At 65.6% G+C, this 222,416-nt stretch carries 220 protein-coding genes, 8 tRNA genes, 1 other RNA gene and 12 pseudogenes (2 of these 241 cut by a window edge); 114 read left to right on the top strand and 127 right to left on the bottom strand.

Annotation, left to right across the window (positions count from 1 at the left end; genetic code table 11):
• Positions 1–191, top strand: the 3' end of a protein-coding gene (locus CDOO_RS14240; protein WP_245616234.1) for a hypothetical protein. 442 nt of this gene lie to the left of the window's left edge; only the last 191 of its 633 coding nucleotides appear in the window; its start codon lies off the left edge, out of view; it ends in the stop codon at positions 189–191.
• Positions 192–348: 157 nt separating this feature from the next.
• Entirely contained in the window at positions 349–1,575 is a 1,227-nt protein-coding gene (locus CDOO_RS13510) for a tyrosine-type recombinase/integrase (RefSeq protein ID WP_018021488.1), read from the top strand.
• 74 nt (positions 1,576–1,649) lie between these two features.
• Here CDOO_RS13510 and CDOO_RS01690 read toward each other — a convergent pair whose 3' ends face one another.
• The 4 genes from CDOO_RS01690 to CDOO_RS01675 all read right to left on the bottom strand — a co-directional run bounded on the left by CDOO_RS01690 (position 1,650) and on the right by CDOO_RS01675 (position 4,197).
• Complete coding sequence (locus CDOO_RS01690) at positions 1,650–2,078, bottom strand: hypothetical protein (RefSeq protein ID WP_018021489.1); 429 nt, start codon at positions 2,076–2,078, stop codon at positions 1,650–1,652.
• Positions 2,071–2,631, bottom strand: coding sequence for an ImmA/IrrE family metallo-endopeptidase (locus CDOO_RS01685; protein WP_018021490.1), 561 nt, complete (start codon positions 2,629–2,631; stop codon positions 2,071–2,073). Before CDOO_RS01685 ends, CDOO_RS01690 begins: the two co-directional genes overlap by 8 nt.
• Positions 2,632–2,850: 219 nt before the next feature.
• Positions 2,851–2,926, bottom strand: a tRNA-Thr gene (locus tag CDOO_RS01680).
• A gap of 62 nt (positions 2,927–2,988) precedes the next feature.
• A complete protein-coding gene (locus tag CDOO_RS01675; protein WP_245616233.1) occupies positions 2,989–4,197 on the bottom strand; it encodes a DNA polymerase III subunit delta' in 1,209 nt (402 codons plus the stop codon).
• 40 nt (positions 4,198–4,237) lie between these two features.
• Here CDOO_RS01675 and CDOO_RS01670 point away from each other — a divergent pair, with 40 nt between their 5' ends.
• The 3 genes and pseudogenes from CDOO_RS01670 (at position 4,238) to CDOO_RS01660 (ending at position 7,552) form a co-directional block, all read left to right on the top strand.
• A complete protein-coding gene (locus CDOO_RS01670; protein ID WP_018021492.1) occupies positions 4,238–5,764 on the top strand; it encodes an adenylate/guanylate cyclase domain-containing protein in 1,527 nt (508 codons plus the stop codon).
• 47 nt (positions 5,765–5,811) lie between these two features.
• Positions 5,812–6,428, top strand: a pseudogene (locus CDOO_RS01665) (YczE/YyaS/YitT family protein).
• Between the two features lie 80 nt (positions 6,429–6,508).
• A complete protein-coding gene (locus tag CDOO_RS01660; protein WP_018021495.1) occupies positions 6,509–7,552 on the top strand; it encodes a calcium:cation antiporter in 1,044 nt (347 codons plus the stop codon).
• On the opposite strand, the gene CDOO_RS13165 is transcribed toward CDOO_RS01660, so the two are convergent.
• A complete protein-coding gene (locus tag CDOO_RS13165; RefSeq protein WP_018021496.1) occupies positions 7,533–8,189 on the bottom strand; it encodes a hypothetical protein in 657 nt (218 codons plus the stop codon). The two genes, CDOO_RS01660 and CDOO_RS13165, sit on opposite strands and share 20 nt — an antisense overlap.
• Entirely contained in the window at positions 8,186–8,794 is a 609-nt protein-coding gene (locus CDOO_RS01650; protein ID WP_018021497.1) for a flavodoxin family protein, read from the bottom strand. The genes CDOO_RS13165 and CDOO_RS01650 overlap by 4 nt, the downstream gene beginning before the upstream one ends.
• A 105-nt stretch (positions 8,795–8,899) precedes the next feature.
• Between CDOO_RS01650 and CDOO_RS01645 the strand changes: the two are divergent.
• Positions 8,900–10,898: pseudogene (locus CDOO_RS01645) on the top strand (OPT family oligopeptide transporter).
• Here the strand turns inward: CDOO_RS01645 and topA are convergent.
• Entirely contained in the window at positions 10,899–13,859 is a 2,961-nt protein-coding gene (gene topA, locus CDOO_RS01640; RefSeq protein ID WP_018021499.1) for a type I DNA topoisomerase, read from the bottom strand.
• A 118-nt stretch (positions 13,860–13,977) separates the two neighbouring features.
• On the opposite strand from topA, the gene CDOO_RS01635 reads away from it, so the two are divergent.
• Positions 13,978–14,700, top strand: coding sequence for a DedA family protein (locus tag CDOO_RS01635; RefSeq protein WP_245616232.1), 723 nt, complete (start codon positions 13,978–13,980; stop codon positions 14,698–14,700).
• A gap of 47 nt (positions 14,701–14,747) precedes the next feature.
• Here the strand turns inward: CDOO_RS01635 and CDOO_RS01630 are convergent, their stop codons facing one another.
• Positions 14,748–14,951, bottom strand: coding sequence for a cold-shock protein (locus CDOO_RS01630; RefSeq protein ID WP_018021501.1), 204 nt, complete (start codon positions 14,949–14,951; stop codon positions 14,748–14,750).
• Positions 14,952–15,209: 258 nt separating this feature from the next.
• On the opposite strand from CDOO_RS01630, the gene CDOO_RS01625 reads away from it, so the two are divergent.
• Positions 15,210–17,555: a DEAD/DEAH box helicase gene (locus CDOO_RS01625; RefSeq protein WP_018021502.1), complete on the top strand. Its 2,346-nt coding sequence runs from the start codon at positions 15,210–15,212 to the stop codon at positions 17,553–17,555.
• Between the two features lies 1 nt (position 17,556).
• Here CDOO_RS01625 and CDOO_RS01620 read toward each other — a convergent pair whose 3' ends face one another.
• Genes CDOO_RS01620 through ssd form a run of 7 tightly spaced genes read right to left on the bottom strand, consistent with a single transcriptional unit; the run spans position 17,557 to position 21,950 of the window.
• Complete coding sequence (locus CDOO_RS01620) at positions 17,557–17,880, bottom strand: Rv3654c family TadE-like protein (RefSeq protein WP_018021503.1); 324 nt, start codon at positions 17,878–17,880, stop codon at positions 17,557–17,559.
• A complete protein-coding gene (locus CDOO_RS01615; RefSeq protein WP_018021504.1) occupies positions 17,877–18,179 on the bottom strand; it encodes a hypothetical protein in 303 nt (100 codons plus the stop codon). Before CDOO_RS01615 ends, CDOO_RS01620 begins: the two co-directional genes overlap by 4 nt.
• A gap of 8 nt (positions 18,180–18,187) precedes the next feature.
• The gene (locus tag CDOO_RS01610; RefSeq protein ID WP_018021505.1) at positions 18,188–18,376 is read right to left on the bottom strand and encodes a DUF4244 domain-containing protein; all 189 of its coding nucleotides are present in this window, start codon (positions 18,374–18,376) and stop codon (positions 18,188–18,190) included.
• Positions 18,377–18,395: 19 nt separating this feature from the next.
• Positions 18,396–18,959 (bottom strand): type II secretion system F family protein, encoded by a 564-nt coding sequence (locus tag CDOO_RS01605; RefSeq protein WP_018021506.1) that lies wholly within the window; start codon positions 18,957–18,959, stop codon positions 18,396–18,398.
• Complete coding sequence (locus CDOO_RS01600) at positions 18,956–19,729, bottom strand: hypothetical protein (RefSeq protein WP_018021507.1); 774 nt, start codon at positions 19,727–19,729, stop codon at positions 18,956–18,958. Before CDOO_RS01600 ends, CDOO_RS01605 begins: the two co-directional genes overlap by 4 nt.
• The gene (locus CDOO_RS01595; protein ID WP_018021508.1) at positions 19,726–20,865 is read right to left on the bottom strand and encodes a TadA family conjugal transfer-associated ATPase; all 1,140 of its coding nucleotides are present in this window, start codon (positions 20,863–20,865) and stop codon (positions 19,726–19,728) included. The genes CDOO_RS01600 and CDOO_RS01595 overlap by 4 nt, the downstream gene beginning before the upstream one ends.
• A complete protein-coding gene (gene ssd / locus CDOO_RS01590) occupies positions 20,862–21,950 on the bottom strand; it encodes a septum site-determining protein Ssd (protein WP_018021509.1) in 1,089 nt (362 codons plus the stop codon). The genes CDOO_RS01595 and ssd overlap by 4 nt, the downstream gene beginning before the upstream one ends.
• Before the next feature lie 376 nt (positions 21,951–22,326).
• Between ssd and CDOO_RS01585 the strand changes: the two genes are divergently transcribed.
• From CDOO_RS01585 to CDOO_RS01575, 3 genes are all read left to right on the top strand, one after another.
• A complete protein-coding gene (locus CDOO_RS01585; protein ID WP_018021510.1) occupies positions 22,327–23,169 on the top strand; it encodes an HAD family hydrolase in 843 nt (280 codons plus the stop codon).
• Positions 23,170–23,316: 147 nt separating this feature from the next.
• On the top strand, positions 23,317–23,820 hold the full coding sequence (locus tag CDOO_RS01580) for a phage holin family protein (protein WP_026159296.1): 504 nt from the start codon (positions 23,317–23,319) through the stop codon (positions 23,818–23,820).
• A gap of 70 nt (positions 23,821–23,890) precedes the next feature.
• Entirely contained in the window at positions 23,891–24,790 is a 900-nt protein-coding gene (locus CDOO_RS01575) for an alpha/beta fold hydrolase (protein ID WP_018021512.1), read from the top strand.
• On the opposite strand, the gene CDOO_RS01570 is transcribed toward CDOO_RS01575, so the two are convergent.
• The 4 genes from CDOO_RS01570 to nth form a co-directional block, all read right to left on the bottom strand.
• A complete protein-coding gene (locus tag CDOO_RS01570; RefSeq protein WP_026159297.1) occupies positions 24,787–25,974 on the bottom strand; it encodes a MarP family serine protease in 1,188 nt (395 codons plus the stop codon). The genes CDOO_RS01575 and CDOO_RS01570 overlap by 4 nt on opposite strands.
• 71 nt (positions 25,975–26,045) lie before the next feature.
• A complete protein-coding gene (locus CDOO_RS01565; RefSeq protein ID WP_018021514.1) occupies positions 26,046–26,759 on the bottom strand; it encodes an NUDIX hydrolase in 714 nt (237 codons plus the stop codon).
• Complete coding sequence (locus CDOO_RS01560) at positions 26,759–27,340, bottom strand: TlpA family protein disulfide reductase (RefSeq protein WP_018021515.1); 582 nt, start codon at positions 27,338–27,340, stop codon at positions 26,759–26,761. The genes CDOO_RS01565 and CDOO_RS01560 overlap by 1 nt, the downstream gene beginning before the upstream one ends.
• A complete protein-coding gene (nth, locus tag CDOO_RS01555) occupies positions 27,337–28,155 on the bottom strand; it encodes an endonuclease III (RefSeq protein WP_018021516.1) in 819 nt (272 codons plus the stop codon). Before nth ends, CDOO_RS01560 begins: the two co-directional genes overlap by 4 nt.
• 39 nt (positions 28,156–28,194) lie before the next feature.
• Between nth and CDOO_RS13825 the strand changes: the two genes are divergently transcribed.
• A complete protein-coding gene (locus tag CDOO_RS13825; protein ID WP_018021517.1) occupies positions 28,195–28,356 on the top strand; it encodes a hypothetical protein in 162 nt (53 codons plus the stop codon).
• Positions 28,357–28,542: 186 nt separating this feature from the next.
• On the top strand, positions 28,543–29,226 hold the full coding sequence (glxR, locus tag CDOO_RS01550) for a CRP-like cAMP-activated global transcriptional regulator GlxR (protein WP_018021518.1): 684 nt from the start codon (positions 28,543–28,545) through the stop codon (positions 29,224–29,226).
• Positions 29,227–29,288: 62 nt separating this feature from the next.
• Here glxR and CDOO_RS01545 read toward each other — a convergent pair whose 3' ends face one another.
• The 4 genes from CDOO_RS01545 to CDOO_RS01535 are packed head-to-tail and all read right to left on the bottom strand — an operon-like array spanning position 29,289 to position 31,059.
• Entirely contained in the window at positions 29,289–30,104 is an 816-nt protein-coding gene (locus tag CDOO_RS01545; protein WP_018021519.1) for an MBL fold metallo-hydrolase, read from the bottom strand.
• A gap of 5 nt (positions 30,105–30,109) precedes the next feature.
• Positions 30,110–30,589: a RidA family protein gene (locus CDOO_RS01540; RefSeq protein WP_018021520.1), complete on the bottom strand. Its 480-nt coding sequence runs from the start codon at positions 30,587–30,589 to the stop codon at positions 30,110–30,112.
• Positions 30,590–30,745, bottom strand: coding sequence for a Sp36 family protein (sp36, locus tag CDOO_RS13820; RefSeq protein WP_162138662.1), 156 nt, complete (start codon positions 30,743–30,745; stop codon positions 30,590–30,592). It lies immediately after the preceding gene.
• Positions 30,746–30,765: 20 nt separating this feature from the next.
• Positions 30,766–31,059, bottom strand: a complete 294-nt coding sequence (locus tag CDOO_RS01535) for a WhiB family transcriptional regulator (RefSeq protein WP_018021522.1) — start codon at positions 31,057–31,059, stop codon at positions 30,766–30,768.
• A 242-nt stretch (positions 31,060–31,301) separates the two neighbouring features.
• Here CDOO_RS01535 and CDOO_RS01530 point away from each other — a divergent pair, with 242 nt between their 5' ends.
• The 3 genes from CDOO_RS01530 to CDOO_RS01520 all read left to right on the top strand — a co-directional run bounded on the left by CDOO_RS01530 (position 31,302) and on the right by CDOO_RS01520 (position 34,806).
• Positions 31,302–33,728 (top strand): transglycosylase domain-containing protein, encoded by a 2,427-nt coding sequence (locus CDOO_RS01530; protein WP_020384568.1) that lies wholly within the window; start codon positions 31,302–31,304, stop codon positions 33,726–33,728.
• 24 nt (positions 33,729–33,752) lie between these two features.
• Positions 33,753–34,670 (top strand): metallophosphoesterase, encoded by a 918-nt coding sequence (locus tag CDOO_RS01525; RefSeq protein WP_018021524.1) that lies wholly within the window; start codon positions 33,753–33,755, stop codon positions 34,668–34,670.
• Positions 34,671–34,729: 59 nt separating this feature from the next.
• Positions 34,730–34,806: transfer RNA gene (locus tag CDOO_RS01520), tRNA-Pro, on the top strand.
• 55 nt (positions 34,807–34,861) lie between these two features.
• On the opposite strand, the gene CDOO_RS01515 is transcribed toward CDOO_RS01520, so the two are convergent.
• Positions 34,862–36,289, bottom strand: coding sequence for a hypothetical protein (locus tag CDOO_RS01515; RefSeq protein ID WP_018021525.1), 1,428 nt, complete (start codon positions 36,287–36,289; stop codon positions 34,862–34,864).
• A gap of 114 nt (positions 36,290–36,403) precedes the next feature.
• On the opposite strand from CDOO_RS01515, the gene CDOO_RS01510 reads away from it, so the two are divergent.
• The 7 genes from CDOO_RS01510 to CDOO_RS01480 all read left to right on the top strand — a co-directional run bounded on the left by CDOO_RS01510 (position 36,404) and on the right by CDOO_RS01480 (position 42,768).
• Positions 36,404–39,340: a DUF4040 family protein gene (locus tag CDOO_RS01510; RefSeq protein ID WP_020384569.1), complete on the top strand. Its 2,937-nt coding sequence runs from the start codon at positions 36,404–36,406 to the stop codon at positions 39,338–39,340.
• Position 39,341: 1 nt separating this feature from the next.
• The gene (locus tag CDOO_RS01505; protein WP_018021527.1) at positions 39,342–39,740 is read left to right on the top strand and encodes a cation:proton antiporter subunit C; all 399 of its coding nucleotides are present in this window, start codon (positions 39,342–39,344) and stop codon (positions 39,738–39,740) included.
• Positions 39,737–41,257, top strand: a complete 1,521-nt coding sequence (locus CDOO_RS01500) for a monovalent cation/H+ antiporter subunit D family protein (RefSeq protein WP_018021528.1) — start codon at positions 39,737–39,739, stop codon at positions 41,255–41,257. Before CDOO_RS01505 ends, CDOO_RS01500 begins: the two co-directional genes overlap by 4 nt.
• 3 nt (positions 41,258–41,260) lie before the next feature.
• Positions 41,261–41,674 carry a monovalent cation/H+ antiporter subunit E gene (locus CDOO_RS01495; protein ID WP_018021529.1) on the top strand — a complete coding sequence of 138 codons (414 nt, stop codon included), beginning with the start codon at positions 41,261–41,263 and terminating at the stop codon, positions 41,672–41,674.
• On the top strand, positions 41,674–41,946 hold the full coding sequence (locus CDOO_RS01490) for a hypothetical protein (protein WP_018021530.1): 273 nt from the start codon (positions 41,674–41,676) through the stop codon (positions 41,944–41,946). Before CDOO_RS01495 ends, CDOO_RS01490 begins: the two co-directional genes overlap by 1 nt.
• A 7-nt stretch (positions 41,947–41,953) precedes the next feature.
• On the top strand, positions 41,954–42,310 hold the full coding sequence (locus tag CDOO_RS01485; RefSeq protein WP_018021531.1) for a Na+/H+ antiporter subunit G: 357 nt from the start codon (positions 41,954–41,956) through the stop codon (positions 42,308–42,310).
• A gap of 116 nt (positions 42,311–42,426) precedes the next feature.
• Positions 42,427–42,768 carry a hypothetical protein gene (locus CDOO_RS01480; protein WP_018021532.1) on the top strand — a complete coding sequence of 114 codons (342 nt, stop codon included), beginning with the start codon at positions 42,427–42,429 and terminating at the stop codon, positions 42,766–42,768.
• 215 nt (positions 42,769–42,983) lie between these two features.
• On the opposite strand, the gene CDOO_RS01475 is transcribed toward CDOO_RS01480, so the two are convergent.
• Positions 42,984–44,585 carry a catalase gene (locus tag CDOO_RS01475; RefSeq protein ID WP_018021533.1) on the bottom strand — a complete coding sequence of 534 codons (1,602 nt, stop codon included), beginning with the start codon at positions 44,583–44,585 and terminating at the stop codon, positions 42,984–42,986.
• A 133-nt stretch (positions 44,586–44,718) separates the two neighbouring features.
• Here CDOO_RS01475 and CDOO_RS01470 point away from each other — a divergent pair, with 133 nt between their 5' ends.
• Positions 44,719–45,267 (top strand): RNA polymerase sigma factor, encoded by a 549-nt coding sequence (locus CDOO_RS01470; RefSeq protein ID WP_026159298.1) that lies wholly within the window; start codon positions 44,719–44,721, stop codon positions 45,265–45,267.
• A 105-nt stretch (positions 45,268–45,372) separates the two neighbouring features.
• Positions 45,373–46,695 (top strand): YkvI family membrane protein, encoded by a 1,323-nt coding sequence (locus CDOO_RS01465; RefSeq protein ID WP_018021535.1) that lies wholly within the window; start codon positions 45,373–45,375, stop codon positions 46,693–46,695.
• Positions 46,696–46,774: 79 nt separating this feature from the next.
• Here CDOO_RS01465 and CDOO_RS01460 read toward each other — a convergent pair whose 3' ends face one another.
• From CDOO_RS01460 to CDOO_RS01440, 5 genes and pseudogenes are all read right to left on the bottom strand, one after another.
• Positions 46,775–47,080, bottom strand: a complete 306-nt coding sequence (locus tag CDOO_RS01460) for a hypothetical protein (RefSeq protein WP_156111863.1) — start codon at positions 47,078–47,080, stop codon at positions 46,775–46,777.
• A gap of 359 nt (positions 47,081–47,439) precedes the next feature.
• The gene (locus CDOO_RS01455) at positions 47,440–48,492 is read right to left on the bottom strand and encodes a hypothetical protein (RefSeq protein WP_155861299.1); all 1,053 of its coding nucleotides are present in this window, start codon (positions 48,490–48,492) and stop codon (positions 47,440–47,442) included.
• A gap of 469 nt (positions 48,493–48,961) precedes the next feature.
• Positions 48,962–49,114, bottom strand: a pseudogene (locus CDOO_RS14235) (aspartate-semialdehyde dehydrogenase); the annotation flags it as partial.
• Between the two features lie 398 nt (positions 49,115–49,512).
• Positions 49,513–50,544: an aspartate-semialdehyde dehydrogenase gene (locus tag CDOO_RS01445; RefSeq protein WP_018021539.1), complete on the bottom strand. Its 1,032-nt coding sequence runs from the start codon at positions 50,542–50,544 to the stop codon at positions 49,513–49,515.
• Between the two features lie 24 nt (positions 50,545–50,568).
• On the bottom strand, positions 50,569–51,834 hold the full coding sequence (locus tag CDOO_RS01440) for an aspartate kinase (RefSeq protein WP_018021540.1): 1,266 nt from the start codon (positions 51,832–51,834) through the stop codon (positions 50,569–50,571).
• A gap of 121 nt (positions 51,835–51,955) precedes the next feature.
• Between CDOO_RS01440 and CDOO_RS01435 the strand changes: the two genes are divergently transcribed.
• From CDOO_RS01435 to CDOO_RS01405, 8 genes and pseudogenes are all read left to right on the top strand, one after another.
• Complete coding sequence (locus CDOO_RS01435; RefSeq protein WP_018021541.1) at positions 51,956–52,807, top strand: DMT family transporter; 852 nt, start codon at positions 51,956–51,958, stop codon at positions 52,805–52,807.
• 214 nt (positions 52,808–53,021) lie between these two features.
• On the top strand, positions 53,022–54,854 hold the full coding sequence (leuA, locus tag CDOO_RS01430) for a 2-isopropylmalate synthase (RefSeq protein WP_018021542.1): 1,833 nt from the start codon (positions 53,022–53,024) through the stop codon (positions 54,852–54,854).
• Positions 54,851–55,707, top strand: a pseudogene (locus tag CDOO_RS01425) (aldo/keto reductase). The gene leuA and the pseudogene CDOO_RS01425 overlap by 4 nt, the downstream one beginning before the upstream one ends.
• An 11-nt stretch (positions 55,708–55,718) precedes the next feature.
• A complete protein-coding gene (locus tag CDOO_RS01420) occupies positions 55,719–56,750 on the top strand; it encodes a hypothetical protein (RefSeq protein WP_018021545.1) in 1,032 nt (343 codons plus the stop codon).
• A 72-nt stretch (positions 56,751–56,822) separates the two neighbouring features.
• Positions 56,823–57,107 (top strand): toxin HicA, encoded by a 285-nt coding sequence (locus CDOO_RS13500; protein WP_081610324.1) that lies wholly within the window; start codon positions 56,823–56,825, stop codon positions 57,105–57,107.
• A complete protein-coding gene (locus tag CDOO_RS01415; RefSeq protein WP_018021546.1) occupies positions 57,094–57,420 on the top strand; it encodes a type II toxin-antitoxin system HicB family antitoxin in 327 nt (108 codons plus the stop codon). Before CDOO_RS13500 ends, CDOO_RS01415 begins: the two co-directional genes overlap by 14 nt.
• 96 nt (positions 57,421–57,516) lie before the next feature.
• The gene (locus CDOO_RS01410) at positions 57,517–58,797 is read left to right on the top strand and encodes a Mur ligase family protein (protein WP_020384571.1); all 1,281 of its coding nucleotides are present in this window, start codon (positions 57,517–57,519) and stop codon (positions 58,795–58,797) included.
• Complete coding sequence (locus CDOO_RS01405) at positions 58,790–59,545, top strand: type 1 glutamine amidotransferase (RefSeq protein ID WP_018021548.1); 756 nt, start codon at positions 58,790–58,792, stop codon at positions 59,543–59,545. Before CDOO_RS01410 ends, CDOO_RS01405 begins: the two co-directional genes overlap by 8 nt.
• A 91-nt stretch (positions 59,546–59,636) precedes the next feature.
• On the opposite strand, the gene CDOO_RS13495 is transcribed toward CDOO_RS01405, so the two are convergent.
• The 8 genes from CDOO_RS13495 to CDOO_RS01365 all read right to left on the bottom strand — a co-directional run bounded on the left by CDOO_RS13495 (position 59,637) and on the right by CDOO_RS01365 (position 68,022).
• Positions 59,637–62,249 (bottom strand): DEAD/DEAH box helicase family protein, encoded by a 2,613-nt coding sequence (locus CDOO_RS13495; RefSeq protein WP_081610325.1) that lies wholly within the window; start codon positions 62,247–62,249, stop codon positions 59,637–59,639.
• Between the two features lie 341 nt (positions 62,250–62,590).
• Positions 62,591–63,196, bottom strand: coding sequence for a hypothetical protein (locus CDOO_RS01395; RefSeq protein WP_020384573.1), 606 nt, complete (start codon positions 63,194–63,196; stop codon positions 62,591–62,593).
• A gap of 9 nt (positions 63,197–63,205) precedes the next feature.
• Positions 63,206–63,979 (bottom strand): hypothetical protein, encoded by a 774-nt coding sequence (locus tag CDOO_RS01390; protein WP_155861301.1) that lies wholly within the window; start codon positions 63,977–63,979, stop codon positions 63,206–63,208.
• A gap of 9 nt (positions 63,980–63,988) precedes the next feature.
• Positions 63,989–64,153: a hypothetical protein gene (locus CDOO_RS13810; RefSeq protein WP_018021553.1), complete on the bottom strand. Its 165-nt coding sequence runs from the start codon at positions 64,151–64,153 to the stop codon at positions 63,989–63,991.
• A gap of 227 nt (positions 64,154–64,380) precedes the next feature.
• Entirely contained in the window at positions 64,381–64,581 is a 201-nt protein-coding gene (locus CDOO_RS01380) for a hypothetical protein (protein ID WP_018021555.1), read from the bottom strand.
• 97 nt (positions 64,582–64,678) lie between these two features.
• Positions 64,679–65,335, bottom strand: coding sequence for a recombination mediator RecR (gene recR / locus CDOO_RS01375; RefSeq protein ID WP_018021556.1), 657 nt, complete (start codon positions 65,333–65,335; stop codon positions 64,679–64,681).
• A 103-nt stretch (positions 65,336–65,438) separates the two neighbouring features.
• Positions 65,439–65,777: a YbaB/EbfC family nucleoid-associated protein gene (locus CDOO_RS01370; RefSeq protein WP_018021557.1), complete on the bottom strand. Its 339-nt coding sequence runs from the start codon at positions 65,775–65,777 to the stop codon at positions 65,439–65,441.
• Positions 65,778–65,838: 61 nt separating this feature from the next.
• Positions 65,839–68,022, bottom strand: coding sequence for a DNA polymerase III subunits gamma/tau (locus tag CDOO_RS01365; protein WP_018021558.1), 2,184 nt, complete (start codon positions 68,020–68,022; stop codon positions 65,839–65,841).
• A 151-nt stretch (positions 68,023–68,173) separates the two neighbouring features.
• Between CDOO_RS01365 and ppc the strand changes: the two genes are divergently transcribed.
• Both ppc and CDOO_RS01355 read left to right on the top strand, forming a co-directional pair.
• The gene (ppc, locus tag CDOO_RS01360; RefSeq protein ID WP_018021559.1) at positions 68,174–70,918 is read left to right on the top strand and encodes a phosphoenolpyruvate carboxylase; all 2,745 of its coding nucleotides are present in this window, start codon (positions 68,174–68,176) and stop codon (positions 70,916–70,918) included.
• 244 nt (positions 70,919–71,162) lie between these two features.
• Positions 71,163–72,437 (top strand): ATP-binding protein, encoded by a 1,275-nt coding sequence (locus tag CDOO_RS01355; RefSeq protein WP_018021560.1) that lies wholly within the window; start codon positions 71,163–71,165, stop codon positions 72,435–72,437.
• A 57-nt stretch (positions 72,438–72,494) separates the two neighbouring features.
• Here CDOO_RS01355 and CDOO_RS01350 read toward each other — a convergent pair whose 3' ends face one another.
• The 5 genes from CDOO_RS01350 to ffs all read right to left on the bottom strand — a co-directional run bounded on the left by CDOO_RS01350 (position 72,495) and on the right by ffs (position 75,677).
• The gene (locus CDOO_RS01350; RefSeq protein WP_018021561.1) at positions 72,495–72,692 is read right to left on the bottom strand and encodes a hypothetical protein; all 198 of its coding nucleotides are present in this window, start codon (positions 72,690–72,692) and stop codon (positions 72,495–72,497) included.
• Positions 72,693–72,783: 91 nt separating this feature from the next.
• The gene (locus CDOO_RS01345; protein WP_018021562.1) at positions 72,784–73,335 is read right to left on the bottom strand and encodes a suppressor of fused domain protein; all 552 of its coding nucleotides are present in this window, start codon (positions 73,333–73,335) and stop codon (positions 72,784–72,786) included.
• Position 73,336: 1 nt separating this feature from the next.
• Positions 73,337–74,608, bottom strand: coding sequence for an aspartate aminotransferase type Ic (locus CDOO_RS01340; RefSeq protein WP_018021563.1), 1,272 nt, complete (start codon positions 74,606–74,608; stop codon positions 73,337–73,339).
• 67 nt (positions 74,609–74,675) lie between these two features.
• A complete protein-coding gene (gene gluQRS, locus CDOO_RS01335; RefSeq protein ID WP_018021564.1) occupies positions 74,676–75,566 on the bottom strand; it encodes a tRNA glutamyl-Q(34) synthetase GluQRS in 891 nt (296 codons plus the stop codon).
• 12 nt (positions 75,567–75,578) lie between these two features.
• An RNA gene (gene ffs, locus CDOO_RS13490) (signal recognition particle sRNA small type) lies at positions 75,579–75,677 on the bottom strand.
• Positions 75,678–75,781: 104 nt separating this feature from the next.
• Here ffs and CDOO_RS01330 point away from each other — a divergent pair.
• From CDOO_RS01330 to CDOO_RS01320, 3 genes are all read left to right on the top strand, one after another.
• Positions 75,782–75,870, top strand: a tRNA-Ser gene (locus tag CDOO_RS01330).
• Positions 75,871–75,930: 60 nt separating this feature from the next.
• Entirely contained in the window at positions 75,931–76,749 is an 819-nt protein-coding gene (locus tag CDOO_RS01325; RefSeq protein ID WP_018021565.1) for a crotonase/enoyl-CoA hydratase family protein, read from the top strand.
• A 24-nt stretch (positions 76,750–76,773) separates the two neighbouring features.
• A complete protein-coding gene (locus tag CDOO_RS01320; RefSeq protein ID WP_018021566.1) occupies positions 76,774–77,490 on the top strand; it encodes a queuosine precursor transporter in 717 nt (238 codons plus the stop codon).
• Positions 77,491–77,637: 147 nt separating this feature from the next.
• Here CDOO_RS01320 and CDOO_RS01315 read toward each other — a convergent pair whose 3' ends face one another.
• The 10 genes from CDOO_RS01315 to CDOO_RS01275 form a co-directional block, all read right to left on the bottom strand.
• Positions 77,638–77,928 carry a hypothetical protein gene (locus CDOO_RS01315; RefSeq protein ID WP_018021567.1) on the bottom strand — a complete coding sequence of 97 codons (291 nt, stop codon included), beginning with the start codon at positions 77,926–77,928 and terminating at the stop codon, positions 77,638–77,640.
• On the bottom strand, positions 77,919–78,299 hold the full coding sequence (locus CDOO_RS01310) for a hypothetical protein (RefSeq protein WP_018021568.1): 381 nt from the start codon (positions 78,297–78,299) through the stop codon (positions 77,919–77,921). The genes CDOO_RS01315 and CDOO_RS01310 overlap by 10 nt, the downstream gene beginning before the upstream one ends.
• Positions 78,300–78,318: 19 nt before the next feature.
• Positions 78,319–78,927 (bottom strand): hypothetical protein, encoded by a 609-nt coding sequence (locus tag CDOO_RS01305; RefSeq protein ID WP_018021569.1) that lies wholly within the window; start codon positions 78,925–78,927, stop codon positions 78,319–78,321.
• A 118-nt stretch (positions 78,928–79,045) separates the two neighbouring features.
• Entirely contained in the window at positions 79,046–80,311 is a 1,266-nt protein-coding gene (tgt, locus tag CDOO_RS01300; RefSeq protein ID WP_018021570.1) for a tRNA guanosine(34) transglycosylase Tgt, read from the bottom strand.
• Positions 80,304–82,790 carry an MMPL family transporter gene (locus tag CDOO_RS01295; RefSeq protein WP_018021571.1) on the bottom strand — a complete coding sequence of 829 codons (2,487 nt, stop codon included), beginning with the start codon at positions 82,788–82,790 and terminating at the stop codon, positions 80,304–80,306. Before CDOO_RS01295 ends, tgt begins: the two co-directional genes overlap by 8 nt.
• A 130-nt stretch (positions 82,791–82,920) precedes the next feature.
• A tRNA-Ser gene (locus CDOO_RS01290) sits at positions 82,921–83,008 on the bottom strand.
• Between the two features lie 42 nt (positions 83,009–83,050).
• Entirely contained in the window at positions 83,051–83,260 is a 210-nt protein-coding gene (locus tag CDOO_RS01285; protein ID WP_018021572.1) for a CsbD family protein, read from the bottom strand.
• A gap of 2 nt (positions 83,261–83,262) precedes the next feature.
• Positions 83,263–83,421, bottom strand: coding sequence for a hypothetical protein (locus tag CDOO_RS13805; RefSeq protein ID WP_018021573.1), 159 nt, complete (start codon positions 83,419–83,421; stop codon positions 83,263–83,265).
• 108 nt (positions 83,422–83,529) lie between these two features.
• Positions 83,530–84,009: a nucleoside deaminase gene (locus CDOO_RS01280; protein ID WP_018021574.1), complete on the bottom strand. Its 480-nt coding sequence runs from the start codon at positions 84,007–84,009 to the stop codon at positions 83,530–83,532.
• Positions 84,009–84,488: a tRNA adenosine deaminase-associated protein gene (locus CDOO_RS01275; RefSeq protein WP_020384575.1), complete on the bottom strand. Its 480-nt coding sequence runs from the start codon at positions 84,486–84,488 to the stop codon at positions 84,009–84,011. The genes CDOO_RS01280 and CDOO_RS01275 overlap by 1 nt, the downstream gene beginning before the upstream one ends.
• Before the next feature lie 39 nt (positions 84,489–84,527).
• Between CDOO_RS01275 and CDOO_RS01270 the strand changes: the two genes are divergently transcribed.
• Entirely contained in the window at positions 84,528–85,556 is a 1,029-nt protein-coding gene (locus CDOO_RS01270; RefSeq protein ID WP_018021576.1) for a prephenate dehydrogenase, read from the top strand.
• Positions 85,557–85,898: 342 nt separating this feature from the next.
• Here CDOO_RS01270 and CDOO_RS01265 read toward each other — a convergent pair whose 3' ends face one another.
• The 5 genes from CDOO_RS01265 to CDOO_RS01245 form a co-directional block, all read right to left on the bottom strand.
• Entirely contained in the window at positions 85,899–86,255 is a 357-nt protein-coding gene (locus CDOO_RS01265) for a TetR/AcrR family transcriptional regulator (RefSeq protein WP_018021578.1), read from the bottom strand.
• Positions 86,256–86,300: 45 nt separating this feature from the next.
• Complete coding sequence (locus CDOO_RS01260) at positions 86,301–87,101, bottom strand: PhzF family phenazine biosynthesis protein (protein ID WP_018021579.1); 801 nt, start codon at positions 87,099–87,101, stop codon at positions 86,301–86,303.
• A gap of 185 nt (positions 87,102–87,286) precedes the next feature.
• Positions 87,287–87,362 (bottom strand) — tRNA-Arg (locus tag CDOO_RS01255).
• Positions 87,363–87,433: 71 nt separating this feature from the next.
• Positions 87,434–88,045 carry a VOC family protein gene (locus tag CDOO_RS01250; protein WP_018021580.1) on the bottom strand — a complete coding sequence of 204 codons (612 nt, stop codon included), beginning with the start codon at positions 88,043–88,045 and terminating at the stop codon, positions 87,434–87,436.
• Positions 88,046–88,116: 71 nt separating this feature from the next.
• Complete coding sequence (locus tag CDOO_RS01245) at positions 88,117–88,821, bottom strand: TetR/AcrR family transcriptional regulator (protein WP_026159299.1); 705 nt, start codon at positions 88,819–88,821, stop codon at positions 88,117–88,119.
• Between the two features lie 104 nt (positions 88,822–88,925).
• Between CDOO_RS01245 and CDOO_RS13155 the strand changes: the two genes are divergently transcribed.
• Positions 88,926–89,804, top strand: a complete 879-nt coding sequence (locus CDOO_RS13155) for an NAD-dependent epimerase/dehydratase family protein (RefSeq protein ID WP_018021582.1) — start codon at positions 88,926–88,928, stop codon at positions 89,802–89,804.
• A gap of 8 nt (positions 89,805–89,812) precedes the next feature.
• On the opposite strand, the gene mgtE is transcribed toward CDOO_RS13155, so the two are convergent.
• The 3 genes from mgtE to CDOO_RS01225 form a co-directional block, all read right to left on the bottom strand.
• Positions 89,813–91,174 carry a magnesium transporter gene (gene mgtE, locus CDOO_RS01235; protein ID WP_018021583.1) on the bottom strand — a complete coding sequence of 454 codons (1,362 nt, stop codon included), beginning with the start codon at positions 91,172–91,174 and terminating at the stop codon, positions 89,813–89,815.
• Positions 91,164–92,756, bottom strand: a complete 1,593-nt coding sequence (locus CDOO_RS01230; protein ID WP_026159300.1) for an SLC13 family permease — start codon at positions 92,754–92,756, stop codon at positions 91,164–91,166. The genes mgtE and CDOO_RS01230 overlap by 11 nt, the downstream gene beginning before the upstream one ends.
• A gap of 90 nt (positions 92,757–92,846) precedes the next feature.
• Positions 92,847–93,623: a VOC family protein gene (locus CDOO_RS01225; RefSeq protein WP_162138663.1), complete on the bottom strand. Its 777-nt coding sequence runs from the start codon at positions 93,621–93,623 to the stop codon at positions 92,847–92,849.
• A gap of 55 nt (positions 93,624–93,678) precedes the next feature.
• On the opposite strand from CDOO_RS01225, the gene CDOO_RS01220 reads away from it, so the two are divergent.
• On the top strand, positions 93,679–94,302 hold the full coding sequence (locus CDOO_RS01220; RefSeq protein WP_038573518.1) for a hypothetical protein: 624 nt from the start codon (positions 93,679–93,681) through the stop codon (positions 94,300–94,302).
• Between the two features lie 184 nt (positions 94,303–94,486).
• On the opposite strand, the gene CDOO_RS01215 is transcribed toward CDOO_RS01220, so the two are convergent.
• Together CDOO_RS01215 and CDOO_RS01210 are read right to left on the bottom strand one after the other, a co-directional pair.
• A tRNA-Arg gene (locus CDOO_RS01215) sits at positions 94,487–94,559 on the bottom strand.
• Positions 94,560–94,635: 76 nt separating this feature from the next.
• Positions 94,636–94,722, bottom strand: a tRNA-Ser gene (locus tag CDOO_RS01210).
• Between the two features lie 75 nt (positions 94,723–94,797).
• Between CDOO_RS01210 and CDOO_RS01205 the strand changes: the two genes are divergently transcribed.
• The gene (locus CDOO_RS01205; protein WP_018021587.1) at positions 94,798–95,823 is read left to right on the top strand and encodes a pyridoxal phosphate-dependent aminotransferase; all 1,026 of its coding nucleotides are present in this window, start codon (positions 94,798–94,800) and stop codon (positions 95,821–95,823) included.
• Positions 95,824–96,344: 521 nt separating this feature from the next.
• Here CDOO_RS01205 and CDOO_RS01200 read toward each other — a convergent pair.
• On the bottom strand, positions 96,345–96,608 hold the full coding sequence (locus tag CDOO_RS01200) for a MoaD/ThiS family protein (protein ID WP_018021588.1): 264 nt from the start codon (positions 96,606–96,608) through the stop codon (positions 96,345–96,347).
• Positions 96,609–96,650: 42 nt separating this feature from the next.
• Between CDOO_RS01200 and CDOO_RS01195 the strand changes: the two genes are divergently transcribed.
• The 4 genes from CDOO_RS01195 to CDOO_RS01180 are packed head-to-tail and all read left to right on the top strand — an operon-like array spanning position 96,651 to position 99,780.
• Positions 96,651–97,766: a molybdopterin molybdotransferase MoeA gene (locus CDOO_RS01195; protein ID WP_018021589.1), complete on the top strand. Its 1,116-nt coding sequence runs from the start codon at positions 96,651–96,653 to the stop codon at positions 97,764–97,766.
• A 10-nt stretch (positions 97,767–97,776) separates the two neighbouring features.
• Complete coding sequence (locus tag CDOO_RS01190; RefSeq protein WP_018021590.1) at positions 97,777–98,286, top strand: MogA/MoaB family molybdenum cofactor biosynthesis protein; 510 nt, start codon at positions 97,777–97,779, stop codon at positions 98,284–98,286.
• Positions 98,276–98,731 (top strand): molybdenum cofactor biosynthesis protein MoaE, encoded by a 456-nt coding sequence (locus CDOO_RS01185; RefSeq protein ID WP_018021591.1) that lies wholly within the window; start codon positions 98,276–98,278, stop codon positions 98,729–98,731. The genes CDOO_RS01190 and CDOO_RS01185 overlap by 11 nt, the downstream gene beginning before the upstream one ends.
• The gene (locus CDOO_RS01180; RefSeq protein WP_018021592.1) at positions 98,728–99,780 is read left to right on the top strand and encodes a ThiF family adenylyltransferase; all 1,053 of its coding nucleotides are present in this window, start codon (positions 98,728–98,730) and stop codon (positions 99,778–99,780) included. The genes CDOO_RS01185 and CDOO_RS01180 overlap by 4 nt, the downstream gene beginning before the upstream one ends.
• Positions 99,781–99,817: 37 nt before the next feature.
• On the opposite strand, the gene CDOO_RS01175 is transcribed toward CDOO_RS01180, so the two are convergent.
• The 5 genes and pseudogenes from CDOO_RS01175 to CDOO_RS01150 all read right to left on the bottom strand — a co-directional run bounded on the left by CDOO_RS01175 (position 99,818) and on the right by CDOO_RS01150 (position 104,958).
• The gene (locus CDOO_RS01175; RefSeq protein WP_018021593.1) at positions 99,818–100,234 is read right to left on the bottom strand and encodes an Ohr family peroxiredoxin; all 417 of its coding nucleotides are present in this window, start codon (positions 100,232–100,234) and stop codon (positions 99,818–99,820) included.
• A gap of 312 nt (positions 100,235–100,546) precedes the next feature.
• Positions 100,547–101,581 carry a hypothetical protein gene (locus tag CDOO_RS01170; protein WP_018021594.1) on the bottom strand — a complete coding sequence of 345 codons (1,035 nt, stop codon included), beginning with the start codon at positions 101,579–101,581 and terminating at the stop codon, positions 100,547–100,549.
• 796 nt (positions 101,582–102,377) lie between these two features.
• Positions 102,378–103,582 (bottom strand): IS3 family transposase gene (locus CDOO_RS01165; RefSeq protein WP_156111862.1). Its coding sequence is split into 2 segments (ribosomal slippage): positions 102,378–103,288 and positions 103,288–103,582, totalling 1,206 coding nucleotides; the frame shifts between segments, so codons are not numbered across the junction.
• A 70-nt stretch (positions 103,583–103,652) separates the two neighbouring features.
• Positions 103,653–104,780: pseudogene (locus tag CDOO_RS14230) on the bottom strand (type IIL restriction-modification enzyme MmeI); the annotation flags it as partial.
• Between the two features lie 93 nt (positions 104,781–104,873).
• A tRNA-Ser gene (locus tag CDOO_RS01150) sits at positions 104,874–104,958 on the bottom strand.
• A gap of 64 nt (positions 104,959–105,022) precedes the next feature.
• Here CDOO_RS01150 and CDOO_RS01145 point away from each other — a divergent pair.
• Positions 105,023–105,985 (top strand): NAD(P)H-quinone oxidoreductase, encoded by a 963-nt coding sequence (locus CDOO_RS01145; RefSeq protein WP_018022928.1) that lies wholly within the window; start codon positions 105,023–105,025, stop codon positions 105,983–105,985.
• Between the two features lie 138 nt (positions 105,986–106,123).
• Positions 106,124–106,810 carry an Ltp family lipoprotein gene (locus CDOO_RS13140; protein ID WP_018022927.1) on the top strand — a complete coding sequence of 229 codons (687 nt, stop codon included), beginning with the start codon at positions 106,124–106,126 and terminating at the stop codon, positions 106,808–106,810.
• 78 nt (positions 106,811–106,888) lie between these two features.
• Here CDOO_RS13140 and CDOO_RS01135 read toward each other — a convergent pair whose 3' ends face one another.
• On the bottom strand, positions 106,889–108,115 hold the full coding sequence (locus CDOO_RS01135; protein ID WP_018022926.1) for an aminotransferase class V-fold PLP-dependent enzyme: 1,227 nt from the start codon (positions 108,113–108,115) through the stop codon (positions 106,889–106,891).
• Positions 108,116–108,264: 149 nt separating this feature from the next.
• Here CDOO_RS01135 and CDOO_RS13135 point away from each other — a divergent pair, with 149 nt between their 5' ends.
• Genes CDOO_RS13135 through glfT1 form a run of 4 tightly spaced genes read left to right on the top strand, consistent with a single transcriptional unit; the run spans position 108,265 to position 111,329 of the window.
• A complete protein-coding gene (locus CDOO_RS13135; protein WP_026159495.1) occupies positions 108,265–108,711 on the top strand; it encodes a hypothetical protein in 447 nt (148 codons plus the stop codon).
• Positions 108,712–108,767: 56 nt separating this feature from the next.
• On the top strand, positions 108,768–109,616 hold the full coding sequence (gene wzm, locus CDOO_RS01125) for a galactan export ABC transporter permease subunit Wzm/RfbD (protein ID WP_018022925.1): 849 nt from the start codon (positions 108,768–108,770) through the stop codon (positions 109,614–109,616).
• Between the two features lie 13 nt (positions 109,617–109,629).
• The gene (wzt, locus tag CDOO_RS01120; RefSeq protein ID WP_018022924.1) at positions 109,630–110,427 is read left to right on the top strand and encodes a galactan export ABC transporter ATP-binding subunit Wzt/RfbE; all 798 of its coding nucleotides are present in this window, start codon (positions 109,630–109,632) and stop codon (positions 110,425–110,427) included.
• The gene (gene glfT1 / locus CDOO_RS01115) at positions 110,424–111,329 is read left to right on the top strand and encodes a galactofuranosyltransferase GlfT1 (RefSeq protein ID WP_018022923.1); all 906 of its coding nucleotides are present in this window, start codon (positions 110,424–110,426) and stop codon (positions 111,327–111,329) included. Before wzt ends, glfT1 begins: the two co-directional genes overlap by 4 nt.
• Here the strand turns inward: glfT1 and CDOO_RS01110 are convergent.
• From CDOO_RS01110 to CDOO_RS01090, 5 genes are all read right to left on the bottom strand, one after another.
• Positions 111,326–111,703: a GtrA family protein gene (locus tag CDOO_RS01110; RefSeq protein ID WP_018022922.1), complete on the bottom strand. Its 378-nt coding sequence runs from the start codon at positions 111,701–111,703 to the stop codon at positions 111,326–111,328. The genes glfT1 and CDOO_RS01110 overlap by 4 nt on opposite strands.
• An 86-nt stretch (positions 111,704–111,789) precedes the next feature.
• Complete coding sequence (locus tag CDOO_RS01105) at positions 111,790–112,245, bottom strand: GtrA family protein (RefSeq protein WP_018022921.1); 456 nt, start codon at positions 112,243–112,245, stop codon at positions 111,790–111,792.
• A gap of 11 nt (positions 112,246–112,256) precedes the next feature.
• A complete protein-coding gene (locus CDOO_RS01100; RefSeq protein WP_018022920.1) occupies positions 112,257–113,171 on the bottom strand; it encodes a hypothetical protein in 915 nt (304 codons plus the stop codon).
• 18 nt (positions 113,172–113,189) lie between these two features.
• Positions 113,190–113,675, bottom strand: coding sequence for a hypothetical protein (locus tag CDOO_RS01095; RefSeq protein WP_018022919.1), 486 nt, complete (start codon positions 113,673–113,675; stop codon positions 113,190–113,192).
• The gene (locus CDOO_RS01090) at positions 113,676–114,107 is read right to left on the bottom strand and encodes a hypothetical protein (RefSeq protein WP_018022918.1); all 432 of its coding nucleotides are present in this window, start codon (positions 114,105–114,107) and stop codon (positions 113,676–113,678) included. It abuts the gene before it with no gap.
• Positions 114,108–114,139: 32 nt separating this feature from the next.
• On the opposite strand from CDOO_RS01090, the gene CDOO_RS01085 reads away from it, so the two are divergent.
• From CDOO_RS01085 to CDOO_RS01065, 5 genes are all read left to right on the top strand, one after another.
• Positions 114,140–114,385, top strand: coding sequence for a hypothetical protein (locus CDOO_RS01085; protein WP_018022917.1), 246 nt, complete (start codon positions 114,140–114,142; stop codon positions 114,383–114,385).
• Positions 114,386–115,240: 855 nt separating this feature from the next.
• The gene (gene dprE1 / locus CDOO_RS01080) at positions 115,241–116,656 is read left to right on the top strand and encodes a decaprenylphosphoryl-beta-D-ribose oxidase (protein ID WP_018022915.1); all 1,416 of its coding nucleotides are present in this window, start codon (positions 115,241–115,243) and stop codon (positions 116,654–116,656) included.
• A gap of 39 nt (positions 116,657–116,695) precedes the next feature.
• Positions 116,696–117,460: a decaprenylphospho-beta-D-erythro-pentofuranosid-2-ulose 2-reductase gene (dprE2, locus tag CDOO_RS01075; RefSeq protein WP_018022914.1), complete on the top strand. Its 765-nt coding sequence runs from the start codon at positions 116,696–116,698 to the stop codon at positions 117,458–117,460.
• A gap of 96 nt (positions 117,461–117,556) precedes the next feature.
• Positions 117,557–119,590 (top strand): galactan 5-O-arabinofuranosyltransferase, encoded by a 2,034-nt coding sequence (locus tag CDOO_RS01070; protein WP_081610399.1) that lies wholly within the window; start codon positions 117,557–117,559, stop codon positions 119,588–119,590.
• 34 nt (positions 119,591–119,624) lie between these two features.
• Positions 119,625–123,146, top strand: a complete 3,522-nt coding sequence (locus tag CDOO_RS01065) for an arabinosyltransferase domain-containing protein (RefSeq protein ID WP_018022912.1) — start codon at positions 119,625–119,627, stop codon at positions 123,144–123,146.
• Here CDOO_RS01065 and CDOO_RS01060 read toward each other — a convergent pair whose 3' ends face one another.
• The 3 genes from CDOO_RS01060 to CDOO_RS01050 form a co-directional block, all read right to left on the bottom strand.
• Positions 123,147–124,454 (bottom strand): HNH endonuclease, encoded by a 1,308-nt coding sequence (locus CDOO_RS01060; RefSeq protein WP_051064103.1) that lies wholly within the window; start codon positions 124,452–124,454, stop codon positions 123,147–123,149.
• Between the two features lie 126 nt (positions 124,455–124,580).
• The gene (locus tag CDOO_RS01055) at positions 124,581–125,465 is read right to left on the bottom strand and encodes a PrsW family intramembrane metalloprotease (protein WP_018022911.1); all 885 of its coding nucleotides are present in this window, start codon (positions 125,463–125,465) and stop codon (positions 124,581–124,583) included.
• 10 nt (positions 125,466–125,475) lie between these two features.
• On the bottom strand, positions 125,476–126,093 hold the full coding sequence (locus CDOO_RS01050; RefSeq protein ID WP_018022910.1) for a hypothetical protein: 618 nt from the start codon (positions 126,091–126,093) through the stop codon (positions 125,476–125,478).
• Between the two features lie 42 nt (positions 126,094–126,135).
• Between CDOO_RS01050 and CDOO_RS01045 the strand changes: the two genes are divergently transcribed.
• Genes CDOO_RS01045 through CDOO_RS01020 form a run of 6 tightly spaced genes read left to right on the top strand, consistent with a single transcriptional unit; the run spans position 126,136 to position 133,258 of the window.
• Positions 126,136–128,064: a M13 family metallopeptidase gene (locus CDOO_RS01045; protein ID WP_018022909.1), complete on the top strand. Its 1,929-nt coding sequence runs from the start codon at positions 126,136–126,138 to the stop codon at positions 128,062–128,064.
• A 41-nt stretch (positions 128,065–128,105) separates the two neighbouring features.
• Positions 128,106–128,612 carry a 2Fe-2S iron-sulfur cluster-binding protein gene (locus CDOO_RS01040; RefSeq protein ID WP_018022908.1) on the top strand — a complete coding sequence of 169 codons (507 nt, stop codon included), beginning with the start codon at positions 128,106–128,108 and terminating at the stop codon, positions 128,610–128,612.
• Positions 128,609–129,589 carry an FAD binding domain-containing protein gene (locus CDOO_RS01035; RefSeq protein ID WP_018022907.1) on the top strand — a complete coding sequence of 327 codons (981 nt, stop codon included), beginning with the start codon at positions 128,609–128,611 and terminating at the stop codon, positions 129,587–129,589. Before CDOO_RS01040 ends, CDOO_RS01035 begins: the two co-directional genes overlap by 4 nt.
• Positions 129,586–131,685 carry a xanthine dehydrogenase family protein molybdopterin-binding subunit gene (locus CDOO_RS01030; RefSeq protein WP_018022906.1) on the top strand — a complete coding sequence of 700 codons (2,100 nt, stop codon included), beginning with the start codon at positions 129,586–129,588 and terminating at the stop codon, positions 131,683–131,685. Before CDOO_RS01035 ends, CDOO_RS01030 begins: the two co-directional genes overlap by 4 nt.
• On the top strand, positions 131,682–132,272 hold the full coding sequence (locus tag CDOO_RS01025) for a nucleotidyltransferase family protein (protein WP_020384687.1): 591 nt from the start codon (positions 131,682–131,684) through the stop codon (positions 132,270–132,272). Before CDOO_RS01030 ends, CDOO_RS01025 begins: the two co-directional genes overlap by 4 nt.
• Entirely contained in the window at positions 132,269–133,258 is a 990-nt protein-coding gene (locus CDOO_RS01020) for an XdhC family protein (RefSeq protein WP_018022904.1), read from the top strand. The genes CDOO_RS01025 and CDOO_RS01020 overlap by 4 nt, the downstream gene beginning before the upstream one ends.
• On the opposite strand, the gene CDOO_RS01015 is transcribed toward CDOO_RS01020, so the two are convergent.
• The gene (locus CDOO_RS01015) at positions 133,255–133,890 is read right to left on the bottom strand and encodes a CG0192 family protein (RefSeq protein ID WP_018022903.1); all 636 of its coding nucleotides are present in this window, start codon (positions 133,888–133,890) and stop codon (positions 133,255–133,257) included. The two genes, CDOO_RS01020 and CDOO_RS01015, sit on opposite strands and share 4 nt — an antisense overlap.
• 153 nt (positions 133,891–134,043) lie before the next feature.
• On the opposite strand from CDOO_RS01015, the gene CDOO_RS01010 reads away from it, so the two are divergent.
• Complete coding sequence (locus CDOO_RS01010; RefSeq protein WP_051064105.1) at positions 134,044–134,907, top strand: alpha/beta hydrolase; 864 nt, start codon at positions 134,044–134,046, stop codon at positions 134,905–134,907.
• Positions 134,908–135,181: 274 nt separating this feature from the next.
• On the opposite strand, the gene CDOO_RS01005 is transcribed toward CDOO_RS01010, so the two are convergent.
• A protein-coding gene (locus tag CDOO_RS01005) for an IS3 family transposase (protein ID WP_156111861.1) occupies positions 135,182–136,386 on the bottom strand; the annotation gives its coding sequence in 2 pieces (ribosomal slippage) (positions 135,182–136,092 and positions 136,092–136,386; 1,206 coding nt in all).
• Here CDOO_RS01005 and CDOO_RS00995 point away from each other — a divergent pair.
• The 3 genes from CDOO_RS00995 to CDOO_RS00985 all read left to right on the top strand — a co-directional run bounded on the left by CDOO_RS00995 (position 136,385) and on the right by CDOO_RS00985 (position 138,751).
• Entirely contained in the window at positions 136,385–136,615 is a 231-nt protein-coding gene (locus CDOO_RS00995) for a hypothetical protein (RefSeq protein ID WP_038573168.1), read from the top strand. The two genes, CDOO_RS01005 and CDOO_RS00995, sit on opposite strands and share 2 nt — an antisense overlap.
• An 8-nt stretch (positions 136,616–136,623) precedes the next feature.
• Complete coding sequence (locus tag CDOO_RS00990) at positions 136,624–137,334, top strand: IS6-like element ISCef5 family transposase (RefSeq protein WP_038573166.1); 711 nt, start codon at positions 136,624–136,626, stop codon at positions 137,332–137,334.
• 880 nt (positions 137,335–138,214) lie between these two features.
• Complete coding sequence (locus tag CDOO_RS00985) at positions 138,215–138,751, top strand: hypothetical protein (RefSeq protein WP_155861407.1); 537 nt, start codon at positions 138,215–138,217, stop codon at positions 138,749–138,751.
• Between the two features lie 50 nt (positions 138,752–138,801).
• Here CDOO_RS00985 and CDOO_RS13800 read toward each other — a convergent pair whose 3' ends face one another.
• Positions 138,802–138,969 (bottom strand): hypothetical protein, encoded by a 168-nt coding sequence (locus tag CDOO_RS13800; protein ID WP_020384704.1) that lies wholly within the window; start codon positions 138,967–138,969, stop codon positions 138,802–138,804.
• A gap of 107 nt (positions 138,970–139,076) precedes the next feature.
• Between CDOO_RS13800 and CDOO_RS13480 the strand changes: the two genes are divergently transcribed.
• From CDOO_RS13480 to CDOO_RS00970, 4 genes are all read left to right on the top strand, one after another.
• Positions 139,077–139,652, top strand: coding sequence for a helix-turn-helix domain-containing protein (locus CDOO_RS13480; RefSeq protein ID WP_155861408.1), 576 nt, complete (start codon positions 139,077–139,079; stop codon positions 139,650–139,652).
• Positions 139,653–139,885: 233 nt separating this feature from the next.
• On the top strand, positions 139,886–140,473 hold the full coding sequence (locus CDOO_RS00980; protein WP_038573165.1) for a ParA family protein: 588 nt from the start codon (positions 139,886–139,888) through the stop codon (positions 140,471–140,473).
• A gap of 59 nt (positions 140,474–140,532) precedes the next feature.
• Positions 140,533–140,700 (top strand): toxin-antitoxin system HicB family antitoxin, encoded by a 168-nt coding sequence (locus CDOO_RS13475; RefSeq protein WP_018023048.1) that lies wholly within the window; start codon positions 140,533–140,535, stop codon positions 140,698–140,700.
• Between the two features lie 416 nt (positions 140,701–141,116).
• Entirely contained in the window at positions 141,117–142,100 is a 984-nt protein-coding gene (locus CDOO_RS00970; protein WP_018023049.1) for a replication protein RepA, read from the top strand.
• Between the two features lie 202 nt (positions 142,101–142,302).
• On the opposite strand, the gene CDOO_RS00965 is transcribed toward CDOO_RS00970, so the two are convergent.
• The 4 genes and pseudogenes from CDOO_RS00965 to CDOO_RS00950 all read right to left on the bottom strand — a co-directional run bounded on the left by CDOO_RS00965 (position 142,303) and on the right by CDOO_RS00950 (position 145,632).
• A complete protein-coding gene (locus CDOO_RS00965) occupies positions 142,303–143,013 on the bottom strand; it encodes an IS6-like element IS1628 family transposase (protein ID WP_011069225.1) in 711 nt (236 codons plus the stop codon).
• A 565-nt stretch (positions 143,014–143,578) separates the two neighbouring features.
• Positions 143,579–144,118, bottom strand: a complete 540-nt coding sequence (locus tag CDOO_RS00960) for a chlorite dismutase family protein (protein ID WP_018023089.1) — start codon at positions 144,116–144,118, stop codon at positions 143,579–143,581.
• Between the two features lie 58 nt (positions 144,119–144,176).
• Positions 144,177–144,842 (bottom strand): annotated as a pseudogene (locus CDOO_RS00955) (transposase); the annotation flags it as partial.
• A 79-nt stretch (positions 144,843–144,921) separates the two neighbouring features.
• Positions 144,922–145,632 carry an IS6-like element IS1628 family transposase gene (locus CDOO_RS00950; RefSeq protein WP_011069225.1) on the bottom strand — a complete coding sequence of 237 codons (711 nt, stop codon included), beginning with the start codon at positions 145,630–145,632 and terminating at the stop codon, positions 144,922–144,924.
• On the opposite strand from CDOO_RS00950, the gene CDOO_RS00945 reads away from it, so the two are divergent.
• The gene (locus CDOO_RS00945) at positions 145,631–146,704 is read left to right on the top strand and encodes a Rib/alpha-like domain-containing protein (RefSeq protein WP_156111860.1); all 1,074 of its coding nucleotides are present in this window, start codon (positions 145,631–145,633) and stop codon (positions 146,702–146,704) included. The genes CDOO_RS00950 and CDOO_RS00945 overlap by 2 nt on opposite strands.
• A 194-nt stretch (positions 146,705–146,898) precedes the next feature.
• Here the strand turns inward: CDOO_RS00945 and CDOO_RS00940 are convergent, their stop codons facing one another.
• The 3 genes from CDOO_RS00940 to CDOO_RS13460 all read right to left on the bottom strand — a co-directional run bounded on the left by CDOO_RS00940 (position 146,899) and on the right by CDOO_RS13460 (position 148,972).
• Entirely contained in the window at positions 146,899–147,546 is a 648-nt protein-coding gene (locus CDOO_RS00940) for a hypothetical protein (protein WP_018023041.1), read from the bottom strand.
• Between the two features lie 214 nt (positions 147,547–147,760).
• Entirely contained in the window at positions 147,761–147,949 is a 189-nt protein-coding gene (locus CDOO_RS13795) for a hypothetical protein (protein WP_155861405.1), read from the bottom strand.
• A gap of 783 nt (positions 147,950–148,732) precedes the next feature.
• A complete protein-coding gene (locus CDOO_RS13460) occupies positions 148,733–148,972 on the bottom strand; it encodes a helix-turn-helix domain-containing protein (protein ID WP_081610413.1) in 240 nt (79 codons plus the stop codon).
• 195 nt (positions 148,973–149,167) lie between these two features.
• On the opposite strand from CDOO_RS13460, the gene CDOO_RS00935 reads away from it, so the two are divergent.
• A complete protein-coding gene (locus tag CDOO_RS00935) occupies positions 149,168–149,824 on the top strand; it encodes a ParA family protein (RefSeq protein ID WP_018023039.1) in 657 nt (218 codons plus the stop codon).
• A 141-nt stretch (positions 149,825–149,965) separates the two neighbouring features.
• On the opposite strand, the gene CDOO_RS00930 is transcribed toward CDOO_RS00935, so the two are convergent.
• On the bottom strand, positions 149,966–150,868 hold the full coding sequence (locus tag CDOO_RS00930) for an IS982 family transposase (protein ID WP_018023038.1): 903 nt from the start codon (positions 150,866–150,868) through the stop codon (positions 149,966–149,968).
• Positions 150,869–151,011: 143 nt separating this feature from the next.
• On the opposite strand from CDOO_RS00930, the gene CDOO_RS13130 reads away from it, so the two are divergent.
• The 14 genes and pseudogenes from CDOO_RS13130 to CDOO_RS00870 all read left to right on the top strand — a co-directional run bounded on the left by CDOO_RS13130 (position 151,012) and on the right by CDOO_RS00870 (position 164,064).
• Positions 151,012–152,190 (top strand): hypothetical protein, encoded by a 1,179-nt coding sequence (locus CDOO_RS13130; protein ID WP_018023000.1) that lies wholly within the window; start codon positions 151,012–151,014, stop codon positions 152,188–152,190.
• Between the two features lie 282 nt (positions 152,191–152,472).
• Positions 152,473–152,862 carry a hypothetical protein gene (locus CDOO_RS00920; RefSeq protein ID WP_018022999.1) on the top strand — a complete coding sequence of 130 codons (390 nt, stop codon included), beginning with the start codon at positions 152,473–152,475 and terminating at the stop codon, positions 152,860–152,862.
• Positions 152,863–153,226: 364 nt separating this feature from the next.
• Positions 153,227–153,913: pseudogene (locus CDOO_RS00915) on the top strand (transposase); the annotation flags it as partial.
• A 577-nt stretch (positions 153,914–154,490) separates the two neighbouring features.
• On the top strand, positions 154,491–155,264 hold the full coding sequence (locus CDOO_RS00910) for a MurR/RpiR family transcriptional regulator (protein ID WP_018022997.1): 774 nt from the start codon (positions 154,491–154,493) through the stop codon (positions 155,262–155,264).
• Between the two features lie 18 nt (positions 155,265–155,282).
• The gene (locus CDOO_RS13790; protein ID WP_018022996.1) at positions 155,283–155,432 is read left to right on the top strand and encodes a hypothetical protein; all 150 of its coding nucleotides are present in this window, start codon (positions 155,283–155,285) and stop codon (positions 155,430–155,432) included.
• Positions 155,433–155,533: 101 nt separating this feature from the next.
• The gene (locus tag CDOO_RS00905; RefSeq protein WP_018022995.1) at positions 155,534–156,676 is read left to right on the top strand and encodes an ABC transporter ATP-binding protein; all 1,143 of its coding nucleotides are present in this window, start codon (positions 155,534–155,536) and stop codon (positions 156,674–156,676) included.
• Positions 156,677–156,717: 41 nt separating this feature from the next.
• Positions 156,718–158,082 (top strand): extracellular solute-binding protein, encoded by a 1,365-nt coding sequence (locus CDOO_RS00900; RefSeq protein WP_018022994.1) that lies wholly within the window; start codon positions 156,718–156,720, stop codon positions 158,080–158,082.
• Positions 158,079–158,834 (top strand): tyrosine-protein phosphatase, encoded by a 756-nt coding sequence (locus CDOO_RS00895; RefSeq protein WP_018022993.1) that lies wholly within the window; start codon positions 158,079–158,081, stop codon positions 158,832–158,834. The genes CDOO_RS00900 and CDOO_RS00895 overlap by 4 nt, the downstream gene beginning before the upstream one ends.
• A 33-nt stretch (positions 158,835–158,867) precedes the next feature.
• Positions 158,868–159,773, top strand: coding sequence for a phosphodiesterase (locus tag CDOO_RS00890; RefSeq protein WP_018022992.1), 906 nt, complete (start codon positions 158,868–158,870; stop codon positions 159,771–159,773).
• A 21-nt stretch (positions 159,774–159,794) separates the two neighbouring features.
• On the top strand, positions 159,795–160,751 hold the full coding sequence (locus CDOO_RS00885; protein ID WP_026159504.1) for a carbohydrate ABC transporter permease: 957 nt from the start codon (positions 159,795–159,797) through the stop codon (positions 160,749–160,751).
• A gap of 36 nt (positions 160,752–160,787) precedes the next feature.
• Positions 160,788–161,684 carry a carbohydrate ABC transporter permease gene (locus CDOO_RS00880; RefSeq protein WP_018022990.1) on the top strand — a complete coding sequence of 299 codons (897 nt, stop codon included), beginning with the start codon at positions 160,788–160,790 and terminating at the stop codon, positions 161,682–161,684.
• A 156-nt stretch (positions 161,685–161,840) separates the two neighbouring features.
• Positions 161,841–162,014 (top strand): hypothetical protein, encoded by a 174-nt coding sequence (locus tag CDOO_RS13785; RefSeq protein ID WP_018022989.1) that lies wholly within the window; start codon positions 161,841–161,843, stop codon positions 162,012–162,014.
• A 200-nt stretch (positions 162,015–162,214) separates the two neighbouring features.
• Positions 162,215–163,312 carry a Gfo/Idh/MocA family protein gene (locus tag CDOO_RS00875; RefSeq protein ID WP_018022988.1) on the top strand — a complete coding sequence of 366 codons (1,098 nt, stop codon included), beginning with the start codon at positions 162,215–162,217 and terminating at the stop codon, positions 163,310–163,312.
• A 41-nt stretch (positions 163,313–163,353) separates the two neighbouring features.
• On the top strand, positions 163,354–164,064 hold the full coding sequence (locus tag CDOO_RS00870) for a ThuA domain-containing protein (RefSeq protein WP_018022987.1): 711 nt from the start codon (positions 163,354–163,356) through the stop codon (positions 164,062–164,064).
• A gap of 20 nt (positions 164,065–164,084) precedes the next feature.
• On the opposite strand, the gene CDOO_RS00865 is transcribed toward CDOO_RS00870, so the two are convergent.
• Entirely contained in the window at positions 164,085–164,987 is a 903-nt protein-coding gene (locus CDOO_RS00865) for an IS982 family transposase (RefSeq protein WP_018023038.1), read from the bottom strand.
• Between the two features lie 218 nt (positions 164,988–165,205).
• Between CDOO_RS00865 and CDOO_RS00860 the strand changes: the two genes are divergently transcribed.
• Positions 165,206–166,051 (top strand): ABC transporter permease, encoded by an 846-nt coding sequence (locus CDOO_RS00860; RefSeq protein ID WP_018023059.1) that lies wholly within the window; start codon positions 165,206–165,208, stop codon positions 166,049–166,051.
• A gap of 5 nt (positions 166,052–166,056) precedes the next feature.
• The gene (locus CDOO_RS00855) at positions 166,057–166,875 is read left to right on the top strand and encodes an ABC transporter permease (RefSeq protein ID WP_127483347.1); all 819 of its coding nucleotides are present in this window, start codon (positions 166,057–166,059) and stop codon (positions 166,873–166,875) included.
• A gap of 22 nt (positions 166,876–166,897) precedes the next feature.
• Here CDOO_RS00855 and CDOO_RS00850 read toward each other — a convergent pair whose 3' ends face one another.
• On the bottom strand, positions 166,898–168,064 hold the full coding sequence (locus tag CDOO_RS00850; protein ID WP_018023057.1) for an amidohydrolase family protein: 1,167 nt from the start codon (positions 168,062–168,064) through the stop codon (positions 166,898–166,900).
• 97 nt (positions 168,065–168,161) lie between these two features.
• Here CDOO_RS00850 and CDOO_RS13455 point away from each other — a divergent pair, with 97 nt between their 5' ends.
• The 4 genes and pseudogenes from CDOO_RS13455 (at position 168,162) to CDOO_RS00835 (ending at position 170,395) form a co-directional block, all read left to right on the top strand.
• Positions 168,162–168,326, top strand: coding sequence for a TetR family transcriptional regulator (locus tag CDOO_RS13455; protein WP_206398191.1), 165 nt, complete (start codon positions 168,162–168,164; stop codon positions 168,324–168,326).
• A gap of 113 nt (positions 168,327–168,439) precedes the next feature.
• Complete coding sequence (locus CDOO_RS00845) at positions 168,440–169,408, top strand: IS481 family transposase (protein ID WP_081610415.1); 969 nt, start codon at positions 168,440–168,442, stop codon at positions 169,406–169,408.
• A gap of 86 nt (positions 169,409–169,494) precedes the next feature.
• A pseudogene (locus CDOO_RS14225) lies at positions 169,495–169,633 on the top strand (IS982 family transposase); the annotation flags it as partial.
• Positions 169,634–169,684: 51 nt separating this feature from the next.
• Positions 169,685–170,395 (top strand): IS6-like element IS1628 family transposase, encoded by a 711-nt coding sequence (locus CDOO_RS00835; protein ID WP_011069225.1) that lies wholly within the window; start codon positions 169,685–169,687, stop codon positions 170,393–170,395.
• Here CDOO_RS00835 and CDOO_RS13780 read toward each other — a convergent pair.
• Entirely contained in the window at positions 170,306–171,706 is a 1,401-nt protein-coding gene (locus tag CDOO_RS13780) for a hypothetical protein (protein WP_155861398.1), read from the bottom strand. The genes CDOO_RS00835 and CDOO_RS13780 overlap by 90 nt on opposite strands.
• 468 nt (positions 171,707–172,174) lie before the next feature.
• Between CDOO_RS13780 and CDOO_RS00820 the strand changes: the two genes are divergently transcribed.
• The 3 genes from CDOO_RS00820 (at position 172,175) to CDOO_RS00805 (ending at position 175,331) form a co-directional block, all read left to right on the top strand.
• On the top strand, positions 172,175–173,086 hold the full coding sequence (locus CDOO_RS00820; protein WP_018022973.1) for a DNA processing protein DprA: 912 nt from the start codon (positions 172,175–172,177) through the stop codon (positions 173,084–173,086).
• Positions 173,087–173,202: 116 nt separating this feature from the next.
• Positions 173,203–173,910 carry a ComF family protein gene (locus CDOO_RS14165; RefSeq protein WP_018022974.1) on the top strand — a complete coding sequence of 236 codons (708 nt, stop codon included), beginning with the start codon at positions 173,203–173,205 and terminating at the stop codon, positions 173,908–173,910.
• A gap of 1,181 nt (positions 173,911–175,091) precedes the next feature.
• Positions 175,092–175,331, top strand: coding sequence for a hypothetical protein (locus CDOO_RS00805; RefSeq protein ID WP_018022976.1), 240 nt, complete (start codon positions 175,092–175,094; stop codon positions 175,329–175,331).
• 160 nt (positions 175,332–175,491) lie between these two features.
• On the opposite strand, the gene CDOO_RS00800 is transcribed toward CDOO_RS00805, so the two are convergent.
• Both CDOO_RS00800 and CDOO_RS14075 read right to left on the bottom strand, forming a co-directional pair.
• Positions 175,492–176,559: a recombinase family protein gene (locus tag CDOO_RS00800; protein ID WP_026159502.1), complete on the bottom strand. Its 1,068-nt coding sequence runs from the start codon at positions 176,557–176,559 to the stop codon at positions 175,492–175,494.
• A gap of 525 nt (positions 176,560–177,084) precedes the next feature.
• Positions 177,085–177,381: pseudogene (locus tag CDOO_RS14075) on the bottom strand (transposase); the annotation flags it as partial.
• Between CDOO_RS14075 and CDOO_RS00790 the strand changes: the two are divergent.
• A complete protein-coding gene (locus CDOO_RS00790; RefSeq protein ID WP_020384695.1) occupies positions 177,296–177,979 on the top strand; it encodes an HAD-IC family P-type ATPase in 684 nt (227 codons plus the stop codon). The pseudogene CDOO_RS14075 and the gene CDOO_RS00790 sit on opposite strands and share 86 nt — an antisense overlap.
• Positions 177,980–178,008: 29 nt before the next feature.
• Here the strand turns inward: CDOO_RS00790 and CDOO_RS00785 are convergent, their stop codons facing one another.
• The 7 genes from CDOO_RS00785 to CDOO_RS00755 all read right to left on the bottom strand — a co-directional run bounded on the left by CDOO_RS00785 (position 178,009) and on the right by CDOO_RS00755 (position 186,186).
• Positions 178,009–178,662, bottom strand: coding sequence for an HAD family hydrolase (locus CDOO_RS00785; RefSeq protein ID WP_018022980.1), 654 nt, complete (start codon positions 178,660–178,662; stop codon positions 178,009–178,011).
• A gap of 11 nt (positions 178,663–178,673) precedes the next feature.
• On the bottom strand, positions 178,674–179,837 hold the full coding sequence (locus CDOO_RS00780) for an ABC transporter ATP-binding protein (RefSeq protein ID WP_020384697.1): 1,164 nt from the start codon (positions 179,835–179,837) through the stop codon (positions 178,674–178,676).
• A complete protein-coding gene (locus CDOO_RS00775) occupies positions 179,834–181,180 on the bottom strand; it encodes an extracellular solute-binding protein (RefSeq protein WP_081610408.1) in 1,347 nt (448 codons plus the stop codon). Before CDOO_RS00775 ends, CDOO_RS00780 begins: the two co-directional genes overlap by 4 nt.
• Before the next feature lie 90 nt (positions 181,181–181,270).
• Complete coding sequence (locus CDOO_RS00770) at positions 181,271–182,098, bottom strand: carbohydrate ABC transporter permease (protein WP_018022983.1); 828 nt, start codon at positions 182,096–182,098, stop codon at positions 181,271–181,273.
• Positions 182,095–183,030: a carbohydrate ABC transporter permease gene (locus CDOO_RS00765; protein WP_155861399.1), complete on the bottom strand. Its 936-nt coding sequence runs from the start codon at positions 183,028–183,030 to the stop codon at positions 182,095–182,097. Before CDOO_RS00765 ends, CDOO_RS00770 begins: the two co-directional genes overlap by 4 nt.
• Positions 183,012–185,282: an outer membrane protein assembly factor BamB family protein gene (locus CDOO_RS00760; RefSeq protein ID WP_018022985.1), complete on the bottom strand. Its 2,271-nt coding sequence runs from the start codon at positions 185,280–185,282 to the stop codon at positions 183,012–183,014. The genes CDOO_RS00765 and CDOO_RS00760 overlap by 19 nt, the downstream gene beginning before the upstream one ends.
• Before the next feature lie 19 nt (positions 185,283–185,301).
• On the bottom strand, positions 185,302–186,186 hold the full coding sequence (locus CDOO_RS00755) for a MurR/RpiR family transcriptional regulator (protein ID WP_018022986.1): 885 nt from the start codon (positions 186,184–186,186) through the stop codon (positions 185,302–185,304).
• Between the two features lie 124 nt (positions 186,187–186,310).
• Between CDOO_RS00755 and CDOO_RS13445 the strand changes: the two are divergent.
• A pseudogene (locus CDOO_RS13445) lies at positions 186,311–186,654 on the top strand (DDE-type integrase/transposase/recombinase); the annotation flags it as partial.
• A gap of 92 nt (positions 186,655–186,746) precedes the next feature.
• Positions 186,747–187,025: a Mu transposase C-terminal domain-containing protein gene (locus tag CDOO_RS00750; protein ID WP_162179678.1), complete on the top strand. Its 279-nt coding sequence runs from the start codon at positions 186,747–186,749 to the stop codon at positions 187,023–187,025.
• Positions 187,026–187,261: 236 nt separating this feature from the next.
• Here CDOO_RS00750 and CDOO_RS00740 read toward each other — a convergent pair whose 3' ends face one another.
• Together CDOO_RS00740 and istA are read right to left on the bottom strand one after the other, a co-directional pair.
• Positions 187,262–188,008, bottom strand: coding sequence for an ATP-binding protein (locus CDOO_RS00740; protein ID WP_018023087.1), 747 nt, complete (start codon positions 188,006–188,008; stop codon positions 187,262–187,264).
• Positions 188,005–189,567 carry an IS21 family transposase gene (gene istA / locus CDOO_RS00735; protein ID WP_038573144.1) on the bottom strand — a complete coding sequence of 521 codons (1,563 nt, stop codon included), beginning with the start codon at positions 189,565–189,567 and terminating at the stop codon, positions 188,005–188,007. Before istA ends, CDOO_RS00740 begins: the two co-directional genes overlap by 4 nt.
• A 135-nt stretch (positions 189,568–189,702) precedes the next feature.
• On the opposite strand from istA, the gene CDOO_RS00730 reads away from it, so the two are divergent.
• From CDOO_RS00730 to CDOO_RS00720, 4 genes are all read left to right on the top strand, one after another.
• Positions 189,703–190,422, top strand: coding sequence for an AAA family ATPase (locus CDOO_RS00730; RefSeq protein ID WP_018023084.1), 720 nt, complete (start codon positions 189,703–189,705; stop codon positions 190,420–190,422).
• Positions 190,423–190,539: 117 nt separating this feature from the next.
• Positions 190,540–190,899, top strand: a complete 360-nt coding sequence (locus CDOO_RS00725; protein ID WP_038573141.1) for a hypothetical protein — start codon at positions 190,540–190,542, stop codon at positions 190,897–190,899.
• 132 nt (positions 190,900–191,031) lie between these two features.
• On the top strand, positions 191,032–191,802 hold the full coding sequence (locus tag CDOO_RS14055; RefSeq protein WP_155861413.1) for a ComEC/Rec2 family competence protein: 771 nt from the start codon (positions 191,032–191,034) through the stop codon (positions 191,800–191,802).
• 13 nt (positions 191,803–191,815) lie between these two features.
• Positions 191,816–192,526, top strand: coding sequence for an IS6-like element ISCef5 family transposase (locus tag CDOO_RS00720; protein ID WP_038573139.1), 711 nt, complete (start codon positions 191,816–191,818; stop codon positions 192,524–192,526).
• Here the strand turns inward: CDOO_RS00720 and CDOO_RS13440 are convergent.
• Positions 192,440–193,609 carry a serine hydrolase domain-containing protein gene (locus CDOO_RS13440; protein WP_081957025.1) on the bottom strand — a complete coding sequence of 390 codons (1,170 nt, stop codon included), beginning with the start codon at positions 193,607–193,609 and terminating at the stop codon, positions 192,440–192,442. The genes CDOO_RS00720 and CDOO_RS13440 overlap by 87 nt on opposite strands.
• 158 nt (positions 193,610–193,767) lie before the next feature.
• Positions 193,768–194,457, bottom strand: a complete 690-nt coding sequence (locus CDOO_RS00715; RefSeq protein WP_026159522.1) for a DUF998 domain-containing protein — start codon at positions 194,455–194,457, stop codon at positions 193,768–193,770.
• A 32-nt stretch (positions 194,458–194,489) separates the two neighbouring features.
• Between CDOO_RS00715 and CDOO_RS14160 the strand changes: the two genes are divergently transcribed.
• On the top strand, positions 194,490–195,107 hold the full coding sequence (locus CDOO_RS14160; protein WP_081957024.1) for a TetR/AcrR family transcriptional regulator: 618 nt from the start codon (positions 194,490–194,492) through the stop codon (positions 195,105–195,107).
• On the opposite strand, the pseudogene CDOO_RS13430 reads toward CDOO_RS14160, so the two are convergent.
• A pseudogene (locus CDOO_RS13430) lies at positions 195,021–195,730 on the bottom strand (IS6-like element ISCef5 family transposase). The gene CDOO_RS14160 and the pseudogene CDOO_RS13430 overlap by 87 nt on opposite strands.
• 1,421 nt (positions 195,731–197,151) lie before the next feature.
• Entirely contained in the window at positions 197,152–197,730 is a 579-nt protein-coding gene (locus CDOO_RS00695; protein WP_018023074.1) for a TetR/AcrR family transcriptional regulator, read from the bottom strand.
• Positions 197,731–197,803: 73 nt separating this feature from the next.
• Between CDOO_RS00695 and CDOO_RS00690 the strand changes: the two genes are divergently transcribed.
• Positions 197,804–198,211, top strand: a complete 408-nt coding sequence (locus CDOO_RS00690) for a VOC family protein (protein ID WP_018023075.1) — start codon at positions 197,804–197,806, stop codon at positions 198,209–198,211.
• A gap of 281 nt (positions 198,212–198,492) precedes the next feature.
• Here CDOO_RS00690 and CDOO_RS00685 read toward each other — a convergent pair.
• The 14 genes and pseudogenes from CDOO_RS00685 to CDOO_RS00615 form a co-directional block, all read right to left on the bottom strand.
• Positions 198,493–199,202: pseudogene (locus CDOO_RS00685) on the bottom strand (IS6-like element ISCef5 family transposase).
• Positions 199,203–199,538: 336 nt separating this feature from the next.
• Entirely contained in the window at positions 199,539–200,288 is a 750-nt protein-coding gene (locus tag CDOO_RS00680) for an alpha/beta fold hydrolase (protein WP_020384715.1), read from the bottom strand.
• The gene (locus tag CDOO_RS00675; protein WP_018023091.1) at positions 200,285–200,815 is read right to left on the bottom strand and encodes a PadR family transcriptional regulator; all 531 of its coding nucleotides are present in this window, start codon (positions 200,813–200,815) and stop codon (positions 200,285–200,287) included. The genes CDOO_RS00680 and CDOO_RS00675 overlap by 4 nt, the downstream gene beginning before the upstream one ends.
• A 256-nt stretch (positions 200,816–201,071) precedes the next feature.
• Positions 201,072–202,265, bottom strand: coding sequence for an IS256 family transposase (locus CDOO_RS00670; RefSeq protein WP_425389146.1), 1,194 nt, complete (start codon positions 202,263–202,265; stop codon positions 201,072–201,074).
• A 97-nt stretch (positions 202,266–202,362) separates the two neighbouring features.
• A protein-coding gene (locus CDOO_RS00665) for an IS3 family transposase (protein ID WP_425389143.1) occupies positions 202,363–203,567 on the bottom strand; the annotation gives its coding sequence in 2 pieces (ribosomal slippage) (positions 202,363–203,273 and positions 203,273–203,567; 1,206 coding nt in all).
• Complete coding sequence (locus CDOO_RS00655; protein WP_018022900.1) at positions 203,542–203,994, bottom strand: hypothetical protein; 453 nt, start codon at positions 203,992–203,994, stop codon at positions 203,542–203,544. Before CDOO_RS00655 ends, CDOO_RS00665 begins: the two co-directional genes overlap by 26 nt.
• A 337-nt stretch (positions 203,995–204,331) precedes the next feature.
• Positions 204,332–205,378 carry an NAD(P)-dependent alcohol dehydrogenase gene (locus CDOO_RS00650; protein ID WP_018022899.1) on the bottom strand — a complete coding sequence of 349 codons (1,047 nt, stop codon included), beginning with the start codon at positions 205,376–205,378 and terminating at the stop codon, positions 204,332–204,334.
• A gap of 24 nt (positions 205,379–205,402) precedes the next feature.
• Positions 205,403–205,687, bottom strand: a complete 285-nt coding sequence (locus tag CDOO_RS00645; protein WP_018022898.1) for a hypothetical protein — start codon at positions 205,685–205,687, stop codon at positions 205,403–205,405.
• Between the two features lie 58 nt (positions 205,688–205,745).
• Complete coding sequence (locus CDOO_RS00640; protein WP_018022897.1) at positions 205,746–206,057, bottom strand: DMT family transporter; 312 nt, start codon at positions 206,055–206,057, stop codon at positions 205,746–205,748.
• Complete coding sequence (locus CDOO_RS00635) at positions 206,054–206,386, bottom strand: DMT family transporter (RefSeq protein WP_018022896.1); 333 nt, start codon at positions 206,384–206,386, stop codon at positions 206,054–206,056. Before CDOO_RS00635 ends, CDOO_RS00640 begins: the two co-directional genes overlap by 4 nt.
• Positions 206,383–206,673 carry an MGMT family protein gene (locus CDOO_RS00630; RefSeq protein ID WP_018022895.1) on the bottom strand — a complete coding sequence of 97 codons (291 nt, stop codon included), beginning with the start codon at positions 206,671–206,673 and terminating at the stop codon, positions 206,383–206,385. The genes CDOO_RS00635 and CDOO_RS00630 overlap by 4 nt, the downstream gene beginning before the upstream one ends.
• Positions 206,670–207,476 (bottom strand): VOC family protein, encoded by an 807-nt coding sequence (locus CDOO_RS00625; RefSeq protein WP_018022894.1) that lies wholly within the window; start codon positions 207,474–207,476, stop codon positions 206,670–206,672. The genes CDOO_RS00630 and CDOO_RS00625 overlap by 4 nt, the downstream gene beginning before the upstream one ends.
• 3 nt (positions 207,477–207,479) lie before the next feature.
• The gene (locus tag CDOO_RS00620; protein ID WP_018022893.1) at positions 207,480–207,770 is read right to left on the bottom strand and encodes an RNA-binding S4 domain-containing protein; all 291 of its coding nucleotides are present in this window, start codon (positions 207,768–207,770) and stop codon (positions 207,480–207,482) included.
• A 31-nt stretch (positions 207,771–207,801) separates the two neighbouring features.
• The gene (locus CDOO_RS00615; protein ID WP_026159489.1) at positions 207,802–208,527 is read right to left on the bottom strand and encodes an SDR family oxidoreductase; all 726 of its coding nucleotides are present in this window, start codon (positions 208,525–208,527) and stop codon (positions 207,802–207,804) included.
• 313 nt (positions 208,528–208,840) lie between these two features.
• On the opposite strand from CDOO_RS00615, the gene CDOO_RS00610 reads away from it, so the two are divergent.
• Positions 208,841–209,644, top strand: coding sequence for a M23 family metallopeptidase (locus CDOO_RS00610; RefSeq protein ID WP_018022891.1), 804 nt, complete (start codon positions 208,841–208,843; stop codon positions 209,642–209,644).
• A 4-nt stretch (positions 209,645–209,648) separates the two neighbouring features.
• Here the strand turns inward: CDOO_RS00610 and CDOO_RS00605 are convergent, their stop codons facing one another.
• Entirely contained in the window at positions 209,649–210,365 is a 717-nt protein-coding gene (locus CDOO_RS00605) for an alpha-ketoglutarate-dependent dioxygenase AlkB family protein (RefSeq protein WP_018022890.1), read from the bottom strand.
• Between the two features lie 67 nt (positions 210,366–210,432).
• Between CDOO_RS00605 and CDOO_RS00600 the strand changes: the two genes are divergently transcribed.
• The 3 genes from CDOO_RS00600 to CDOO_RS00590 are packed head-to-tail and all read left to right on the top strand — an operon-like array spanning position 210,433 to position 214,510.
• Complete coding sequence (locus tag CDOO_RS00600; RefSeq protein ID WP_018022889.1) at positions 210,433–211,011, top strand: sugar O-acetyltransferase; 579 nt, start codon at positions 210,433–210,435, stop codon at positions 211,009–211,011.
• Positions 211,001–213,307: an ATP-dependent RNA helicase gene (locus CDOO_RS00595; RefSeq protein WP_018022888.1), complete on the top strand. Its 2,307-nt coding sequence runs from the start codon at positions 211,001–211,003 to the stop codon at positions 213,305–213,307. Before CDOO_RS00600 ends, CDOO_RS00595 begins: the two co-directional genes overlap by 11 nt.
• A 9-nt stretch (positions 213,308–213,316) precedes the next feature.
• Entirely contained in the window at positions 213,317–214,510 is a 1,194-nt protein-coding gene (locus tag CDOO_RS00590; protein WP_018022887.1) for a heparan-alpha-glucosaminide N-acetyltransferase domain-containing protein, read from the top strand.
• Here CDOO_RS00590 and CDOO_RS00585 read toward each other — a convergent pair.
• Positions 214,467–215,237, bottom strand: coding sequence for a TSUP family transporter (locus tag CDOO_RS00585; protein ID WP_018022886.1), 771 nt, complete (start codon positions 215,235–215,237; stop codon positions 214,467–214,469). The two genes, CDOO_RS00590 and CDOO_RS00585, sit on opposite strands and share 44 nt — an antisense overlap.
• 24 nt (positions 215,238–215,261) lie before the next feature.
• Here CDOO_RS00585 and CDOO_RS00580 point away from each other — a divergent pair, with 24 nt between their 5' ends.
• Positions 215,262–216,341, top strand: a complete 1,080-nt coding sequence (locus CDOO_RS00580) for an AbrB family transcriptional regulator (protein WP_018022885.1) — start codon at positions 215,262–215,264, stop codon at positions 216,339–216,341.
• Here the strand turns inward: CDOO_RS00580 and CDOO_RS00575 are convergent.
• Together CDOO_RS00575 and CDOO_RS00570 are read right to left on the bottom strand one after the other, a co-directional pair.
• Entirely contained in the window at positions 216,338–216,676 is a 339-nt protein-coding gene (locus tag CDOO_RS00575; RefSeq protein ID WP_018022884.1) for a YciI family protein, read from the bottom strand. The two genes, CDOO_RS00580 and CDOO_RS00575, sit on opposite strands and share 4 nt — an antisense overlap.
• On the bottom strand, positions 216,677–218,377 hold the full coding sequence (locus CDOO_RS00570; protein ID WP_018022883.1) for a DUF885 domain-containing protein: 1,701 nt from the start codon (positions 218,375–218,377) through the stop codon (positions 216,677–216,679).
• Positions 218,378–218,432: 55 nt separating this feature from the next.
• Between CDOO_RS00570 and CDOO_RS00565 the strand changes: the two genes are divergently transcribed.
• From CDOO_RS00565 to CDOO_RS00555, 3 genes are all read left to right on the top strand, one after another.
• On the top strand, positions 218,433–219,170 hold the full coding sequence (locus CDOO_RS00565; protein ID WP_018022882.1) for an NAD-dependent deacylase: 738 nt from the start codon (positions 218,433–218,435) through the stop codon (positions 219,168–219,170).
• A gap of 39 nt (positions 219,171–219,209) precedes the next feature.
• Positions 219,210–219,908 (top strand): hypothetical protein, encoded by a 699-nt coding sequence (locus tag CDOO_RS00560; protein ID WP_018022881.1) that lies wholly within the window; start codon positions 219,210–219,212, stop codon positions 219,906–219,908.
• A 69-nt stretch (positions 219,909–219,977) separates the two neighbouring features.
• A complete protein-coding gene (locus CDOO_RS00555) occupies positions 219,978–221,054 on the top strand; it encodes a helix-turn-helix domain-containing protein (protein WP_026159487.1) in 1,077 nt (358 codons plus the stop codon).
• A gap of 25 nt (positions 221,055–221,079) precedes the next feature.
• On the opposite strand, the gene CDOO_RS00550 is transcribed toward CDOO_RS00555, so the two are convergent.
• Together CDOO_RS00550 and CDOO_RS13115 are read right to left on the bottom strand one after the other, a co-directional pair.
• Positions 221,080–221,625 (bottom strand): gamma carbonic anhydrase family protein, encoded by a 546-nt coding sequence (locus CDOO_RS00550; RefSeq protein ID WP_018022879.1) that lies wholly within the window; start codon positions 221,623–221,625, stop codon positions 221,080–221,082.
• Positions 221,622–222,197 carry an HAD family hydrolase gene (locus CDOO_RS13115; protein ID WP_018022878.1) on the bottom strand — a complete coding sequence of 192 codons (576 nt, stop codon included), beginning with the start codon at positions 222,195–222,197 and terminating at the stop codon, positions 221,622–221,624. The genes CDOO_RS00550 and CDOO_RS13115 overlap by 4 nt, the downstream gene beginning before the upstream one ends.
• A gap of 30 nt (positions 222,198–222,227) precedes the next feature.
• Here CDOO_RS13115 and CDOO_RS00540 point away from each other — a divergent pair, with 30 nt between their 5' ends.
• Positions 222,228–222,416: the 5' end (the start) of a DNA-3-methyladenine glycosylase gene (locus tag CDOO_RS00540; protein ID WP_018022877.1), read on the top strand. 375 nt of this gene lie beyond the right edge of the window; the window shows 189 of its 564 coding nt (coding positions 1–189); the start codon lies at positions 222,228–222,230; its stop codon lies beyond the right edge, outside the window.

Here is a 222,416-nt window from a genome sequence, read left to right as displayed (position 1 = left end):
GCCTCGTTGACGGCACCGGCAGAGACGAGTCCCGGTCCGACGTGTGGCTGCTGCGGGATGGCACCCTCTACGCCGTCTCCGGAGGCGCGCGGAACAACTCCTCGGCCGCACAGGCCGCGGGCGTCAGCATGGCGGACGACCTCCCCGCTGGTGTCGACAGGTGCGTCGTCGCCGAGTCCATGGGGTTCTAGCCAAAACGAAAGAGATCCCCGCCGCGCAGGTCCGGGAAGACAGCGCGCGACGGGGATCAATATCAGCCGGCCTCATGCCCTCCGGGGGAAGGGCGGGCCCAGCTCACGCCTGACCACCCTCGGGGGGAGAGGCGATCAGACACCAAGGAGACTACCAGTGGCACGAGTAAAAGACCTCTGGACGAAAGCCAACCCCGACAGGCAATCACGAAAGACCCGAGTCCACTCCGCGCGGTGGGGCACCGGCAAACGATGGGCCGTCGTCTGGACTGAGAACGGCCGCGAAGTCCAGGAGAGCTTCACCACCCGCGACGCCGCCGAGGCCTACCGCGCCCGCGTCGAAGTCGGCCAAGTCGACGGCACCTGGATCACCAAGGACAAGCGCGACATCACGCTCGCTGACCTCTGGGAGCCGTGGATCGCCTCAAAGGCCGAGCGCTCGAAGAAGACCGTCGACGGCTACAGGTCTGCGTGGAAACACATCGAGCCCGTCTGGGGGAACACCCCGGCCTGCGAGATCGAGCGCACCACCATCGCGGCCTGGCTGCCCACCCTGCAGGCGCGCGGCCAGGCCCGGGGCACGGGCACCCCGGCATCGGCGGCGAGACCGCTGGGCGCCGCCTCCCGTCGCAAGGTCGGCATCATCATCAACGCCCTCATGGACTTAGCCGTCGACCAGGGCATCATCCACAAGAACCCCATCCGCTCCGAGGACATCCCCCGCCAGGAGAAGTCCGAGCGCCGCTACCTCAAAGTCCACGAGATCGACGCCCTGCTCGCCGCGGCGCCACACGAATCCGCGCGCCTGCTCGTCCTCGTCCTCTTGATGACCGGGATCCGACCCGGCGAAGCGAAGGGACTCAAGGTCAAGGATCTCGACCCTGACCGCCGGCGGCTGGCCATCCGGCGCGATGTCGACGCGCTCGGCAACATCGACACGACCAAGGACGGCCGCCACCGCGACGTGCCCGTGGGCGGGGATCTGCTCCTGGGCCTCGAGGACGACGCAGAGAACCGCGGGCTCGAGGACTGGCTCCTGCCGGACGAGCGCGGCAACGTGTGGACGGAGGCCCGCTGGCGCGCGGTCTGGTCGAAGATGACCGCGGCGGCCGGCATTGAGGGCATCGACACCTACACGCTCAAGCACACCGCCGCGTCCGTAGCCATCGCCTCCGGAGCCGATGTCAAGACCGTGCAGCGAATGCTCGGCCACCGCACCGCGGCGATGACCCTCGACGTTTACGGCCACCTGTGGGACGACCACCTCGACGCACTACCCGGCGCGATGGAGGCTCACCTCGAAGCGGAGCGGCGGCAGGATCGAGCGAAAGAGGACCGGCGGGCGGAGCGACGAAGAAGAAGGAGCCTGCGGGCGGTTGAATAGTCGATGACACAACTTTTCAAGGTCCTAGGACTGCGCGCCCCGCGGAATAGGAAGCGGAGCAGGGCCTGCCTTCATCAGCCATTCCATCCCGCCCCCTTTTCGGGGAAGAGATAGCGTGTGACGACTAGTGCCAGGCCAACGACCTCGGCGGTACTGGTGGTGAGGAACGCGATCATGACGGCGCTGTCAGGAATTCTCTTCGCGCCGAAGCTAATCGCGACATACAGAAAGAAGCCGAGGTTCATGATCAATACCTGGGCTACGACGAGCGCGGTAGCTGCGGGACCAATGAACCCCTTCAGCTTGTGGTCTAGCTCGTGGTCGTCATAAACCAGTTGCTCGGTCGCTTCACTGATGCTTCGGAGAGCCTCGGTTGGCTTAGCTTCCGCCTTTTCAACCCGGCTGTCGATCAAGAGGTCACTGACTCTCTTGTCTAGGAAATCCTTTGAGAATCGTACTGATGGCTTTCCGTAGCGAACCTCACCATCTTCGGCGTCAGTCATTCAGCCGGAGGTTCCTGAGCCGATGCTGCATCGCTAGCTGAGACACCCCAAAGAACCCATGGAGTCGAGCGCGGGCCATTCCCGCCGCGACCAATTGACGGACCGCAAACTCTGGCATGAGGAGGCTTGCCGCGAACTCGTTGGCAAATAACTCATGAGGATCGGTTCCCTCCTTGGACAGAGCGTCTCTTCGCCGGTCTACCTGTAGCCGTTCTCCGTCTTCAACGAGATGCCCGAGCTCATGCGCGGTCGTGAAACGCTGGCGCGCAGGCGACGAATCGGTGTCAACATAGATTTGGGCACCGTATCCATCACGCGGGGGGACCATGAAGCCATCAAGGTCTTCCTTCAAATCCCCGATGAATACTTCCGCACCGTACTCCTGTGCGAGCCGAACAGGATCGACTGGGAATTTATCCAGATCCCAGTAGACATCCAACACTTGGCCAGCCGCGTCACGAGCACGCCTCTTGATGTCCTGGATCTGCTCATACGGGAGGCCGGGGCGTCGCATTTCCTGTTGTTCCTCGGGCGCGTTCATTGGCGTGCTCATGGTCCCCTCCCTCCTTCGAGTATTGCTTTTTCTGAAGTCTATCGTGTTTATGCCTCATCGCTACTTCGACACGATGGCCCTCCGCTGGCGACGCGTTCCGGATCCGTTCCGGATTGGTTCCGCAATAGAACCAACGACCTGCAACAACTCCCAACAACTCGGGATCCCCTAGAACGCAGAGAAACCCCAGCCAGAACATAGTTCCAGCTGGGGTTTTGGTGGAGCCGCCTGCGAGAATCGAACTCGCGACCTTCTCATTACGAGTGAGACGCTCTACCGACTGAGCTAAGGCGGCGCGGTACGTGCATACCAGGGAAATACCTTAGCGCACCACCGCGGGGCCGGGAAACACGCTGGTCAGCGGACCTTGAGCGCCTTGCGGATCCGGCCGATCATGCCGTCCAGGGCAAGCTGCGGGGCGACAAACCCGATGAGGCGCTCGCGGCATTCCCGGATCGCCTCCTGCGCCTGCACGAAGGCGTCCAGGTCGCCGCGCTGGGCCAGCTCTCTGGCCAGCGGCTCGAAGTCGGGGTGGGTGAGTTCGACCTCGGCACCCGAGGAGACGAGCATGGCGTCGCGGTAGATGCCGGCGAAGTCCACCAGCGCCAGGTCGAGGATGTCGGTCCGCGCGCGGGTGCGGCGCTGTTTCTGCTCCTTCTGCAGGTCCGAGAGCGCGCCGGCGCTCCCGCGGGCGGCCTTCTGCGCCCCCTTGCCCTTGGCACCCATGCCCAGGGAGTCCTCGAGTTTCTTCAGCTCGCGTTCGTCGATGACGTCGTAGGTCTCCTTGATCTCCTTGTCCACCGTCTTCATCAGGGAGTTCACCGCCTGGAAGGCCTGGTCGCCGTGGAAGATGAGCTCCGCGAGGTTGATCGCCTGCGCCCGCCTGCTCTGCATGATGGGCATGGAGACGAGCTTGCGGGCCCGGCCGATGTGGTGCAGCGACGACGTCGCCGCCAGCCGCGCGTCCCCCTCGCTGGCGCCCATCTCCTCGGTGAGCAGGCGCACAATGCGGTCGGTGGAGGGGCTGGGGATGTAGAGGTGGCGACACCGCGAGCGCAGCGTGGGGATGAAGTCCTCGGGCGCCAGTGACGGCGCGCAGAGGATGATCACGGTGTGGGCGGGGGGCTCCTCGATGGTCTTCAGCAGGGTGTTGGCGGCGTCGTCGCGAAGCCGGTCGGCGTCCTCGATGACGATGACCCGCCAGCGGGAGATGGTGGGCAGGGAGTGCGCGGTGGGGATGATGGTGTCGCGCACGAGGTCGATGCCGATGACGTTGCCCTCGGGAACGATGTGGGCGACATCGGTGTGGGCGTCGGCGAGCACATCCACGCAGGCCTGGCAGTGCCCGCAGCCCAGCTCACCCTCGGTGGTGCACACCAACGCCTGGGCGAAGGCCAGGGCGACGACGCTGCGGCCCGAGCCCGGAGGTCCGGTGAAGACCCAGGAGTGGGTCATGGCGTAGCGGTCGGCGTCGGGAAGCCCCTGTGCGGCGGCGGCCGCCGAGAGGATGGTCTCGCGCACCTTCGGCATGTCGCTGAGTCGTTCGGCCACGCTTGTCGTTCTCACCCGACTGAGCCTAATGCCCCTCGGGTTAGAATCGACGACCATGGAGAGATTACTGAGAGGGCTGAAGTGGCTCTGGGGCACGTCGTGGCCCCTGTACGCCACGCTCGTTCTCAGTTCGAACCTGGCCGGGGCAATCGCCATCATGCTCTTCACGCGCTATCTGCTCCCCCTGCCGGGGCTGGACGATCTGGCCATCGGCTGGGCCCACCTCACCGTGATCGGGGTGGTCTACGTCGGGTTCGCGGTGATCATCGCCGTGGTGGCCACGCTCCTGCTGTTTCGCCCCGTCCTGGACTGGCAGCGCGACCCGGACCAGCACGACCCGAACATGGTGCGTTACCTGGTCATGCGCATCCCCGTCTACCAGGCCGTCGTGTGTGCGGTGGTGTGGGCGATCGGCATCGCCATCGCCGTGGCGCTCACCGCGCGCTCCAGTTGGCGCACCGCGCTGGCCGTGGGCATCACGCTGGCCATGGCCACGGCCGTGGTCTCGCTGCTGACCTACCTGCAGGCGGAGCGCATGGTGCGCCCCGTCGCGGCCGAGGCCCTGGCGCGCCGGTTCGAGGACGCGACCCTGGAGCCGCCGATCCGGCAGCGTCTCAGCATCACCTGGGTGATGACCACGGCGATGCCCGTGCTGGGCATCGTCCTGGTCCTGCTCGGGCAGTGGACCGGGTTCTTCTCGGACGACGCCGCCGACCTCATCCCCGCGATCCTCGCCCTGGCCGTGACGGCCCTGTTCACCGGTTACGCGGGCACGAGCCTGTCCACGGCGAGTGTCACCGATCCCATCCACGAGCTGCAGGAGGCCATCAATCAGGTGCGCCGCGGGCAGTCCGACGCCCAGGTGGACATCTACGACGGCTCGGAGATGGGTGTGCTCCAGGCCGGATTCAACGAGATGATGCGTGGGCTGCGCGAGCGTCAGCGCGTGCGGGACATCTTCGGCCACTACGTCGGCACCGAGGTCGCCGAGCGCGCGCTGGAGGAGAAACCCCGCCTCGGCGGCGAGGACCGCAAGGTCGCTGTCCTGTTCATCGACGTCATCGGCTCGACCAACTTCGCGGTCAACCACTCCCCGGAGGAGGTCGTGGAGGAGCTCAACAAGTTCTTCAACGTCGTGGTCGATGTCGTGCACCGCAACAAGGGCATCATCAACAAGTTCCAGGGCGACGCCGCGCTGGCGATCTTCGGCGCGCCGCTCAACGTCACCGACGCCACGTCCTGGGCACTCTCCGCCGCCCGCGAGCTGCGTCTCGAGCTCCGTGACCTGCGTCTGCAGGCCGGCATCGGGGTCGCCGCGGGCCACGTCGTCGCAGGCAACATCGGCAGCGAGGACCGCTTCGAGTACACCGTGATCGGCGACGCCGTGAACCTGGCGGCGCGCCTGACGGAGCTGGCCAAGGACACCCCGGGCCGGGTGCTCACCAACGCCGCGACCCTGCGCGGGGCCAACGAAGCCGAGCAGGCGCGCTGGACCACGCTGAAGTCCATCGAGCTGCGCGGCCGCGGGACCATGACCCAGCTGGCCCGTCCCGTCCGGGCGACGCTGGCGGACCGTTCGTGATCAACCAGGCACTGCGCCTGTTTGTCCTGCTCGTCGGCCTCTCCGTCATGTCGGCGGGCATCGCGCTGTCGGTGCACAGCCGGCTGGGCACGACCCCGATCTCGACGTTTCCCTGGTCCTCGGCTACATCTTCTCGCTGAGCGTCGGCACGATGACCATCATCGTCAACCTCACCTTCGTGCTCGCGCAGATCCTCATCCGCGGTCGTCGCTTCCAGCCGGTGCAGCTCTTCCAGATCCCCGTCGGCTTTGTGTTCGGCTCGCTTATCGACGTCGCCATGCACCTCACCGCCGGTGCCACCACCGACAACTACCTGCTCCAGTGGCTGGTGGCGCTCGCCGGGATCATTCTCATGGCCCTGGGCATCGCGCTGCAGATCACCGCGCGCACCGTCACCCTCGCGGGCGAGGGCATCGTGCTGGCCATCAGCGACGAGCTGCTGCGCCGTTCCGGGGGCAACCCGCGGTACGTCTTCGGCAACGTGAAGGTGGTCAATGACGTCACGCTGGTGCTCACCTCGGTGGTGCTCTCCCTGGTCTTTCTCGGCGAGCTCGCGGGCGTGCGTGAGGGCACCGTGGCGGCCTCGCTGCTCATCGGGCCGCTGGTCAAACGGCTGCTGCCCGTGCTCGCGCCGCTGGGCCGCCGGGTGCTGGGCAACTCGTGATACCTTAAAAATCTCGGCCCCGGGACGACCCGGTGCCCGCACTGACGCTCGGGGACGGCCCCTCCTGACAAGGACGTGACATGCCTCCCCTCGTTCCCCTTCTCGCCGGCTGGCTGGGTTTCGCCGCCTTCACCGTGCTCTCCCCCGCCTCACCGCACTGGCTGGTGCCCGTCATCGCCGTGATCTTCGTGGCCGCGCTCGGTGTGCTTCATCACGCGGAGAAGCTGGCGCACCTGCTCGGCGACCCGCTGGGCACGCTGGTGCTCACGCTGTCGATCGTCGGCATGGAGGTCACCCTGCTGGCCGCGGTGCTGTTCGGCCCGGGCGAGCACGACACGGTGGCACGCGACTCCACCATGGCGGCGGCGATACTCTTTCTCGGTTTGTTCCTCGGGGCGGCGGTGCTCATGGGCACCCTGCGCCACGGCACCCTCACGTTCAACGAACGCGGGGTCTCCGCCTACCTCACCATGCTCATCGTCTTCGGAGCGCTGACCTTCGCCCTACCCGGGCTCATCGGGGTGGACGGTTCTTTCACCGGGCCCCAGGCGGTGGTGGTCATCGTGCTCACCGCGGGCGCGTACGCCTTTTTCCTCTGGCGGCAGATGACGGGCCAGGCGGAGGACTTCCGGGAGGTCGTGCCGGTGGAGCAGGGTGACCAGACCTCGTCCGGCCCGGCCTGGCGCCACGCGGTGCTGCTGCTGCTCACCGCCGCGCCGATCGTGCTGCTCAGCCACGACATGGCCACGCTTCTCGACACCGCCCTCACCCGCGTCTCCGCCCCGGCAGCGCTGTCGGGGATGGCCGTGGCCACCATCGTCATGCTCCCCGAGGGCATCACCACCCTGCGTGCCGCCTGGAACGGGGAGATCCAGCGGGTATACAACCTCACCTACGGAGCGATGGTCTCCGTGGTCGGGCTGACCGTACCCACCGTGCTCACCATCGGCCTGCTCACCGGACAACGCATCGTCTTCGCCGAGTCCGCGGTCAACCTCATGCTGCTCGCGGTCCTGGCTCTGCTGGCCGTCGCCGTGCTCGCGGGGCGGAGGGTGACGCCGTTGCATGGGCTCGCCCACCTCGTGCTCGGGGCGGTGTACCTGCTCAGCGTGTTTTCCGGGTGATCCCGTCGACCAGCAACATCTGACCCACCAGGCTGAGGCTGACGGCAGCGGCGCTGACCAGGGTGTTTCCCCGCAGTAGCGTCGCCCGCAGCAGGTTCAGCCCCTCCGCGGCAAACAGGAGGTTCGCCCCGTGGCTGGTGCCGGGGGTGGTTGTGCGCGGATCATTCGCCGAGGCACCGGCCCAGGCGAGCGGCAGGCCGCCGGCGAGGGTGGCCAAGGCGACGTGGCGGTTTTTCGCCGCCGACAGACCCAGACCGCCAGCGACCAGCCCGGCGCGGACGGCGAACCCGGGCCAGTTGCGGCCGTCCAGTGCCGCCGCGTAACCGAGATACTGTGCGGCGGCGGCCGCAGCAGCAGTGACGTTGGCCGCCTCGGGCGTGCGCGCGCGGATCAGCTGGGCGGCGGTCCCGCCGGCCAGTGCCCCGGTCAGCGGGGCGTTGCCGGCGCGCAGCGCGGTGCCGGCCAGCATGGGCAGCGCCAGCGGCTCGGCCACCGCGAGGACACGCTGCCAGCCGAGGACCCGGGACAGCAGGGTGAGATCGTGCGCCGCGAGGAACACGGTGCGCTCGGGTTCGCGGGTGGCCACCAGGACGGAGTCGACCAGTGCCCGGGCGCCGGCCAGCGTGCGTTCGATCATGCCGGGTACTTGTTCCCTGCCAGCAGCCCCGCGAGGTGGGCCGCGTTGCGGGCGGCGGTGGCGGTGGTCTCGGCAACGACCTCCGGAACCTCGTCGAGGTCCTTGTAGACGACATCACCCATCGCCTCTCCGACCCAGTAGGTTCCGCCCTGGGCTGGGATGGTGAACCCGACGTCGTTAAGCGCTTGCATCATGTCCGCCGTGACGTTGTGGGCACCGTCCTCGTTGCCCACGACCGCGACGAGCGCGACCTTGCCGAACATCGTCGGGCGACCGTCCGCGCCGGTCTTGGAGGATTCGGCGTCGATGCGCTCGGTGACCATGCTGGCCACGCTGGCCGGGTGGCCCATCCAGATGGGGGTGGACAACACGAGGATGTCGGCGGCGAGGATCTTCTCGCGGATCTCCGGCCACCCGTCGCCGTCACCCATGTCGGTGTCGGTGCCGAAGTGGACGTCATGGTCCGCGACCCGGATAGGGTCCTCGACGGTGACGCCGTTCTTGGCCAGCTCTGCCAGGACATGCTTGGCCATGAGCTCACTGCTGGATTCCTCGGTCGACGACTTCAACGAACAACTCAGGGCTACGGCGCTCAGGTTCGACATGGGGGCTACCTCTCTTCCGGGTGCGGGGTATGTCTCCCAGTGTGCCACTCCTTCCCGGGTGAGCCATGCCATAAGCTTTTCCTGGTTCCATTACTGCCCACCCCTCTGAAAGCGAGCCGCACCACGGCGACGCCCGTATCTCCACCCCGCTCCTCCTCGCCGACCCGTGAACTCACGGTCCGCGCGATCATTCTCGGCGGGCTCATCACCCTGGTGTTCACCGCCGCGAACGTCTATCTCGGCCTGAAGGTCGGCCTGACCTTCGCCACCTCAATCCCCGCTGCGGTGATCTCCATGGCCGTGCTGCGTCGCTTCGCCGGTCACACCATCACCGAGAACAACATCGTGCAGACGGTCGCCTCGGCCGCCGGCACCCTCTCCGCGATCATCTTCGTGCTCCCCGGCCTGGTGATGATCGGCTGGTGGTCGGGCTTCCCCTACTGGATCACCACCGCGGTCTGCCTCTTCGGCGGTGTCCTCGGCGTCATGTACTCCATTCCCCTGCGCCGCGCGCTGGTCACCGGCTCCGACCTGCCGTTCCCCGAGGGTGTCGCCGCAGCCGAGGTGCTGCGTGTCGGCGACGACCAGGGTTCACACGAGGAGAACCAGCAGGGTCTGCGGGTCATCCTCGTCGGCTCGCTGGCCGCTGCCGGGTTCTCCCTACTTGCTGCACTCAAGGCCGTCGCCGGATCCGTGTCCACCGTGTTCCGCGTGGGCTCCGGCGGCACGATGCTCGGCGCGAGCCTCTCCCTGGCGCTCATCGGCGTGGGCCACCTGGTCGGCGTCACCGTGGGTATCGCCTGTGGGTCGGCCTCATCATCTCCTTCTTCATCCTGCTGCCGAGGTTCACCTCCGGGGAGCTCCCGGCCGCCGGCGACATCTCCGACATCGTCGCCTCGACGTTCTCCTCCGAGGTGCGTTTCGTCGGAGCCGGCGCGATGGCCGTGGCCGCCGTGTGGACGCTGCTGAAGATCATCCGCCCCATCGTCTCCGGCATCACCGACGCGCTGCGCTCCTCGCGCTCACGCCAGGCGGGCCAGGACGTGCCGCTGACCGAGCGGGACATCCCCTTCACCACCGTGATCGGTGTCATTCTCGCCTCGATGATCCCCATCGGCCTGCTGCTCTGGGTCTTCGTCCACGGCACCGAGATCACCCACCACGCCAGCGGTCTGATCATCATCAGCATCGTCTACGTGCTGCTCGTCGGCCTCGTCGTCGCCTCCATCTGCGGCTACATGGCCGGCCTCATCGGCGCGTCGAACTCACCCATCTCCGGCGTGGGCATCATCGTGGTCATCTCCGCCGCGCTGCTCATCAAGGCCGTGACCGGCAGTGAGAGCGACATCAACGCCCCTCGCTGGTGGCCTACACGCTGTTCACCGCCGCGGTCGTCTTCGGTATCGCCACCATCTCCAACGACAACCTGCAGGACCTGAAGACCGGCCAGCTCGTCGGCGCGACCCCGTGGAAGCAGCAGGTCGCCCTCATCATCGGCGTGGCCTTCGGCTCGATCATCATTCCCCCGGTGCTCCAGCTCATGCTGACGGGCTTCGGCTTCGCCGGCATGGAAGGCGCGGGCGAGGATGCGTTGGCCGCTCCCCAGGCCGCCCTGATGTCCTCGGTGGCCGAGGGCATCTTCGGCGACTCCCTCGACTGGAACCTCATCGGCCTCGGCGCGCTCATCGGCGCGGCGGTCATCGTCATCGACGAGATCCTCGGCCGGGTCAGCGGCAACCGTTTCCACCTGCCGCCGCTGGCCGTGGGCATGGGCATGTACCTGCCCGCGAGCCTCACGCTCATCATCCCCGTCGGCGCGTTCCTCGGGCTGTTCTACAACCGCTGGGCCGAAGGCCGCAGCAACCCCGAGGCGGCCAAGCGCATGGGCGTGCTGCTGGCCACCGGCCTCATCGTCGGCGAGAGCCTCTTCGGCGTGCTGCTCGCGGGCGTCATCGCGGCGACGGGCCTGCCCGAACCGCTGGCGGTCATGCCCGAGTCCTTCGCCGGGGTGGCGAACTGGCTGGGCATCGCCGTCTTCGTCGCCGTCATCCTCGGCTGCTACCGCTGGGTGCAGTCGGCCAGCGAGAAGAGTGCGACGAGCTAGCTACTTCTTCCGGGAGCCGGCCTTGACCACACGCTTGGTGGTCTTGGCCGGCTTTTTCACGGTCTTTTTTGAGGAGGTTTTCTTCGCCGTCGTCTTCTTCACGGGAGACTTCTTGGCCGCCGTCTTCTTCGCCGGAGCCCCGCCGTCGGCGGCCTCCTTCGCGCGACGCTCGGAGAGCAGCTCGTTGGCACGGGCGTCGGTGAGTGTCTCCGGGGTGTCGCCGCGGCGTAGCGACGCGTTGGTGTCGCCGTCCGTGACGTACGGGCCGAAGCGGCCGTCCTTGACGGTCATGGGCTTGCCGGAGACGTCATTGTCGCCGAGGGTCTTCAACGGCGGCTTCGCGGCGGCGCGCCCTCGACGCTTCGGCTCGGCGTAGATGCGCCGGGCCTCGTCGAGCGTGACGGTGAAGATCTCCTCCTCGCCACCGAGAGAGCGGGAGTCCGCGCCCTTCTTCAGGTACGGGCCGTAACGGCCGTTCTGCGCGGTGATGAGCTCACCGTCGGCAGGGTCGACGCCGACCTCGCGGGGCAGCGACAGCAGGCGCAGCGCCTCCTCGAGGGTCACCGAGCCGGGATCCATGGTGGAGAACAGCGACGCGGTGGAGGGTTTGAGCAGCTCGTCGACGATTTCCGCAACTCGCTTCTCCTTCTGCTTCTCCGCGGTCTTGGTGTCCCAGTTCTTCTTACGTTTGCCTTCCTCGGCGCGCTGCGCGTCCTCCTGCTCGCGTTCGCGGGCGACGACCTTCTCCGCCTCTGCCTCGGCCTTTTCACGCTCGTCGTCACGCACCTGCTCGGTGACGTAGGGGCCGTAGCGGCCCTCCTTGGCCACCACGACACGGTCATTCGCCGGGTTCTGGCCGAGCTCGCGCCCGCCCTGCGGGGTGGCGAAGAGTTTCTCCGCCACCTCGAGGGTGAGCTCGTCCGGGGTGGTGGCCTCGGGGAGGTTGGCGCGCTGGTACTCGGGCTCGCCGTCCTTCGTCTGGCCGACGACACGCTCGATGTACGGGCCGTAGCGGCCGACACGCACGACGATGTCGCGGCCCTCGGAGTCGGTGAACAGCCGCAGGGAGTTGACCTGACGGGCGTCGATGGCCTCGAGGTTGACGTCGATGAGCGACTTCAGACCGCCGCGCTTGGCGATCGCCTCCGCCTTCTCGTCGCTGGCGTCCGCGTCACCGAAGTAGAAACCGGTGAGCCACTCCGTGCGGTCCTCGGAACCCTCGGCGATGGCGTCGAGCTGATCCTCCATCGAGGAGGTGAACTCGTAGTCCACCAGCGAGGTGAAGTTGGACTCCATGAGCCCCACCACGGCGAACGCGACCCAGCTGGGCACGAGAGCGTTACCCCGGGCGTAGACGTAACCGCGGTCCTGGATCGTCTTGATGATCGACGCGTACGTCGACGGGCGACCGATGCCCAGGTCCTCCATCTTCTTCACCAGGGAAGCCTCGGTGTAGCGCGCCGGCGGGTTGGTGGTGTGCCCGTCCGCGGTGATCTTGTCCACGGTCAGGTCGTCGCCCCTGCTCAGCTGGGGCAGACGCGGGGTGTCGTTCTTCTCCCCCGCGTCGCCGGAGAGTGCCCGGAGGAAACCGGGGAAGGTGATGGTGCGGCCGGTGGCGGAGAATTCGGTCTGCTCGCCGGTGGCGGCGGTGCCCGTGATGGTGAGTTTCATCGAGGTGCCCCGGGCATCGGCCATCTGCGAGGCGACCGTGCGGGCCCAGATCAGTTCGTAGAGCTTGAATTCCTCGGTGTCGAGCTGGCCGGAGAGTTGACCCGGCGTCGAGAAGCGCTCTCCTGCTGGCCGGATCGCCTCGTGCGCCTCCTGGGAGTTCTTCACCTTGCGGTCGTAGCGCCTGGGCGCGTCCGAGACGTAGTTCTGGCCGTAGAGTTCCTTGGCCTGGTTGCGCGCGGCGGACATGCCCTGCGCGGACAGCGAGGTCGAGTCCGTACGCATGTAGGTGATGTGGCCGTTCTCGTACAGCCGCTGCGCGATGCGCATGGTGCGCTCGGAGGTGAAGTGCAGGCGTCGACCGGCCTCCTGCTGCAGCGTCGACGTCATGAACGGCGCCTGCGGCTTGCGCGAGTACGGCTTCTCCTCGACCGCCGCGACGGTCATCGCCGCATCCCGCAGCCCCGAGGCCAGCGCCTCGGCGGTGGGCTTGTCGACGACAATGAGCTCACCCTTCGCGTCCTTGAGCACACCGTCGTCGCCGAAGTCGCGGCCCTGGGCCACACGCTTGCCGTCGACGCCCGTCAGCCGGGCCTGGAAGGAACGGGGGTTCTCCGGATCGCCGGACTTCTGGCCGGTGTCCAGGTCGGCGGTGAGATCCCAGTAGCCGGCCGCGACGAACGCCATGCGCTCGCGCTCACGCTCGACGATGACACGGGTGGCCACGGACTGGACACGCCCCGCGGACAGCCGTGGCATGACCTTCTTCCACAGCACGGGGGAGACCTCGTAGCCGTAGAGGCGGTCGAGGATACGACGGGTTTCCTGGGCATCGACAAGGTTGTCGTCGATGTCGCGGGTGTTCGCCGCGGCGTCCTTGATGGCGGCCTCGGTGATCTCGTTGAACACCATGCGGCGCACGGGCACCTTGGGGTTGAGCACCTCGAGCAGGTGCCACGCGATGGCCTCGCCCTCACGGTCGGGGTCTGTCGCGAGGAAGAGCTGGTCGGCCTGCTTGAGCTTCGACTTGAGGTCGGCGACCTTCTTCTTTTTGTCGTTGCTCACCACGTACAGCGGCTTGAAGCCGTTGTCCGTGTCGACGCCGAGCCGCGCCCACGGCTCCTTCTTGTGTTTCGCCGGGACGTCCGCGGCACCGCGGGGAAGGTCGCGGATGTGGCCGACCGAGGCCTCGACGATGTAGCGGTTGCCGAGGTACTTCTGGATCTTCTTGGCCTTCGTCTGCGACTCGACGATAACGAGGGTCTTGCCCCCTGCGCCGTTTTCTTCCGTCACGATGTGTCTACGCGTCCTTCCCGGGTGATCACGGATGATCAGTCACACCCGTGTTCGAGTGTTTATCGCCAGACTCTAGCGCAGACCACCCCGTCGGTGTCACGTTACTCTGTATTTAATGGTGCGCCTGCCGGATCCGGGCGGCCCCGGCGGCGACGCACGGGATAGAATCGGTCGACACATCCACACGTGCTTATCGACGGGACTATTCAACGTGCAAGATCAGCTCACCCTCTGGGTGGAGTCGGTGGTCAATTACCCGGCCTTCCTGCCCATAGTCACGCTGTTCACCCTGGTCGACTCCCTGGTTCCCCTCATTCCCAGCGAGACGATCCTCAGCATCGGCGCGGCGTGGTCCGGCTCCACCGGATCGCCGGACATCTGGCACCTGATCTGGTTCGCCGTCGCCGGGGCCATGATCGGCGACAACATCTGCTTCTACGCCGGACACCGGTTCAAGGACCGGGTCGACCGCATCCGGCCGAACTCCCGGCCCGGGCGGGCACTGAGCTGGATCCGCCGCGCCATGCGCCTCTACGGCGGGGCCGCGATCATCATCGCCCGTTTCATCCCCTGGGCCAGGTGGGTGCTCACGCTCATGCTGGGGTCGGTGCGTTACAACTGGTTCCTGTTCTTCTTCTTCGACACCCTCGGCGTGCTGGTGTGGGCGGGCATGATCTCCGGGGCGAGTTACCTCGGCGGCATGCTCTTCCAGGGCTCGCCGCTCATCGGCATGGTGGCGGGAATCCTCGCGGGCATGCTGGTGGGTCTGCTGGTGCAGAAGGCGCAGGGCCGCTTCATGGAGTGGCGCGACGAGCGCCAGGCCCTGTCCCGGGCATGAAAAAGTCCCCGTTCGCTGCGAAAGCGACGGGGGATTTTTACGTGCTCTTAGAGAGCGCGGATCTGCTGTGCCTGCGGGCCCTTGGCGCCTTCGCCGACCTCGAACTCGACCTGCTGGTTCTCCTCGAGGGTGCGGAAGCCCGAACCCTGGATCTCGGAGTAGTGGACGAAGACGTCGGCGGAGCCGTCGTCGGGAGCGATGAAGCCGAAGCCCTTTTCAGCGTTGAACCATTTAACGGTACCAGTTGCCATGATGTAAACCTCTTCAAAAGATTGGGATTGGTCGGACGCGGATATTCTTTATCCACTGCCGGGTCGGGTCGAACCACCAAGCCCCCTCGGAGAGGAAACCTGATGCCCGCGTGTATTTCTTTTGCGAGCACCTATCAAGAACTGCGCCAGAATCCGCGACCTCCTTTAGTGTTTCATGGATCGGGCGATTTGTACCTCCCTGCTTGTAAAATACCTGTAAAAACCTATGTAAACCGCTACCCCCGGGGGTGAATTACGGTGTCCGACGTCGGATCCGAACTACTGGAACAGGCCCTGCGCCGCTTCCCCGAATCCACCCTCACCCACCGCGCCACCATCCCCGCCCGCCCCTCTCGGCACACGGACTGGCCCGACTGGGTCCTGCCCGGGCTGCGGGATTCGCTCATCGACGCCGGCATCACCCGTCCGTGGACCCACCAGGTGGCCACCGCCCAGGCGGCCTGGGAGGGCCACGACGTCATCGTCTCCACGGGAACATCCTCGGGCAAGTCCCTCGGTTATCAACTGCCCATCCTCACCCGGCTCGCGGCCGATCCCACCGCGACGGCCCTGTACCTCACCCCGACGAAGGCGCTCGGCTCCGACCAGCTGCAGTCCGTCATGCGTCTCGTGCGCGAAATTCCGGAGCTCGGCGGCATCCACCCGGCCCCCTACGACCGCGACACCCCGGTCGAGTCGCGCTCCGGCATCCGCGACCATTCCCGCTTCGTGTTCACCAACCCCGACATGCTGCACGTCTCCCTGCTCGGGGCACACCAGCGCTGGGCGCGGGTGCTGCGCAAGCTGCAGTACATCGTCATCGACGAATGCCACAGCTACCGCGGGGTCTTCGGAGCGAATGTCGCGCTGGTCATCCGCCGGCTGCTGCGGGTCGCCGCCCGCTACGGCGCCTCACCCAGGGTCATCCTCGCCTCCGCCACCGCCGCCGATCCTGCCGACAACGCCCGCCGGTTGACCGGTCGCGAGGCCCTGGCGGTCACCGACGACGGTGCGCCCACCGGTTCACGGACGGTGGCGCTGTGGGAACCGGGGTTCATCGAGGGTGCTGAGGGGGAGAACGGCGCGCCCGTGCGCCGCTCCGCCACGACCGAGGCCGCCGGTCTCATGGCCGTCGCCGTAGCCGAGGGTGCCCGCACGCTGACCTTCGTGCGCTCCCGGCGCGGCGCGGAGATCACCGCCCTGGTGACGCAGCAGGAGCTGGGTTCGATGGGCCGGCCGGACTTCGGCCGGCGCATCGCCTCCTACCGCGCGGGGTACCTCGCGGAGGACCGCCGCAAGCTGGAGAAGATGCTCGACAACGGCGATCTGCTCGGGGTGGCCACCACCAACGCCCTGGAGATGGGCATCGACGTCGGTGGCCTCGACGCCGTCATCACCGCCGGCTACCCCGGCACCGTGGCCAGCTTCTGGCAGCAGGCCGGCCGCGCGGGTCGCCGCGGGCAGGGCTCGCTGGTCATCCTCGTCGCCCGGGACGACCCCATGGACACCTACCTCGTGCACCACCCGGAGGCGCTGCTCGGCCGGCCAGTGGAGAAGAATGTGTTCAACCCCCGCAACCCGTACATCCTGCGTGGCCACATGTACTGCGCGGCCGTCGAAGCCCCGCTGTCGGATGCAGACGTCCGGGACTTCGGCGCCGAGTCCGTTGTCGCCGAGCTCTCCGAGCTGGGGCTGCTGCGCCGCCGCGCCTCCGGATGGTTCCCCGTCCCGCGCCCCGCGGGGGTGGACGAGCTGCCCACGCCGGAGACCGCACACAACTCGGTGGCCGTCCGGGGCGGCTCGGGCCATGAGGTGATGATCGTCGATGCCACCGACGGCCGACTCCTGGGCACCGTCGATACCGCCCGCGCCGCCACCCAGGTGCACACCGGTGCGGTGTACCTCCACCAGGGCACCAGCTACGTCATCGACGAACTCAACCTCGACGACTACCTGGCACTGGCCCACCCGGACACGCCGGACTACTCCACGAGCGCACGATCGGTCACCGACATCCGCATCCTCTCCAACCCCGGGGAGGACGAGCTGATCAACTACTCCCCCGGCCTGTGGGTCTCCAACGTCGACGTCGAGGTCACCGACCAGGTCACCGGCTACATCGTGCGTTTCCCCGACGGCACCGTCGGCGGGCACATCCCGCTCGACCTGCCGCAGCAACGCCTGGTGACCCGCGCGGTGGCCTACACCGTCGACCCCCTCGTGCTCAGCGCCGCCGGCATCACCGCGGGCGAGGTTCCCGGCGCGCTGCACGCCGCCGAGCACGCGGCCATCGGCCTGCTCCCCCTGCTGGCCACCTGCGACAGGTGGGACATCGGCGGCGTATCGACGGCCCTGCACCCCGATACCGGGTTACCCACCGTCTTCGTCTACGACGGCCATCCCGGCGGCGCGGGATTCGCCGACGAGGGCTTCTCCCGTTTCCCGGAGTGGATGCAGGCGACATTCGAGGCGGTGCGTGCCTGCGCGTGCGAGTCCGGCTGCCCGTCGTGTGTGCAGTCGCCCAAGTGCGGCAACGGCAACAACCCCCTGGACAAGGCCGGGGCGCTGAAGCTGCTGGGCGCTCTGGTGAGCATGACCGGTTGAGTCAGATCGGCCCGGCGCGGGCGCTGGCCTCCTCCCCGTCGACGCGGGCGGTAAGCACGATGTCCGTGTCCTCCGGGCGGCAGGTGGTGAGGTCCGCGTGGTTGAGTGCCGCCACGCGGCCGGCCTCGTCGCAACCGTCTTCGCCGTAGGCGAGGGCATGGGCGCCCGCGGCCGCGGAGAGGTCGGCGGCCAGCCTCGCCTGGTGGGCCGCGAGGCGTTCGCCACCCACCGCGGCGACGACAAAACACAGTGAGGCCAGCGCCGCGATGATGCCAGCGGCGACAATGGTGGCGTTGCCGGAGTCGTCACGGAGCAGTCTGCTCACGGCGTCTCCACGGGGAAGATCGCCTGGGAGGACATCGTGCCGATCGCGGCGGGGACCTCGGCGGTGACGGTGATGAGACCGGCGTTTTCCTCGACGGAGACCGTGCCCCGGGGCGGGTCATAGTCAAGGCCGACGGCGTGGGCGCGCGCTGCGGCACCCGCGATGTCGACGGAGGAGATCTTGGCGGCCATGGTCGCCATGGCCCCGACGATGGCGGCCGCGACGATGACCAGGCTGGCGAGGGCGAGCGCGGCTTCGATGGTGACGGATCCGCGATCGTCGAGACGCAGGCGATTCATGGGCGGGATCAGGCCGGGGTGTTGGACAGGGCGTCGGTGATGATGGACTCGATGGCGGTGGTGACGCCATCGCCGTTAATGACCACGTAGAGGACGGCGGCGAGCGCGGCCGCGGCGAGCGAGCCCATGGCGTATTCGACGGTGGACATGCCGCGGTCGTTGGCGGTGAGGGCGTGGATGCGGTGGATGAGGGACATGAGGATCTCCTTGAGTGGGTTAGCGAGAGAGGATGTCGGCGCCCAGGTCGATGATGACCGGGGCGAGTCCGAGGACGAGGAAGGCCGGGAGGAAACACCCGGTCAGTGGGATGGACATGAGGACTCCTGCGCGTTCGGCACGGGCCACGGCCTGATCGGCCGCCTTCTGGCGCAGGTGGCTGGTGAGGTCCTGGCAGCCTTCGGCCACGGCAGAACCCGAGTCCGCGGAACGTCGGACAAGCCGGGCGAGGTCGGAGAAACCCGGATAGTGCTCGACGTCAAGGAAGGCACGGTCGACGGCCACCCCGACGGCGAGGAGGTTGGCGATGCGCCGCCAGTGCTCTACGGTGCTGTTGCCCGCCGCGGACGACACCGCCCGGGCCGCGGCCGAGACCGGCAGCCCCGACGTCAGACACATGGCAAACAGCTCGATGTCGTCGGCGAGTTCTATCTGATCCGGGGCGCCGGGCCCGTCTCTGGGGGATTTCGGGGATTCTCCGGCCCGGGCCACGCGCCGCGCCGGAGGCACCGTGCCCACGGCACAGGCGCCCGCGAGAAGCAGGAACAGAAGAGGGAGGTTCATGCGCTGGCCCTCGTGATCAGCGCCCGGGAGATGAGCAGCCCGCCGCAGATGAGAGCGACTCCGCCCAGCAGAAGGAACCCGCCCACGCCGCCGGAGAGGAGAAAGCTCAGCGGGTTCGCCCCCATCCCAGATCCCAGCGCGATGCCCGCGAGGGGCAGGGCGGACAGGATCACGGCCGTGGCCTGCGGCCCCTGCAGGCTCGCCGTGGTCGCGGAGCGGTGGCGGGCCCGGGCAGCGAGTCGCACCCGCGCCTGTTCCAGCAGCGGTGCGGCAGGGAGCCCGTGGGTGTCCGCGAGCGCCCAGATCCGGGACACGGCTCCGAGCTCGGGAACCGCGGCCAGGGCGACGTGTCCCTCGCCCCCGCGGGAGATGTGGTGGGCGGCCGTCGTGAAGCAGTGTGCCAGCTCCTTCGGTGCGGAATCCGGCAACGATCCCGCGGCCCTGGCGAAGGAGGGGCCGAGGAGCGCGCCCGACCGCAGGTCGGCGACGACCAGGCCGAGGACGGTCGTGGTCGCGGACTCGATGTTGCGGGCCCGGCGGCTGGCTCGTGCCCGGTCGATGAGGAAGGCGGCCGTGGCCAGGACCGTGAGGGCAGAAAGCACCACGGTGGCTCGTCCAGCCAGGAAGAACAGCAGCAGGGCAAACCCGGCGAGGGCGGGCGCTACGCGGGCCAGGCGGTTGCCACGCTGCCCGGGATCTCGTCGTCCCAGGCGTGCGGCCGGGGAGCCGGTTCCCACCAGCAGGGCCGCGGCGAGCAGGACCGGGGTCATGGCCTCTCCCCCGTCATGGCCGCGCGGACCCGGTCGGACACAGCCTGGCCCGACTCCCAGAGAACGGTGGCCTCAACCGGGTTCCCCTCGAGCTGGGCGATCTGGTGCAGTCGCCGGCGACCGTCTGTGCCCCGTTTCATCACCAGGGCGAGGTGCACGGCGGCGGACAGCTGCGAATGCAGCGTCGCGCGGTCCAGGCCGCCGAGCGCCGCCAGGGCCTCCATCCTGGCAGGGATCTCCGCGGACGAATTGGCATGCAGGGTTCCCGCGCCCCCGTCGTGGCCGGTGTTGAGGGCGGTGAGCAGGTCGACGACCTCGGCACCCCGGATCTCCCCCACGACCACCCGGTCAGGCCGCATGCGCAGGGCCTGCACCAGCAGCTGCGACATGGTGATCCGGCCGGCGCCCTCGGCGTTCGCCGCCCGGGTGGTCAACCCCACCACGTGGGGATGTGAGGGATCCAGCTCCGCGGTGTCCTCGATGCAGACGATGCGTTCGTACGGTGCGACCTCCGCGAGTAGGGCGGACAGCATGGTGGTCTTCCCCGTCCCGGTGCCACCGACGACGAGAAAGGACCGGTGGGCGGCGATCATGCCGCGTAGTAGGTCGGCGACCTCGGCGCTCAGTGCTCCGGCCGCGACGAGGTCGGGCAGCCTCGTCCGGGCCTGGCGCAGTACCCGGAGGCTGATGAGGGTGTCCGTACGCGAGGGCGGTCCGAGAACCGCGTGGACCCGGACGACCGAGCCGTCGGGGCGGGACAAGCGGCCGTCGACAAAAGGCTGGGCGTCGTCGAGCCGCCGTCCGCAGGCCGCAGCCAACCGGGTGGCGAGTCTGCGCACGTCCCCCGCGGAGGAGAAGGTCAGGGTGGCCTGCTCGAGACCGGATCCCCGGTCGAACCAGATCTCCCCGGGCCCGTTGACCAGGACGTCGGTGACCCCGTCGAGAGCCAGGAGCCGCTCCAGCCGGCCGGCACCGGTGACGTCGTCGCGCAGTCTGCGCAGCACGTCGAGGACATCGAGGTCGCTGATCACCCCCGCCTCCTCGCGCACTACCCGGGCGAGTTCAGCGGGATCCGCGTCAGCCAGGCGGGGCTCATCGATGAGCCGGCGTTGGATCCGCTCCAGCAGGTCGCTCACGACGCCACCCCTGCCTCGGCGAGCACCGCGGCCGCGGCCCGCCGGAGCGTCGCCGGCAGCCGCCGGGGCAGGCCCGAGATCTCCGCCTGGCGGGGAAGCGCGGCGACCGTGGCCACGTCGGCGACCGGGTCGCTGCCCAGTACCCGGCGCACGTCGGCAGGTTCCATGCCGGACCAGGCGCGCCTGCGGGTGAGCACGACATGACTGGTTCTGCTCGCGCGGAGCCGGTGCAGGTAGCGGACCGCAGCCGAGGTCGCACGAACCTCCGTGGGCACGATCACCGCGACAAGATCGCACGCCGGTGGATCGCTCGCGGCAGGAAGATCCACCACGACCACGCCGGGCCCGCCCGCCAGCGACGACAGCACGGTGGCCAGATGGGCGGGGCCCACCGTGAACGGGTCGGCGATCGTCGTGCGGGCGGCGGAGAGCACAGCCACGTGATCGACGGTGGTGGGCAGGGCGGCGCGGAGGTCCCCGGCGTCGATGAGCCCGCCGGAGTTCTCTCCCAGGAGGAGATCTGGCCACCGCGCGCCGGGTGTGTCCTCTATCCCCAGCAGCAGGTCGAGGCCACCGGAGGCCGGGTCCGCATCGATGAGCGTGACCGGCTCGGGGGACAGCCGCGCCAGGGCAGCCGCGAACGTCGAGGCCCCCGCGCCGCCGACTGCGCCGGCGACGGCGATGGTGGTCGACGCCGAGGAATGACCGCCGCCGCGGGCACGGTGGGTCGTGGCCAGCTCCGACATACGCGACAGCAGGTCCGCGGACTGCGCCGGGAGGATGAAGGCCTGCGCGGCATGACAGCGCAGCGCCGTTTCCCAGTCCATGGGCGTGCGGTCCGAGGTGAGGAAGAACAGCGCCTCGTGGGTGTCCGTGTCCCCCAGGCCGGCGGCGAACTCTGCGTCGACAAGGATGGCTGCCGCCCGGCTGAGGTATCTGCGCAGCTCAGCTGTCTGCTGCGGGTCGGTGAGGTCGATGACCGGCCGGGTGGTCGCGGCGGCGACGTGCACAGCTTCGGGGTGGAGGACGGGATCTGCGACGGCGACGAGGACGAAGGCGTCCGGACGGTCAACGCTGGTGGGCATGTCCGCAACTCTCGCCCATCTCGGGACGTCGCCGGCCAGAGGCGGTCCAGACCTGGGGATAACCCGGCAGATTGTGCAGCTGTCACCAAAAAGAGTGGAGAAATAGCGACGGCCCGCGCTTCGGGGGGATGCGCGGGCCATCAACCCGGCCTCGGGGGGCGGGCCGGGGCAGGTCAACCGTAAAATCGGGACCTTGCACAAACGATTATCGCATATCACCCGTGTAATTCCAACCCTTACCGGTCGCCGGCCCGTCCCGTAACATTCCTCGGCCGGCCGGACGATAGCCCTACTGGTACCATTTGCCACAACAACCCCACGTGTCACAGCCCGTTTGTGCGCACCTTCCCCCGCAGGGACGTAGACTTCACACATCATGGAATTCCAGTCAAACCAGCCCGCCTCCGCGGGCATGCAGCGGCCCGGTGCCCGTCGCACCGCGGCTTTCTTTGACCTGGACAAGACCATCATCGCCACGAGCTCCGCCTTCGCCTATGGCCGGGAGTTCATGCACAACGGCCTGATCTCCCACGCCGAGGCAGTGCAGATGTCTCTGGCGAAGGCCAGCTACGTCATGGTGGGGCAGTCGAGTGAACAGATGGACGCCACCCGCGACCACCTCGCCGCACTCGTCTCCGGATGGGAGGTGGAGGAGGTCCTGCGGATCGCCGACGAGGCACTGCATCACGTGGTCACCCCGGCAATATATTCAGAGGCGCGGGAGCTGATCCGCTTCCACCGCAGTGCCGGGCACGACATCGTCATCGTCTCCGCCTCCGCCAGCCAGCTCGTGCGCCCCATCGCCGAGGAACTGGGGATCGACGACATCGTCGCCACCGAGCTGGAGATCGTCGACGGCCACTTCACCGGTGAGATCCTCACCTACCTCAAAGGCCCGGCCAAGCCGGAGGCGATGATGAAGCTGGCCGCCGAGCGGGGCTACGACATGGAGTCGAGCTACGCGTACTCCGACTCGGCCACGGACATCCCCATGCTCGAGGCGGTGGGCAACCCCGTCGCGGTCAACCCGGACCGTGCCATGAAGAAGGCGGCACTGGAGAAGGGCTGGGAAATCCGCACCTTCAAGGACCCGGTTCCGCTGTTCCAGATGCCCGGGGCCCGGGAGATCGGCATCGGCGCGGGCGTTCTCGCCGGCATCGTCGCCGTGGCCGCCGGCGGCATCTGGGCGGCGGGTCGCGGCCGGACCCGGGCGTCGTGAGCAGGTTCCCGTATTCACTTAAGACCACATTCGCCGGAAAATCCCAGTAAGGTAGCCGATGGCGAGTACACTCACCGGACTAATTAGACTCTCAGACATAAAAATTTCCCACCATCACCGAGGCAGGTAACACACGTGAGCACCCCCGTGAACGACAACGGACTTTTCACCGAAGGCGCGGAGAAGTTCTCCGGGCAGGTCAACTCGATTCCGCTGAGCGACGTCGACTCCACCAGGCCCGGCCAGGCCTCCCTCGGCGATCTCGTCTCCAACGCGTCCGCCCAGGTATCCACCCTCGTCCGCTCGGAGATCGAGCTGGCCAAGACCGAGATCGCCGGCGAGGTCAAGAAGGGTGCCATCGGCGGCGGGCTGTTCGCCGTTGCCGGCGTCATTGCGCTGTACAGCTCCTTTTTCTTCTTCTTCTTCCTCGCCGAGCTGCTGGCCAAATGGCTCGACCGCTGGGCGGCCTTCCTCATCGTGTTCCTCATCATGATCGTCATCGCTGCCGTGGCCGCGCTGATCGGCTGGAACCGGTTCAAGAAGATCCAGGCACCCAAGCGCACCATGGCATCCGTGCAGCAGGACACCAAGCTCATCCCGGGCCAGGCCACCAAGAAGGTCACCGGCGACCAGAGCGCCCTCTACACCTAGAACGACCAGCGTCGCCCCGCCTCCCCCGTGATCACGAGGGGGGCGGTTTTTTCACGAAAGGACCCCGTCCATGACGGACATGCCGCCGCCACCCGACGTGGTCAAGCTCGACGGCCCGTTCAGCCACGAATTTGTCCATGCCCGCGGGGTACGCCTGCACATCGCCGTCGCCGGGGAACCGGGGTCACCGCTGGTACTGCTGCTTCACGACGCCTTCGGCGCCTGGTTCGATTTCCGCCACGTCATCGCTCCCCTAGCCCGGGCCGGCTACCGCGTCGCGGCCGTGGATCTCCGCGGTTACGGCATGTCGGATAAACCTCCGGCGGGTTCCAGCTTCGGCGTCGGGACCCTGGTCAGCGACATCGCCGGCCTCATCCCCGCCCTAGGTTACGAGCAGGCCGTGCTCGTGGGGTGCGACACCGGCGGCAGTGTGGCTTGGACAATGGCCACGACCCACCCGGACCGGGTGGCCGCCCTCGTGTCGGTCGCCTCGGCACACCCCGGTGACCTGCGTCGATCAGTGCGGAAACGCCCGTGGGAGTTCCTGTGGCTGCTGGCGCGGCACCTGACCTTCCGCGGTCCACGCCAGCGCCACGCCGCCCGGGAGGCGGCCCGTTTCCTCTCCCTCAACACCACGGCCGGGTACCACCGCACGGCGGGTTACCGCGAGGAGTCGGAGCTGCGGCAGTTGGCCGCACGCATCGGCTCCACTGCCCCGGCGATGATGAACACTTCGGGCATTCTCCTCGGCCTCGTTCCGTTCCGGCAACTGAACGCGCAGGTCACTGCGCCGACGCTCATGCTGCATGCACCGCAGTCGCTGTGGCGGGGGGTCAACGAACGTTCGGTGAGGCGCCTCGCCGACGGCGTGCGGTGGGAGGCGGCGGCCGTCGCGGGAGCGAAGAACCTTCCGCATGTGGAGGCGCCGGAAGCGTTCGTCGATAAGCTCACGGCGTTTCTCGCCGCCTAGACGCACCTCTGCGTGTCCACCGGCGTGGTCAGGTCACGGACGTCGCCGATGTGCCCGAGGACCTCGCGGGCGGTCAGGGCGAAGCCGATGTCGGAGGAGTCCCGGGACGCGCCGAAGACCACCCCGAGGACCCGGCCGTCGGTGCTGACCAGCGGACCACCGGAGTTGCCCTCCCGGATGGTTCCGCGGGCCGTGTAGGCCTCACGTTCGACCTGGCCCTGCGCGTAGATGTCCGAGCCGGAGATGGTGATGCGGTCCGCGACGCGGGCGGGGGCGGCCTCGAAGGGGCCCGACTGCGGGTAACCGAACACGATGGCGTCGGCACCCGCCTCGGCGGGTTCCTCCGCCCAGGCCAGCGGCTCGATGCCGAGCCCGGGGCTGTGGAGCACCGCGACATCGACGGCGGGGTTGAAGTACACCACCTCCGCTTCCTTGACCCCCAGCGCTGTGTCCAACCGCACCGAGTTGGTGCCGGCGACGACGTGCGCGTTGGTGACCACGTAGTCGTCGGCGGTGACAAACCCGGAACCCATGAGGCGACGGCTGCACTCCTCTGCGGAGCCCATGACGTGGATGATCGACGGCCGGATCTGCTCCACGAGCTCCCGGTCAGCCACGGTGGCGCTCGGGGCAGGGACGTCGCGGGCGTTGGTGGACTCGAACGGCGAGACCAACGGGGGCAGTCCGCTCTCGTCGAGCATGGCGGAGATCCGCGACGGGACGGTGTTGAGCGCGTCCGGGGTCACCCGGTCGATGCCCCGGAGGATCGTCGAGCCGCGAATGCCGTCGGAGGCCTGGTTCCCCAGCCCGGTGGCCAGCGGTACGGCGACCAGCCAGCACACCACCATGACGGTGACCAGCTGGAACACCGCGCCGAGGAAGGAATCAAAGGTCTGGGACTGGCGTTGGCGCATGCGGTCCCGCAGATTCGCACCCAGCACGGCGCCGACGAGGTTGCCCATACCGATGAGCAGCACCACCACGGCGAGCCCGATGAGGAAACGCAGGACGACGGACGTGGTCAGGCCCATGAGCAGCGGGGCCACCGCCAGACCGATGATGAGCCCGGCGATGATTCCCACGGCCGACAGTACCGAGGCCGCCGCCCCCTGACGCCACCCGCTGCGCACGGCGAACAGTGCGATGAGCACGAGTAACGCGTCGACGATGAGGGCTGGGCTGATGGAGCTCACGGTGTAATCGGGGTCCTTCGGGGATCAGGCGAGAGATGCGCTCTGACTCTACCCGCCCTCCCCTATGACTCCTGGTTCCTCGACGCCGCCAGTTCGCTGCGCAGACTCCGCGTCGACCGACGGTCCCATTCCTGTTCCCAGCCGCCGGCCCGCAGCGCGGCGTCGATGATGGCGCCGGTGAATCCCCAGATGAGATAGCCGTTGCTACGAAACGCCGGGCCACGGTAGGTGAACCACTTGACCATGACCCGGTTGGCGGGGTCGGCCAGTTCGGCGATGGGGGCGACGTAGACGTCATCGGTCTCCTCCAGACTGGTGGCCACCAGCTCGGAGGGCTCGTCCCAGTACGCCAGCACGGGGTGGACGGGGTTCTTGTTGGTGCGCACGTGCGCGGACTCGAACTGCGCCAGCGGGGTGACACTCAGGCGGTCGAGGCCGGTCTCCTCCCAAGCCTCGCGCAGCGCGCAGTCCACCGCGTTGATGTCGCCCGGATCCACCCTGCCTCCGGGAAAGGCCATCTGACCGGCGTGCGAGCGCATCGTCGGTGAGCGGTGTGTGATGAGGACGCCCGCGTCCGCCGCCAGCGTCGTCGACGCAGGGTCGCCGCTGAGCAGGACGAGCACGGCCGCCTCTTTGGCGGTCCTGCCGATCGCCCGGCTCTCCGAATCTGAGCCGGAGTTCTCGGCGAGCCGGCGCAGCCACGGTGGGGCCTGGTCGGGGCGCAGCTCGACGTTGTCGCCGGGGTGGTCGGGTCCGGGGGGAAGGATCACGGGCATCAGGACACCCCGGCCAGTGCGTCGTCGACGGCCCGGGCGATCTCCGCCTCAGAGGCGAAGGTCCGCGGGAAGAACTCCACCATCTCCCCGTCGACGAACAGTGCGGTGACGGGCACGACCCCGGGCAGCCCCAGGGTGCCGGCGAAGGAGTTGTCGGAGTCCTGATAGCTCGGTAGATCCACCCCCACATCATTGAGGAACGCCGCGCCATTGGCCGCATTGGAGTCTGCGTGCACCCCCACGACCGAGACCCCGGGATGCGACCGGGCGTAATCCTCCAGGTACGGAAGCTCGTCGCGGCAGGGTCCGCACCACCAGGCCCAGACGTTGGCGAGGACCACGCCCTGCTCGGTTCCGGACGTGCCGTCTTCGCCCCCGAGGCATGGCAGCTCGACGTCGCCGACGCCGCCGGCCGGACAGTCGGGCCGCTCGGCGACTTCAGCGACCTCGGCGGGCACGTCCTCCGGAGCCGCCTCGGGCGAGACTTCCGGGCCCCGCAGCAGGGACAGCACCCCGGCCACGACCAGCGCAGTCAGGACTATCCCCACGACGGCCGAGAGGATGACGGTTCGGCGATTCACTCGTCCCACCCTGCCATGGCGAGCAGATGTTCCCGATCCGGCGAGGTCACCAGGGCCGCAGCCTCCACCGGGTCAGCGGGGCCGTCGACCCCGAAGGACGGGCAGTCCGCCGCCAGGAAACACACCCCGCAGGCCGGTTTCTTCGCGTGGCACACCCGGCGTCCGTGCCAGATCAGCCGGTGGGAGAACATCGTCCACTCCTTTTTCTCGATGACCTCCGCCACCGCATGCTCAATCGTCACCGCATCGCGTTCCGCGGTCGGAGCCACCAGTTTGAGACGCTTCACCAGCCGCTGAAAGTGCGTATCGACGGTCAGTCCAGGCAGGTCGAAGGCATTGCCACGAACCACGTGCGCGGTCTTTCTGCCCACCCCGGGGAGACTGACGAGGTCATCGAGGGCCTCGGGCACACGGCCGTCGAAACGCGAGACCAACGCCTCGCCCAGCCCGATGAGGTGCCCGGCCTTGGCGCGGAAGAAACCGGTCGGGCGGATGATGCGCTCGATCTCCGCGCGGTCCGCCCGAGCGTAGGAACCGGCGTCGGGGAACGTGCGGAAGAGCTCCGGGGTGACCTGGTTGACGCGGACATCGGTGGTCTGCGCGGAGAGAACGGTGGCCACAAGAAGCTCGAGCGGGCTGGTGAAGTCCAGCTCCGCGTGAGCGTCCGGGTACGCCACCGCCAGGGTCCGGTTGATCCGCCGGGCCCTGCGAGTGGTCCCGATAGGTGTCTCCTTTCCCCGCGCCGCGACGTGCGCCGCGACCTTCGGCCGTTTCGTCCAGGTCAGCGAAGCGCCGGACGGGGGATTCTCAGTCATGCGCACAGTCTAGTTTGTCGCCGGGTTACCATTGGCCCCATGATCGTCATCCTCGTACTCATCGTGCCGGTGGCCCTGGCGCTGTTCGTTCTGTGGATGGAGCGGCTGGAGGCCGTCGTTCTCCACCAGCCACCGGTGCCCGTGAACGCCAGTGCACACCCGGAGCCGGGCGCGGAAACCCGTGCCGACACCGACTCCTGACGCTTCCGCGCCCTAGGGCATATCTTTTGGTACGGCGAGGTCCGTTTGTGACTTGTTTCCCCTCCATGCACATGCAGTGACCAATTGCACTGTAGAGTGGCCGGCAACACATATTTAGACTTTCCTGGTCACAATGCTGACCACACCTAACACGCAATCGCACCGTCGATGAGCGAGGAGCAGTAGATGGAGAACGTTCAGGAGATCCTGTCCCGGGCCGGAATTTTCCAGGGGGTGGACCCCAGCGCGGTCAACAGCCTCATCACCGAGCTGGAGTCCGCCAACTTTGCGCGCGGCACCACGATCTTCGACGAGGGTGAGCCCGGCGACCGGCTCTACATCATCATCTCCGGCAAGGTGAAGCTCGCCCGCCACGCCAGTGATGGCCGCGAGAACCTGCTCACCGTGATGGGACCCTCCGACATGTTCGGCGAGCTGTCCATCTTCGATCCCGGTCCGCGCACCTCCTCCGCCGTGTGTGTCACCGAGGTCCAGGCTGCCACCATGAATTCCGAACTGCTGAAGAAGTGGATCTCGGATCACCCCGAGATCTCCCAGCAGCTGCTCCGCGTGCTGGCCCGTCGTCTGCGCCGGACCAACGCCTCGCTCGCCGACCTCATCTTCACCGACGTGCCGGGCCGCGTGGCCAAGACGCTGCTGCAGCTGGCTAACCGCTTCGGCATCCAGGAGGGTAGCTCGCTGCGAGTCAACCACGACCTCACCCAGGAGGAGATCGCCCAGCTCGTCGGCGCCTCCCGGGAGACCGTGAACAAGGCCCTGGCCACCTTCGCCCACCGCGGGTGGATCCGCCTGGAGGGCAGGTCGGTGGTCATCGTCGACACCGAGCACCTGGCCAAGCGCGCCCGTTAGCCCCGCAGAAAACGGCCCCTCCTTCGGAGGGGCCGTTTTCTGGTGCGCTGTCCGGGTGCGAGCTAGGCGTCCTGGGCGTCGAGGTAACGCAGCGCGACGCGGGTGGACTGCGCCGCCGCGTCCCGGAGCACCGGATCGACGTCCTGGTACATCTCGTGCACGAGTTCAGTCACGGTGACGTCCTTGCCCAGCCGTTGCCTCGTCTCACGGATCTGATCCAGGCGGTGGTGGCGACGGGCGATGTACTTCCGGGCGAAGGCCGCGACGTCCTCGCCGTCCGCGCCGTGCCCGGGCAGCAGGCGGACGGACTGACCGCGCTTCTCCAGGTTGGCCAGGGAGTCAAGGTAGGCGCCGAGGTCGCCGTCGGTCTCGGAGATCATCGTCGTGTGGCGCCCGGCGATGGTGTCGCCGGTGAGGATGCCCTCGAGCTCCGACTCCCCCGCGATATCGCTGTAGACGAAGAAGGATGCGGAGTCGCTGGTGTGGCCGGGGGTGTGCACGACCTCAATCTGCGGCGTGACCTCGTCGAGGGTAATGATCTCCCCGTCCTTCAGTGGCTCCCCGCCGAAGCAGTACTGCTCGTCGAACGCCCGCACCGGTGCGCCGGTGAGCTGGTGCAGTCGCTGGGCGCCGTCCGCGTGATCGTGGTGGCGGTGCGTCAGCAGGATGAGCCCGACGGTCTCCGCCTTCGCGGACAGGCTGTTGAGGTGGCCCTCATCCTCGGGGCCCGGGTCGACGACGATGGACACGTCGTCGTCGGGGGCCCGGACGATCCAGGAATTTGTCCCCTCCAGGGCTGCGTAGCTGGGGTTTCCGCACAGGACGACCCCCACGGATTCGGTGACCGGACGGAGTTGATTGTAGGCAGGGTGCTCCATGCGGATCAGCTTAGCTTCTCCGGGTGGGATCCTGAGACCTCTACGACCACTTCGATCTCCACCGGGGAATTCGCGGGCAGAGCGGCGACGCCGACTGCCGAGCGCACATGCACTCCGGCGTCACCGAAGATCTCGGTCATGTAGTCGGAGGCGCCGTTGGCCACCTGCGGCTGACCGTAGAAGTCCGGGGCTGAGGAGACGAAGACCACGAGCTTGAGCACGCGGGTGACGTTGTCGATCCCGACCGCGCCGTCGATGGCGGCGAGGGCGTTGAGCGCGGCGGTCCGGGCGAGACTCTGCGCCTGCTCGGGGGTGACGTCGGCGCCGACCGCGCCGGTCAGCGGGAGGGCGCCGTCCACCATCGGCAGCTGCCCGGACGTCCACACCTGCTCGCCGACCACCGTCGCGGCGGTGTACGAGCCCAGGGGTGCCACGGGCGCGGGCAGGGAGATTCCCAGTTCAGCGAGCCGTGCGCTGGCGGTCATCTACTGCACCTGTCGCTTCATGTAGGCGATGGAGTTCTCCGGGTTCGGGCCCGGCGTGACGGACACGAGCTCCCATCCGTCCTCTCCCCAGGTGTTGAGGATCTGGGTGGTTGCGTGGCTGAGCAGGGGCACGGTGGCATATTCCCAAGAAGTCATGGTTGCCACCCTACCGCCACCTACCGCGGGGAAAGTTCTCCCAACCCGGCGATCTCCCCGCCGTCAGCGAAGAACTGTGCCCAGCTGGTCACGTCGGGGTGTGCACGCAGCAGCGCGCGGCGCTGACGTTCGGTGAAGCCACCCCAGACACCGAATTCAATGCGGTTGTCCAGCGCGTCGGCGAGGCACTGGTCGGCGACCGGGCATCGACCACACACCGAGGCCGCTACGCCGCGCTGTTCGGCGCCACGCACGAACAGGAGATCGGGATCTCCCGCCCGGCAGTGGGCTCGGGTGACCCAGTACGCACGCATGTACTCCTCGGGCGTGACCCTGGTCTTTTCTGCTGCTTCTGTCACCAACGCGTTCATCTTCAGCTATCTCCCTAGGGGCCTACAGCGGGCCTGCCGACGCCTTCGAGCGGGCCGGTGATCTCCACTCCAGAAAATCAGACACATGAAGTTTCTCACATAATCCTCAGCCTCGCGAACGGGTCACACGTTATGGGGGCAATGTGTGGTTCCGTACGTTCACCGCAGGACGTAAGGTAACGGTGGTGAATGATCGACAACCCCTCCTGAAAGCGCTCGCCGCCACCGTGGCTGCCGGCCTGCTCATCGCCCTGGCCATGGCCCCGGTCGCCGGATTCGCGGGGGTTGCCGCCACGAGGACGAACGCGACCATGCAGACGAACCTCGAGGACATGGCCACCGAGCGCATGCCGGGTGTGACCACGGTCAATGACGCCACCGGGCAGCCGATGGCGTTTCTGTACTCGCAGCGCCGTTACCCGGTCGCCCCGGAGCAGATCTCGCAGCCGATGAAGGACGCGATCGTCTCCATCGAGGACCGTCGTTTCTACGAGCATGAGGGCGTGGACATCCAGGGCACGGCGCGCGCGCTGGTGACCAACCTCGTCGCCGGCGGGGTGGAGCAGGGAGCCTCGACGATCAATCAGCAGTATGTGAAGAACTACCTCCTGCACGTGGCCGCCACGTCGCCGGAGGAGCAGGCCGCGGCGACGGAACAGTCGGTCCCCCGCAAGCTCCGCGAGATGCGGATGGCCACCCAGCTCGACGACGATCTCTCGAAAGAGGAGATCCTCTCGCGCTACCTCAACGTCGTCCCGTTCGGCAATCACGCCTACGGCATCGAGGCCGCGGCCCAGACCTACTTCGGCATCCCCGCCGCGCAGCTCAATGTGGCTCAGTCCGCCATGCTCGCGGGCATGGTGCAGTCCTCGGAGTACCTGAACCCCTACACCAACTACGAGGGGGTGGTGGAGCGCCGCAACACGGTGCTGCAGTCCATGGCCGACTTCGGCGCCCTGGATCAACCCACCGCCGATGCCCTGGCCGCCGAACCGCTGGGCGTGCTGGAGGAGCCGGCCACCCTGAGCAACGGGTGCATCGCCGCCGACGACCGGGGTTTCTTCTGTGACTACGTGATCAACTACCTCGAGGCCAAGGGCGTCCCCGAGGACCAGCTCATCAACGGTTCCCTCACCATCAACACCACCCTCGACCCGCAGTCGCAGGACGCGGCGCACAACGCCGTGACCGCCATGGTCGATCCCCAGCAGCCGGGGGTCGCCGAGGTGCTCAACGTCGTCGAGCCCGGCCAGGAGTCCCACAACATCCTCGCCATGACGTCGTCACGCAACTACGGCCTCGACCTGGAACAGGGGGAGACCTACCTCCCCCAGCCCACGTCGATGGTCGGCAACGGTGCCGGTTCGGTGTTCAAGATTTTCACCGCGGCAGCGGCTCTCGAGCAGGGTGCCGGACTAGACGAGGTCATGGCCGTGCCCACCCGCTACGAGGCCCAAGGTCTCGGTGCCGGTGGCGCGGCGAACTGCCCGGCCAACACCTACTGTGTGGAGAACGCCGGCAAGTACCAGCCCCAGATGTCGCTCGAGCAGGCCCTAGCCTACTCCCCCAACACCACGTTTGTCATGCTCATCGAGCGGGTCGGGGTGGACGCGGTCGTCGACATGTCCGTGAAGCTGGGGCTACGCTCCTACGCCGAGCCGCAGTCCTACGACGAGGACTACTCGGTCGCGGACTACTTCAAGGAGGCCAACCTCGGTTCCTACACGCTGGGCCCCACGGCGGTGAACCCGCTCGAGCTGTCCAACGTGGGTGCCACCCTCGGCTCCTCGGGCATGTGGTGCGAGCCCAACCCGGTGGTGTCGGTGACCAACCGCGACGGCGCGGAGATCGCTCTGGAGCGCCCGGCCTGCGAGCAGGTCGTTGAGCCGGAGCTGGCCAACGCGCTGGCGGACGCGCTCACCGCCGACGTGGAGTTCGGCACCGCCCGCGACGCGGCCGCGGCCACCGGTTTCGGCGGGGTCGCCTCCACCAAGACGGGTACCACCGAATCCAACCAGTCCTCGGCGTTCCTGGGCTTCAACAACGCGTTCGCGGCCGCGCCCTACATCTTCAACGACGGCACCACCACCACCCCGTTGTGCACCGGCCCGGTCCGTCAGTGCCAGGGCGGCAACCTCTTCGGTGGCCTCGAACCCGCCCGCTCCTACTTCCTCGCCGCCCAGGGATCCCCGTTCGCGGCGCAGGGAGGTCTGCCCACCGGGGGTACCGGAAACTACGGTCAGGGCACGTCGAACGCACTCTTCGGAGACCTGCGGGGCACGAGCGAGTCGGTGGCCCGGCAGCGACTCCAGGCCCGGGGCTACACGGTGGTGGGCACCCTGACCGTGCCCGGCAGCGGACTGCCGGCGGGGACGCTGGTGGGCGTGAGCCAGGTCGGCGGCGGCCGCGACGTCGAGCTGCTGCTGTCCGACGGCGTCGGCTTCGTCCCCGCTCCCGCTCCGTCCGCGTCCGCCGCTCCGGTTGCACCGGCCGCACCCGGCGCGCCGGCTCCGGCACCCGCCCCGGTGCCGCCGCCCCCGGCCAACCTGGATCAGCTGGCGGAGGACCTCGACTCGGCCTTCCAGGACCTCGCCAACCAGTTCGGCTTCTGATCCCCCGCGGGTAGGATCGCGCGGGTGAACATCTCGCGCGTCGTCCTCCGTCCGCTCCTGACCGGCAGCGCCCTCGCCGCGGCCGCTGCCGGCGCGTTTCTCGCCTGGGGCAACACGGAGCTTCGGCGATTCGAGCTAAAGAAGGTCACGCTTCCGATCCTCGAACCCGGAACCCTGCAGGGCGCCGAGGCTTTCCGGATCCTGCACATCTCCGACCTCCACATGATCCCGGGTCAGAAGACCAAGATCGCCTGGGTGTCCGCGCTGGATGCGCTGACCCCGGATCTGGTGGTCAACACCGGCGACAACCTGTCCGACGCCGCCGCGGTGCCGGACACCATCGCCGCCCTCGAACCACTGCTGGATCGCCCCGGAATGTTTGTCTTCGGCACCAACGACTACTGGGCGCCGCAGCTTCCGAATCCGCTGAACTACCTCGTCGGCAAGCGTCGCACCCCGTCCTACGTGGACCTTCCCTGGCGCGACATGCGTGCGGCCTTCATCGAGCGCGGCTGGCAGGACGCGACGCACGCCCGCCTGGAGTTCAAGGTGGGGCAGCTGCGTCTCGCGGCGGCAGGGGTGGACGACCCGCACCACGACCTCGACCGCTACGCGGAGATCGCCGGCCCGCCCAACGAGGACGCGGACCTTTCCCTGGCGTTGCTCCACGCGCCGGAGCCGCGGGTCCTGGAGAAGTTCGCCGCGGACGGCTACCAGCTCTCCCTGTCGGGTCATACCCACGGCGGGCAGTTCTGTCTGCCGGGGTCGAGAGCGATCGTCACCAACTGCGGCATCGACCGCGAGCGGGTCCAGGGGCTGCATGACTTCGCCGGCATGGCCATGCACGTCACCAACGGCCTGGGGACCTCGAAGTTTGTGCCGTTCCGCTTCTTCTGCCGCCCCTCGGCGACGCTGATCAGCGTGGCGGAGCGCCCCCGCTAGCGATTTGGCCGGGCACTCGACTCTGGCCTATAGTATTCCGAGTACCGCAGGGTACTCGCCGGGATATGGCGCAGCTTGGTAGCGTGCCTCGTTCGGGACGAGGAGGTCGCAGGTTCGAATCCTGTTATCCCGACCACAGAGAAAAACCCCCGGGCCACACTGGTCCGGGGGTTTTCTCATGGAAAATGACGCTACTCGACGCCCCGTCGACCCCTCCCCAGAGCAACCACCCCGATGACGGACACCACGGCCAGCAGCGCCACCCCGGTCCACAGCGAGGCCACGGACCCAGCGTTGCCCAGCGCGGTCAGCGAGGTCGTGGCCCAGTGCAGCGGGGACAGGTCCGCGAGGACTCGTAGCCACATGGAGACCTCGGAGGTGGCGGCGACGCGCCATACCCAGCCCACCAGCCCGAGCTGCGCGATCCCGAAGACCGCGGCGATGACCGATCCCCACAACGGACCGGCGAGCGAGGTCAGGACGTAGGCCGCCGCGGCGGAGGCCAGGGTGGCCAGGACAAGCAGCCCGGCGGAGCCCGCCACCGCGCCCGCGCCGAGACCGGCGCCGAGGACCAGCAGCGCCACGGTCCCGGCGAGCACGGATCCCAGGGTTCCTGCGCCGAGAATGAGCCAGCGGCGGCTCGGCAGCAGCCAGGCGCCCACGCCGACGGCCAGCCCGGCGAGCATGGCCAGCGCGGCGATGAGCAGCGCGGTCTGCGGGGGCAGCACGCTGCGCGCCTCCTGCTGCCCGTCCGCGGGGGTCGCCGCCCAGGCCGGGGCGGGCATGGCCCGGTTGATCTCGTCGATCTTGGCGTCGGTGTCCACCGCGAGTTTGTCGATCTTCTCCGCACCCTCGTGGAGCGAGCCGATCGCCTCGTCGGCCGTGCCCGCGCCGGCGTTGAGTTCCGCCAGGCCGTCGGAAAGATCCCGGGCCGCCTGGGTCGCGGTGAATACCCCGTCGTGGAAGGCGTAGCCGGGCACGGCGAGCTGGTTGGACAGTTCCCGGGCGCCGTCGCGAAGCTCCGTGACCTTGGCCAGCGAGCCCTCGTCCAGGGGGATGTTCTGTGCCTGGTCCCGCACGGAGATGAGCTCTGCCCGCGCCCGGACGACCTCGGGGTCGGTGTTGCCCTCGAGCGCAAGGATCGTCCGGTTCATCGGCTCGACGATCTGGCCACGTACCGCGCCCAGGCCGAGCAGCGGCTCGGTGGCGGTTTGGACACCGTCGGCGACCCGGGTCGCACCCTGACCCAGCTGGCCCACTCCTGCCTGCAGCTGCGTCATTCCGCCAGAGAGCGACTGTGCCCCCGTCGCCGCCGAGTCGATGCCGGTGGTGAGCTGGCCGGCGCCATCGTCAAGCTCCTGCGTCCCGGCGACCAGGTCCGAGGTGCCGGTGGTGAGCAGGCCCGACTGGCTGGCGGCCTGCCCCGCCGCGCGACGAGCCGCCACCAGGTCCTCCGCGCCGAGACCGCCGGGTGCCTGCGCGGCAGGCGCGCCGGTCACCTGCTCGTCCACACCGGTCCACGCGTCCGCGGGTTCGAGCTTAAGCGTCGCCCCGAGCACGGCGGCGGCGACAGCGACGAGAACAATCAGCCCGGCGAGCAGGGCGGGAACACGATTCATGCAGGACACGCTAATGATTCCCAGTTCAAACCCCAGGAGGCGCTCCGGGTGATCCGGTGTGTAACGTTTACTGGTAATTTAGATCGCCGATACTTTCACAGATTTGAGGTGCTGATGGCACTGCTGCCTGTAGTTCTCCTTGCCACCCTGGCCGTGGTCGTAGCGCCCGTCGCCACCCGCCTCCTGGGGAGGAACGCGGGTTGGCCGCTCGCCCTCCTTCTCCTCGCCGCCGCCGGGCTGCTGCTCCGCGAAATGAACGGGGTGATGGGCGGGACACCGCTGGCCTACGACGCGGTGTGGGCCCACGACGTCCTCGGCCCCGGCCGCGACGTGCTCATCTCCCTGCGTGCCGACGGCCTGGGCATCTTCTTCGCCCTACTGGCCCTGGTCATCGGCGCGATCGTGTTCATCTACTCGGCGGCGTATCTGCCCAAACGCGGGGGCAGCACCAGCTTCTACACGCTGATGACCGCCTTCACGCTGTCCGTGCTGCTGCTCGTGCTCGCCAATGATGTCGTAGTGCTGTTCATCGCCTGGGAGCTTGTCTCGCTGGCGTCGTTCATGCTCATCGCCCGCTCGGGTTCCTCGGGAGAGGTCGGGTCGGTGCGCACGCTGATCCTCACCTTCTTCGGCGGCCTGACGCTGCTGGCGGGCCTGGCCACCGCTGCCGTGACCACGGGGTCAACCAACCTGCAGACCATCCTCCACTCGGACGTGTGGGCGCAGCGCCCCGGCCTGACCGCGCTGGTGGCGGTGCTCATCGCCGTCTCCGCCTTCACCAAGGCCGCGCAGTTCCCCTTCCACTTCTGGCTCCCCGAGGCAATGGCGGCCGCCACCCCCGTGTCGGCGTTCCTGCATGCGGCGGCGGTGGTCAAGGCCGGCATCTACCTGCTGATGCGCTTCTCGACGATCTTCCACGACGTGGCCGTATGGAACTGGCTGCTCATTGTCGTGGGCATGTCCACGGCCATCATGAGCGCGATTTTCGCCATCCAGAAGACCGACCTCAAACACCTCACCGCCTACTCAACGGTCTCCCACCTCGGCTGGATCGTAGCCACCATCGGCGTGGGCACCGAGTTCGCCCTGGCCGCCGCCCTGGTGCACACCCTGGCGCACGCGCTGTTCAAGTCGAGCCTGTTCATGCTCATCGGTGTCGTCGACCACGAGGCCGGCTCCCGCGACATCCGCCGCCTGGGCCCCATCTGGCGCAAGATGCCGTGGACATTTGGCTCCACCGTCGTCGCGGCCCTGTCCATGGCGGCCGTGCCGCCGCTGTTCGGCTTTGTGTCCAAGGAGTCCATGATCACCGCGTTCCAGGACGCCCCGATCGGCGCCGCCGGCGCCGTCGTTCTCCTGGTTGCCGCGGGCATCGGCGCTCTGCTGACCTTCACCTACTCCGCCAAGATCGTCTTCGGCGCGTTCGTCGACGGGCCCCGCAAGGTCGACCACGTTCACGAGGCGCCGGTCCGGCTCTGGCTCCCCGCGGCCCTGCCCGGGCTGCTCTCCCTCCCGCTCGCCTTCGCTCTCCCGCTTCTCGACGCCCCCGTCACCGCGGGCGTCGAGGCAGTGACGGGCCCGGTGGGAGAGGGTGTGCACGAGACGCACCTCGCGCTCTGGCACGGAGTCACTGTCCCGCTGCTCATCTCCCTGGCCGTCGTCGTGCTCGGCGTGCTGGGCGTTCTGGCCCGCAAGCGGATCTGGTCGGCGTTCGAGTCCCGCGCGCTGCTGCCCTTCGACGGCAACGGCGCCCTCGCCGGGCTGGAGAAACAGTCGGCGCGCTTCGGCGAGCTCACCGGCTCGATCGCCTACACGCTCAACCCCTCGCGCCACCTGTTACCGATGATCGTCCTCATCATCAGCCTCGGCCTGGTCACGCTGCTGGGAACCACGGGTGTCGACGGCATCACGCCTGCCCCCCGCACGCCGGGCCTGGACAACCCGTGGGACCTGCTGCCCCTGGCCGTCGTCGCCCTCTCGGTCGCCGGCATGGTCGTCTCCCGCTCCCGGCTCACGGCCGCGGTGCTCCTGGGCACCGTCGGCGTGGGCATGAGCCTGCAGATGCTGCTGCTCGGCGCCCCGGACGTGGCGCTGACGCAGTTCCTCGTGGAATCGCTCACCGTCATCGTGCTCATGCTCGTGCTGCGCCACCAGCCGGAGAAGTTCCCCGCCGTCCCCGCCGGCCGCAAAGTCTTCGCCGCCGTGATGGCGGTGCTGGCCGGCGTGGTCGCCTTCGCCGGGGTGCACTCCCTGCTCGGGCGCCGCGAGCGCTCCGAGCTGGCCATGTGGTACCTCGACAACGCCTACGACCAGGCGGGCGGACAGAATATCGTCGCCCTCATCATCGTGGAGTTCCGTGGTTTCGATACTCTCGGCGAGCTCTCCGTCCTGGGCATGGGTGCGATCGTGCTCGCCGCCCTGGTGTCCTCGATGCCGCGTTACCCCTTCAACCGGGGAACGCACCCGGCACCGTTCGGCCAGTCGGAGCTCAACTCGCTGCCGCTGCGCAGGGTTGTCGTACTCGTCGTCCCGGTGCTCGCCGTGCTCAGCGTGCTCATCTTCTTCCGCGGCCACACCGCACCCGGTGGCGGCTTCGTCGCCGCCCTGGTGATGGCCACCGCGTTCGGCCTGTCCTACATGTCCAAGGGCCGCGACGAACCCGTCGTGGGCGAGCAGGTGCCGGTCTGGCTCACGGGCATCGGCATCATCGTCGCCATCAGCTCCGGGTTCCTAGGTCTTCTCGAGGGCGGATTCCTCTACGCCATCCACGGGGAGATCCTCGGCGAGCACATGACCACCTCGCTCATCTTCGACGGAGGCATCTACCTCGCGGTCCTGGGCATGCTCACCATGGCCATCAACGCCCTGGGCGGGTATCTCCGGCCGGGCTTCGACAGCTCGCGGAGGCTCCCGGACGCGGCCTCGGCAGACGAGGCCGACGAGGACCATCCCTCCTCCATCAACCCGGCCGATTCCCCGATGGCCGTGACCGCGCCGTCGAGAAGCCCCGGCGAACCCGGAAGCACAGCCGACCTCAAGGAGGATGCCTGACATGATCATGGCACTGACCATCTCCGTGCTCGTGGCGGGCGCGGTGTACCTCATACTGCAGCGCGGCATGGTGCGCATCATCATCGGCATGTCGCTGATGTCGCACGCCGCCAACCTCATGATCCTCGCCACCGGCGTGGGCGCCTGGCGCGGCGAGGCCTTCTACGGCACGCGCGATCTCTCCCAGGCCGCCGACCCGCTGCCGCAGGCCTTCGTGCTCACCGCGATCGTCATCGCCATGGCCACGACGACCATCCTGTTGGCTACTGCGGCGCTCGGGCGTGACGACGACACCGTCGACACCGTCGACAAACTCGGCGACACGTCTCCCCGCCGCACCCGCCACCCCGTCTCGACTCTCGGGCGTGACGCCATCATCCAGAGAAGGGGCCGCTCATGAGCGTCGACGCCGTACTCCCGCTTTTTGTCGCCACCCCGCTGATCCTCGCGGCCGTCGCCGTAATCAGCCCGTGGAAGTGGCTGCGCGACACACTGCACATCGCCGTGCCGGTGGCCGCCGCGGCCGGTGGCGCCTGGCTGTTCGCCTACACCAACGCCCACGGCACGATCTCCCACACGATCGGCCTCTATCCCGCCGGCGTGGGCATCTCCTACGCCGCGGACCAGTTCTCGGCGATCATGATCGTCACCACGATGACCGTCGCCGCCACCGCCAACTGGTTCGCCTCCGCAGCCGGGGAGACCCGCTCGCGGTTCTACCCCTCGCTGACGCTAATCCTCATCACCGGCGTCAACGGCGCGCTGCTGACCGCTGACCTGTTCAACTTCTTTGTCATGATCGAGGTCATGCTCCTGCCCTCCTACGGGCTGGTGGCCATGACCGGTAGCCGCAACCGACTGCGCGGCGCCCGCATCTTCGTGCTGGTCAACCTCGCCGCATCGACGCTGCTGGTCGTCGGCGTCGGCTTCGTCTACGGCGTCACCGGAGCGGTGAACATCGCCGCGCTCCAGGGAGTGGCGGCGGGCAACGGCCCGGCGACCGTGGCCATGGGCCTGGTCATCATCGCCATCGCCGTCAAGGCCGGTGTCTTCCCCGTGCACACCTGGCTGCCGCAGACCTACGCACACTCCTCCGCCGCGGTGATGGGCCTGTTCTCCGGTCTGCACACCAAGGTCGCGGTATACATGCTCCTGCGCATCTACGTGGTCATCTTCGACCTCGAGGACCGGTGGAGCTGGCTCATCATCGCCCTCATGGTGGTGTCCATGATGGTGGGGGCCTTCGCCGGACTCGCGCAGGGCACGATCCGCAAGGTGCTGGCCTACCAGATGGTCACGGGCATGCCGTTCATCCTGATCATGCTCGCCTTCGCCGCGGACGACCCGCGCACCGCGATCGCCGCTGCGCTGCTCTACACCATGCACCACATGATCACCGTTGGTTCGCTCGTGCTCAACTCCGGTGCCATCGAGGAGACCTACGGCACCGGCCTCCTCCGCCGCCTCTCGGGCCTGGCGCGTCGCGACGTCTGGACCGCCGTCATCTTCGCCGCCGGCGCCTTCTCCGTCGTCGGTTTCCCCCCGTTCTCCGGACTGTGGGGCAAGGTCCTGCTCATCGTCGCCGCCGCCGGCTCCGGCGACGCCCGCTCCATCGTCGTCATCACGGCGATCATCATCGCCTCCTTCGGCGCGCTGCTGTCCATGCTGCGGGTCTGGCGAATGGTCTTCTGGGGCAAGCCCATGCGCTCGGATCTGCACGTGCGCTGGCAGTTGCTCGCCCCGTCCGCCGCGCTCATGGTCGTGTCGCTGGGCATGTTCGTGCTCGCCGGCCCGCTGCTCGGTGCGGTCTACGCCGCGACGGACTCGCTACTCGACGTCCCGTCCTACACATCCGCCGTCCTCGGCGACGACGCCATCGGTATCCCCGACATGTCCGACCTGCAGGGAGGAAGGTAAACCATGCACGTCCTCGTCTACATCCCGTGGCTGATCAAGGAGATCTTCGTCGCCGGATTCCACGTCGCGTTCCGGGCACTGCGCCCGGACATCGGCTTCACCCCCACGGTGATCCGCTACCCGCTGCGCGTGACCAGCGACTGGGAGATCTTCTGGTTCTCCACCTCGATCACCGCCACCCCGTCGACGCTGTCGCTGGGCCTACGCGAGCCCAGCGAACCCGGCGGCCCCCGCATCCTGCTGGTCCAGGACGCGTTCGGGAATGACCCCTCGGACACGTCCCGCAGCCTCGCCGACATGGAGGAGCGCCTCGCACCCCACGTCAAGGGCATCGATCACGGGGTGCCCGGGCAAGGCAGCGTCGATACGCTGCCGGAGAAGTACTACGACTACACCAGTCCGTGGGAGGGCAAGTGATGAGCATCTTCGAATGGATTCTGCTCGGCTCGATCGGTGTCATCGCGCTGAGCATGCTCTCCGGGCTGGTGCTCATCCTGCGCACCGCGGACATGCTCAGCCGGGCGGTGCTCTCCGACCTGATCTTCTACTCCATGATCGTGCTGTACCTGATCTGGACGATCCCCAACGAGACGTACATCGGCTACGAGATCGCCATTCTCGCCGGCATCGTCGGCGGCGTCATGCCGACGCTGTCCATGTCGCGCATCATCACCCGAGGCCGGAGGTAGCCCCACCATGACCATCGTAGAAATCATCGTCGCCGCCCTGGTGGTGCTGGCAGCCTTCATGACCGCCGCGACCGCCATCGCTCAGTGGCGCGCACCGGACGCCCTGACCCGGGTGAACCTCATGGGTCCGCTGGTGTGCGTGGCCTTCCCCGTTCTGCTGGTGGCCAAACTCATCTGGGACTGGTCCACGGAGGGCTTCGACCCGGCCAACCTCCTGCGCGCCCTGATCGCCATCGCCGGCGTGTGGATCGTCGCCTCCATCGGCTCGTTCTACCTGGCCCGCGGAATCTACGGCGTCACCGTCGTGGACCGGACGGGCCTGGAGGGCGAGACCGAGGGAGCCCCAGAGGGCGGGCGAGGCTAGGACCCGCCGGTCACCTCGCCTGACGGACGAAGTAGTAGTACCAGCCGTCGCTCATGCTGAAACAGTAGGTCGCGCTCAGCGGCTGCTGATCGTCGTTCTGCTCGCACGTCGACTACGTGCCGAACGGCCCCATCGTCGCCCACTCCTTGCCCGCCCCCGGATCCTCGGCGGGGAAAGACGGCCACTGCTCCTCCACCACGGGCTCGGGCTCGGCAGCCTGGGCATCCGACTGCTGCGCTTCCCGGACCACCGACGCCAGAGATGCGGATGACCCGGACAGTTCCTCCACCTCCGCGCTGTGCGACGCCGATGCCGCGGAGGACTGCCGGGCTTCCGACGATACCGACGCTGCCGAGGCGGCCAAGGACGCGGACGCCGAAGATGCGGACGCCGCCACCACGGACGACGCGGATGCGGCAGCGGACGAGGCCGCCGCCTCCTGCTCCGCTGCGGAGTAGCCGCAGGCGGTGACACTGCCGGCGAGAGCGAGAGTGAGCAGACCAGCCGCGGCCCGGTGGCGGAAGGGTTGTGCTTTCCTATGCATAGCCGTGACCCTAATTCCCCCATATCCCCGCCCGCGAGCGTTCCGGGGATAGCTCCCCGAAACGCTCAGGGCAGAAAAAATTCCCTCCCCGCGCAGATGCGGGGAGGGAATTTTCAGTAGATCCGGGCCTTAGGTCTGGGAAATACCGTTCGCCTGCTCCCAGGAGGTGGCCTCAGCCTTGACCTCTGCGAAAGCAGCCTTGACGCGGTTGCCCAGGTCCTGGTCGACGGAGGACCAGTACCAGTAGCAGCGCTCTTCGGTCTCGGGGGAGACGCCGTTCATCGCGCCGGCGATGTTCTCGGCGAGCTCCTGCTTCTGCCCCTCGTTGAGGACCTCGCGGTAGAGGATGCCGGGCTGGACGAAGTCGCCGTCCTCAGCATGCTGGATGTAGGCGCCGCGGTAGAGGTCGGAGCCGTGGGTGTCCACACCGTGCAGGGAGTCGGTGGTGTCACCGTAGCGGTTGGCCTCGCCGAACGTGTCACCGTGGTTCGAGGTCTGACCGTCGTCGAGGTAGCCCGCACCCTTGCTGTAGCGGTTCGGGGTGTAGCCCGGGGCGTCGGACGGGTTGAACTGGTAGCTCATCGGGCCCTTGTGACTGTACGTGTTGATGTCACCGTTGAGCGGCTGGTTCACCGGCAGCTGGCGGTAGTTCGGGCCGATGCGGTAGCGTTGCTGATCCGCGTAGGCGAAGAGACGGCCCTGAAGCATCTTGTCCGGGGAGAAGCCGATGCCCGGAACCAGGTTGGACGGATCCAGCGCGATCTGCTCGATCTGCGCGTGGAAGTTCTCCGGGTTGCGGTTGAGCTCGAAGTAACCGATCTTCTTGCGCGGGTAGTCCTTCTTGGACCAGGTCTTGGTCAGGTCGAAGGGGTTGTAGCGGTAGCCCTCAGCCTCGTCGACGGGCATGATCTGCACCTCGACGGACCAGCGCGGGAAGTTGCCGGACTCGATCGCGCGGAAGAGATCCTCGCGGTGGAAGTCGGCGTTCTTGCCGGCCATCTCCTCAGCCTCGGCGGCGGTGAAGTTCTGCTCGCCCTGCTCGGAGATGAAGTGGTACTTGACCCAGAAGGCCTCGCCCTGCTCGTTGGTCCACTGGAAGGTGTGGGAGCCGTAGCCGTTCATGTGGCGGGTGGTCTTCGGGGTGCCGCGCTGACCCATGAGGTAGGTCACCTGGTGAGCGGACTCGGGCGTGCGGGTCCAGAAGTCCCACTGCATGTCGGCGTCGCGCAGGCCCGAGGCGCCGAGGCGCTTCTGGGAGTGGATGAAGTCCGGGAACTTGATCGCGTCGCGCACGAAGAAGATCGGGGTGTTGTTGCCGACGAGGTCGTAGTTGCCGTCCTCAGTGTAGAAACGCAGTGCGAAGCCGTGCACGTCGCGCCAAGTGTCCGGGGTGCCGGACTCGCCCGCGACGGTGGAGAAGCGGATGGCCAGCGGAGTGGTGGTGCCCTGCTGGAAGAGCTTCGCCTTGGTGAAGGCGGAGACATCCTCGGTGATGTGCATCTCGCCGAAGGCGCCGTGGCCCTTGGCGTGGGGGATGCGGTCGATGACCATCTCGCGGTTGAAGTGAGCCAGCTTCTCGATCAGGTGGATGTCATTGAGGATGACAGCGCCCTGCTGGCCCTGCGTGATGGAGTGGTTTTCCGAGGCAACCGGCGCGCCGTTGAGGCGGGTCGTGTTCTGGTGGGGGGTGTTGGTCTTGCCCTTGTTCAAGACGTCATCAACGCTTGCCATGGCTTACCTTCCTTCTTGCTATTAATCGTCACAGATTGATTGGTCCTGACTAAGAGGATACCCGAGGCCGCGACCTCCCGCAACGACTTTGCCGACCCGGACCCCGGCGTTCTACCTGCTAACCTCCTTTAACGTGTCCCCCCATCCCGCGCATGACGACGAGCGTGTCACCGAGCTCGCGCTCCGGGCTGGTCGCGGCGATAAAAAGGCTCTCACCGCCTTCATCCGGGCAACGCAGGACGACGTCTGGCGCCTGCTCGCCCACCTCGGCGGGGTGGAGACAGCCGACGATCTCACCCAGGAGACCTACCTGCGGGTGATGGGCGCGCTCCCCCGCTTCGCCGCCCGGTCCTCTGCACGCACGTGGCTGCTGTCGCTGGCCCGGCGTGCGTGGATCGACAACATCCGCCACGAACGCGCGCGGCCCCGGAAATCCGCCACGGAATACGAGGATGCCGCCGCCACACTGGCTGCGCCCGGCGCAGACCAGGGCAACTGGAGCGAATGGATGGACGTGAGGTCGCTTCTCGACGACCTGCCGGCCGATCGTCGAGAAGCACTGATCCTCACCCAGGTGCTGGGCTATTCCTATGAGGAGGCCGCGCGCATCACCGACGTGCGTGTGGGAACCATCCGCTCACGCGTGGCGCGTGCCCGGAAGGACCTTATCGAACGCTCCTGAAGTGCTTCGCGTTTAATTGGTAGAGCATCAAGGCGTGAGGCCGCCGCGGCATAAAGAGTCCGTGACTGTACGAGCCCTCCGCCGAAACCTCGAGAGAACCCCTTTATGTTTCAACGCGCTATAGGTATCGCGCTCGCCTTCACCGGCATCATCGTCGGTGCCGGTTTCGCCTCCGGCCAGGAGGCGTTGCAGTTCTTCGTCGCCTTCGGCACCTGGGGGCTGGTCGGCGCGGTCATCGCCTCAATTCTCATGGTCGTCACCGGCATCGCCCTGCTCCAGCTGGGCAGCTACTACCAGGCGAAAGAGCACACGGCCGTCCTCGGCCGCATCTCCCACAAGGTGGTGGCCTGGGTCCTGGACATCTCGACCATCATCACCCTGTTCTCCATCGGCTTTGTCATGTTCGCCGGCGGCGGAGCGAACCTCAATCAGCAGTTCGGCTGGCCCATGTGGGTCGGTGCGGTTGCCATGCTCGTGCTCGTCCTCGTGACGGGCATGCTCGACGTGGACAAGGTCTCCGCGGTCATCGGTGCCATCACACCCTTTGTCATCATCTTCGTGCTCTTCGTGACCATCTGGACGATGTTCACCTCCGAGTGGAACTTCGCCGAACTCAACGTGGCCGCCCAGGACGTGCAGACCAACCTTCCCAACTGGTGGATCTCCGCGCTGAACTACATCGGCCTCTGCGTCATGACGGCCGTTTCCATGGCCATCGTCATCGGCGGCAATATGATGGACACCAAGGCGGCCGGCTGGGGCGGAGCCCTCGGCGGCGTCTTCTTCCTGGTCATGCTCATGCTCCTCGTCCTGGCACTGTTCCTCCAGGTCGACACCGTCAACGGCACCGCCATGCCCGTGCTCACGCTCATCAATGAGATCCACCCCTGGCTCGGTGTCGCTATGACGTTTGTCGTTTACGCCATGGTCTTCAACACCGCCGTCGGCATGTTCTACGCGCTGGGCAAGCGCCTGACCCGCAACCGCCCGGCGCTCTACCGCCCGGTCTTCATCGTCTCGTGCCTCGTCGGCTTCGGACTCTCCTTCATCGGGTTCGAGTCCCTCGTCTCGTCCGTCTACCCGGCGCTGGGCTACCTGGGAATCCTCATGATCGTGGTCATCGCCGCGGCCTGGATCCGCGGTGGCTCAAAACTGCGCGCCGAAGGCCGCCGACGTGCGCGCGCCCTCGCACTCACCGAGCGCAAGCTCGACCCGCGCATGCGCTTCTCCAAGCGCAACCAGCGTGAGCTGGACAAGATCACCGCGGCCTCCAACATCCCCGAGGAGGACTTCGCCGAGCACCTGGAGAACGAGGTGCACGAGAAGCTCGAGTCCGACGACGATCTCGACTACGACCGCGAGGATCCCCCGGCAACGGTCACCTACGTGGCCCACACCGAACCCGCTCCGGTGGAGGATCTGAAGTAGCACCTCCCCGACGCAGAAGAACGGCGCTCACCGGTCCACGGTGAGCGCCATTTTTCTATTACTAGTTCGAGCGCAGACCCTAGCTCAATGCCCAGCCCACGGAGGACGTGTCGGACTCGCGATTAGTGCTACTGGGCACCACGTAGCCGATCGCCATCAACCCGGCACCGGCCATTGCGGCGCCCGCCAGAGCCCCACCTTCCGGCCCGGCCATCCGAGCACCCAGCTTGGCTGCCAGCCGAGCGGCCTGATCGCGGTACATACCGCTGTGTTGCTGCAGGTGAGGGTTAGAGGCCATGATCTGGCTCCGCATTTGCCCCACCATGACGTCCATGCCGGGGACATGAACCTGGGAGACCAGTCCGGCAGGGAGCAGGGATAGCATGGCCGCTCCTGCTTCTCGGGCCGCATCCTCCCACGCGAAGGTGCTGCCCGCGTCCACGTTTTCGCCTCCCTGCGCCTGGGTTGGGACGGCCAAGCCGAGGCACGCGACAGCGCCGACCGCCAAAACACTCATCGCTTGTTTTATCAGCCTCGCCACTTCCTGGACACTTGATAGGCACACTGGCTCATAGAAATATATTGAGTGGCGCTCGCATCGTTTCTCATAGGTTCGCCGGCCAATATGCTGTGTTCTTCCCTGGCCTGGGAGAGCGCGGACCACGGGAAGGCCCGTAACAGATGAAAGGCACCTCGCCCGCATGGGATTGAGGTGCCTTTGCATCTTCGAACCTGACTCGATTCTCAGCTCTCGCTAGATCCGGAGCTCAGAGTTGCTGACCCCAGCAGTTCCGCGCTGCCCCGGTCGGGGCTCAGCGACGACCCCGCCAGTGAGCTTCCGCTCGAACCCGGCAGACAGTTGCTGGCTACGTACCCGGTAGCCAACAGCCCGGCCGCGATCAAAGCTGCACCCGCCAGGGCCCGTCCTTCAGGCCCCGCAAGGTATCCGTCCAACCGGGCGGCGAGCCGGGCCGCATCCCCGTTGAAGATGCCGGTCTGTTGCTGAAGCCGGTTGTTGGCGTCCGCAATCTGCTGCCTCAGTTGGCCCGCAAGAGCATCGATGCCGGGCACTCGCACCTGCGAGGCAATGCCCAGCGGGATCAGGAGCAGCAACGGGAGGCCGACCGATGTGGCTGCGGCTGTGCACTGCTCCGAGGAACCGGACGGAAGGGGTTCAGTACAGGGCCGCGCAGCTTTGAAACTCACGCGAGTTGCCGGGGCGTCCCCGGAAATGTTGGCCTGTCCGAACTGGAGAACCGATGATGCCCCTTCTTTCAGCTCTCCGATAGAGGCCGTCAGCGTCCAGGTGCCGTCGTCGTTCTGCCGAGGCGCGTTAATGACCCACTCATCCGAGACATCGCCGTCGGGTACCGGACCCCATCGGGGGTCCGTCGGGTGGCCACTGGGTAGTGAGGGGTTGTATCCCGAGATTGTCTTGGTTCCTCCGGTAGCCAGCTGAATCGTTGTTACCGGGGTGAACACCGTGTCCTGGCTTCGTACGGGCTCTGCGCCCGCAGGAAAATCAAAGGTCAGGGTGACGTCGGTGAGATTCTGGCCTGCAGCAATAGGCACCCGCCAGTTGTTGTCGAAGTGCTGCACACGCATGAAGAGCGGCCCGTCGACGGTACCCGCGTCCTCCAGGAAGCCGTTTCGCTCAAAGACGACCAATCCTCTGTCCGCCACGCCATAGGAACTGATGTCGTAAGCACAGGTGTTGGATCGATTTCCATTTTCGGCGTCAACCGACCAGTAGTACGCAGGTTCCCCGATAGCCTTCGAAGCCACCGTGAACTCCACCAGACTCATTTTGTACGTCACACCGTTGTGGACGTACGCCGGCGTCCCATGCTTCTAGTCCCCCCTAATGAGAGGCGACGTTCCGACGATCAGCAGTTTTCCGTCTGGCCGCCGGTCCAGTTGGAATTGGCCATAGGTCGGCTGCGGCAGTGGCAAGTTCTGCGTCTGCGCTGCCGCACTGGGCAGCATGGGGGCGACGCCTGCGATGGGGGTGAAGGTGGCCGCCACGCCTATGGCGAGCGCGGTTGACAAAGAAATAAGAGATCTTCTGATCTGAATGAAAGTTTCCCGGTTCCTGGTAGGTATCGACACAGGTTATTCTAATGTTTAACTTATTATCTGTATAGTTTTACAATCCACGTGGTGACGCAAGTCTCTCTCATCCCTGGTTATCGCTTCTCAGGCATGACGAAACCCCCACCCATAGCCCCTGCTTGGGTTGGCGGGGCTGAGATTCGGCTGAGCAGAGTTACACCAGCAGCTCCGCATTCTGGATGGTGTCCAGCGCCACGCTCTTGCGCAGGCTGTCGCCGGAGACAACGAGCACCAGGCCCCGGTTGCCGCCGACCGTCTGGCCCTGGCGGATGCGCCCTGCAAGGGACTCGTCGATGCCGGCGGCGGCAAAGAGTCGCGCTCACCGGCCCACGGTGAGCGCCACCTCTCTTCCTGGTTCTAAGACTCTGAGCTGGAATTCAGGCTGGAACCCGAGCTCAGTTCTGAACTCAGGAATGAGCCCTCGACGGGACTCTCGCCGTCCGGAGCAAGCGCAGGGACAACAGGCCCGAGGCACGAGGCGGTACGCATGGCCAGCAAACCGATAGCTCCCTGCGTAACCCCCATCTTCCCCTCTCGGCGCGGCCAGATTTCTGTGTGGTTACCCAGCCTTTCGCACTCGGACGTATGCGATACCCAGCAAGATTTTGCTCAGCGTTTGCCGCCAGAAAAATAAGAAAAACCGCCCACCGGCCGAATGGCCGAGGGCGGGCGCACAGGAGGAGCTAGGCCCCTCGCAACAGTTATCTACACCAATAGCTCCGCGATCTGGATGGTGTTCAGCGCCGCGCCCTTGCGCAGGTTGTCGCCGGAGACAACGAGCACCAGGCCGCGGTTGTCGTCGACCGTGTGGTCCTGACGGATGCGTCCGACGAGGGACTCGTCGATGCCGGCGGCGGCGAGGGGCGTGGGGACGTCGACAAGCCGCACACCGGGGGCCTGACGCAGGAGCTCCTCCGCCTCGCCCGGGGTGATCGGGCGCTCGAAACGCGCGTGGATGACCATGGTGTGCCCGGTGAACACGGGGATGCGCACGCAGGTCGCGGAGACCCTGAGCTCGGGGATGCCGAGGATCTTGCGGGACTCGTTGCGCAGCTTCTGCTCCTCGTCGGTCTCGTTGGATCCGTCGTCGACGATGGACCCGGCCAGCGGGACGGCGTTGAAGGCGATGGGTTCGACGTAGGGGCCGAGGTCAGCCGGGGCCATGACCGAGCCGTCCTGGGCGAGTTCGACGTTGCGGTCGCCGATCTCGAAGACCTGCTTGGCCAGGGTCTCCACGCCGGCGAGGCCGGAGCCGGAGACGGCCTGGTAGCTGGCCACGTTCATGGACTGCAGGCCGGCGGCGCGGTGCAGGATGCTCATCACGGGCATGGCGGCCATGGTGGTGCAGTTCGGGTTGGCGATGATGCCCTTCTCCGTGGTGCCCGCGGTCTCCGGGTTGACCTCGGAGACGATGAGCGGCACCGCCGGATCCTTGCGGAAGGCGGAGGAGTTGTCCACCACGGTGGCACCCGCGGCGGCGAAGACCGGGGACCACTCGGCCGAGGTCGAGCCGCCGGCGGAGAACAGGGCGATGTCGATGCCCGCGAGGGACTCGACGCTCTGCTGGGTGAGGTCCTCGACCTCGATCTGCTGGCCGGCGAAGTCAATGGTGGTGCCCGCGGAGCGCGGGGAGGCGAAAAACCGCACCTTGTCGGCCGGGAAGTCTCGGGAGATGAGGATGTCGCGCATGACGCGACCGACCTGGCCGGTGGCACCGACGACGGCGAGAGTGGTCATGAGGGGGGCTCCAATCAGGAAAAGTTAGCGGCCGGTTCCGGCGTACACCGTGGCGGCTTCGTCGCCGCCGAGCTGGAATCGGGCGTGCAGGGCGCGGGTGGCCACGTCGACGTCCGCCTCGCGGATGACGGCGGTGATGCGGATTTCGGAGGTGGTGAACATCTCGATGTTGATGTTCTCGTCGCGCAGCGCCTCGGAAAACTCGGCGGTGACGCCCGGGTGGGACTTCATGCCGGCGCCGACGAGGGAGACCTTGCCGATCTGGTCGTCGAAACGCACACTCTCCCAGCCGGCCTCCTCCTTGAGCTTGGTCAGCAGCTCGACTGCGCGGGAGGCGTCCTCGCGCGGGCAGGTGAAGGTGATGTCGGTGGTGTTGTCCGTGACCGAGGAGATGTTCTGCAGCACCATGTCGATGTTGATCTCGGCGTCGGCCAGCACACGGAAGAGCTTGGCGGCCTCCCCCGGGGTGTCGTGCACGCCGATGACGGCGACCTTGGCCTCGGACTTGTCGGTGGCCACTCCGGCCAGGACTGCTTCTTCCACGGGGATCTCCTCCATTGAACCGGCGATGAGGGTGCCGGGATCGTTGCTGTAAGACGAACGGACTCGTAGCGGGACGTTGAATGCGCGGGCGTACTCCACGCTGCGCAGGACCAGAATCTTGCTTCCCGACGCCGCCAGCTCGAGCATCTCCTCGAAGGAGAGTTTCTCCAGCTTCTGCGCGTCGGGCACGATGCGGGGATCGGCGGTGTAGACGCCGTCGACATCCGAGCAGATCTCGCAGACGTCGGCGTCGAGCGCCGCGGCCAGCGCGACCGCGGTGGTGTCGGACCCGCCGCGGCCGAGGGTGGTGATGGAGCCGGTCTCGCGGTTGACTCCCTGGAAGCCGGCGACAATGCAGATCTTGCCCTCGTCGAGCGCGTTGCGGACCCGGCCCGGGGTGACGTCGACGATGCGGGCGTTGCCCCAGCGCTCGGTGGTGATCACTCCGGCCTGGGAGCCGGTGAAGGACTGCGCCTCGGCGCCGAGCGAGTGGATCGCCATGGCCACCAGCGAGTTGGAGATGCGCTCGCCGGCGGTGAGCAGCATGTCCAGCTCGCGGGCCGGCGGCACGGGGTTGACCTGGTGGGCGAGGTCGAGAAGCTCATCGGTGGTGTCGCCCATGGCGGAACACACGACGACAACGTCGTTGCCGGCCCGCTTGGTGGCGACGATACGTTCTGCCACGGCCCGGATGCGCTCGGCGCTCTCTAGCGACGATCCGCCGAACTTCTGGACGATCAGTGCCACGTGAGATGGCCACCCTTCGGAGTAAGTGCTCGTTGTGTCGTTGCCCGCACCACTCTAGTAGGACGCGCTTCCGGCGCGCCCGCGACCCGGCCCGATCCGCGTGGGCTGTAGTCTTCCACGCGTGCACAGCAACCTCATCGCGGTCATCTTCGCGCTGGCTTCCGCCCTGACCATCGCGTGGGGCACCGTCGTCCGCCACCGCATCGCGGGTGAAGCGCGTGTCGACGGCACCCTCTCCGGATCCCCGCTCATCAACGCGATCTCCCGCCCGCTGTGGTGGGCCGGGACCTCCACCGCGCTCATCGGCTACGGCCTGCAGGTGGTGGCGCTGGGTTTCGGCACCCTGCTGGTGGTGCAGCCGGTGCTGGTGCTGTCGCTGATGTTCACCCTGCCCCTGGCCGCGCGTGTCGACGGCCGGAAACTGCGCTCCTTCGACATCATCTGGTCGCTCGTCCTCACCGCCGCGGTGACCACCCTCGTCCTCGTGGGTCGGCCCGCGGCCGGCGATCCCCATCCGCCGCTGGACCGGTGGATCTGGGCGCTGCTCGCCGGGGCTCTGATCCTCGGGACGATCGCCTTCCTGGCCAACTACCTCCAGGGTCCGCCGCGCGCCCTGGCCCTGGGCGTGGTCACCGGCGCGATCTTCGGCTACGTCGCGGTGCTGTCCAAGGCATTTGTCGACATCGCCGTCCACCAGGGCATTCTCATCCTGGCCACCAGCTGGGAGACCTACGCCCTCATCGCCGGCGCGACCCTTGGCACCGCGGTGCAGCAGTACTCCTTTAACGCCGGCGAGCTGCGGCATAGCCTGCCCGCGATGACGGTCTCCGAGCCCATCGCGGCCTTCACCCTGGGTTATCTCGTGCTCAGGGAGCAGTTCGAGGTGCATGACGTGCTGGGCTGGGCCGCGATGGGGCTCGCACTCCTGGGCATGTGCGTATCGACGTTCATGCTCACCAGTCGCCGGATCTGAGCGAATTGTTGTGGGGGGCGTCGACAAGCGATCCAGATCACAGTAGGGTGTCTCCCATGCGCACTCGGCGGAATCTCCTTCTTCTTCGCCGCGGCGGGGCCTAAAGAGTCGATCACACGGCTGGCACCCCGTCGCGGAGTTTGTGCATCGCCGGCCGTGGAAGATCCCCTAGGCTGAGAAGCCGACAACGCCGAAGAAGAAGGACTTGCTCCCCATGAGCCCGAACGACGCCTACATTTCCGCACCCGCCGACATCCGCACGCCGGACGGCGAGATCCCCGCGAACCAGCCCTCGTGGAACAGGCAGCGCCCCTCCTCCATGCCGGTCGAGCGCTACCTCTCCTTCGCCGAGGAGGTCGAGGACATCTCCCTGCCCGACCGCACCTGGCCGGACAAGAAGATCACCTCCGCCCCGCAGTGGTGCGCCGTGGACCTGCGCGACGGCAACCAGGCGCTCATCAACCCCATGAGCCCGGAACGCAAGCGCCGCATGTTCGACCTGCTGGTCAAGATGGGTTACAAGGAGATCGAGGTCGGTTTCCCGTCCGCATCCCAGACCGACTTCGACTTCGTGCGTGAGATCATCGAGCAGGACCTCATCCCCGAGGACGTCACCATCCAGGTGCTGGTACAGGCGCGCGAGCACCTCATCCGTCGCACCTTCGAGGCCTGTGCAGGCGCGAAGAACGTCATCGTGCACTTCTACAACTCCACCTCAGAGCTGCAGCGCCGGGTGGTGTTCCGCAAGGACAAGCCGGAGATCAAGAAGCTGGCCACCGACGCCGCCCAGCTGATCAAGACCATCGCGGCCGACTACCCGGACACCAACTGGCGCTGGGAGTACTCGCCGGAGTCCTACACCGGCACCGAGCTGTCCTTCGCGCTCGAGGTGTGTGACGCGGTGGTGGACATCATGGGTGCCACGGAGGACAACCCCATGATCATCAACCTGCCGTCGACGGTGGAGATGATCTCCCCCAACGTCTACGCGGACTCCATCGAATGGATGCACCGCAACTTCGCACGTCGAGAAGCCATCATCCTCTCGCTGCACCCGCACAACGACCGCGGCGAGGGCATAGCCGCCGCCGAGCTGGGTTACCTCGCAGGCGCTGACCGCATCGAGGGTTGCCTGTTCGGCAACGGCGAGCGCACCGGCAACGTGGACATCGTCACCCTGGGTCTGAACATGCTCACCCAGGGCGTGGACCCGCAGATCGACTTCTCCGACATCAACCAGATCCGCTCCACGGTGGAGTACTGCAACCAGCTGCGGGTGCCCGAGCGCCACCCCTACGCCGGTGAGCTGGTCTTCACCGCCTTCTCCGGTTCCCACCAGGACGCCGTGAACAAGGGCCTCGACGCCATGGCCGCCCGTATCCGGCCCGGCGCGGACAACACCGAGGTCACCTGGGAGGAGCTGCGCGAGGTCACCTGGGAGGTGCCCTACCTGCCCATCGACCCCAAGGACGTCGGCCGCGACTACGAGGCCGTCATCCGCGTGAACTCCCAGTCCGGCAAGGGCGGGGTGGCGTACATCATGAAGACCGACCACGGCATCAACATGCCACGTGCCATGCAGCCGGAGTTCTCCTCCCACGTGCAGTCCATCACGGAGTCCGAGGGCGGCGAGGTCAACTCCAAGAACATGTGGGACCTGTTCGCCGCAGAGTACCTCGACCGCGACGAGGTCCTGGAGCAGGTGTCCGTCAAGGTGGACAACTCCGTCGAGGACCAGGTGTCCGTGTCGGCGACCGTCGTGCACCAGGGCTCCGAGCAGGCCATCTCCGGCACCGGCAACGGCCCCGTCTCCGCCTACGCCAACGCGCTGGAATCCCTGGGCATCGACTTCGGGGTCCTGGACTACACCCAGCGCGCCCGCTCCGCGGGTGACGACGCCGAGGCGGCCTGTTACATCTTCGCCGACGTCAACGGCTCCAAGGTGTGGGGCGTAGGCATCGCCGGCTCGACCACCTCGGCGTCGCTGAAGGCCGTGACCTCTGCGGTCAACCGCGCGGTCGTCGGTTACGAGCCGCAGGGCGCATGAGTCTGAGCACGTTCCCCATCGGCGGCCGGCCGGTCCCCCGCGTGGGTTACGGCATGAGCCCGCTGGCCCGCAAGACCGCCGAGACGGGGGACCGGGCTGAGGCCGTCGAGCTTCTGCGCCTCGCGTACGAGCTGGGCATCCGACACTTCGACACCGCCCAGTTCTACGCGGCCGGCACCGCCAACGAACTGCTGCACAACGCGCTCGGCGACGTCCGCCCGAACTCTTCCTCGCCTCCAAGGCCGGCGCCCGCGCCACCTCGGAGGGCCCGGCACCCATGGCCGCCGCGCAGCACCCGGAGGACATCCGCCGGACCGTCGAGGAGAACCTCGAGTCGCTGAACACCGGCTACCCCGACCTGCTCTACCTGCGCCGGATGGACATGCTCCCCGACCTGCTGGCGCCCGAGGACCGGCAGGTGCCCCTCGCCGAGCAGCTCGCGGTCGCCGCTGAGCTCCGCGCCGAGGACCTCATCCGCGGCATCGGACTCAGCCACGTCTCCCTCGAGCAGGTCCAGGCTTCTCTGGAGGTGGGCATCGACGCGGTGCAGAACATCTACAACTACTCCCACCGCGCGGATGCGCCGCTGGTGGAGCTCACCCGCGAGCACAACATTGCCTGGATCCCCTACTTCCCGCTCGGCGGCAGCGCCTACGCCAAGCTGCCGCGCGTCGTGGAGGAGCCCGCCATCACCACGGCGGCGGAGCGCCTCGGTGCCACCCCGACGCAGGCCGGGCTCGCGTGGCTGCCGCAGGACTCGCCCCACACCTTCGTCATCTCCGGCACGACCAGCAGGGAGCACCTGGCGGAGAACGTCGCGGCCGACGGTCTGGGGCCGGTCGTCGCCGACTAGGATCGGACACCATGACGACTCCGACTGACGAACCCGCCGACGCCACCGAGGACGTCCAGGCGTACCCGTACGTCGCCGTCGTGGTGCACGCCAGCGGCATCCACCCGTCCACATCCCGGCTCATCACCCTCGACGCCGTGACCTTCGGTGACGACGGCGAACACGGCGAGTCCCTCCACCTCGCGTTCGACCCCGGGGAGGACCCCGGCCCCGTGCACATGCACGGGCTCACGCACGAGGAGGCCGGCGACGCCACGCCCTTCGCCAAGGCCCTGCGCCAGGTGGATTCGCTTATCGACGGCCGCGTCCTCGTCGTCCACGATGCCCCGGCGGCCTGGGGTTTCCTCGTCTCCGAGGCCAGGCGCGCGATGAACGCCGCCGCCAAGGCCAACCGCTCGCGGGGACGCGGTCGAGGGCGTGGACGCCGCCGCCAGAAAGTCGGCCATGTTCCCCGCCCGGAGGCCGTGGTGGACACCCTCGCCACCGCCCGGAGGCAGACGGTGCCGCTGGCGGACACGCGGATCGCGGCCGTCGCCACGCAGTACGGCGTCGACGCCCCCTCCCCCGTCGCCTCCGTCCACCGCGCGCAGCAACCCGAGTCCGAGAGCAGCCGCGAGCTCACCGAGGTGCTCATCGAGCTCTACCTGGCGCAGGTCGCGCGCGACCCGTCGGCCGTGGCCTCCCGTAGTCCCAAGGACCTGCGCGCCGACCGGTTCGGCCTGCAGCGCTCCCACGTGCGTGTCGACGCCGTCGAGGCGCCCCGCCCGCTGGACAACCCCGGCCAGTACCAGCCAGGAAAAGAGCTGGCCAAGGGCATGGAGGTAGTGGTGGCCCCGGAGATCCAGATGGATCCGAACATCATCATTGAGGCGTGCATGGCCAAGGAGCTCGCCTACTCGGAGAAACTCACCCGGCAGACCTCCGTGGTGGTGTGCAACGAAACCACCGACCTCGACGGCAAGGCCATGCACGCCCAGCGCAAGGGAATCCCCCTTCTCGCGGACACCGCGTTCATGGCGGCGATCGATCGGATGCGCGGGTAGGTCGAGCCTCAATCTCCTCGGGGGTAACTTTCAACCCTCAGCCCGCAGTACTATCGGTGGTACTATTCTGGGGTGAGCAACAGCGTGGGCGACATCGTCGAAGCGATGAGGTCTTCTCCGAACAACGTGAGATTTTCCGACCTTGAGAAAGTGTGCGATCACTTTTTCATAAACCGACACTCGAAGAAAACATCACATAAGACCTACAAGACACCGTGGCCAGGCGACCCGCGTGTCAACATCCAAGACGCCAGCGGCAAGGCGAAGCCGTACCAAGTCAGGCAGGTGCTACAGGCCATCGACAAGCTGAAAGCTCTGAAAAGTAGAGAAAGTGAGCAGGACAATGGACATCAATAAATACACCTACCAGGTCTCCTGGTCCGAGGAAGATCAGGAATTCGTGGCCACCGTCGCCGAATTCCCCTCCCTTTCGTGGCTCGCGTCCGATCGGCAAGAAGCTGAAAACGGTTTGCTGGAACTTGTCGCAGAGGTGGTGGAGGATATGACTGCTTCAGGCGAAATCATTCCGGAGTCACTCGGAGGACGTATGTACTCCGGGAAGTTCAACGTACGCACCTCGCCTTCAATCCATCGCAAGATGGTCATCGAGGCCGCCACCGAAGGAATCTCCCTGAACACGCTGATCAACCAGAAGCTTGCCTCGGCATGACGCTGTTCCTCTAGTCCCCACACCCCACAGATTCCGAAACCGTAGGCGGTTCGGGAACAAACACTCGTCACCCGTCACGTATTAGGGTGGGTCACCATGAGTTCACCTTCCCCTGGACCGCTAAAACGACTGCGCTCGACGGCCGCGAAGTCCGCCGCGAACCTGGCCACCCGGGCATCGCGCGCCACCGGCCGCGGCTCCGGCGGCATGATCGGCGGACTGATCGCCCGGGCAATCGACCCCGGCATCATGTCGTCGCTGGGCGGAGGCCGCCCGGCCGTGCTGGTCACCGGCACCAACGGCAAATCCACCACGACCCGCATGCTCGCCGCGGCGGTGGGGTCGAAGTACAGCGTGGCCACCAACGGCGGCGGCGACAACATGGACGCCGGCATCGTCTCCGCGCTCATCGCGGCGTCGAAGGCCGAGCGCATCGTGCTCGAGGTCGATGAGCTGCACGTGCCCGCCGTGGCCGACAACCTCAACCCCGAGGCGCTGGTGCTGCTCAACCTCACCCGCGACCAGCTGGACCGCGTGGGCGAGATCAACAAGATCGAGCGCGCCCTGCGCGGGTCCGTCGACAAGCATCCCGACATGCTTGTCGTGGCTAACTGCGACGACGTGCTCATGACGTCCGTGGCCTACGACGCCAAGAACGTCGTGTGGGTCTCCGCCGGTGCCGGCTGGGTCGGCGACGCCGTCACCTGCCCGCGCACCGGCGGGCACATCGTGCACACGGGCGACGACTGGTACGCGGTCAAACCGCTGGCCGACGGCCGCGAGTTCCGCCGGCCCACGCCCACCTGGACCATCACTCCCGAGGGCATCGAGACCGCGGGCGGCACCACCGCGTTGGATCTCAAGCTTCCCGGGCGCGCCAACCGCGGCAACGCGACCCAGGCCGTCGCCGCCGCCGTCGAGGGCTTCGACGTACCGCTGACGGAAGCGGTGAAGGCCGCCGAGGACGTGGACAACGTCGCCGGCCGCTACTCCACCGTGCAGCTCGGCGACCGGCAGGTCCACCTCCTGCTGGCCAAGAACCCCGCCGGCTGGCAGGAGGCCCTGACCATGGTGGACCGCTCCGCCGAGGGCCTGGTCATCGCCGTCAACGGTCAGGTCGCCGACGGCGAGGATCTCTCCTGGCTGTGGGACGTGCGCTTCGAGGACTTCGAGTCCCTCTCTGTTAAGGCCGCCGGCGAGCGCGGCACCGACCTTGCCGTGCGCCTGCTCTACGCGGACATCGACCACGAGCTCATCGCCGACCCGGTCAAGGCCATTCGCGCGTGTCCCCCGGGCCGCGTCGAGGTCCTAGCCAACTACACCGCGTTCCGTGACCTGAAGAAAGCTCTGTCCAAGGAGGACGATTACCGTGGCTGACCGCATCAATGTTGGGCTGGTTCTGCCCGACGTCCTGGGCACCTACGGCGACGACGGCAACGCGCTCGTCCTGCGCCAGCGCGCCCGCATGCGCGGCCTCGACGCCGAGATCCACCGCATCAACTACGGCGACCCCGTCCCCGAAACCATGGACGTCTACACCATGGGCGGCGGCGAGGACACCGCGCAGATCCTCGCCTCGGAGCACCTCATCGCCGACGGCGGCCTCACCCGCGCCGCCCACGCCGGCGCCCCGATCCTGGCCATCTGCGCTGGTCTGCAGGTTCTCGGCGAGTCCTTCCGGGCCTCCGGGCGCATCGTCGACGGCGTCGGGCTTATCGACGCCACCACAGCCGGCATGCAGCGCCGCGCCATCGGCGAGGTTGCGTCGACCCCCACCCGTGCGGGCATCACGGCGGAACTCACCGAGCCGCTCACCGGATTCGAGAACCACCTCGGCGCCACCATCCTCGGCCCCGGTGCCACACCCCTGGGCAAACTGACCACCGGCATGGGTAACGCCGATGAGGCAGCGCTTCTCGACGTCGTTGACGGCTCTTCCCAGCGCGCCGCCGAGGGCGCCGTCCAGGGCAACGTCATCGCCACCTACATGCACGGTCCCGTCCTGGCACGTAACCCGCAGCTCGCGGACCTGCTGCTGGCCTGCGCGTTGGGGGTTCAGCTGTCCGAGCTGGAGCCGCTGGAGCTGCCGTCCGTGGACCGGCTGCGGATGGAGCGGTTGGCGTAGGGACAACGAGGAAACCGTGGCTCAGACGAAAAACTCTACCAAGTCCGCTGGCCGCCAGCAGCTAGACCACTTCACGAACTCTCCGCGCTAACTAGTCTGGAATAGCATTCAGTGACTGCATTTTTAATTCCGGAATCCATTGGCTAGGTAGACAACTATAAAGATCGAGACGAGCCGTTAAGTCGTCGACCGTTGCAACTTCAGCAATTTCTCCAAATGATTCAATTGCAGATTGGGCACGAAGTGCGAGCTCGTGGGGAACAAGAAGCGGTACGTGAAACACGCTATCGGAAAGGACTGGTCGGGCATTGTATGCAATACGCGTCTGAGGAGTGACATACCCTGTAAAGGACTCATCAGGTAAGGAGACAAGCCCAAATTTCTTTTTCGCGATACGAAGATGCGATTCAGCTTCACGAGCATAATTTACAGACACCTCAGAACTATCCGAAGCTTCGCTTTTCGCTTCCCAACATATCAAGCCCAGTTCATCAAATAGCCACATGGCGTCAGGATACGAACTCCGACCTCCCGCAGCTTCGAAATGACTGGCACCTAAGAACTTACCCAAAGCAGCGAGCGCGTTTTCGAATTCCTTATAACTGACGCGGTTCAAATTAGCTATCGTCTCACCAAGCTCCCGATCCTCGTTCAGACCCCAGCCTTTCAACAACCTATATAAATTACTCGAAGCAAGGCCATCTATTAACGATACGCCCCCTTTTGCCAAATGGATATTGGATGAGCGAATATTGAGCTCACGGAGCCAAGTCGAGCCAGAGGATTTTTTTCTCGCTTCCTCAAGATGATGAGAATGTGACCGGAAAAGTGTATCTGAGTCTTGAATATTGTTCACCTTTCGAGCCTCGATAGCAAGCATCAGCGACCATTGTGAGCACAAAAAATGCCAAAGTGAAAAGTACCGAGAAAGCCTTTCGGTGTGTGACGCGCGGGAGATGGCTTGACCCGCATGTTTCAGAGCCGCGTTCAAATCGCCAGCCCAAAGCGCATTAGCGGCCAAAACCTCATCGTCAGCAGATGTGGCCAACTCTCTGGTACCTGCAGGCAACACGCGGCTCTTAGATTCGACATCTTCAGTAATATGCGCATTCGCACCCGCCCAATCGGGATCTTGAGTCAAGAAAGACGAGATATTTTGAGCCAGTTCTGAGAAACCCAGTTCCGAGTTATCGACACCAAACTCAATTTCGGCCTGAAGCTCTTCCGAAAACGTTCTATAGTTATCGCGATCCGCAACAAACCGGGTCAAAGCATCACCCAAAATGATCACTACGGAAAAATCCCTATCGTTTCGCGTAGCCCGACCGACTCCTTGGACTACCTTAGCTCGAACGTTTCCCGACAAAGCAGGTCCTGCGACTATCGACTCCAATAGAAATCGCTCCTGCATGTTAGAACCTCTTGGAAGACCGGACAGAATAAGCAGCCGGCACTCATCATCAGGAAAATCCACTCCATCATAACGATTGGTTAGAATAAAGTAATGATCTTCTTTGAGGGCCTTCAATGTCGGATCTTCCTCAAGTTTACTACCGGTAATTCTTTCAAAGTGTTCCGGTATCTCGAGTTGCTTTTCAAGTTGGCGAGCCTTCACCTCTGACGGAGCAAGAATTGCGGCAACACCCTCGTCCTCTATTGTAGTTGAAGTCCATTTAAAAACCGCGGAAGGATTATCTACCGAGTCTTGAGACAAACCGGGGAAGATAAACAGGCGACGGCCCGAACCTGTGGTTTCCCACCCCTTCGGTGTCTTAAGTCTAGATACCCCTGTAATTCCAAAATTCCGCTCGAGCTCGCCCGCTGAACCGATCGTTGCACTCATGTAGATCCGACGCCGAGCCTCACTAAAAGCGTTATGAAATTTTGTCGGTGGTACAACCGGACGAATCTCAATTGCGTCATATCCTATGTAGAACATGCACGATGTGAGCTTATTGCGGAGCATTGAAAGCGTGTGTCTGGCGCTCGTGTCGCAGTTTTGAACATGCTCTTCTAGTATCGACGCAATAGTGTCAATGTTCTGAAGGATCGTCATTGGGGGGACAAGGTGCACATCTTCGAAGCTTGACGCTTCGCCTGATGTTCGCCTGAGTGAGCCCACTGCCGCCGCGGATAGACCGTGGGCCAACGCGTTAAGCAATGCGAAATACGTGCTCTCATCACGTTGCACAGCCAGGGTCCATAGACTGCCAGCTATTGACCCACCGGAATGTGCGTCGTCGAAAATTATTGTCCCGCTTCCACCCAACGCAGGATTCGTATTGAAAATGTGACTATACGACGATACGGCCATGGCGTCAGCGCGATCATATTTCGCTTTCTCAATCGATGTCCAGCTTGATACTGGGCCTGTAAGTAGAATCGAATCAATCCCGTAGTCGTCGAGAGCCTCGTGTACTTGTTTTGCAAGCTGGTTATTTGGGCAAACGTATGCGACTTTTTCTTGGTTCTTGATACGTAGCCACTCTCCGATGAGCCCGCCAACCAGTGTTTTTCCAGCACCCGTGGGTAGCTCAAGCGCGACGTCAGATGCTTTTCTGTGTTCTCCATACCATTCGCGAAGAATATCAGTCTGCTGTGACCAGAGGGGACCCGGCGCTCTGCCCCCCTTTGAGAGGGGTCGATAGAGATCCTCCGGTGTATCGGCGGCTCGATCAACCCTCGGAGGTATCTTAAATGCCATATCGTCATACCACGCTTTCTTAGAAATTTCTTTAGCAGACTAGCTGGGTTTCAGCTTTTAATTTGGTATAATTTTATATCGTCGCGCGATCATTGCTCGTCCTGTATTCCTTAGTTTAACCCCGAACCGCGATGACCGCACGTTTCCTGTATTTTGCGTTCAACTTTTGCTAATTTTTGTTGATCTATGGAACTCGCCTGCCGGGGACGCTTCCGGGTTTTTGTCAATCTGCCCGCCTACAGTAAACGATACTAATCTACTAACCGGGCCCACGTGGCCTTTGGCGAGCCGTCATTATTTAACGTGTCTTCGATATTGACCCTGCTGTATACCGCTCTCGCCTAAGAGAGTCCGGTACCCAAAGGTTCGTAGATATCCCCGGCGTGCGCGACCACGACCGGGGTCCCCGGGTAAGACAGCGGTTCGAGCGCAGCCGGCACAGGCTCTGCAAAGGACCGGACGGAGTCGACGACTCCGGTGACCTCCACGCCCTGGAACTGTGCGGGCTCCGCCGATCCGCCTTGCTCGGCCAGCTCCTCCACTGCTGGCATGGACGAAGGCAGTATCTCGAAGTTGCTGTCCTCCGACATCTCCAACGTCACCGTCTCGCCCGCGGTGACTGTCGCACCCGGCGCGTTCGTGCCGGCTTCATCCTCGTTCCAGCCCTCGACCTGGTCGGAGTAGGCGTCGACGACGATGTTTAGCTGACTCGAATCCGGGGAGTCGATGTCGATCGTGACGGAGTAGGTGCCGGCGACGACCGTCGCAAAGCCTCCGACGGCCGGTTCCAGTTCAGCAGCCACAGCCTGGGCCGCATTTGCCCGCTGTTCTGCCGCCTCCGGGTTGGAATCCGCGGCGGAACGCAGCGCCGCGCTGATCTGAAACATCGCTATCAGCTCGAGGGTCACCAGGACCACCTCCCCTCCGAGCACCGCCGCTCTACCCATCGCCCTATCTCACTCGTCCCGGTACTGCGTCGGCCACATGGCGCGGTTGCCCACCCGGCAACCGACCCCAACGACGCCCATGCCGTGATCCTCCGAGGAGCCCTCAAACAGGTCGAACAGTGCCAGGTCGGAGTCGGGATCCGAGCCTCCAGGGGTTTCGGAGTCGGTGCGCAGATCGACGTCCGCGGCCAACTCACCGGCGTCGTTGTCGTAGTGGCCGTCCACGCCGACGACCTCGATGCCCTCGATTTTCCGCGCCGAGATCGCGGCCGTCGCGGCCGCACTCAGATCCTTGACCTGCTCGAACTGCTCCCGGTGGGCGGTGAATCTGTCGTCAAACTGGTCGGGGCCACCCACGATGGGGATTTCCGGGTAGACGGCGTTGAAGTAGTACTCGGGGATTTCCTGCACCAACTGCCGGACCGCTTCCTCGTTGCCCGCCAGCAGCACGCTTGGGTGGTCCTTGGTGTCCCGGAGCACGACGCTCCCGCCCTGCTCGATGTAGCGATCCACGAGTGGCAGGCCCGCCACGGTCGCGTCTTTGCCGTCCGGCCCGAGGGTGATTATTCGCAGCCCCTCCCCGGCCACAACCTCCAGGTCGGGAGTCTGCGCTCCGTCGAGCTTCTTCCGGAACTCCCCCAACCAGGAGCCATACGCGTCGAGCGTGTGCTCCACCTCGGTGAGATTGCGCTCGGGAAGCGTCACGGTGATGGTCTCAGGGTGCACGTCCGCGGTGGAGTCGTCGCTGAGCTGCGGCGCCAGCTCCTCCTCAGCGAAAGCCACCCCGTCCACCTAGCCGCGCTCCCGGGCGTCTTCCTCCATCGTGACCCACGCCCAAGGGCCCACCAGGAGCAGAAAGGGCAGCGCGGCCAGGAGGAGGCCGAGCACCACAAAGATAACGACGGCCACCGGCCCAACCGCCTTGTGTTCAGACTTTCCGATTGTCTCGTTAGCCATGAAAAACAGGCTAATGGCCCGCCCGGAAAATTATCCGGTACCCGAGCCCCACTGGTACCCCGTCGAATTGCCGTGCTCATCGCGCACGTCTTCGGTGGAGTGGACGATGTGTTCCCAGCTGACCACCCGCGGGTCGATCGCTCTGCTCCGGGAATCAACAACCTGTCCCCAATGATTACCCGGGGCGGACGTCGCCAGAAGCTTGCCGTCAGTGACCGTCAGAAACATCACCGTCGAGGATTCTGACCAGGGATCTTCTCCACCCTCCCCGGCTCGATGATGTAGAGGTTCATCACCCTGTCCGCGGAGCACACCTTCAGCACAGAGCTCTGTCCTCCCCAGGAGCCGATCTCCACGCTCAGCCCCTCCGGCTGCGCAGTCGAAGACCCTGGCAGCCACGCCAGCTCGCCTGTTCCCCATGCGCTCATCGCTGCTTCGCCTTTCAATCGGATCGGTCTCCTGATCGACCGTATCCATCTCCAGGAAATAGCACTCTTCCAGAGGGGATTGTCCCCCGGCGCGCAGCTACAGCGCCCGCCTACCGCTCAGCGCCCGCGACAACGTCAGCTCGTCGACGAACTCCAGGTCCCCACCCAGCGGGATGCCGGAAGCCAAGCGGGTCACCTTCAGGTCAGGAAAATCGCGCAGCAGGCGGCCCAGGTACGCGGCGGTCGCCTCACCCTCCGTGTTCGGGTCGGTGGCGATGATGACCTCGGTGATCTGCGGGGTGTCGTCGTAAAGCCTATTTTCCGGCGTGGAATCCGCCAGCTCCCGGTCGGGCAGCACGCCACCGATGCGCTGGAGCAGCCCGGTGATGGTGAGATCCTTCGGGCCGACGTTGGCCAGCGGGTCGAGTGCGCCGCCGAGGACGTGGTAGCGGCCGGAGTATTCGCCGGTGCGCTCGATGACCTGGATGTCCTTGGCCTCCTCGACCACGCAGATCATGGTGCGGTCGCGGCCGGAGTCGGCGCAGACACGGCAGACCTCTTCGCGCGAGACGTTGAAGCAAATGCGGCAGAACGTGACGCCGTCACGCACGGCGGCGAGGGCGCTGCGCAGCCGGTCGATGTCCTCGGGCTCGACGCGCATGAGGTGGAACGCGATGCGCTGGGCGCTCTTCGGGCCGACTCCGGGTAGCCGGGAAAACTCGTCGATCAAGTCCTGGAGGGGTCCCTCGAACACTGCTGTCACTCACATTCCGCTGGTTAAGGATGGCTCGTTGAAGCATAGACGTGGCAAACCCCCGGGCCGCACAGGCGGTGCCGGGGGCTTGTCGAGAAGCGATCTAGCCGAGGAAGGAACCGAAGTCCGCTCCGCCAGCACCGCCGGCGAAGGGGCCGATCTTCTCCTGGGCGATCTCGCCTGCCTTGCGGTGACCGTCCCGGAAGGCACCGAGGATGAGATCCTGAAGGGTCTCCACGTCATCCGCGTCGACGACCTTGGGGTCGATGGTGATGCCGGTGACCTCGGCGCCGCCGGTCATGGTGACGGTAACCAGGCCGTTGCCGGCGGTGCCGGTGACCTCGGATTCGAGGATCTCCTGCTGCGCCTTCTGCAGCTGGGCCTGCACCTCGGTGGCGCGGGCGATGAGCTCGTTCATGTCGGGCTGCTCGGGAGTGGTCATGGTGGCGCTACCTTTCTTAGAAATTATTTTTACCGGTGGCCAGTGTACCGATCTGCGCCGGTCAGAGCAGACGAGCGCCGAGCTCCGACTGCAGCAGGTCGACCGCCATTGCCGTCGCGTCCCGATGGTCACGCTGCCCCGGCTCCTGCGCCTGATCCGCCATCATCGCCTCTTCCTCGTCCCGGCTCATCGCCGCTGGCTGGGAGGGTTCCGGGGCGGGCGCTGCAGCCGGGGCTTCCTCAAAATCCGGCGGCGGATCCGCTTCCGGCTCCGGCGGCAGCGGAACGCCGTCAGAGAAGGAGTTCGCCTCCTCCTTCTTCGCCCGATCGGCCGCACCCTGCGCGGCCGCGGCCATCGCCGCCCGCCAGTCCCCCGCCGGCTCCGGCGCGGGCTTCTTCACCGGCGCCGGCTTCTCGACGGGCGCCGCCGCAGCCTCCCCACCGATCTTCGCGGGCGCACCCCAGGAATCCTGCGGCTTATCGACGCCTTGTTCCGACTCCTCTGCAGAATCGACCGGTTCCTCGTCACCGGCGCTCTGCTTCTGGTCCTGCTTCTGCGGATTCCACGAACTATTCTTCTGCTGCGCCGGGTCGTCCAGGCCCGCAGCCGTGGGGTCGGTGCCGACGACGCAGTGCACCTCGAGCTCGCGGTCGAACTTCTCCTTCAGCGCCGCGACGACGTCCTTGTTGTTGCTCTCCGCGTTGATGCGCTGGGCCAGCGCCCCGGTGTTGTGGCCGAGGATGAGGGTCTCGTCCCGCAGGCCGAGCACCCTGGCCTCGGTGAGCATGATCTCCGCGACGCGGTTGTGTTTGCCCACCTCCCGGCGAACATCGGCCCAGCCCGCGCGGATCTTCTCCACGAGGTCGCCGGATTCGGCGGCGGGCTCGGGCTTGGGTTTCGGCTCGGGCTTGGGTTCAGGTTTGGGTTCAGGTTTGGGCTCCGGCCGCGGGGCCTGCGCCGGCGCCAACTTGGGCTCCGGCTTCGGCTCCGGCCTCGCCGTCGGCTGCGGCGTCCGCTCGACCTCTTCCTTCTGCTCCTTCGCCGAAGCCCCCGAAGCCCCCGAAGCCCCCGCGGACCCCGACGCCGCCAGCGCAGCAGCCGCGGCAGCCGCCGCATCACGCGAGGTGTTGGCCACGGGCGCTGCGGCCGGCGAGGCGTCGACAAGCATGCGGGCACAGGCGATCTCCAGCATGAGCCGCTGGGAGGTGGCGCCGCGCATGTCCTTCAGCGCGTCGTTGACCGTTTCGGCGAGGCGCGCGAGTTTTTCGCCCGGGAACCGCTCGGCCTGCTCCTGGAGGATCCCGGCGCGGTCGGCGGGGGCGTCGACGAGTCCCTGGTCGATGGCCTGCGGCACGGTGCGCAGGATGAGCAGGTCGCGCAGGCGGTCGAGCAGGTCCTCGGTGAAGCGGCGGGGTTCGTGGCCCGAGTCGATGACCCGGCCGACCACGGTGAACAGGGCGGCGGAGTCGCCCGCGGCGATGGCGTTGACGGAGTCGTCGAGAAGCGAGAGATCCGTCACCCCCAGCAGCGGCAACGCCTCGTCGTAGCTCAGCCCGTCCTCGCCGGCGCCGGCGAGGAGCTGGTCCAGGGTGGAGAGGGTGTCACGCGGGGAGCCGCCGCCGGCCTGGATGACCATGGGGTAGACGGCAGGTTCGACGGAGACGCCCTCGTCGGCGACGATGCGCTCGAGCAGGCCGCGCATCTCCGGCGGGGCGACCAGCCGGAACGGATAGTGATGGGTGCGCGAACGGATCGTGCCGATGACCTTCTCCGGCTCCGTCGTGGCGAAGATGAAGATGAGGTGCTCCGGCGGCTCCTCCACGATCTTCAGCAGCGCGTTGGAGCCCGCGTTGGTGATCATGTGCGCCTCATCGATGATGAAGACGCGGTAGCGGGAGTCCGCGGGGGCGTAGATCGCACGGTCGCGAAGATCACGCATGTCCTCCACGCCGTTGTGGCTCGCGGCGTCGAGCTCCATAACGTCGAGGTTGCCCGGGCCGCCCGGGGCGAGGGAGACACACGAGTCGCACACACCGCACGGCGTGGACGTCGGCCCCTGGACGCAGTTGAGCGAGCGCGCGAGGATGCGCGCCGAGGACGTCTTGCCGCAGCCGCGCGGGCCGGAGAAGAGGTAGGCGTGGTTGATGTGCCCCGAGTCGAGGGCCTTGGAGAGCGGTACCGTGACCTGCTCCTGGCCGACGACTTCGGCGAAACTTGCGGGACGGTACTTCCGGTAGAGAGCCACGGCGCCAACCTTACCCGCGCGCCCGGACACCTCAACGGGCTGTCGCTGCGCGGAGAAAAAGTGCGCACGTGCGCGGTCCTATACCCCGCCGCGCCGCGTACCGGGCTAAGTTCAGAGGTCACCGACTAATTCCCGAAGGGACCCCAGCGCAGTGACTGAACAGGTTCGCGACGACATCCGCTTCCTCGGCCGCATTCTCGGCCGGGTCATCGCCGAGCAGGAGGGCGAGGACGTATTCGAGCTGGTGGAGAGCACCCGGCAGCTCGCCTTCGGGGTCGCCCGCGGGGACGAGGACGCCGAGGCGCTCCTGGCCACCTTCCGCGGCGTCGACGAAAACAAGATCAACCTCGTCGCCCGCTCCTTCAGCCACTTCTCCCTCATGGCCAACATCGCCGAGGATCTCGACGACGAGGCCGCGCTCGCCGCCCTCGAGGACGAGGGTTCGCAGGCCCCCGACGCCTCACTCCAGGGCGCCCTGGCCAAGCTCAGGGCCGACGGCACGGTGAGCCCGGGGGACGTGGCGACGATGCTCGACAACGCCCAGGTCTCCCCGGTGTTCACGGCGCATCCCACGGAAACCCGGCGCCGCACCGTCTTTGACGTGCAGAGCCGCATCGTCGCGCTGCTGCGTGAGCGCCGCGGGATTCTCGCCCAGCCCAGGACTCCGCGTCGCGACGCCCGTCTCACCCAGATCGAGCGCGAGGCACACCTGCGTATGACCCTGCTCTGGCAGACCGCGCTCATCCGCATCGCGCGCCCGCGCATCGAGGACGAGGTCAACGTCGGCCTGCGCTACTTCCGCCTCAGCCTGCTCGACGAGGTCCCCGCCATCAACCGCGACACCATCGCCGGCCTGCGCGAACTCTTCGGCGCCGGCGTCCCCGACCGGCCGCTCGTGCGCACCGGTTCCTGGATCGGCGGCGACCACGACGGCAACCCCTTTGTCACCGGCGAGACCCTCACCTACGCCACCCAGGCAGCGGCCGACACCGTGCTCGACTACTACGACGAGCAGCTGGGTGAGCTGGAGAAGGAACTCAGCCTCTCCGACCGCTACTCGGAATGCTCGCAGGAGCTGCGTGAACTCGCCGACCGCGGTAACAACGACGTCCCCAGCCGCGTGGACGAGCCTTATCGACGCGCCCTGCACGGCGTCCTCGGCCGGATCCGGGCCACCCGTTGCGCCCTGGCCGACGCCCCGGACTCCGACGGCTTCGATCCCTACCCCACCCCGCAGGACTTCAGCGCCGACCTGGACATCATCGACCGCTCGCTGCGCCAGTTCGACGACGCGATCATCGCCGACGACCGTCTCCTGCGCATCCGCTCCGCCGCGGAGACCTTCGGCTTCCACCTCAATTCCCTTGACCTGCGCCAGAACTCCGAGTCCTTCGAGGCGGTGCTCGGCGAACTCTTCGCCGCGGCCGGCGTCACCGCCGACTACGCGGGCCTGGACGAGGCCGCCAAATGCGAGCTCCTCGTCGCCGAGCTCACCTCTGCCCGGCCGCTGACCTTCCCGTGGGCAGAGCCCTTCAGCGAGCCCACCGAACGTGAGCTGGGGATCTTCCGCGCGGCTGCGGGGGCGGTGGACAAGCTCGGCCCCGAGGTCATCCCCCACTGCATCGTCTCCATGACGGGCACGGTCAGCGACATCCTCGAGCCGATGATCCTGCTCAAGGAGTTCGGGCTCATCAGCTTCGACCCCGAGCGGGGACAGCTGGTCGGCCAGGTCGACATCGCCCCGCTCTTTGAGACGATCGACGACCTCAAGGCCGGCGCCCGCATCCTCGAGGAACTCTGGGACGTCCCCGTCTACCGCCAGTACCTGCGCCAGCGTGACGACCTCCAGGAGGTTGTCCTCGGGTACTCCGACTCCAACAAGGACGGCGGCTACCTCTCCGCAAACTGGGAGCTTTACGACGCCCAGATCGCCATCGTCGAAGCCTGCCGGAACCACGACATCCGCCTGCGCTTCTCCCACGGCCGCGGCGGCGCGGTCGGTCGTGGCGGCGGCCCGACCTACGACGCGATCCTGGCCCAGCCCGTCGGCGCGGTCCGGGGTTCCGTGCGCATCACCGAGCAGGGTGAGGTCATCTCGGCGCACTACGGCACCGCGACCACCGCGAGGCGTCACCTCGAGGCGTTTGTCGCGGGAACGTTGGAGGCCTCGCTCCTGGACACCGAATCCCTGGACAACCCCACCCGCGCCTACGAGATCATGCGCGAGATCGCGGAACTGGCCGGCGGAAAGTACGGCGACCTCATCCGCCGCGACCCCGGCTTCATCGACTACTTCACCCAGTCCACCCCGCTGCACGAGATCGGCGACCTCAACCTGGGCTCCCGCCCCACGGCCCGGAAGCAGACCTCCTCGGTCTCGGACCTGCGCGCCATCCCCTGGGTGTTGTCCTGGGCGCAGTCGCGCGTGAACCTGCCCGGCTGGTTCGGCGTGGGCACCGCCATCACCTGCTGGGCGGGCGACGACGAGACCCGCTGGGAGGAGCTGCGCACCCTCTACCGCACCTGGTCCTTCTTCCGCTCGGTGATGGACAACATGGCCCAGGTCATGGGCAAGGCGTCGATGGACCTGGCCCGGATCTACTCCACGCTGGTGGACGACCCGGAGGTCTCCGAGCGGGTGTTCAGCACCATCGCTGACGAGTTCGAGCTGACCCAGTCGGTATTCCACCGCATCACCGGGCACGAGTCACTCATGGCGGGAAACGACCGTCTCGAGCGCTCCGTCCAACGCCGCTACCCCTACCTGCTGCCGCTCAACGCCATCCAGATCGAGCTGCTGCGCCGCTACCGCTCGGGCGACGATTCTTTCCTCGTGTCCAAGACCATCCAGGTGACCATGAACGGCCTGGCCACGGGCCTGCGGGTGTCGGGGTAGGAGTACGCAGGAGTATGCGGCCGCATACTCCCGCATCGGAAAAGTGCGCACATGCGCACTTTTTGAGGCTCAACCGAGTCGCCGCTCCCAGTAGGTAGCGCAGGCCAGTGCATCCCCTCCCGGCCGGAGTCGGGGTGGTCGGCATTCGACCGGGCGACACAATTGCCTACCTCAACCGAACATTATTGCCTACTTAAACGCCGAGATATTGCCTACTTCACCCTACTGAGATATCCTGACCTGCATGAATGATGGAGGGCCGGGACGCTACCGCCGAAGGGCGATCGATAATCTTCTGGATGAGTACTTACCTCACCTCCCCGCTATCGCACTGGAGGGACCGAAGGGCGTCGGGAAAACCCTCACCGCCCTGCAACGCGCCAGTTCGGTTCTCCGGTTGGACGAACCCGCCACGGCAGCCCTGGTTGCTGCCGACCCCCGCATGGTGAACGGTGCGCAAACACCGCTCCTACTCGATGAATGGCAACGCTACCCACCGGTCTGGGACGTGGTCCGACGTGCAGTCGACGACGGCGCCCCCGGCGGCTCCTTCCTCCTCACCGGTAGCGCCTTCCCTCCCGTTGACGTAGCACTTCACTCGGGTGCCGGACGCATTGACACCCTGAGAATGCGCCCATTCAGCCTCCAGGAGCGGCTCGACTCCACGCCCCTGATCACTGTCGCCAACCTCTTGTCTGGCGAAACCCCTGAGCTTCGCTCCACGACGTTGCCCGTCTCCGTCGACGACTACGCCACCGAAATCTGCCGCTCCGGGTTTCCAGGCATCTTCAACTTGCCACCGCAGCTCCGAACGGTGCGTATCGACGGCTATATCAACCGCATCGTTACCCATGAGTTCCCCGAACAGGGACTTCGGGTCCGCAACCCGGAAGCGGTCCAGCGGTGGATGGCCGGCTACGCCCGAGCTACGGCACGAACTGACAGCTATCAGCAGATACGCGATTACTCCACTCCGGGTGACGCCGATAAACCCGCCCGGAAGACGGCGGACAATTATCGGTCGCTCCTCACCCAGCTCATGATCCTCGAGCCGCTCCCAGCTTGGCTTCCGCTCGAACCGGGATTGGGAAAGCTCATTCAGTCACCAAAACACCACCTCTGTGACCCCGCCTTGGCGGCACGCCTTCTGGGTGCCTCGCCTGCGTCACTGTTGAACGGGACCGAATCCGGGGCACAGCTTTTCGCCCAGCTCTTCGAGTCTCTGTGCACCCTCAGCGTCCGCGTCGCTGCGGAGTCATGCGGTGCGCGAGCACTACACCTGCGCACTCTCCGTGGCGAACACGAGATCGACATCATTGCAGAGGGCTCCGATGGGCAGGTCGTCGCGATCGAAGTCAAGGTTTCCCCCGACGTTCGAGACGGCGACGTCCGCCACCTCACCTGGTTGAGGGATGTTCTCGGCACACGCTTTGCCGCCGGAGTCGTCGTGCACGCCGGAACTGCCGCCTATCGGCGTGCAGACGGTATCTATGTCCTTCCCCTGGCAGCACTGGGCTAGCCACGAGTATGCAGCCGCATACTCCCGCGTCAAAAAAGTGCGCACGTGCGCACTTTTTCAGGACTCCCGCCGCTTCGCCACGACCACGAAGGTGACAAACACCAGCACACTGATCGACACGAGCGGCCAGGACGTCAGCGCGTCCACCACGTGCCAGTCGTTTACGGCGAAGGCGGTAACAAAAGCGATGACCCATCCGGCGGCTGCCATCCACAGCGCCCGCACGTTCTGTCGTTCCTCTTCCGAATTCTTCATCGCAACTCCTCAGACTGGAAAGTGACAGTTCACTTCAGCCTAGGACGATCGGGCGCGGGTCGGGGAAAAGTTGGTACCAAAGGAGACGGACCTACTCTCGGCGCCAATCGTCCAGGTCAGCACCGCGGCGGCGCAGGCGTCGAAGGAGCGTATCGACGCCCGACTGCACACCGATCTGGTACTCCTCCTCGGTGAGCATGACCACCTCCAGCATGAGCGTCATGCGATTCTCCTCGGCGACGTGCGGCGTCTGCTCACCCCACAGCCGCGGGGCCATGAGTAGCCCGTGCGCCACCGAAACACCGATCAGTCCGGCGGCCCCTCCCACCCCGGGGAGCAGAATGCCGGGTCGGGCCGGAACCATCCCTCCCGCACCCTGCAGCACGGCGGCGGCGGCCAGCACGGCTGAAGCGGCCTCGGCCTCAGACACCTGAGCGGTGACCATGAGCTCGCAGCGCACGTCCCGCTGGGGTTCGTCGTCTGTCATCAGGCCGGTGTCGGTGTCGGAGAAGTCGGCCGTGGCGGCGAGCGCGCGACCGTCGTCAAGCGTCGCGGTGCCCACCCGGGCGCCGTTCACCTGACGCAGCTCGAGCTGCGCCGGCATGATCTCGCTGAGCCAGAAGGCGGTTTCCTCGAACTGCAAGCTAGGCGCCCAGCTTTTCCGCCGCGGCGAGCAGCACGCAGGTGGTCACGCCTTCCATGGCCACCTCGAGATCCTCCACCGAGGGCATCGAGGGGGCGAGGCGGATGTTGCGGTCGTTGGGGTCGTCGTGCAGCGGGAAGGAGGAGCCGGCCTCGGTGAGTGCGATACCGGCGTTCTTGGCCAGCTCCACCACGCGGGAGGCGGTGCCGTCGAGGACGTCCATGGAGATGAAGTAGCCGCCCTTGGGCTCGGTCCAGCGGGCGACGTCGTACTCGCCGAGGTTCTTCTCCAGGATCTCCAGCACACGGGAGAACTTGGGAGCGAGCAGCGAGGCGTGCTTGCGCATGATCGCGCGCACACCCTCGGCGTCGCCGAAGTACAGGGCGTGGCGCAGCTGGTTGACCTTGTTGGGGCCGATGCCGCGGGTGCCCTGCGTGCCCAGCAGCCAGTTGATGTTGTCGGTGGAGGAGTTGAAGAAGCTCACGCCACTGCCCGCGAAGGTGATCTTCGAGGTCGACGACATGTGGAGGAAGCGGTTCGGGTTGCCGGCCTCGCGGGCGAGGGCGACCACGTCGATGACCTCGGGGAACTCGTCCGTGAGCGTGTGCACCGCGTACGCGTTGTCCCAGATGATGCGGAAGTCCGGCGCGGCCGTCTCCATCTCCGCGAGCTGACGGGCGACGTCGCGGGAGACCACGTGGCCGGAGGGGTTGGCGAAGGTGGGGACAACCCACATACCCTTGACCTGCGGGTCCTTCACGGCCTCGCGGATGGCGTCCATGTCGGGGCCGTCCTCGAGCCAGGGCACGGTGAGCATTTCGTAGCCGAACTTCTCGGTGATGGCGAAGTGGCGGTCGTAGCCCGGGACGGGGCAGATCCACTTGACCTGCTCTTCCTCGCTCCACGGGCGCTCGGAGTCCTGGGTGCCGAAGCTGTGGGCGAAGGCGATGAGGTCGAACATGATGTTCAGGCTGGATGCGTCACCGGCGGCGACCTCCTCGTACTCGACTCCGAGCAGATCCGACCAGATCTCGCGGATGTCGCGGATGCCCTTGAGGTTGCCGTAGTTGCGCACGTCGGCGCCGTCCTTGTCCCGGAAGTTGCCCTCGCCGGGCAGGGACAGCAGGGGGTTGCCGATGTCGAGCTGCTCCGAGGACGGCTTGCCGCGGGTGAGGTCGAGCTTGAGGTTACGAGCCTGGAGCTCCTCGTAGTCCTTACGGATCCGCGCCGCGAACTCGGCGCGCTGGTCGGTGTCGAGATCGAGAAGCGACATGGCGGTGGTGGCCTCCTGCGTGTGCTCTTTCAGCGCGGGTTCTTCCGCGCTCGGTACGGGTCACATGTTACGCGAGCGGCCAAGTGACCGGCTGGCGAGACAACTCCGCCGCGTCGAAGCTGCGCAACACCTCCGCCAGCGACGTTGCGCCCGGATAACCCATCGACACACACAGCTGCCGCACCGTCTCGTCGACCGGCCCCATTTCACGCAGGGTCACTGCCCCGTCGCGTTTGGACAGACGTTTCCCCTCCGGCCCCAGCACCAGCGGCACGTGCACGTACTCCGGCTGCGGGTAACCCAGGAGCTGGGTGAACCACGCCTGCCGCGGCGCGGAGCTGAGAAGGTCGTCCCCGCGCACGACCTGGTCCACACCCGCGTCGCCGTCGTCGATGACCGCAACGAAGTTGTAGGCGAAGTCCCCGTTGCCTCGTTGTATGACGAAGTCATCCACCACGCCCGTGAACTTGCCCGCATACAGGTCATGGACCGTGAAACTCGAGGCGTCGCTGCGGATGCGTAACGACGCCGCCCGCTCCCCCACCGCTGCGCGGCGTTCCTCCCGCTGCTCCTCCGTGAGATCGCGGCACGTCCCGGGATAGATGCCGGGCGTGGCGTGAGGGGCTCTGGTCGCCTCGCGTATGTCCTTGCGCGAGCAGTAACACTCGTAGATCAGCCCACGTTGTTCGAGCTCAGCGAGCACTTCTTTGTACTTGCGCTGACGCTCGGACTGGCGGACAGGCTCCTCGTCCCAGTCCAGACCGATGGCCTGCAGATCCTCCAGCTGGCGGGTCGCCGACTCCTCAGTGGAGCGTTCCGAGTCGATGTCCTCGACCCGCAGGAGAAACTTGCGCCCCGTCGAACGCGCGCACAGCCATGCCAGCGCCGCGGTGCGGAGATTGCCGAAGTGCAGGTCCCCGCTTGGCGACGGCGCGTAGCGCCCAGCTCCCATGCCCATCGATCCCCCTGAAAAATAAGGGGACCCCACGCACCCGTCAGAGCTCGTTGACCCTTGCTGCATTCCTGCCCTGGGGGAGTTCACAAGATGGACGCCGCGTGGGATCCTGCCCATACTTTAACCCAACCGGCCCTCCCCTCACCAAACCGCTCCGGGATTGATTGGCTGCGCTGGCGTTTTGGCTCAGACGGGCCCGTCCACTAATGTCTCTTCACGGAGGATTCGACTAGCGGCCTATGTCACACGCCTGGAACGCGTGCGGGGCTAACGCCCCTCAGGGGTTCAAATCCCCTATCCTCCGCCATAAGAAATCCCCCGGCATTGTGCCGGGGGATTTCTTGTTGTTCCGCTAGCCTTGTCCAGCATGAGCGAACAGCGAAACAGGACGGTCACCGTCGACTATTCGGGCGGCGGCGCCATCGCCCACGTCCGCCTGAACCGGCCGGAGAAGAAGAACTCCCTCACCCTGCACACCCTGGACGAACTGGTGAGCATCACGCACCGCCTGCGCAAGGACCGCAACCTGCGGGTGGTGATCCTCTCCGGCGAAGGCGACACCTTCAGCGCGGGTCTCGACTTCGGCTCGGCGATGCGCTCCCCCTCCGGCATCGCCAAAGCCTTCGCTCCCCGGCCGTGGCGCGGCACCAACACCTTCCAGGAGGCGACCTGGGGTTTCCGACGTCTGCCCGTCCCCGTGATCGCTGCGGTTCAGGGCCACTGCCTGGGCGGAGGTCTCCAGCTGGCCCTGGCTGCCGACTATCGTTTCACCACCCCCGACGCCACCTGGTCCGTCCTGGAGGCGAAGTGGGGTCTCATCCCGGACATGTCCGGGGTGCATTCACTGTCGTCGCTGGTGGGCCAGGATGTGGCCAAGCGCCTGGCCATGACCGGAGAGATGATCAGCGGCGAGCGCGCCGTCAACCTGGGCCTGGCTAGCGAACTCGCCGCCGACCCCGAGGCCGCCGCTCTGGAGCTGACACGTGAGCTTATCGGCCGCTCCCCCGATTCCGTGGCCCAGACTAAGAAGGCCTTCGACAGGACGTGGCACCTCGACCCGCGCGCCACCTTCGCCACCGAGCGACTCCTTCAGGCACGCCTGCTCGTCGCAGACAACACGCGCAGGGCGCGCGAGGCGGCGGCAAAGAAGGCCGCCCCGGTCTTCGCCCCACGCCGGGTCCGCTGACCGTGCGCGGGTAGAGTTCCGCCGGTGACTCACTCAAACACCATTCCGTCTGGGGAGGGCGCGGCTCACCTGAACACCCCCGCGTCCGATAACCCCACGTTCATTCTTCTACAGAAGACCTACTACCCCTACATCGTCGCCATCTACTGCGCGGTGTTCCTCATCTCCAACCTCACGGCCAGCAAGGGCGTGCAGATTGGCCCGCTGATCACCGACGGCGCCTTCTTCCTCTTCCCAGTCTCTTACGTGCTTGGCGACGTCCTTTCAGAGTGTTACGGCTTCCGGGCTTCCCGACGCGCCGTCATCACCGGCTTCGCCGCCACCCTCATCGCCGTCGCGTCCTTCTACGCGGCCATCGCTCTGCCCGCGGCCGACTTCTGGGAGAACCAGGAGGCCTTCGCCTCGGTCCTCGGACTGTTCCCGCAGATCGTCCTGGCCTCGCTCGCCGGCTACGTGGTCGGCCAGCTGCTCAACGCCTGGACCCTCGTCGCCATCAAACGACGCACCGGCGAGCGCTCCCTCTGGGCCCGCCTCCTAGGTTCGACCGTGGTCGGCCAGATCGCCGACACGCTGCTGTTCTGCCTCATCGCCGCGCCGGTCATCGGCATCTCCACCCCGGGCGCGCTGTTCAACTACGTTCTCGTGGGATTCCTCTGGAAGACCACCCTCGAGGCCGTGCTGCTTCCCGTGACCTACGCCGTCATCGCGTGGGTGAAGAAGCGCGAAGTTTACGGTAGCTAACTACCTACCGAACACCTCTCCGGCCACCCCAAGACCCGCGCTCGGTAGGTACTTTCCTGCACCCGTCAGCCTGCGTAACTAATGACCGACCGAACGCCCTCCCGGCTACCCCGGGAACAACGTTCGGTCGGTCATTTCGTTCACGCTCTAGGACTGGGAGCTGCCCGAGGATCCCAGCGAGGAGCCCTCAGAGGAACCCGGCGAGCACACGCTGATCAACCCGATCAACCCGATCAACGCAGCCAACGCCGCGCCTGAGCCGAGGATCGCACCAAGGTTGATTTCCTCAGCGAGTCGCGCGAGCCGCGGATCATGTGTGCCGGTGGCCATCTGGAGGCGGTTGTTGATCTCCTTCACCGCGGCCTCGGCCTGCTCCACCATCGGGGTCAGACCCGGAATGTTGACCTCGGTGGCCAGCGCCAGCGGGGCTATGAGCAACGCCGCGGCGGAAAGCCCCCGCCCGCGACGGCCTCGCAACGATCACCTGCCGGAACAGTGACCGTTCCGATGACCTCGGATTTGCGTTGCGTTTCCGGGGCCCCGGCCGGGATGTCTTCATGCGGGTCAGCCGTCACCCGCACGTCGACGTCCGAGCCCTCGAACCCCCGGGGCAGCGAGACGGAGATTTCCCCCGTGGCCGGGTCAATCGACGCGGTCGCACCAGGAACGGGATTCCCGGTGCCGGCTGCGAAGACCGCGGCACGGAGCCGCGAGTAGTCACCCGCCTCAGCTTTCGTCACCAACGCCCTGGTGCCCTGCGATTTACCGGATGCGGAAATCGACGTGACCGAGGAATCATCGAGTTCCATCCGCCGACAGTTCATGCTTTCACCCGGGAAGGATGACGGTGGAGGCGGAGAACGTGGCGGGGACCGGCGCATATCCCTCCGCAAAGTTATATTTGCGTTTCGTTGCGGGGTCATCCTCGGGAACTAGCCTCAGGCTGGCCGGCGGGCCCGATGCCACCCAGAGGGCTCCCACCGTTGCGGGTGACGCATGGAGGGTACTGGCGTCGGCCGTGAAGTTCCCGCCTGTCCCCTGCGCCACCGGAACCTGGTCGGTGACCACGCTGCCGAAGCCCCTGTCGAACGGGCGCACCGTCCATGTGCCCTCCGGCCCGTCTACCTCGAAGGCGACCTCGGTGTCGGTGGTGTATCTGCCTGCTTCACCCCGCATCTCCAGCCACGGACGGAATTCCGGGGCCGTGACGTTGGTGGTCGGGCTGACGTAGTTCTGCAGGCCTATGGCCATGATCCCGTCCGCCGCCACCGGGTTCTCTTCCCCGTCGGAGGTGGGAATCGTCGCGGACGGGGTCAGCGAGATCCCACAGGAACCGGACGTTACGGGGCTCGGCTGTGCCTGAGCGGCGGGAACGGTGAGCACGATGGCTGCGGTGAGGGAGGCGGTCAGGACAGCCAGAGGTCGAAGTGATCGCATGTGGGAAGACTTTCTTGTATATCGGGGGCAGCTGGGGATTCTGTGGATATTTATAGAATCCACTCTCCACCCTCGCATCTACCCCTGGGGCCCGGCGATAGCCCCGGTCACACCCCGCCTAGAAAGTGGCCGCCCGCCCGCCGTTGGCGTAGTAACGCCCCAGGAACTCCACCTTGAAGGCCTCGAAATGCCCGTCATCAATGGCGTCGCGCATCTGGTCTACCAGCGCAATCATGAACTGCAGGTTGTGCATCGTGCACAGGGTTCCCGCGAGGAACTCCTTCGCCTTGAGCAGATGGTGGATGTACGCCCGTGAATAATTTTCCGAGACATGACCTCCGAACTCCTCATCGATGCCCCGGAAGTCACGCTTGAACCGCGCCGCGGTGAGGTTCATCCGCCCGTCGAGGGTGTACACCCCACCACGCCTGGCCAGCCTGGTCGGCGAGACACAGTCGAAGGTGTCCGCGCCGGCCTCGACCGCGACGAACAGGTCGTCGGGCTCGGAGATGCCCAGCAGGTGCCGCGGCTTCTCCAGCGGCAGCTCGTCGGCCACCCAGCCCACGATGGTGCCCAGGTTCTCCTTCTCCAGCGCGCCGCCGATGCCGAAGCCGCCGAATCCGCGGCGCCCCTCCTCCTCGGCCTGCCGGGAGAGTTCGATCAGTCCCCGGGTCGCTTGTCGACGCAGGTCTTCATACTGTGCGCCCTGGACCACGCCCCAGAGTGACTGGAGGGGACGGGTGGAACGCAGCGTCGATAGGCGGTCATGTTCCACGAGGCACCTCTGCGCCCAGCGGTGCGTCCGGGCGACGGAGTTCGCCTGGTACTCGCGGGAGTCCACGAGCGTGGTCAGCTCGTCGAACGCGAACATGATGTCGGCGCCGAGCGAGTGCTGGATCTGCATGCTCACCTCGGGGGTGAAGCGGTGGTAGGAGCCGTCGATGACCGACTTGAAGTCCACCCCGTCCTCATCGACGTGGGCGAGGCGTTCCTTCTCCCCGGCCTTGATGTCGTTGCGGGTCAGGCCCTTGGTGTCCATGGCCAGGACCTTCTTGTAGCCGGCACCGAGGCTCATGACCTGGAACCCGCCGGAATCGGTGTAGGTGGGGCCCTGCCAGTTCTCGAACCTGCCCACACCCCCGGCCTCGTCGACGATGTCGTGGCCGGGCTGGAGGTAGAGGTGATATGCGTTGGATAGGATCGCCTGCGCGCCGGTGGAGGAAACCTGTTCCGGGGTGAGCGTCTTCACCGTCGCCTTGGTGGCCACGGGGATGAAGGCGGGTGTTCGGATGTCCCCGTGCGGGGTGTGGATCACGCCGGTGCGCCCGTGCTTTCCGGGGCCGATTTCCAGTTGAGTACCCAGGTCAAAACTCAGATCAGTCATTCTTGCTGTGCCTTCCGCGTGCGGGAGTGGATCCGCCGACTTCCGCGAAGCTGGCCGTCTCGGGTTCATGGGACTGTTCGAACTGCTTCTCCAGCTCGGTGCCTTCGATGTCGATGCTGGGGACGATGCGGTCGAGCCACCTCGGCATCCACCAGGTCGCGCGCCCGAGGATGAACATCATCGCGGGCACGAGGCCCATGCGGATGAAGAAGGCGTCGAAAAACACGCCGAGCCCCAGGGAGAAACCGAAGATCTGGATGAACGGCAACGGCTGGTTGATGAAGGCGACAAACACCGCGATCATGATCACCGCCGCGGCCGTGACCACCCGGGCGCCGCGGGAGAAGCCGACGATGACGGACTCCTCCACGGCGTTGTACACCGACCCCTCGGTCGGCCGTCCCCCGTTCCGGGAGAAGTGTTCACGCATGCGGGTGCCCAGGAAGATCTGGTAGTCCATGGCCAGGCCGAAGGTGACGCCGATGAGGAAGATCGGCATGAAGGAGATCAGCGGCGCCGGCGAGGGCACGACACCCCAGAGGCCCAGCTGCCAGAACAGGACCGTCAGGCCGAAGGACGCGCCGACGGAGAGCAGGAAGCCCAGGCCGGCGACGAGCGGCAGCATCATCGAGCGGAAGACGATGAGCAGCAGGACAATCGCCAGGCCGACGACGACCGCGAGGTAGGGGCCCATGGCCTCGCCGAGGCGCTCGGTGATGTCCATCTGCACAGCGGTCAGGCCGGTGAGGCCGACGTCGATGCCCGTGGCGTCCTCCATCTGGGAGCCGATCTCCCGCAGGGCGTGCGCGGTCTCCACCGTCTCCTCGTCCGCGGGGCCGGCGGACGGGGTGACCAGAACCTGCGCGGCCGTGCCGTTCTCACTCACGGACACTAACTGCGCATGGTGCACGTCCGGGTGAGCATTGACCTGCTGCACCGTGTACAGGAAAGACGCGAACTGCGCCGCCTCCTGCGCGCTGCCCTCGGGGTTCATGGCCGTCTGCGCCGAGACCAGCGGCTGCAGGGCCGGGGCCTGCGCATTGACGTCGGCGGCATCGACGATCATGAGGAACGGGGCGTTGATGCCCGCGCCGAATCCCTCGGCCATGAGCTCCGCGGACTGGCGCTGGGTGGTCTCCTCCCCGGAGGTCATGTCGGAGGGCAGCGCCATCTGCAGCTGGCTGACCGGCAGGGTCAGCGCGCCAAGGCCGAGAACCACCAAGGCAATGACCAGGCCCGGCACCTTCTGCACCAGCTTGACCCACTTGGTGCCCAGGGTCTCGCCCTCGAGCGATCGCCAGGAATCCCGGGACGGCGGGGCGTCCTTGCCGAAGCCGGGGTTGCCGGCCACGCCCGGGACCTTGGCGCCGAAGGAGCGCGCGCCGAACGCCCCGAGCAGTGCCGGGGTCATCGTCAGGGAGACGAGAACGGCCAGCAGCACGGTGATGGCCGCGGACAGGCCCATCCACGTGAGGAACTCGATGTTGGCGATGAGCAGGGCCACCAGTGCCACGATCACCGTGGCGCCGGCGAACACCACGGACGAGCCCGCGGTGCCCACGGACAGGCCGGCGGCGTCCGGCCCGCTGAGCCGGCTCCTCTCCGAGCGATAACGCGAGAGGATGAAGAGCGAGTAGTCGATGCCGACGGCCAGGCCGATCATCACGGCGAGGACCGGGGTGACGTTGTTTAGTTCGATCCAGTGTGTGCCCGTGAGCATGACCAGCATGCCCAGGCCGACGCCGACGACCGCGGTGATCACGGGCATGAGCGCCGCGAAAGCCGAGCCAAAGGTGATGATGAGCACGATGAACGCCACGGCCAGGCCGATGATCTCGCTGGTGGTGTTGACCACGATGGCGTCGCCGAAGCCCGCGCCTCCGGCCTCGACGCGCAGCCCCTGCTCCTCGCCGAGCGCAATGGCATCGTTGACGACCTTCCGGTGATCGTCCGTGACCGCCTGCGCCGACTCCACGTCGAACGCGAAGGTGGTGTACGCGATGTTGCCGTTCTCGGAGATCATGGCGAGGTTGTCGGTGTCCGCCCGCGCGGTCTCCTCGGGCAGTCCCATGTCCGTCTCCATGGTGAAGACCTGGTCCTGCAGCGCCGGGCTGACCACGAGGGGGTTGCCGAACCGGTCGGCGCTGGCGATCGAGTCGAGGTTGTCCTCGATGTAGCCGACCACGCTGTCCATCGCGGCGCTGTACTGCGGCTGGTCCAGGCTCTGCCCGTCGGGGGCCTGGAACACCACGTTGACGGTGGCCGCGTTGACGGTGTCACCGCCCCCGGGGAAGTTCTTGTCCAGGGATTCGATCGCCTCGATGGCCGGGGTCCCGCTGATGGCGAACTCGGTGGTGAAGGGCTTCATCAGGCTCAGGCCCGCGCCCGCCATGCCGCCGAAGATGATGACCCACGCGACGATGACCTTCCACTTGTTGAGGAAAGACCACCTGCCCAGGCGGAATAGGAATTGTGCCACGGTGCGCGACGCCCCTTAGATCTTCAGTGGAAAGAATTGCGGATCCCGGCCAGTCTAACGATGTCGCTGGACATCCCCGGAAAGAAAGAACGCCGACCCCTGCACGAGGCAGGAATCGGCGTACTCATTCTGGCGGTGGCGGCGGGATTTGAACCCGCGGTGGTTTAACCCACACTCGCTTTCGAGGCGAGCACCTTCGGCCGCTCGGACACGCCACCGTCTGAAAACATTAACGGACGGTGGCACGAGCGGCCAAATTCTTACTTCTCGTCGTCCTTGAACTTGCCCAGAACTTCGTTGGCCTTGTCCTTGACGGCGTCAGCCGCGTCGCCGGCCTTCTCCTTGATGTCGGACTTGGCCTGGTCGGCCTTACCCTCGTTCTCGATGGAGCGGTTGTCGGTGGCCTCGCCGAAAGCTTCCTTAGCCTTGCCGCCGAGATCCTGGGTGGTTTCGTCGAAATCCTTAGCCATGATTACTTCTCCTCTTCGTCGTGCTGGGGGCCGAACTTTTTCTGAACCTTGTCGATGCCCTGGTTGGCCTTGTCATTGTCGAGCTTCTCCTGGACCTTGTCGATGCCCTGGTCGACCTTCTCGTTGCCGAGTGCGTCCTTAGCCTTGTTGAAATCCACCATTCAGAGACCCTCCTAAGGTAATTCGGTTTGTTGTTCGGCCCACAGTAGGCCCGGCCCTCCCGCGCCCGCCACCACGCGGCGGATCTTTTATGAAGCTGTGATGTTCCCCTAACGCAGTTCGGAGAAGAAGCCCGTGAGCAGCTCGGCGGTCTCGGCCTCCAGGACCCCACCGCGCACCTGGGGGATGTGGAGCGCGCCGGGGACGCGGACGGCGTCGACGAGCGAGCCACACGCCCCGGTTCGCGGCTCATAGGCGCCGAACACGATGGATCCCAGCCGCGCGCCGGTCGCGGCGCCGGCGCACATCATGCACGGTTCCAGGGTGACCACGAGCTCGCAACCGCCGAGCCGCCACCCGTCGCCGTAGCGGCGGACGGCGGAGCGGATGGCCACCACTTCGGCGTGGGCCGTGGGGTCCGATTCCGCTTCTCGACGGTTCGTTCCCGACGCGAGCTCGGTCCCGTCGGGTGCGAAGACAACGGCACCGACGGGCACGTCGCCCGCCGGGGTGGTCCGCGCGACCTCGATGGCGCGGCGCATGCGCTCCTCGGCGCGGCGCAGGGGAGCCGCCGCGGGCAGCACGGGCATCAGTTTCCCGTGGCCTCGGCCAGCTCCTCGGAGAATCCCAGCTCCTCGGCGATCCGGTCGATGGCCTCCGAGGGCCACAACTCGTCGTCGTCGGCGATGACACTGAGGATCTCCTCGCTGAGGCCGAGGTCGCTGAGCAGGGAGAAGTTCCCGTCGGCCCAGCCGTCGATCTCATCGAGCTCGCCCGGGTCAATGTCCGGGACCTCGATGCCCGCCTCCCGGGCGAACTGCTCGGCGAACTCGTCGTCGACGGCCATGGTGACGTCGCTGAGCAGCACCGCGGTCGAGCCCGGCGCGGGGCGGGCGACGACGAAATACTCGTCCTCGACGCACAGCAGTGCAAACGAGGCACCCTCGGTGCGGAGATCGCGCACCGCGGCGATGGAGGTCCGCGGGTCGGTGAAGTCGTCTGCGAAGGAGCGCACCTGCCACTGACCATCGAGGTTGGTGACTGTCACGGCAAAACTCTTCGGCTGCATAGACCGTGAGAGTAGTCCGGCTGGTGCATAATTGTCACCGTGACTTCCCACGACGCGAAACGGCCCATCTGCATCATCGGCCTCGGACTCATCGGCGGTTCCCTGCTGCGGGATCTCGCGGCGGCCGGGCAGACCGTCTACGGCTACAGCCGCCCGAATTCGGGTACCCGCTCGGCCATCAAAGAGGGTTTCGACATCTCGGACCACCTGGACAACGTGCTCATCCGCGCCAACGAAGACCGGGCTCTTCTTGTCCTCGCCGTGCCGATGGCCGCGGTCGACGAGATCCTCGACCGCGTCGTCGAGCTGGCCCCCCAGTGCGGCATCACCGACGTCGTGTCCGTGAAGTCCCCGGTCTACCGGTCCATCCGTGCCCGCGGCCTGGAATCACGTTATGTCGGCGGGCACCCCATGGCCGGCACCGAGAATTCAGGGTGGAAGGCCTCCACGACCGGACTCTTCGTCCGCGCCGCGTGGGTGATCACCTACGACTTCGCCATGGAGGCCGACACAGCGGGCAGGTCGCCCGACCAGGAATGGGTTGACCTGTTCGTCGACGTCATCGGGATGGTCACCACCGTGCGTGCCGAGGCCGTGCCCGCGCTGGTGACCAACCACGACGACGCCGTGGCCCGCATCTCCCACCTGCCGCACATCATCGCGGAGTCCCTGTCCGTGGTGGGCGACCAGGGCGGGCTGCTCGCGCAGTCCCTGGCCGCCGGCTCCTTCAAGGACGCGACCCGCGTGGCCGGCACCCGCCCCGAGCTCGTGGAGGCGATGTGCGAGTCCAACGCCCCGGCACTCGTCGGCGCGCTGGACGACTTCATCGCCCACCTGCAGGACGCCCGCGCGGCCCTGGACACGGAGAACCCGGACATCTCCGAGCTCGCGGAGGCAGGTCACCGGGCCCGTCGCCGGCTGGAGGCCCGCTCCGGAGCCCGCAAGGAGTCCGTCTCCCCGGTGAAGATCTCGTCGCGTCCCGTTCTCCGCCTGCGTCCCGGTGGCCCGGACTGGGTGCGCCAGCTGCGTCAGACGGAAGACATCGGCGGGCGGATCGAGATCTACTGACGTGCCGCGTCGTTGATACGGTCCACCACCTGCGCAGGATCATCGACGCTGAGCACCAGCCGGTCGTACTCGCCCGAGCCGCCGAGCTGCATGACCACGATGTCGGCGCGACCCGAGACGTTCCAGAAGTCCTTTTCCCGTCGCGCCGGTAGGTCCCCGCGACCTCCGAACCGGTGTGTAGTCCGGGTGCGCGCGGCCCCTTCGGCTCGTCGAGCATGCCGGGGTCGTGGGTCGCGCCCCTGACCTCTGCCAATGGAATGTCCAGCGCGGACCGGAACGACCAGAGTTTGTCCAGCCCGGCAGGTTCCACGGTCAGCGAATGGTCGGTGAGGGTGATGCGGTTCATGACTGCTCCTTCGGGATGCCCGCCCGGTCGAAGAGTCTCTCGGCGATCGCTCGTCGAGTCTCCCGGTCCAGCGAGGTGAGTTCTTCACGGATGGCCCGGTCGTGCGCCGCACGCTCAACCAGGGCAACCAGGATGAGGTCTAGCTGCTCCGGGCCGAACGGCGGCTCCAGCGCACGCAACGCGCGCACCAGAATCCCGTGCTTGCTGCCGAAGATGCTGTACAGCGACGCGCGTGGCACCCCGGTGGCGGAAACCAGCTTGTCGACGCTCGTTGCCTCGTATCCGTCACGTGCGAACAGTGCGGATGCCCGGGCGAGCGCCTCGTCCTCATCAAAGTTCCGTGGTCGGGCCATGGGTTTTAGACTAATCGTTCCAGAACGGTTGGTCAAGAACTTTCGCTAAACCAGCTCCCCGCGCACCCGCACCTCAGCGGTCCCGCCGATCCAGATATCGGCGCCGTCGTCATGCACGTACACCGCTCCGTCCGCGCCGACGCAGCGCCCCTGCCTGGCCACGTATTCCGGGCCGACTTCGCCGCGCTCACGAAGCCACTGCGCCAGCGCCGCGTTGAGCGAACCGGTCACGGGGTCCTCGGCGTTGTCGACAAACGCCCGCACCTCCGCCACCTCCCCCTCGACAGCGACGACCCCGATGTGCCTGCCCGGCTCCGGCGGCGTCGGACGCAGATTCCGCACGGCCTCGATCGACCCGAGCTGAACCAGCCGCCACTTCGGGCCATTGATGGCCCACGCGTGGGCCACGATGTCCTCTTCGGGTATCCGCATCGTATCGACGATCTTTGCCACCTCATCCCCCGGCAGTTCACCCGTGCGCGTCCGGGGAGGGGCCGCGAAGGCGACCCCGTCGCCGTCGACCTTGACCGGGATCAGACCGGCCCCGCATTCCTGAATGAGCTCACTCTTGTCGGAGGAGTTCAGGTCCAGCCAGGCGCGGGCGGTGCCCAGGGTCGGGTGGCCGGCGAAGGGGAACTCCTCGGACTGCGTGAAGATGCGGACGCGGTAGTCGGCCTCCGGGGTTGTCGGCTCCAGGAGGAAGGTGGTCTCGGAGAGATTCAGCCACCGGGCGATGCTCTGCATCTGCTCAGAGGTGAAGTCATCCGCGCCGGCAATGACCGCCAGGGGGTTTCCGGTAAACGCGTCGGTGGCGAAGACGTCGACCTCGAAGAAAGTGTGGGACATGGGGGTCAGCCTAGTTGCGGCTTCCGCGCACTTCTGCCCGTAAAAGACAAAGTGAGATAGGGAGAGTCCTTTTGCACACTTCTACGCCCTTTCTCACTGTGGGGCGGACCTTTTTCACTCTTGCTTTATCACAGTTGACCAAGCCAAAAACGGACCCTCCCATGATGTGGGAGGATCCGCTCACTTGGTGCGCCCGGAGGGATTCGAACCCCCAACCTTCTGATCCGTAGTCAGATGCTCTATCCGTTGAGCTACGGGCGCCTATCTCCGCTGCCGATCTTGTCGGCAACGAGGGATTACTTTACACCCAGGGGCGGAGAAGCAGCAAAACGTTAGGTCAGGAGCACAAACGCCGCGCCCTGGGGATCGGCAACCTCGGCGCGGTCCGGATCGACGGACACGACCGTGCCGCCAGCGGCGCGCACCCGCTCCACCGCCTCATCGACCGAGGGGACCACGAAACAGACCCGCCAGGTGCTGCCAGCCTCGATGGGCAGACCACGGGCATCGCGAACCCCAGCAGTACCGGATCCCAGGACGCGGGAGTAGAAGTCCTGCGCGCCCACATAGTCTCTGGCCAGGAGCTCGCTACGCACTTCTGCAGCCGTGCCGGCAAAATCACCCGGCGCGGTGAACACCACGTAGGCGCCGGTTGCGTCCAGGCAGTGCAGCGAGTCATCGACCGGCCCGAACTCAACGGATCCACCGGCCGCTTCCACCTTGGCCGCGGTCTTTTCCAGGTCAGCGACCTCGAGGGACACTCCCCAGGCGGTGGGTGCCAGCGCCTCACCTGACTCGTCGACGGTGTCCATGAACGCGGCGACAGGGCGACCATCAAGCTCGGCGATTTCGCCGTCGATAAGCTCCCAGCCGAAAACCTCGCGGTAGAAGGCCACGGCGCCGGCGAGGTCGTGGGTGGCCAGGTCGATCCAGAAGGGTTTCATGCCGGCAACGCTACAGACCCAGCACGGCCCGGGACACCGATGCGGTTGACAGCACCAGCCTACCACCCACTTCACCTGGTCGCCGAGGGCCCCCATTTAATGGTCTGAACCATCCCTGCGACCGTTTGCACGAGCATGTCCCGACCCACCTCGGAAAAATCTCGACCGAAACGTCCGAAGACTTCCGTACTGATCACTCCATTGAGACAACTCCAGCACTGCCCCGCATAAGCGAGTTGAGGCCAGGTCATCGAAATCCCCAATTCTTCAACCGACACTGCGAGGTACTTCCGGAAATTCTCAGGAGGCTCCGGAACCGGGTCCTCCACACCTTCCGAAATGATCGCCGCCAGGGTCCTCAATGGCCGAACTCCTGGGTCCAATTCCCCCAGCTCCGCCGCCTCGTAACCAGGCACGGGGTTTCCGTAGATTAGGCCCCAGAGCTCGGAATTACTCAGAGCCCACTGCCGACTCGTCATGGCGTAGGCCGTCAACTTCTCGGCCAGCCCCTTTTCGGCGCGCACCGCCGCGTCCACCTCGTCCGAAAGACGCGTGAAGGCGTCGGCGATCAACAGCGAGAGCAGTGCGTTCCGGTCATTGACATAGCGATAGAGGGCAGACGGCGCGACACCTATTTCCCGTGCAACCTCCCGGAGCGAGAGGCCCGTTGCCCCACGCTTGGCCAGCTGCTTTCGCCCGACCTCGATGATGCCGTTGGTCATGTTTGCGCGATTCTCGGCCCGCGACCGGCGACCGCCACCCTGCTTCTGGTTCATGCCCGCATTATGCCAAAGCAAATAAAGTAAACACTGCTCTTGCCTTGCGTGCCGCGCTACCCTAAGCTCCATTGCGAGAACAGTGTTCACTATTTGGGAGAGGCATGAAATATTTGATCACCGGCGCGGGCCAGATTGGCTCGGAGCTACTGAGAACATTGAACCGCCAGGGGAACGACACAGTGGTAATACGTCGATCGTTCTCGGACTCGACTCCTGATGCCATCCTCGGCGATGCCGGCAACCACAGTCTGCTCCGTGAGGCAGCCGAGCGGAATGAGGATCTCTCCGCCATCTTTCACTGCATTCACGCCCCCTATTCCCCTGCGGCCTGGCGGAGGGAACTCCCGCACCGCGAACAGGCCGTGATGGATCTCGGCCACGAACTCAACATCCCCGTCATCTTCCCGGAATCCACCTACGCCTTCGGAACCCAAGTCCGCCGACTGCAGGAGGGAAGCCCGACACACCCCTGCACACCGCTGGGAGAAGTACGCGAAGAACTGCTGGCTGCCCGACGCGTCCACCCCGCACGCACGGTGAGTGTCGTTGCCGGCGACTTGGTCGGCCCCACAGCGGACCCTGCGGGTTCAGTGCCAACGATGACGGTCATCGACAGAGTCCAGCAAGGCAAGACCGGTCTTGTTCTCGGCGATCCGGACGCACCTCACACCATGACCTACCTGCCGGATCTTGCTAAAGCCATGATCTGGTGCGCCTCTTCCACGTCGGCGGATGCGGTCTTGCACGCTCCTTCGCCACACGCCATTAGTCTGCGGGAACTCGCAGACCTTGTCGTTCCCGACAGCACGGTCAGGCGGCTCCCCTTTGCTCCGCTCGGGGTGGCGGGGGTCCTGAGCCCTACCGTCCGCTCACTCTTTCAGCAGCGCTATCTCTGGACCTCGCCCGCAGTGCTCGAGCCTGGCGTGCTGTCTGACGTCGAAGGTCTGGCGCCAACTCCGTGGGAGGAAATGGAACTCTAGGGGCAACGCTACAGACCCAGCACGGCCCGGGCGATGAGGAAGTAGATGATGAGGCCGGTGGCGTCGACAAACGTGGTGATGAACGGGTTGGAGAACACCGCCGGGTCGGCGCCGACCGCCTTGGCCACGATGGGCATGAGCCCGCCCACCGACGCGGCCAGGGTGCAGACGATGAGCAGCGTCAGGCCCAGCACCAGCCCGATCGGAGCGCCGTAGAGCACGCCGAGCAGGCTGCCGAAGACCAGGCCGAGGGCGGCGCCGAGCACGAGGCCGACGCGCGCCTCGCGCCACAGCACTTTGCCCCGGTCGCGGCCCCGGACGTCGCCAAGTGCCAGCGCGCGGGTGACGGTGGTGGCGGCCTGGTTGCCGGTGTTGCCGCCCGTGCCGGTGAGCAGCGGGATGAAGAGGCTGAGCACCACCGCGGCGGCGAGGGCGTCCTCGAAGGCGTCGAGAACCTGGACCGTGAGCAGGGCCGACACGGCCAGCACGGCGAGCCACACGAGCCGGGAGCGCACGAGTTTCATCACCGGGGTGGTGAGGTACGGCTGTTGCAGCGGCTCCGAACCGCCGGAGCGGGCGGAGTCCTCGTTGTCCGCGTCCTCGACGATGTCGAAGGAATCGTCCATGGTGAGGATGCCGATCAGCCGGTGGGACTCGTCCACGATGGGCAGCGCCAGCAGATCCAGCGACAGTGCCCAACGCGCGGTCTCCTCGTCGTTGTCGCTGGCCACGGCATATTCGGGCTGGTCCATGAGCTCGGAAACCGGCACATCCGGCGAGGCGGTGAAGAGAGCACGCAACGACGTCACCCCCACCAGTCTGCGATCATCCTCCACCACCGGGACCGTGTAGATCGTTTCCGCGCTCTCTGCCTGCTCACGCAGATCGGCCAACGCCTCCCCCGCGCTGGCACCGGCCAGAACAAACGGGGTCTTCGGCGACATGCGCCGGCCCACCGAGCGTTTCGGAAACCCCAGGACTGCGGAGGTGAAGCCGTGTTCGGACTCGTCGAGACCGGTGAGTAGGCGGGTCGCGATCTCGGCCGGGAGTTCGTCGAGAAGCGCGACCCTGTCGTCCGGGTTCAGGGCGCCGAAGAAGTCGGCCAGGCTCTCGTCCCCGAGGGCGGCGACCAGGTCCGCCTGATGGACGGAGTCCAGAGCGTCGAACGCGGCGATGGAGCGGCGCCTCGGAAGAAGCCGGAGCACCAGGGCCGCACGGAAGGGGTTGAGGCGCTCGAGGAGGGCGACGACATCCTTGAGCGGGGACCTCCCCAGCAGCTCCGACAGAAGCTCGGACTGGGCGGGGTCCAGGGAGTCGTCGTTCAGAACGATGGATTCCAGACGGGTGAAGGAACCCGTGTCAGAGGACAATGCCGAACACCGGGATGGCGATGAAGTAGACCGTGGCGGTGATGAGCGCCAGGGCGATGACGTTCAGCCAGACGCCGCCCTTGAGCATGTCGCCCATGCTGACGTAGCCGGAGCTGTAGGCGATGGCGTTGGGCGGGGTGGCCACGGGCATCATGAAGGCGCAGGTTGCGGCCAGTGCCACGGGGATGGTGAGCAGCAGGACGTTCTGCTCCCCGCCCTCGGTCAGCCCGATGCCGACGGCGACGCCGCCCATGATGGGCAGGAAGGTCGCGGCGGTGGCCGTGTTCGAGGTGAACTCGGTGAGCACCAGGACCAGCGCGGCGACGGAGACGATGAGCAGCAGCGTGGGCAGGCCACCGAGGCCCTTGGCCACCTCGCCGATCCACAGGGAGAGGCCGGAGCTGGTGAACATCGCGGAGAGCGAGAGCCCGCCGCCGAAGAGAATGAGCACGTCCCAGGGCAGCTCGCTGGCTGTCTTCCAGTCGAGCAGGCGGGCGCCGGATCGGCCGTTGGCGGGGATGGTGAACATGAGCAGGCCGGCGATGATGCCGATGATGGCGTCGTCGTAGACGAAGTCGTCCATGCCCAGCCAGTCGATGGTCAGCGGGATGAAGACCCAGCACAGCGCGGCGATGACAAAGATGACGGCCACCGCGACCTGCGGGAAGTTCCACGCGCCGAGCTTGTCCTTCTCCTCGATGATGAGTTCGCGCCCGCCCGGGATCTCCTTCATCTCCGGCTTGAACACCGTGGTGAGCACCCACCAGGCGATGACGGTGAAGATGACCGCGATGGGTACTCCAACCATCATCCACTGGCCGAATCCGATGGAGATCCCGTGGGAGGTCTCCATGTACCCGGCCAGCAGCGCGTTCGGCGGCGTGCCGATCAACGTGCCCAGCGAGCCGATCGAGGCGGAGTAGGCGATGGCCAGCATGAGGGCGGTGGAGAACTTCTTCTGGTTGCGCCAGCCACCGACGGTCTCCGCGGTCAGCGCGAGCACCGAGGTGCCGATCGGCAGCATGACCACCGCGGTGGCCGTGTTGGAGACCCACATGGAGAGGAACCCGGTGGCGATCATGAATCCCAGGATCAGCCGCTTCGGGCTGGTGCCCACGATGAGCAGCACCGCCAAAGCGAGGCGGCGGTGCAGGTCCCACTTCTGCAGGCCCAGGGCGAGGAGGAATCCGCCGAGGAAGAGGAAGATCGTGGCGCTGGCGTAAGGCGATCCCACCTCGGAGAACGAGGCCACCTGGGTAATGGGGAAGACCGTCAGCGGGATCAGCGCGGTGGCGGCGAGCGGGATGGCCTCGGTCATCCACCACACGGCCATGAGGATGGTCGTCGCCGCGGTGATGCGCAGCGCGTGGTGGGTGTAGTCACCCTCGGGGTCCGCGCCGACGGACTCGTGTACGCGATCCACCGCCGACTCCGGGAAGATCATGAACACCAGCGCGGCCAGGGCCAGGCCCAACAGGATGCCGATTGCTTGTCGACGCCACGTCGACGCATCCGTGTGCTTGTCACCCTTTGGGTTGTCGTCGGGTCGTTCTTCGATCGTTGTTCCGGCCGGCGCACTCATGCCCAGGGGGCCTTCCTGTTAATCCGATATGTTCATACTGAACACTATCGGCACCGCCCGGTTTGTCTAGCCCCGGGGGGTCGGGCCCGCTCACTCCTGTGTGTCGGCCTCCAGCAGCACGAACCGCCCGCCCTGCGGGTCGGTAACGGACACCTGGCGGCCGAGGATCCCGCGGGTCACCTCACCGCGGGTTGTGCCGCCGGCCTCAGACACGGCAGCCACCGCCTCATCGATGTCGCTGACGGCGAAGTAGGAGCGCCAGTGGGGCAATTCGTCGTCGATAAGCTCCCTCATCCCGTCGACCACCCCGGCGGAGGCGCTGGCAGTGGGGCCGTTGGTGGCGAAGTAGTCGTCCTCGCTCTGCTCGAGGGTCATGATGCCGTCGTCGTCGACGAAGTGGTAGTTCCAGCCCAGGACGTCGTGATAGAAGGAGAGCGAGATCTGGAAGCAGTTGCTCACCACCTCGAACCAGGCGGGCTGGCCGTGGCCCGTGCCGAGCACGAAGCCGCTGATCTCCGAGGCCTCGCTCAGCGCGAACACCGCCCCGGTCGGGTCCTCGATGACCGCCAGATGCCCCAGGCCCTCGACGCGGGCGGGGCTGCGCAGGATGCGACCGCGGGAGACGGCCACCGCTGCCGTCGTCTCCGGCACGTCGGGGACCTGGAAGTAGACTCGCCAGTCCACGTCCGCGTCCTCGATCTGGGTGAAGCTGGCCACGGGGAGCTCGTTGGCCGCATACCCCACGAAGTTGCCGGTGGAGCGTTGACCGAAACGCCATCCGAACACGTGGGAGTAGAAGTTCATGGCGGCGTGGACGTCCGGCGTGTTGAGCTCCAACCAGACCGGGTCGCCGTTCTCGATTTCCATGGGGCCCAAGAGTAGTGCCACGGAGGAAACCTCGGTGCGAGGTAGCGTGGCCTCCATGACTTTCCGCGAACAGCTCACCCAGGACATGCCCCCTCAGTTCACCATGCCGGAAGAGTTTCTCACCCTGGCCGACTGGATAGAGGAACAGGGCTACCGCTACGGGAACATCGGCCGAATCGCCGCGCCCGACATCCACATCACCAGCGATCCCGCGCTGTTCTTCGGCGGCAACAACGAGTACAACTACGTGGAGGAATCTCCCGAGCGGCTCTACCCCGTGGGCTACACCGGAGGCGAGGGATCCACGTTCTGCCTGTGGCTCGATGACGCCGGCGCGCAGCACGTGGTGCACATGGGATCCGGGTCCGGTTCCGTCCTCAACGCCGTCTTCCCCAGCGCGATGTCGGTGCTGCGCCTGCTTGCCGTCGGCTACTTCACCCCGGCGTTCAACGACGAATGGGATGCCGAGCCCCAGTACGAGAATTGGAAATCGAGCAAGGAAGAGTCCGACGAGGCCCTCGCGCCGTACCGGACATGGCTGAAGGAAAAGTGGGGGCAGGACACCCCCGACACCGGCCTTGCGGCACTGGGGTTCACCGAGGACGAGGCCGAGGGCTGGCTGGAAGAAGCCCCCGCAGACGACCCGTTTGACGCGTGGCTCGCGGAGAACCTTGACTGAGGCAAAGGGGGCGGACAGCCGCGGGAGTCAGCTCGCCCCCGCACGAAAGGCAAACGACGAGACCACTCCTTTCGGCCCGCGCAAAAGTCGAAAGGCGGGCGTTTTTGCTGTTTGTCTTTCGTGGCAGCTCCGGCCAGCCCAAAAAAGAAGCCCCGCAACATCTGCTGCGGGGCTTCAATACCTGTGCGCCCGGAGGGATTCGAACCCCCAACCTTCTGATCCGTAGTCAGATGCTCTATCCGTTGAGCTACGGGCGCGCTGCTGCTAGATGTTACTGCCCCCGGGCGGGAAGCAACAAATCCCCGCTCCTCAGGAAGGCGCGGGGATCAGGTGCGGAGATGAGAGGATTCGAACCTCCGGACCTTGTGAAAGGTCAACTCCTTAGCAGGGAGCCCCATTCGGCCACTCTGGCACATCTCCATAGGCCATAAGCCTGCGGCCATCGTAGCGGGCAGCCCAGCGACGCACCAAACCAGGCGGGTTAGGATAACGCCCATGATTCGTGACGATCTCACCGACATCCCCGCCTATGTTCCCGGCAAGCGCAACGACGACGCCCTGAAGCTCTCCTCCAACGAGGCAGCAGGCGCCCCGCTGCCCTCCGCGGTGGACGCGATGACGGAGGCGGCGCGTGGCATTAATCGCTACCCCGATATGGGCGCGGTGGCGCTGAAGGTGGCATTGACGGAGCATCTCGGCTTATCGACGGGCTACAAGGTCACCGTCGGAACCGGCAGCTCCGCGCTGTGCCAGCAGCTCGTGACAGCAACCACCCGCCCCGGCGAGGAGGTGCTGTTCCCCTGGCGCAGCTTTGAGGCGTACCCCATCTTCGCCCACGTCGTCGGTGCGACGCCCGTTCCGGTTCCGCTCCTGAGCGACGGCCGCCACGACCTCGATGCCATGGTCGACGCCGTCACCGACCGCACGCGCATCATCTTCCTCTGCAGCCCGAACAACCCCTCGGGTCAGGTCATCACCGACGACGAGTTCGCGGACTTCATGTCCCGCGTGCCCGCCGACGTCATCGTCGCCCTCGACGAGGCCTACTTCGAGTTCAACCGCGACGAGTCCGCCGTCGTGGGCACCGAGGTCATCACGGCCTACCCCAACGTCATCGGCCTGCGCACGTTCTCCAAGGCCTATGGCCTCGCCGGTGCCCGGGTGGGTTACGCCTTCGGACCGGAGGAGCTTATCGACGCCCTGGACAAGGTGGCCGTGCCCTTCTCCGTGAGCGCCATCGGGCAGTCCGGTGCTCTGGCCTCTTTGGCATCCGCCGACGAGCTTCTCGAGCGCACCGATGAAACCGTCTCCGCCCGCGACCGCGTGGCCGACACCATCGGTGCACTTCGCAGCCAGGCCAACTTCGTCTGGCTGCCGGGTGTGAACGCCGCCGATTACGCCTCCCGCCTGGCAGAACAGGGCGTGCTGGTACGCGCCTTCCCCGAGGGACTGCGGGTCACCGTCACCACCGAGGACGAGGCCGATCGGTTCCTGGCGGCGTGGGAGAAGGCCGGGTTCTAGGAGACAAGCCGGGCGATTACCCGGGAGGGTGTCTTCTTTAGTGCCGTGTTTGTCTACGGGGCTTTCGAAGCAGAGCCCAGGGCCGCACTCTGGTCCAGACGGATCGCACTCGACTTCTCCCTTTTCATCGGAGGCCGCATCTATGTTCTTCCGCACCACCCACTATTGCCGACGTGCCCATGTGGTCGTTGATCGGACAGCACGCCAGGTCCCGGCTGCGCTAGGTAGGTGACCAGGTTGAAATACGCTCAGATCTTGGCCGCGTTGTGCATTGTGCTCGCAGCTCTCAGTGGGTGTGCGGCGATTCTCCTGATTCCTGGCACGGTGGATTCTCCCGCGCCCTCCCGATTAATCGTGGTGGCCGGGCTCGCTAGCGCCGCGATCGCGTTAGGCTTCACAGCCCGGAGACTCAGGGGTTAATTTCTCATCGTGGGCAGACCCCCGTGCGGGAGAATTGCGGAAAGCGCCATTCCTCCGGGTCTGCACCGACGGCGGCACGCAGTATGCAGCCGCATACTGCCCTACCCGCCCGCAAACGGTGGCAGCACGTCCACCCGCGCGGCGTGGTCCAGCACGGTCGATTCGGGCGAGTTGGCGCCATCCACCAGGAACGTGCAGCGCCCGAAGATCTCCCCCAGGCTGAGCCCGGAATCGGTGGTGCCGGAGTGCTGTTCAGCAAGCTCCCCCAGCAACTGGCCCAGCGTCGTCCCCGGCGCGGGCCTGTCCACCGTTTCCACTGTGGTTCCGGCGGCGGCACGGGCGGCGGCAAAGTAGTGAATCTCCATGTCAGCGACGCTATCATGAGCACAAAAGGGAGGAATATCTTCGTGACCACCATCTCCAGCCATCTCGACGCCGTCCGCAACCACCTCCCGGAGCCGGATACCGAGCTTGTGACCCCGGCCGAGGCCGCTGACCGCATCCTCGCCGAGGACATTCGCGCCGCCCAGGATTCGCCGCTCTTCGACAACTCCCAGATGGACGGCTACGCCATCCCCGGAACCGGCGGCGAGTACCAGGTCGGCCCGACCGTCGCAGCCGGTGCCGATCCCGGCCCGCTCGACAACCTCGCCGCCCCGGTCATGACCGGCGCCAAGGTCCCGCCGGGCACACACGCCATCGTCCCGGTCGAAAAGTGCGATCCGTCCGAATTCCTCGAGCCCGGCGCGACCATCCGCGTCCCGGAGACGCCCCAGGGCCAGTTCATCCGCACCCGTGGCTCGGATGCCCAACAAAACGACCTGCTGCTCCCCGCAGGATCGCCGGTCACTCCCGCGGGCGTCGGCCTGCTGATCAGCCAGGGCATCGAACAGGTCCGTGTGAACACGAGGGCCTCCATCCTCATCGTCACCGGCGGAGCCGAGGTGGGCACGCACATCACGGACTCCAATTCGCCCATGCTCACCGCGCTCGCACACAGGCACGGGATCGACGTCGCCGGTCACGTACTCACCGACGACGACCCGGTGGCCCTGCGGGAGGCGCTGGCACGGGGCGTCGATAAGCACCGCCCCGATGTGATCGTCACTTCCGGGGGGATCTCGGCCGGGAAGTTCGAGGTCGTGCGGCAGGTGCTGGACGGGTGGTTCGGGCACGTGGACATGCAGCCCGGCGGGCCGCAGGGGCTGGCCTCGTTCGACGGCGTGCCGGCCGTGTGCCTGCCCGGCAATCCCATCTCCACGCTGGTGAGTTTCCGAATGTTTGTCGCGCCGGTCCTCGGGCACGCGCCGTCACCGGTGCGAACCGTGCTCACCGAAGAACGCGAAGGCCTGCCCGGCAAGGAGCAGCTTCTCCGCGGCACCCTGACAACCGAGGGGGTCACACCCGTGGGCGGCACGTCCTCGCACCTGCTCGCGCAGGGTGCGGTGGCCGACTGCCTCATCCGCATCCCCGCCGGCGCTACGGTGGGGGCAGGAGAGTTCGTCACCGTCTATCCGCTCTAAGGAGCTTTCAGTGCACCACCACGATCCCGACTCCAACCGCCCCGGCCGCACGGCGCTGGTCGTCGTCGCATCCACCCGCGCGGCCGCCGGCACCTACGAGGACACCTCCGGGCCCATCGCGGTGGAGTTCCTGCGCGCCAAAGGTTTTGACACTCCCGAGGCGCTCGTGGTTCCCGATGCCGAGATCAAACCCACCATGGACCGCATTTTCCGCGCCGAAACCGTCCCGCACGTGGTGCTCACCTCGGGCGGCACGGGTGTCACCGCCGACGACCAGACCGTCGAGGCCGTGACCCCGCACATCGAGCGCGAGCTGCCGGGCATCGTGCACGCGTTCTGGGACGAGGGTCGCAAAAAGACGGCCATGGCAGTGGCCTCGCGCGCTGTCGCCGGGGTGCGCGGGCACACGTTCATCATGACGTTGCCCGGCTCCCCCGGCGGCGTGAAGGACGGCTGCACGGTGCTCGATGACCTGGTCATTCCCATCGTCGACCTGCTGGAGGGCAACCATGGATCCTGATTACGTCGCCGAACAGACCGGGCAGGTGCTCGCCGCGTTCATGACGGAGGAGCCCCTGGAAAAGATGCTTGTCGACGCCCGTTCCCACGTGGTCACCGAGGCCATGGGCGCGCTCGTGATCTTCGAGGGCGTGGTGCGTGACCACGACGGCGGCCAGCGCGTGGCCTCGTTGACCTACTCGGCGCACCCCACTGCGCCTGACGTCATCGCGTCGGTTGCCGCCGAAGTCTCCGCCGCACACCCGCGCACCCGCCTGTGGACGGCGCACCGCACCGGGCCGCTGAAGATCGGCGAGGACGCGTTTGTGGTGCTCGCAGCCGCGGCGCACCGGGGCGACGCCTTCGCCGCGTGCTCCGACATGGCCGACCGCGTCAAGGCTGAGGTGCCCATCTGGAAGGAGCAGGCGCTCGTCGACGGCCCCGTGACCTGGGTGGGACTGGAATGAGCGCGCGCTATCGGCGCCAGGTCTCACTCATCGGCACCACCAACCAGCAGAAACTTCAGGGCGCCCACATCGCCGTCATCGGCGCCGGCGGCCTCGGATCCCCTGCGTTGCTCTACCTCGCCGGCGCGGGCATCGGCCGCATCAAGCTCATCGACGACGACGTGGTCGACCAGTCCAACCTGCACCGCCAGGTGATCCACCGCGAAGACTCCGTGGGCGTGCCGAAGGCCGAGTCTGCGGCGGCGCAGATCGCCGCACTGAACCCTGAGGTTTCGGTCTCCGTGGTGCGCGAGCGACTGACCTGGGCGAATGCCTTGGCACTTCTACAGGGCGTGGATGTGGTCCTCGACGGCACCGATAACTTCGACACCCGCCACGTCGTGTCCTTCGCCGCCGCGCGCCTGGGCATCCCGCACGTGTGGGGTTCGATCCTCGGCCATGAGGCGCAGATGTCGGTGTTCTGGGCCGGCCACGGGCCGATCTACGAGGACCTCTTCCCCGCCCCGCCGGGCGTGGGAGTCGTGCCCAACTGCGCCCAGGCGGGCGTGCTCGGACCGGTGGTCGGGGTGGTCGGCTCTGCCATGGCGATGGAGGCGATCAAGCTGGTCACGGGCCTCGGGGCGCCGCTCATGGGTCAGCTCGGCTACTTCGACTCACTGACCGGAATGTGGGAATACGTGCCCGTCACCGGGTCCGAGACTGTGCTCGAGCGGGTGCTGGCGGAGGATCCGCCGCGGCAGGCGCGGGTGGTGGTCGCCGAGGTGGACGAGATTCCGGCCGGGGCCACACTCATCGACGTCCGCGAGCCCCACGAGCACTCGGCCTTCGCCATTGAGGGGTCGGTCAACGTTCCCCTGCCGGAGATTCTGTCGATGGACGGAGTCCCGGAGGTGGTGGCGGGGAGCGTCGATAAGCCTGGTCCCGTGGTGCTGTACTGCGCCGGCGGGGTGCGATCCGCGCAGGCCGTGGCCGCGCTCGAGGAGCGCGGGGTCCGTGGGCTTTCGTCCCTGCGCGGGGGGATCGACCGGTGGTTGGAGGAGCGGGCATAAAAAAAGTGCGCACGTGCGCACTTTTTCTACGGTGAAGCTAGGCGACCTTGACCTCGAGGTCGATGTCACCACGCAGGGCCTTGGAGATCGGGCAGAAGGCGTGCGCCTGGTCCACGAGATCCTGGGCGTTGTCCGGGGTGCTGGCGAAGTTCACCGTGAGCACGCCGGAGGTGCGCAGGCCGTCCTCGACCTTGTTGATGCTGAAGTCGACGGTGACCTCGGGCTGGTGAGCCTCGACGTTGACGTCGTTCTCCTTCATGGTCTTCTGCAGGGCGCCGTTGAAGCAGGCGGCCCATCCTGCGGCGATGAGTGCCTCGGGGTTGACGCCGTTGCCGTCGCCACCCATCTCCTTGGGCGGGCGGACGTCGAAGTCGACGGTGCCGTCGCCGGTGACGCGGCCGTCGCGGCCTCCGCCGGTGGAAGTAACAGATGCGGTGTACAGGGTCTCAGCCATGGTTGTTGCTCCTTTTACGTTCCTGAAGGTGATTGCTTACGCCACCAACGCTAACGAAAAGTTTGCGGGCGTGCCGAGTGCGAGGTCGACCGGCGCCCGGCCTTGCGCTCTTCGAGTTACCCCGTGATTGCTTCATTCAGGATTAATCCCAGCACGGCCACCACCGGGAGCCCGACAACCACGGGCGCAATCAGCCCGGCTCGAAATCTCCGCGTACGGAGTGAGAAAGGCGATGAGACCGGTGTCTCCCAACTAAATAGCCGCGGACCAATCTTCGAACCACCTCTCGGAAACGTTCAGTTATTCCAGAATCTAGGATCTTCTTGACTTACTGTCTACACAACCAGGCTGATCGCAAGCCGGCTGCGGCATCTTATAATTCGACGGTAACGTTCGATGTGCGAGCCAGACCGACTCAATATCCACAGTCTTCTTGGCTTCGCGCATGGCCGTTAACGCGTTGTTGGAGTAGCGCCGATGACTCTGACTTCCGAACTTAAAGGTGTGCGAATAGTGATCATCGTCTTCGTCCAATCCTAAGTGCCTTCGCAGGCCCACTGCTCGGGTTCTGTTGATTCCAGACTTATCAGCGAGGTCGTAAGGACCCATGTGGAACTTTTTCTCCAGGTCAACTTCGCGAATAGCGGCCGCATCACCAGCCGCCTCGGTTGTGAATGTCACCGGAAGCCCGTCCTTCTTTACGAAGCGCACTTCCACGGTGAGGCCTTCTCCAGCGGTGGAGGATGCGACACCGTTCAATTTCGGAAAGACCTGCTCACGGGCCTTACCCTCCCTTATCCCCTTTACGACACGGTTGACGTCAGACTCACTGATCTCGACTGCATCGGGGTCCGATAGCGCTTCCGTAGCCAAGAGGGCCCGTGCACGCCCCTTGGCCTCTGCAGTCGCTCGGCGACCAGGTTTCAGAAGACCCGCGATTCGCTCAAATTCCTGATCGACGAGCAAGTCCAACCCTTGGGGCGGCTCGGCACTGATGGGAAGCACGCGGGCGGGGATATGCTCGGCAAGCCGGAGCCCCCAAATTCGGTACAATAAATCGTCGAAAAGGGTGACTGCCGCACGTGAATGAAGGTAAAGTAACCCCTCTTCAACCACCTGGTGCCAATGCTGCTCTCCGTCACGAAGGTTGTCGAGAACGCGTATCGTTCCCGCCTCCTCATCTGTGAGCTTGATGCCAGCTTGTTGCTGGCAGCGCTTCACGCAAGTCTCCATTCCAATGGCCATGCGCTTCTTTCGGTCGAAGACGGCCGTATCTCCTGTTGCAAGAAGTCCGGCCTTCAACAACATCTCGAACGAGTGCTGGAGATGAAGCAGAACCCGTGTCATGCGAGCATCGTCATCCAGCCCGTTAAAGGCGACTACTCCCGCCCGTAGAGAAGCAATGGCTTTCGACCTAAGTGCGCGGACATCATAAGACTCACGAGGCATACCGGTACATTACCCGAGCCTAACGGTTGAAGCGGGAATCTTGACGTTATTTGCTAAACCACGTTTTGACGCATGCCACTGAATCGGTCAATGGGACCTTTCATTCGAACGAGGCTCGCCTCTTGCTACGTCGCACAGCCCGGCGGGTTTTTGGTCAATCTATTCACCAAACCTTAAAGCGGGCCACTGTACGTCATTATTCCAGAGGAGCTGACTTATCAGCGTGCCCTGGGGCAGTTCTGGGGTTCGAGGCTCAACCTATCGACGACCATTCGAGCGAAGCCTAGGGGCCGCACATCTTGCCGGCTCTTTTCCGAAGTGATCGGAATCAGTCAGCCACAGTTGCAGGAGCCAAGTTCATCCGCTGTTTTCTACCTGGCAGGGGTTTCGCAGCGGTCGATATACAGGGCGAGAGCCTCTTCGAAAACGAGTGCACTCAAGCGTGTCGCGAAGCTGATGGAGCTGTCTGATGCCACGAATCGAATGCCTCTCCTCCCGGGACCTCAGCCAGGAAGCTTTGGTGCGGTCCGAATGATGTCGACCATGTCTTACCGGGTTGGTAGCCCGAAAGGCGTCGCCACTCGGCGACGATTATGCGGACGAGGTACTTGTCAAAGCGGGCCGAAAGGTGTTGCGTCTTGGGTATTTCTTCGAGGAGGGGGGTGTCCCCCTTTGAGTGGACACGCAGGATTGATCAAGCAGCGGGTGCCACGGTAACAGCCGTGGCGCGGTGTTCGAAAGCTCTCGGCGATAAGTAACTGATCCCGGAGTGCCGACGACGTGTGTTGTACCTCGTGATCCACCGGAACACCTCCCGTCGACACTGAACCGGCGACGCCCAACCACCAGAACCTTGCAGCGTCTCCCTCTTCAGCGAGGCGTTGAACGACTCAGCCATCGCGTTATCCGCACTCGATCCGATCCGGCCCATCGACTGGCGGATCCCCAGCCTCCGGCACGTGGTCTGGAACGCTGAGGAGATATAGACGCTGCCGTGGTCCGAGTGAAATATTGCCCCGTCCAGGGAGCCTCTCGTGCGTGCCGCGTCCTCAATCGCGTCCTGGACGAGACTGGTACGCATGTGGTCCGCAAGCGAGTAGCCGACCAGACGCCTGGAACAGACGTCGATGACCGTGGCCAGGTACATGAATTCTCCTTTCCCGCAGGGCAAGTAGGTGATGTCGCCGATATAGAGCTGGTTGCAGTCCTCGGCGGTGAAGTCTCGGCCGACGAGGTCGTCGAAGACCCTCGCGTCCTGGTCCGGGATGGTGGTGCGTTTCTTCTTGCGCAGGTTCACCCCGGCGATCTGGTGCTGGCGCATGAGACGTTCGATGCGTTTGTGGTTGACCGGCGTGGGCGCGGTGTCGTTGATTTCGGCGGTCATGCGGCGCACTCCGATCGTGGCATCGAACTCCTCGTGGTAGTCCCGCATCTGGGCCACCAGCACATCATCGGCGTGCTGGCGCTGCCTGCGGGCAGGCTTGCCGTCCCGCCACTTGTAAAAGCTTGACCGGTTCAGATTAAGGACATGACACAACCGCTTCACCGAGTAGGTGGTGGCGTAGTCGTCAACGAACTGGAAGCGGATCACCAGGTCGTCTCTCCCGCGAAATACTTCGCGGCCTTGCGCAGGATATCGCGCTCGGTGGAAAGCTTCTGGGTCTCCGAGCGCAGGTGCTGGACTTCTTTGCGCAGGCGCAGCAGCTCGTCGGTGGGGTCCTCGGCGGTGCGGCTGGGCTGGACGCCGCGGGCCCTGCGGGCGGCGTAGACCCAGTTCTTCAACGTCGCCCGGCTGATGCCGAGGTCCACGGCGATTGAGGAAAAAGAAGCGCCCTTGGTGTCCTCGTAGAGCCGGACCGCGTCGGCTTTGAACTCATCGGTGTAGGTGTTCTTCGGCATGGTGGTCTCTCGCATTCTCCGGCCCATTGTGGGCCAGGGTCAGCGTGTCCACCAAACAGGGGACGGCCCCGATCTTGGCATGGAAACGTTCGAGGGCGTTGCGGCGTTTCAGCGGGGCCTGTCCCGGAGCTTCCAGAATGTCGGCGAGTTCTTGCGTAAGCGCATCGGCAAACAACGGGTCGATGACCTTGTGAATGTTCTCCGGCGAGGTGTAATGCATGCCTCCCGCGCGCCTCGTGTCAGGGTTAAGAGTGGACTCGAAAACGCCGCCAAAGATTGTCGGTGAGATCTCCGCCCAGTTCGTGTCCTTGGAAACCTCGTCGACGAGCATTGACAGGATCTCATCCGTGAATGGCGGGACTTCTTCCGCCCGAGCGAACAAGCCACCATTGACATACGGAAACTTTTTCAGCGCTGACTCGAGGTACGGATCCCGTTGATCGACGGGTGTATCCAACACCTCAAACAGTTCTTTCAGAGCGCTACGAGCTTTCGCCGACGAGACGTCATTGAGGTAGGTGTAAAACGCATCCTTGGGGAAGAGCCCAGCGTCCTCGGCAAAGAGGCAGAACACCAGCCTCACGCACAGAACGTTGAGCGCATGTTGGTTCTCTGGGGCGTCGGGGTCCTGGTACTGATCACGCAGCGCGCCGTAGAGCTTGCCGATGAGCGAACCGGCATCCATCGACGCCTTTTCCTCTCGCTTCTGGCGTGCGCGTTGCGGATCGATGAGGAAATCGAGGAGATGGAACTGCTCGGGTAGCTCGTCGAGCGCAAAAGAAAGGTAGTTGTTGCTGGGCTCGACGGTGTTGAGATCGTGGATTCAGAACTCGCCGAAGTTACAGACGATGATGAAGTCTGGACGCTTGGAGTTCGGCATCGCATTCGCGTAGTTGAACGCTTGCTGGAAAGGAGTGACATCCTGGGACTGTCTTGAACCTGTCTTGTCCAAGCTCACGCCAACGGACTTTTGTTCGATGAAAGTCTTCGCGTCGGGAATCGAGACATCGATGAAGCCACCACTTGCCGTGCGCTCCTCGAAGAACACGTTGGTAGTCAGGTCCTCCATGCCGACTACCTCACGAAGGAGATCCGTCCAGAACTGGGCCGTCTCACCCTTTTCGTAACCTCGTCCGCTCCAGGTTTTGGAAAATTTGATGGCGGCCTGGCGGCGTGATTCATGCGTGGTCGAGGTCATAGCGAAGACTCTATGCGCCCAGGGATCACTTTGTGAAAGGAGCCTGGCAACAAGTAACCCCAGTTCAGTAACGAACTGGGGTTATCTGGACTGCGGAGACGGCGGGATTTGAACCCGCGGAGGTTTCACCCTCGCTGGTTTTCAAGACCAGTGCATTCGGCCGCTCTGCCACGTCTCCAACGAGGACGAATCTTAACCGAGGGCGGCGAAAGTCCCTACCCTGGGGTCGCATGAGTACAACCATGAACGCCATCATTCAGACAGACCCCGACAACCCCCGCGCCCTCGAGTGGCAGGAGACGCAGAAACCGGAACTCAACCCGGGTGAGGTCCTGGTCAAGGTCGCTGCGGCAGGTGTGAACCGCGGCGACCTCATGCAGGCGAAGGGCATGTACCCGCCGCCGAAGGGCGCCTCGGAGATCATCGGCCTGGAGTGCGCGGGCACGATCGCCGACGCCGGCGACACCGGCCGCACCGTCGGCGAGGAGGTCGGCTGCCTGCTCGCGGGCGGTGGCTACGGCGAGTTCGTCGCCGTCCCCGAGGGCCAGCTCACCCCGATTCCGCAGGGCTACTCCCTCGCAGAGACCGCCGCGATTGTCGAGGTCGCGTGCACGGTGTGGTCGACGCTCGGCATGCAGGGCGGCCTGGACGCGGAGAAGACTGTGCTCATCCACGGCGGCGCGGGCGGCATCGGCACGATGGCCATCCAGATTGCCAAGGCCCTCGGTGCAACGGTGGCCACGACCGCCGGGTCCGCGGAGAAGCTGGAGACCTGCCGGGAGCTGGGGGCCGATATCCTCATCAACTACCGGGAGGAAAACTTCGTCGACAAGCTAGAGGGACAGGTTGACCTCATCCTGGACATCATTGGCGCGGACTACTTCGCCGACAACATGAAGTGCCTGGCCAAGGACGGCCACCTGTTCATCATCGCCGTCCAGTCCGGCACGAAGGCGGAGATCAACCTCGGCCGGATGCTGCCGCGCCGCCAGCACATCACCGCGGCGACGCTGCGCGCGCGGGATCTGGACGACAAGGCGAACATCGTCGCGGACACCGTCGAGAACGTCTGGCCGTTGCTCAACGACGGCCGTGTCACCCATCAGATCCATCGCACCGTTCCCATGCAGGACGCGGCAAAGGCCCACGAGCTGCTGGATTCCGGTGAGGTCACCGGCAAGATCGTGCTGACTCTCGGCACCTAGCCGACACGGGCCCTTCGCCCTCCCCAAAGAGAATGCGGTACTTTCGGTATCTACAACCTGACCACTCATGGGTTATATCTAGTTGTTGGCTTCACCGATCATCCAGACCAGTGAATTTCACTGACTAGGAGCATCAGCATGTCTTCACCGATTGATCCCAAGGACGGCAAGCCCGCTGCGGACCGCCTCAACAACAAGGCCGAGGAAGCGACGTACCGCGCAGAATCCGCCGATGTCGATAACGTCGACAAGACCCGCAAGGTAGAGACCGCCCCGGTCTCCGGAAGCACCGGTTACAAGGAAGAGGAGAAGAAGGGTGGATGGCTGAAGTGGGCCCTCCTCGCCCTCCTCGCCCTTCTCCTCCTCGGTTTGCTCTTCTGGTTCCTCAACCGGGACAGCGACGATGACGACGCCGCCGCACCGGCCACGACCACCTCGGCCACGGCTTCGGCGACCACCTCCCCGTCCGAGTCGTCGGCCACCTCCGAGACCGCCGCAGGGGGTGCAGCAGCCGGCGCCCAGGCTGATCCCCAGAGCGCGCTCGCCGACGCACAGGCGTTCGTCGATTCTCCGATCCCCTTCTCTTACCAGGGGCTTTACGATCACCTGATCAGCGCAGAGGGTGGCGAGTACACTCCTGAGGCTGCTCAGTTCGCTGTCGACAACGTTAACGCCGACTGGAACCACGAGGCGGCCCAGGCTGCGCAGGGTTACGCCGCGAACTTCGACATGACCCCCGAGGCGATCCTTGACGAGCTCGGCGCCGCAGACGGTGGCAAGTTCACCCCCGAGCAGGCTCAGGCTGGCGTCGCCACCCTCAGCTAGTCTCTTCTCAGTACCCCAGGCAAAGACCCGGTAGCCCCTGAAGGCTGCCGGGTCTTTCTGCGTGTTCTGAGCGGCCGCTCAGGCGAGTGACGCCACCGCGCGGATGAGCTGGTTGACATCGTGGGTGGTGTTGAACGGGCCCAGCCCAACGGTCACGGCGCCGCCGATGTCGGCCACGCCCATCTCCTCCATGAGTGAACTGGCCGGGGCAAGCGCGGTGACCAGGCCGTTGTCCACCAGGCGGCGCTGCACGGTCTCCGCGGGGACGCCATTGACGGCGAAGGACAGCCTCGGGAGCCGATCCTTGCCCGCACCCGCGGCAGCCTCGCCGGTGACGCCGACGATGTGCACGGACTCGAGGGAGTCGAGGTAGAGGTAGAGGTCGTCGCGAAGCGAGCGCATGTACCCGGACAGGGCCGTCATCGACTGCACCAGCTGCTGGCGCCTCGTTCCGGTGGAGTCGGTGAGGGCGGCGAGGTGGTCGATCGTCGGCGCGACGCCACCCGCCAGCCCGGCGGAGACGACCGAGCTGGCGCGCAGATCGATTCCCGGAACGACGTCGCCGAGGCGGTTGAACATCAGCGGATCGCGGAACACCAGCGCACTGACCTGCGGCCCGCCCAGCTGAGCGAGGTCGACGCCGAGGATGTCCACGTTCAGGTCGTGGATGTCCAGTGGACGGGAGGGGGCGAGCGAGGAGGCGTCGACAAGCACCCAGGCGCGGGAGCGGGAGCGCACGTCCTCGGTGATCTGCTCGATGTCCGCCACCGATCCGATCTCCCCCTGCGTGGCGGAGAAGGACACCAGGCGCGTCGAGCCGTCCACGAGGTCGCGGAACTGGAAGCCGGGCAGCTGGCCGGTGCCGAGGTCCGGCACGGCCCAGCGGATCTCGGAAGCCGGTCCCTCCGCGAACGGGGCGGTGAACTCCGGGCCGTCGAGACCACTGAGCACCACCGACGATCCGCGGCGCCACATCGGGCGCATGGCCCGGGCTAGCTGCGAATAGAGAACCGCCATCGACGGGCCGAGGACAACACTGTCCGCGGTGGCGCCCACGAGGTCGGCGACCGCGACCCGCGCCTGGTGCGCAAACCCGTCGCCTTCCGGGGTTCCGGCGGCGCGCTGCTGCGCATGACTGCCGCCCTTCTCCACCGGCGACACGGCCGTGGAGAGACGGAAGGAGCGGGCCACGGCGGAGGAGACCCGTTCGGGGATCTGGGGGCAAGAGTGGGCGTTGAGGTAGGTCCACCCGTCGCCGAGCGAGGTGTAGAGACCACGCACGCTGAACACGTCGTATCCGCTCATGTGCGTCTCCTCCTTTTTTGTCACCGGTCAACAGAGTAGTGATCCGTCCAAGTTCCCGCGCGACGTCCGGCCGGTGGCCTACGATACCGCAACCGCCCCCGAGCCTACGCGCCGTCACCAGCCCGCCCGCAAACCCGGAGCATGCCGCCATGAGACTGAGATCGCCCGCAGTTTTCCCGCTGCTGTGCGCCTCGCTGGGCGCCCTGTCCGCCTGTCAGACAACGGCTCCGACCTCCGGTTCCACAGTCACGGCAACAACCACGGTCGTCCAGGCGAGCACCGTCACCACCACGGCCACCACCACGGCGACCGCGCCCACCGAAACGGTCACCAGCTGGGCGCTCACGTCGCCGTCGTCCACCACCAGGACCACACCGGCGCGTGACGACGGTCGTTGGTCCGACCTCGGCCCCTACCCGGGCGAGGAGATCTGCCGCACCTACGCGGACACCCTGCGCGGCGAACTCCCGGCCGACGATCGCTGGCAGGTCGGCAGCTGCGAGCGTCGCGACACCCACTGGTACCTGCCCCTCTTTCAGCCGGAATCGACCCCCGAGGCCACGTCGGAGTCCGGTGAGCCCCGACCCGGGCGGTAGGCTGGCTCGCTGTGCAGCGTCAAACACCCGAACAACTGCGAGCCGACGTCGCGCGGATGTCCGCGCCGACCGACGGCTCCGCACCCGCCTCCCAGTCCTCCACCTTCGGGGCGGCCTTCGCCGATCTCCGCAAGGGCGCGGGCCAGCACGAACTGTGGCTCCAGCTCGGCTGGCAGGACATCAAACAGCGCTACCGCCGCTCGACCCTGGGCCCACTGTGGATCACCGTGGCCACCGGCGTCATGGCGCTGGCGCTGGGCCTGCTGTACTCCATGCTCTTCCAGCTGCCGCTGCGTGAGTTCCTCCCCCACGTCACCGTCGGCCTGATCATCTGGAACTTCATCTCCGGCTGCATCAAGGACGGCGCCAACGTCTTCATCGAGAATGAGGGGCTGATCAAGCAGCTGCCCTCGGCGCTGTCGGTGCACGTCTACCGGCTGGTCTGGCGGCAGATGATCTTCCTCGCGCACAACCTGGTCATCTGGGTCGCGCTGGTGCTGGTGTTCCGCATCAACCTGGGCTGGGAGGTCATCCTCGCCATCCCCGCGCTGGTGCTGCTGGCCGTCAACGGCGTGTGGGTGACCATGTTGTTCGGCATCATCGCCACCCGCTTCCGCGATGTCGCTCCGCTGCTCGAGGCCCTGGTGCAGTTGATGTTCTACATCACCCCGATCGTCTGGACCACGCACACCCTCAAGGAGCAGGGCGGCGACGTCGCCGAGCGCGCAAAGCTGGCGGAGATCAACCCGCTCTACCACTACCTGGAAATCATCCGCGCCCCGATGATCGGCCAGGACATCGCCGGCTACCACTGGTGGATCGTCCTCGGCTGCACCGTCGCCGGCCTGCTCATCACCACCGTGGTCATGCGCCAGTGGCGCTTCCGCGTGAGCTACTGGGTGTAAAAGGAGAACTCATATGGCTTCCATTGACACCTACGACGCCTGCGTCGACTTCCCCATCTTCGACGCCAAGTCGCGTTCCCTGAAGAAGGCGATGCTCTCCACCGCGGGCGGCGCGATCGGCAGAAACGACTCCAACACCGTCGTGGTGGAGGCGCTCAAGGACATCAACCTCCACCTGCGCGAGGGCGACCGCGTCGGGCTCGTCGGCCACAACGGCGCCGGCAAATCGACGCTCCTTCGCCTGCTCTCCGGCATTTACGAACCCACCCGCGGCTCCGCGGACGTCCGCGGCCGCGTCGCCCCGGTCTTCGACCTTGGAGTGGGCATGGACCCCGAGGTCACGGGCTACGAGAACATCATCATCCGCGGCCTGTTCCTCGGCCAGTCCCGCAAGCAGATGCGGGCGAAGATCGACGAGATCGCGGAGTTCACCGAGCTCGGCGAATACCTCTCCATGCCGCTGCGCACCTACTCCTCCGGCATGCGCGTGCGCCTGGCGCTCGGCGTGGTCACCTCCATCGAGCCGGAGATTCTGCTTCTCGACGAGGGCATCGGCGCCGTGGACGCAGCCTTCATGGCCAAGGCCCGGGTCCGCCTGCAGGAGCTGGTAGAGCGCGCCGGCATCCTCGTGTTCGCCTCCCACTCCAACGACTTCCTCGCCCAGCTGTGCACCACGGCACTGTGGGTCGATCACGGGCAGATCCGCCAGACCGGCCCGGTCGGCGAGGTCGTCGAGGCCTACGAGGGCCCCGAGGCCGGACAGCACATCCGCAACCTGCTCAAACGATTCTCGGAGGAAGACAACCAGTGACCCCCACGCTGAACCGGTCCGGGCGCACCGCCGCGGTGATCGTCACCCACAAGCGGGTCGAACTGCTGCGCGCCTCCCTCGAGCAGGTCTGCCACCAGTCCCACCCGGTCGACTGGGTGGTCGTGGTGGACAACGGGGCGGAAAGCGACGTCGAGAAGCTCCTTTCGGAACTGGCGGGCGAGCGCGGCGTTTACCTGGCCTCGCACACCAACCTCGGGGGCGCCGGCGGCTTCGCCTACGGTTTCCTCACCGCGCTGGCGCTCGGCGCCGACGCGATCTGGTGCGCGGATGACGACGGCCGACCCGCCGACCACGGCACCCTCGCGGCGCTCTACGACGTCGCCGAATCCCGCGGCCTGCACGAGGTCTCACCCACGGTATGCAACATCGACGAGCCCGAGCGCCTGGCCTTCCCGCTGCGCCAGGGCCTGACCTGGCACCGCCGGCGCGGCGATCTCGAGGGCGACTTCATCGAGTCCTACGCCTCCCTGTTCAACGGCGCGCTCATCTCCGCGCCCGCCATGGAGATCATCGGCGTGCCCGACTACCGCCTGTTCATCCGCGGCGATGAGGTGGAGTACCACCGTCGACTAGCGCGCTCCGGACTGAAGTACGGCACCGCGCTCACCGCGTTCTACCTGCACCCGGACGGCTCCGACGAGTTCAAGCCCATCCTCGGCGGGCGGATGCACGCGCAGTACCCGGACAACGAGACGAAACGGTTCTTCACCTACCGCAACCGCGGCTACCTGCTCTCCCAGCCGGGCAACCGCAAACTCGCCTTCCAGGAGTTCGCCCGCTTCGGGTGGTTCTTCCTCGTGCAGAAACGCGACGTCGCGGGCTTCCGCGACTGGCTGACGCTGCAGCGACGGGGATTCCGCGAGGACTTCCGCCGGCCCTAGCCCCTGCGGAAGATGAGGAAACGCTGGACCAGGAAGTTGATGGCCGTGGCCACCGCCTGGGACACGATGAACGCCAGGACCAGCGCCGTCGTGGCGGACACGGAAGACTCCAGCAGCGGCAGGATCTCCCGGTAGAGCACGATGTTCACCCCGTAGGTGAGCAGGTACGTCGTCATCGTGGCCCCGAAACGACGTTTGGAGAATCCCGCCCGGAAGGTCCACCGGCGGTTGATCACGTAGGCCAACACGGTTCCCAGCACCCAGCCGACGGTGCGCGCCCAGAAGTCCCCCAGCACGTCCAGCCCGATCTGCAGGACCCACGTGACCGTGAGGTCGACCACGGCCGCCACCCCGCCGGCGACGGTGAACTTCACCGCCTGCGCCCGCAGGGACGAGGAGTGGCGTCGGCGGGAGTCGGTGAAGGCGCCGAGCGCCGCCGAGAACGAGGAGGAAATGCCGGCTACCTGCTCTCGGACTCAGCGGGGGTTTCGGCGGGTGGGGAGACGCGGAAGATCAGCGTGCGCTGCAGGATGAAGTTGGTCAGCGTGGCCACACCCTGGGCGATGACAAACGAGATGGTGTTCTTGATGATGCCGTCGAAACCGAGGGCCTGCAGCGGGGCGTCGGTAAGCCACCACAGCAGATTCTGGATGGCGAAGGTGGACGCGTAGAGCACAAACACGGCGAGCGCCTTTCGCCCGGACACCGCCGCGTTGAAGGTGTACCGCGAGTTGAGCAGGTACGCGGCGATGGTGCCGAAGATCCAGCCCACCACCTTGGACCACTGCCGGTGCAGCCCGAGGGCGTTGAGGATCATCGTCAGCGAGTAGTCGATGGCCGCGGTGACGATCCCTACCGCGATGAAGCGGGAGAGCTGTTTCTTCAGGGAATCCTGGGAAGTCTGCTGGGTGGACACGAGGGGAAAGCCTACCCGTCGGCCCGCAGCAGGCCCCGGAAGAACTCGAGCCGGTCCAGCGGGCCGAGCGCCTCTGGGCCGTACATGCGCAGCTCCTCCAGCACGGAGAGTGAATCGCGGCACAGCTCCCGGGCGGATCGGCCGCTGATCGGCGAACCGTCATCCTCCACCCAGCCGAGCGCCTCCATCACCGTCTCGGCCACCGCATCGGCCGTCTCGTCGTCGGACAGGGCGGCCAGCCCCAGGGCGAGCGCCCAGAACGCATCCACCTGTGCGGGCTCCTCCTCCACGGGGAGATCGCGCATCCGGCGACGCACCTCCGGGGAGAGTTCGGGCTCCCGGGAGAGATCCAGCGCCTGGAGCAGCGGCACAAGGTCGGAGATCCGGCTGCGCTCGATGAGCGAGGTCACGGGCGCGGCCGCGTGACTGAGGACCTCCTGCGTGGTGTCCGTTCCGGTGAGCGCGGCGTTGATGGCCGCAATGTCGAACCTCGCCTCGCCGAACCTGCCGGAGCCGCCGACGCACAACGCCCACGGCGTGCCGCGGTCGCGGGGCCAGGAGAAGGAGGACACCACGGTGAACTGCCACAACCCCAGGTGGAAGATGAGCGAGTCCCCGCTCGCCCCGAGGTAGCGGTGCAGCGGTTCATCCGGATCGAGCGCGGTGTCGGCGTCAGTCCCGGGCAGGCAGAAATGCCATGGCGCCCGCGCCCCCTCCTCGTCGATGCCGAAGCTCACCAGGAGCACGTCGCGCAGATCCCGGAGCTGCAGGCTGTCGGTCACCCCGATGTGGCGGTGCGTCTCCCCGTCCGCCCGCACGTTGGACACCTGCAGCACGACGGTGCGGTCCACTCGCCCCGCCGCGGCGCGCCGGGCACGGGCGTCACCGAGATCGATGACCCTCGCGGGCTCGGAGTGTGATGTCATGCGCCCCAGGGTAGCGATTTAGGTGTCCAAGTCTCGCCCGATCGGCAGCGGGCGGACGTCCGGCCCGTACTCCTCGGCGAGGTAGCGGCGCATTTTCCGGGCCGCCTCGAAACCGTGCCAGTACTCCACGATCTCCGCGGCGGCCACGGCCATCGCCCACGCCTCGCGGGCCTCGGGCTCCCCGTGATAGGTCTGCGCGATCTCGGCCACGTCCGGGCGCGGGAGGTCATCGAAACGCGGCAGGGTGATCGACGGGGTCGCCTTCTTCGCGGCCTGCGCGCTGGAACGCACCTTGGCCACCTCGGCCTCGACGGCGTCCGCGAGCTTTTCGAGGTCGGTGGAACCGACGGTGAGGTGCACCGCACCGTCGAGAAGCGATCCCTCGTCCGCGGTGATCCACGCCCCGGTGAGGATGCCCGGGGAGTCCGGGTCCGTCTGGACGTGCCAGATCACCGAGTTCCCGGGACGCTTGTCGACGACCGCGAGCACCGGATACGCCGTCATCTACGCGGCCTCGTGTCGGCGGTGTTCGATCTCCGATCCGGCGAAGACCACGGCCGCCGACAGCGCGCCGAGCGCGGCATGCGGGCGAGTGATGCCGCGACGGCTCAGCCACCGGGCGGCCCGGTCCTCCCCCTTGGCCAGTGCGACGATGCCCGCGGCCACCCCGCCGATGACGGCCCAGGTGGTGGCCGGCGAGGCCACCTCCTCGGGCGGGGCGTAGCTGTCGGGTTCATCCGCCGGGTCCTCCTCGGCGGCGTTGAGGTAGGCGACGAGCCCGACGCCCGCGGCCAGGACCGCCGCGCGAAGCGCGATCTCGGTGCGGCGATCGGACACGTGATCGGGGATGGCGACGAACCCTGCCACCAGACCCGCCTGGACGAGCCGCCCGGCCAGGGTGTCGTCGAGGCTGTAATTGTCAACGTCGGTAGTCATGCCCCACATCCTAACCAGCTAACGTGGGGCCAATGATCCCGCAGAAGAATGTCGACCCCGAGGATGTCCGCCACGGCACCCACCTGGCGGCCCAGCGAACCGAGGCGCCACTCAATGACTTCATGATTCGACTGATGGCCGAGGAACTGCCGTTCCTGGACAGCAAGGACCGCATCCGTGTCTACGAGGTGCTCCGGGAGCACGCCGCCGCGGGCGGGGCAGAGATCACCTCGCAGGAAGAGCTCCCGCGGGAGATTCGCGAGCTCATGGATCTGTAGGGCCTGCCTGGGCATAGACGAACTCCCCGTCGCGACAAATGTCGCTGCGGGGAGTTCGTTGTCTGATTTCCTCCCCGGCCTTGGAGGGCCGGGATCAGCTAAGGGGGTTCCTTAGAAGATGTTGGAGGAGAGCTCGGTGACGGTGTCGAGGATGTCGCCGAAGACGCCGGTGAAAGCGCTGATGAGGGTACCGAAGAGACCGAAGACGCCGGAGGAGAGGTCGGAGATCATGATGAAGCCTTTCTGTAAGTGTCCGAGCAGGCCGTGTGACTTGCTCTGTAGCCAAAATTATTGACACCTCAGACGGGTAACGCAAGACCCTTCCAGAACCGTCATATTTTTCATTTCACGTATTTTATAAATTTGGCCCGGGAATCAAGTTGCCCTGCGCTTTCCGGCGAATTTGCTGGTCATACCTTCGTTATGACCACCCATGGGGTCCTACCCCTGATCGGGGGCGGCAGATGACCTGAACCACCGCCCATAAACGCTTTAACCAGCTTTTATTCAAATACTGCGCCCGTGGCGCGTTCTGCATAGTATACATTACATAAATTTGGTTTTCACAGGCAGTTCCAACGTTTACAGGCCCCTCCGAGCCGGATTCCCCACCCTGACCGTCTCGCGCTATATATGCAGGTTTCCGCCCAGGGTTACATTTTCGCTCAAATATGTGAGGTTCCGGGGAATCGCACCCGGGGACGTAACGCACCACCGCACAGATCACACCCTCCCCGCACGCTTGCTCCCCCGTCCCCGTTGGACGCCCGAGTAGGCTCGGCCGGGAAGAACGAGAAGAAGATGCCCGCGCCAGTTCTCCCGCGCGGGCGCACCCGACGACAGAAGATCTGGAAGATGCACTCGCACACCACCGTCAAATCCCTCCACGGCTGGGGACGCACCGCGCCCTCCGTTGCCGAAGTTCTGCGTACCTCCGACCCCGACGTCATCATCAGGGTGGTGAGGGAGGTCGCCGAGAAGAACGCTGGCCTCCCCGAATCCGCCCGCCGCGGCGTCATCGCCCGCGGCATGGGCCGCTCCTACGGTGACCCCGCCCAGAACGGTGGCGGCCTCGTCATCGACATGCAGGGTCTCAACCGGATCCACTCCATCGACCCGGAATCCGCCCTCGTCGACGTTGACGCCGGCGTCAACCTGGACCAGCTCATGAAGGCCGCGATCCCCTACGGCCTGTGGGTCCCCGTCCTGCCGGGCACCCGCCAGGTCACCATCGGCGGCGCCATCGGCCCCGACATCCACGGCAAGAACCACCACACCGCCGGCTCCTTCGGCAACCACGTCGTGTCCATGGAGCTGCTCGTCGCCGACGGCCGGGTCCTCCACCTGGAGCCGGAAGGCTCCGCCGACGATCCCGACGGCGCCCTCTTCTGGGCCACCGTCGGCGGCATGGGCCTGACCGGCATCATCCTGCGCGCGCAGATTCGCATGACCAAGACGGAGACGGCGTACTTCATCGCGGACACGGACCGCACCGACAACCTCGACGAGACGGTCGCATTCCACTCCGACGGCTCCGAGGCCGGTTACGAGTACTCCTCCGCCTGGTTCGACGCCATGAGCCCGGAGCCGAAGCTGGGCCGCTCCACGATCTCCCGCGGCTCACTGGCCACGCTGGCCCAGCTGCAGGAACTGGCGCCCAAGCTGGCCAAGGACCCGCTGAAGTTCAACGCGCCGCAGCTGATGAAGGTCCCCGACATCTTCCCGTCGTGGACCATGAACAAGCTGACGCTGGGCACCATCGGCGAGCTGTACTACGCCATGGGTGCCCCGGCGCGTAACCAGGTGAAGAACCTCACGCAGTTCTATCAGCCGCTGGATCTCATCGGCGAGTGGAACCGCGGTTACGGTTCCGCCGGTTTCCTGCAGTACCAGTTCGTCGTCCCCATGGATGCGGTGGAGCCCTTCAAGGACATCATCAAGCAGATCCAGGCCTCGGGCCACCACTCCGCACTCAACGTGTTCAAGCTCTTCGGCCCCGGCAACCGCGCACCGCTGTCCTACCCCATGCCGGGCTGGAACGTGTGTGTGGACTTCCCCATCCGGCCGGGCCTGCACACGCTGCTGGACTCGCTGGACAAGCAGGTCATGGAGTTCGGCGGTCGCCTCTACCTGGCCAAGGAGTCGCGGACCTCCGCGGAGAACTTCCACGCCATGTACCCCGGCCTGGAGGGCTGGCTGCGCACCCGCAACGAGATTGACCCCACCGGAGTCTTCGCCTCCGACATGTCCCGCCGTCTCGAACTGCACTAACCCGCCCGACCAGTTCCACCAGAAGGAGAACACGACACCATGCTCAACGCAGTGGGCCAGGCCCAGAACATTCTGCTGCTCGGCGGCACGTCCGAGATCGGTCTCGGCATCGTCAGCGAGTTCCTCAGCAAGGGGCCGTCCAAGGTCACCCTTGCCGCCCGCGCGGATTCGCCCCGCGTGGAGGCGGCCGTCGATACGCTCACCCGAGCCGGCGCCACCGAAGTCAACGTCATCGACTTCGATGCCCAGGACACCGCCAGCCACCCGGACGTCATCTCCCGAGCTTTCGCGGACGGGGATGTCGACGTCGCCATCGTGGCCTTCGGCACCCTGGGTGACCAGGAACAGCTGTGGCAGGATCACGCCGCCGCCGTCGAGAGCGCCGAAATCAACTTCACCGGTTACGTCTCCGTGGGCGTGCTGCTCGGCCAGGCCATGAAGAACCAGGGCCACGGTCACGTCGTCGCGCTGAGCTCCGTCGCGGGCCAGCGGGTGCGCCGCTCCAACTTCGTCTACGGCGCCTCGAAGGCGGGTGTCGACGGCTTCTTCACCCAGCTCGGCGTCGCGCTGGCCGAGTCCGGCGTCAAGGTGCTCGTGGTCCGCCCGGGCCAGGTGCGAACCAAGATGAGCTCCGGAACCGGCAAGGAGGCGCCGCTGACCGTGGACGTGTCCGATGTCGCAGAGGCGACCTTCGCCGCAGTGCTCAAGGGCCGCAGCGGAATCTTCGTGCATCCCCTCTTCGAACCGATCTCGCTGGTACTGAAGAACATGCCGAGCGCCGTGATGAACCGCCTCAGCTTCTAGGCACCACCCCGCACCGGGGCCCGTCCACCGTCTTTTCGGTGGGCGGGCCCTCGTCATGAATCGGCTACCACCCGCTTCTATGCGAAACTGTTACACATGAGCAGTGCTGTGACCGGGGCCCTCGACAGGCCCACGCCCACCCGTCGGAGATCCCTGGATGCGGACCGCCCCAGCCCGTCATTCGTGCGGGAATACGCCCCGGACGTCTTCGGCCGCGGCCGGACCATCACGGCGATCGCCGCGGCGGGATTCTTCGGCGGCGTCTTCGCGCTCCTGGCCTGGCTGGTCCTCGACCGGACCAGCCTGCCCGCTTACAGCACCTCCATGGTCACCCGCGCGCTGGCCACCGCCGGCACCGTCGCGGTGCTCGTCGCGGTCGGCGTGCTCACGGCGCTCTGGCTTCTCGACGAACACCGCGCACCAGATACCGGTGTCACCCGCCCCCGCTGGCGCGTGGCGTTGACCTACGCCGTCTCCTATCTCTCCCCCGCGGGCATCGTGGTGGCCACCCTGGCGATCCCCCTGTCCGCCACCAGACTCTACCTCGACGGGCTGCAGGTGGACCAGGGTTTTCGCACCCAGTTCCTCACCCGCATGACCGAGACCGCCACGAACCATGACATGAATTACATCGACATGGTCTCGTACTACCCCATCGCGTGGTTCTGGATGGGCGGGCGGCTGGCCAACCTGCTGGGTCTGTCCGGCTGGGAGGTGTTCCAGCCGTGGGCGATCATCTCCCTGGCCATCGCCGGGTGCATCCTCGTCCCGGTCTGGCAGCGCCTCACGGGTTCGCTCCCGGTGGCCACGGCCATCGCGCTGGTCACCACGTGTGTCACCCTGGTGATGAGCCCCGAGGAGCCCTACGCGGCCGTCATCGCCATGGGTGTTCCCGCCGTGTGTGTCATGCTCCGGCGTGCGCTGCTGGGATCGTGGTTCGCCACCCTGGGCACCATCGTGTTCCTCGGCGTCGCCGCCTCGTTCTACACACTGTTCACCGGCGCGGTCGCCCTCTCGGTGGTCGCCGTGGCCGCCGTCTTCACGGCCCTGATCACCCGCTGGTGGGTGCCCATCATCCACCTCGCCGTCATCGGCTTCGGCTCCATCGCCATCGCCCTGATCACCTGGGCGCCGTTCCTCTGGCAGGCGCTCACCGGCCCGGAGGTGCTGGAATCCACCGCCAACCACTTCCTGCCGCAGGAGGGCACCCAGATCCCCGTGCCCTTCCTCGCCCCCTCGGTCATCGGCGTGCTGTGCCTGGTGGGCCTCGTCTACCTCGTGGTGCGCTTCCATGACCTAGACATCCGGGTCATGGCCGTCATGACCATCGGCTTCTACCTCTGGTCCCTGGCCTCGATGGTGGCCACCCTCGCCGGCACGTCGCTGCTGGGATTCCGCATCGACATCCTCATCGTGCTCATGATGTCCACCGCCGGCGTCCTCGCCCTGGCGGAGATCCGGCTCATCGGGATCCGCAGGCTCTACCCCGAGTCGCTGCCCCTGGAGACCACCCGGAAGATCACCCTCGCCATGCTCGTGATCGTCCTCGCCGCCGGGGCCTACTACGCCCAGGACATCCCGGCTCGCAACGAGAACGCCATCGACCACGCCTACCGGGACACCGACGGCTCCGGCGAGCGTGCGGACCGCTACGCCCCCGACGCGGCCAGCTACTACCCGGAGATCGACGAGCACCTCCGCGCCGAGGGGTTCGAACCCACTGACACCGTCATCCTCACGGATGAGAACCGGTTCCTCTCCTTCCACCCGTATCACGGGTTCAACGCCTTCACCAGCCACTACGCCAACCCGCTGGGCGAATACTCCCAGCGCAGCGCCCTGGTTCGCGAGTGGGCGGACGACTCCTGGACCAGCATCGACTCCCCGGAGTCCTTCCGCGACGCGCTCGACGACAGCCCCTGGCACCGTCCGGACGTGTTCATCTTCCGCGGCGAGGCCGAGGGTTCCGTCGACGGCTGGAAGACCCACGTCGCCGAGGACATCTACCCCAACCAGCCCAACGTGCGTTACACGGCCACCTTCTTCAACCCCGAGGTCTTCGCGGACGAGGACCTGTGGACCGTGGAGCAGATCGGACCCTTCGTGGTGGTGTCGGCCAACAATGCATAAGCCCACTCCGAGCCCTGACCTACACTCTGACCCTATGTCCCAGCCCAGCAGCATAAGTACGAGCAGCACGGCCGCCACCGCGGTCGGCGCAGACACCGCCTCCTCCGCCCGCCTCCACGGGTCGGCCCCCCGGTGGCTGAAGAGCCTGGCCATCGTCTCCGGGCTGCTCGCCACGATCCTCTTCCTGCTCGTGCCGTTCCTCCCGGTCAACCAGACCCAGTCCTCGGTGCACTGGCCGCAGAACGACTCCCTCAACTCCGTCAACGCGCCGCTCATCTCCGTCGCCCCGGAGAAGTACGAGGCCCAGCTGCCGCTATCCGCCGTTGACCTGCTGCGCGACGGCCAGTCCCTGCTGCTGGGCACCATCCCCGCCGACAGCCCCGAGGCGACCGACCGGGGCCTGTTCATCACCGTCAACGCCGACGACGGGCTGAGTGTCTCCATCCTCAACGACGTGGTCTTCGAGCTCGCCTCCGAGGAGATGGCGGATCTGCCCGCCGACGCCGTGCTTGACCTGGCGGCCACAGGCGACGGGACGTCGATAAGCATCCCCGGAACCGACCACGCCGAATCGACGGAGTCGGACCTCCGTCCGCAGGTCACGGGCGTGTACACGGAGATCGACAACTCGCCCGAAAACGTTTCTTCGCTTATCGACGCCGGTCTCAGCGTCGACGTGGAGATCAACTCCCGCTTCACCACCTCTCCGACGCTGATCAAGCAGGTCGCGATGTGGGCCGGCACGCTCCTGGCGCTTATCGCCGTGTGGGCGCTGTGGCGCCAGGACCGCTGCGACGGCCGCGGCCACATCCGGGGCGGAAGCCGCCGCTGGCGGCCCACCCCGCTCGATGGCGTGGTCGGGGTGATCCTCGGGTTCTGGCACATCTTCGGCGCCAACACCTCGGACGACGGCTTCATCCTCACCATGGCGCGGGTCTCCGGCCACGCGGGTTACATGGCCAACTACTACCGCTGGTACGGCGTGCCCGAGGCACCGTTCGGCTCCCCGTACTACGAGCTGCTCGCCGTGATGAGCGAGGTGTCCGCGGCCTCGCTGTGGATGCGATTGCCGGCGCTGGTGGCGGGCATCGGCATCTGGCTGCTGCTCTCGCGGGAGATCCTGCCCCGCTTCGGACGGGGCATAGCCGGTCGACGCGTCGCGCACTGGACCGCGGCGTTCATGTTCCTGGCCTTCTGGCTGCCCTACAACAACGGCGTGCGTCCGGAGCCGATCATCGCGCTGGGCACGCTGCTCGCCTGGGCACTGTTCGAGCGTTCCATCGCCACGGACCGCCTGCTGCCGGCGGCGCTGGGCACGCTGACCGCGGCCGTCACCCTGACCTGCGGCCCCACCGGCCTCATGGCCGTCGGCGTGTTCCTGGTTTCCCTGCCCTCTCTGGTGCGTATCCTCGGCCGCCGGATGGCCGCCGACGACTCGCCCCGCCTGGCGGCCGCGAGCGTGCTGCTGCCCTTCAGCGCGGCCGGGCTCTTTGTGCTCGTGCCCATCTTCGCCGACCAGACCCTGGCCGCCGTCATGGAGTCCACCCGCGTGCGGGGCATCGTCGGCCCGTCGCTGGAGTGGTACTCGGAGTACGTGCGGTACTCCACGCTGATGGAGCAGTCGGTCGACGGATCCCTGACCCGACGGTTCGCGATGCTCACCATGCTGGTGTGTGTCGCCCTGATCCTCTACTCCGTGCTGCGGTTCGGCAGCGTGCCCGGCGCGAACCGCGGGCCGACGTTGCGCCTCGTGCTCATCGTCGCTCTGTCGATGTTCTTCCTCATGTTCACCCCCACCAAGTGGACCCACCACTTCGGCATCTACACCGGTATCTCGGGCGCGGCCGCCGCGCTGGGTGGCGTGGTGCTGGCGCAGATCGCCGCCAAGTCTCCCCGCGCGCGCACCTTCGCGCTCGCCGGCGTGACCTTCCTGCTGGCGCTGACCTTCGCCGGCTGGAACGGCTGGTGGTACATCTCCTCCTTCGGCGTGCCCTGGTGGGACAAGACCCCGCAGCTGCGCGGCATCGAGTTCAACACCATCCTGCTGGTCATCGCGCTGCTCATCCTCGCGGTGGCGATCGTGCAGACCTTCCGTCACCAGTACCGCCGCTCGCAGGCCATCGAGGAGGGCCGGCTCGACCAGTTCGACGCCGCCGACAAGACGGCCGCCAGTCGGTGGACCACGGTCATGACCGCGCCCATCGCCGTGGTGTCCATTCTTGTGGTGCTGTTCTCCGTGGCCACGTTCACCAAGGCCTTCGCCAGCCAGTACCCCGATTACAGCGTGGGCCTGGGCAACGTCAAGGCGCTGACCGGCGACACCAGCTACCTCGCCGACGAGGCGATGGTGGAGACCAACACCAACGAATCTTTCCTCTCCCCGCTGGGCGACGTGCCGCTCGGGGAGTCCCTCGAGGCCGGGGAGGTCCAGGGTTTCGAGCCCGGGAAGATCCCCGAGTTCATCGTCCCCGAGACCCAGGCCGCCGCGAACGTCGGTGCCATCGCGAACTCCTCCATCAACAACGGGTCCCAGACCGGCGACGGCCCGGCGGCCAGCGGAGACACGGGCAGCACCGGGGACACCGGGAACGCAGACACGACCACCGACGCCGGTAGCACCGGGTCGACCAGCACGGACACCACGACCTCGGCAGATTCGACGACCCGCACGCCGACGTCCGACACGACCGGCGGCACCCGCGAGGCCACGGGTGTCAACGGTTCCAACGCCCAGCTCCCGTTCAACCTCGACCCCTTCGCCATCCCGGTGACGGGTTCGTGGGAGGACGAGCCGACCGCGTCCGCCTCCATCACCACCGCGTGGTACCAGCTCCCGGAGCGCACGGAGAACGCCCCGCTGCTCGTCGTCTCCGCCGCCGGCCGGATCGCCCACTTCGACCAGGACGGCGTCGAGGAGCCCGGCGAAGACCTCGTCGTCGAGTACGGCGTCACCCGCGAAAACGGCGAGGTGGAGAAACTCGGCGAGAAGGTGCTCTACGACATCGGCCCCACCCCGACCTGGCGTAACCTCCGGGTCCCCCTGGACGAGCTTCCCGAGGAGGCGGACGCGGTGCGCATCGTCGCCGAGGACACCTCCCTCGACCCGGAGAACTGGATCGCGTTCACCCCGCCCAGGGTTCCGGAGCTCGCCCCACTCTCCACTCTCACGGATGACTCCACCCCGGCGCTGCTCGACTGGTCCGTGGGACTGCAGTTCCCCACGCTCCGCACGTTCGACCACTTCGCCGGCGTGACGGAGATCCCGCGCTACCGCGTCTCCCCCGACAACGAGGGCGCAGAGGCCCTCACCGGATTCATGGACTTCCTCGGCGGCGGCTCCCTCGCCACCGCAGAGGCCGTCAACTCCTCGTACGAGGTGCCCAGCTACACCCGCGGCGACTGGAACCGGGACTGGGGATCGATCCAGCGCTACGAGCTGCGCGCGGACTCCACCGGCACGGCCCCCGACGAGGCGGTGGTGGACACCGAGGTGATCACCCGCTCGGGCACCTGGCACGAATCGGACATGAACATCCGGGTGCCGGAGGAGGAGTAGTCAGACCGGCGCCAGCGCCACCCCGGCAGCCTCATCCGAGAACGACTGACCCTCGACTCGGATGGGGCTTCTGTGTTCCCGGAACCTGCCCCGATCCAGGCGCATGGGCAGGCTGCGGTTCTCGGAGACGTACCGGGCGCCTCCCGCGAAGGTGAAGTTCAGCACGGACGAGTCCCCCTGCCCGAAGGTGATCTCCGCCATTCCGGTGGTGACCAACGAATGGCAGGCTGAGCACAACGGGATGAGATTCCACAGCTCAGTTTCTCCCCCGTCGCGGTAGAAGATGATGTGGTGGAACTCGATGAACCTCGTGTGGTTGCAGCCGGGCATCGCGCACTGGAAGTTCCACCGGGCCATGAGGGCGTTGACCTGGGCGTCGCCCACCAGCCGCTGCGCGCGGCTCGCGGCCATCTGCACCCCACGGTTGTCCAGCAGGTGTGCCCGGACGTCCCCGTTGAGTGCCGCGGCCACGAGGCTGCTGGAGCTTGCCCCGGGTATCGACGGCAGAATCGCCCGCCCGTCCTCGCTCACCAGCAGGTTGACCTGGGCTCCCGGTGTGCGGAGACGGTTGGTCGGGCGGCATCTGGTCATGTTCACCATGCCCAGGAACGCAGAGAGCAGCCCGCTTCGCCGGGGTGCCCCGAACCCGGTGGCCGAGCGTTCTTCGGAGGGCACGGCAACGGGTGTGTTCTCCGCCTTCTCCAGCTCCCTGGACACGGCGTCCCCGTCGGCCAGCACCTCAGGATCCACCTCGGAAAGGTCGACCAGGTTGCCCAGCTCGGCGATCTTCAGACCTGCCAGCAACCGTGCCGCATTCTCCGGGCTGATTCTGCCGTGGAACCTCAGCCATCCGGTTTCCTCGTCGATGTGCAGGGAGAACTTCTCGGACAGAGGTTTCTCCGGCCTGCCCATGCCCGCGAGGAGGGCGCGCAGCTCGGTGATGGTCAGCGATTTCGCCGCCGCCAGCAGCTCGGCTTCGTTCTCCTCCGTGAGGTGGGCGGCCAGGATGCGCACGACGCTGTAGGAGAGCTCTCCCGCGAGGAAAGCGGCGGCAACCAGCGGGAACCTGGCCAGAGTCGTGCCCACCCGCAGGTATTCGAAGGCGGTGGACTCCGCAACGCTGAGGGTGCGCATGAGCCAGATGGTGGTGGACGGCGACCCCAGCTCCCGGGCCAGGGAGCGGCTGTGGAAGTCGGCGAGGGCGAGAATGAACAGCGCCTTGAAGCGGGTCATCTCACCGTGGGCGGAGATGAGGGTGGAGATGAGGGTCTTGGGACTCATGTCGGTGAGGTCGGATGGCTGGTACACGTCGGTTCCCCCGAAGCGAGACGATCAGATGTTCGATGACACCCAGACCATAAAACATGGGGTGGACACGGCCGGCCCGCCTACGCTGACCTGTGGATAAGCACTATGCCACGGCATAGTCGCGGCCTAGTTCTCCACAGCGACGGCGGGGAGCTGCGTGAGGGAGGTGATGGCCCGAGGGGTGTATGCGTAGGTCCGATCGCTTCGGGCCGCCTTCCATCCACGCCTCATCAGCCAGAAGATCAGCGGGTACAGGATCAGGCAGACAACGACCGTCGTGACGCCGGCTGCGACCTCACCGCCCTGGTAGTTCCATCCGAAATGCAGGAGGAAGGACACGGCCAGCCACCCGAGGGCGACGAGGATCCGCCGCGCGGTGGACAATCGCGCAGCGAACAGGGCCTGGCCGATGCCCCAACCCGCGATGGCGGTCCAGATGATGTGCAGGAACGGGCCGAGGAAGATGCGCAGTCCCCAGATCTCCAACAGCCCCGCCACGTCCGAGTTGGTGTCGAGCATGCCCAGGACCGCGCCGTAGGTGATGTTCTCCACGGTCTCGAACCCCAGCCCGACGAGCGCGCCGGTGACCAGCGCGTGCCACGGGCGGTTGATCCCGCGGAACATCAGGGCGATGAGCACCACACCCAGGGCTTTGCCGGGTTCCTCCGGGTACGCGCCACCGAAGGACATCGTGGCCGCGTCCCAGCCGAGGCTGTCCACCGCGTCCATGAGCGGGGTGGCCACGAGCAGGGCGGGCATCATGGCGAACCCGCCACCCCAGGCCAGGCAGACAAACACCCACAGGGCCGTGACCCGCGCCGAGTTCATCTGCGGCCACAGCGGCGTGAACCGGAGCAGGGCGACGACCACGCCGACGTAGAGCAGGCCGAGAAACACTCCGCCCACCGCCGCGGAGGGGGAGAAGAACAGCAGCCCGAAGAGGGTGACGCTGGTCAGTCCCAGTCCGATCACTACGAGAATGCCCGTGACCCAGGCGGCGGTGCGGTTCATGGCGGTTCTCCTAGAGAGTGGTCTCTTCGGGGGCGTAACCCGAGGTGGTGAGCGTGCCCAGGAGGCTCTCGGGCATCGACTCCCCGATCAGCGTCTGCCAGACCGCCTCACCGTAGTCGGCGGTGTCTTCGCTGTCCCAGAGCACGTCGATCTGCACGTACATCAGAAAGTTGTCCTCGATCGGGGTGAGAATCCCGATCAGCCCGTAGCCGGGGTCGTCCAACACCAGCGTGTCCCCGAAGTGTTGCACCGCCAGGCTGTCGTCCGCGGAGGCCCAGCTGCCGGCCCGGAACATGCGCCGCAACGTAGCCTCCGGATCCTGAACGCTCTCGCGGGGATGAACGACGCTGTCCAGGCTCACCCCTCCGCAGTCGTATCCCCACATGAGCGGGGATTCGTCGTTGAACTCGCACCTCACGGGCTGCCCGTCCAGGGTGAGCGGGATCTCGTCATAGGAGTCGAAGGACGACAGCTGCACCGGCTCGGTCTCACCGGTGGCCGCCGGGATCAGCGCGCGCAGCAGGAAAGGCAGAAGGAGAATCACCGCCAGCAGGATGGCCAGCACCCCGAGCACGGGAGCGGCCTTCTCCGGCTGGAGCCGATAGGCGGTGACGTTTCCCGGGCGCATGCCTGCACAGCCTAGTGGGTGCCAGCGCCTAGAGTTGGGCACATGGATGATCTCTACCGCTACGTCAACGGCCCCTGGCTCGACAACCACGTGATCCCCGAGGACCGGGGTGTGGACGGGACGTTCCACACCCTGCGTGACAACGCCGAGGAGAACGTGCGCGACATCGTCGAGACGGATTCCGGGCGCCCCGGGGCGCTCTTCGCCTCCTTCATGGATGTCGACGGCGTCAACGCCGCCGGGATGACGCCTCTCGACGACGACCTCGACCTCCTCACCGCCGCGGACGTGCACGATTTCGCCGCCAACCTGGGAACGCTCGAGCGCCGGGGTATCGGCGCCCCGGCCTCGTTCTGGGTGGAGAAGGACTCCGGTTCCGAGGAGTCCATCGCCTACGTGGTGCAGTCCGGACTCGGCCTGCCCGACGAGGCCTACTACCGCGAGCCCGACCACGCCGAGACCCTCGAGGCCTACGAGCACCACGTCGCGGACATGCTGACGTTCCTCGACCCGGCACGCCTGTTCGGCCTGGACCCGCAGTCGGCCGCGGCGCGCATCGTGGCCCTGGAGAAGGACATCGCCGCGGGCCACTGGAATGTGGTGGCCTCGCGCGACGCGGTGAAGACGTACAACCGGGTGGAGCTGGAGTCCCTGCCGTCGACCGTGCGCACGATGCTCACCTCCACCGGTCTGGGCGACGGCCCGCTGGTGAACATGATGCCCAGCTACATCGAGCGCCTGGCGGAGCTGCTCACCGCCGACCGCCTGGCCGACTGGCAGCTGTGGGGCACGTGGCAGATCCTGCGTTCGCGCGCCGGCGTGCTGCCCGTGGAGGTCGGGGCGAAGAACTTCGAGTTCTACGGCACCCGGCTCTCGGGCGCGACGGTGCAGCGCGACCGGTGGAAGCGCGGCGTCGCACTGGCGGAGTCCCTGGTGGGACAGGAGATCGGGCGGGTCTACGTCGAGCGTCACTTCCCGGCCTCGTCCAAGGACGAGCTGCTCACCCTCGTCGACTATCTCCTGGCCGCCTACCGCGAGCGCATCACGGCGCTGCCGTGGATGACCGACGAGACCAAGGGCAAGGCCCTGGAGAAGCTGGCCCAGTTCAAGCCGAAGATCGGTTACCCGGACAACTGGCGCAACTACGACGGCCTCGAGTTCGGATCCACCGGCGCCGACCTCATGGCCAACGTGCGCGCGGGCGCGCAGTTCCTGCACGACTACGAGCTGGGCAAGATCGGCCTGCCGGCGGACCGCTCGGAGTGGGTCACCACCCCGCAGACCGTCAACGCGTTCTACAACCCGGTGGTCAACGACATCACCTTCCCCGCGGCGATCCTCCAGCCGCCCTTCTACTCCCCGGAGGCGGACGCGGCGGAGAACTTCGGCGCGATCGGCGCGGTCATCGGCCACGAGATCGGGCACGGCTTCGACGACCAGGGTTCGCTGTACGACGGCCTGGGCAACCTCAACTCCTGGTGGACCGACGCCGACCGCGACGCGTTCACCGCGCTGACCGACAAGCTGGTGGCGCAGTTCCAGGGCCTGGTCCCCCGCATTCTCGAGGAGAACGGCGTCGATACGCCCGGTGTCAACGGCGAGTTCACCCTGGGCGAGAACATCGGTGACCTGGGTGGATTCGGCATCGCCGTCGTGGCGTTCCAGATGTACCTCAAGGATCACGGCGACCCGGGTGAGAAGGAGTTCCCGCACGAGGGCGGCTCACCGGACATGGCGGGGCGGAAGTTCACCAGCATGCAGCGGCTGTTCCTCTCGTGGGCCAGCGTGTGGCGCACGGCGATCCGGCCGGAGATGCAGAAGCAGTACCTGGCCATCGATCCGCACGCGCCGGCGGAGTTCCGTTGCAACCAGATTGTCGCGAACATCCCGGAGTTCTACGAGGCGTTCCCCGAGGTCGACGAGGATTCCGCGCAGTACATCGCGCCAGAGGATAGAGTCGCGATCTGGTGACCTGAATCATCACCACTCGCTTATCAATCCCGGGAGGGATCATGGACCACCCTATCCACCTCACCGTCGACGGAACGGACCATTCCGTCGACGTGGACACCCGCACCACGGTGCTCGATGCGCTGCGCGAGCGGCTGGGCAACACCTCGCCGAAGAAGGGTTGCGACCACGGCCAGTGCGGCTCATGCACGGTGCTTATCGACGGTCGTCGCCAACTCAGCTGTCTCAGCCTGGCCGTCGCGCATGACGGGGCGGAGATCGTCACCGCCGCCGGCCTGGGTGAGGACGGCGAACTGCATCCCGTCCAGGAATCCTTCATCACCCACGACGGTTTCCAGTGCGGTTACTGCACGCCGGGTCAGGTGTGTTCGGCCGTGGGCATGCTCGAGGAGCTGCGGGCGGGGCATCCGAGCCACGTCACGGAGGATCTCACGGAGGACCCCGAGCTCAGCGACGCGGAGATCCGGGAGCGCCTCAGCGGCAACCTCTGCCGCTGCGGCGCCTACGACGGCATCCTCGAGGCCGTGAAGGAGGCGGCGCAGCGATGAAGCAGCTCGACTACGTCGCCCCCGCCACGGCCGAAGAGGCCGTGGCGGCGGTCTCCGGCAACGACCTCGCGCGGTTCCTCGCCGGCGGCACCAACCTCGTCGACCACCTCAAGCTGGGTGTCGCGACGCCGGAGGTGCTGGTGGATGTCAGCAAACTCCCCCTGACGGACATCACCGAGACCGATTCCGGCATCCGGATCGGCACCAACGTGCGCAACAGCGACCTCGCCGCGTACTCCGCCATCCGCGCGCAGTGGCCCGCGGTGAGCCGCGCGCTGCTCTCCGGCGCCAGCGGGCAGATCCGCAACATGGCCACCACCGGCGGCAACCTGCTGCAGCGCACCAGGTGCGTGTACTTTCAGGACGTCACCACCGCCTGCAACAAACGTGAACCCGGCACCGGCTGCTCCGCCCTCGGCGGATACGGCCACCACAACGCGGTCCTGGGAACCAGCGAGCACTGCGTGGCCACCCACCCCTCCGACCTGGCGGTCGCGCTGACGGCGCTGGACGCCGAGGCGATCGTGCTGGGCCCCGAGGGCGAGCGGCGCATCCCCGTGGCACAGCTGCACCGGCTGCCCGGCGCGCACCCGGAGACGGACACCGTGCTGGAGCACGGCGAACTCATCACCGCGGTCGAGTTGCCCGCGAGCCCGCTGGCCCGGCGCTCCACCTACATGAAGACCCGTGACCGCGCCTCCTTCGCCTTCGCGCTGGTCTCCGTCGCGGCGGCCGTGGAACTGGACGACGACGGCCGAATCACCGACATCGCCCTGGCCTTCGGCGGGGTCGCCCACAAACCCTGGCGCGCCACCCGCGCCGAGGACGCGCTGCGCGGAACCATCCCCAACGAGGCCGCCATCAACCGTGCCGTTGCCGCCGAGCTGACCGACGCCTCCTTCACCGAGGCCACCGCCTACAAGGGCCCGCTCCTGCGCGGCGCCACCGTCGCCGCCCTGAACGAGGTACTCCGATGAGCCCCAGCAAAAACGCCACCCCGATCTCCGCCGCGGCCATGGGCTCGCCCCTCGGCCGGGTCGACGCCCGGGAGAAGGTCACCGGGCGGGCCACCTACGCGTTCGAGAACGACGCGCAGTTCGAGAAGAAGCCCCTCTACCTGTGGCTGGTCACCTCCACCACCGCCAAGGGCCGGGTGCGCGAGATCGACGCCTCCGCCGCCCTCGAGCACCCGGGCGTGACCGCCGTGCTCGACCACGTCACCGCGCCCCGCATGGCCGACACCGACAACAGCGAGCTGGCCATCCTGCAGGATGACCGCATCAGCTACTACGGCCAGATCGTGGCGCTGGTGCTCGCGGAAACCATCGAGGCCGCCCGCGAGGGTGCGCGGTTGACCGTCGTGCACCAGGACGAGGAAAAGGCCGTGCTCACCGCCGACGAGGCCGAGCTCTACACCCCCACCAAGGACGCGGTCGGCGCGGAACCGGACACCGAGGAGGGGGATGTCGATGCCGCGCTGGCGGAGGCTGAGGTGGTCGTCGACAAGCAGTACTCCACCCCCTACGAGCAGAACAATCCGCTGGAACCGCACGCGGCCAGCGCGGTGTTCGCCGACGGGGTCCTGGAGATGTGGGACTCCACACAGGGCGTGCACGGCGTTGCATCCGCGCTGGCACCGATGCTCGGGCTGAGCGAGACGCAGATCCGGGTACAGGCGCCCTATGTCGGCGGCGGTTTCGGCAGCAAGGGCGTACCCCATCCCCCGGAGATGGCCGTCGCGCTCGCCGCGGTGTGGGCCGACGGGCGGCCGGTGAAACTCGCGGTCACCCGCCAGCAGATGTACTCGCTGACCGGCTACCGCACCGCGACGAAGTCGCACATCCGCCTGGGAGCGCGTGCCGACGGCCGTATCACCGCCCTCGACGTCCTGGCCACCGTGGAATCCGCGGCGGCCAAGGAGTTCATCGAGCACGCGGCCAAACCCGCCCGCATGATGTATGCCGGTGCAAACCGACGCACCCGGCACCGCGTCGCCGAACTCGACGTGGCCATCCCCTCCTGGCTGCGCGCCCCGGGCGAGATGCCCGCCATCTTCGCCCTCGAGGTCGCCATGGACGAGCTCGCGGAAGCCACGGGGATCGACCCGGTGGAGCTGCGTATCCTCAACGACCCGGAGATCGACCCGGAGACGGGCAAACCCTTCGCGTCCCGGCGCCTGGTCGAGTGCCTGCGCCGCGGCGCGGAGAGTTTCGGCTGGTCGCAGGGTCGCCCAGAGCCGCGCTCGACGCTCGAGGGCGACTGGTGGGTGGGCACCGGCGTGGCCTCGTCGACCTACCCGGCCAACTTCTTCCCCGGCAACAGCGCGCGGGTCACCGCGCTGGAGGGTGGACGCTACAACGTGGCCATCGGCGCGGCGGACATCGGCACGGGCTCGCGCACGGCGCTGCTGCAGATCGCCGCGGACGCGCTGGAAGTCCCGGTCGAGGACGTGGACCTGGCCATCGCCGATTCCTCCCTGCCCACCGCCACGGTGGCCGGCGGCTCCTCCGGTACGGGTTCCTGGGGCACGGCCATCGTTCAGGCGGCCCAGCAGTTCCGCGCGGACCACGGTGACCACCCCGTTCCCGGCGAGCTGACCACCTCCACCACGGAGGCCTACCCCGACATGGACAAGTACTCCATGCACTCCTTCGGCGCCGCCTTCGCCGAGGTCCGGGTGCACCGACTTACCGGGGAGATCCGGGTTCCGCGCCTGACCGGCGTGTACTCGGTGGGCCGCGTCATCAACCCGGTCACGGCCCGCTCGCAGTTGCTCGGCGCGCTCATCATGGCCCAGTCCGCCGCGCTCTACGAGGAGGCCTACCGCGACACCCGCACCGGGCACTTCGTCACGCAGGACCTGGCGTCCTATCACGTGGCGGCCCACGCGGACATCGGTGACCTGCACGTGGAGTGGCTCGACGACGTCGACGAGCGCGCCACCCCGATGGGTTCGCGTGGCATCGGGGAGATCGGCAACGTCGGCGCCTCGGCGGCGATCGTCAACGCGGCGTACCACGCCACCGGCGTCCGCGTGCGTGATCTGCCGGCCACTCCCGAGAACTTTCTGTGACGGTCGGTCTCCTACTCGCCGCCGGGGAAGGTCAGCGCCTGGGCCACGGGCCCAAGGCGATGCTGCGCGCGCCTGATGCGGACTCGCTGGTCCGGCGGGCAGTAATCACGCTGCTGGACGGGGGCTGCGACCGAGTGGTCGTCGTCGCCGGCGCCGGTGCGGATGAGGTGCGCGCTGAACTATCGACGCTCCCCTGCCAACTCGTGGTCAATCCCGCGTGGAGCAGCGGCCTGGCCTCGTCGTTTGCCGCCGGGGTGGCCGAGGCAGCGCGCCTCGGTGCTTCCCGGGTGCTGGTGGCGCTGGTGGATCAGCCCGGCCTGACTCCGGGTGCGGTCGAGCACCTGCTCGCCCGGGCCGCCCCGTCCCGGGTCACCGCGGCCGCCTACGACGGCGAGCGCGGACACCCGCTGCTTCTTCCGCTGGCCTTCGCGCAGGAGGCAGCCGCCCAGGCCACCGGCGACGCCGGCGCCCGGGAGTGGTTGCGCGCTCACCCCGAGCTGGTCGACCTGGTCGAGCTCGGCCACCTCGCCGACGGACGTGACATCGACACCCCCACGGACCTGGCGGCGTGGCGGGAGGCCAGATGAACTTCTGGGAATCCCTCGCGCCAACGCTGGCGGGTGACAAGGGCTTCATCCTGGCCACGGTCATCTCCACCACGGCCGGTGCCCCGCACCCGCCGGGCACGCAGATGGCGCTGCTCGACGACGGCTCCGTCGTCGGCAGCCTCTCCGGCGGCTGCATCGAGGCCGACGTGCTGGCCCGCGCCGAGGACGTCTCCGCCACCGGTGAGGCCACGATCCAGGACTACGGCTACAGCGACGCCACCGCCCTCGGGGTAGGCCTGACCTGCGGCGGGTCGATCCGCGTGTACCTCGAGTACGTCGCCCCGGAGGAGTTCGATCTATTTCGCGAGCTGTTGGCGCACCTGCGCCGCAGTACCCCGGTAGCCACCGTCACACGCCTCGGCGGCGGCCGCGAGATCACACTCACCGACAGCGCGCTGCTGCGTCAGGGCCGCTCCGCGCTGGTTGGCGACTCTTTCGTACGGGTCTTCGCGCCCCCGGAACGACTCATCATCTTCGGCGCCAATGCCTTCGCCTCTGCGCTAGCCAGTCTGGCGTCCGCAACCGGCTACCGCGTCACCGTCTGTGATGCCCGTGCCACCTTCGCCACCCGGGAACGATTCCCCACCGCCGCCGAGATCGTCGTGCGCCAGCCACACCGCTACCTCTCGGAGTTGGCCGTGGACGAGCGCACGATCCTGTGCGCCATGACACACGACCCCAAGTTCGACGACCCGCTGCTGGCCACGGCGCTGCGTACAAACGCCGGCTTTATCGGGGCGATGGGCTCGCGGCTGACCACCCAGGAACGTCACGAGCGGCTCCGCGCCCTGGGCGTCAGCGAGGAGGAACTGGCACGCCTGCGCGCCCCCTTTGGGCTCGACCTCGGTGGTCACACCCCGGAGGAAGCGGCCGTGTCCATGCTCGCGGAGATCATCTCCGCGCGTCGGGGCGGCTCCAACCGGCCGCTCTCGCAGACGGAGGGCCGGATTCACCGGGAGGGTTAGCCGAGGCCGTCGGAAAGCATCAGTTCCGCGATGATCACCGGGGTGGCCTCCGGGTCCTGCGCGGGCACCGCGGTGAGGTGGAGCCGAGAGGTGCCGTAATCCGTGCTCGCCGACCGCGCCGGCACCGGCAGGGCGCTGATGCGCAGCCGGTAGGACAGCACCTTGCCGTCGACGGTCACGGTGCCCACCGCGCGCTGGCGGGTCGCCTCGGCGATCTGTGCGTCCACCACCTCGGCCTCCGGCTGCTCGCCGGAGCCCCTGATAAGGAACTGCGGGCCGGGCCCGTCGGGAAACTCTGCGCCGTCGTCGCCCTGAACAATAGTGCGGATGATCTGGGTGACCGCGACGGGATCGCTCAGCCCCGCGGAGACCCAGCGTTTGCCCAGCTCACTGTGCTCGAGGGTGGTGAGGGTGGCCTGCTCGCTGAGCTCGGCGGACCGGTAGGTCACGGGCAGCTGGATCAAACGACCGGAATCATCGAGTCCGAAGTGGAACTCGATGCCCACCTCGCCCTCGGGGTCCACGAGGCGCGCGGATCCCTGCAGATCCTTGATGGAGGCGAAGTTCTGGGCCAGCTCCGCTTTGGTCGGATTCAGTTCGGCGTCGGGGTACAGCTTGGCAGTTCCACTCATGGTCTCTTCCGCTCCTGCTCATCTTGGTTTGTCGCTGCGGATCTATCCTGCCGCCCACCTTACGTCGCGGGGGCGACCACTAGGGTTGAGCGCATGACTCCTCCCCCGAAACTCGAGCAAGGTTCGCCGGACGACGACTACCCGCTCAACGACATGGCCTCCGCCGACTTCAATGTCGGCGGCGTGCGCCGGACTCTGCCGCCGGAGCAGCAGCTGAAACAGCTGGCCAGCTACCTGGATTCGACGTATCCGGTGCCCGATCTCACTCCCCCGTGGGCCGGCGGCGACGGAGACCCGGGCCCGGGTGACCGCTACTCGGCCAAGCTTCCCGACCGCATCACCCACGCCGCCATGCTCATGCTCGGCACCGCGGTCGATCACGCCATGCCCGGAGTCGCCTTCGCCCGCGGCGTCGACACCGAGGAGGTGCCCGGTGGCCTGGTCCTGCGACCGAGCGTATCGACGGGCCGGTGGGCCCTCTCGCTCCACTCCGGTGGCTGGTGGCGCGGCTCCGGCGAGGCGCTCGACTATCAGTGGCGCCCCGAAGTCGCGGCCGCGGCGGAACTCTCCGGCACGACCATCCTCGACCTCGACTATCCGCTGCTGCCCGGTGCCTCGCTCGCCGAGGTGAACGCTGAGGTCACCCGCGCGCTCGACTGGATCCGCACTCAGGGCGCCTCCTCCGTCACCGCCTGGGGCTACTCCTCCGGCGCCGCGCTGGCGGCGATGCAGGCCTCGCGCGTCGACGCCCTGGTGCTCACCTTCCCCGACCTCGACTCGGTGGCGCGCCTGCCCGAATCACTGTCGGACGGGATGCAGGTTCCGGCCGCCGACGAATGGCCCAGGTCACTGGTGCAGGTCGCGCTTCGCGACGAGGTGGCTGCCAGGCCGTCGATAAGCGGCGACGCAGCGGTGAAGGAGTACGTCTCCACCCACCGTATCTCGACGCCCGAGGTCGCGCGCCAGCGGATTCGGGACGTGGCGGAGTTCCTGGGGTCGGTGGGTCCTCTCTTCTAGTCCCATAGTGAACTCTGGTTTCTAACCCATCGCCCCAGTTTTCGTGTTTACTTTCAATATGAAAAAACTTGTAGCCGCGGTAGCCCTAACCGCGACGATGCTCATCACGGGATGCAGTGGGCAAAATGCCGGCCCTGAATCATCGGATAACCGTGAATCGGATTCAATCGATCTGACTGGCGTCTGGGCGGAAACAGAGCGAAACAGCACCTGGATGGAAGCTGGTGTCGTCGACGACGGGGGTGTCCCCCTTTGAGTGGACACGCAGGATTGATCAAGCAGCGGGTGCCACGGTAACAGCCGCGGCGCGGTGTTCGAAAGCTCTCGGCGATAAGTAACTGATCCCGGAGTGCCGACGACGTGTGTTGTACCTCGTGATCCACCGGAACACCTCCCGTCGACACTGAACCGGCGACGCCCAACCACCAGAACCTTGCAGCGTCTCCCTCTTCAGCGAGGCGTTGAACGACTCAGCCATCGCGTTATCCGCACTCGATCCGATCCGGCCCATCGACTGGCGGATCCCCAGCCTCCGGCACGTGGTCTGGAACGCTGAGGAGATATAGACGCTGCCGTGGTCCGAGTGAAATATTGCCCCGTCCAGGGAGCCTCTCGTGCGTGCCGCGTCCTCAATCGCGTCCTGGACGAGACTGGTACGCATGTGGTCCGCAAGCGAGTAGCCGACCAGACGCCTGGAACAGACGTCGATGACCGTGGCCAGGTACATGAATTCTCCTTTCCCGCAGGGCAAGTAGGTGATGTCGCCGATATAGAGCTGGTTGCAGTCCTCGGCGGTGAAGTCTCGGCCGACGAGGTCGTCGAAGACCCTCGCGTCCTGGTCCGGGATGGTGGTGCGTTTCTTCTTGCGCAGGTTCACCCCGGCGATCTGGTGCTGGCGCATGAGACGTTCGATGCGTTTGTGGTTGACCGGCGTGGGCGCGGTGTCGTTGATTTCGGCGGTCATGCGGCGCACTCCGATCGTGGCATCGAACTCCTCGTGGTAGTCCCGCATCTGGGCCACCAGCACATCATCGGCGTGCTGGCGCTGCCTGCGGGCAGGCTTGCCGTCCCGCCACTTGTAAAAGCTTGACCGGTTCAGATTAAGGACATGACACAACCGCTTCACCGAGTAGGTGGTGGCGTAGTCGTCAACGAACTGGAAGCGGATCACCAGGTCGTCTCTCCCGCGAAATACTTCGCGGCCTTGCGCAGGATATCGCGCTCGGTGGAAAGCTTCTGGGTCTCCGAGCGCAGGTGCTGGACTTCTTTGCGCAGGCGCAGCAGCTCGTCGGTGGGGTCCTCGGCGGTGCGGCTGGGCTGGACGCCGCGGGCCCTGCGGGCGGCGTAGACCCAGTTCTTCAACGTCGCCCGGCTGATGCCGAGGTCCACGGCGATTGAGGAAAAAGAAGCGCCCTTGGTGTCCTCGTAGAGCCGGACCGCGTCGGCTTTGAACTCATCGGTGTAGGTGTTCTTCGGCATGGTGGTCTCTCGCATTCTCCGGCCCATTCTGGGCCAGGGTCAGCGTGTCCACCAAACAGGGGACGGCCCCCTCACCCCAGGCAACTCGAAGTACCCCGACCTACCCGAACCACCCGTGGTGGACTTCGACTGGGAATACGACGAAGACATCCTCGCCGACTACATCTCCAAAATCGGAACTACGGTGCTGTTGCAAAGTTCGGGCGACAGGAAGACCTGCGTGAAATAATCACAGCCATGGGCATCTTCTCCGGTCGTCATTTCCCCCGTGAAATCATCCTGTGGGCGGTCCGGTGGTACTGCCGCTACGGGCTCAGCTACCGCGATCTGGAAGAAATGATGACCGAACGCGGCGTACCGGTCGATCACAGCACCATCTACCGCTGGGTCCAGAAATATGCTCCTGAGCTGGACAAGCAGACCCGGTGGTACCGACAAGTCCCGGATTGGCAGGCCCGGTCCTGGCGGGTGGACGAGACCTATATCCGGGTCGGGGGAAAGTGGTGCTACCTCTATCGGGCCATCACCGCGGGCGGGCATACCCTGGATTTTTACCTGTCCCCAAAGCGTAACGTCGCCGCAGCGAAGCGTTTCCTGGCCAAGACCCTGAGGTCGAACACGATAACCGGGTCCCCGCGGGTGATCAACACCGATAAAGCACCCTCCCTGGCCAGGGCAATCGCCGAGTTGAAGTCAGAGGGAATCTGTCCGCAGACCGTGGAACACCGGCAGGTGAAATACCTCAATAACGTCATTGAAGGAGATCATGGGCGGCTGAAACGGATCCTCGGACCGAAGGGGGCGTTCAAAAACCGGACCTCGGCGTACCGGACGTTGAAAGGGATGGAAGCGATGCACTCATTACGGAAAGGCCAGGGCGCGGTGTTTGCCTACGGGCAACCGAACCCGGATGCGGTGATCGTCAGCCGGGTGTTCGAGGCTGCCTGAGAACGCCGACCCGCAGCGAGCATCAGAGGATGAAGACTGGGTCGTCACGGCTCTCCGCCTGAAGTTTGCAACAGCACCAGCTTTCTTATCTAGTTACTCTTTTTAGAGGGTTACTCACGCGCGAAGCCGCTCGAGAGACACCTCGATCCCAGACAAACCCGCCGGGACAGGCCACCAGGCCCACCCTCGCCGCGCAAAAAACGGCCGCGAGGCTCATCCAGCGGCTCCCCTGGCTTCTCCGAAGCGCAACGCCTGGCCGCCGGCGACACATCGGCGCCCTGGCACGCCTTCTCGACGAGACAGGCTTCGCCCATGTGAGCGCAGAAGCAATCACCACTGGCATCGACACCACCCTCGCCGAGCGCGGGTGGGAGCTCCACCCTCCTTCTATCACCCGTCCGCTGGCCTGGCTGCGAGCCGTGCTCACGAATCTGCGATCTACCGCATCAGAGCACACATGTGTAGCTGTGTAGTGCAATAGCGCTGCAATACACAGGCATGAGGACCGACTATCCGCCCAGTGCACTGAGCTGCAGCTTCGTCATCCTTGTAGCGTACGAGTGCCTTCATCGAAGGGGTGCCAGCGGAAACGCATGCACTTTTCCATGCGGGCGAACCACTCAGTTCCCAATCGCCCCGTCGGGACATCAGACTGGCATGGTGCAGCGTATTTGAAGATGATCAATGTGCCCACACAGGATGTACGCCTTGATTACACGCAGGGGCTTTCACCGAATGCATTGATACAGCGTAAGTCGATATAGGAGTTTGAATTCCCCATACTTCGACTTCGTCAGATAATTGTAATTATCTGACGAAGCGCAGGAGCAGTTTCTACCATTCACATGCCGTATGCCTTGATTTAAAAATGCGAGTCAGATTGCAATCAATCTATGTCATTGCGGCTCCGCTTCCCTCCGGCCGGTACCTGTCGCGGGTGGGGAGCAATTACCGTGCGGTGGCCTCGGAGGTGATCGCCGGTGCGTCCGCTTCCCGGCGGAAAAAGCTCAGTCATGATCTGGCTTTGGCTGAGTCTGACGAGGAAGCGACCGTCGTGTTTGCCGCCGCAGTGGCTGAGGCGTGGGGTGTAGAGCCCGATGTGGTCGAATTTCATGAGATTTCGACCACATCGCTCCCGACCTATCGCGATATTGACCTGGTGGGGCATCAGCTTGGCATGACGGGCGCCGAGGTTGTTTCCCTTATCCGCGGGCAGGACCAGGGCTTCTCACCGGAGGATCCAAACGCTGTTTTGCCCAGAGAGTATGCGGCGGCGCTCCGGCTCCGGCTACAGGAGCACGCAGACGCCGCTGCCGAGATTCAGCGGCGGGTCAGCCTGTCGGATGTCTGGCACGATCGCAGCCCCCGCTGGATAGCTGAGGCGATCCGGTCTGCCGTAATAGACCAGCGTCTCTGATAGGAGAAGCTGCAGCTTTCCGCATCGCTGAGCCCAGGGCGAGTCGCTGGTTACTGGGCAAGCGTTGCGATGGCGGCGAAGCCGACGACTGCCAGGGACCAGCGGAAGAGTCCCTTCAGGACTTCCTGGTTCAGTGAATCGGTGTCTTCTCGCTTCATCGAAGCCCAAACATAGCGGAACGCTTCTTCTGTACTCCAAAGGTTGGGGGTGCTGTCCATTCTTAGCTCCTAGAGTTGGGTATTGTTGGCCTTAGTTGGAAACTATCCGATCGTCCCGGGATTTGCAACTATTGCCAACTTGTGAGTTGTTGGGCTAGGCTGGGTGCGTGAGCCTGATAAATGACAACCTCCCCCCGAGGGAACCGCATGAAGCGCCGGAGCATATCGACATGCTCGTTGGCCCGGGCCAAACTGTCGACAACCGCAGATTTGGCGCATTACTGGCACGCCTACGCGAGGATGCGGGACTATCCCGATCGGACGCATCGGCAGAGCTCGGCCTGTCCTCGGAGTATTTGCGTCTCATAGAAAACGGCAAGCGCACACCTGCCCTCGGGAACATGCGCAATTTTCTCGATGTGTACCAAGCCCGGGGGGTGGTGCGGTCCCTTCAGCCCGGGGGTGACCGGCCGGATTTACTCATCTTTCCCCCGGACGAAATGGATCCGACGATCGTCGAGTTCACTAGCCGCATACGTGAAGCACGGGGCAGCTCTTCTAGAGCTTCACGGCGAAGGGGTCTTCCGAAGGGGATCGGGCGTGACCGCTTCCCTGCAGACCATGCAGAAGAGTTGGGGCAGGTGGTCTCTTTGTTGACACTTGTTGATCGCCAAACGCTCGCGAAGGTTCGAGATTTTCTTCAATCCGCGGCCGATGGCGATGTCGACCCTCTGATCGAATAGGGCACTTTTGGTGGCGCATGAGGGGTCCGGCAGGGATGGTTCCCCCGTTCCGTGCCGTCACCCCACCCGCATGTCCGCGCTTGGCACCCAGGGCCTGACCCTCCCCGCAGGCGCACGCGGAGGCCGGGGCTGCATAAAGCTTCTCACTGGCAGGATCATCACCCCAGCAGTATCGATGCATGTAAAGTATGATTGAGATACATCATGATGCATCCATCGCGGAAGGTTGATCCATGATCATCGGAGTAGTGAACGGCAAGGGGGGAGTCGGGAAAACGACCACCTCGATCTATCTGGGGCAAGCGTTCAGCAACCTTGGTTACGACGTCACGGTAATTGACCTTGACCTCCAGGGCTCAGCCTCCGACTGGGCCGACCGTGCTGAAGCATCAGGCACTCCCCTGCCGTTCCCTGTCGACGTTTCCAACCTGAAGCGACTCCCCCGCCTCGTGGCGGGAATCGACAAGGACGCCATCGTCATCCTCGATACCCCACCGGGTGATGCTCGATCCATTGACGCCGCCATCGAAGTGTCGGACTTCGTGATTGTCCCCACCCAGGCGTCCGGCATTGAGGTTGCTCGAGTCTGGGAGACACTCCCCTCGCTGAGCGGTATCCCCTTCGGTGTCCTCATCACCGCCGCCCGCTTGGGGACCAGGAACCTGGATGATGTGCGGGAGGTTTTCAAGGACCAAGAGATTCCTTTGTTCGATGGCTGCATCCCGATGAGAGAAAGCATCCGTGATGCATTCGGAACATCCCCGGCCAAGACCGAAGGCTACGAAAGTGTGGCGAAGGAGATCCTGGAGGCATTGCAGTGACCAGTAAGAAGTCGAAGTTTCAGCCGCCGGCAGCGGCGAAGGCAGCTCCGCGACGGAGTATGACGGAAGCTTTTGTGGAGCCGGAGGAGCCTGTCACCATGTTCACGCTGCGGATGAACTCGGAGCTGCACCGTCAGCTGAAAGTTCAGGCGGCGAATGAAGGGCGCTCCATGAAGGAGATTCTGGAGGAGCTTTTGCGAGGCTACCTCGACAAGAAGGGCGCCTAGCCTGGCCCTTCGCCAGACCGAGAAGCCTGTCACGGTAGACAGCACTACATTTAGATGTATATGCACCATGATGTATCTACACAATGATGCAATGCTGTCACGTGAGGCGTCTGCGATGTCCTTGGCGTGGTCCGGGGCGGAAGGCTGGTGCACGAGGGCTCGGCTGTCCGGCGGGTGGGTGGGGTCGGTGATCGGGTCTCCATCGGAAGATCAGATTTGCGGTGGGGTTGACGTGCGTGAGGGGCAAGCAATATTGATATACATCGTGATGTATATGTATCATTTTTGGCTGGTCACCTTTTCCCGGGCTGGCGTGCACAGTCGGCTGATACCGTACAAAAAAGAGGGCCGGCAGCTGCGCTCACAGCTCCGACCCAAAACCCTGTTCTGCCAGCAAAGCAAACGAAGAGGATTTCATGACACATGATAGCCCTGTCCCACGGGGCGGCAACACTCGTCCCACGGCGAGGGAGGAGCTCGAGGCTCGCCTCGAGGAAATCGAAGCCGCCAACCAGCTCCTGGACCCCTACGCGTTCTCGTCCAGGACCCTGATTCAGACGACGTTCCCTCACAGCTCCAGAGCAGGGGACAAGCTGGTGCTGAAAAACGGCGCGGTGACAGTCACCATGATCTCGCCCAACGGCTTGCCGTATGGGGTGTATCCGCGGTTGATCATGTGCTGGCTGACCCGCGAAGCACTGCGGCGCCGCGACCTACCGGAGGATGAGGCGAGGACCATCCCGCTGGGGAGTTCGCTGGCGGATTTCATGCGCGACGTCGGCATCATGGGCCGGTCCGGGGGAAAAACCGGCAACATCACTAGCCTGCGCAAGCAGCTGCGCTCCCTGTTCACCACGATGATCACCGTCGAGGTGACCAATCATGAGAACCGCGACAAGCGCCAGATTGTGTTCGACCAGATGCAGAACACCCTGATCGCGGAGTCGTCGATGCTGTGGTGGGATACCAAGAACCCGGAGCAGCTGAGCATCCAGGACTCTTCCGTGACGCTGACTGCGGGGTTCTACCGGGAGTTGACGTGCTCGGCGGTGCCGCTGGATGTGTCGATTTTGCGGGAGATCCGGCGTTCGCCGATGGCCATCGACCTGTACTGCTGGATGACCTACCGGGCCAGTTACCAGCGGGGGATCACTGTGGTGACGTGGGATCAGCTGCAACGGCAGTTCGGTGCCAGCTATCAGGGGACTGCCCGGGGCAGGCGTGACTTCAAGCGGCGGCTCCTGGAAGCACTTGAGAAGGTGGTGGCCGCGTGGCCGGAGGCGGCTGTGGATGTGACCGAGAACGGGTTGATGCTGCGACCTGGTGCCCCGTCTGTCCCGCGGAGGGTGCATCAGGAGATCGCCAAGAGGTATGCCACGGACGCGGAAAATCGCTTCTAGCTGCAGGTATCCATTCCTGTAGCCCTGTAGCCCTGTAGCCCTGTAGCCACGTAGCCACGGAAATGTACAACTCAGCACCGTCTCGGGGTGCGCATAAACTGACGCGCTTGTGCGCATAAACTGACGGGTGCTGTTGCAACTTGGGGCGGGAGCCAAGAAAGCTCCGTTTTTATTGTGTGATCAACGCTATGTGCCTGTGTTGTCAGGCCGTCTCGAATACCCGGCTAACAATCACTGCATCCGGATTCGGGTGACCATAGGCAAACATCGTGCCCTGCCCCTTCCGCAATGAGTGCATCGCTTCCATCCCTTTCAACGTCCGGTAGGCAGACGTTTGGTTTTTGAATGCTCCTTTCGGCCCCAGGATCCGCTTTAACCGGCCATGATCGCCTTCAATGACGTTGTTGAGGTATTTCACCCGACGATGCTCGACCGTCGATGGACAGACGCCTTCCGCCTTCAGCTCAGAGATTGCCCTGGCGAGTGAGGGGGCCTTGTCGGTGCTGATCACCCGCGGATAGCCTGCCGATTTATTCGACCGCAGCGTCTTCGCCAGGAAACGCTTCGCTGCCGCGACGTTGCGTTTTGGTGAGAGGTAGAAGTCCAGGGTCTGGCCACCTGCGGTGATTGCCCGATAGAGGTAGCACCACTTTCCCCCGACCCGGATATAGGTCTCATCCACCCGCCAGGACCTGGCCTGCCAGTCAGGAACTTGCCGATACCACCGGGTCTTCTTATCCAGCTCAGGAGCATATTTCTGGACCCAGCGGTAGATCGTGGTGTGATCGACCGGCACTCCCCGCTCGGTCATCATCTCTTCGAGGTCGCGATAGCTCACGCCGTAGCGGCAGTACCACCGCACCGCCCACAGGATGATTTCACGAGGGAACTGCCGACCGGAGAAGATGCCCATGGACCTGATTATTCCACGCCGGTCTTCCTACTGCCCCAACTTTGCAACAGCACCTGCCGATCTCGGTCGCTTCCGGCTCATCGCGACGCTGGTTGCCGTCGCGTGCATGTCACTCTCGATTGCCGGGGCACTGCTGCTCCGGCGGAGGTGGCGGCGCCGTCGAGCCCGCCTCATCTTCGCCGTCCCGCCAAGCTGGCCAACGCCGCCGGAGCGGTGGTCACCTCCAGTCGGTTGGAGCCCCAGCTCAGAATTCCCAGAACCGCCGTCGGGCTGGCAGTTCTGGCGTGAACATTGAGCCAGGCGTCAACGCCCCGTCGATTACGGCCCAGTTTTCAGCCGTCGTCGACACGTGGCGAACCGTTCGGGGTCACGCCCGCATCTGCCGCGTTGAGGGCGGGGACGCTCGCCCGCATCTGCCGCTGTAGGGGCGGGGACGCTCGCCCGGTCATGCCGCGATGGGCGTGCGTTCTTGCCCGGTGAGCCATCGTCTACTGAGATAGCCCGTGTGCTCGTGGACCCGCCATGAGCACACTTGTCCTGTCGGCAGAGCCGGGAGCAGGGCGGGTCACCGCGCGAGGCGGATGTCGACATCTCGTTCTACGTAGCCCCACTCGGGGGTCGTGCGGAGTCGGTCTACGAGCTCCTCGAACGCGGGGGCGTCTTGGGGGGCGTACTCGAACCAGGCGAGGAAGTCGAAGGGCTCGCCCAGGTCATGGCCGTGGTAGAGCTGGCGCGCGACTGCCGGCAGGTACTCCAACCCGACCGCGATGTGGTGGGAACTCTCCTCGAGGAGGTCACGGCGTTCGTCCTGAGCGAGCTGCCACCAAGCATCGGACTTGGTGATGGGGATGAGAGCCGCCCGGGTTGCTTCGGGCCGGCCGAGCTGTGGCTGCTTGGCGTCCAGTGCCTCCTGCTCCTCGCGTCGGGTGTAGCGCTTGTAGCTCGTCGTCCCGCGCAGCACCCAGGCCGCCTCGACGTCGCCTGCACGTGACCCGTCGAGCACGGCCAACCGTGAGACCACCGGCAAGGACGGACCAGTCACCGGCTCGATGCGTTCAACCTGCCAGGCGCCCACCCGGCCTCCGGCAAAGACGTTTAGCGGCATGGAAACGACGTTACCGCACCCCTGCGGAATTTGTCAAGGTAGTTGAGGCCGGTGGGTGTTAGGCGGCTAGCTCGATGCCGGTGTTGTCGGCGGGTTGGTTGATCCAGGCCGTCGGTGGGATGGCCAGGATCTTCGGATCGCGGTTGGTGGCGAATCGTTCGGGGTTGCGGGCGCGGGCGGCGGCCAGGACGAGAGCCCGCTCGCCAGCCTTCGCCGCGGCGAGGCCGTAGTGGACGTCAGCGGGGGTGTTCAGTCCGATGCCGGTGTGGTGGTGGTGATGGTTGTAGCCGGCGACGAAGTCGGCCATGAACGACCGGGCGTCAGTCAGGGAGCCGAAGCGTTCGGGGAACACGGGCGCGAACTTCAACGTCTTGAACCACGCTTCGGAGTAGGGGTTGTCGTTGCTCACCCGGGGCCGGCTGTGTGACTTGGTGACCTCCAGGTCCGCCAGGAGCGCCGCGACGGTCTTGGACGTCATGGACGTGCCCCGGTCGGCGTGCACGACCTGCGGGATGCCGTGGACCCCGAAGATCTCCTTCATCATCTCGGCCGCCAGGACGGCGGACTCGGCCGCGTGCACGTGCGCGCCGACGATGTAGCGGGAGTAGATGTCGATCATCACGTAGGCGTCGAAGTAGGTGCCCTTGATGGGCCCGGCGAGCTTGGTGATGTCCCACGAGTAGACCTGCCCGGGGGCGGTGGCGACGAGCTCGGGGATGGTCCGGGCGGTGCTGTTGCAACTTGGGGCGGGAGCCAAGAAAGCTCCGTTTTTATTGTGTGATCAACGCTATGTGCCTGTGTTGTCAGGCCGTCTCGAATACCCGGCTAACAATCACTGCATCCGGATTCGGGTGACCATAGGCAAACATCGTGCCCTGCCCCTTCCGCAATGAGTGCATCGCTTCCATCCCTTTCAACGTCCGGTAGGCAGACGTTTGGTTTTTGAATGCTCCTTTCGGCCCCAGGATCCGCTTTAACCGGCCATGATCGCCTTCAATGACGTTGTTGAGGTATTTCACCCGACGATGCTCGACCGTCGATGGACAGACGCCTTCCGCCTTCAGCTCAGAGATTGCCCTGGCGAGTGAGGGGGCCTTGTCGGTGCTGATCACCCGCGGATAGCCTGCCGATTTATTCGACCGCAGCGTCTTCGCCAGGAAACGCTTCGCTGCCGCGACGTTGCGTTTTGGTGAGAGGTAGAAGTCCAGGGTCTGGCCACCTGCGGTGATTGCCCGATAGAGGTAGCACCACTTTCCCCCGACCCGGATATAGGTCTCATCCACCCGCCAGGACCTGGCCTGCCAGTCAGGAACTTGCCGATACCACCGGGTCTTCTTATCCAGCTCAGGAGCATATTTCTGGACCCAGCGGTAGATCGTGGTGTGATCGACCGGCACTCCCCGCTCGGTCATCATCTCTTCGAGGTCGCGATAGCTCACGCCGTAGCGGCAGTACCACCGCACCGCCCACAGGATGATTTCACGAGGGAACTGCCGACCGGAGAAGATGCCCATGGACCTGATTATTCCACGCCGGTCTTCCTACTGCCCCAACTTTGCAACAGCACCCTCTGAACAGAGTATGGCGGACCAGTATGCGCCTCACTACGTTGAGACAACCCAGCGTGCGGAGACATCTTTCCGGGTTCCCCTTGTGTCGGGCGAACCACTCCCGACCGGGACGAACTTCACTCTTCTCGGGACCAATGCTAGCGGTGGCACAAAAATTGAAGATGGGCTCATCGTTCACATGTGGAGAAACTCAGAGATCTGGGTGCAGAGAAGCAACTACGGCGATGTCTGGACCACCGAAGGCCGGACCACGTCTGTCGAGATTTTGGTTACCTACCCCGATGGATCCTCTGAGATTGTCGAAACGGAGGTGACATTCATCCCCGAAGACAACATGATCTACTCCCCCACGTATCCACATATCGAGGTGGCCGCCGGCGAGTCGCTGGACATAGATGTCGAATCAGCTCAGTCCCTCCCTGAGGGGGTAACCTTCCAGCTGACGAATAGTACAGCCATTGACAATCTGATTGCTGCAGGCTGGGATATTTCCATCCAGCCTTCCGGACAGCTCTCGATCCAAGCTCCCGACGGGGCAGCTGCAAGTTCCTTCAAGATTCTCGTGGTGGCCAGGTATCCGGACGGCACGAGTGATTTGATCGAAATCCCCGTCACCGTCACGGAACCACAGCCTCGCGATAGCGAGCTGTATGAGGTCACCTACGGTGATGTAGCTGTCATTGGTGGGGGATCGGTTACCGCATCGCCCGCCGAGACGGACCTGCCCGCCGGCACCCGGATCACCCTGGGTGACAACACCGCCCTGACTGCTGCCGGCTGGACCCTGAAAGTCACCGCTGACGGGGAGCTGACCGCTACCGCCCCCAACGATGTTGATGGCACCGTCGAGATCGCTCTGACGGTCACCTACCCGGACGGCACCACCGAGCCGGCCACCGCCAAGGTCGCCGCTACCCCGGCACCCCAGGACGATGAGGACGACGAGGACAAGGACGATCAGCCGATTGTCCCCAATCGTCCGAAGACTGGGGGCAGCTCCTTCGGATCTAGCTAACTTCCCTACTGCGGTGGGAGTACCTCGTTAGCTGGTTAGCTGGTGCAGGACGATGTCCGGAGAGATTCTGGCCGACCCTTCACACAAAGCCGTGGGCTGGTGCAGATCAACTCTGGTGCTTAGACATGTGACTACGACTTTTGCACACCATCCGGGTCATTACTCGCGAGGTGGTGTCACCGGCGGCTGGCCAGTTACGCCTTCTTCTTGCTGGTTGTGGTGGTCGTCGCTGCGGATTGCTCTCCGTCCGTGGTTGGGGCAGCGGATTCGGTGGCTTGTGCAGGCTGTGCGGTGGCTTGCTGTTCGTAGACGAAGAGTTTGCCGCGGGCTTCGGCGGCTTCCTCCCGGGCAGTGCTGGCCACCTCCCGCTGATGGGTCACTTCATCGCGTAGCCGGTCAGCCTCTGCGGTTGCTGCGGCGAGTTCGGCCTGCAAGGTGGCGATGGTGGTGGCCTGCTCGGCGGTGGTGGCCTTTTCTTTCTCGAGGTCCTCGGCGATGCGGATGGTCATCTGGCGGGCTTCCTCGGCCTCTTCGGCGGCAGCACTGGCCGCCTGGTTGACGGCATCGTCCTGGGTGGCACGCTCGGTCAGCACGGCCTGGCGGATGATTGCTCGCAGGGCTTCAAAAGCACGCGTCTCATCCTCGGTGGCGGGAGCAGCCACCTCGTCGGTGGCGCCTACCCGTTGGGTACTACGCCACTGACGGACCACGTCCGCGGCCACGCTTTGATCAACCCGGGCTGCCGCCCGGATCCGGGCGACGGTGACCGCCCGGGGTCCTTCAGTGGCCACAAGCTCGGCCAGGGCGCGTTCGGTGCGGGCGCGGGGGCTATCGACAGCCATGGGGACTCCTCGGTAAGGGGTGGGGCAACGTCTCCATAATCATACAATAATAATCAGAAGAATATTCTGATTATTATTATTATTGTGAGGTTGCGGCCATCGCCACCACGAGGGGTGAGGGCCCGGGCCCCTCCGACCAGTTCGGCGGAACGACGGAGAAGTCTGCACTTGACCACGAGTGTGCGGACACCCTCTGTCCGCCGACCGTCCCGTGTCAGGGCGGCAGCCCTGCGACGGCCTCGGCGATGCCGCTCTCCCAGCGGGCCCATCGCCCCAGGTTCGGGTCTGTGTAGGCACCGACGGGTCGGGTGAGGGAGTGCTCGGGCAGATGTTGGGCCCAGCGGTGGGCGATGACCGCGCCGACGCTAAGGGAACTCGCTAGGTTCTGTGGTGGGTCGGTCATAGTATCGCGGTGGCCGAGGCCATAGCGGTAGTGCCGGCGCCCTGCTACGGGATGGCCTCGCGCGGAAAATGGCGACCGGAGAAGGTGCCTCTGGCTGTGATTATTCCACGCTCCTCCGTCGCTACCAGATTAGGCAAAAGCACCCCCATGGGGGTAGTTCTACTTCGTCAGATAATTGGGATTATCTGACGAAATTGCATAACTGCAGGACATTCGGGGGTTTTCCTTGACGGCAGAGGTGGATTCTGGTTATGGTTAGGGGTTAATTTGCTTTGCCTCGCAGGTTTGCGGAGGGGGCAGGTTGCTAGTTAAAGGCGTGGTTAAATCAGCGTGATCCCCGACATGACGAAGGCCTCCCATGCGGGTTGGAGCGTGCTGCCGAGTCCCGTGCCCCGCAGGAAACCTTCTCGTAGTCCACAGATTTTCCACCGCCCCAGACGCATGCCCTGCCAGGTTGCCGGGTCTACATGTCCCCGCCCCCGTCTGGCGCAAAAAGCCGTCGACCTTATTGAACCTAAGCTTGAGCCATTGATGGCGCCGGCCTCGTCAGGGGCGGGCATATCTCGCCCGTAGTGGCCCGCCCTGACTCCAGCAGCCTGGGCGCAGAAACCCCGACTTCCCGACCGTTCGATACACGCTCATATGTTCGATAAAGCGCGAATGTCTCACACCTTAACGGAGAGTGGAGTCTCAGCCAGTGTTGATTGCGGGAGGTGCAAGACCAGGGCGTGAGTCACTACGCGAACACTCTGGTTTCGCCCCGGTTTCTTCCTGGAGGAAACGTCACAGATGGGGCGGGCGTCGCAGGTCGGTCAAGAGCGTGCCGGCATCTGTACCCAGGACGGTGGCCAGGGTGAGGATGTTGAGAAGCGCAATATTGCGTTCTCCGCGTTCCACTGAGCCGATGTAGGTGCGGTGCAGTCCAGCCTCATGTGCCAAAGCCTCCTGAGACAAGCCCGCCTGTCGGCGGGCCGTCCGGAGGCGGTCTCCGAACTCACGGAGAAGATCATCATCACTGGGCACTCACCTAATCTCGTGCCATGATGACTAAAGGTCTACAGACTATAAGTATCATTTGGGGTGAAGATGCTCAGAGCAGGATCCCCGGCACCCGCCACTGCAGGTGGCGAAGATGAACACTCCTGGCCAGTGGGCCCACCGGGCCACACCACCCCCTCCCCGACCCCGCATATCCCATCAGGACAGTTAGGACGCAGCATGATTCTCTCAATTGTCAATATCAAAGGCGGCTCTGCCCGGACCACTACGGCTATGTTCCTGGCCTCCGCCTATATTCGTCTTGGGTACGAGGTCACGGTTGTCGACACCGATTACCAGGAAAGTGCCACCACGTGGGCCGCACGTGTCCGGGATACAGGCCAACCGTTGCTCTTTCCCGTCCACTCCTGCCCTCTCAGCTCTCAGGTGCTGCGCACGGAGCCCGACAAGGTAGAGCAAATCACCCGCTTAGATGCCCCTGGGGCAATGACCATCCTGGATACCCCCTCCGCGACCCCGGAGATTATGCCCGCGATCTCGCAGATCTCTGATTTTGCCCTCGTCCCGTTCGCGACCCCACCCGTGGACTACCAGGCCACCCTCGATACCCTGCGATCCCTGACCATTGCTCATGCGGTGGTGATGACCAGGGTGGACTACAAAAAGCGGGAAGAGGAGCAGATGCGCCAGCGCTTCCATGAAGACGGAGTCCACGTCCTGAAGGCCACGATCCCCTACCGTGAGTGCTACCGGCGTGTGTATGTCCCCACTCCTGCAGAGGGCGTGCGCGACCACCTGGAGCTCGCCGCAGAAATCACGCCTCTGCGGAAGAAGATCAACAAGGAGATGGCCGAGCAGTTGTGGATGAGAGGTTAAAACTTCCAGTCCGCCTGGTGATGGGAATGCCGTCTTGGTCGAATGCGTCGAACCAGCCCTCATCCATGGTGGTCTACAGTCTGACCCTGGATTCCCCGTCTTCTCGGATGGCATGGGCTAGATGAGTGAGTCCGATTGGGTTTAGTGGTCGTAGGCGATGAGTGAGCGTTTGACGGGTGCTCCGATGAGCCAGTTGTGCCAGATTCCGGCTGCGAGGGCGAGGAGCCGTGCGGCGACGCGGGAGTAAACACCAGCGATGGTGCGTCCGCCGTGGTCTTCGAGGGTGAGTTGGCCTTTGAGCGTGTCGAACACGGACTCGACCCATTGTCGGATCCCGCCGAGTTTCCCGAACCTCGGTTTCTCGTCCTTGCGATCGGGACGGATCAGGTGTGCGCCGAGGTCCTCGGTGATGAAGGTTTCGAACTCGCGCCCGGCGAAGCCTTTGTCGCCGATGATGACTTGTCCAGGCTGGATGAGGTGGCGGTCGTGGTCGAGCATCGCTGCCGCGGCTTCGCGTTCACCGATCTTCGGATTCGCGAGTCCCCAGACCACGGGCATCCCGTCCGGTGTGCAGACCAGGTAGAGGCGGAAGCCCCAGAAGAACCGGGAATGTGAGGCACAGTACCCGTAGCCGGCGTCACCGGCAAGGTCGGAGCGTTTCACCGTCTCGCGGGACTTCCCACACGGCAGTGGGGTGGAATCGATCAGCCGGGTGACTTCGTTCCATGACGGGGTATCGCGGGCAAGCTCCGTGATCACCGCGGAAAGCAGCCCGGTGGATTGGCGGACGCGCTTGCCCCACCCGGACTGGCCAGGCAGCGCCGGAAACATGCTCTTCAAGTGGGTGCGGGCGTATCGGATCCATTTCCGGTCAGAGGAGATCCCGAGCAGGTGCTGCGCGACGAGTAGACACAGCAGCTCGACATCGTTCAACGCGGGCTTGCGACCGGGGTGGTGGTCCCGGGTGAAGCCGATCGCGGGCAGGATCCGGTCATCGAGATGGACGTAAAGTGTGATCAGGAGGGTGTTGAGGTCGGTATTCACACATTGGGCTTAACACCCTCTGCCAACGATTAACAGCCTCCACGCCGTTCACAGCCAATCGGACTCACTCATCTAGGCGGTTCACAAGGTCATGGGATGGTGAAAAAGACGATGAGTGATTCGTTGTCTGTACGGGATTACAGATGAAGTCCCGGAGCGTTGCGATTATCGTCGCGGCCATCTTGGTCCCTGTGCTCGCGATCGGTGGGATCGTCTTCGGCCTGCTCGCCATCATCGGCGGGCAGGCCGCTTCGGCGAACGCCGGCGGAGGCGCTTGCACGGTCGGCGATGCGGGCACAGCACTGACGGTAACCACCTCCGGGGGAGACTCCGTCCAGCTTGACGAGAAGCAGCTCGCCAACGCCGCGAAGATCATCACCGTCGGAACCCAGGCGGGCGTCTCTGTCGCCGGTCTGAAGATCGCCCTCATGACTACCCTGCAGGAGTCGAAGCTGCGAATGCTCGCCAACTCCACCGTCCCTGAGTCCCTCGAATTCCCGCATGAGGGTGTCGGCAGCGACCACGATTCCGTCAACTTCTTCCAACAGCGTCCCGGAGGATGGGGAACCGTCGCCGAGCTCATGGATCCCGACTACGCGATACGCGCGTTCTTCGGAGGCCCCAAAGGGCCCAATGGCGGATCTCCTCGAGGGCTGCTCGACATCAAGGACTGGGAGACGCTGCGACCTGGCCAGGCCGCGCAGAAAGTTCAGGTGAGCGGTTACCCCGACGCCTATGACCAATGGGAGGGAGCGGCCGAGACCATCATCAACAGCATGTCCGGGTCGATCGTCTGTGACGGGGGAGGCATCAGCGCCGACGCACAGCAGCTCGCTCAAGGGCTCGTCACAGCGATCGACAGTGGACGTCTCACCGTGTTTGGCTCGCATGAGCAGCAGATCCGCGATATGGCCGCCGGGACAGCCACCGAACAGTGCCAGCTCGACGTCGGAGTGCTGCAGATCATCGTGTTCGCGCTGCAACACTTCGAGACCCTCAAAATCAGTTCACTCAACCGTCGCTGCACGAGCGAGACACCCGGCGCTGGCACCCGCTCGTACCACTGGAAAGGGCAGGCCGTGGACTTCAGCGTCATCGACGGCAACGTCACCACTGGATGGGATGCGAACTCGCTCAAGCTCACCCAGCTACTCGATCCGTACATGCCTGCAGGCCTCGCCGGAGTCGGACAATCCGACTGCCGCGCCGATCACGGTGTGAGTCTGATGCTCTCTAATTTCATCCAGTTCGCGGACGGATGTAACCACCTCCACGTCGAGATCCGGCAGCCCGATACACCCTTGAATTTCCCGCCCTCTTAGCCGTTCGAGAGTCTGGAATTATCCTCGCCGACCCGCGGAATCTGGGGGATTGACAGTGATCTAGGTATCCTGGATCGACCCCTTCGGAAAAAGACGAAACCCGATCGTCAGCTCCGAAATTTCCAGACTCGCCCACAAGGAGGCCGTGCGCGGATGTGCGCCGTTGGCTCGCCTCATAACGTTCCCAAAGCTGGCAAGACCTACTACCTGCCGAAGGGGTTACACGCGCGCCTGAAATCTGCATGGTGGGCGACTCAAGAGCAGCCGACACTCAGCGCGCTGGTGGCTTCTGTCTTCGAGGCAGAGAGCAGTCGCCGCGAACTGGCGTGCAATGCCGGCCGTCCGTTCCCGGCCGCGACCGCAACTCTCGGCCCGCGCGCCCGCGGCGTCGACGGAGAGAGTCACACCTACTACCTTCCGGTCGCCGTCCACGAGCGATTCGTAGCTGCCTGGGCCGGAAGCCGCACTCATACCGATGCTGCCGCATCCGTTTCGGCCCTCGCATCCGAGATCCTTGAGGCGGAAGCCGAGCGCCTCGAGCGCACCTTCAACAACGGTGAATCCTTCCCCCCAGCGCCGGCCGGAGCTCGCGGCGTCGACCCGCAGGCCGCCCGTCGACAGGGCGAAAAGATGGCTGAGCTCTGGCAGAAACGCCGTTCCAAGAAGGAGTAGATCTGCCTGCCCGCAACCCTGTACGCGCCCATCAGATGCGGGGTTTGCGTCGGGTTGGCGTCGACCTGGCGATTCTCGTGTCCGATCTAACGAGACTTGTCAGGAAGCGAAATGCGATTGCCTTGCGATTCCAAAGACGACGCGTTGCGCTCACGTCGCGTTTGTCTCACTTGAGTTGTCAGATTTCACGTCGATCTCTCAGGAGTCGGCAAATCGTCAGATAACGCATCCTCATGCCCTAAGCCTCGATCCACCGATTGGGCTGGGTGCTGAGTGGGCGTTATGACGCAGAAATGCCTCTCTGACCGGGAAGAATAGAGCTTGTCTAAGGTCCTATTCACCCTGCCCGAGAGGCATCTCGTAGATGCAATTCAAGCACGCTCCTGCCGCGGTGTCGGCAGTGTTCGATGATCCGAATCTCGTGTCGACTGCGGGTCTGGTCCCGATGCTCCGGCTCGCGCGCTCCGTGGGGCTCGACGAGCTGACACGGTCCCGGTTGAGCGTCCCGACGGACAAGGGCGCGAACGCCGGCGCGAAGGTGATGGCGCTGGTGGCGGGGATGCTCGCCGGGGCGGACTCGATCGACGACATGAACCTGCTCCGCCACGGCGGCATGGGGCGGCTGTTCGACCGGACATACGCGCCGTCGACGCTGGGATCGTTCCTGCGCGAGTTCCGTTTCGGGCACGTCCGGCAACTGGACGCCGTCGCATCCCGGCTGTTTGCGAACCTCACCTCACGGGCGCCGCTGCTGCAGGCCCAGCCGGGTGAGCCGGTGATGGTGGATCTGGATGACACCATCATCGAGGTCCACGGGTATCAGAAGCAGGGCGCCGGGTTCGGATACTCCGGCGTCCGCGGGCTGAACGCGCTACTGGCCACCGCATCGACGTCGACGTCGGCGCCGGTGATCCTCGCTCAGCGGTTGCGGCAGGGCAAGACCGGGTCTCCGAAGGGCGCCGCCCGGATCGTCGGCGACGCCCTCGCCGTCCTGCGCCGCACCAGCGCCGCGACCGGTGTTCGACCGTTGCTGCGAGCCGACTCCGCGTTCAGCGAGTTGTTCGATTCCGGTCTTCCCGAGGAGGACGAGCAGTGGGCCTGGATCGAGACGCTGCCGGCACAGGCCGGTCCTCGGCCGGTCGTGCTCTTCACCCACAAGCCGGTGTGGGCGTACGCACCCGAGTATCAGAACACGCATCTGACGATCGGGCCGCAGTCCCTTCCGAGATTCGAGGCCGTGCTCGCGCAGCTCGACGTGCGCGCCTTCGGCAGCGGCCATCTGCACCGCTACGCGCTCTCCGAGCGTGAGGGCGCAGTGGTGGTCTCGGCCCCATCGACCGCTTTCGTGCATCGCACCGCGGTGTCTGCGGATGTCATCGGTCCCGGCCTGACCCAGCTGGGCGTCGTCGAGTATCAGCTCGACGACCGAGTGCTGCCTGTGTTCCGCGCTCCGATCGACATCGTCGAGCCGGAGTTCCTGGAGGTCGAGCAGGCACGCATCGCCCTCGATGCGATGGGCGTGACGCTCCCCGCGTGACCGCCATCACTCCATCACCTTCCCGCGTCGCGGCGACTTCGTTCACCTCGTCGTCGCGACGTGGGAACCGACACGTGATAGACCGAAACACATGAATGCGCGCACTGAACCGCCACTCGGCGGCACGATCGACCACATCCTCTCCGTCCTGCCCTCGCTCAACCCCTCCGCGCAGCGCGTGGCGCTCATCTGTGCGGAGCAGCCGGAGAAGGTCGTCGAGATGTCGGGCGCGGACCTCGCAGAGGCGGCCGGGACTTCTGCCGCAACAGTCAGCCGGATGAGCCAGGCTCTCGGGTTCCGCGGATTCCAGCACCTTCGGCTGCTGCTCGTGCGTGATCTCGGTGCGGCGGCGCACGGCGGCGGGGCGAGGACAGAAGGCACGAAGGGGTGGCTGCAATCGCTCGCGGACGGCGCAGCGGCACTGATCCAGACGTCGCTCGCATCGGTCGACGCCGACGTGTTCGATGCCGCCGCTGACGCCATCGCCCAGGCGCCGCGTGTCCTCGTCGTCGGAACGGGTGCTTCGCATGCTTCGGCGCAAGCGGTGGCGGTCAGCTTCGTGATGAACGGCCGCTCCTGCGAGGCGCCGGCCGACGGTGTCGTGCAACAGCTCACTGCGAGCGTCCTCTCGCCGGGGGATGTGTGCCTTGTGGTCAGTGCGAGCGGCGCGAACGCCATCACGCTCGCGTCCGCTGCGGCTGCCGCTGGCGCAGGGGCAACAGTGGTCGGGGTGACCGGTTTTGCACGCTCGCCGTTGTCCGAGCATGCCGAGCTGCTCCTGACCGCTGGAGCGCGCTTCCAGGCGTGGGATCAGGGGACGCTCGGCAGTGGACTGGTGCAGATCCTGCTCCTGACCGCATTGTAGGTTGCGGTGGCTGAGCGGATGAATGAGACTGCCGAACATGCCAGAGCGGCGATCCGCGACGAGGTTCTCGACATCATTGCCGAGTCGGGGGATAGGGAGGGCGAGTCGCCCGATGCCGATCCGGCGGATGCTGAGTCCACTGTTCGCAACGAGTTGACAGAACGTTGAACCGGCGTTCGCCTGGAGTTCACTTCCGGCGCTTTGAATTGCCACGCAAGCGAATTTCATGAGAAGCGCTCATGAGGTAAGCCGCTTGCGGGAGGCGACTCATGGGCACCATTCAGCTCTCCGGCATCGGCCGCAGCTTCAAGAGCACTGCGGCCGTCCGTGACATCGATCTGACCATCGACGACGGCGACTTCGTCGTCCTGCTCGGCCCATCAGGTTGCGGCAAGACGACTCTGCTGCGCATGATCGCGGGTCTTCTCGAGCCGACGACGGGCCGCATCCGGCTCGACGGCGATGACATCACGGAACTCCCCTCGAAGAAGCGCGACCTCGCGATGGTCTTCCAGAGTTACGCGCTCTACCCGCATCTCAGCGTGCGCAAGAACCTCGGCTTCCCTCTACGGGTGCAGAAGCTTGGCAAGGCGGAAATCGAACGACGTGTGCAGGACGTCGCCGATTCACTCGAGATCGGTCACCTGCTCGATCGCAAGCCCAAGGAGCTCTCCGGCGGCCAGCGTCAGCGCGTCGCCGTCGGCCGTGCGCTCGTGCGGGACCCGAAGGCGTTCCTCATGGATGAGCCGCTGTCGAACCTGGACGCGAAGCTGCGTACGCAGACGCGCCACGAACTCACCGCACTGCACCGCAAGCTGGGTGCGACGTTCGTCTACGTCACCCACGACCAGGTCGAGGCCATGACGATGGCCACCAAGATCGTGGTGCTGAACGCCGGCGCCATCGAGCAGTTCGGCACACCGGAAGAGGTGTACGACCGTCCGGAATCGGTGTTCGTCGCCGGATTCCTGGGCAGTCCTGCCATGAATCTCCTCGAAGCGCAGATCGTGGCTCTCGGAAGCACCGTCTCAGTGTCCGGCGATGGGCTCGCCGGAGATCTGTGGCCGGGGATGACACCGGATCTCGACGTCGTGCTCGGCATCCGCCCAGAACAGCTGCACATCGCGGACTCGGCCACCAGCCGAACCGGAGTGCTGCTCGTCGGCGCTGTGGACATCGTGGAGAACCTGGGCGGCGAGCAGATCGTCACCTGCGTGGTCGGCGGCTCCAGAGTGCACATGCGCACGTCCCGTGACGTGGAGGTCGCGGTAGGCGACCAGGTGACTCTGCACGCCGCAGCCGAGCACGTCCACGTCTTCGAGCGTTCATCCGGTCGTCGCATGGACTGGGTTCCTGACGATGCCACCGCATCCGTCGCAGACCCCGTCGCCGAGCCCGTCCTCACCCACTGACCTCCTTCCCTTCACCCACCTCGATCAGGAGATCCCACGAAATGAATACCCGCACCCGCCGGGCAGGCCTTGCCTCGCTCGCCCTGCTCGGCATCGCCCTCAGTGGTTGCGCGAGCGCTGGCGCCACGAACGCCGACGCCGCCGGAGCCCTCACCGAGCTTCCCGCTGACGAGAAGGTCGAGATCGTCTTCGAGTCGTACCTCCTCTCGAACGCGGGCATCTGGTCGGACACGATCAACACGCTCCTGGACGAGTTCATGGCAGAGCATCCGAACATCACGGTCGTCGGTCAGCCCAGCGACTTCGAGCTCAGCGACTCCAGCACAGGTACGGCGGCCAGCGTCCAGCAGCAGCTGCTCGCGGGCGATCCGCCGGACATCGCGCAGCTCGCCTTCAACGAGCTCGACTTCGCCGCGACGACCCTCGGCGCGCAGAACCTCAGCGCGCTCGTGGGCGATGAGGGGCTCGAGGAGCAGTTCGGCGGTGAGCACCCGTATCACGAGCGCGCCCAGGTGCTCGCCGACTGGGACGGCGCGACCTACGGCCTGCCCTACGTCTTCTCCACGCCGGTGCTGTGGATCAATGAGGCGCAGTTCGAGGCGGCCGGCCTCGATCCGGCGACCGTCGACCTGTCGACATGGGATGCCGTCGCCGCTGCCGCCGCGCAGATCACGGCCTCATCGGGTGCCCCTTCGTTGAGCGTGACGTGCCTCGTGGCCGGCGGCAGTTGGTGCATGCAGGGCCTCTTCGCCTCCAACGGCGCCGAGGTCCTCAGCGAGGACCGTTCCACGATCGGGTTCGGCTCCGATGCCGCGATCGACACCGTCGAGACGTTCCGCGGCATGTTCGACGACGGCATCCTCACCAACGAGGCATCCGTCGCACAGTACGAGGCATTCGCGCAGGGCAAGACCGCCATTCACGTGAACACCTCGGGGCTGCAGGGCGCGTTCCTGCAGGGCTCGCAGGCCGGCGGATGGGCGCTGAGCGCACGCACGCTGCCCTCGTTCGGCGACCAGGCGGTCGTGCCGACCAACTCCGGATCGTTCCTCGCCCTGTTCGCCACCGATCCCGCGAAGCAGGCGGCATCGTGGGAGCTCATGCAGTGGATGACCAGCGATCGTGCCTACGAGCTCATCTCCACCGAGATCGGCTACCTGCCGCTGCGCAACTCCCTGACGGAGGAGGGCGGTTCCCTGTACGACTGGGTCGAGCAGAACCCGCTGGTGAAGCCCAACCTGGAACAGCTCGATGCGCTCGAGCCATGGACGTCCTATCCCGGCGACAGCTATGCGCAGGTCGACCAGGTTCTCGCGACTGCCATTGAGGAGTCGATCTACTACGGCGGCGACGCCGAGACCGCGATGACCGAGGCGGCAGAGCGTGCGCAGGGACTGATCGAATGAGCGCCGCCGACATCCTCTCCCCGGACCGGCGCCACATCGTCGAGGGCGTGTACAACCTGCGCGACACCGGTGGCTACCGCGCCGCGACCGGTACCTCCCGCTGGGGCACGCTGTTCCGCTCCGACGCCCTGCACCGTCTGGATGACGCGGGCCGTGCGCGGCTCGCAGAACTCAGGATCGCCCACATCGTCGACCTTCGCGGTACGCAGGAGAGCCTCAGCGCCCAGAACCTCGTCGAGGGCCTGGACGCCCGAGTGCATCATCTGCCGGTGTTCGACGATGCTGCGCCCGGTGCGCAGGCCATCGGCGCGATCGCACTCGGCCCGCTCTACGACCACATGGTGGATGAGCGGGGCGCGCAGCTCGCGGCGGCGGTGCGAGTGATCGCCGACGTCGGCGCGGACGAGGCCGTGCTCGTGCACTGCACGGCGGGCAAGGATCGCACCGGTCTCGTGATCGCCTTCGCGCTGCGGGCAGCGGGCGTCGAGCTGGACGACGTCGTGGCCGACTACGCGCAGACCGCAGACAACCTGCGCGGCGAATGGGCCGACGCGATGCTGCACACGGTGACGAGCCGCGGCGTTGAACTCACTCCAGATGTCGTCGATCTGGTCACTGCGAGCCCGGCGCCGATCATGGCAGCGCTCCTCCAGCGGATCGAGCGCGAGTACGGATCGATGGCTGGCTACCTGCTCGCGCAGGGGCTGACATCGGACGAGCTCGACCGTCTCACCGCCGCCCTCATCGACTGACCCCCGATACAACACCACCGAACGGAAGAACTCATGACGCACATCGAAGGCCAGCATCCGGCGCCCGACCATTACATCCTGCATCTCTCGGACACCCACTTCGTCGCGGACGGCGACCTGCTGCACGAGCGGATCGACTCGGACAAGAACCTCATCGAGCTGTTCGAGGGTCTCGCGAAGTCGAACGCTCGACCCGAGGCCATCGTGTTCACCGGTGACCTCGCGGACACCGGCCGCCCCGACGCGTACGAGCGCCTCAAGGCGATCGTCGAGCCCGCGGCGGAGAAGCTCGGCGCCGAAGTCATCTGGGTGATGGGGAACCACGACGAGCGCGTCGCGTTCCGGCGCGGCCTGCTCGGCGAGGAGGGCGAGCAGTCCGAACCCATCGACCGTGTCTTCGACATCAACGGACTGCGCATCATCGCGCTGGATTCGACGGTCCCCGGCCACCACCACGGAGAGATCAGCGAGGAGCAGTTGGAATGGCTCGCCCGCGAACTCGAGGTTCCGGCGCCCGACGGCACGCTGATCGCCCTGCACCACCCGCCGGTGCCGAGCCCGGTCGGTCTGGTCGCGCTGGTGGAACTCAAGGATCAGGCGCGTTTCGCCGAGGTCATCCAGGGCACCGACGTCCGCGGCATCCTCGGCGGTCATCTGCACTACTCGACGCACAGCACATTCGCCGGCGTCCCGGTGTCGGTGGCCTCCGCCACCTGCTACACGCAGGACCTGAATGTCATCTACCCCGGCGCTCGCGGTCAGGACGGCGGTCAGTCGTACAACCTCGTCCACGTCTACGGCGACCGCGTACTGCACTCCGTGGTGCCGATCGGCGAGTTCCCGACCGTCTACGAGATGACCCCGGAAGCGCTCGCCGAGTTCGCCCGGATGAGCGCGGACGAGCAGCTGGCGGCGGTCGACGCCGCGGCCTCGGAATAACACCCACCAGGAGAGAACCTCATGTTCGTTGCCGTTTCCGCTCCTTCGGGAACTGCGCCTGCGATCGAAGCGGATCCGACGCCGACGCCCCGGCGTAGGATCCGCCCCGGCGCACTCGCCCCCTACCTTTACGTGCTCCCCGGAGTGGCGTTCCTCATCCTCTGGACATACAGCCCGCTGGTGCAGACGTTCGGGTTGTCGTTCTACGACTGGAATCTACTGCCGACCAGCCCGAAGACCTTCGTCGGCTTCGACAACTACGTCGAGGTGGCGCAACTGCCCGAACTGCACACGGCGATCACCAACACCGTCGTGTACGTCGCGGCGTTCCTGGTGTTCTCGTTGGTGCTGCCCATCGTCATCGCGATGCTGGCGAAGCAGGTGCAGGGGCGGATGCGTACGTTCTACCAGGCGCTCATCTTCGTGCCGTTCCTGGTGACCCCGGTAGCCACCGGCGCCGTGTGGCGCTGGCTGTTCGCCGAGCAGGGGGCCTTCGCCACGGTGCTCGCCGCCATCGGCATAGACATGCCGAACGTCTTCCGTGACGAGACCCTGGCCATCTGGGCCGTGGTCGTCATCGTCGGCTGGCAGATGCTCGGATTCGGCGTGCTCGTGGTGGCGGCGGGCTTCGCGGGCATCAGCCCTGAATATGGACAGGCCGCGTCGCTCGACGGAGCCGGCAACGGGGCGATCACCCGCAAGATCACGCTTCCGCTGCTCTCGCCCACGATCGTGTTCCTCGCCCTCATGACGATTCTGCTCGCCGCGCAATGGACGTATCCGATCATCGACCTGCTCACCCAGGGCGGACCGACGAACTCCACCACGAACATCTACTACCTGCTCTACCAGTTCGGCTTCCAGAACTTCGACGCCGGAATCTCGGCCGCGGCCGGTGTGATCTTCTTCATCGGCTTCGGCGTCATCGCGCTCGTGTTCCTCGAGCTGCAGGACCGGCTGAGTTTCTACGACAACTGAGCCCAGCGCTCCCCTCACCACCGAGAGACAAGAATCATGGCATTCGTCACCATCCCGCTCCCCGCTGCCGTCTCCGGGACACGTAACAAGGTGCAGTCGAAGACGGACGACCTCGCGGTCGGCTCGAAGAGCCGTACAGGCGTCATCGTGGGGCACATCATTCTCATCGGACTCGCGATCTTCAGCATCTTCCCCGTCTATTGGATGTTCGCGACCGCGATGCGGGCACCGGAGAACGCCCTCGATCAGACTCTGCTGCCCTGGCCGTTGAGCCTCGACAACTTCGCGTACGTCTGGGACACGATCCCGATCGCAGGCATGCTCGGCAACACGTTCGTGATGTCGCTGCTCTTGGCCGCGGCGCAACTGCTCATCGCCGTGCTCGCCGCCTACGGCTTCGCCGTATGGGACTTCGCAGGAAAGAAGCTGCTGATGTTCCTCTTCATCGGATCCTGGCTCGTACCCTTCCAGGTCACGATGATCCCGAACTACCTGCTCGTGTCCCAGCTCGGGATGCTGGGAACGATCGGCGGCGTCGTCGTGCCGCAGCTGGCGGGTGCGTTCGCCGTGCTGCTGATGGTGCAGCACATGCGATCGTTCCCGCGCGAACTGCTCGAGGCGGCCCAGCTCGACGGCCGAAGCAGCTGGTCGACGCTCTGGACCGTCGTCGTCCCGAACATGAAGCCCGCGCTCGCGGCACTGGGGATCATGGGATTCATCTCGGCATGGAACGAGTACCTCTGGCCGGCGCTCATCATGAAGCAGGGCGATGCGCTCATCCAGGTCGGAGTGCGAAGCTTCCTCTCGGCGGAGGGCAACAACTGGGGCGCGACGATGGCGGCTGCGGGTCTCGCGTGCGTCCCCGTGCTGCTGATCTACATCTTCCTTCAGCGCTACGTCGTCGACGCGTTCGTGCGATCAGGGTTGAAGTAGGGACGCCGCAGATCGCGGGGCGCGTCTCCGTTCCCTGATGACCCGGGTGATTTCTTGTGCGAGTCACGGCGCCAGGTTGTGTGTCAACGGGGATGGCGAAATGGCCGGGCAGCGCGACTCTGGTGGCAACTGATTCCGACCAGAACGGAGAACACCATGTCCGATTCGCTGCCCGACGAAGAAGGCGCCATGCCCGACGAGGACGGCGTGCTGCCCGGTCAGGACGTCGACCCCGACCTCGGTCCGAGTACAGGGACGTCCGAAGACGAAGACGAAGACGAAGACGAAGACGAAGACGACGAGGACGTGGACCTGGCTGATCTGCCGTGAGCGGCGATTGCGGGTGAATCGGACCCACCGTTCGAAGTTCGGTACATTGGTCACGTCATGCATTGTCGGAGCCGACAACAAATCGGTTCATCGGCGACCTGCATGGCTTCCACATGAACCTCACGACGTCGCTCGTCGTCGCGGGCACGACCGCCGCGAGATGAAGGACGGCGGTCGTGCGCCGAACTGAAGGAACATCCATGACCACTCCGATGAGGATCGGCGTCATCGGCGTCGGCAAGATCGCCGAGCAGTACTTCGCTCAGATCCCGAAGCTGTCGAACCTCGAGCTCGTGGCGGTCGCGGATGTCAACGCGGAGCGCGCGGACGCCGTCGCGATCGAGCAGAACGTCGAGGCGCTCAGCGTCGACGACCTTCTTGCGGACGATCGCATCGACGCGGTGCTGAACCTGACGATCCCCGCGGCTCACGTCGAGGTCGGGCTGCGCGCGATCGCCGCCGGAAAGCACGTGTTCGCCGAGAAGCCGCTCGGCCTGAACGTCGCCGAGGCCGCCGAACTGCTGCGAGCGGCGGATGCCGCCGGCCTCCGTGTCGGTTCGGCACCGGACACCGTGCTCGGCACCGGCGTGCAGACGGCGCGGAACCTTCTCGATGCCGGCACGATCGGCGCGCCCGTGGGCGCCTCCGCGCACTGGTCGTCGCCGGGGCACGAGTCGTGGCATCCGTCGCCCCAGTTCTACTACCAGCCCGGCGGTGGGCCGCTCTTCGACATGGGCCCGTACTACCTGACGACGCTGGTCACGATGTTCGGACCGGTCGTCTCGGTCGCCGGATCCGTGAGCACGTCGGATCGCCGTCGGTCGATCGGCAGCGGTCCGTTGCAGGGCACTCCGCTCGATGTGGCGATCGACACGCACATCTCCGCCATCCTGTTCCACGAGAGCGGCGTCAGTTCGACCGTCACGATGAGTTTCGACATCTGGCAGACGCGGGCGCCGATGATCGAGATCTACGGAACGGCGGGAACGATCTCGGTGGGCGACCCGAACGGCTTCGACGACGCGACTGAGGTCTGGACCCAGGACGCCCCCGAGTGGAGGGTCGCTCCCGTCTCCGGCGGCTATGCCGACACAGGGCGCGGTGCGGGTCTTGCCGACATGGCCCGGGCGATCGAGACCGGGCGCCCGCATAGGGCCTCTGGCGCGCTCGCCTTCCACGTGCTCGAGATCATGGAGGCGGTGCTGTCGGCCGGACGCGAGCGTCGCGTGGTGGAGCTCACGAGCACTGCCGAGCGACCCGAATCCGTCCCGGCCGGTTCGTCCCCGGATCGGTGGTAGATCTTGGCATTCTCAACGGCGGCAGTGAAAGGAAAGACTTCATGACCGATCGACGTGCACTCGTCGTCCGTGGCGGCTGGGAGGGGCACCACCCCGTCGAGACGACGGAACTGTTCCTCCCCTTCCTCGAGAAGTCGGGATTCGACGTGCGCGTCGAGGAGTCCAACGAGATCTACGCGGATGCCGAGGTGATGGCCGCGACCGACCTCATCGTGCAGTCCGTGACGATGTCGGAGATCTCGAAGGAGGCGTTCGCCGGGCTCCGCTCCGCCGTCGAGGCGGGGACAGGGCTGGCCGGTTGGCACGGCGGTATCGCCGATTCGTATCGAGCGAACTCCGACTACCTGCACCTCATCGGCGGGCAGTTCGCCACTCACCCAGGGCGTCCGCCGGCAGAGCGCCCCGGCGACGAGACCGACAACTACCTGTCGTACACGGTCGACATGACCGAGCTCGGACGCGAGCACGAGATCACCGCGGGCATCTCGGACTTCTCGCTGACGACCGAGCAGTACTGGGTGCTGCACGATGACCTCATCGACGTTCTCGCGACCACGACCCACCCGGTTCAGCCGTATCACCCGTGGCATCGGCCCGTGACGTCACCCGCGGTGTGGACGCGGCAGTGGGGCGCAGGCCGCGTCTTCGTCGCGACCCCTGGTCACAGCGTCGACGTGCTCGAGGACCCGAACGTGCGCACGATCGTCGAGCGCGGGATGCTGTGGGCCAGCAGGGCGGCGCGCACGAGCTAGATGAGTGAGTCCGATTGGGTTTAGTGGTCGTAGGCGATGAGTGAGCGTTTGACGGGTGCTCCGATGAGCCAGTTGTGCCAGATTCCGGCTGCGAGGGCGAGGAGCCGTGCGGCGACGCGGGAGTAAACACCAGCGATGGTGCGTCCGCCGTGGTCTTCGAGGGTGAGTTGGCCTTTGAGCGTGTCGAACACGGACTCGACCCATTGTCGGATCCCGCCGAGTTTCCCGAACCTCGGTTTCTCGTCCTTGCGATCGGGACGGATCAGGTGTGCGCCGAGGTCCTCGGTGATGAAGGTTTCGAACTCGCGCCCGGCGAAGCCTTTGTCGCCGATGATGACTTGTCCAGGCTGGATGAGGTGGCGGTCGTGGTCGAGCATCGCTGCCGCGGCTTCGCGTTCACCGATCTTCGGATTCGCGAGTCCCCAGACCACGGGCATCCCGTCCGGTGTGCAGACCAGGTAGAGGCGGAAGCCCCAGAAGAACCGGGAATGTGAGGCACAGTACCCGTAGCCGGCGTCACCGGCAAGGTCGGAGCGTTTCACCGTCTCGCGGGACTTCCCACACGGCAGTGGGGTGGAATCGATCAGCCGGGTGACTTCGTTCCATGACGGGGTATCGCGGGCAAGCTCCGTGATCACCGCGGAAAGCAGCCCGGTGGATTGGCGGACGCGCTTGCCCCACCCGGACTGGCCAGGCAGCGCCGGAAACATGCTCTTCAAGTGGGTGCGGGCGTATCGGATCCATTTCCGGTCAGAGGAGATCCCGAGCAGGTGCTGCGCGACGAGTAGACACAGCAGCTCGACATCGTTCAACGCGGGCTTGCGACCGGGGTGGTGGTCCCGGGTGAAGCCGATCGCGGGCAGGATCCGGTCATCGAGATGGACGTAAAGTGTGATCAGGAGGGTGTTGAGGTCGGTATTCACACATTGGGCTTAACACCCTCTGCCAACGATTAACAGCCTCCACGCCGTTCACAGCCAATCGGACTCACTCATCTAGGGAGCCCGGGCGCGGAGGCTCCCCATCGGGAGCGGTCGTGACCCGGGCTGCCCTGGTCGGAATCGCGAGAGAAGCGAGCTGCTCAGTCAGACGACATCATCGACGATCGCTTGGCTCGCTTGCATGGTCAAAGGAGAACCACATGTCAGTTGCCGCAGTCAAGGACCGAGCGCCGGTCACCGGCAGTCGTCGGAAACCTCTCCTGCCGTTGCCAACGAATTTCCGGTCCCGCCTGATCTACGGGATCGTCGGCACGTTGCTCACGCTGGGCGCAGCCCAGCTGCTCGTCAGCACTCAGATCATCGATGAGCGCTTCGTACCGCTTCCGACGACGGCGTTGGCACGGCTCCTAGAACTCGCCTGGACACCGGTCTTCTGGGCGGGTGTGGGCGGAACGATGCAGGGCTGGGCGATGGGGCTGTTCCTCGCCATCGTGATCGCATTGCCCTTGGGGTTCCTCATCGGCACCAACGACTATCTCTTCGCCGCAACGCGACCCGTTGTGGAGTTCCTCCGTCCGATACCGTCCGTTGCTCTGATTCCGGTTGCCATACTGATGTTGGGAATCGGCATGGAATCGAAGGTCTTCCTTGTCACGTTGGCCTGTTTGTGGCCGCTTCTCATTCAAACGATCTATGGGCTTCGCGCAATCGATCCCACACTCACGGCGACCGCGCAGTCATTCCGCATTCCGCGTCGCCTTCAGCTTCGCTCCATCGTGCTGCCTGCGATACTGCCGTATCTCGCGACGGGGTTTCGGATCGCTGCCACGGTTGCGCTAATCGTGGCCGTGACCGCAGAACTGGTGATCGGCTCACCAGGTATCGGGGGAGACATCCTGCTCGCCCAATCCAGTGGCGCTGTCGTCACGCTGTACGCGTTGGTCTTCGCCGCGGGGCTTATCGGCGTCATCCTCAACGTCCTGCTCCAGATCGTCGAACGCCGCCTTCTCCGGTGGCACCCCACCTATCGAGAGGCTGCACCATGACCGCCATGGATGTTGCGACGACCGAGGCGCTGGCAGACAAGTCAAGAGCCATCCGTCGTCGGCGCTATCGACTGCTGTCCGTCGAGGTCGCATTCCCGGTACTCGTGGTCGTCGCAGTGGGTGTCTGGACGGCCTCCGCCGGTCTATATTTCATCCCGCCGCTCACAGGTGTTCTAGTCGCTTTCCAGGAGAACTGGCTCTTCGCGCGGATGGCGAGCGACGTCTTGCCGAGTCTTTCCAGGATGATGATCGGGTTCATCGGCGCTGTGGTCATCGGCGTGGTCGTGGGGTTCGTTCTCGGTCAGGCGCACCGCCTCCAGGCGATGTTCGCACCCGTGCTCGAGTTCCTGCGCGCGATCCCTGCGGTCGCGTTGATTCCCCTCGTCATCATCGTGCTGGGCCTCGACGACACCGCGAAGGTGATTCTGATCACCTTCATCTGCCTCTGGCCCGTGCTCCTCAATACCGAAGCTGCAATCAGAGGAATGGACCCCGGACTGCGCGAGACCGCCCGGGTGTACGGCATCCACTGGTTCCGCTACGAGTTGCAGGTCGCACTTCCCGCGGCAGCTCCGCAGATCTTTGCCGGAATGCGCACGAGTCTTTCGCTCGCGCTCATCATGGTCGTCGTGAGCGAGATGATGGCGGGAGGCAACGGGATCGGCGTCTTCGTTCTTCAGTCGCAGAGGTCGTTCGCAATCACGGACATGTGGTCGGGCATCGTGCTCATCGGGATCTTCGGGTACGTGTTCAACCTGCTGCTCATCGTCGTCGAGAACCGGGTGCTCGCGTGGCACCACGGCGCGAACACCGCCGTGGAGTGACACCGCGGTCGAGAGGACGCCCTCACACCTCGATGCCGCCGCACCACACACGCAGAACGCGACGCGCGGCAGCGATGTCGGTGAGCGGATCGCCGTCCACCAGCACGAGGTCGGCTCGCAATCCGGGGGTGATCGCCCCCCGATCGTCGAGTGAGAACGCGTGCGCGGCCGTCGAGGTGGCAGCGCGCAGCGCTTCGGCTGTTGACAGGCCGGCGTCCACGAGCAGAGCGAGTTCGTCGTGCATGCTCTCGCCGTATGGCGGCGATGCCCGTGTGAGGGACCCGATGTAGGCGTCTTCGTCGTGCATGCTCTCGCCGTATGGCGGCGATGCCCGTGTGAAGGACCCGATGTAGGCGTCGGTGCCGGCCAGGACCGGAACGCCCGCGGCATGCATCGCGCGCGTGCTCTCGTGGGCGGGTGCATAGCTCACACCGGGAACGCCCGCTGCGGTGAGATTCGCGGCGATGCCTTTCATCATCGTCAAGGTCGGGATGAACACCGTGCCCTGGGCGAGCATCGTCTCAGCCGTCGCATCGTCGAGCGCGCGGTCGAGTGGAGCATGGGTGATCATGTCGGCCCCCGCAGCGAGGCTCATACGCACAGCTTCGTACAGGGCTGCGTGCGCGATGACCTTGAGCCCCCGCGCGTGCGCAGCAGCCACGAGTGCATCGAGCACGTCCTGGGTGGGACCGGGCAGATCGGCGACGATCTTGATGTAATCCACCCCGTCTGCCACCTGCACCTCTACGAACCGCTCCGCCTTGTCGGGGGAATCGACCAGCGCGACGTCCGGATAGGTCGGAATGCGGCTGTGCGTGCTGCCCTGAGATGTCGCCGCCATGCCGGCGGTGCGGAAGTCAGCGACTCCCCTCAGTCCCCGCAACGACTGGAACTGTGATGCGGGCCATGTCGCCATGTCCAGGCCGGTGGTGACACCGTACGTGGCGAGCGTCTCGAGGGACTCGCGCCCCTTCAGGTGCATGTGACAGTCGATCAGGCCAGGAAGGAGCACCGTACCTTCCGCGTTGACGACAGCGGCACCGACGACGACCGCATCCGCTGATCCGTCACCGATGCGCCCGTCGGGCTGGACGACGACCGTCGTGGGGGCGCTCAGACTGTGTCCGTCGAAGACCCTGGTGTTCGTGATCGCGGTCGCAGAGACTGCGCCGAGCGTGGAATCCGTCATGAACTGCTCCGTTCGAGGAGATGTAGATACGAGACATTATTGTTCACTATCGCGGCCAACGTACCACGACTCGGCTCCCGTAGGCAAGAATCGTTGGATGACGACGCGGCGACGAGGTGCCCTGCTGACGCGCGCGATCTATCGGGCGACGCTGGAGGAGCTCGCCGAGTCGAATCTCGACAAACTGGCGTTCGACAGGATCGCGGCGCGTGCCAGCGCCGGCAAGGCATCGCTGTACCGGGCGCTGGTCGACCACCGGTGAACTCGTCTAGGTGTACCCGGCCATGAGGGTGGTGGCTGGAGTCAGGTTGCGGAAGGGGAGAACCTCCGGGCTTAGTGGAGATATCTGACGTCTTCACGACCACGGAGGTTCTCGTGTCTCACGCTAATGCTCGTTTGACTGTTCATGGTCGCCGTTTGATCATCGATCGTGCCCGGCAGGGGTGGCCGCAAGCGCATATCGCTACGGCGATGGGGGTGTCCCGCCGGTGTGTGCAACGGTGGATCCGCCGCTACCGAGAAGAGGGCGAGGCGGGTCTGGCTGACCGGTCTTCGCGTCCCGCGAGCATGCCGACCAAGACGCCGGCCGAGGTCGAACAGATGGTGGTGGAACTGCGGCGCGAGGAGCGTCTGAGCCGGGACGACATCGCCACCCGGTTGGGTGTATCGCCGCGGACGGTGTCACGCATCCTGACCCGGCATGGGATGCCCAGGCTGTGGGAGCTGGATCCGATCACTGGTGAGCAGATCCGCGCTTCCAAGCAGACCACGACCCGGTACGAGCGTGACCGTCCTGGCGAACTGGTGCACATGGACGTGAAAAAGCTCGGGCGTATCCCCGACGGCGGCGGCTGGCGAGCCCACGGGCGGGCAGCGACCAACCCGGGCAAGAACAAGCGTCCCAAGGTCGGATACGACTACGTGCACTCACTGATTGATGACCATTCCCGACTGGCGTACTCGGAGGTTCTGCCCGATGAGAAGGGCGCCACATGCGCGGCGTTTCTGGAGCGAGCGCTGGCATATTTCGCCGCGCACGGCATCGCTCGGGTCGAACGGCTGTTGACCGACAACGCTTGGGCATACCGGTTCTCGCTCCGGCACATCTGCGCGGCCTATGGCATCCGTCAAAAGTTCATCAAACCCCATTGCCCCTGGCAGAACGGCAAAGTCGAACGCTTCAACCGCACTCTGCAAACCGAGTGGGCCTACCGGCACGTCTTCACCAGCAACGACGAACGCATCGCAGCACTTGCGCCCTGGCTCGAGCACTACAACAATGAACGACGCCACTGGGCACTCGGAGGCCATCCTCCCATCAGCCGACTGCGACCAACGTCCTGACCGGGTACATCTAGATGAGTGAGTCCGATTGGCTGTGAACGGCGTGGAGGCTGTTAATCGTTGGCAGAGGGTGTTAAGCCCAATGTGTGAATACCGACCTCAACACCCTCCTGATCACACTTTACGTCCATCTCGATGACCGGATCCTGCCCGCGATCGGCTTCACCCGGGACCACCACCCCGGTCGCAAGCCCGCGTTGAACGATGTCGAGCTGCTGTGTCGGTGCTGTTGCAAAGTTGGGGCAGTAGGAAGACCGGCGTGGAATAATCAGGTCCATGGGCATCTTCTCCGGTCGGCAGTTCCCTCGTGAAATCATCCTGTGGGCGGTGCGGTGGTACTGCCGCTACGGCGTGAGCTATCGCGACCTCGAAGAGATGATGACCGAGCGGGGAGTGCCGGTCGATCACACCACGATCTACCGCTGGGTCCAGAAATATGCTCCTGAGCTGGATAAGAAGACCCGGTGGTATCGGCAAGTTCCTGACTGGCAGGCCAGGTCCTGGCGGGTGGATGAGACCTATATCCGGGTCGGGGGAAAGTGGTGCTACCTCTATCGGGCAATCACCGCAGGTGGCCAGACCCTGGACTTCTACCTCTCACCAAAACGCAACGTCGCGGCAGCGAAGCGTTTCCTGGCGAAGACGCTGCGGTCGAATAAATCGGCAGGCTATCCGCGGGTGATCAGCACCGACAAGGCCCCCTCACTCGCCAGGGCAATCTCTGAGCTGAAGGCGGAAGGCGTCTGTCCATCGACGGTCGAGCATCGTCGGGTGAAATACCTCAACAACGTCATTGAAGGCGATCATGGCCGGTTAAAGCGGATCCTGGGGCCGAAAGGAGCATTCAAAAACCAAACGTCTGCCTACCGGACGTTGAAAGGGATGGAAGCGATGCACTCATTGCGGAAGGGGCAGGGCACGATGTTTGCCTATGGTCACCCGAATCCGGATGCAGTGATTGTTAGCCGGGTATTCGAGACGGCCTGACAACACAGGCACATAGCGTTGATCACACAATAAAAACGGAGCTTTCTTGGCTCCCGCCCCAAGTTGCAACAGCACCGAGAAGATGCCCATGGCTGTGATTATTTCACGCAGGTCTTCCTGTCGCCCGAACTTTGCAACAGCACCAGAAAGCTGCCCTACGGGCAGATGGGTATGCAGTACGGGGAGAGACAGCAGCTCCCGCAGGGTCTTCTGGACATCCCCGACGGTCAGCCGACGGTAGTGAGGATTGCTGGGGTGAGCCCATGCCGGAGCGGCCGCGGTCTTGGGGGAGTGGGTTCGGCGTGCGTGGGGCGGCACGGTCAGATCGCGCACGGAGGCCGCGCGTGTCTGGTACAGGCGAGTACGGATCCACGCGACGGCGCGCTCCAGGCGGTTCAGGTGGCGTCCACGCGCCCGCTGGCGCATCCAGCCGGCTGCGATCAGGGCGGCGACCAGGTTGCTGACCTGACCGGCGAGGGTGGTGTCGCTCAGTTGGTCTGTGCGACGGCCTGTCCAGGTGCCGCCGCGGGCAATGCGCTCGGAGACCATCTCGGCCGCGCGACGCCCGATGCTCCGGTTCGAGGCAGTGACGTGGTGGCCGGTGCCGTGATCCGCGTAGGAGGCTAGAGCTTTCAGGAGCCAGGGAAGATGCTGTCGCCCGATCCGCGCTGCTCGCGGGTGCTGGACTACTGCAGGGTCTTCCAGGACGCCCTCGACCCATCTGTGGGGACCCTGCCAACGGTCACGTGGTGCTGCGGGGGCAGGCAGAGGCAGTGAGTGGCCAGGGTGTCGTGGGACGTGCTGCTCGGCCCAGGCGGCGACCTCGCTGGTGGCTTCGTCGGTCGCCACGAGAACCTCGGTCAGCCGCTCCGCCTGCTCTTCGGGAGGCAGGGCTTCGGGGATGCCATACCACCGGCGGACCATCGTGCCCGTGCCGGCTTCCGTCTGGATGCGCGGCAGGATCTCTCCCTCCAGGACGGCCTGGCGGTGGGCCAGGGCGACCGCCTCCGCAGATGGGGACTGTGTAGTGCTGTAGTGCTGTAGCCGTGTAGTGCTGTAGCCGTCGGCTACAGGGTCGTCATCTGGATTTTGGTATGAAAAAGCCCAGGTAAAGCCATGTTCCTTGCCAAACGTTGCAGTCGGCAGGAGAGTACGGCTATCCTGGGAATCAGCGAATTGCACTGCTGTTCCCTTCATTTTGGAGGGATCTTGAGAAACAGTTGGCGCTGTTTCTCGTTGAGACTTGAACCCCTGGTTGTGGTAGCCGGGGGTTTTCTCATTCCCGCGATGTGCGCGGGGCGAGCCCTCCATGTGAAATTTTTCTTGGATCCGCGCTCAGGCGGTGGGTGGGGCGTCGGGTTCGGGGCCTCCTCTGGATCACATGGATGTAATTAGGCTCCATTGTGGCACACGACTGTGTGCTACAACGGTGCCCGTGCCCGCCGTGAAAATCTGGCGGCGGACAGTCCGGGCATGACACCCGTCGTGGGGAAAAGGACGCCTGATAGATCGCCGGGTGTGTTTCCTGTATTCATCCGCGGGCTTCCCCTTGGATATACTCCCAAAGAGGGGGAAAACGGGTGTTGTGCCCGTGTAGGGGAGGGGAGAAAAACCAGCCCCAAGCAGGGTGTCAGGTGTTGGCAGCACCTTACGGTGAGGCCATGCGCGCGACCCCAGCCGCCGCCCCGCATTCCACTCGGTGACCACCATCAAGACCAGGCCACCGTCCTGGGCCTATAGTCCTCACTGCGCTATTAGCGGATGGCTACGATATGAACCATGAACGCTACGGACTCCTTCACCGCTTACGCGGGAGACGATGACACCCTGATCGGTGTTATTGCTGCTGTCCGAGCACCTTCACGACTGTCCCACCCCGCCCGAGTAGATCTTCTACTTGCCCAGGGATTGGATGCGCTGCTGGAGGAACTTTTCGGCAACACCCTTATTCATCCTGAGCGGGATGCAGCTTTGGCGGACGCAGCTCAGGATCTGCAGGCCTGGCGAGGGCAGGGCTACCAGGTCACCAGCATCCTGGACCCCACCTACCCTCACCACCTGCGGGGCGTGCACGAGGCACCTGCCCTGCTATTCAGCGTCGGCCAGCTGCATCCCGACGACAACGGTGTCAGCGTCGTCGGCTCTCGTGATGCTTCTCCAGGACAACTGCAGGCAGCCCGTGACATCGCCACGGCTTTGGTCCGCCGGGGTCTCACGGTGGTTTCGGGCCTGGCGTCGGGAATCGATACGGCAGCGCATTCCGCTGCCCTGGCGGCTGGTGGTCGAACCGTCGCGGTCATGGGGACCGGCCTGAATCACACGTACCCGGCAGCGAACCGAGCACTGCGCCAGCGCATTGAGGAGACCGGCTTGGTCGTTTCCCAGTTCCTGCCGGAACAGACAGGCTCCAGGGCTTCGTTCCCTATGCGTAATGCGGTGATGTCCGGCTACGGTCGCGCCACGATTGTGGTGGGGGCAAGCGAGAAGTCCGGTACCCGTCATCAGGCGAAGGCCGCGGTCGGGCACTCTCGTGGCCTGATCCTCACCCCTCAGGTTGCTACGCAGACCAGCTGGGGCCGCGACTACGTCGATTCTGGGCTGGCTGAGGTGGCGCGTGGTCCAGAGGACGCGGTGGATCTTGTGTCGAAGATCATCGACACCGCGGATGCCGGTGCTCGGCTGTTTGCATGAGTACCGGTCCTGACTTCGGTGGGCAGGTGTCCCGGTACTTAGCGTCACTGACCCATCTGCATAGCGCCAACGGGCATAATCTTCCTGTCTGCAGCATCTGTCGGGGACCCACTGGGGTGAAAGACGACGCCGGTGAGCATTGGCCTACCTGTCTCCCCTGCAGACAGCATCGGTACACCCTCGGAATCGACTACGGGGAGTTGGCTGATTCGACAGGGTTTATCATCTATGCCCTCAAGTACGCCGACGGTTCCAGAGATCAGTCTCTGCGGGACATGCACCAGTACAAGATTCTTTCCCCATCCTGGGGCAGTAGGCCAGCAATTTCTGAGGAGGGGCAGCGTATCCGCACGCTGCTGTACGTCACGCTGCGGGACCATCTGCCGCGGCTTGAGGAAAGCGCGGGCCCAGTGGACTTGATCACCCAGGTCCCCTCCACGAGCACGGATCCAGGACGAGACCCCCAGGCGCTGGCGGCAGCCATTGAATCTGCGGTCAAAAAGCTCCCCGGACTAGCGCCGTATCAGGGCGTGCTTGGGGTAGGGCAGAGCGACTCTGGCACATCCCGATCGCTAGACCCCGGTAGGTTTCCCGTCACAGATCCTGACTCGGTCGCTGGGCGGCATGTTCTCCTCGTGGAGGACACCTGGGTGACGGGGGCAAGTGTTCAGTCGGCGGCGGTGTCCCTGCGTCGGGCTGGAGCAGCTCGTGTCACGGTGCTGTGTGTGGCGCGCATGCTGAGAGAAGAGTGGAAGGCAGGGAACTATCTGACGTCGCGCTACGCGGAGTTTCCCCCGCCGGCTCCGCATTTCCCCGTGTTCTGACGAAGACCAGGGGATGGAAGGAAGAACCCTCGAGGTGCCCTTCGAAGGCGCGGCCCCTCACGCCAACGATGCGTCTGCCGTAAGTGATCTCGTGGGTGAATCCACCGGCGAGCTTCGGGCGTTGGGGCGGGTGAGAAATCCGTCTGGTGGGGTGTCGTGCGGCCGTAGTGTTCTTGACGCCGACGGGGCCCGTGACATGTGGGTGCCGATGATGGGGATCGGACCGACTGAAACCAAGATGATCACCCTGGGGGCAGGGCAGCGTAGGGGGTTGGCCCCGACGCCTACGACGCGTCCGGCCGGCATGCTCACCGGTGGGTGAATCCGCGGGGAGCAGAGGCGGGAAACAACCGAGGAAAACCCCGGAAGAAAACCTCGGAGGAAACCCCGCCAGACAACCACAACCACCCACCCACGCCACGCGCCGCAGGCGGGTACTTGGGGACACCGGCACGCACAGTCGACGAGGAACGAGGAGACTGCTGCGCCGGCACGTCCCCAACCCGCCAAGCCGGACACATCGGCAGCCCACAGTTGGGGCGCCCGGACGACTGGGAGCGCGGACACGACGAAGCATTCCGAACACCTGCAGGAATCAAGACGCGACCGACCCCAGACGTCAGCCCCAACAAGGGAACCGATGTGCCCGGACCCCGACCGACAAAGACACCCACGCACAGACCCGCCGCGAAGCAAGGAATGTTCTGTGTGTTGGTGTCCAGGAGGGAGGGGTAGTCGGCCGTGTTTTGGGGTGGTGGTTGGTACAGTCCACGGCTTGTTTGTGCTGGTAGGGGCGTTGCGCGGGTGGGAACTGGCTGTACCGGGGGGTGGTACAGCGGGTGGTACAGTTCTCCGTCCATATTTACGTATTGATTTAGACACATTTTGATGTATCTCTGTATCGCTGGAGCGTGCTGTTTTCAGGACTCATATCCGATGCAGAAAAACCGCCCACACGTTCGACCGTTTTCGGTCTCATGTCAGAGGCGCCTCGTAGGGTGAATCGCACACCGTTTTTCGACTCTGGGCGACGTCCATGAAGCACACTTTTTCAGCCATCGTCGCGGCCGCCCTGGCCCTCGCCGGCGCCCCGGAATCGCCACCGCTGCGTTGCCGTTCGGCTCACCTTCTTCACTGCCGTCTACGGCGTCGGCCAAGGCCCCGAGCAATGCATCCGCACCGTGATTGAATCCAGCCTCATCCACGATGGATACACTGCGGATCTCGGGCCCTCCCGCATCGCCCTGCAGAGCCTCACCGCACCCACCCAAGCGGAGCACGACGTCACGAACAGCCAGCTGCACGCAGCCGGCATGGCCAGAGGTTCGGGAAGTCCGCAGCACCCCACAGGAAAGAAGGACGCCGTTGCTGTGAGCCACGGCCCGCCCACCACGCCGTACATGGGCTACTTCTTCGACTAAACCCACCCCGCTGGTGCCACCCTCGAACGCTAGGCATCAGCAGCGTTTGAAACCTAGTTGAACGGGAATCAGAGCAGTCGTGGTTGTAGACGGCCGGGCAGGAGGGTGCCCACCATTTCGTCACAGTTACCGCCCTCCCTGCAAAGCCTCCAGATTCCCCTCATGATGTGCCCTTGAAGTGTCTCTCCAGTGCCCGGTACAGGGTCGATCTGCCCACCCCTAGATCCTTGGCAATCGAGACCTTCGATTCGCCGGCGTCAGCACGCGCCTGCGCCTGCTCTACTTGTGCCGCAGTGAGCGACCTTCGGCGGCCCTTGTACTTGCCGGCCTTCTTCGCCAGCGCGATGCCCTCCGCCTGGCGCTCACGGATGATGGCACGCTCGAACTCGGCGAACGAGCCGAGGATGCCAAGCATGAGGGTGGCGCGAGGATCAGAAGCCCCCTTCGCAAAGGTCAGATTCTCCTTGACGAAGTGCACTGTGGCGCCCTTCTCGGTGGCCTGGTCGATGATGGTGCGAAGATCCACTAGAGAACGGGCGAGACGGTCGATGGACGCGACCCGGAGCTCGTCATGGTCTCGGAGGTAGTCGAGACAGCGTTCCAGGCCGGGGCGGTCGGAGCGTGAGCGAGCGGAGAGCTCGTCACGGAATTCCTTGTCCACGGGGCCGACCACCTCTCGCTGCCGGGCTAGATTCTGGTCGGTGCTGGACACGCGAAGGTAGGAGAAGCGCTGCCCCTTCGGAGTCGACACTGGCACCTCTCGTGTCGGTGCCGGCGTCGGAACTTTGTCGGCTGGGGCTTCCGAGCCCTCCCCCGAGGTGGGCTTCTCCTCTCGGTGCCATTCGGGGACAGTCCAGCCGATGCTTGCTCCGCCGTCGAAAAGGATGTCTTTGGTGGGGAAGTCCTGTACCTCGGTCCAGGTGTTGTCTCCGATGTAGAGCTTGGCTTTGGTGACGAGCTTGTACACCCGCTGGATGTGGAGGCGTCCCTGAGGTTGTCCGAGCAGGTCCTGCCAGGTGGCGTGTCTCGGGTTTGCTGAGTGCTGCTCGAAGCGCTGCCCACCGTCATCCAGGATCTGATCGGTGGGGACCGTCTCAACGGTGGCGGACCATGAGCGCCCGTAGTTGGCGGGGCGGCGGATCTTGGTGGTGTTCTTGGACTTGCGGATGATCTGGATGCGCGCCTCCGGGCGGCCATTCGGATCAAGCAGTGTTCCAATCCTGCTCATGAAGACCTCCACCGTCCCGTTAGAGTCATTGACCTTAACAAGAAGTGTATCAGAATCACCGATTGGGACTTGGTGGGACAGGGCGTTGAGGTCTAGGTCCACTGTCCCGTTGGGGTATGCCCTAAAAAGACACACATAAAGCGCGGCCGATGCAAGTAGCGTAGGAGGCGGCAAGCCCCGTAACCTGGGGCACCATCAGGGATGTGCTCTCCCACCTGGGTTGGCTCCCCTGAACAAGAAAAACGACCTCCGAAGGTCCTAAGCTCCGAAGGTCGTCGAGCGTCGAAAGACACTCCTAATGCTCAGCTAGGCAAACCAGCTGTGCACCTGGGTAATTGTCCCAGCAAAGTCGTGAGTCACCGACATCCCAAGCACAAGGATGGTGGCCACGACCTTCCTCTTCTCTGGACCAGGACGTTGCTCCTGGTCACTACTGTGACGGCACTCCAGGTCAAGTCCTTTTGGGTGGTGTATCCGCCAGCGGTTGACTCAGCGATGAACTGACCGCTGACGGAACAGGATTCCTTACGCCACCAGAGCCTCCTGACCGTCACCGACAACGACGCCGACGCCGACGCCGTCAGCTGCCCGGGCCTTCGCCAGCATCTCCGCCGTCGAGGACAGCACCGCCAGAGGCATGTACCGACGCTGCTGCATCCAGTCCTCATACTGCTCAGCCAGCACTGCCCCGACCAACCGGACCACCGAAACACGGTCAGGGAAGATCCCCACGACATTGGTCCGCCGGCGGATCTCCTTGTTCAACCGCTCCGTCGGATTGTTGGACCACACCTTCGTCCACCCCGGCTTCGGGAACGCGGTACACATCGGCATCGACGGCAGGTACGCCGGTTCTGTACTGCTCGCCGACGAAATCAGGCCGACCTCCTCCCAGGCTGTCGCCGACCTGCACGACGAAGGCGTGCGCACCATCATGATCACCGGCGACTCCGCCGGGACGGCCCTCGCCGTCGGCAGGGCGGTGGGCGTCACCGACGTTCGCGCCGACCTGCTCCCCGAGGACAAGACCACTGTGATCGACCGCGAACGGGCCGCAGGCCACCGGTTGGTGATGGTCGGCGACGGGGTCAATGACGCCCCGGCGCTGGCGAAAGCTGACGTGGGAATCGCCATGGGAGGGGGAACAGACATCGCCCGGGAAAGCTCCGACGTCATTCTCGTCAGCTCCGACCCCCGCGATCTGGTCACCACCCTGCGCACGGCCCGGCGGGCACACCGGATCGTGACGTTCAACTTCATCGGGACCGTGACTGTCGACCTGGCAGGAATCGTACTGGCGGCGTCCGGACTGCTCAGCCCGGTGGTCGCCGCCTTCGTCCATGTCGGGTCGGAGACGGCGTTCATCCTCAACTCTGCGCGGCTGATACCCGGGCGGCAGCGTCGAACTTCTCCGCGGTGAGGGGCAGTCGGTTGCGCCCCGCCATTCAGTCAGGACGGTGTGCGCGCCGTCATGCCCCTCCGCTCCGACGCCAGACAGGGTCGCACGTCCACAGCGTCCATACCTGCCCTCCGCGCAGCTTCGAGCCCTTCATCACTGTCCTCGTAGACCAGGCACTTCTCCGCCGGGACACCCAGCAGCTCCGACGCCCGCAGAAACAGTGCCGGATCCGGCTTTCCGCAGGACACGTCGTCCCGGGTGACAACTGCCGAGAACAAGTGTCCTATCTCCCACATGTCGATCGTGTGGAGCACGGTGCGCCGGGGTCCTCCGGTGGCTACAGCGACAGGAGCACCACCCTGCAAGCGGCGGATCACTGAAGCGACCGGGGCAACCGGTGCAACATCGGCGACAACACGGAGGAAGAATTCGTCCCTGGACTCGACAACCCTCGGGACGTCAATGCGCCTTCCCACCTCTTCAGCAGCCGCCGTGGCCATCTCTCCCGCCGAAAGCCCGTGGCGCGCAATGTACCATTCCCAGCTGATGTCGACGCCGACAAGCCTGAGCGCACTGCTGACGGCAGAGTAGTTCGCCCTGTGACTGTCCGCGACTGTTCCGTCCCAGTCGAAGATGTAGGCCGAGTATCCCGGACGGTACAGGGCATCCCTGTCGCGGGGAGCTGTGACCCTGACACCTCTCATGTCCTCCCCTTTCACCTGTCTGCGTCGATCCGTATACCGGTTTCCGCGTCAAACACATGAAGTGCACCACGGCTCCAGGACGCCGACATCCGGTCACCCTCGCTCACTGAGGCGTCAGCCGTCATCCTCGCTGACAGGGTGCCACCGGCGACGTCACCATTGCGGCTCAGGCGGACAATCTGGCTGCCACCTTCGTAGGAGACCGCAGTGACCGTCACCCCGATGACCCGGTCGCGACTGTCTCCGGGAGTGCCCAACCGGAGATCGTCAGGCCGGATACCGACGCGGAACCGGTCCCTTCCCCTGAGAACGGGCATCCCTCCGAGCTCCTCCAGGGGAACTCCCTCAAGAAAACCACCTGTGCAGTACCCGTCTCTGACCCGCACTTCGGCCAGGTTCATCGGCGGTGTACCGATGAAACCTGCCACGAAAGCGGTAGTCGGACGCGAATACAGCTCACGGGGTGTACCGATCTGCTCAATCCTCCCACGGTGAATCACCGCCACCCTGTCAGCGACGGCAAAGGCATCCTGCTGGTCGTGCGTGACATGGATAGACGTGGCCCCGCTGCTGCGCAACAGTGTCGCTATCTCCTCCCGGAGGACGAGGTGGAGCTGCGCATCCATCCCGGACAGGGGCTCGTCCAGCAGAACCACCCCTGCCTGGCGTGCCAGTGCACGGGCCAGAGCAACGCGCTGCCGCTGTCCCCCGGACATTTCGCGGGGACGGCGGCCCAGCAGTTCGGTGATCTGCAGACGCTGCGCCACCGCGCGGGCTCGTAGCTCGGCATCTCCCCTGGTCATGCCGAGACCGTGAACAAGCCCCAGGGTGATGTTACGGAGCGCGTCCAGATGCGGGTAGAGGGCGAAGTTCTGGAAGACGATGGCGACGTCACGACGGTGAGGCGGCAGGCCCTGTTGTGGGACGCCACCAATGGTGATCTCGCCGGAGTCGATCTCCTCCAGCCCTGCGACAGCTCGCAGGAACGTCGACTTCCCGGAGCCGGACGGGCCGAGAAGTACCAGTGACTCACCCGGAATAACGTCCAGATCGACGTGGTCGAGAGCAGTGACCTCTCCGAATGTCCTGGTCAGTCCGTGGACACGGATACTCTTGGCGTGGTCCCCTCCCGTGGTGGATTCCTGTTCCTGCACTGCTCCGGCGAAGGATGTCACTGCTGAGTCACCCCGTTGATCTTCTTCACGGCGTCAGAGACCGCTTCGTCGACAGACCTTCCCTGATCGGTCATCTGCTGGACCATGTCCTGGAGCGTCTGGTTCACCCTTCCCATGGACTGTCCCGGCCAGCCGCCGCCAGCACTCGGCGTCCCCTCGTACTTCCATGCGTACCCTAGCGGGCTGTCGTAGTCGGCATCCTGCCTGAGCATGTCCTGGGCTGCGGTGTCAACAGGAATGTAGCTGTTCTCCCGTGCGCTGCTTGCAATCACCTGCGGATCCAGCATGTCGCTGATCATCTCGCTCGAGTACGCGGCCCGGCAGGCGTCATCGGAGAGCACCATCCACCCGTTGCCCCCTGCCGGGAGGTTGGCGGTACCACCGTCCGGCACCGGCATGTCGGACACTGTCCAGTCGAAACTGTCACCCACCGCCTTCTTCACTGTCGCGGCCACTGCCGGTGTCCCGAAGAAGTAGGCGACCTGGCCGCTGCTGAATTCCTTGATCGAATCCTGCCAGGACACCGGATTCTGCAGTCCCTTCTCCCCGATGGTCCGGTAGATCTCCAGCGCCTCGCGTCCCTGCGGGGTGTCGAACCCGGCCGTCCCGTCATCGTTGACATACCGGGCACCGTTGCTCTGGATGAAGGCCTGGACGAACCCCCAGGCGATGGTGTCACGCGGAATCTGGACAGGTTTCTTTCCCGTCTTCTCCTTGATCTTCTCCGCATCGCTGATCACCTGGCTGTGGGTGGTCGGCAGCTCGTCGATTCCGGCCTGCCCGGCCATCGTCGTGTTGGTGAAGAGAACCGGAACCGAGATCTGGAACGGGGCTACGTAGGTGGTCCCGTTGATTGTGCCGACATCCAGGAAGTTCTTGCGGTAGCTGTCCTTGAGCACTGAGGTGTCGAGAGGTCGGGGACTGTAGTTGTCTACCCAGAACCTGAGCTGGTCAAGCCCCAGCATGATGACGTCCGGGCGCGACCCTGCCTGAATGTCCGCGACAACCTGCTGCGTGAGTTCGTCGTAGCTGGTGCCCTCCGGGGCAGCCCTGAGTTCCACGGTGAGTCCCGGATACTTCTTCTCCAGCTGTTCTTTGGCCATTTCAGCGCCCTGCCGACCCTGGCTGGCAAATACGGCGGTGAGTGTCACACCGGACGGGTCGCAGGAGGACACGTCGGCCTGTTCCGCCGGGGCAGCGACTTCCCCTGATCCGGAGCAGGAGGTGAGCGCAGCGAGCGAGGTCGCTGTGAGCAGTGCTGCGCCGAGGCTCCGGCCTCGGAGCCTGCGACGGGTGGTTGAAGATGTGGAGGTCAGACGGGTGGTTGAAGATGTGGAGGTCATTGGTCCTGCCTTTTCTGTCTGGTGATTACTGGGGATGAAGTGTCGGGGTGGAGAACTGTCGGAGGAGCGGATGAGAGATCCCGTGTCATGTCAGCCCGGAGCCTCCCCACCCGCTATCCCACGGGCGAAGTGCTGCTGGGCAGCCAGGAACAGTGCGATCATCGGAAGTGTCACGATGAGTGCCCCGGCGCTCAGCGCGCCGTAGTCGGTTCCGGTCTCTCCCTGCTGGAACACCGCCAGTGCCAGCGGCGGGGTGTACAGGGCATCGGAGCGGGCGATGAGCAGTGGCCACATGTAGTCGTTCCAGTGTGCGAAGACGGACAGCACCGAGAAGGTCGCGATCGCAGAGCGGGAGTTGGGGACGACGACATGGACCAGAGTCCGCCACAGACCGAGACCGTCTGTCCGGGCAGCTTCGAGGAGAGTGTCCGGGATGGTCACCATGTGCTGACGCAGCAGAAACAGTCCTATAGCCGTCGCCGTGAACGGGATCACCAACGCCGCGAAAGTGTTTCCGAACCCCGCACTCCCGATCCCGATGTACAGCGGCAGTGCAGTCGCCTGGCCCGGGATCAACATACAGGCCAGAACCAGCCCGAATGCGGCATTACGACCGGGGAAGTCGAGCTTCGCGAGAGCGAATGACGCCGGAATGCTCACCGCGAGCTGAAGCACGAGAATCAGCGCCGTGACTACGACACCGACCAGCATCGCGTGTCCGAGCCCACCCCGTGTCCACGCCTCAGAGAAGTTGGCGAGTGTCGGGTCCGGAGGAAGGAGGCGGAGCCCTGAGTCAACCTGATCCTCCCGACCCGCAAAGGCGGTACGCACCATCCAGAGGAACGGTGCCAGAGAAATGACGACAGCGATGAAGAGGACACTCCACCTGGTCACGGTGCTGATCACGGTGCTGGTCATGACTTCTCCTCCCCCGTCTGCGGGACGCCTGCCGCTGACGGACGTTCGCTACGTCGGGAAATCCGCCGGTGGATCACCCCTGTGAGAATCAGAACCGCGATGAGCATGGTGTTCAGCGCAGCTGCCTGCCCCAGGTCGAAGTACTCGAACCCGAGTTTCCAGGCCATGGTGAGTACGGTCTCACTTGAACCGAGAGGCCCACCGTCGGTCATCATCCGGACGGTGTCGAAAACCTGCGCACACTGGAGAACCGCCATCACCAGGGCGAATGCACTGACAGGCCGGAGGAGTGGAAGAAGTACGTGACGCACTCGGGCTGCACCTGTGACACCGTCCATGTCAGCGGCCTCCTCCACCACCGTCGGTATGCTGCTGAGGCCCGCGAAGTAGATGAGGAACGTGAACGACACCAGTCGCCACAGTCCGACCAGAGCGACCGTGGGAAGAGTCAGGGAAGGGTCACTGAGGAAAGCCACCGGTCCCAGACCGAACACTCCCAGCACACTGTTCAACGGGCCCGAGGGGCTGGCGAACACCGACCGGAACACCACTCCCATGGCAACAAGATTCCCTGTGTACGGGAGGAACAGCAGTACCTGGAGCAGACGCTTTCCCCTGGTGGCTGAATGGACCAGCAGTGCCAGGAGGAAGCCGAGGACCAGACCGGGGATCACGGTGATCACCGAGTAGACCAGGGTGTTCAGGATCGCCTGGCGGACCGCCGGATCCGCGAGAACGGTGCCGTAGTTGTCGAGCCCTGCCCACCTCCACGAGGTCTGCGACCCGATCCTGATGTTGAACAGGCTGCCCACCAACGCCAGCAGACCCGGCAACAGAATGAACAGGCTGACCGCAACGAGCGCAGGTGTGGCGAAGGCGAGCCCCACTATCCGGCGGCGACGCCCCGGCACGGTCACTGCAGCGGATAGCATCGCACACCCCCGTCCGACTCCACTGTGACCATCAGGAGTCCCGGCCCGTGGCCCACCGGCCCCGGGATCGGGGTGGCCGTGACCGGTGCGCAGGTGGGGACGACCCGACGCAGCTCACCGGTGGATACATCGAGGACGACCACCGAGGCGCACAGTGTGGGAACAAGGATCTCCTCCCCTGCGAGCGCGGGAGTGGCGGACAGCGGCTCCGGCGTTCTCCGGGAGGTACCGCGACAGACGAGTGGAGCGCCGGAGGAGTCCCGGGACCAGTTCCAGGTCCACCGGGTGTCCCCGGTGTCCACGTCGAGGAGTGATACCTCACCTGACGAGTCGGTCACGACAACCCCGTCGGGCACGCACAACGGGGACGCTTCATTCCACGGTCGCCGGGAGAGTCGCTGCCACTCCACCGTTGCGGTGAAAGGGTTCAGACGGGATGTTCCGTTCAGAGTCGTGTAGATGATCCCGGTCGGGGCCGCCCATACAGGTGTCGCCACCGGTAGAGCTGCACGCGAGAACGGGCTTTCGCCGGTAGTCCGGGACTGTTGCTGAGCATGTGCGGTAGCGAGGTCACCGCCGGTTGCAGCGTCCAGCACGCTGATGCGCTCCGGGGCGGGAAAAGACCCCACAGCCACTCTCGAACCGTCCGGGGCAGGGGAGGCCATGGTGATGAAGGTCTGGTAGTTGGCCAGGTCCCGGCGACGCCACCGGAGTGTGCCGTCGTCCAGTGAGATCCCGACGACATCGGAGACATCTCCAGCAATGACCGTTCCCTCGGTGACTGCGGGGGAATGCAGGGAGAACCGTCGCATGGGATCGGTGGAATCGAAGCGCCAGAGGAGTGTCCCGGCCGTGTCGTCCACTGCTATCACAGACCCGTCAACCAGACCGATCACCGCGACAGGACTGCCGTCCACCGAACCTCGAACGGGAGCGTCGGCCGCAGGCCATGTGTCGAGGTCGAGCTCCCATACGGTGCGTCCGGTGGCGAGGTCGAGGCAGGACAGTCTGCCTTCACCACCTTCACAGGCCCTGTAGGCGACCAGAGTTCCCGCGGTACCCTGCCCTGCGGCTACCGCCCGGTACCCTGTGGTGTCAGGTTCGTGCTGCCACAGTGGTGTGACCGGAGCAGGGGTGTCCTCCGCGGCAGCCCGACCTGACCCGGCGCTTCCGGCGGATCCTACGGTCCCGCCGGATCCGGCAGGCGGAAAGCTCGGACCGGTTACCACGGTGATCTGTTCGCCGTCCCACTCCACGACCCGGTACCCGGCCACCGAGTGGTCGATTCCGCCGAACATCGCCGGCGGAGTATTGACGTGGAGGACGTCGTCAGTCTTCACGATCCGGTCCGTGTGACGGTGTCCGGAGAACGTGGCTTTCGGCGGATACGGTGCGCTGCCGAGGAATTCTCTGGTGGGCTGGTCGTGGTACAGCAGAATCCAGGGACGTTCCCCCTGCCCCCCGGCATTCCAGGCGGCGAGATCCGCTGCCAGCCAGGAGCGCTGGATCCCGGCGTCCAGGTCAAGTTCATCGGTCAGCCAGTCCATGCAGACTACGTGGAGCCCGGGAAGGTCGAATGAGTACCAGCGAGGTCCCATCCACGTTTCATAGGCGGCGGGGTCACCGGTGTGGATCTCGTAGCCGGTCCGGCTAACAGTGCTGTGGTAACGGTCACCTGCCATGTGGTCGTGGTTGCCGGGAACGGTGTGCCACGGCCGGGGGCTGTGCGACAGGGTCCGGAGGAGTTCACGGTACTGGTCGTCGACGCCGCGGTCGGTGAGATCCCCGGTGATCATGAATGACGCCACGTCGGTCTGCTCGGCGATGCGCCGCAGCAGCGCACCCAGCACTTCGGCATCACCGAGCTCAGCCGGTTGCGGATACATCGCAGCGCCACCGATGTGGAGATCTGTGAGATGGGCGAAACGGTAGGGAAGAGCGGTCGCTGCGGGATCTGTCGCCCGTTCCAGGACGAACCGCAGGTCTTCTCCGCTACGTGTGCGGCAGAACCAGCGGTCTGCGGTTAGGCCGGCTGGAACGGTGACGGTGATGAAACCACTGCCCGGAAGCGCACCGCCGTTGTCCGGGTCACCGTTGAAAGAGAATGCCCCGTTGTCATCGGTGAGCGTCACTCGTAGCCCGTCGCTGACCGAAATTCTCGGCAGTGGCTGTCCGAGTGAATCGACCACTGTACCTCTGACGGTGTCGGACGGCGTGTCGTCTTCACGGTCGTGCTGTGTCGGAGTGTCCATGTTGGATCGTCTCTCCTGTTCAGATCCGGTTGGCATTGACTATGGAGTCGACCCGGAGCTGTGCGTCAGGTGCTCCTGTGATCCGGTTCCGGAGACCGGTGAGAAGGGTGTCGAGCACTGCGAGATGGACGATGCGGCTCACGACGGCTTCCACCTGGTGATGGGTTTCCGCACTGCCTGCGACGATCACCGAGTCCAGCAGTTCGGTAACCGGTGACGTCGCGAAGCTGGTGACCCCCACGGTGACTGCTCCCCTGTCACGGGCGGTCTCGACGACCCGGAGCGTGGGAATTGTGGAACCTGTGTGGCTGATCGCGAGGCACACGTCTCCTTCGCCCAGGGATCCGGCGAGGACCTCCTGGAAAATGAAGCCCGCCTCGAAACGGGCGTCGATACCGAGTGCGGTCATGCGGTAGGCGGTGTCCCAGGCCAACGGTGTGGATGTTCCCGCCGCGGCGATGAGCACACTGCCTGCCGACGCGATGATGTCGACGACCCGTTCTATCTGGTCGGTGTCGATGACCCTACTCGCAGCGGTGAGAGCCTCACCGGTCTGTATGAGGGTTCTGCGGTAGCGGGCTGAGTCACTGCCACCGTCTCCGGCACCGGCGTCCTCCGCCTCCGACGGAGCGGGCAGTGTCCGGGAGAGCAGAAGTTTGAACTGCTGGTACCCGGTGACGCCGAACCGTTGACAGAACCGGGCCACCGAACCGACCGATGTCGATGATGCGTCGGCGAGCTGGGAGATGGACATTCCCATCACCTCGACGGGGGAGGTCATGATGAATCGGGCGACCCGGGCCTCCGAACCGGAAAAGGACGGTAGCCGGTGCCGGATTTCCTCCAGTACCGGTGTGCGACGGCCGAGGATGGCGTCGCGGAAGTCACTGTCTGTGTCATTCACGCCGTGAACGCTAACGCCCGAAGATGAACCGCAGCGTAGGTCGGAATGAACGGTGGATGAATCTGCCATCTATCCGTCACTTCTGGAAACATGCTCCTGTCTGGACCAGGAGGACACCCCCGCCCTCAGATCCAATGCGTCAGCCGGGTATCCCAGAGTGATCAACACCGATAAAGCACCCTCCCTAGCCAGGGCAATCACCGAGTTGAAGTCAGAGGGAATCTGCCCGCCAACAGTGGAACACCGGCAGGTGAAATACCTCAACAACATCCTGGAAGGCGACCATGGTCGGCTGAAGCGGATCCTCGGGCCGAAAGGCGCGTTTAAGAACCGGACATCTGCATATCGGACGTTGAAAGGGATGGAGGCGATGCACTCATTGCGGAAAGGGCAAGGCACGATGTTTGACCTCACGGGCAACCGAACCCGGACGCGGTGATCGTCAACCGGGTCTTCGAGACGGCCTGAGAACGCCCACACGCAGCGGCCATCAGGGAATGAGAAACTGAGTCTTCGCTGCTCTCCGCCCAACTTTGCAACAGCACCTCAAAGAACAGGTCGTGATCCGGTACGACCCCCGCGACATCTCCGAAATCCACGTCTTCCACAAGAACCAGTACATCTGTAAGGCCGTGGACCCCGATCACGCATCGGCCACAGTCAGTCTCAAAGACATTCAACACGCACGCGCAGCCCGCCGACGCGAGCTACGCGGCCAGATCACCGAACGCATTGCCGTCGTCGCCAGCCACGAAGACCCCTCGTTTCCGGCCCCGCCGGCACCGACCCCACCAGCCCGGAGGAAGACGAAGCTTCGCACCTACCTGGAGGATGACTGATGTCTCCGCAACGGTTCATCGCCACCAAACAGCACCGGAGATTCGTCGAGTTCGCCGACGCCGTACGCCGGCAACGCACCATTGGCATCTGCTACGGCCAAGCCGGGATCGGTAAAACACTGTTGAGTATTCGTAGGTGTGAAGGCCACCCGATCGTGTGGTTGGGGGCCAGCGATATTGCCTGCGGGGGCCGGCAGCCGTCGTGATGGGGGCCACCGGCGTCCGCAGGACAATTCCTACTGGCTCATGGTGACGTGCTCGCGCATGTTGTGGGTGCCGGTGTCGACCCAGATCGTGTTATGCACGATCCGGTCCATGATCGCATCGGCATGCACCCCGGATCCGAGCCTTTGATGCCAGTCTTTTTTCGCGTACTGGGTGCAGAACACCGTCGACGCGGAGTCGTAGCGGCGTTCCAGTAGTTCCAGCAGCATGCTGCGCATGGCCTCATCCGGGTGATCCAGCAGCCACTCGTCGATAACCAGGACGGTGAATGCGGCGTACTTCTTGAGGAACTTCGTCGTCCCCTGGGGTTTGTCGCGTGCGGTGGCCCAGGCTTCCTCCAGATCCGGCATTCGGATGTAGTGCGCCCGGTACCGGTGCTGGCAGGCCTGCTTCGCCAGCGCGCACCCCAGATAGGATTTCCCTGACCCGGTGAACCCCTGGAACACGACATTCTGGTGGCGCTCGATGAACCCGCAGGTCGCCAAGGTAGCCAGCAGGTTGCGATTCAGTCCTCGTTGCTCGACCAGGTCGATCCGACGCAGATCAGCTGCCGGGTAGCGCAGGCCGGCCCGGCGGATCAGCCCGTCGACCTTGCCGTGGGTGAAGGTGGCATACGCCTCATCGACGATCAGGTGCAGCCGTTCCTCGAATCCCATCCCCAGGACGAGGTTCTCGTCTTCGGCGTCGATGGCCTCCAGCAGGGCGGTCGCGCCCATGTCGCGGAGTTTGCGTGTGGTTTCCATGTCGATGCCGCTCATTTCACGTCTCCTGCGTAGTAGTCGGCGCCGCGGACGAATCCGCCTTCCTCGACCGGTTCCTCCCGTGGTGGGCGTTGCCGGGTGGCCTGGTCCTGCCCGGTGGCCAGGATCGGGTGCAGGTGCACGTACCGCGGGGACCGGACATGCCCGGCCAGCGCCAGCCTGCAGGCGTCCTCGACCCGCTCGGCGGAATACCGCCGCGTCAACCGCAACACCGCCAGGGCGGCATTCAGGCCCTGCTCGTCGACGGCCACCGATTCGAAGATCCGGTTGACCACCACCGTCGCGGACGGGCCGACCCGGCCTGCCCACTCCCGCACGCGCGGGGCGTCCCACGGTTGGTAGCGCTCCCCGGCGGGTAGATCAGCGTCGTTGGTGCGGTACTGATTGGCTGATCCCTCGGGAAACAGCAGGTGGCTGCTCACCCTTTGCTGGCCGGAGTAGATCTGCAGGACACGGTCGGTGATCCGCAGATCTACGCTTGTGCCGATATGGGTGACTGGCACCGAGTAGAAATTCTTCTCCCACACCACGTGCCCGTTGCGCCCGACCCTCCGGCCGTAGACCCACCGGCTGATCTCATAGGCGACCTGCGGAAGCCCGGTCAGCAGGGGTTGTTCCTCGGTGGTGAACACACTGGCCCGGGAGCCGTCCCGCTTCTGGAAAGGCTCGGCGTTGTAGGCCGCGACCTGTGCGGTGACCGCGGCCGTCAGCTCCGGCAGGGATGTGAACTGCTGGTCGCGTAGCCGGGCGATGACCCGCATCGCGACATGCCACACGGTGTTTTCCACGCTCGGCTTGTCCTTCGCTTTGCGTACCCGGCCCGGCAGCACCGCGGCCGAGTAGTGTGCGGCCATCTCGCGGTAGGCGTCGTTGAGGACGATCTCACCGTCGCGGGGATGGGTGATCACCCCGGTTTTGAGGTTGTCGGGCACGATCCGCGGTACCGATCCGCCGAAGGCGGTGAACATCGCGACATGGGCCCGCAGCCAGGACTCCTGCGTCATGTCCAGACTCGGGTAGACAAACGAGTAGCGGCTAAAGGGCAGGCACCCGACGAACAGGTACACCGGCCTCGGGGTACTACTGATCGGGTCAAGCAGGGTCATCGTCGGCCCGGACCAGTCGACCTCGACGCTCTGGGCGGCCTTGTGTCCCACCCTCGACGCTGCTCCCGTGACCAGGACGTGGCGCTGGTAGGTCCGGCAGAACCGGTCGTAGCCCATCGCCGGCGCTCCGGTGGCGACGCATTCATCGGTGTACTCGCCGTGCAGCAGCTTCAGGGTCACGCCGACCCTGGCGAGTTCCCGGTGGATTTTCTCCCAGTCCGGTTGGGCGAACACGCTGTGGTGCTGTCCCCGGCCCGGGAACAGCAGGTCATAGACCTCGTCCTCGGGACGCTCGGCGACATCATCCCAGCTCACACCCGCGGTGTCGGCGGCTTCCAGTACCGCGGTGATGCTTTTTCGGGACATGCCCTGCGACGCGGCGATCGTGCGTCCGGACAGGCCCTCGGAGCGTAGCTGCAGTATCAGCTTCGCTCTGATCTTTCGTACCATTGGCTTGCTCCTTCCGCCGTGTGCCCTATACACACGGCGGGAGGAGCGTAAGCGTGGTGGCCCCCGACCGCACCACGAGTGGCCCCGACGCCTACGAACCCGTCCTCAGCCTGCCGGCCCCCGGACACGCGACCGGTGGACCCCAGTAAAGCGAATATTCAACTGTCTGCCAGACGGTATGCGAACTGGCACAAAGCCGAGCGACTCCTCGAGGAATGGGGACCACGCGATGACTCCGATTTCCCGATCTATGCCGCGCTGGCCAGGAAACGGACAGTCTTCTACACCCCCGCGGTCCTGAGCACTCCGCGTCAGGTCAGAGACGATCTCACCGGCCTGACGGTCCAGGTATCTGCGTGCATCGACGAGCATCTGATCAACACCGGCGAGCTGCAGACACGACCCAGGAACCTGCGCAAGTACGTCGAGCTGATCATCATCGACGAGTCCGACCGCCTCAATGCCACCGCCCTGGAAATGGTGCGAGACCACTACGACCGCGACAACGTCGCCGTCATCCTCATCGGCATGCCCGGGATCGAGAAGAGATTCAGCCGCTACCCGCAGCTCTACAGCCGCGTCGGATTCGCACACGAATACCGGCCACTAAGCAAAGACGAACTGCGATTCGTGCTCGAACGTCGCTGGCCCAAATACGGGCACCCCCTCGACCCCGACGACTTCACCGACGCTCAAGCCCTCGCCGCGATCGCACGGATCACCCGCGGCAACTTCCGCCTCGTCGACAGACTGTTCACGCAGATGGAGCGCATCATGCAGATCAACGAGCTCAACACCATCACCGACGACGTCGTCGAAGCCGCCCGATCCACCCTCGTCATCGGCATCACCTGACACCGCCAAACGAACCTGCGAAATCCCGCCAAACGAAGTTGAGAGTCACAGGTGGGGGTGCCAGCTTGTCGATAGGCTGGAACTAACCAAGTGCTACAGAAACAGAAAGGTGGGACGGTGGTTAACTTCCCTGCCCCTGAAAAAATTGTTCGAGATTGGATTCGAAATCGCTCCGAGGCGGGCGTGGTTCTCGCCCAAGCAGTCACCGACATCATCGCCGATGACGCCCATATGACAATCCATATCAATCCGGAGGGTATAGCTCGGGCTAAGGAATGGCCCGCCGCCATTGCAACTTACCCGGAGGGGATCGCCGACTTCTACGCCACTCAGTTCGGGCCGACCAACGACCAAGCCGACTACCTGCGCAAGCATATTTCCACCCTTGAAGTTGTAGATGCAGAAGGCAATCGCATCGGCAACATAATCGACACTGCAAAGTACCGGCAGCGGAAAAACCCTGACCTCCATGCATAACTTCATCTCAATTGGTGAGGTACCGCAGGTAGAAAACGGCAGGCGCACCGCGTACCTGGTACTGGTCGGTTAGAGAATCGGAATAAAACTGCTCACCAGCACAGTGAGCCACAAGCGCTAGAGGAGCATGACGTGTACGAAGTGGATTTTCTTCCCGTGGAGGCCGCCGACGGCCCGAGCGAGAAGAGCGGTGATGCCATCACAGTTCGCTTCACCCGGGCACAAGATGGTTCCCAGCGGGTGATGGTAATCGACGCTGGTTTCTCAGATGTGGGACAAGATGTTGTCGATCATGTGGGCAAATATTATGGCACTACGCACGTCGACCTGGTAGTCAGTACACACCCGGATACTGATCATCTGAATGGTCTGAAAACAGTGGTGGAGCAGCTTGATGTGGACGAACTTTTGATCCACCAGCCCCGACTTCATGCCCAGTCGTTGGGGAATTTCACTAATTTGGATGCTGTAGATGAATTAATCGCCACGGCGAAAAAACACGGAACTAAGGTCACCGAGCCTTTCACCGGGTTGTCCAGATTTGAGGACCAGGTACTCATTCTGGGCCCGTCGGAATCTTTCTGCGAAAGCAAGCTTGCCGAACAGCTGGACGAGGAAAACAACCTCCGGGCGGCCCTGGAACGATATCTCGCTGCATCGTCCCTGGTATCGACGAACGCAACTGATCCGCTTAGCAAAACGCAGACCTGGTATCCCCCGGAAACGCTCGATGAGGATGGCGAGACTTCCCCGCGCAACGAAACCTCAGTCGTCATGCTTCTACGCTGCGACGAACGGCGGCTGCTCTTCACGGGAGATGCTGGCCTGGAAGGATTAGGGCAGGCTGTAGATTACTACGAGAGGTGCTGTTGCAAAGTTCGGGCGACAGGAAGACCTGCGTGAAATAATCACAGCCATGGGCATCTTCTCCGGTCGTCATTTCCCCCGTGAAATCATCCTGTGGGCGGTCCGGTGGTACTGCCGCTACGGGCTCAGCTACCGCGATCTGGAAGAAATGATGACCGAACGCGGCGTACCGGTCGATCACAGCACCATCTACCGCTGGGTCCAGAAATATGCTCCTGAGCTGGACAAGCAGACCCGGTGGTACCGACAAGTCCCGGATTGGCAGGCCCGGTCCTGGCGGGTGGACGAGACCTATATCCGGGTCGGGGGAAAGTGGTGCTACCTCTATCGGGCAATCACCGCGGGCGGGCATACCCTGGATTTTTACCTGTCCCCAAAGCGTAACGTCGCCGCAGCGAAGCGTTTCCTGGCCAAGACCCTGAGGTCGAACACGATAACCGGGTCCCCGCGGGTGATCAACACCGATAAAGCACCCTCCCTGGCCAGGGCAATCGCCGAGTTGAAGTCAGAGGGAATCTGTCCGCAGACCGTGGAACACCGGCAGGTGAAATACCTCAATAACGTCATTGAAGGAGATCATGGGCGGCTGAAACGGATCCTCGGACCGAAGGGGGCGTTCAAAAACCGGACCTCGGCGTACCGGACGTTGAAAGGGATGGAAGCGATGCACTCATTACGGAAAGGGCAAGGCACGATGTTTGCCTACGGGCAACCGAACCCGGATGCGGTGATCGTCAGCCGCGTGTTCGAGGCTGCCTGAGAACGCCGACCCGCAGCGAGCATCAGAGGATGAAGACTGGGTCGTCACGGCTCTCCGCCTGAAGTTTGCAACAGCACCCACCGCCGCATCCAGCATTGTCATCGCGACGGGCTCGATGTCCGCGTCGGGATACGGGCTGACCACCGAGATGAACGCCCCTCGTCGGCGCTGGCGATCCAGCACCATGTGAGCGCCGAATCCGGAGGCGTAACCGTTGTGCCACACCAGGGGTCGATCGGATCTGTCTTCAACAAACCACCCCGCCGCGACAGATTCAGTGTCATCAGTGAAGCGCACTCGGAAAGCATCCTCGTAGACACAGTCATCGGCGAGAAGGGTTGACATGACCGTGGCGAAATCATGGGCGCTTCCCCTGATCACTCCGGCCGGTCCATAGCCTTGCCCGGTCCAGGGCAGTTGGTCAGTGCCCCACACGGTGACAGCGTTGAGGTCATGCGGGAGGTTTCGCTGTGCAGGTTGCTGAGCGCGCAGGCGTGAACACCCCAGCGGTATCGTCAGCCTGTTTCGCACCAGCGTCGGGTAGTCCGCCCCGTCGGCGGCCGCTAACGCGTGGCCCAATGCTGAGGCAGCGAGGTTGGAGTAGCTGAAGCGCCCGGCATGACGGACACGCGATCGGCGAAGTTGGTTCATCAGATCGGCGAGGTTCTCGGGTTGTGGATCACCACCTGTCAGTACAGCACTGAGCGCTCGGGCTGCTGAGCGGATTCCCCCGCCGGTGGCAGGCAGTCCTGAGGTGTGGGTCAGACAGGACTCCAAAGTCGCTTCACCGGCAGCTGTTCCGGCCAGGGGGAGGTAGTCTTCGAGCCGGTCGTGCGGTGAGATCAGCCTGGTCTGCACCATGTCGGTGTAGATCAAGCCGTTGAGGGCTTTGCTGATTGAACCGATGTGGAACGTTTTCTGCAGGTCGCACCCGATCGTGGCGATGCGAGTGCCTGCCGGGCCGACTGTGGCGAGACAGGCGGCATAGACGGGGCGCTTGAGCGGCAAGGAGTTGAGTAGAAGGCCTGCCAGAGCGGTGTCACCGTCTGTCGTTGATGCGTTTGTGAGACAGGCGGGTTTCATACCTGTTCACCCTACCGGCGACGCGTCTCACGAGTGGACACTCTGAGGGCGCCACACAGCGATCAAGATGTCACGCCATTTAGCGGACAAAGTCACAGCTGGTGGGGCTGCGCTGGCTGGTGTTCCGTAAGCCGATCCCTGAGCGGGAACGGTGAGCATCACGTTCCTCGTGTTCGGACCGAAGGCCGTTCAGCAGGCGTCGGAGCTTGATCGCGAAGGCCGCGACCCATCAGGAGAGTTGCTCCTACGAGGACCGTCCAGATGCTGAGGATGTCAAAGGAGAGTCGTTCGGTGCCGCCGAAACCCAACCAGGGCACCTCGGTGCCCTCCAGCGCCGCGACGAACGCTGCGAAGCCGACCAGTGACACCACTAGCGCCACGATCGTGAGCCGGCGGAAGTGTCCTGGTCCAGCGACCATGGCGAGCAGTCCCATGGCCAGCCACTGCGCGACTGCCTGGCCGAGCGCGGCGCCGTCATGCACGTCAGGATGCGTATCCCACGGTGCCAGGCCGACTATCGCAACCAAGAGCCCGGTCAGCGCCATCAAGATCGTTCCGGCACGTCCTGCGCGACTGTCCCACCAGCCGTGCAGCAACACCGCGCCGATCATGATCAACACACCGGAGGCGACCATGCCTGCGTTGAATAGCGGGTGCCACGGAGAGCAGACGTCGCGCATCTGCTTGCCCTGTTCAGAGAACTGTCCACAGATGGTGACACCGAGGTCGCTGATGGCATTGTCAGTCATTGAGTACCCCTGGGGCCACCGCAGCGCGACCAGCAGCTGCACAGGGAACAGCACGGCGCTGGCCATCCAGGCCACCGCTCCGGCGCGGTATCGGTTCACGACATCATCCTCCTTGGGTACCATACGACCGTATGGGCAATGTAACGACGGCCGCGCACGATCACAACCCCGCGCACGCGGCGCGGGGAGCACAGCTGGTGATGGACGCTGTGGTGCGAGTACTGGTCCGCGACGGCCTCGACGGCCTGTCAGTACGCCGGGTGGCCGCCGAGGCAGGCATCTCGATCGGCGCCGTCCAGCACCATTTCGCCACCAAGGACGCCCTGCTGGTCGCCGCCGCCGAGCACGTGACCACCCAGTTCAAGTCGCGCGCAGACGAGTTGACCCGTCGGGCACTGGCCGAAGAGGGACCAACCGCTGCCTTCCTGGTCTTCTGCCAGCTCCTGGCCAACGCCGTTCAGGGTTCCGATGAGGAGACCGAAGACACTGCCGCCTCGATCATCTGGTTGTGGTATGCGGCGAAGGCCACCCAGCGTGGCGTCGTCGCCGATGCCTTCACAACCGGATGGTCACAGACCGAGAAGGGTGCTGTTGCAAACTTCAGGCGGAGAGCCGTGACGACCCAGTCTTCATCCTCTGATGCTCGCTGCGGGTCGGCGTTCTCAGGCAGCCTCGAACACGCGGCTGACGATCACCGCATCCGGGTTCGGTTGCCCGTAGGCAAACATCGCGCCCTGGCCTTTCCGTAATGAGTGCATCGCTTCCATCCCTTTCAACGTCCGGTACGCCGAGGTCCGGTTTTTGAACGCCCCCTTCGGTCCGAGGATCCGTTTCAGCCGCCCATGATCTCCTTCAATGACGTTATTGAGGTATCTCACCTGCCGGTGTTCCACGGTCTGCGGACAGATTCCCTCTGACTTCAACTCGGCGATTGCCCTGGCCAGGGAGGGTGCTTTATCGGTGTTGATCACCCGCGGGGACCCGGTTATCGTGTTCGACCTCAGGGTCTTGGCCAGGAAACGCTTCGCTGCGGCGACGTTACGCTTTGGGGACAGGTAAAAATCCAGGGTATGCCCGCCCGCGGTGATGGCCCGATAGAGGTAGCACCACTTTCCCCCGACCCGGATATAGGTCTCGTCCACCCGCCAGGACCGGGCCTGCCAATCCGGGACTTGTCGGTACCACCGGGTCTGCTTGTCCAGCTCAGGAGCATATTTCTGGACCCAGCGGTAGATGGTGCTGTGATCGACCGGTACGCCGCGTTCGGTCATCATTTCTTCCAGATCGCGGTAGCTGAGCCCGTAGCGGCAGTACCACCGGACCGCCCACAGGATGATTTCACGGGGGAATGACGACCGGAGAAGATGCCCATGGCTGTGATTATTTCACGCAGGTCTTCCTGTCGCCCGAACTTTGCAACAGCACCGTCAACACGGTGCTTCCACCACCGCCAGAGCCCGTTCCTCCTCTGAACGAGGAAAAGCTTGCCGCTAGCTGATGTCGCCGCTCCTGCAGCCGCACCCAGAGCACCACCACCCAATGCACCGACCGCACCCATGGAACCACTGAGCATCGGCGCTGCTGCTCCTCCGCCTGCCTGAGCCGCCAGTGGGACAATCGCGCGCACGAGCGCGGGCGCGGTGAATCCCGCCAGACCAATCATCAGTGCGTTGATCACTGCTGCGCTCACGTCCTGGCCGCTCTGGTTATCAGACACGTTCCACAGGACCACCGAGTAGAGAAGGGCACTGACGGGTTTAAATGCGATTCCTGTCAAGAGGTAGGCCACCAAGTGGTTGAGACCTTGGCGTCCGGTTTCCGTGAAAGACAGGGCAGCGAAGAGTGGAGTAAGGCCGGCGACAATCGGAATGACCAGGACTCGCGTGACTAGCGCGAGGATCTGCACAGCAGAACCAGCCAGGGCTACACCGGAGAGGAACAAGGTCAGGATGGGCCCAAATCCGGTCCCTTCCAGCGCGGTGAGATTAACGAATGCTTCCGGCGACGCTGCGCCGAACTGCGCCATGATCTCGTCAGCGAGCGTGTCGCTGGCCATCATCGCCCCAGGGACGATCACGGGCACAGCAATCGAGAAGATGATCCAGCGGACGGTGTTGTTTTCCCTGTTCCAGAATCGGTTTCTTTACGCGAACGGTTAGAAGTAAGAATTGCCCGGTTACTTCTAGATGGCAAACTAGTTTTTCACCCTTTTATCGAAAGTTTTAACGGGACTCTAGCATCCGACGTCGAACGGGAGACTATCGAACAACTTGAAACGGGTGTCTCGTTTCTTGTAGACAATTACGATCTCAAAATGAGGATACTTAACCGGAAGGTTTCGTTAGGTCCTGCTAGATTCCATGCCTCTCACGCATTGGCAGAAGATTTCGCTTCCTTAACCGAAGCCATCGGTCGGGACTCCTCTGAGGGGATCCCGTTCAAAATGAAGACAGCTCCTGGTAAGGGGGTTAAGGTTTTCCTCCTTTCCAGGTTGCGTTCTACAGACACCGATCTGGTGGTCACCCCCTGGGGACTCCCGGGTGTGTCGGAACATCATGAACTGAAAGGTACGACTCCGCCCCCACCAACCCCCTTGAGTTAGCGGTGATCCCAGCAACTGACCGGCCAGGAAACGGCAGAGTCTCTTCTGCCGGGCGAAGGAGATCGCCGCTTTATCTAGGGCGTGTCTCCCATATGCATCGTGAGGTTCGCGGCAGTCTGGTGGGGTGAGGTCGACGGGTTCTCGACATCGTGCGAATCTCTGGAAAGCTCGCCCACGCTCCAGGGCCGGGTCTACGAGACGTAGGCCGTGAGTAGTCTGTCGAGAACCCTGTGGGACTGCCGGCGAGCCAGGTCGATGTCATCGTGATGGGCAGTCCAGAGGGCTGCCTCGTTCATTGCGCCGGAGAGCTGCGCGGTCGACGCATCGAGGATCTCCTCTCCAACTCCCGCCTCGCGTAGTGCCTCTCGCAGATGCGTCGCCGAATTCTCCGCGTCGAGTCGGCGCCACTCCTGCCAGCCGGTCACCGCAGGTGCATCGATGAGCAGGATGCGCATGGCGGCCCCGTTCGTGATCGCATCGAGGAACGCGTGCGACCCGGCCCTGAGTTGTTCGAGAGGCTGCGGGTCTGCATTCTCCGCTGCCGCGACGACGGCTCGTGCGACGTCGGCTTGGAGGCGGGCGACGACCTCGGCGAACAATGCGACCTTGTTCCGGTAGTGGTGATAGACCGCTCCTCGCGTGACCCCGGCGTCCCGGGCGACGTCGTCGACGGAGACTTCACTGAAGCCTCGTACCGAGAAGAGCTCTTTCGCCGAATCGAGGATGCGTTGGGCTGTCTGGGCGGCGTCGGCTGCGGAGGCGCGGGGCATGGTCCTCTTCCTTTACGTACAGTGTGTATGTATGCTGGCTTCGTTACATTCACATCGTACGTAAAGGAGTACAATGTCCATCACCAGCCTCTATCCCGTGCTCATGTCTCGCGATGTCGACGCCGCGGCGTCCTTCTACCGCGACGTCATCGGTTTCGAGACGACCTTTGAATCGGACTGGTATGTCAGCTTGCGCTCGGGCGCGTTCGAGCTGGCGATCTTGGCTCACGATCACTCCACGGTGCCGGCCGGATACCGTGAGCTTCCCCGAGGAGTGATCGTCAACCTCGAAGTCAGCGACGTCGATGCCGTCCACAAGCAGCTGGCCGGCAAGACAGATGTGAACGTGGTGTTACCGCTTCGCGATGAGGACTTCGGCCAGCGGCACTTCATCGTTGCTGCCCCCGACGGTGTGCTGCTCGACATCATCCAGCCCGTGGCCCCCAGCGAGGACTACGCGAGCGCGTATGCGCAGCCATAGCGGCTCCCGTTCGGCGAGACCGTGGGTCCGGTCACCTCAGGTCTCGCCGAAGGGGAACGAAGACGGCGAGAATCGCCGCGATGACCGCGTATGCCACGAGCATCGCAGCGCCGACCGCAGGTGAGACCATCGTCGCGGGCGTCAGTGCTGTCTGGCTCGCGATCGCGCCACTGGCGAGCTAGTTCGCCGTTACGAACACCGCTGGTGCTGTTGCAAACTTCAGGCGGAGAGCCGTGACGACCCAGTCTTCATCCTCTGATGCTCGCTGCGGGTCGGCGTTCTCAGGCAGCCTCGAACACGCGGCTGACGATCACCGCATCCGGGTTCGGTTGCCCGTAGGCAAACATCGCGCCCTGGCCTTTCCGTAATGAGTGCATCGCTTCCATCCCTTTCAACGTCCGGTACGCCGAGGTCCGGTTTTTGAACGCCCCCTTCGGTCCGAGGATCCGTTTCAGCCGCCCATGATCTCCTTCAATGACGTTATTGAGGTATTTCACCTGCCGGTGTTCCACGGTCTGCGGACAGATTCCCTCTGACTTCAACTCGGCGATTGCCCTGGCCAGGGAGGGTGCTTTATCGGTGTTGATCACCCGCGGGGACCCGGTTATCGTGTTCGACCTCAGGGTCTTGGCCAGGAAACGCTTCGCTGCGGCGACGTTACGCTTTGGGGACAGGTAAAAATCCAGGGTATGCCCGCCCGCGGTGATGGCCCGATAGAGGTAGCACCACTTTCCCCCGACCCGGATATAGGTCTCGTCCACCCGCCAGGACCGGGCCTGCCAATCCGGGACTTGTCGGTACCACCGGGTCTGCTTGTCCAGCTCAGGAGCATATTTCTGGACCCAGCGGTAGATGGTGCTGTGATCGACCGGTACGCCGCGTTCGGTCATCATTTCTTCCAGATCGCGGTAGCTGAGCCCGTAGCGGCAGTACCACCGGACCGCCCACAGGATGATTTCACGGGGGAATGACGACCGGAGAAGATGCCCATGGCTGTGATTATTTCACGCAGGTCTTCCTGTCGCCCGAACTTTGCAACAGCACCGAATGGAATGGGAGGCGTGGAGACGTGTGATACTTCCGTCGGAAGTGTCGGCGATTGCAGATGATCTAAATCAGCTCACCGAGGCGGACTTCGTGCCCCACTTCACTAGATTCAAAGATGATTCGGAAGAGTCCAGAGCTTCTGAATGCGACTACGTCATGAATTACCTAGCAGAAGCCAAGATATTTGTGGGGCACGTGGAGGCTATGGGCCGTGGTTTTGTTTACTCGATAGCCTGACCCCTTGATTGGGGACCCACATCTTTCACTATGACCTTCACGTCTAAGGCCACTGGCCGGAATCGGCGAACGTGGTGACCATCCGGGTGAACAGGTCCGGATCCTCGACGCTCCACGCGTGATGCAGCTTGGGAGCGATCCAGGTCTGCGTCTGGGGCAGTGCGGCCCTGATCGCGGGAAAGGCCTTTTCCGCAGAGGCGGACTCCCGCTCGGCCGCCACGGCCAGGAGCGGGCCCGGGTAACTGAAGGCGCCCTGCGGCAAGGTTCCCTCCCGTATCTCGGAGAACATCCGCTTGTTTGACGCCGAATCCGGGGCGGTGGCGCAGTCGACGAACAGCGTGCGGTCCGCGGCGGGGATGCCGAAGGCGAACGACTGTAGGTGCCAGAACCATCGGCGATGCCACAGCGGAACGGTGAGGCCGACGCTGCGACCCTCCCAGCGACTCAGGCCGATGGCGGTCACACCGCTGACGACGCAGGACAGTGCAACATCGGGGTGGCGCTGGAGGAGATGCAGTGCCACATGGCCGCCCAGCGAGAGCCCCACAATATGGGCGCGGCCGTCAACGGCGCGTTCGCGAATTATTCGGGCGATGTCGTCGGCGGCCTCGGCCACCCCGGGCCAGGGTTGCGATGCCCGGTGTCCGTAGCCGGGAAGGTCGGGAATGAGCAGATGCCGATCGGGCAACGCTTCCACCTGCCCGGCCCAGGTCCAGCCGCCCATGTTCCCGCCGTGCAGGAAGATGATGGTCTCCCCGGTGTGGGGTCCACGTTCGTCGGGGTAATCCATCATCGGGGGCTCCTGAATCGGTCGTTTCGTGCTCGGGTCGCGGCGATCCATTCCAGCTCGGACTCCGCCTGTGTGATGCCGTAACGAAGGGTGGATTCACGGAGGAACTCTCCCCAAGTGTCCTCGGTGGCGTGGATGGAGCGGAGGGTGTCGAGGATCTTCTCGGCTGCTTCCTGGCGTTCGGTCAGCAGGCTGTCAACGCCGTCGGGACCCAGCGGCTCGGCGAAAAACATCCGAGCGAGGAACGGCTCCTTGTGGCGTTCGGGTTCGAGCGGGGATTCGAGCCACGCCATGAACTCCTCGCGGCCGGCGTCGGTGAGGGTGTGAACCTTCCGGTCGGGTTTGTGGTCCTGCGGAATGCGTTCGGTGTCGATTGCGCCGTCAGCGGATAGTCGGTCGATAGTGCGATAGATCTGCGATTGGTCGGCGTACCAGAAGTGGGCAACTGACCCGGCGAAAGCTCGACCGAGGTCGTATCCGGTCGAGGGTCTCAGTGACAGGAGGCCGAGAATCGCTTGGCGGAGTTCCACGTCACGAACGTAACAGTCCATATAGGACTGTGCAAGTATTGGACGAAACGAAAACTGGCGACTGGCCTGGCGCGCCGGACTGTGGTGAAGTGCATGCAGTTAGGTCTGGTCGCAGAGTGTGTCGCGTGGAGTGGTGATTGTCTGTGTCTGGCGGTGGAGCCAGTTCCGGCAGAAGGTCGGGCCCCAGGTCCAGGATTCGTGCCAACGCCAAAGCGATAGTGCCCCGTGGCGTGGTGGAATTCGGATCGGTGTCTGGTCAGTCGCAGTGATCAACGAGTTCCGTGGGTTGATCATAACCACTACCGGTGTCGAGGGCTTGTTGCTTGGCGGCGATGACGGCTCGGAGCTCAGCCATCGAGGTGTCTGACAGGTAGCGGCGGCCGACTTGCCATTCGTCGTGTTGGTCGATGACCACCGAGGTTGCCAGCCGTAGGAACGCGGCCGGGTTGGGGAAGATCTCCACGACGTCAGCACGGCGCTTGATCTCCTTGTTCAGCCGCTCGATCGGGTTGTTGGACCAGATCTTCTGCCAGTGCCCTTTCGGGAATGCGGTGAAGGCCAGCACGTCGGTCTTGGCCTCCCGCATCATCGCTATGACCTTGGGGAACGAGTCGGCGAACGTGTCGGTGACCTGGTCCCACTGTGCGGCCACGTCAGCGGGGTCGGTGTGGGCGAAGATCGTCTTCACGGCGGCGGTCACCGCGGGGGCGTGCTTGGACGCGACAGCGCCGTGCAGGTTGCGCATGAAGTGCACCCGGCAGCGCTGCCACGCAGCCCCGACGAACTGCTGCGCCACGGCCGCTTTCAGGCCCGCGTGGGCATCGGAGATGACCAGGTGCACCCCGGTCAGGCCGCGGGCCTTGAGCGAGCGCAGGAAGTCCGACCAGAACTCATAGGATTCGCTGTCCCCGACGGCGGTGCCGAGCACTTCGCGGGTGCCGTCGACGGAGACTCCGGTGGCCACGACCAGGGCGTGCGAGACCACGTGCGCACCGATCCGAACCTTGCAGAACGTGGCGTCGGCGAACACGTACGGGAACTGGGTGTGCGCCAGCGTGCGGGTGCGAAACGCCTCCACCTCGGCGTCGAGGTCAGCGCAGATGCGAGAGACCTCGGATTTGGAGATGCCGGTGTCAACGCCGAGTGCGCGAACCAGGTCGTCGACCCCGCGGGTGGACACGCCGTGCACGTAGGCCTGCATGATCACCGCGTACAGGGCCCGGTCGACCCGGCGGCGACGCTCGAGCAGGGCCGGGAAGAACGAACCCGAGCGCAGCTTCGGGATGCGGGCCTCGATATCACCGGCTGGCGTGGAGACCGTCTTGGTGCGGTGCCCGTTGCGGTGGGTTGTGCGGCCCTCTGAGCGCTCGTAACGGTCGGCCCCGATCTTGGTGGCGGCCTCGGCCTCGATCAGCGCTTGCAGGCCGGCACGGACCAGCTCGGCGAACATCGCCTGCGGGTCCGCGGACAGCAGTGCATCCAACTGGGCGTGTACGCCAGAATGGGAGTGGGGGGGTGTCCCCCTTTGAGTGGACACGCAGGATTGATCAAGCAGCGGGTGCCACGGTAACAGCCGCGGCGCAGTGTTCGAAAGCTCTCGGCGATAAGTAACTGATCCCGGAGTGCCGACGACATGTGTTGTACCTCGTGATCGACCGGAACACCTCCCGTCGACACTGAACCGGCGACGCCCAACCACCAGAACCTTGCAGCGTCTCCCGCTTCAGCGAGGCGTTGAACGACTCAGCCATCGCGTTATCCGCACTCGATCCGATCCGGCCCATCGACTGGCGGATCCCCAGCCTCCGGCACGTGGTCTGGAACGCTGAGGAGGTATAGACGCTGCCGTGGTCCGAGTGAAATATTGCCCCGTCCAGGGAGCCTCTCGTGCGTGCCGCGTCCTCAATCGCGTCCTGGACGAGACTGGTACGCATGTGGTCCGCAAGCGAGTAGCCGACCAGACGCCTGGAACAGACGTCGATGACCGTGGCCAGGTACATGAATTCTCCTTTCCCGCAGGGCAAGTAGGTGATGTCGCCGATATAGAGCTGGTTGCAGTCCTCGGCGGTGAAGTCTCGGCCGACGAGGTCGTCGAAGACCCTCGCGTCCTGGTCCGGGATGGTGGTGCGTTTCTTCTTGCGCAGGTTCACCCCGGCGATCTGGTGCTGGCGCATGAGACGTTCGATGCGTTTGTGGTTGACCGGCGTGGGCGCGGTGTCGTTGATTTCGGCGGTCATGCGGCGCACTCCGATCGTGGCATCGAACTCCTCGTGGTAGTCCCGCATCTGGGCCACCAGCACCTCATCGGCGTGCTGGCGCTGCCTGCGGGCAGGCTTGCCGTCCCGCCACTTGTAAAAGCTTGACCGGTTCAGATTAAGGACATGACACAACCGCTTCACCGAGTAGGTGGTGGCGTAGTCGTCAACGAACTGGAAGCGGATCACCAGGTCGTCTCTCCCGCGAAATACTTCGCGGCCTTGCGCAGGATATCGCGCTCGGTGGAAAGCTTCTGGGTCTCCGAGCGCAGGTGCTGGACTTCTTTGCGCAGGCGCAGCAGCTCGTCGGTGGGGTCCTCGGCGGTGCGGCTGGGCGGGACGCCGCGGGCCCTGCGGGCGGCGTAGACCCAGTTCTTCAACGTCGCCCGGCTGATGCCGAGGTCCACGGCGATTGAGGAAAAAGAAGCGCCCTTGGTGTCCTCGTAGAGCCGGACCGCGTCGGCTTTGAACTCATCGGTGTAGGTGTTCTTCGGCATGGTGGTCTCTCGCATTCTCCGGCCCATTCTGGGCCAGGGTCAGCGTGTCCACCAAACAGGGGACGGCCCCGTACCGGGTGTCCCCCAGCTGGTAGTCGCGAATGATCGCCGGGATGGCCTGGGGGTACCGGGCGTCGAGGTTCGAGGCGATGCCGTCGTGGCTGACGCGGATCATCTCGAAGACCTGCGCCTTGTCCTCCGGGGCGCCATACTTCAGCACCCAGTAGCCGAGGTAGAGCTTCGACAGCGACAGTGCCGGACGGGACTCATGGGCGTTGGCGGTGCCGGCCCTGGTTCCGTCGGTGTACTGGATGGCCACCTGCGTCCGGCCCGGAACCGCACCAAGATCCTGCGCTGAGGCGGCCGGGGCGGCGGCGAGTCCGACGAAAACGGCGAGGGCCGCCGCAATAGCGAGAATCTTTTTCATTCTCCGGAGTATAAGCAGAAGTGCCAACGAACTGTCATTGTCCGGGTTATGCAATACCCCTAAAAGTGACCGATTTGCGGAATATATGGTCGGATTCTTGAGGCACGCCCTTCTGAAAGTCTTCGCCTCATAAGGCGTACGGACGCGCGCCCTGCAGTGGTCTGCGAGTATGCAGCCGCATAATCGACAGCCCTCCACGCTGCGGCGCAGGACTATGGCCACGGCATAGTGAACAAACGAGCGCCCCGACAACCCAGGAGTATGCAGCCGCATACTCCCGGACGGCCTGACCAGCGCTCATGGCTGGACAAGCGTCGCAAAGCCCGCGGAACCAAACTCAGATAGTGCTTGCGTCGATGACGAAGCGGTACCTGACGTCGGCGGCGACGGTGCGCTCGTAGGCCTCGTTGATCCGGTCGGCCGAGATGAGTTCGATGTCGGCGGTGATGCCGTGCTCGCCGCAGAAGTCGAGCATCTCCTGGGTTTCGCGGATGCCGCCGACCAGTGATCCGGCCAGGGAGCCCCGCCGGTTGACCACCGATCCGGCGCGGATCTTCATGGGTTCGCCGGGGAGGCCGAGCTGGACGAGGGTGCCGTCGAAACGTAGAAGGCCGAGGTAGGCGTTGATGTCGATGTCCGCGGAGACCGTGTTGAGGATGAAGTCGAAGTGCTTGCGCAGTTCCCTGGGCAGCCCGTCGCGGGTGGCGATGAGATCCTTGGCTCCGTAGGCGAGGGCGTCGTCGCGCTTGCGGTCGGAGTGGGAAAAGACGGTGACCTCCGCACCCATGGCCAGGGCGATCTTCACGCCGACGTGGCCGAGGCCGCCCATGCCGACGACCGCGACGCGCGAGCCGGGGCCAACGTTCCAGTGCCTGAGCGGCGAGTAGGTGGTGATGCCCGCGCAGAGCAGCGGTGCCGCGCCTGCGGGGTCGAGGCCGTCGGGGATCCGCAGCACGAACGATTCCCGCACGACGATGGACCTGGAGTAGCCGCCCTGCGTGTATTCGCCGTCGGAGAACCGGTCGACGTCGCCGTAGGTTCCCACGGCACCGCGCTCGCAGTAGGAGATCTCCCCCTGGCTGCAGGGATCACACTCGCCGCAGGAGTTGACGAAACAGCCGACACCCACCCGGTCTCCGACGGTGAAGGCCGTCACCGACGAACCGACCGCGGACACGATGCCGACGATCTCATGCCCCGGGGCCAGCGGCCACTGCCGCTCGCCCCAGTCGCCGTTCATGGTGTGGATGTCGGAGTGGCAGACTCCGGCGAACTGGATGGCGATCTGGATGTCGTCGTTACGCAGCTCTCGACGCGTGATTTCCAGCGGTTCGAGGGGACGTCCGGGACCGTGGGCACCGATGGCGCGGGTGGAGGTGGTCATGGCGGCGAGCGTACGCCGCGGAGACTAGGAGCGGCCGAGGAACGGGATGTCGCTGGAGCCCCAGAACGCACCCAGCCGGTCATTGCTGGTGGAGAGGAACAGAGAGAGGAACGGCGCGATGAGGGGGGTGATCAGGGCGATCGCGGGGTTGTACAGCCAGAATCCGGCATCACCCCACACGGAGGAGTTGTCCACCCACGCCTGCGAGCTCGCTCCGGGTGCAGCCTGTTCCTGGGCGACGGAGGTGGCGGGAGTGGCGAGGCTGATGGTGGCGGCGGTGAGGAGTCCGAGGGCAACGGTGCGTTTCATGTTTTCTCCTGGAAAGTAGGGGTTACCTGCCCCTACTATCGCGGCCAGCACCCAGGCGTTACCCCGTCTCCACCATGATCACGCCGATCATGATGAGCACCACGCCCACCGACATCACCCAGGTGAACTTCTCCCCGAAGAACACCCGGCCCAGGATCGCGGTGAGGGCGACGCCGGTGGCGGTCCAGATGCCGTAGGCCACGCCGAGCGCCATGCCCGCGGTCAGGGTGAGTGAGAGGAACACGTAGGAGGTGACGTATCCGGCGGCGACGAGCAAGTACAGCCAACGACGTCCGGCCGCCGCCATGCGCAGACTCATCGTCGCGGACACCTCAAACGCTATGGCCAGGGCGAGAAAGAGCCAGCTCATCGTTTCTTCTCCCGCCCGCCGAGCTCGATGCACAGCACCCCGGCGACGATGATGGCGATGCCCGCGAGCATGAGCCCGCTGAGCGGCTCGCCGAACAGCACGGGCGCGAGCAGCGCGGTGGCCGCGACGCCGACCGCGCCCCAGATGCCGTAGGCCACCCCGATGGGCATGCCCAGGCGCAGCACCCGGTCGAGGCAGGTGAACGCGGCGACGTACCCGATCAACACGACGGCGTACAGCCACGGGATGTTCAGCGCGGCCTTCAACGAGAGCGTGGCCACGATCTCCGCGATGATCGCCGCGCCCAGCCAGGTCGCCGGATGATTCATTCTCCCCATTCCACTCGGTGTGTTTTCAGATCTACCCGGCCGTCCCGGTGCCCGATCCCCGCCGCGTCCCAGAACTCGCTGGCCCGGGCGGCGTCGTGGCCACGGCCGTCGCTACGTACCACCCGCCACCATTCGGTGAGCGCGCCGTACTCGCGCAGGATCCCACCCACCTGCCGCGGCCCGGTGCCCACCACGGCGGCGAGGTCGCCGTAGGTGGTCACCTCCGCGCCGGAGAGCTTGTCGACGGCCGTGAGCACGCGTTCGGCCACATCGGGCAGGTCGATCACAGGTCGAAGAGGTCGTCCGACTCGCGCAGTTCGTCCTCGAAGACGGGTTCATCCACCGCGCACAGCGTCACCGTGGCGCCGGTGGAGTCGGCGACGATGGCCAGGCGGCCGAACTCCGACTCGAAGGGGGCGCGGATGACTTCGCCGCCGAGCTCGTCAACGCGTCGGCAGGCGTCATCCACGTCGGCGACGCCGAGGAAGGACTGCCAGAAGCTGGGCACCTCGGGCGGGAAGGCGTCGGCGGCGTTGCGGATGCCGGCGAAGGCCGCGCCGTCCGCGAGGACGGTGGTGTAGCCGTAGTCCTCGTGCTCGACGGTGACCATGTTCCAGCCGAAGAGTGCGTGGTAGAAGTCCATGACCTCGTCGAATTTGCTGGTGGCGGAGTAGTCGTGCCACACCACGGTGCCGGGTTCGCCGGCGGCGACGAAGGCGTCCTCCCCGGCGGGCTCGATGAGGCCGAAGAGCCCACCCGCGGCGTCGGCGGCGACGCTCATGAGCCCCAGCTGGGCGTCGGTGGGGTCGGCGAGCACCCGGCCGCCGGCGGTGGCGATGTCGCGCCCGGCCTGCTCGATGTCATCGGCGAGGAAGTAGGTCACCCACGAGTCGGGCGTCGCGCCATCGTTGGGCAGGAAGCCGGCGACGGGCAGGCCGCCCATGCGGGCGATGAGGTAGGGGGAGTCCTCGCGTTCGGCGGCGATCTCCCAGCCGAGGAGCTTGGAGTAGAAGTAACTGGACTTGCGCGGGTCGGAGGTGCGCAGGTCGATCCAGTAGGGCATGCCGCCCTGGGCCTGAAATGCGGGCATGGTTTAGAGGTTCCTCCACTTTTCGGGGTCGAAGTCGTCGTCGGCGGTGGCCTCGTCGAAGTAGTCGTCGTCACCCTCGGCCTCGGTGCCGACGATGGCGCTGGCGTCACCGACGCGGATCTCCTCGCCGCCGCGCAGGGTGCGGCCGCGGCGGGTCTCCACCTCGCCGTCGACCGTCACGGCGCCGTCGGTGATGAGTTCCTTGGCCTGCCCTCCCGATTCCACGAGGTTGGCGAGCTTGATGAACTGCCCGAGTTTGATGCTCTCTCCGCTGACTGCGACATGTTCCGTCATGGCCGCGAGTCTAACCGGCTGCGGAGAAGAGCTAGCCCTGGTCCCTCGGCATGATGTTCATCGAGTCGATGTTGACCCGCGGCGGGAGGGACGCGACCCAGCGGATAGCCTCGGCGATGTCCTCGGCGACGAGGTTCTCCTTGCCCTCGTAGACGGCCCGGGCGCGGGCTTCGTCGCCGTCGAAACGCATGAGGGAGAAGTCGGTGGCCACCCGGCCGGGGTCGATCTCCGTGACCCGCACGCCGGCAGCGGCGTCGATCTCCTCCAGGCGGGTCACCCGCGTGAGCGCCTTGAGGCCGAACTTGGCGGCGTTGTAGCCGGAGCCGCCGAGGTAGGGGTCCAGCGCCGCCTTGGAGCCGATGTTGATGATCAGTCCCTCCCCCGATTCCCGCAGCCTGGGCAGCAGCGCCCGGGTCACACGCACCGTGCCGAGGACGTTGGTGTCGTACATCCACTGCCACTTCTCCAGGTCGGCCTCCGCCAGCGGCTCGAGCCCCCGGGCGCCGCCGGCGTTGTTGACCAGCAGGTCCACCCGGTCCAGGCCAGCGGCGAAACTATCGACGCTCGCCTGGTCCGTCACGTCCAGTTCCACCGCCGTGCCGCCGATCCGCTCGGCCACGGCCGTGAGTTTGTCCAGCCGACGGGCGGCGACGACGACGTGCCAGCCGTCGTGGGCGAGCGCCTCGGCGGCGGCGGCCCCGATGCCGGCGGATCCGCCGGTGACTACTGCGACGCGGGAAACACTGGAGTCAGTCATGGTGATCATCATCGCACGCTCTCGTCACTCCTCTCACGCCAGCCCCACTCATCACACAAATGGCCCACCGGATCGTCATCGCGGCCGCGGATTATCTCTATATCTTGGCACCACCCTGGTCGGAAACGGCGTGCCAGCTGGGAAAACGCTAGATGTGATCTTTTTGAGAACTTTGCCCGGGGAACGTGTTGCGCTCCCGAGTCCGAATCGTTATCCTCGACGGAGCCAAGTAACGAAACCGTTACAATTGAGTCTCGACTAGAACCCCCGCCCGTCTCTTCCGCGACGGACGCACTTCACGGAAAGATCCTCTATGCGCAGCAACTCCTCGCGTCCGTCCGTCGGCCGGCACCGCAAGATCACCACCTCGCAGACCCTCAAGAGTCGCGTGGCGCTCGCCGCCACCGCCGCGGGCACGATCTCCATGGCCGGTGCAGGCGGCGCAGCCGCCGGCGCGCTGCAGGCGGACGCGCAGGATCAGCCCGCCCCAGCCGCAGACTACACGCTGGCCGCCGACGCCGAGGCACTTCCCGAGTCCGCCAGCACCTCCGCCCCGCAGGTGCTCAGCATCGCTGAGTACAAGCCGGTTACCGGCCTCGACGATCAGTTGAACAAGGCCGTCCAGGCCACTAACGAGCGCGCCGCCGAGGCCGCCGCCGCAGCTCAGGCCACCGCCGTCGAGGCCGTCGGCCAGGCACAGGGCCTCACCACCGCCGGCATCACCGGCGCGAACGTGGTCAAGCCCGCCGAGGGTGTCTTCACTTCCGGATTCGGCATGCGCTGGGGCTCTATGCATTCAGGCATGGATATTGCTGGGCCGATCGGTACCCCGATTCTTGCGGCCATGGGCGGCACCGTCATCGACTCGGGCCCAGCCCAAGGCTACGGCAATTGGATCCGCATCCAGCACGATGACGGATCCATTGCTGTCTACGGCCACATGTCCACACTCGACGTCAGCGTCGGCCAAAAGGTCGTCGCTGGCCAGCAGATCGCCGGCATGGGCAACGAAGGTTTCTCCACCGGTTCCCACCTGCATTTCCAGCTTCATCCCGGTGGCGGCGCAGCCATCGACCCCGTGCCCTGGTTCGCCGAGCGCGGCGTTGTCATCGCCTAGGTTCTCACTGCTCCACCTGCCGGATCGTGATGTTGATCCGGCCCTCCTTCAGCCCCGTCCCAGCCGGTCCCGTGTGCGGGTGAATCCGGGGTACCCCGTGGTAGGCCCCGCGCGCGGGCCCTCCGAAGACGATGAGATCGCCGCTCATGAGCGTGACCTCGTCCCACGGTTTGTTGGGTGACTCCGTGCCGCCGATCCGGAACACCGCCTCATCACCGATGCTCAGCGAGACGATCGGCGCCGTCGAGAATTCGTTTGCGTCGACGTGCATGCCCATCGATGCGTCGGGGCGGTAGTAGTTCACCAGCGCCGCCTCCGGGCGGTAGCTCTCCCCCGCCCACGGCTCCAGCTCCTCGGCGACCCCCGCCGCGGCTGCCACCGCGGCGCGCGCGAGCTGCGTATATTCCCCGGGCAGCGGCGGCACCGCCACCCCGTCCACCTCGGAGACGTAGCCGTAGGGACGGGCCCGCCAGTGATGCCCCAGCGAAAGCATGTACACACTCATCTGTCCTCCGGCGGTCACCGGGCGGGTCATCCCCAGCGGGGTCCCGGCCAGTCCCGCCGCGATCTCGCGGGCCCGGGCGACGAGGTGGGCCTGGTCGTCGATACGCAGCCAGCCAGGAAGATGTGCGATGCCGGGGCCGACGCGGCGGGCGGGACGGTCGAGGGAATCAAAGAGTGTTGGCACGTCGCGGGCCTCCTGGGGTTCAATGGGGATCATGACTGATCCTAGGTTTGACCCGACCAGCCCGGAGAGGTGGGATCCGCGCTTCCGCACGTTCGAGCGGATGAGCTCCGGAAAGTGGTACACCCCCGGCAGCGACGAGCTCGAGGCGATGCACGCACGTGTGCGCGAAGTTCTGCGGGAGGTCAACGCGCTGGGCAACGTCGACATCCCCCGTGCCGGCGAGATGCTCCGCGGGATCCTCGCGGAGGGTTCGCACGTGCCGGAATGGTGGGCACCGATGTCCATCGAGTACGGCGCCAACCTCTCCTTCGGCGAGAAATGTTTCATCAACACCGGGATGACCATCATCGACTGCGCGCCGATCACCGTGGGCGCCCGCACCCTCTTCGGCCCGAACTGCGAGCTCATCACGGTCGGCCACCCGGTCCAGGACCTGGAGATGCGCCGCGCCGGCTGGGAGATCGCCGAACCCATCACCATCGGCGAATCCTGCTGGTTCGGCTCGCGGGTCTCGGTCATGCCCGGCGTCACCATCGGCGACCGCTGCGTCATCGCCGCCGGCACGGTGGTCACCCGGGACATCCCCGATGATTCGCTGGTCATGGGCGTGCCCGGCAGGGTGGTGAGGACGCTTAACGACGGCACTTCGCCGCTGGAGCGCGACGACATTGACGTTTGATCTCGCCGCGATCGGCCGGGGCCTGCCGGTCGCCGAGACCGTCTCCCGCCTGCCGGGGCTGATCGAGTCCACCGGTTCGCTGGTCGTCGAGGCACCCCCGGGCACGGGCAAGACCACGTTGATCCCACCCGCGCTGGCCAACCACACGGGCGGGAAGGTGCTGGTCACTGCTCCCCGGCGCGTGGCCGTGCGCGCCGCCGCCCGTCGCCTGGCCTCTCTCGACGGCTCCCGCCTGGGTCAGCGGGTGGGTTACTCCATGCGCGGGGACCACAAGGACGGTTCGGCCGTGGAGTTCATGACCCCGGGTGTGCTGCTGCGCCGGCTGCTCGCCGACCCCTCACTCGAGGGAATCAGCGGGGTCATCGTCGACGAGGTGCACGAGCGCCAGACCGACACCGACCTGGTCCTGGGCATGCTCATCGAGCTGGCCCAGCTGCGCGACGACCTGCGCCTGGTGGCCATGTCCGCCACCCTCGACGCGGCGCGCTACTCCAACCTGCTCGGCGGCGCGGAGGTGCTCTCCACCCCTGCGGTGACCCACCCGCTGGAGTACCGCCACGCCCCACACCCGGGCCGGCTGGAGCAGAGCACGGACTTCTACACCCACCTCGCCCGCCTGGCCACGGACGCCGTGGCCGAGCGAGGCGAGTCCGCCCTGGTGTTTGTCCCCGGTGTCCGCGAGGTGGAGCGGGTGGTCGCCGCCGCCGGTCCGCGGGCAATGGCGCTGCACGGCCGCCTCGAGGCGCAGAAGCAGGACGCCGCGCTCACGGACACGGGTACGCCACGCATCGTCGTCTCCACGGCCGTGGCCGAGTCCTCCCTCACCGTCCCCGGCGTGCGCATCGTGGTGGACTCCGGTCTGTCGCGCGTGCCGCGTCGCGACGCCACCCGCGGCATGACCGGCCTGGTCACCGTCTCGGAAGCGCGCTCCACCGCCGATCAGCGGGCCGGGCGCGCCGGCCGGGAGGGCCCCGGCCTGGTCATCCGTGCCTTCAGCGAGGCCGAGTACCGGCACCTCACGCCGGCGATCACCCCGGAGATCGCCACCTCCGACCTCACCGATGCCGCACTGACCATGGCGTGCTGGGGCACCCCGCGCGGAGACGGCCTGCCGCTTCTCGATCCCCCGCCCGCCCAGGCCATCGCCGACGCCGAGGAGACCCTGCGTGCGCTCCGCGCCGTCGACGCGGACGGCCTACCCACCGAACACGGCCGCCGGCTCTCTCTCCTGCCCCTGGACCCGCGGCTGGCCACCGCGCTGCTGCGCCACGGCTCCCGGGCGGCCGGGGTTGTGGCCGTTCTCGCGGACTCGCCGCGGGGCGACGTGGCCCGCGCCCGGCCGGATGAGCGGCAGGTGCGACGGTTGGCGGCGCTGGTCGGCGACCGTGGCCCCGCTGCCCCGGGCCCGGTCGTCGCCGCGGCCTACCCGCTGTGGGTGGCCCGGCGTTCCGGCGACGAGTACCTGCTCGCCTCGGGAACCCGCGCCCGCCTGCCAGCGGACCTGGGTCTGGACGGCTCGGAGTGGCTGGCGGTCGCCGACGTCTCACGCACCGGCCAGCACTCCACCATCCGGGCCGGCGCGCACCTCTCGGAGGCCGAGGCGCTGGAAGCGGTCGGCGTGACGGAGGACCTCGAGGCCTCGCTCGTCGGCGGCAGAGTCCGCGGGCGCCGGGTGCGCCGCACCGGTGCCATCGAGCTGAGCTCCACCCCGGTGAAGGTTCCCGCCGCCCAGGCCGCCGAGGCGCTGGCGAAGACCGTCGCCCTCGACGACTTCACCTTCTCCGAGAAGGCCGCCGCGCTGCGCGATCGCCTGGCCTTCCTGCACCAGCAGATCGGGGAGCCCTGGCCGGACCCCTCGGGCGTGGATCTCGGCCCGGAGCTGCAGAAGGTGGGCAACGGGGCGTCGATAAGCACCGTGGACATGTACCCCGCCATGCAACGCCTTTTGCCGTGGCCCGACTCCACGCGGATCGGGGAGCTCGCGCCGGAGCGCCTCAGCGTGCCCAGCGGATCGTTTCCCCGGATCTCCTACGCGGAGGGGCGGCCCGTGGTGCGGGTGAAGCTGCAGGAGTGTTTCGGGCTCGCGACTTCTCCGGAGTGCGCCGGCGTGCGGGTGCAGTTCCACCTGCTCTCCCCGGCGGGCCGGCCGCTGGCGGTGACCGACGACCTGGCGAGCTTCTGGTCCGGGCCCTATGAGGGCGTGCGCAAGGACATGCGCGGGCGTTACCCCAGACATCCCTGGCCGGAGGATCCGTGGAGCGCGCAGGCTACCGCGCGGACGAAGAACCGCATGTAGGTTCGATGCATGAACCTGCGCATCCACGGCATTGATCTCGCCCGCGGCCTGGCGATTCTGGGCATGATGCTGGCCCACTTCGCCGACCCGCTCAGCAGGGTGGGAACACTAATCGACGGCTTCCCTTCCACCCTCTTCGCCGTCGTCGCCGGTTTCTCCCTCGCGCTCATTCATTCCCGGGCCCCCGAGAGCCCTGCGCCGCTGTTGATCCGGGGGGTGATCCTGTTTCTCCTCGGATCGGCGATCTCCGCGGTTCCTTCGATCGCGCAAGTGCTCACCTCGGTGGCGCTGATCTACCTCCTCCTCTTCTGGGTGCCCCGGCTGCGCACGCGCCACGTCACCGTCGTGTTTGTCGTTCTCGTGGTGGCCAGCGCGCTGGCTTCCTCTTTCGGCTTCTCCATGACCGTCTATCCGCCAGCCGCCTGGCTGGTCTACGGAACCCTGGGTGTGCTGCTGTTTCGGCTGCAGGAGCGGGCGCCGCAGCGCATCCCGGCGGTGCTGCTCGGCGCAGCGGTGGTTGCCGGCCTGAGTCTGTGGTGGCGGGTGAATTCGGTGGGGTACCAGTTCCTCGGCGACAGCGTCTCACCGGTGGACCACGGATCTACCATGTATGAGCCCATGGGGTTCACCCCCGCGGACAGTCTCTCCGCCGCGCTGACGCCGTTGCCTCATTCGGGAAGTCTGGGCGACCTGCTGAGCACTGGGTCGATGGCCGTGCTGGTCATTCTCGGGTGCCTGCTGCTCACCCGCATGCGGGCGGTGGTGAGCGCGACGTGGCCGCTGCGTGCGGTCGGCCGGGCGGCGCTGACCGTGTACCTGCTGCACGTTCTCACCGCCGGGTTCTACCTCCAGCACGAGACGCAGGCCGAGTTCCCCGTGCCGGATGCCACTGATTCCGCCCAGGAGGAGCCCTCGCTGGAAGGCTACCAGGAGGTGGTCGCCGGGGCCGACACCTGGGAGGAGCTCTACGAGGCCGAGGCGGAGTTCTACGGCTACGCGGATGCGGGCGCCGGGGATGCAGCGAAGTACAGCAAACCTGCCGGCCCGAACACCCGCTGGTGGGCGTTCGGCATCAGCGCGCTGACCGCGCTCGTCCTCGCCCCGCTGTGGCTGCACTTCTTCCGCCGCAGCCCGATGGAGTGGCTGGTGTCGCGGCTGATCAGGTCAGGTGCAGCTGCTGATAGGTCAGCACACACGCCATGATGACCACGAGCGCGAGCACCGCGCAACGCACGAAGGACGCCCCGCCGCCGAGCACCGTGCGGGCGCCGATCTGCGCGCCGATGACGTTCGCCACGGCCAGCGCCAAACCCAGCGTGAACCAAATGTTGCCGCCGAGGGCGAAGACCACCAGCGCCCCGAGGTTGGTGGAGACGTTGACCACCTTGGTCATCACGGCGGAGTCGAGGAAGGACTGCGAGAAGATAGCGGTAAAGGCCATGATGAGGAACATGCCCGTGCCGGGGCCGAAGATGCCGTCGTAGAAACCCACGGCCGCGACCGCCACCAGGCCCAGGAGCGTGCGCGTGCGCGAGGACTGCGCCACCGCATCCGGGGAACCGAAGGCCGGCTTCAGCGCCACAAAAACACCCACGACGAGCATGAGCACGATGATGACCGGGCGCATGACGTCCTTGCTGATCAGGCTCGCCGCCGAGGCTCCCGCCCCGGACGCGACGAGTGCGAGCGGGACGTACCGCCAGAAGATCGACCGGTCCACCCCGCGCTTGCGCACCAGGGTCACCGCGGCCGAGGCCGTGCCCATCACCCCGGCCAGCTTGTTGGTTCCCAGCGCCGCGGCCGGCGCGATCTGCGGAAACGCGGCGAGGATGAGCGGGATGAGGATGAGACCACCGCCGCCGATGACGGCGTCCACCCACCCGGCGAGCATCGCGCCACCGAACAACACCGCCAACATGACCGGATCCATGCGCTCATCCTAGACTTACCCACCATGCTCTCCGGATCCTCTGCACTGCGCTGGGTGCTCGTCGCTCCCGGCTCGCTGGCGCTGGGGGCCGTGCTCACACACTTCGAGGTGCCCGCCTCGTGGATCCTCGGCGCGATTCTCGTCTCCGGGGCCATGGCCCTGTCCACGGGCACAGAACTCCCCGTCAACCAGCACTTCTACCGCTTTGCCCGGGGCATCATCGGCATTCTCGCCGGACTTCCGCTGGTGGGTATGCCCCCGCGTGACCTGCCGGGGCTGCTGCCCCCGGGCCTGTTTGTCGCGGTGATCACGCTGGGCATCGGCATCGCCGGCGGCCTGCTGCTGGCCCGCGCGCAGAAGGACATCAGCGAGGAATCGGGGATCCTTTCCATGCTCGCCGGCGGGGCGTCGATGATGCCGGCCATCGCCTCGGACGTGGGCGCGGACGCCCGGTACGTGGCCCTGGCCCAGTACCTGCGCCTGCTCACGGTCTCCATGACCCTGCCCGTGGCGGCAAGCTTCATGGCGCACCCCGCGGATTCCGCGGCGGCGGCACCCACCGCTTCGGTTCAGGACAACTGGGGGATGATCGCCCTGGTGGTGGCCGTGGCCCTGCTCGGCGACCCACTCGGACGGCTCATCCGCCTGCCCGTGCCCAGCGTGCTGGCGCCGCTGCTCATCACGGTCGGGGTTTCGCTGGTGCTTCCCGACGGCCTGAGCATGACGCCCCCGGAGATCCTGCAGATCATCGCGTTCATGTCCATTGGCTGGGTCTGCGGCGGCGCGCTCTCGGTACCGGCGCTGCGGGCCTTCGCCAGGAACCTGCCCGCGACCATCGGTTTCATCGTCGTCGTCATGGCCGCGTGTGCGCTGACGGCGCTGGCGCTGGTGCCCTGGTTGGGTATCACCTACTTCGAGGCCTACCTGGCCACCAGCCCGGGCGCGCTGGAGACGGTTCTCGCCCTGGGCGCCGAGGGCGGGGCTGGTCCGGAGGTGGTGGCCATCCAGATCATCCGCCTGCTGTGTGTGCTGCTCATCGCGGCGTGGCTGCCGCAGGTCATCCGCCTGGTGACAGGAAAGTGGCGGAAGGGCCGAGAGGACTAACCCTGCATGGCGCGGAGTTCGATCTCCCGGCCGCACGCGGAGGCGGCGCGCACGGCAAGTGCCTCGGCCTCGGTGCGGTTGTCCACCTCGACGACCCAGAAGCCGCCGAGCTGGGCGCCGCCGGCGCGGACGGGGCCGTCGGAAAGCTGGCCTTCGGGGGTCACGGTGACTCCCTCCGCCGGGGCGGTGAGCCCGCAGGCGTAGACAAAACGTTTGGAGTCCATGAGCTCGGAGTTGAACGCGTCGACGGCGGCGAAGGCCTCCTCCGGGGCGCGGGTATCGGTGGTGACGGTCACGTCGGGGTCGTAGACGACCGCAAGCAGGAACTGTGCCATTTAGTCGAGCACCTCTGATCTGAGAATGGACATGGGCACGCTGCCGAGTGACAGCGCGCGGGTATGAAATTCGAGCGGGGTCTGGCCCTGGGCGAGCGCCTCGTCCCGGGTGTCGCGCCAGATCTTCTGGCCCAGCGCGTAGGACGGGGCCTGGCCCGGCCAACCGAGATAACGTTCGACCTCAAAGTACAGGTTCGCCTCGTCCATCGCAGAGTTCTCCCGCAGGAAGGACCGGGCGTAGGAGCTGTCCCACAGGCCGGTGCACTCCGGGACCTTCTTGCTCAGGTGGACGCCGATGTCCAGGACCACCCGCGCGGCACGCAGGCGCTGCGAGTCGAGGTAGCCCATCCGGTTGCCCAGGTCCTCGAAGTAACCCAGGTCGTTCATCAGCGACTCGGCGTAGAGCGCCCAGCCCTCGCCGTGGCCCGAGTTCCAGCAGGCGACGCGGCGCCAGAGGTTGAGGTCCGGCTCGGTCATCGCCTGGCCGAGCTGCAGGTGGTGGCCCGGGACGCCCTCGTGGAAGATCGTGGTCAGCTCCTGCCAGGTGTGGAAGGTCTCCTGGCCCGCGGGAATGGACCACCACATCTGTCCCGGGCGGGCGAAGCCGTCGGAGGGCGGGGTGTAGAAGATGCCGCCGGTGCCGGCGGGATCAATGCGGGCCCTGATCTCGCGGATCTGCTCGGGCACGGCGAACTCGGTGCCGTGGACGGCAGAGAGGGTGTCGTCGGCGACCTGCTGCATCCATTCCTGCAGTGCCTCGGTGCCGTGGATGGTGTAGCGCTCCTCGGCGTTGAGTTTGCGGTACGCCGCGCGCACCGTGCACTCGTTGCCGTAGAGCTCGTGGGCGATGGCCTCCTGCTCGGCGACGATCTCCTGCAGGCGCTGGAGCCCCCACTGGTAGGCCTCGTCCAGGTTGACCTGGTCGCCGACGAAGTAGTGGGAGAAGAGCTCGTAGCGCTCGCGGCCGACGGCGTCCTCGTGGCTGGCCTGCGGGGCCAGGTCGGTGGAGAGCCAGTCGGCGAGCTGGGAGAAGGCCTCCTTGGCGTCCTCGACCTCGTGGCCGTCGGGATCGACACCCAGGGTCTCGAGGAGGGACTCGGATTTGGCCAGGGACTCGCACTCGTCGATGACGGCGTCGATCTGCCGGTGGGGGGCGACGTAGCCCTGGCCGGCCGCCTCGGTGAGGGATTCGCGGTAGCCCTCCAACGCGCGGGGGATCCGGGACATCCGCGAACGCAGGTTGTCCAGCTCATCCGCCGTCTCGTTGGGCATGAGTGTCAGGGAGTCCCGGATGGTCTGCACGGGAGAGTCGATGTTGTTGAGCAGTCGCAGGTACTCGCCGCGGTGGTGGAGATCCACCTCGAGGCCGAGGCGTTCGTTGAGGATGGCGGCGGTGACGTGGTCGACCTTGTCGAAATCGTCCTCGTCGTCGGAGTCGTCCGTGCCGTCGTTGAGCGCGTCGACGTCGGCGAGCATTTCGCGGGTGCGCTCGGCGACGGCGTCCCAGTAGTCCGGGGAAAAGTCCTGCAGCTGTCCGTCGTATCCCTCGATGCCCCAGGCGGTGGCGTCGGTGGGGCTCAGGGCGGCGAGGTCGTAGACGTATCCGTCACAGGTGGCGTCGAGCAGCGAAGGTGGGCGGCCCGCATCCGTGGTTGAGTCCGACCGGGTGTGGCCGTCAGACTCGTGAAACTCTGCAGTCATAACGGGTCATCCTAACCGTGACGTGGACGTTTTCTCCACCCGTAGGATGGCGGTCATGGACGAGGCACTGAACCTGCTCAAGGGCGCCCGGCACATTCATGTCTTCAGCGGCGCGGGCATGTCGGCGGACTCCGGCATCGCCACCTACCGCGACGCCGAGACCGGGGTGTGGGAGAACGTCGACCCGACCGCCATGGCCAGCATCGACGCGTGGGCGGTGCGCCCGGAGGAGATGTGGGCCTGGTACCTCTGGCGCGCCTCGCTGGTGCGGCGCGCGGAGCCCAACGCCGGCCACCGGGCGCTCGCCGATCTCGCGCGCACCCGCGAGGTGAGCGTGACCACACAGAACATCGACGACCTCCACGAGCGCGGCGGTTCCGCCGACGTCACGCACCTGCACGGCTCGTTGTTCGACTTCCGCTGCTCCTCCTGCGGGCAGCCCTGGGAGCAGGAACCGACGCTTCTCGACGACCCCGTGCCCGCCCTCGCTCCCCCACGCTGTCCGTCGTGTGACGGATTGATCCGGCCCGGGGTGGTCTGGTTCGGCGAGGCGCTGCCCGCGCGGGAGTGGGAACGCGCGGAGCAGCACATGCGCTCGGCGGATGCGGTGATCATCGTGGGCACCTCCGGGGTGGTGTTCCCGGCGGCGTCCCTGCCGCTCATCGCCGTGGAACGTGGGATCCCCGTCATCGAGGTCTCACCCGCGCGCACGGATCTCACCCGATATGTCGACGCCTACGTGGACGGGACCTCGGCGGAGATCCTGCCCCGGCTGGTGCGCTCGCTTGGGTAGAGTTCGGGCGACAGTGAACGTCGATCGAGGGGACCACCCATGAGCACCTATTCGCTACTGATTCTCGAACCGAACGAGGACACCCAGGCCCTGGTGGCGGAGGTTGATCCCAGGGAGCTGGCTGCGGAGGTCGTCGACAAGCGGCGAAACGACTCCCCCCGCTCGAGCCGGGCGCTCGACGAGGTCGTGGCCCGGAAGGAGTTCGACGCGTTCATCGCCGGGTTCAAGGTGGCGCAGCTGGAGATTCCCGAGCACGACATGGATGACACGTTCATCGAGCTGCGCCAGCATGTCCTGCCCCACGGGCTGGTGGTCATCTGGGACGGCTCGTTCGAGACCCTGGCGTTCGGCGACGAGGTGCGCAACATCGGCACGCAGCAGTGGAACACCTCTGCCCCGTGGGCGTCGCCGAGCAGGATTCCCCAGGTGGTGGAGCAGATCCGGCATCGTCAGGTCACGGAGGGAGACCCCGACAATCCGGACGGCCTGCAGGAGTTTGTCACCTACAGCGACCTCGAGGCCGACGAGTACCACTACTGCCAGCTGAGCTACCGCCCCACCGCGGAGAGTTTTGTCCTCGAGTTCCGCAAGGGTTTCGACGAGGCCACCGATCACCGCCACGCGTTTATCGCCGACGCCGACGAGGTCACCGAGCTGGTGCGCCGCTGGTTCCGGGGCGAGGAGCCCTACAAGGGTGACGATCGTTTCCTCGCGGGGCTGCCCGCCGCCACGCCTTAGACCAAGCGGTCTATTTTCGAACGGGGGTCGTAGACAACGCGGTCTATCGGGCGGGCTATGCTGGGTGTCATGCGCCGCCCGGAACCCGTCTTCGCACTCCCCGCCACCCCGGCGGCGAAGTGCCTGTTCCTCATGCGCCAGCAGTCCCTGACCACCCGGTCCGACCTCATCGAGGCCACCGGCCTCTCCCAACCCACCATCACCCGCGCGGTGGCCTCGCTACTCGACGTCGGCCTGGCCACCCAGCGCACCGACCTCACCCGTTCCCACGGCCGCGGCCGCCCCACCGTCCCCCTGCAGGTCACGGGCGAGGACTGGACCCACGCCGGGCTCGCGGTGGGCACCCATTCGACGTACATCGGGCTTTTCGACGTCCGCGGCCGCACCATCCGCGAAATCGACACCGACCTGCCCGTCAGCCGGATGGCCGGCGATGACGTCGTCGAGCACCTCATCGCGGGCCTCAACCGCCTCACGGCCGGGGTTGACCGGCCGCTGCGCACCCTCGGGGTGACGTTCCCGGGTTTCGTGCGTGACGACGGCCGCATCCACGCCCCCTCGCTGGGCTGGGTCGACGTCGACATCGCCGCCCGCCTGCGTTACCAGTTCTCCATCCCGGCCACGATCTCGGCGGCCGTCCCCGCCTTCCTAGGCGCCGAGCTGCAGGACGCGGACACCCAGTTCGCCGACGAACCCTCCGTGGCCCTGGCGCTGTTCGCCGACGACTCCATCGGCGCCGCCGTCTCCGGGCCCATGGGGGTCACGCAGGTCTCCGTCCCGCTCGCCGACGACTCGATCCTGCCCACCGCGGGCCTGCTCGCCGGCACCGGGGCCGCCACGTTGTCCGAGCTCGTGGCCTCGGGCGAGGCACGCGAGCTTCTCGACACCCGCGCCACCGGCCTCGGCGAGCTCGCTGCCGACCTCATCGCCGACCGCGCGCCGTCGACCGTCGTGGTGGCCGGCTCCGCCTTCATCGACGACCCCCTGGCGCCAGGCAGGTTCGCCCGCACCGTCCGGGCGGCCCTGGGCCCGGCCGCGGAGAGTGTGAGCCTGCGCCTGATCCCGACGCACCGCGAGTTCGTCCGGGCCATCGCCCGCGCCGTCGCCCTCGACGCGCTGCTGCGGGATCCGCTGTCGCTGGTATGAGTCCGGGCGCAGGATCGACCCCGGCCTAGGAGTACCGCACCTCGTCGAGCGTCAGCGACTCCCCCAGCCCGGCGTGCTCGCGCCCCAGATCGACGTAGCGGCCGGCGTGCGGAATGAACGCGGCCGACTCCTCGGCAGACAGTTCCCGGCGCACCTTGCCCGGTACTCCGGCCACCAGCACCCGCTCAGGCACCTCGAACCCCTCGAGCACCACCGCGCCGGCGGCGACGAGCGACCCGGCCCCGACCCGGGAGCGGGAGAGCACCCGCGCGCCCATGCCAATCAGGGCGCCGTCGCCGACGACCGCACCATGCACCAGCGCCTGGTGGCCGACGGTGACGTCCTCGCCGAGCACGCAGTCGGCGTCGCGGTCGACGTGGAACACACAGTCGTCCTGGATGTTGGATCGGGCACCGACGACGATGCTGCCAACGTCGGCGCGCAGGACCGCGCCGTAGAAGACGGACACGTCGGGGCCGATCTCGACGTCACCGACGATGACGGCTCCCGGCGCGATGAACGCGGACGAGTGGATGCGCGGCGTCTTGCCGCCGAACGGTCGGATGATCACAGGAATTCCTCCACACTTTCGGGTCCGGTATAGGTTACCGCCGTCAATCCTGCCTCTTCCGCGGCCGCGAGCGCAGAAGGATCAGCGCAAACGTAGAGCGATCCCTTGGCACTCGCGCCCATGACCTCCAGCGCGACCTGGAAGGAGCGGGGGTCGGCGGCGGGCAGTCCGATGTCGCAGGAGAGCACCACCGCCACGAAGGAGCGGAGCCAGGGGAACTCGGTGCGCATGATCGTCGATAAGCCGGTGGGTACATCCGCGACGATCCCGCACGCGTGGCCGGCGACCTGCGCCCGCTGGGCCACTGCCAGGGCCGCACCGTCGACCTCGAGGTAGGCGGCCCAGTCCGCGGCGACTGCGGCCGCCGTGTCGAAGGGAGCGAGCCCGCCGCGTGTGGCGATGGAGTCCCAGTAGTGGCGTTCCTCGAACTCGCCGAGGTCGAGCTGCGGGCGCAGATCCGCGTAGTCGGGCCAGAATGAGGCGGTGCCCACGACCTCTTCGATCCCCGCCAGCGCTGCCGGGGAGGGGGTGCGCAGGAGCACACCGGTGAGGTCGAAGAGGGCGGTGGTCATGAGCCCACCCTAGTGATTTAGGCTCCCTGCGTGATCAATTTCGAGGACCCTGCCGATGTCGTCGCCCCGCAGCTGCTCGGTGCGACACTGACACACGCCGGCGTGACCATGCGCATCACCGAGGTGGAGGCCTACCTCGGCACCGGAGATCCCGCGGCGCACACCGCCCGCGGCATCACACCCCGCAACGCCGCGATGTTCGGTCCCGGCGGGCACATG

It is taken from the genome of Corynebacterium doosanense CAU 212 = DSM 45436 (genome assembly GCF_000767055.1).
In the GTDB taxonomy this organism is placed as follows: domain Bacteria; phylum Actinomycetota; class Actinomycetes; order Mycobacteriales; family Mycobacteriaceae; genus Corynebacterium; species Corynebacterium doosanense.
Note: the sequence above shows the minus strand (reverse complement) of the source record. Positions and strands in the feature narration are given on the sequence as shown.

Excerpts from the sequence above, each read along its gene's own strand:
- CDOO_RS01690 (WP_018021489.1), bottom strand. The coding sequence starts at position 2,078 with ATGACTGACGCCGAAGATGGTGAGGTTCGCTACGGAAAGCCATCAGTA.
- CDOO_RS01685 (WP_018021490.1), bottom strand. The coding sequence starts at position 2,631 with ATGAGCACGCCAATGAACGCGCCCGAGGAACAACAGGAAATGCGACGC.
- CDOO_RS01670 (WP_018021492.1), top strand. The coding sequence starts at position 4,238 with ATGGAGAGATTACTGAGAGGGCTGAAGTGGCTCTGGGGCACGTCGTGG.
- CDOO_RS01660 (WP_018021495.1), top strand. The coding sequence starts at position 6,509 with ATGCCTCCCCTCGTTCCCCTTCTCGCCGGCTGGCTGGGTTTCGCCGCC.
- CDOO_RS13165 (WP_018021496.1), bottom strand. The coding sequence starts at position 8,189 with ATGATCGAACGCACGCTGGCCGGCGCCCGGGCACTGGTCGACTCCGTC.
- CDOO_RS01650 (WP_018021497.1), bottom strand. The coding sequence starts at position 8,794 with ATGTCGAACCTGAGCGCCGTAGCCCTGAGTTGTTCGTTGAAGTCGTCG.
- CDOO_RS01635 (WP_245616232.1), top strand. The coding sequence starts at position 13,978 with ATGGTGCGCCTGCCGGATCCGGGCGGCCCCGGCGGCGACGCACGGGAT.
- CDOO_RS01630 (WP_018021501.1), bottom strand. The coding sequence starts at position 14,951 with ATGGCAACTGGTACCGTTAAATGGTTCAACGCTGAAAAGGGCTTCGGC.
- CDOO_RS01615 (WP_018021504.1), bottom strand. The coding sequence starts at position 18,179 with ATGAATCGCCTGCGTCTCGACGATCGCGGATCCGTCACCATCGAAGCC.
- CDOO_RS01610 (WP_018021505.1), bottom strand. The coding sequence starts at position 18,376 with ATGTCCCTCATCCACCGCATCCACGCCCTCACCGCCAACGACCGCGGC.
- CDOO_RS01605 (WP_018021506.1), bottom strand. The coding sequence starts at position 18,959 with ATGAACCTCCCTCTTCTGTTCCTGCTTCTCGCGGGCGCCTGTGCCGTG.
- CDOO_RS01600 (WP_018021507.1), bottom strand. The coding sequence starts at position 19,729 with ATGACCCCGGTCCTGCTCGCCGCGGCCCTGCTGGTGGGAACCGGCTCC.
- ssd (WP_018021509.1), bottom strand. The coding sequence starts at position 21,950 with ATGCCCACCAGCGTTGACCGTCCGGACGCCTTCGTCCTCGTCGCCGTC.
- CDOO_RS01585 (WP_018021510.1), top strand. The coding sequence starts at position 22,327 with ATGGAATTCCAGTCAAACCAGCCCGCCTCCGCGGGCATGCAGCGGCCC.
- CDOO_RS01575 (WP_018021512.1), top strand. The coding sequence starts at position 23,891 with ATGACGGACATGCCGCCGCCACCCGACGTGGTCAAGCTCGACGGCCCG.
- CDOO_RS01565 (WP_018021514.1), bottom strand. The coding sequence starts at position 26,759 with ATGCCCGTGATCCTTCCCCCCGGACCCGACCACCCCGGCGACAACGTC.
- nth (WP_018021516.1), bottom strand. The coding sequence starts at position 28,155 with ATGACTGAGAATCCCCCGTCCGGCGCTTCGCTGACCTGGACGAAACGG.
- CDOO_RS13825 (WP_018021517.1), top strand. The coding sequence starts at position 28,195 with ATGATCGTCATCCTCGTACTCATCGTGCCGGTGGCCCTGGCGCTGTTC.
- glxR (WP_018021518.1), top strand. The coding sequence starts at position 28,543 with ATGGAGAACGTTCAGGAGATCCTGTCCCGGGCCGGAATTTTCCAGGGG.
- CDOO_RS01545 (WP_018021519.1), bottom strand. The coding sequence starts at position 30,104 with ATGGAGCACCCTGCCTACAATCAACTCCGTCCGGTCACCGAATCCGTG.
- CDOO_RS01540 (WP_018021520.1), bottom strand. The coding sequence starts at position 30,589 with ATGACCGCCAGCGCACGGCTCGCTGAACTGGGAATCTCCCTGCCCGCG.
- sp36 (WP_162138662.1), bottom strand. The coding sequence starts at position 30,745 with ATGACTTCTTGGGAATATGCCACCGTGCCCCTGCTCAGCCACGCAACC.
- CDOO_RS01535 (WP_018021522.1), bottom strand. The coding sequence starts at position 31,059 with ATGCGTGCGTACTGGGTCACCCGAGCCCACTGCCGGGCGGGAGATCCC.
- CDOO_RS01515 (WP_018021525.1), bottom strand. The coding sequence starts at position 36,289 with ATGAATCGTGTTCCCGCCCTGCTCGCCGGGCTGATTGTTCTCGTCGCT.
- CDOO_RS01510 (WP_020384569.1), top strand. The coding sequence starts at position 36,404 with ATGGCACTGCTGCCTGTAGTTCTCCTTGCCACCCTGGCCGTGGTCGTA.
- CDOO_RS01505 (WP_018021527.1), top strand. The coding sequence starts at position 39,342 with ATGATCATGGCACTGACCATCTCCGTGCTCGTGGCGGGCGCGGTGTAC.
- CDOO_RS01500 (WP_018021528.1), top strand. The coding sequence starts at position 39,737 with ATGAGCGTCGACGCCGTACTCCCGCTTTTTGTCGCCACCCCGCTGATC.
- CDOO_RS01495 (WP_018021529.1), top strand. The coding sequence starts at position 41,261 with ATGCACGTCCTCGTCTACATCCCGTGGCTGATCAAGGAGATCTTCGTC.
- CDOO_RS01490 (WP_018021530.1), top strand. The coding sequence starts at position 41,674 with ATGAGCATCTTCGAATGGATTCTGCTCGGCTCGATCGGTGTCATCGCG.
- CDOO_RS01485 (WP_018021531.1), top strand. The coding sequence starts at position 41,954 with ATGACCATCGTAGAAATCATCGTCGCCGCCCTGGTGGTGCTGGCAGCC.
- CDOO_RS01475 (WP_018021533.1), bottom strand. The coding sequence starts at position 44,585 with ATGGCAAGCGTTGATGACGTCTTGAACAAGGGCAAGACCAACACCCCC.
- CDOO_RS01465 (WP_018021535.1), top strand. The coding sequence starts at position 45,373 with ATGTTTCAACGCGCTATAGGTATCGCGCTCGCCTTCACCGGCATCATC.
- CDOO_RS01460 (WP_156111863.1), bottom strand. The coding sequence starts at position 47,080 with ATGCTATCCCTGCTCCCTGCCGGACTGGTCTCCCAGGTTCATGTCCCC.
- CDOO_RS01445 (WP_018021539.1), bottom strand. The coding sequence starts at position 50,544 with ATGACCACTCTCGCCGTCGTCGGTGCCACCGGCCAGGTCGGTCGCGTC.
- leuA (WP_018021542.1), top strand. The coding sequence starts at position 53,022 with ATGAGCCCGAACGACGCCTACATTTCCGCACCCGCCGACATCCGCACG.
- CDOO_RS01420 (WP_018021545.1), top strand. The coding sequence starts at position 55,719 with ATGACGACTCCGACTGACGAACCCGCCGACGCCACCGAGGACGTCCAG.
- CDOO_RS01415 (WP_018021546.1), top strand. The coding sequence starts at position 57,094 with ATGGACATCAATAAATACACCTACCAGGTCTCCTGGTCCGAGGAAGAT.
- CDOO_RS01410 (WP_020384571.1), top strand. The coding sequence starts at position 57,517 with ATGAGTTCACCTTCCCCTGGACCGCTAAAACGACTGCGCTCGACGGCC.
- CDOO_RS13495 (WP_081610325.1), bottom strand. The coding sequence starts at position 62,249 with ATGGCATTTAAGATACCTCCGAGGGTTGATCGAGCCGCCGATACACCG.
- CDOO_RS01395 (WP_020384573.1), bottom strand. The coding sequence starts at position 63,196 with ATGGGTAGAGCGGCGGTGCTCGGAGGGGAGGTGGTCCTGGTGACCCTC.
- CDOO_RS13810 (WP_018021553.1), bottom strand. The coding sequence starts at position 64,153 with ATGGCTAACGAGACAATCGGAAAGTCTGAACACAAGGCGGTTGGGCCG.
- CDOO_RS01380 (WP_018021555.1), bottom strand. The coding sequence starts at position 64,581 with ATGAGCGCATGGGGAACAGGCGAGCTGGCGTGGCTGCCAGGGTCTTCG.
- CDOO_RS01370 (WP_018021557.1), bottom strand. The coding sequence starts at position 65,777 with ATGACCACTCCCGAGCAGCCCGACATGAACGAGCTCATCGCCCGCGCC.
- CDOO_RS01355 (WP_018021560.1), top strand. The coding sequence starts at position 71,163 with ATGAATGATGGAGGGCCGGGACGCTACCGCCGAAGGGCGATCGATAAT.
- CDOO_RS01350 (WP_018021561.1), bottom strand. The coding sequence starts at position 72,692 with ATGAAGAATTCGGAAGAGGAACGACAGAACGTGCGGGCGCTGTGGATG.
- CDOO_RS01340 (WP_018021563.1), bottom strand. The coding sequence starts at position 74,608 with ATGTCGCTTCTCGATCTCGACACCGACCAGCGCGCCGAGTTCGCGGCG.
- gluQRS (WP_018021564.1), bottom strand. The coding sequence starts at position 75,566 with ATGGGCATGGGAGCTGGGCGCTACGCGCCGTCGCCAAGCGGGGACCTG.
- CDOO_RS01325 (WP_018021565.1), top strand. The coding sequence starts at position 75,931 with ATGAGCGAACAGCGAAACAGGACGGTCACCGTCGACTATTCGGGCGGC.
- CDOO_RS01310 (WP_018021568.1), bottom strand. The coding sequence starts at position 78,299 with ATGGAACTCGATGATTCCTCGGTCACGTCGATTTCCGCATCCGGTAAA.
- CDOO_RS01305 (WP_018021569.1), bottom strand. The coding sequence starts at position 78,927 with ATGCGATCACTTCGACCTCTGGCTGTCCTGACCGCCTCCCTCACCGCA.
- tgt (WP_018021570.1), bottom strand. The coding sequence starts at position 80,311 with ATGACTGATCTGAGTTTTGACCTGGGTACTCAACTGGAAATCGGCCCC.
- CDOO_RS01285 (WP_018021572.1), bottom strand. The coding sequence starts at position 83,260 with ATGGCTAAGGATTTCGACGAAACCACCCAGGATCTCGGCGGCAAGGCT.
- CDOO_RS13805 (WP_018021573.1), bottom strand. The coding sequence starts at position 83,421 with ATGGTGGATTTCAACAAGGCTAAGGACGCACTCGGCAACGAGAAGGTC.
- CDOO_RS01280 (WP_018021574.1), bottom strand. The coding sequence starts at position 84,009 with ATGCCCGTGCTGCCCGCGGCGGCTCCCCTGCGCCGCGCCGAGGAGCGC.
- CDOO_RS01275 (WP_020384575.1), bottom strand. The coding sequence starts at position 84,488 with ATGCAGCCGAAGAGTTTTGCCGTGACAGTCACCAACCTCGATGGTCAG.
- CDOO_RS01265 (WP_018021578.1), bottom strand. The coding sequence starts at position 86,255 with ATGGCCCGACCACGGAACTTTGATGAGGACGAGGCGCTCGCCCGGGCA.
- CDOO_RS01260 (WP_018021579.1), bottom strand. The coding sequence starts at position 87,101 with ATGTCCCACACTTTCTTCGAGGTCGACGTCTTCGCCACCGACGCGTTT.
- CDOO_RS01250 (WP_018021580.1), bottom strand. The coding sequence starts at position 88,045 with ATGAAACCCTTCTGGATCGACCTGGCCACCCACGACCTCGCCGGCGCC.
- CDOO_RS01245 (WP_026159299.1), bottom strand. The coding sequence starts at position 88,821 with ATGAACCAGAAGCAGGGTGGCGGTCGCCGGTCGCGGGCCGAGAATCGC.
- CDOO_RS13155 (WP_018021582.1), top strand. The coding sequence starts at position 88,926 with ATGAAATATTTGATCACCGGCGCGGGCCAGATTGGCTCGGAGCTACTG.
- CDOO_RS01230 (WP_026159300.1), bottom strand. The coding sequence starts at position 92,756 with ATGAGTGCGCCGGCCGGAACAACGATCGAAGAACGACCCGACGACAAC.
- CDOO_RS01225 (WP_162138663.1), bottom strand. The coding sequence starts at position 93,623 with ATGGAAATCGAGAACGGCGACCCGGTCTGGTTGGAGCTCAACACGCCG.
- CDOO_RS01220 (WP_038573518.1), top strand. The coding sequence starts at position 93,679 with ATGACTTTCCGCGAACAGCTCACCCAGGACATGCCCCCTCAGTTCACC.
- CDOO_RS01205 (WP_018021587.1), top strand. The coding sequence starts at position 94,798 with ATGATTCGTGACGATCTCACCGACATCCCCGCCTATGTTCCCGGCAAG.
- CDOO_RS01200 (WP_018021588.1), bottom strand. The coding sequence starts at position 96,608 with ATGGAGATTCACTACTTTGCCGCCGCCCGTGCCGCCGCCGGAACCACA.
- CDOO_RS01185 (WP_018021591.1), top strand. The coding sequence starts at position 98,276 with ATGGATCCTGATTACGTCGCCGAACAGACCGGGCAGGTGCTCGCCGCG.
- CDOO_RS01180 (WP_018021592.1), top strand. The coding sequence starts at position 98,728 with ATGAGCGCGCGCTATCGGCGCCAGGTCTCACTCATCGGCACCACCAAC.
- CDOO_RS01175 (WP_018021593.1), bottom strand. The coding sequence starts at position 100,234 with ATGGCTGAGACCCTGTACACCGCATCTGTTACTTCCACCGGCGGAGGC.
- CDOO_RS01170 (WP_018021594.1), bottom strand. The coding sequence starts at position 101,581 with ATGACACGGGTTCTGCTTCATCTCCAGCACTCGTTCGAGATGTTGTTG.
- CDOO_RS01145 (WP_018022928.1), top strand. The coding sequence starts at position 105,023 with ATGAACGCCATCATTCAGACAGACCCCGACAACCCCCGCGCCCTCGAG.
- CDOO_RS13140 (WP_018022927.1), top strand. The coding sequence starts at position 106,124 with ATGTCTTCACCGATTGATCCCAAGGACGGCAAGCCCGCTGCGGACCGC.
- CDOO_RS01135 (WP_018022926.1), bottom strand. The coding sequence starts at position 108,115 with ATGAGCGGATACGACGTGTTCAGCGTGCGTGGTCTCTACACCTCGCTC.
- CDOO_RS13135 (WP_026159495.1), top strand. The coding sequence starts at position 108,265 with ATGAGACTGAGATCGCCCGCAGTTTTCCCGCTGCTGTGCGCCTCGCTG.
- wzm (WP_018022925.1), top strand. The coding sequence starts at position 108,768 with ATGTCCGCGCCGACCGACGGCTCCGCACCCGCCTCCCAGTCCTCCACC.
- wzt (WP_018022924.1), top strand. The coding sequence starts at position 109,630 with ATGGCTTCCATTGACACCTACGACGCCTGCGTCGACTTCCCCATCTTC.
- CDOO_RS01100 (WP_018022920.1), bottom strand. The coding sequence starts at position 113,171 with ATGACATCACACTCCGAGCCCGCGAGGGTCATCGATCTCGGTGACGCC.
- CDOO_RS01095 (WP_018022919.1), bottom strand. The coding sequence starts at position 113,675 with ATGACGGCGTATCCGGTGCTCGCGGTCGTCGACAAGCGTCCCGGGAAC.
- CDOO_RS01090 (WP_018022918.1), bottom strand. The coding sequence starts at position 114,107 with ATGACTACCGACGTTGACAATTACAGCCTCGACGACACCCTGGCCGGG.
- CDOO_RS01085 (WP_018022917.1), top strand. The coding sequence starts at position 114,140 with ATGATCCCGCAGAAGAATGTCGACCCCGAGGATGTCCGCCACGGCACC.
- dprE1 (WP_018022915.1), top strand. The coding sequence starts at position 115,241 with ATGCACTCGCACACCACCGTCAAATCCCTCCACGGCTGGGGACGCACC.
- dprE2 (WP_018022914.1), top strand. The coding sequence starts at position 116,696 with ATGCTCAACGCAGTGGGCCAGGCCCAGAACATTCTGCTGCTCGGCGGC.
- CDOO_RS01070 (WP_081610399.1), top strand. The coding sequence starts at position 117,557 with ATGAGCAGTGCTGTGACCGGGGCCCTCGACAGGCCCACGCCCACCCGT.
- CDOO_RS01065 (WP_018022912.1), top strand. The coding sequence starts at position 119,625 with ATGTCCCAGCCCAGCAGCATAAGTACGAGCAGCACGGCCGCCACCGCG.
- CDOO_RS01055 (WP_018022911.1), bottom strand. The coding sequence starts at position 125,465 with ATGAACCGCACCGCCGCCTGGGTCACGGGCATTCTCGTAGTGATCGGA.
- CDOO_RS01050 (WP_018022910.1), bottom strand. The coding sequence starts at position 126,093 with ATGCGCCCGGGAAACGTCACCGCCTATCGGCTCCAGCCGGAGAAGGCC.
- CDOO_RS01045 (WP_018022909.1), top strand. The coding sequence starts at position 126,136 with ATGGATGATCTCTACCGCTACGTCAACGGCCCCTGGCTCGACAACCAC.
- CDOO_RS01040 (WP_018022908.1), top strand. The coding sequence starts at position 128,106 with ATGGACCACCCTATCCACCTCACCGTCGACGGAACGGACCATTCCGTC.
- CDOO_RS01035 (WP_018022907.1), top strand. The coding sequence starts at position 128,609 with ATGAAGCAGCTCGACTACGTCGCCCCCGCCACGGCCGAAGAGGCCGTG.
- CDOO_RS01030 (WP_018022906.1), top strand. The coding sequence starts at position 129,586 with ATGAGCCCCAGCAAAAACGCCACCCCGATCTCCGCCGCGGCCATGGGC.
- CDOO_RS01020 (WP_018022904.1), top strand. The coding sequence starts at position 132,269 with ATGAACTTCTGGGAATCCCTCGCGCCAACGCTGGCGGGTGACAAGGGC.
- CDOO_RS01015 (WP_018022903.1), bottom strand. The coding sequence starts at position 133,890 with ATGAGTGGAACTGCCAAGCTGTACCCCGACGCCGAACTGAATCCGACC.
- CDOO_RS01010 (WP_051064105.1), top strand. The coding sequence starts at position 134,044 with ATGGCCTCCGCCGACTTCAATGTCGGCGGCGTGCGCCGGACTCTGCCG.
- CDOO_RS00995 (WP_038573168.1), top strand. The coding sequence starts at position 136,385 with ATGGTGGTCTCTCGCATTCTCCGGCCCATTCTGGGCCAGGGTCAGCGT.
- CDOO_RS00990 (WP_038573166.1), top strand. The coding sequence starts at position 136,624 with ATGGGCATCTTCTCCGGTCGTCATTTCCCCCGTGAAATCATCCTGTGG.
- CDOO_RS13800 (WP_020384704.1), bottom strand. The coding sequence starts at position 138,969 with ATGGACAGCACCCCCAACCTTTGGAGTACAGAAGAAGCGTTCCGCTAT.
- CDOO_RS00980 (WP_038573165.1), top strand. The coding sequence starts at position 139,886 with ATGATCATCGGAGTAGTGAACGGCAAGGGGGGAGTCGGGAAAACGACC.
- CDOO_RS13475 (WP_018023048.1), top strand. The coding sequence starts at position 140,533 with ATGACGGAAGCTTTTGTGGAGCCGGAGGAGCCTGTCACCATGTTCACG.
- CDOO_RS00970 (WP_018023049.1), top strand. The coding sequence starts at position 141,117 with ATGACACATGATAGCCCTGTCCCACGGGGCGGCAACACTCGTCCCACG.
- CDOO_RS00965 (WP_011069225.1), bottom strand. The coding sequence starts at position 143,013 with ATGGGCATCTTCTCCGGTCGGCAGTTCCCTCGTGAAATCATCCTGTGG.
- CDOO_RS00960 (WP_018023089.1), bottom strand. The coding sequence starts at position 144,118 with ATGCCGCTAAACGTCTTTGCCGGAGGCCGGGTGGGCGCCTGGCAGGTT.
- CDOO_RS00945 (WP_156111860.1), top strand. The coding sequence starts at position 145,631 with ATGGACCTGATTATTCCACGCCGGTCTTCCTACTGCCCCAACTTTGCA.
- CDOO_RS00950 (WP_011069225.1), bottom strand. The coding sequence starts at position 145,632 with ATGGGCATCTTCTCCGGTCGGCAGTTCCCTCGTGAAATCATCCTGTGG.
- CDOO_RS00940 (WP_018023041.1), bottom strand. The coding sequence starts at position 147,546 with ATGGCTGTCGATAGCCCCCGCGCCCGCACCGAACGCGCCCTGGCCGAG.
- CDOO_RS13795 (WP_155861405.1), bottom strand. The coding sequence starts at position 147,949 with ATGACCGACCCACCACAGAACCTAGCGAGTTCCCTTAGCGTCGGCGCG.
- CDOO_RS00935 (WP_018023039.1), top strand. The coding sequence starts at position 149,168 with ATGATTCTCTCAATTGTCAATATCAAAGGCGGCTCTGCCCGGACCACT.
- CDOO_RS13130 (WP_018023000.1), top strand. The coding sequence starts at position 151,012 with ATGAAGTCCCGGAGCGTTGCGATTATCGTCGCGGCCATCTTGGTCCCT.
- CDOO_RS00910 (WP_018022997.1), top strand. The coding sequence starts at position 154,491 with ATGAATGCGCGCACTGAACCGCCACTCGGCGGCACGATCGACCACATC.
- CDOO_RS13790 (WP_018022996.1), top strand. The coding sequence starts at position 155,283 with ATGAATGAGACTGCCGAACATGCCAGAGCGGCGATCCGCGACGAGGTT.
- CDOO_RS00905 (WP_018022995.1), top strand. The coding sequence starts at position 155,534 with ATGGGCACCATTCAGCTCTCCGGCATCGGCCGCAGCTTCAAGAGCACT.
- CDOO_RS00900 (WP_018022994.1), top strand. The coding sequence starts at position 156,718 with ATGAATACCCGCACCCGCCGGGCAGGCCTTGCCTCGCTCGCCCTGCTC.
- CDOO_RS00895 (WP_018022993.1), top strand. The coding sequence starts at position 158,079 with ATGAGCGCCGCCGACATCCTCTCCCCGGACCGGCGCCACATCGTCGAG.
- CDOO_RS00890 (WP_018022992.1), top strand. The coding sequence starts at position 158,868 with ATGACGCACATCGAAGGCCAGCATCCGGCGCCCGACCATTACATCCTG.
- CDOO_RS00885 (WP_026159504.1), top strand. The coding sequence starts at position 159,795 with ATGTTCGTTGCCGTTTCCGCTCCTTCGGGAACTGCGCCTGCGATCGAA.
- CDOO_RS00880 (WP_018022990.1), top strand. The coding sequence starts at position 160,788 with ATGGCATTCGTCACCATCCCGCTCCCCGCTGCCGTCTCCGGGACACGT.
- CDOO_RS13785 (WP_018022989.1), top strand. The coding sequence starts at position 161,841 with ATGTCCGATTCGCTGCCCGACGAAGAAGGCGCCATGCCCGACGAGGAC.
- CDOO_RS00875 (WP_018022988.1), top strand. The coding sequence starts at position 162,215 with ATGACCACTCCGATGAGGATCGGCGTCATCGGCGTCGGCAAGATCGCC.
- CDOO_RS00870 (WP_018022987.1), top strand. The coding sequence starts at position 163,354 with ATGACCGATCGACGTGCACTCGTCGTCCGTGGCGGCTGGGAGGGGCAC.
- CDOO_RS00860 (WP_018023059.1), top strand. The coding sequence starts at position 165,206 with ATGTCAGTTGCCGCAGTCAAGGACCGAGCGCCGGTCACCGGCAGTCGT.
- CDOO_RS00855 (WP_127483347.1), top strand. The coding sequence starts at position 166,057 with ATGGATGTTGCGACGACCGAGGCGCTGGCAGACAAGTCAAGAGCCATC.
- CDOO_RS00850 (WP_018023057.1), bottom strand. The coding sequence starts at position 168,064 with ATGACGGATTCCACGCTCGGCGCAGTCTCTGCGACCGCGATCACGAAC.
- CDOO_RS13455 (WP_206398191.1), top strand. The coding sequence starts at position 168,162 with ATGACGACGCGGCGACGAGGTGCCCTGCTGACGCGCGCGATCTATCGG.
- CDOO_RS00835 (WP_011069225.1), top strand. The coding sequence starts at position 169,685 with ATGGGCATCTTCTCCGGTCGGCAGTTCCCTCGTGAAATCATCCTGTGG.
- CDOO_RS13780 (WP_155861398.1), bottom strand. The coding sequence starts at position 171,706 with ATGGAGGGCTCGCCCCGCGCACATCGCGGGAATGAGAAAACCCCCGGC.
- CDOO_RS00820 (WP_018022973.1), top strand. The coding sequence starts at position 172,175 with ATGAACGCTACGGACTCCTTCACCGCTTACGCGGGAGACGATGACACC.
- CDOO_RS00800 (WP_026159502.1), bottom strand. The coding sequence starts at position 176,559 with ATGAGCAGGATTGGAACACTGCTTGATCCGAATGGCCGCCCGGAGGCG.
- CDOO_RS00785 (WP_018022980.1), bottom strand. The coding sequence starts at position 178,662 with ATGAGAGGTGTCAGGGTCACAGCTCCCCGCGACAGGGATGCCCTGTAC.
- CDOO_RS00775 (WP_081610408.1), bottom strand. The coding sequence starts at position 181,180 with ATGACCTCCACATCTTCAACCACCCGTCTGACCTCCACATCTTCAACC.
- CDOO_RS00770 (WP_018022983.1), bottom strand. The coding sequence starts at position 182,098 with ATGACCAGCACCGTGATCAGCACCGTGACCAGGTGGAGTGTCCTCTTC.
- CDOO_RS00765 (WP_155861399.1), bottom strand. The coding sequence starts at position 183,030 with ATGCTATCCGCTGCAGTGACCGTGCCGGGGCGTCGCCGCCGGATAGTG.
- CDOO_RS00760 (WP_018022985.1), bottom strand. The coding sequence starts at position 185,282 with ATGGACACTCCGACACAGCACGACCGTGAAGACGACACGCCGTCCGAC.
- CDOO_RS00740 (WP_018023087.1), bottom strand. The coding sequence starts at position 188,008 with ATGAGCGGCATCGACATGGAAACCACACGCAAACTCCGCGACATGGGC.
- istA (WP_038573144.1), bottom strand. The coding sequence starts at position 189,567 with ATGGTACGAAAGATCAGAGCGAAGCTGATACTGCAGCTACGCTCCGAG.
- CDOO_RS00720 (WP_038573139.1), top strand. The coding sequence starts at position 191,816 with ATGGGCATCTTCTCCGGTCGTCATTTCCCCCGTGAAATCATCCTGTGG.
- CDOO_RS13440 (WP_081957025.1), bottom strand. The coding sequence starts at position 193,609 with ATGAAACCCGCCTGTCTCACAAACGCATCAACGACAGACGGTGACACC.
- CDOO_RS14160 (WP_081957024.1), top strand. The coding sequence starts at position 194,490 with ATGGGCAATGTAACGACGGCCGCGCACGATCACAACCCCGCGCACGCG.
- CDOO_RS00695 (WP_018023074.1), bottom strand. The coding sequence starts at position 197,730 with ATGCCCCGCGCCTCCGCAGCCGACGCCGCCCAGACAGCCCAACGCATC.
- CDOO_RS00690 (WP_018023075.1), top strand. The coding sequence starts at position 197,804 with ATGTCCATCACCAGCCTCTATCCCGTGCTCATGTCTCGCGATGTCGAC.
- CDOO_RS00680 (WP_020384715.1), bottom strand. The coding sequence starts at position 200,288 with ATGATGGATTACCCCGACGAACGTGGACCCCACACCGGGGAGACCATC.
- CDOO_RS00670 (WP_425389146.1), bottom strand. The coding sequence starts at position 202,265 with ATGTTCGCCGAGCTGGTCCGTGCCGGCCTGCAAGCGCTGATCGAGGCC.
- CDOO_RS00655 (WP_018022900.1), bottom strand. The coding sequence starts at position 203,994 with ATGAAAAAGATTCTCGCTATTGCGGCGGCCCTCGCCGTTTTCGTCGGA.
- CDOO_RS00650 (WP_018022899.1), bottom strand. The coding sequence starts at position 205,378 with ATGACCACCTCCACCCGCGCCATCGGTGCCCACGGTCCCGGACGTCCC.
- CDOO_RS00645 (WP_018022898.1), bottom strand. The coding sequence starts at position 205,687 with ATGAAACGCACCGTTGCCCTCGGACTCCTCACCGCCGCCACCATCAGC.
- CDOO_RS00640 (WP_018022897.1), bottom strand. The coding sequence starts at position 206,057 with ATGAGCTGGCTCTTTCTCGCCCTGGCCATAGCGTTTGAGGTGTCCGCG.
- CDOO_RS00635 (WP_018022896.1), bottom strand. The coding sequence starts at position 206,386 with ATGAATCATCCGGCGACCTGGCTGGGCGCGGCGATCATCGCGGAGATC.
- CDOO_RS00625 (WP_018022894.1), bottom strand. The coding sequence starts at position 207,476 with ATGCCCGCATTTCAGGCCCAGGGCGGCATGCCCTACTGGATCGACCTG.
- CDOO_RS00620 (WP_018022893.1), bottom strand. The coding sequence starts at position 207,770 with ATGACGGAACATGTCGCAGTCAGCGGAGAGAGCATCAAACTCGGGCAG.
- CDOO_RS00615 (WP_026159489.1), bottom strand. The coding sequence starts at position 208,527 with ATGACTGACTCCAGTGTTTCCCGCGTCGCAGTAGTCACCGGCGGATCC.
- CDOO_RS00610 (WP_018022891.1), top strand. The coding sequence starts at position 208,841 with ATGCGCAGCAACTCCTCGCGTCCGTCCGTCGGCCGGCACCGCAAGATC.
- CDOO_RS00605 (WP_018022890.1), bottom strand. The coding sequence starts at position 210,365 with ATGATCCCCATTGAACCCCAGGAGGCCCGCGACGTGCCAACACTCTTT.
- CDOO_RS00600 (WP_018022889.1), top strand. The coding sequence starts at position 210,433 with ATGAGCTCCGGAAAGTGGTACACCCCCGGCAGCGACGAGCTCGAGGCG.
- CDOO_RS00590 (WP_018022887.1), top strand. The coding sequence starts at position 213,317 with ATGAACCTGCGCATCCACGGCATTGATCTCGCCCGCGGCCTGGCGATT.
- CDOO_RS00585 (WP_018022886.1), bottom strand. The coding sequence starts at position 215,237 with ATGGATCCGGTCATGTTGGCGGTGTTGTTCGGTGGCGCGATGCTCGCC.
- CDOO_RS00580 (WP_018022885.1), top strand. The coding sequence starts at position 215,262 with ATGCTCTCCGGATCCTCTGCACTGCGCTGGGTGCTCGTCGCTCCCGGC.
- CDOO_RS00575 (WP_018022884.1), bottom strand. The coding sequence starts at position 216,676 with ATGGCACAGTTCCTGCTTGCGGTCGTCTACGACCCCGACGTGACCGTC.
- CDOO_RS00570 (WP_018022883.1), bottom strand. The coding sequence starts at position 218,377 with ATGACTGCAGAGTTTCACGAGTCTGACGGCCACACCCGGTCGGACTCA.
- CDOO_RS00565 (WP_018022882.1), top strand. The coding sequence starts at position 218,433 with ATGGACGAGGCACTGAACCTGCTCAAGGGCGCCCGGCACATTCATGTC.
- CDOO_RS00560 (WP_018022881.1), top strand. The coding sequence starts at position 219,210 with ATGAGCACCTATTCGCTACTGATTCTCGAACCGAACGAGGACACCCAG.
- CDOO_RS00555 (WP_026159487.1), top strand. The coding sequence starts at position 219,978 with ATGCGCCGCCCGGAACCCGTCTTCGCACTCCCCGCCACCCCGGCGGCG.
- CDOO_RS13115 (WP_018022878.1), bottom strand. The coding sequence starts at position 222,197 with ATGACCACCGCCCTCTTCGACCTCACCGGTGTGCTCCTGCGCACCCCC.